A 224406-nucleotide genomic window follows, 5' to 3' on the forward strand; every position below is an offset into this window, starting at 1 on the left:
TCGCCCGGGACCAGGCTTTCCAGTGCGGCTGCGGCGTTGGCTCCGGTCAGCGTGGCCTGGCCCATATGCGACACGTCGAACAGTCCGGCATGGGCCCTGGTGTGCAGGTGTTCGGCCAGCACGCCGCCTCGACAGCGGTCGGCAAGCTCGCCGGTCGGGTCGTATTGCACCGGCATGGCGTAGCCGGCAAAGGTCACCATGCGTGCGCCATGGCGGCGGTGCCATGGATCGAGCGGGACGCTGCGCGGCGGCGCCGTCGCGGGATCGTCGGGCAGGGCGTTCTGAGCCAAGATGGTGTTCTCCGCGACCGGGCCATCCGCCGGCGGAATGCCGGCGGCGATGACCCCCCTCTGTCACGGTACCTGAGAGATTCGGGGCCGCAACCCCTTACTCCGTCGGTGCAAACCGCGTGTGCACGCGGTTCGGCTTTCCAGAGATCCCTGCCCGTCGCGGTCCTGGGTGCCTGAGCGTTTCCGGGGGCCGGTTGCGCCTTCGGCGGCGGATTTTGGCCCGCTGCTCTCCCGCGGCGGGTGCCTGGGACACCGGCAGAATGCCTCAGACGGCGGGTGGATGCAAAGGGATTTGAACGGTGGGGGAGCGGAGTCCGGGTGCGGCGGTTGCTAGTTCAGCAAGACAGGATGCTGCGCCGTTGGTGTTCGACGCAGCGATATTCGCCCTTCGATCAGCCGGCCGGGTGCTGGTTTGCTTGCACCGCGGGCGGGAAGCGATCATGTCGCGGATGCGCGATTGCCATCCATGGTAATCGCTGTTGGAGGCCGCCGAACCGGTGCGAGATGAACGCCAGACGATGCTGACCCCGGAGCAGGCCGTGGACCGGCTTGAGGCAATGCATGCCGAGGCGGTGCGGGCGCAGCGCGACGCGCTGGTGCGCTTCGCCGCCGGCGGCGCGCCCCCGGACCGAACGGAGCGGCAGGGCTTCCGCTATCCCGAACTGTGCCTGCACTGGGCGCCGAACGGGCCGGTGCCGACGACCCGCCGCGCTTGGGGCAAGTTCCAGGCGCCCGGCCGCTACGCCACGACCATTACCCAGCCCGGGTTCTTCCGCGCATACCTGCTGGAGCAGTTGCGGCCGCTGGTCGCCGAATATGGCGCATCGATCCGGGTGGAGCCGAGCGACCAGGAGATGCCATTTCCCTACGTGCTCGAACGCGGCGACGAATTGGCTGACAGTGGTGCCTCGCCGGCGGAGTTAGCACGGTATTTCCCGACGCCGCTGCTGTCCGCGGTCGGCGACGAAGTGGCGGATGGGCTGTGGACGACCGAACCAGGGCAGCCGCGGCCGCTGGCGCTGTTCGATGCGGTGCGGGTGGATTATTCGCTGCAGCGGCTGCTGCATTATACCGGCAGCGACTGGCGTCGGATCCAGCCGTGGATCCTGCTGACCAACTACCAGCGCTATGTCGATCAGTTCGTGCGCTGGGGGCTGGACGAATTGGCCGATCCGGCCAGCCCGTATCAGCAACTCGTCGCCCCTGGCGGTGCTGTCGCCAGCCGCGGCGACGATGCGGCCGAGGCCGCGGCCAGGCTTGCCGGGGCGCCCTGGCAGCGGTTTCAGATGCCGGCCTATCACCTTGCCCGCGGCGACGGCCAAGGTGGCGTGACCATCGTCAACATCGGCGTTGGTCCGTCCAACGCCAAGAACATCACCGACCACCTGGCCGTGCTGCGGCCGCATTGCTGGTTGATGATCGGTCATTGCGGCGGCTTGCGGCAGTCGCAGGCGATCGGAGATTACGTACTGGCGCATGGCTATCTGCGGCGCGACCGCATCCTGGACGACCTGGTGCCGCCCGAGGTGCCGATACCTGCGCTGGCCGAGGTGCAGGTGGCGCTGCAGGAAGCGGCGGCCAGGGTCACCGGGGAGCGCGGCGACGCGCTGAAGCAACGGCTGCGTACCGGCACCGTGGTATCGTACGACGACCGCAACTGGGAACTGCGCTGGTCGCAGGAGCGGCGGCGGATCAACCTGTCGCGGGCGATTGCCGTCGATATGGAGAGCGGCACTCTGGCGGCGCAGGGTTACCGGCTGCGGGTGCCATACGGCACCCTGCTGTGTGTGTCCGACAAGCCGCTGCATGGCGAGATCAAGCTGCCCGGCACGGCCAGCGCGTTCTACCAACGCGCTGTTGGCGAGCATTTGAACATCGGCCTGGCCGCGCTCGACCTGCTGCGCGACGACCTGGCTGCATTGCATTCGCGCAAGCTGCGGAGCTTCGATGAGCCGCCGTTCCGCTGAGCCGGCGACCCGGTTGATTCATGCGGCTTGGGACGTTCCGCCCAGCGCGATCCTGCTCTATCGTCGTTTGTCCAAGCATCGGAGACGGCCATGGCTGACAAGCCGAATTTCGTCCTGATCCCCGACGATACGCCGCCGCCGCCCGCAACGGTGCCCGCGACGGCGCGAGGGGCCAATGTGCTGGGGCGACTGCGAACGCTGGCGAGCACGGCGGCGACCGCGGCGGCGGCGGCTCTGCCGGCGTTGACCCACGCCGAACCACCGGCGGAAACCGGCGCCGCGCCAAGGCCTCGGCTGATCTTCGCGGTGGATGCCACGGCGTCACGCGAGCCGGCCTGGGCGGCGGCGCGGCGGGTCACCGACGTGCTGGTGCAGGCGCTGCCGGGGGAGTTGGACGTTGCGCTGGCGGTGCATGGCGGTTCGCGGGTACACACTTTCACCGCGTTCACCGGCGATGCCGGCACGCTACGTGATCGCGCCGCCGGTGTCGCCTGCGCGGCCGGGCTGACCCGCCTGCTGCCGATCCTGTCGGTCAGCCTGGCGCGTCCGGCCGTTCGGGTCGTGGTCTACATCGGCGACGTGTTCGAGGAGAGCGTGGCGCAGGGCCGCAAGCTGGCCGATGCCATGGGCCGGGGGGGCACCAGGTTGATCGTGCTGCACGACACCGCCGATCGCTCGGCGTCCCGCGAGGCCGAAGTGTTCTGGGACCTTGCCAAGCGCACCGGCGGTTGCGTCCTGCCGTTCGACGCCAGCAGTTCCGGGCGGTTGCGTGACCTGCTTTCAGCCGTTGCGGTCTACGCGGTCGGCGGCGAGAAGCTGCTGCGGGAGAGACGGCGGGAACTGCCGGGCGCCGTGGCGTTGCTGGAAAACCTCGGCAAGTCGCGGTGATCGGGGCGGCGGTGTCGTTGCCGGCGCACGGCCTGCACGCCTGTTACGCCTGTTACCGATCGATCGGCCGCGTCGGCGTCGCGGTTGAGCGGTGCGATTCGGGGCGTTACGGTTACACGCGCTAGCGGAATGGTTCCGGAGACAAGGGGGGAATGATGGTCACGATAGATGCCCAAGTACATGCCTATGAGCGCAACCATCCCGGACGGCCATGGGCGGCAGTGCTGCATGGACCGCCCGAGGTCACCGGCAACGACATGGTGGCGGCGATGGACGCGGTCGAGGTCGACGGGGCAGTGCTGGTGTCGGCCTTCACCATGTACAGCTACGACGCCAGCTACGCGATCAGCGTGCGCAACGCTTATCCCGGCCGGTTCGCCTTGATCAAGCCGGTCGACCCCAGCGATCCGGCGGTGGTCGATACCATTGCGGACTGGGCTGCGACCGATGGCGCTGTCGCCATCCGCATCATGATGCGCGGTGACGTATCAACCGATGCCGCGGATCCGGGCCTCAACCAGGTTCTCGCGGCCGCCGCACGCCACGCGTTGCCGGTCAACCTGTTATGCTGGGGGCGTCTGGAGCAGGCCGGGAAGTTGGCGGCACGCAATCCGGATACGCAGTTGGTGATCGATCATCTCGGCCTGCAGCAGCCGTTCGAGCCGCCGGCGCCTCCAGTGCCGTTCGCCGAGCTTCCGAAGCTGCTGGCGCTGGCCGAGCACGCCAACATCGTGGTCAAGATCACCGGGGCCTGCACGCTGTCGCAGCAACCGTTTCCGTATAACGACATATGGGATCCGCTCGGCCGCATCTTCGACGAATTTGGCCTGGATCGGTGTCTTTGGGGCACCGATTGGACCCGAGCGGTGGAATTGCTGAGCTACCAGCAGGGGGTGGATGCATTTCGCGTCAGCGATCGCCTGTCCGACAACGACCGCGAGGTCCTGATGGGTGGCACGCTGCGGCGGGTTTATGACTGGGCGCCGTCCAAAACCTGATTGTCACGGCGGCAGGGTAGCGGCCGGTTGCGAACCAGGGGACCGTCATCCCGGCGGTCTTCCGGATGCTACCGGGTCTTGTTGTATTGGTAATCCTCGCGCGAGCCGCCGGCGGCGCGCAGGCCGTCCGGCAACGGCGCGCGGGTGGCGTTGACCTTGGCATGGGCGTCAAGCGTGGCCTGGTCTTGCCAAAGCTCCAGCAGTGCCAGCTTGTCGGGGTTCAGCACGCTTTGGAAAACCTCGAACTCCTGGCAGCCGGGTTCCTTGGCGACGTCGAGGCAGCGCTGACGAAAGACCTGCGCGAGTTCGGTGCCTTTGCCGGCGGCAGCGTTGATCGTGACCACGAGTCGTACGGCCATTTGTTTGCCTCCCATCAAGGTCTGGAAGTTGTGACCGCACGAATTGCCTCGTCAAGTCTACTGCCGCGGCGACAATCCGCGGCGTGGGAACAATCGGGGCGGCCATGAGTTCAGGCCAGCGACCGAGCGGGAAACCGGCGTTGGGAAATTCCTGGAACGATACGCGGGCGTGGCTGCGAAACCACTTTTTCCGGGTGTGGACCGCCGGCGCGATCCTGCTCGGTTATGTTTATGGCTGGCTATACGCGCCGGAAATGCTGACCTGGTGGAAGCGGACGACCACATCGATGATCGAAACCGGGTGCGATCTGCTGCCTTATCCGTGGGGTGACCGGATCGAGGCCACGCTTGGGAATTTCGGCCTGTGGGTGCAGATCACCCTTGCCATCATCGCGTTCCGGATCGTGGTGTGGCTTGTGCTGTGGATGCTGCGAGCCGGCTGGCGCGACCGACGCGGCCGTTCCATTCCGTTGGCGCGGCAACAACAGCGATAGAGACGATGCTGGGAAGTAAGGGCATTAGAAGGGTCCCGGCCTGGGTGGGCGTCGAAGCCGGTTTCGGACTGCCCACTTCACGGCAGCACAGCCTGCGCCTCGATCTCCACCTTCAGCGTCGGTAGCACGAGCGCCGACACCTCGACCAAGGTCGAGGCCGGACGATGGGTGCCGAAGTATCGCTGCCGGATCGGATTGATCTTGCGGCGATCGGCGACGTCGGTCAGATAAACCGTCACCTTGACCACATGCTCAGCACCGGCGCCGACCGATTTCAGGCAGGCATCAAGGCTGGCGATGGCGATCTCGAACTGCTCGACGACGTCGTCTGGGACACTGCCATCCGCCGCGACCCCAACGGTGCCGGAGACCCAGACGAAGTTGCCGGCCCTGGTCAGATGGCAATAGTGGCTCACCGGTTCAGGCTGGCCGTCGAGCATCAAGCATTCGATGGCTGGCATGGAATGTTCCCCTACATCAGCCAGCGCGCCGCGGCGGCGTAACCGGCGCGTTGGGTTGGCGGAACGGTATGGCTGGCGCTCTCCTCGGCGATCATCGCGGCAACCACGTCGCGACGATCCGCCTGCCTCGCGGAGTCGATCAGGATCTGGCGGAACAGGTCGCGTTGAGCGTTGCTGCCGCCGAGCAGGCGGATTTGCTCCAGGCGGGGCGCCAGCAAGCTGACCACCTGACCGTGCTGTCCGCGCCGATGCGCCAGACCGGCCTCGCAGACCGGCACGACCACGTCGCCGATCGCCGCGGCGTCCCATCGGTTGGGATCGTCGGCCTGTTCGCGCAGCGCGGCGAGGAAGCCGGCGGCGGCGGCGTCCCGTCCGGTTGCCGCCAATGCCAGCATCAGGTGTGGCGGCAGCAGCAGATAGGCAGTATCGCCGATCCGCGCCTCGGCCTTGTCGGCCAGTTCGTTCCAGCGCGCCCCGACGTCCAGCCCGAGCAGTTCCAGGCGCCACAGCAGGGCGGTGGCGTTTTGCAGGTCGTTGAACTGGTCGGGGGCCGCCTTGGTCAGCGGGGCGTCAAGATTGCGGATGTTGTCGTCGTAGCTGGCGAGCACCGCGTCGTGCTGGCCGAGATCGAGTTGCATCAGCGCGCGGTGCCACCACAGGTGATGCACAAGGTTGTTGCCGATCGGCCAATAGCCGGTCTGCGCAGCGAGCCAGTCGTTGCCCTGGTGCGGGCGGCTGTCGGCCTCCAGAATGTGGGCCTTGACATGATGCGCAAAGAAATTTTCCGGATCGCGTTCGTACGCGGCGTCGATTGCGCGTTCGGCGCCTGCGGTATCGCCGGCTTCCTCGTGGGCGAAGGCCCAGACTGACTGGAAGCAGTCGTAGCCGCGCAAATCGGGTGACCAGGACGGCGCGAGGCGGTCGGCCTGTTCCAGGACGGTCTTCGTGTGGCCGAAGCGAAAATGTGTGGTGTCGCTGATGCGCGCCGCCAGCAGATCGGTTGGATCGTCATCGAGCAGATCGCGCCAGACGGCGAACGCCTCGCCCAGGGCGCCGCGGGTCCAGGCGGACAGCGCCGCGACGTGACGTTGCTCACGCCTGGTGGCGACGGCGGACCCGGCTTCGGCCGCGGCGAGACTGCGGGCGATCGCCGGCCGATGCGCCGGGTTGGCGCCGGCCATCATCAGGTAGCCGCTGATGCAGTGCCCCATGACGAACCCCGGATCGGCCACCAGCGCCTGGCTGACCAGGTTCATGGTGTCGCGGTGATATTTCAAGAAGTGCTCCACCGCGCGATCGAACAGCGCGGCCGCCGCGGCGCTGTCGGTCGAGAGCTGGAGACCGCGTGCATCGCGCTGCATCGGACCGTCCTTTGTCTGATCGCCGCGACGATGGCGCACGACGGTGATTGCTGCAACGTTGCTTTTTGCGGTCCGCGAGCGCGGCAGGACGATGATGCGCCCTGCCTTGGAAGAACCTCTGCTAACCAAAAGCTGATCGACGGCGGCTAGCAACGGTGAAACGGCCGCCTCGGCGGCAGCGTTTCAACGCAAACAAGTACTTTGGTGGGCGACATGAAACCTCTTGCGATACTTGCCGCGGGCGCCGTCCTGGCCGCCGCGTTCGGCCCGGTGGCTTTCGGCCAGACGATTCCGCCGCTGGCATATGTCCAGCCGGTGCCGCCCGCGGCGGTGCAGGCCGTTCAGCAGCACTTGCGCCAGGCCGGAGCCTATAGCGGCTCGGTCGATGGGGTATGGGGATCGGACAGCGTCGTGGCGCTGCAGCAATTTCAGGCCAGTCATCAGCTTCAGGTGACCGGCCAGTTGAACCAGGCGACGGTGGCGACGCTGGGGCTCGACCCGCAGACATTGCTGGGCGCGCAGCCGGCGGCTGCTGCGCCGCCGGCGCCGCCCCCGGCGGATACACTGCGGCCGGGGTCGGTGCGGACGGTGCAGGAACGGCTGCGCAGTCTCGGCTTCTACACCGGCGGCGTCGACGGAGTCTGGGGACAAAGCACGCAGAACGCGGTCGGTCAGTTCCAACGCAACCGCGGACTGGAACCGAGCGGGCAATTGACCGCGGCGACGGTCACGGCGATGGGACTTTCGCCGAACGCGCTGGTTTATCGCTGAAGTCCGAGCGTCTCGCCATCGCCCAGCGAATGGCTGTTCCGGTGGCCAGCCTGTTGCCCGAGTCCGCCGCCTGGAGCGGCGATCTAGTTCGATCCGTGCGCGGACCGACCGGATAGGTCATGCAACGCATGCTCCGCGTCAGTGCGCAGGGCGGTATCCGGAGCCAGCACGCGTGCGCTGCCGAGCCAGGCTCTGGCATCGGCGGCATTGCCCTGGGCGGCGGCGCTGCGGCCGGCGCGCAGATACAGATCCGCTGCGTCCGGGGCGCTGGGGGTGAACTGCGCGGCCAGAGCCAGCGCGCGCGCCATTCCTCGGTAGTCCAGTTGGTTTCTACGCAAGTCGGCTGCATGCAGCGCCAGCGGTGCGCTGTGGGCAAGCCGCGCCTGCAGTTCCGCCAGGTCACCTGGATCGGCCGCCGACGTCATCGACGCGATGGCCTTTTCCAGACCGCGTCGATCATGCCGCTGGTCAGCGATCAGACCGAGCAGAAACCAGGCCGCGTTGGATAGCGCGGGAGTCTTGGCGCCGGTCAATCCATTGGCTGCACGGGCGGCTGCCGGAAAGTTGTCGAGACGGAACAGCGCGGTCGCTGAAATCAACTCGAAATCCGGATCGACGATGCCGCGTCTGCCCAGTCCCTGGGTCAAGTCCTGTGCCGTTCGCAGCGCGTCACGCGGCCGCCCGGCGCGCAGTTCGGCGGTCGCCAGGTTGAAGCCGGCATCGGCGATCGCCGCCGCGTCATCGGCGGTGCGAGCCCGCGCCAGCGCCGCTCGGTACTGCGTCACCGCTTGATCCGGCTGCTCCAGGTCGAACGCGGTATCGCCGGCATGATCCAACCGCGACAACGTCGCATCCTGGGGCTTGCTCTTGGGGGTGGATGAACAACCGGCCAGCAGCAGCAGAACGAGCATCAGCCGCTTCATGGTCTTACTTGTTCCGGCGACAGGCGGCGTGGCTCCGGTGCGGCCGAACCGGACAGCGGCCAGGTGTGACGCAATTGGTCCGTGAGCTTCTCCAGCTCCACCATCGTCGCCTGCGTCTGGGTCAGCAGCGCCGGCAGATTGGCGGTGCTGGTGCCGACATCGCGGCTGATGGCGGGCAGTCTCGGCGTGGCGTTGGCCAAATCGCGGGTCGCCTTCTGCACCGAGGCAAGTGAGTCGTCGGCGCGATGCAACAGCGCCGGCACGCCTTGCGGCCCGCTGGCCGTGGCGGTCACCGTGTTGACGTCGGCCAACGAGGTATTCAGTTGGTTGGTCGCGGTCTTCAGGTTTGCCAATGTCTGGGTCAACTGGTTGACCAGATCCTCGTTCTTCAGCAATCGACCGACGTCGCCGTGGCCCCCGGATATGCTCTGTGCGGTATCGGCCAAGGCGTGCATGGTCTTGGCGGCGTCGTCCAAAATCGGAAACACCTTCGCCTTCACCTGGTCGATCATCGCCCCGATGTTCTCGGTCGGGTCGCGCTCCGTCACCGCGTCGATCACCGCGAACTTCCAGTCGAGCGGCGGTCCGCTGCCGCGGGTGATGTCCAGATAGGCCGCACCCGCCACGCCAAACTGCTTCTTGACCAAGGCGTGGCTGTCGCGCCGGATGAATGCCGTCGCCTGCTGGTCCAATTCGGCCTCGGCGTACATGCGCGCACTGGGGTCGACCACGACGCGGCGAATGCTACCCACCTTGGTGCCCAGCACCTGGACATCGGCACCCGCGGATAGTCCCTGGCTGCCGGTCTCGGGCAAGATGACACGCAAAGTGTCGGTCGGGCGGAACCAGTCGCTCAGCAGCCCGGCGTGCAGTACGGCGGCGATGAAAATACCGATGCTCAGCAGCACCAGCAGGCCGATCCATTCGTCGGTATTGCGCAGGATCCTCATGCCGCGCGCGCCAAGCTGCGCATCTGCGCCAGTCCGCTATCGGTCAGCCGTAGGCGGTGGGTGGCGCGGATCGAGCGGTCGCGCAACACCGGACCGGCAGCCGCCAGCCAGATCACCGCCACGCCCTGGCCGCGGGCCTCGGCGCCGGCTTCCAGCAGAGCCGGCAGCAGGTCGTCCCGCTGCGTGGTCACCGGCAGTTCCAGGATCACCATACGGGGCTGGCCGAGGAAGGCGCGCACGCAAGCGGCGCGCAGCAGATCGGGGTCAGTCAATCGACGAGCCGGGCCGGCGGGCAGGCCTGGCAGGCCGAAGCGCAGCGCCAATCGGGTGGCCTCGGCGCGCAACGTGGCTTCCGGGGTGCGGGTGTGGTGCAGCCGAGCCAGCAGCACGCGGGTGGCGACGTCGGGCGTGTCCTGGCGCAGCGGCACATGGAACAGGCGACCGATGCGGCCGCGCAACGCATCGGCATGGTCCCGCGGCATGGTGTGCCAGTCCCGGCCGAGGAAATGCACCCCGCCGGACGCCAGCGGCGCGAGACCGCAGCATAGATCGGCGAACGCCGCGCCGCGTCGCGACCCCATGACCTCGATCACCGCGAAATCTCCGGCTGAAAGGGTCATGTCGAGCGTTGCGAGGGGCATTCGTTCGCCCGAACCGCGCGCGGCCTGCAGAGCCAGGGTGGGTGGCGTGGTCAAAGCGTTGCGCTCAGGACGAGGCTCACCGTCAGGATGCCGGTGACGCCCCTGGTAAAGCCGCGCGGCAGCAGGCTAGAGGGTGTGTCGGCCTCTTGCGCGCCGAGGCCGGTCACGCAGCAACTCAGCGCCACGACCAGCCCGATCAGCAACAGCTTGGCCGGGAAGATCATCATGTCGCCCACGGTCATGGCACGCAGCACATTGTCTAGAAAGCCGAAGACCGAGGTATTGACCACGCCGGCGAAGCTGCCGGTCACGAAGCCGCTGATCAACGCCACCAGCACGAACATCACTCCCAGCGTGAACGACCCCAGGGCGAACGCCACGGCGCGCGGCAGCACCATGTAATCGAAGATGTCCACTCCCTCGGCGCGCAGTATCGCGATCTCGCCGTCGGCTGTCAGCATGCCGAGTTCGGCGATCGCCGCGGTGCCGGCGCGGCCCAGCAGGATGATGCCGACCAGCAGCGGGGTGATTTCGCGGAACAGCACGACCACCAGGATGCGGCCGATCTGTTCCTGTTGCCCGGCGGTGCGCAACCAATAGATCGCCTCGAACACCAGCCCCAGACCGACGATCAGCGCGGTGACGGCAATGGTGCCGAGGGAACCGCCGACGGTCTGGGTCAGCGTGGTCCGGAAGGTGGCGCGCAAGGTTCGTCGCCAGGTGGACGGCCATGCGATTTCACGCATCACGCCCCAGAACAGGGCGGCGAGCTGCAGCACGTACGACGATCGCTTGCGGGTCTCGGCGCCGACGACGGAGAGCACGCTCATGCGCGGCCAGCCAGCACGAAGCTGCGCGCTTCACCGATACCGGGGCGATAGAACAAGCCGCGCGGGCGGAACAGAAAGCCCTGACGCAGCAGAAGGTAGGCCCGCTCGCTGGCCTGGATGGCTTCAGCTGGAGCCGAGGCGGCCAGCGCGTCGGCGCCTTGCACCGCCTCGCCCCAAAGATTGAACAGGCTGGGCGTGTCTCCCAGGGTGGCGCCGATAACGGAGCCGACATCGAGTCCGAGGCCGAACGCGGTCAGTCCATCATCGGAATCGAACAGATCGGCGCAGCGTTCGCGCAGGGCGATGGCGACGTCGGCCATCCTCGATGCGGCCTCGGCCAGTCCGGACGGCGACTGGGTAGCAAAACCGGCGGCGGCGACGATCCTTGTGCCCAGCATCTTGACGTAGGGGATTTTATGGGCGGCGGCGATGGTCTGCGCCGCGCAGGCGATCTGGTGTGCCAGCGCGGCAGCGGCGTCCGGCAGTGTCAGCACCAGGACCATCGCCTGGGGGTGGCTTTTGTCGGCGGCGCTATAGGCAGCGAGCGCGGGATCGAGGCCACGTTCGTCCGCCGCCGGTTCGGCTTCGGCCGCGGCGGAGGTCTGCTGGGGGGCGCCATTTTCCGGTCTTTCGCCAGGGGTCGCCAGGGCAACCAGCGTGGCGCAGGCGCGGGCGAAATCGCGGGCGGCGGGGTCGCGGCGTGGGTCTTCCAGTGTCACCAGGCCGATCGCGCGTCCTGCCTGGGTTACCGGCACGGCCAACAGGGCGGTACTGCCGAACGGGGCCATCAGGGAGCCATGCAGTGCCGCGGTGCGCCGATCTCGCCTGGCATCCGGTGCATCTATGGTTTCGTCTTCCGCCATTGCGTCGAACAGCGCCGGCATTTCCTGGCGGGACAGTTCCAGGCCGCCGACGTGGCCGCCGGTGGCGGGTTCGAAGCTGTCGTCGCAGCGCAGCGCCTGGCCCTGGCCGGAACACCGCCACACCGCGGCTCGTCTGGCTCCGGTGGCTTCAGCCAAGGTTTCGGTTAGCGCCTTGGGCGGAGTGCCGTCGGGGTCGAACATGCCGGCCTCGGCGGACAACCGGGCGAAGGCAGCGCTTTGTTGCTCGACCGCCGCGGATCGTTCGGCGACCACCCTGGCGGCCCTGTCGGCACGCAACCCCTGGCGGACCAGCAGCACCCCGAGTCCGGCGGCCAGTGCGACCACGACCAGCGACAACAGCGCGGCGCGACGGGTATTGGCGGTGACGAAGCCGCTGAACTCGGACTCCGGCACGGTGATGAACAACAGCCAGTCCTGACCGTTGTTGGCGAGCGGGGTGACGATGGAGATCAGCCGCCGGCCGTTGACATCGATGACCCGGTTGCCTGCGCCCTGGGCGCGGAAATGATCCCAACTGGCAACCAGGTCGGGATCACCAACCTGCCCGATCCGGGCGGGTGCCAGTTTGCCGTCGACGGTTTGCAGGATGCGCTTCGGATCAGGCCCGGCGATCATCTCGCCGTCGCGGGTGGCGATGTAGGCCCGACCGGTCTGTCCGATCGAAAGCGCGCCGAGGAAGCGGGAGATGGCGTCGAGCCGGATATCGACGCCGACCACGTCGGGATTGGGGCCGGGACCGTGCACCGCGGCGGTGACGCCGGGCGCGCGTTCCGAGAAAAAGATATAAACCCCGCTCCAGAACACATCCGCGGCAGCGCGTGCGCCGGTGAACCAGGACCGGGTCCTGGCATCGTAATCGTCCTTTGGATCGTCGCGGCGGGCGGTGACGGCGCCGGAGCCATCGCGGGTGACCCATTCGACGGTTCTGCCGGAGGCCGAGACCAGGATGCGCTTGGTATCGGTGGCGCCGGGCTGGCCGTTGGCGGCGCGTGTTACCAGCATGAAATTTCCGGCGCCGTCGGCGAACAGGACATTGGCGATCTGTGGCGTCTCGGCCAGCACCGAGCTGGCGAAGGCGTATGCCTCTTTGTCATGCTGCGTCGCGCCGCCGCGCCCGAGCATGGTGTGGGCGAGCAGCGTGGCGTGCGCGGCGGGTTCGAGGTACGCCGCAATCTGTAGCGAGATCCGCTCCTGCGTGCTGCGCAGCAGTGTGCTGGACAGGCCAAGCACGCCGGCGCGGTTGGCGCTGTCGGCATAGACCGCGATGCCGAGCAGGAAGCCGATGATCAGGCCGACGCCGCATAGCGGCAGGCCGATGCGCAGCAAAGTGTTTCGCCGGCGCGACCGCTCGGCCAGTGGATCGACATCGACATCGACGATATCAGCGCGACCGGACAGATGAACCTCAGTTCAAGTATTTGTTATCGCACGGCGTAATGCAAAGCGGGACGGCGCCCGTCGTCGGCGCACACAAAGATGAAAGCAGGCGCGAACGTCAAGCAGCAAAACGGCGAGCGTCTGACGTTTGGCGGAATGTCCCACGGTTTATTATTACTTAATAATAACATAATTGCTTCGGCGCCCTGCTCGTGGCGCGGCATGCACGAACCCCGTCTTGCTTGCCCGCCGACGCGCCTGCCGGTACGCTTACGGCATCGGAGGAGAAAGCCATGCCCGCGAACCTGGTCATCCGCAACGGCACGGTTGTCGATGGGTCCGGAAGCGATCCGCTGCAAGCTGATGTCGCGGTCACCGACGGACGGATCAGCGCGATCGGCAAGTCGCTTCCCCGGGGTGAGCAGGAAATCGATGCTCGGGACCGGTTGGTCACGCCGGGCTTTGTCGATGTGCATACTCATTATGATGCCCAGGTGACCTGGAGTTCGCAGCTTTCTCCATCGTCATGGAATGGGGTGACCACCGTCCTGCTCGGCAATTGCGGCGTCGGCTTCGCACCTTGCCATCCGGGTCAGCGCGACATGCTGGTCAAGCTGATGGAAGGCGTCGAGGACATTCCCGAGGTCGTGCTGATCGAGGGGCTGCCTTGGACTTGGAACACCTTCCCAGAGTTTCTCGATGTACTGGACCGGCGGAGATATGACGCGGACATTGCCACGCAGGTACCGCATGCGGCGCTGCGGGTCTACGTGATGGGTCAGCGCGGAGCTGACCGGGAACCGGCCACCGAACAAGACCGCGGCCGGATGGCCGAACTCGCCGAACAAGGCCTGCGTGCCGGGGCGCTTGGGTTCTCCACCTCGCGCACGCTCAATCACCGAACGCTCGATGGCAAGCACATACCCACGCTGCGCGCCGAGCAAGCGGAACTGACGGCGATTGCCCATGCCATGCGCCGGGCCGACGCGGGCTGGCTGCAGATCGTTTCGGACTTCGAAGATCAGGACAAGGAGTTCGGCCTGTTCCGTCGGCTGGCGGAGGAGTCCGGGCGCCCGGTCACCTTGACGTTGCTGCAGTCGGACGCGAGGCCCGAGGGATGGCGCGCGTTGTTGGATCAGATCGAAGCAGCGAACGCGGACGGGCTGCGCATCACCGGTCAAGTGCGGTCGCGGCCGACCAGCGTGCTGCTGGGCTTCGAGTTATCTCAGAATCCGTTCATCAACAGGCCCTCGTATCAGAACATCGCCAAACTCAGTTTTCCCGAACGAATGCAGCGGCTGCGGGAGCCGGCTTTTCGGGCGGCGCTACTGGCGGAACGCGCGCCGATCGGACGGCGCGGTGGCTGGAACACGATGTTTCCCCTGGGCGACCCGCCTGACTACGAACCGCCGCCCGAGAACAGTGTAGCTGCCCTCGCGGCGCGCGAGGGTCGGTCGCCGGACGAGGTTGCCTACGACCTGCTGATGCAGCGCGATGGGAAGGCAATACTTTATCTGCCGGTGACCAACTACGCCGCGGGCAACCTGGATGTGGTGCGGGCGATGATCGCGCACCCGGACACGCTGCTGGGGCTGGGTGATGGCGGCGCGCATGTGGGCATCATGTGCGACGCCACCGCGACCAGCTATACGCTGACGCACTGGACCCGCGAACGCGGCCGCGGCGAGTTGTTTCCGGTGGCCTGGGCGGTGAAACGGCTCACTCGCGACAACGCGGCGGCAATCGGTCTGAACGATCGTGGCTTGCTGCGCGTGGGCATGAAGGCGGATTTCAACGTGATCGACTACGACCGCCTGGTGCTGCGCAGTCCTGAAGTTGTTTACGACCTGCCTGCCGGCGGCAAGCGTCTGGTGCAACGAACTGATGGTTTCGACGCGACGGTGGTGTCTGGAGAGGTAGTCTACCAGGCCGGTGAGCCGACCGGCGCGCTGCCCGGGCGCCTGGTGCGCGGGCCTCGGGCTGCCTGAACGGGCGCCGCGCCAGGGATCCGGAGTTCTTTGACGACACCCGCGATTGTCGATAGTACTGCTATTCCGGCCGGCGAATTCAGCCTCGATCCTTAAGCTGCCGCAGGTGTTTTCCAGGCGGCACAACCTCTGGCTGAAACGGCCTGGCTGGCAAATAATGCAATGGAGCAGAACATGTCCGAGGCGATTCATATTCACCCAGTTGTGGATTCAGGGCTCAAGCCAAGCGCCGCCGGTTTCAGTGGGGGAACGTTGATCTGCAAATGCAAGCAGGATCAGGTGAAGATCCGAATCGAGGGCTCGATCGCGTATAACCATGTCTGCGGATGCACCAAGTGCTGGAAGCCGGCCGGCGCGGATTTCTCCCTCGTGGCGGCGGTTCCGCGCGACAAGCTTCGGGTCACCCAGAACGAGAGCAAGCTTGAGGTTGTCGATGCCTCGGCGGCTATTCAACGGCATGCCTGCAGGGGTTGCGGCGTCCATATGTATGGCCGGGTCGAGAACAAGAACAATCCGTTCTATGGCTTTGACTTCATCCACCCGGAATTGTTCCAGGAATCGGGCTGGCCGCCGCCGGAATTCGCCGCCTTCGTATCGTCGGTGATCGAGGGCGGTGTGGCGCCTGAAAGAATGGCCGGCGTTCGCGGTCGGCTGAAGGACGTTGGGCTAGAGCCGTATGACTGTTTGTCGCCGCCGCTGATGGACGCCATCGCGACGCACGCCGCCAAGATGGCTGGGCTGCAGCCTCACTGACGAGGGCAGTCGGGCGGCCGCTGTCCGGCGGCCGCCCGGCCGCGCCTAATAGGTGACGACGGTGCGGATGCTTTCGCCACGTCGCATCAAGTCGAAGCCGTCATTTATCTTGTCGAACGGAAGTACATGAGTGATCAGATCGTCGATATTGATCTTCCCATCCATGTACCAGTCGACAATCCGAGGCACGTCGGTGCGACCGCGCGCGCCGCCGAACGCGGTGCCCATCCACACGCGTCCGGTAACGAGCTGGAATGGACGGGTGGCGATTTCCTGCCCGCTCGCCGCGACGCCGATGATGATCGACTTTCCCCAACCGCGATGAGCGCATTCCAACGCCTGTCGCATCACCTTGGTGTTGCCGATGCATTCGAAGGTGTAATCGGCGCCACCCTTGGTCAGATCCACCAGATACGGCACCAGATCGCCTTGCACCTCGCTGGGATTGACGAAATGGGTCATGCCGAACTTCTCGGCCATTTCCCGCCGCCGCGGATTGAGGTCGACCCCGACGATCATTTCGGCACCGGCCAGTCTCGCACCCTGCAGCACATTGAGACCAATGCCGCCGAGCCCGAACACCACGACACGCGCGCCCGGTTCCAACTTGGCGGTGTTGATGACTGCCCCAATCCCGGTGGTGACACCACAGCCAATGTAGCAAACCTTCTCGAACGGAGCGTCGTCGCGGATCTTCGCCAGGGCGATCTCAGGCAAGACCGTGAAGTTGGAGAAGGTGGAGGTGCCCATGTAATGCATGATCGGCGCGCCGCCGGCGGAAAACCGGCTGGTGCCATCCGGCATCAGCCCCTTGCCCTGCGTGGTTCGGATTGCGACGCAGAGGTTGGTCTTGCGCGACAGGCAGTATTCGCATTGCCGGCATTCCGGCGTGTAAAGCGGAATGACATGGTCACCCTTTTTCAGCAACGTCACGCCGGGGCCGACCTCGACCACGATGCCGGCGCCCTCATGGCCCAGGATGGCCGGAAAGATCCCCTCGGGATCGGCTCCGGACAGCGTGAATTCATCGGTGTGACAGATGCCGGTGGCCTTTATCTCGACCAGAACCTCCCCGTCGCGGGGGCCTTCAAGGTCCACGGTTTCCAGGCTGAGGGCGTGGCCGGCTTGGCGTGCCACGGCAGCGCGCGTTTGCATGAGTAGGTCTCCCGTTTGCCCAACGCCGGATCGCCGGCGGGCGGTTACTTCTTGGTCGTGCCATCTTCATTAACTGTTGCAAATAGGCGAATGACATCCACCGACCGCGATGGCGAAAAGCTTTGCGCGCAGCTTGGGGCAAGCCAGCGGTTCAGTATACGCCGGTGCGTTGTCAACCACCGATCAGATCTTCCCGCCTTCCTGGTCCGGCCACGCACACCGCCAGCGCCTGATCTGATAGGCCGGATGCTCGCCAGCCCATTGCGCCAGATACGGCTGCGCCTGCGTCATGCAGCTTTGCAGCGAACCCGAAGTTTGAAACAAGACATGGTATTCGTGGCAAGCGCTCGGATTTGCCAGCGTGCATGCGAGCACGATGAGGTCGACCAGATTCATTGACGTTCTCGCCAAGGCGTCATGGTTTCATCCATTCGGACGGATGCAGCCGGTTGCGTAACAAGTAGGCCAGGCCGCGCGACCATGTTTCGTCCGTATTGCCGCGGATGTCCACGCTGCCTGCCTCGATCACTTGCCCGGTGGACACGTCGCGCGCCACCAGATTGATATTGAGGATCAGGTTCGACACCTTTTGCACCCAGCCGGTCACCGAAATCCTTGCTCCGACCTTGCGCGCCAGATCGACGTCGCAGCCATTGCAGGTGCGCATGTCCATGGCTTGAGCCTGCGTCGCCACGGGCCCGAGATCGGCGACCGAGCAGCAATGCGATCGGACCAGCATGTCCCGCAGTTCGCCGTCCAGCGCGACCAGGCGTTTGCTGTCGTCGGCCTGAGGACCCTGCGGGCTGGTATCATCGAAGCCGAAATCAAACACCGCAGTGGGCGAAGGCTGCTTCGCCAAGGTTCCTTGTGCGGTGCAGCACGCGAGGATGAACAAAGCACATGGCAGATTCTTCATCACGAAACCCCTGATCGAAGGCACTGTTTGGCGGCGGTCATGTTGATGCGGCCAGAAGGGTTCCGCATACTGCCTGAATGGAACGTTCAAAATCGTCACCGGGCAACAATCTGGGTCGACGTGCGCTGATCACGACCGCGGCCGGGACGACGCTGGCTGCAATGGCCCCCGAGTCTCCCGCCGGCGGCGCATCCGTCGAGGTGGGTTACATCCGCTGGACCGAACGGCGGCCAACGATCTCGTTGCTCGACAAGCCGGCAGAAGATGATGGCCTGGCCGGTGCTCGGCTTGCCACGAGCGACAACAATACCACCGGCCACTTCATCAATCAGCAATTTGCCTTGAGCGATGCACCGATCAGCGTCGGCGATGATCCGACCGAGGCCGTTGGCAAGGTGGCGGCATCCGGAATTGTCCTTGCTTTGATCGATGTTCCGGCGCAGCAACTACTGGCTATGGCGACGCCCGCGTCTGCCAAAGGCGTCACGCTGTTCAACGTGGCCGCGCCGGATGATGCGCTGCGGCAGGACTCCTGTCGCAGCAACGTGATCCATGTCGCGCCGTCACGCGCCATGCTGGCCGATGCGCTGGCGCAATATCTGGTCTGGAAGAAGTGGGCCCGCTGGGTATTGGCCTACGGCTCACACCCCGAAGACGGTTTGCTGGCGGATGCCTACCGACGTTCGGCGAAACGATTCGGCGCACGCATCGTGAAAGAACTGCCGTTCAAGGACACCGGCGGCGCGCGGCAAACCGATTCCGGAGTGGTGCAGACGCAACAGCAGATGCCGGTCTTCACCCAAGGGCTGCCCGACTATGACGTGCTGGTGACCGCGGATGAGAACGAGGTGTTTGCCGGCTACCTGCCGTTCCGCACCTGGGACGCTCGCCCTGTCGTCGGATCCGCCGGATTGCGCCCGGTTTCCTGGAGTCCAAGCAGCGAGTCCTGGGGCGGTGCCCAGCTTCAGGATCGTTTCATGCGGGCGATGCATCGGCGGATGACACCGCTCGACATGCAGGCCTGGACCGCGTGCCGAATGGTCGGTGAAGCCGCCAGCCGCAGCGGGTCCACCGATCCGGCGAAGATCATGCAGTACATGAGAAGCCCTGACTTCGGTATCGCCGCCTATAAAGGCCAGGAGCTCACGCTGCGCGACTGGGACCTGCAGTTGCGCCAGCCGATCCTGCTGGATGATGGGCGATCGGTGGTGTCGGTATCGCCGCAACCCGGCTTCCTGCATCAGGTAACCGAGCTGGATACGTTGGGCTTCGACCGTCCGGAAACCAGGTGCAAGCTGTGATCGCCGCCCGGCTTTCGCTGATCGTGCTGGCGCTTCTGCCGCTGGGTGCAATGCCGGCCAAGGCGTATCTTGCCTACGTAACGAATGAGCGCGACGACAGCATGAGCGTGATCGATCTCGATCAGATGAAGACGGTGAAGACCGTCCCGGTGGGGCAGCGTCCACGCGGCATCACGATGACCAAGGACGGCGGCGAAATCCTGATCTGTGCCAGCGATGATAATACCGTTCAGATCATCGATCCGAAGAGCCTGCGCGTAGTCGGCGAGCTGCCTTCGGGCCCGGATCCGGAAACCTTCGCGCTGCACGTCTCGGGTAATCCGCTCTACGTTTCGAACGAGGACGACAATCTGGTCACCGTCATCGATGTGCCGGCGCGCAAGATGCTTGCCCAGATTCCCACCGGGGTCGAACCGGAAGGCATCGCCGTCAGCCCCGACGGCAAGACGATTGTCAATACGTCCGAAACGACGAACATGGCGCACTTCTTCGACTTTGCCACGCGCAAGATGGTGGCCAGCGTGCTGGTCGGCGCCCGTCCGCGCATCGCCCAATTCAAGCACGACGGGTCGGAGGTTTGGGTGTCCTCGGAACAGGGCGGCATGGTCAGTGTGATCGATCCGCAAAAGCATGTCGTCACACGCACCATCAAGTTCAGCGTTCAGGGACTGCGGGCGGAGGGGATCCAGCCGGTGGGCATCCGTTTTACGCCGGACGATGCCACTGCCTTCGTAGCACTCGGCCCGGCGAACCGCATCGCGGTGGTCGATACCAAGACCTACAAGGTGAAGCAATACTTGCTGGTGGGACAGCGAGTCTGGCAGATGGCATTCACTCCGGACGGCAAATACCTGCTGAGCACCAACGGGTTGTCCAACGATGTCTCGGTCATCGACGTCGCGGCGTTGCGTGTCGTGAAGTCGATCCCGGTCGGCCGGCTGCCGTGGGGTGTCGTCGTGGCGCCGAAATGACCACTCCGGAAGGCACGGCGTGATCCGTCCGGCAATCGTCGCGGCGGTGTTGCTTGCTCCGATGCCTTGCCTTGCCCAGCCTCCGGGTGCGCGTGATCCTGATTGGCCCTGTCAGCAGATCAAGGTGCCGGAACTGTCGATCGCGGCGGTGTGGTCCGGCCCGACTATCGATGCGGGCGACGCAGCCTGGAAAAACGATCCCGCTATAGCCGACCTTGTGGAAAAGCTGGCCCCGCGACGCGAACCGGTCGAGCATGCGCAGGCCATGGTGCATGAATTCGCGCAGCACGCCGGCGACCGCAAGCAGCCTCGGCTGCTTCTGGTGCTGGCGGGATTGTTCGATGTTCTGGGCCAGGAACGGGACAGCGTGATGGCCGGTCTGGACCGATTCGGTGCGCGGCAGAAAGTGCTGGCGGCGGAAATCCGCGCCGACAACGAGAAGTTGCGGGCGCTACAGACCGCCTCTACATCAGACCCAAACGCGGTGCAGCAGATGACGCAGCAGGTGACCTGGGAGGCGGAGGTGTTTCAGGATCGTCGTCAGGCGTTGACCTACGCCTGCGATGTGCCCGGCAAGATCGAGCAAAGGCTATTCACGCTTGCGCACCAGATCCAGCAGGAGCTTGGCTGATCATTCGCTGGCCGAGGGACGCGGCAGCGGCTGCCGAGCCTCGGAAGGAAAGCCATGCGCTGTCCAGCCATCCGTGCCGTCCCGGTACCAGACGACATGTGTATAGCCAAGTGTCATCGCCCGCTTCGCCGCGTTCCACGACATCCAGCAATTCTTCAGGCAATAGAACACCAACGCGCGGCCCGGGTCGCCGGCTGATGCTTGCGCCAGACCTCGCCTGAAATAGGTCTCCATGACCGGTGCAAGGGCGCCGTAACCGGTATCCGGCAGCCAGATGCTGCCGGGGATATCGGAGCGTGGTTTCGGATGCCAGATCGTGGACGCAGGCAGCCCCTGGGGCCGCGGTGGCCGCGCCAGCACGTCGATGAACGCTGCCCGCCGATCGGACCACAAGGCGTGAGCCTGTTCGGTGTTCACGACCGTGGCGCCTGTCAACCCCGCCGGCGTCGGTGCTCGGTATTGCTCCATCCGATAGCCCGGTGGTTCGGGGGACACCGCGGCGCCCCCGAGCAGCACGGCCATGAAAGCGGCGATAATCGCAAGCCTTGGTGTCATTGCGGCTTGGGTTTGCCTTGCTCATCCAGCATCGGGACGCCGTATTCCGCCAGGATCTTGTCGATCTCCGGTTGGTTCTGCGCGATCAGCCGGTTGAGCCGGCGCTTCCAATCCTGATCGGTGCGCCGCACGCCCATGGCGATGCGGAAATCCATGTGGGGTCCGTCCTTCAGCAGCGGCATGACGGTCAGATGAGGCGTTGTGTGCTGAGCGTAGTAGCCAGCCATCGGACCCCACAACACGCCCGCATCGATCCGCCCCGCGGCGATGTCGTCGGTCATCATCTGAGGCGACGACGTCGAGCGCGTATCGACCGTCAGCGGATACGGTCTGGCCGCGGCCATCAGCCCGTCTTCGGCCAGGATAGTGGCCGGCGGCGTGCCGGCGACGATGCCGATATGCTTATCCTTCAAGCGCGGATCACCCAGGCTATCGACCCCGTTCAACCCGCTGTCCGGCTTGAAAACCAGAGCGTAGGTGGTGCGGTAATACGGATTGGTGGTCTGCACGAGGGGATCGCCGACCGCCGTGCCCATGATCACGTCGCAGCGCAGCGCATTCAACGTATTGCGGACAAATCCGATCACCTGAGGGAAGTAAGTATAGCTGGTGGGCTCGTTCAACTTGCGGGCGAAAAGTTCCGCCAGCTTGTTCTCGAATCCCTCTCCTCGCTGGTCAGAGAACGGCAGGTTGTGGGGATCGGCGCACACCCGGAACACCTTGGGATCGACCAATTCCACCGATCCTCCGAGGCCCGGCGCCTGAGCAGCGGCGCGATGGCCGGCTAGGAGGGCGAACAGCGCAAAGGCGCAGGACAGATCGCGGGAACATCTTAGCCCATGCATGCATCTTCGGCCTTTTCGAACCCGGGGGGTTTTGGCGCATGCTTGTTCGGCCGTCCGCGACCTACCGCGCCGGTGCTGCGCCCGCGCAGATAGCTATATATTTCGTCTACGAAACACATGACATTCTTGTTCTGGGCTTCCGCCGGCATCACCAGGTCCTGCGAGGCCGACACGGCTTTCTTGCCGCCCGCAACCGTCGCAAAGTATTCGGCGTAGTTGAGGTGCTTCATCGAATCCGTCAGCGCGGGCGCGTAGGTCGATCCCAAGCCATCCGGTCCATGGCAGCGCAGGCACTCGGCGGAGTAACGGGTAAATCCGATATAGGTGTACCAGTCAACGGAGCCATCCGGCTCCACCTTGAACGTTGGGTTGCCGTTCTTGTCGGTCCATTTGCCATTGTCGGATTTGACCGCTGTCGGATCGATCGGGCTGTCGGCATGGACCAGGCTCGATGGTAGAGCCAACGCAGCGGCAACGACGGCGGCGACACGCAGGATACGGTGCACAGCAAATTCCCTGATCCGGAATGAAAATGCAAACCGGCGCCGAGGTTCAACGCCCCGGCGCCTGCAATCAAACCAGTCTGATTAGCTTGGCGGCAGAGCGAACACCGTCAGCGCGCCGCCAAGCGAGGTGTAATCGTTCAGCGCGGCATAGCCTCCGACCGCGCCCAAACCGGCGTGCGGATCGGTCAGTCCGGCGGCGAGGCCTATTCCTGCCCAGCCACCAACGCCCGACAGCACCGCGACGTACTGCCTGCCGGCATGTTCATAGGTCATGACGTTGCCAATGATGCCGGACGGGGTCTTGAACTTGTAGAGTTGCTTGCCCGTCTTGGCGTCGACCGCTTTCAGGTAGCCTTCCAGCGTGCCGTAAAACACCACGTCGCCCTTGGTGGCCAGAGCGCCGGACCAGACGGAGAATTGTTCCGGATCCGACCATACAATCTTGCCGGCCTTGGCGTCCCAGGCGATGAAGTTGCCCATGTTGTTGCCGCCCGGTGCGGGATACATCGACAACGTCGCCCCGACATAGGGCTGCCCGGCAGTGTAGGACACCCGGAACGGCTCGTAGTCCATGCAGACATGGTTGGTCGGCACATAGAACAACCCGGTATCAGGGGAGAACGCCGCCGGCTGCTCATCCTTGGTGCCGAGCGCGGCCGGGCAGACGCCTTGGGTGTTGGTATCCTCGCCATTGTGCTGGGTGGAGTATTTGGCCACCACCTCCGGGCGACCGTAGGTCTCGCTCGACTTGTCCATATCCACCTTGGTGGCCCAGTTCACCGCCGGATCGTATTTCGCCGCCACCAGAAGTTCGCCGGTGGCGCGATCCAGCGTGTAGCCGAAGCCGTTGCGGTCGAAATGCACCAGCAGATGGCGCATCTTTCCGCCGATCTCTTCATCCGACAGGATCATTTCGTTGACCCCGTCGTAATCCCACTGGTCGTGCGGCGTCATTTGATACAGCCACTTCGCCTCCCCGGTATCGGGATCACGAGCGAAAATCGTCATCGAATACTTGTTGTCGCCGGGACGTTGCTTGGGGTTCCAGGTGGACGGATTGCCGGTCCCGTAATAGATCAGGTTAAGCTTCGGATCGTATGAGTACCAGCCCCAGGTTCCGCCACCGCCGATTTTCCACTGATCGCCCTGCCAGCTCTTGAGGCTGCTGTCCTCTCCGATCGGTTTGCCAAATTCGGTCGTCTTCTTCGGATCGACCAGGATTTCGTTGTCCGGGCCCTCGGAATAGGCCCGCCAGACCTGTTTGCCGTCGTTGACGGAGTAGGCCGCGAGCCACCCCCGAACGCCGAACTCGCCGCCCGAGACGCCGACGTAAACCTTGTCCTTGATCACCATCGGCGCTTCGGTGCCGGTGGCGCCCTTCGATGGGTCGTCGGTCTTCACCGACCACACCACCTTTCCGGTTTTTGCATCCAGTGCGACCAGCGTGGTGTCGGCCTGATGCAGGAAGATCTTGCCATCGCCGTAAGCAACGCCGCGGTTCACGGTATCGCAGCACATCACCGGAATGACATTCGGATCCTGCTTCGGCTCGTATTTCCACAAGATCTTGCCGTCATGATTGAGATCGAGCGCGAACACGGTGTTGGGGAACGGGGCGGCCAGATACATGACGTCGCCGACGACCAGCGGCCCACCCTCATGTCCGCGCAGAACACCGGTCGAGAACGTCCAGGCGACCTGCAGCTTGCCGACGTTGCCGGCATTGATCTGGGCCAGCTTGGAATAACGCTGATTGTCGTATGTATTGGTTGGCATGACGACGTTGGCAGGGTTTTGCTGCATTTTCAGAAGATCGTCGCCGCCGGCGGTTTGGGCGTGCGCACTCCCTACCAACAGCAAAGATGATACCACGGTGGCTGCCGCGACTTGCCTCGACAAGTTCGTTTTCATTTGTTTCCTCCTGCGGCGGCGCTTCGCGCGGACAATCTCTTGGCTGTCGCAAGAAACCTTTGCCGGGCACCGTGGACGCGCCGGGATTCCTTACCAAGGACTACGCGCGGTCAAGCACTCGCTTACCATATCTCCATGTTATCACAGACTGTTGAGTCGGATGCGGCGGGTCTTGGCACTCATGCATGCGTCCTGATCAGCTAAGGAACTTTCCATGATCGACCGCCGCGGGCGAGGCAATCGGCGCTGCCTATACTTCTGGCTCGCGGCGATCCTGGCGATCGGACCCGGCACCATCTGGGCGCAAACCCCAGCGCCGGCAGCGAAATTTTCGATCCGGCCGGTGGCGGAGGGCGATTGGGCCCATTTCGGGCAAGTAGCGCTTACCGATCGGTCGAACGCTGGTGATATCGCGAACATTGGCGTCATTGTCGGCAAGGATGCCGTCGCGGTGGTCGACACCGGCGGCAGCGTAGAAGTCGGCCAGGCGTTGCTGGCGGCAATCCGTGCGATCACAGACAAGCCAATCCGTTACGTTATCAATACACATGAGCATCCCGACCACATCTTCGGCAATGCCGCATTCGGCGACGGCGTGACGTTCGTCGGTCATCACAACCTGCCGGAAGAAATGCGGAAGCGCGGCGAGTTCTACCTGAAATCGTTCAATCAGGCGCTGGGATCGAAGGCGATCGCGCAAGTTCGTATCATCCCACCGACCTTGTTGGTCGCCGATGACCTGACCCTGGATCTGGGCGACAGGCGGCTGCGGCTGACCGCCTGGAGTCCCGCCGCGCACACCGACTGCGACCTGACTGTGCTGGACGAGACGACGGGCGTGCTGTTTGCCGGCGATCTGGTGTTCCTGCAGCACGTGCCGGTGGTCGATGGCAGCGTTCTGGGTTGGCTGTCGGTTCTGCCGCGGCTGGCGAAACTGCCTGCCAGGATCGTGGTTCCGGGCCATGGCCGACTCACCGCGGCGTGGCCGCAGGCGCTGGAAGACGAGCAGCGCTACCTGACGGTGCTCGCCGCCGATACGCGAAGGATGATCGCCGCCGGTGTGCCGTTGTCCCAGGCGATCGATCAGATCGGTCAATCGGAGCGGGGAAAATGGGCGCTGTTCGACGACTACAATCCGCGCAATGCCACCGCGGCGTTCAGCGAACTGGAGTGGGAGTAACGCGGTTTCGCATTGGCCGTCCGCGATAGGCATACCCCATGTCCGGTCCCGCCGCCGCCTGTTGAGCCAGGTCCTGGATCCGGCCGTGCAGCGGGGAAAGATCGCAGCTTGGATCGGTGGCCGCCGCATCGCCGGCGATCGCCAGCGCCTGGCAGCGGCAGCCGCCAAAGTCCACCTCGCGAAACTCGCACGATCGGCACGGCTGCTGCATCCAGTCGGTCCCGCGATACGCCTGGAACGCCGGCGAATGTGCCCAGATTTCCGCCAGGCCGCGGTCGCGCACAGACCAGAAAGTCAGGCCTGGAATCGTTTGTGCCGCATGGCATGGCAGCACAAGGCCGGATGGAGTGATGTTCAACGAGCGCCGGCCCCAGCCCCCCATGCAGGGCTTTGGTCGTCTCGCATGATAGTCGGGGATGACCGAATCGATCGCCAGCCTGCCGGCGAAGCGTGACTGAAGCTGATCCAGTTCCCGCATGGCCTGGTCGATCTGCGCGCGCGTCGGCATCAGCGCATCACGGTTGCGCAGTGCCCAGCCGTAGTATTGGGCGTGGGCGATCTCCACGCGTCCAGCCCCGAGCGAGGCGGCGAGTTCGACGAGGGGTGTAAGGTGGCCGATATTGGCTCGGTGGATGACGGCGTTGACGGTCAGCGCCATCCCAAGCTCTGACACGGCCTGGGCAAACGCCAGCTTGCGCGCATGTGCGCCAGCGTAGCCGGCGATATGGTCGGCGTTTGCCGGTTCGATATCCTGGATCGAGACCTGCACATGATCCAGCCCGGCCGCCTTCAGACGCTTCAATCTGTCCGCATCAAGTCCGATCGCCGAGGTGATCAGGTTGGTGTACAACCCGGCGTCACTCGCGGCGTGGGTGATCTCGGTCAGGTCGCGGCGGGATGCGGGTTCCCCGCCTGACAGATGCACCTGCAGAACCCCCATTGTCGCCGCCTGGTGGAACACATCCGCCCAGGCGGCGGTATCGAGTTCATCAGTCCGGTCTTCAAGCTGCAGCGGATTGGAGCAGTAGGGACAGGCCAGCGGGCAACGATGGGTCAATTCCGCCAGCAGACCAATTGGAGCCGGAGCTGTCATCCGACCAGTAGCCTTTTGCCTGCCAACTCGGCCAGCATATCGGTCACGTCATGGCCGATGACCGCGCGGTCCGCTGCGAACATCGCCGCGAGTTCGTCGATGATTTCGGTAACGGTACGGATGCCGTCGCAACGGCGCAGGATTTCGCTGGCCGGCCCTTCCGCCTCGATGATCTTTTCCGGGCACAGCAGGACCCACGCGTTGCGCGTCTTGTCGAAGTGCAGGCGGACGCCGGGTGCCAGTTTCGGACGTTCCGGAACGACGGTTTCATCCATCGGCGCCACGCGGCACGAAAGCCCCAGGCGAAACCAGACCCGGTGTGACATAGGCATAGTGCAGCGCATCCATCATGCACCACAGCACGTCGCATTTGAACATCAGCGTGTCCATCACCGCTTGCTGCTGTTCCGGCGTGCGAGCATGCTGTTTCACCCAGCCGAGCGCGAAGCTGGCATCGCGTTCGGCCTGCGGCGGCCGCTTGTCGAAATACGATAGGATCTCCGGCGTGACATAATCATAGTTTGCTAGCATGCCGCTCATGCGTTCGGTAATGATCTGCGGCGAGAACATTTCCGTCAGGCAGGAGGCGACGGCTTCCAGCAGACTGCGTTCGCGGACGTAGTGCACATAGGCCTGGACCGCGAACCGGGTTGCCGGCAGCAGCAGCCGGGTGGATGTGACATCGGCCCGGTCCAGACCCAGGCCGTCGGTCAACCGGAGCCAGCGCTCGATGCCGCCGGGACGGTCATCGTCCCCGTCGTGATCATCCAGCCGCTTGCGCCATTCGCGGCGCAGCGCCTGATCCTCGCAGCGCCCGATCAAGGAGGCGTCCTTCAGCGGGATCATCGCCTGATAGTAGTAACGATTCAGCGCCCAGGCCTGCACCTGTCCCTTGCTGCACTGTCCGGAGTGCAGCATGCGGTGAAACGGGTGGTGGATGTGGTAACGGCCGGCGCCGATCTCGCGCAGCCGAGCTTCGAGTTTGTCGGGCGTCAGACGATCGCTCACAGTCGCACCTCCATGCCATCGAACGCGACTTCGAATCCGGCGGCCTCGACTTGCCGGCGTTCAGCGGAGTCGCGCAGCAGGATCGGATTGGTGTTGTTGATATGCAGCAAGATGCGGCGCGCCGGCAGTTCGGCAAGGCGAACGAGCGCGCCATGCGGGCCGCTGATCGGCACGTGGCCCATGCGGGTGGCGGTCTTGCCGCCGAGGCCGGCGACGATCATCTCGTCGTCGGTGAAAAGCGTGCCGTCGAAAAACAGCACATCGGCGCCCCGCAATTGTTCAAGCACGGCAGGGGATATGTCTGCACAGGCAGTCGCCACAACGATGTTGCGTCCATCCGCCTGCACCAGGGCGGCATAGCTCGGGCCGGCCTCCGGTTCGGTTGCCCCCGCTCTCTCTTGATAGAGTGGCACCTTTCCAGGCATTGGCAGCAAGGTCAGGGTGAGATTTCCACCGCAGGATATCGGCTGCAGTGGAGCAATCTCCACGCGGCGCACCACTGCCGGATCGAGTACGTTGAACACGTCGTTTTCCGCGAGCACTTTCAACAGCGCCGCCGGTGCGAACAGGGTGAACGGCTGGCGTTCCCGCAGCACAAGCAATCCCGCTATCACATCGACGTCTCCTCCGGTCAGCACAACGCCGGAGATGGGTGAATCGCGACCCTCGGTCCTCGGCCATAACAGCGGAGTTTGTGACAACTGCTGGCGCAGGTCAGGGGACGCGCCGACAACCAGCCAGTCCTTGCCGTCGCCAGTGACCGCGACGCTGGCCTGTGTTGCCGGTTGAACCCTCGGATCCCCGTGGCGCACGAGACGACACAGACGGCACCCGCAGTTCCACTGCGGAAACCCGCCGCCTGCCGCTGAACCGAGCACCACGGCTAACGGTCCAGCCTGTCGCTCAATCATCCGTGATAACGCATGAGCCGCGTGCTACATCCGAGCGGCAAGGTATCCGTTGATTTCCATGCCGATGCAGACTTCACGCAGAACCGGACGTGTCCAGGCCATTTGTCGCCTCCTATCGTTTTCAATTCCAGCCATCGGTGGCGTAGTATCAGCACTGCGACACCATCTCGCGATATACACACTTCAGCCACCATCTAAAAGAGCCAGCGGGCAAATGTTCCGCGCAGCAGTCCGGGAGGCACCACAACATGCGAGCGCTGCGGCTTCTATCTCGGCGTTACGCGATGGCGGCAACACTGGCCACTGGAGCGTTTGGACGTCTCGCCCAAGCTCAGGGCGAAACTGGGGAAAATCCATGGCCGGCACTGGCCGGGCAGATCTTCAGCGACCGGCCGATCGAGGACGGCAGCGCGGTGCTGGCGGTCGATGCACCATATCGTGCGGAAGACGCGGCGGTGGTTCCGATCAGCATCCATAGCCTGCTGTCGGCCGACGATAAGCCGCAAATCCGCAGCGTGACGCTGGTTGTGGACCAGAATCCGGCGCCCGTGGCGGCGAAATTTTCGCTCGGCCAGGACAGTGGCGTCAAAAACCTTTCCACGCGTATCCGAGTGGATTCCTACACCAAGCTGCACGCGGTCGCCGAAATGACGGACGGCCGGTTTTTCGCGGCGGAGCGGTTCGTGAAGGCCGCCGGCGGCTGTTCGGCTCCCGCTGCCAAGCAGGAGGGTGACGCCATTCCACTTGGCACCATGCGCTTGCGGCAGTTCCCGCAAGCAACCGATGCCGCGAGCCGGCAGATCCAGTTCATGATAAGGCATCCCAACAACTCCGGAATGCAGATGGATCAATTGACGCGCTTGTACGTGCCGGCGCATTTCGTTTCGTCGATCAGCATCTGGCAGGGTGACGACCTTTTGCTTGGCATCGAAAGCGGGATCTCGATCTCCGAGAATCCGGAATTCAGATTTGAATACCGTCCGAACGGCGCGACGGAATTCCGGGCGGAGGCGCGGGACAACGAAGGCTCGGTATTCAAGCAGTCCTGGTCCGCCACGCGGGCTTGATCGCGGCGCGTTCGAGCTACTGTCCTGCCCAAGAAGTTCGCCGCATCATGCGGCGCACTTCTGGGATTAGCAGGCCCCCGAAACAAAGAGCTAGCGTCGCGAGACTGATGTCCGCCCGATATGGCGAACTTCAGACTCGGGACACTAGAAGCATCGCACCTCACCCTCCGCTTCAGCTTCCTGCAGATCCCGGACCATGTTGCTCGCCGTCGCGGCCCGGAACATCTCGCCAAGATAGCCGCCGGCGGTTCGGCGCATGCGCAGCACGGTCTCCGCCTGTTCGTATTTGTCGTACGGCAGGATCGAGGCGATGACGTCGATCGAGCACGAGCACTGCCGCAACGCCTGTTGCGTCTGTCCATTGCTTGCCATGCAGGCGAACACATACTCGGCGCGAGCGTCGGTTGGATAATCGTCTGCACTGCCTGCATCGGCCAACGTGCTTGTGGCACACAGTAGCAGCGACAGCATGAACACGAATCGGAGCAGCTTCATTCCGGTGGTCCTGGCTGGTGCCGGCACCATAACGCGTCTCGGCGCCCTGCACGCAAGCTGATTGACGCTCGCTGTTCCGCATGCTGACGTGTCGGTCGGCGCCAGTGTTCCCAGGCGCAACTGTCCGAACAGCCAGGGATTCAATAAGGCATGCTCGCGCCGGGCGTGACCAAGCTGCTGATCGCCAATCGAGGCGAGATCGCGATCCGTATCGCCCGCGCCGCGGCCGATATGGGTGTTGCCTCGGTCGCGGTCTATTCGGAGGACGATGCTCGCAGTCTGCACCTGCGAATTGCCGACGAAAACCGAGCTTTGCCGGGGCAGGGGGCGGCGGCCTATCTGAACGCCGAGGCGATCATTGCGGCAGCGACAGCGGCGGGTTGCGATGCCATTCATCCCGGCTACGGCTTCCTGGCCGAGCGAGCCGATTTCGCGCGCCAGTGTGCTAAAGCGGGCTTGGTCTTCGTCGGACCGGACGTAGCGCAACTCGAGCTGTTCGGCGACAAGGCCCGCGCCCGCGGCGCGGCGGTCGCCGCCTCTGTTCCGGTCATACGTGGCCTCGATCATGCGGTGACACTGGACGAGGCGCGCGGGTTCTTCGCCTCGCTCGGCGTAGGCGGTGCGATGATGATCAAGGCGGTTGCCGGCGGTGGCGGCCGCGGCACGCGCGCCGTGCTGGCGCCGGATGACGTCGAAGCGGCGTTCCGGCGTTGTCAGTCGGAGGCGGCTGCGGCATTCGGCCGGAACGATCTCTATGTGGAAGAATTAATCCCTCGGGCGCGCCACGTGGAGGTACAGATCCTGGGCGACCATAAGGGAAATATCGCGCATCTGGGCGATCGGGAGTGCAGCGTGCAGCGCCGCTTCCAGAAGGTCGTCGAAATCGCCCCGGCGCCGGGTCTGGACGATGATTTGCGGTGCCAGATCATCGACGCGGCGGTAAGGTTTGCAAAGAGCGTTGAATACAGCAACCTGGGAACGTTCGAGTTCCTGGTCGATCTGTCCGCCAAGCCGTGCGCACAACGGTTCGTCTTCATCGAGGCGAACGCCAGGCTTCAGGTCGAGCATACGGTGACCGAAGCGGTGACCGGCGTCGATCTGGTGCAAACCCAGATTCGGCTGGCCCAGGGCGCGAGCCTGACCGAGCTAGGTCTGGATCGCCAGGGCATCGCGACACCAAAGGGTTATGCGATCCAGGCTCGGGTCAACATGGAGACCATTGCGCCGGACGGTGCGGTGCGTCCGGCCGGCGGAACCTTGACCGCCTACGAGGTCCCCAGCGGCCCAGGCGTGCGAACCGACGGCTTCGGCTATGCCGGCTATCGCACCAGTGGCGCGTTCGACTCGCTGCTTGCCAAGGTGATCGTGCATTCGCCGTCGGCGGATTTCGCTGCCGCCGCCGCGCGCGCGACACGGGCGCTCAGCGAGTTCCGCGTGGAAGGCGTCGCCACCAACATCAGTTTTCTCCGAACGATCCTGGAGCATCCGGACTTCGCCGCCGGAACCACCCACACCCGCTGGGTGGATGAGCACATCGCTGCACTCGCGGCTGGTGACCAGAAACGCCAGCGCTTTGTCAAAGCACCCGCCGCCGATCAAGCTGGTTTCGCCGGCGCTCGGATCAAAAGCCGCGACCCGCTGGCGCTGTTCGCCCATGACGCCGAAGTCAAGGCCGAGCAGGTGACGGACGCGGTGGAACAGCCGGCTGAACTGACCGGGCCGGACGGTTCATCCGGTGTCGTCTCGCCGATCCAGGGCACCGTCGTAGCGGTCGACGTCGCGACCGGCGATGCCGTGCGCAAGGGCCAACGGGTCGCCGTCGTCGAGGCGATGAAGATGGAGCACGAAATCTCCGCTCCATTCAGTGGTATCGTCCGCGCTGTCAGCATGGCGGCGGGCGATGTGGTGCTGGAGGGGTTTCCAATCGTCTTTCTTGCAGCCGCCGAGGTCGAAGGCGGCGCGACAGTCGCCAACGTCGAACTGGATCCGGATCATATCCGCGCCGATCTGCGGGAAAACCTCGACCGCCATGCCCTGACGCTCGACCAGAACCGGCCAGACGCGGTGGCCCGACGGCGCAAGCTTGGCTATCGGATGGCGCGCGAAAATATCGCCCAGTTGGTCGATCCGGGGTCGTTCAAGGAATACTGGCCGTTGGTGGTTGCGCGTCAGCACCAGCGGAACTCGCCTGAAGCGCTGCGCAAGAACACCCCCGGCGACGGCGTGGTCGCCGGCACCTGCTCGATCAACGGAACGCTGTTCGATGATACGCGGTCGCGCGCCGCGGTGGTACATTATGACTATACCGTGCTGGCCGGCACCCAGGGGCATCGCAACCACTACAAGCAGGATCGGCTGTTCGAATTGGCACAGCGCTTCCGGCTGCCGCTGGTGCTGTTCGGCGAGGGCGGCGGTGGACGGCCGGGCGAGGATTACATCGGACCGCGCGTGGCGGTCGATACGCACACTTTCACGACGTTCTCGCAACTTAGCGCCCTGGTGCCGCTGGTCGCGGTGGTCAACGGGCGCACCTTCGCCGGCAATACCGCGCTGGTGGCATGCAGCGACGTGATCATCGCGACCGAGGGATCGACGCTGGGGATGGGCGGTCCGGCGATGATCGAGGGCGGTGGCCTCGGGATCTATACGCCGGAGCAGGTGGGACCGATGTCGGTTCAGGTGCCCAACGGGGTGGTCGATATCCTGGTCAAGGATGAGGCCGCCGCGGTTGAAACGGCAAAGAAATATCTTTCCTACTTTCAGGGGTCGATCGCATCGTGGCAGGCGCTGGACCAGCGGCGGCTGCGCCATGTGGTGCCGGAAAACCGACTGCGTCTTTACGACGTGCGCCGGATCATCGAAACCATAGCCGACGCCGGATCGGTGCTGGAAATCCGCGAGAAGTTCGGCATCGGCCTGATCACCGCGTTGATCCGCGTCGAGGGGCGGCCGCTCGGCGTGGTCGCCAACAATCCGTATCACCTGTCCGGCGCGATCGACTCGAACGGTGCCGACAAGGGCGCACGGTTCCTGCAACTATGCGATGCGTTCGACATTCCGGTGCTCAGCCTGATCGACTGTCCGGGCATCATGGTCGGGCCGGAGGTGGAACGTACCGCTCTGGTGCGTCACTGCACGCGGCTGTTCAACGTCGGCGCCAACATGACCGCACCGCTATTCAGCGTGGTGCTGCGCAAGGCCTATGGCCTGGGCGCCCAGGCGATGTGCGGCGCGGGCACGCTGGTCGGATTCTTCGCGGTGGCATGGCCGACCGCCGAATTCGCCGGGATGAATATCGAGGGCGCGGTGAAGCTCGGCTATCGCAAGGAACTCGCCGCGATCGAGGATCCCGATGCCCGGCGGGCCGAGTTCGAGCGGATGACCGGCATTGCCCATGACAGCGCGAAGGCGGTCAACGCGTCGGCCGGCGGCGGGATCGACGACGTCATCGATCCGGCCGATACCCGCGACTGGATTGCCAACAGCCAGCGGCGGTTGCCGCCGGTGCCGGTCAGAACCGGCAAGAAATATCCCTACATCGATCCCTGGTAAAACGTTCAGTCAAAGGCGTGGCGGCTGAGGACGCCCCGCCTCCGGCTGATGACAACGCCGTTTCGGCTGGGACGGCTTCCAGTGAAGGCCGGCTGGTCCTATGGTTTCGCGGCGAAGCCGGAAAAACGCGGCACGTTGGAAAGCGGGAAAAGTCCATGAACCTCGCCGGCGAAGGGCGTGATCTATCCACCATGCTGCGGCCGCGTTCAATAGCGCTGGTCGGAGCGACCGACCGATCCGGCTGGTCGAAGGCCACGTTCGCCAACCTGACCACTCTTGGATACGACGGTGAAGTGCACCTGGTGGCCCGTCGCGGCGGGGTGGTGCATGGTCGCACGAGCGCGACATCGTGCGCCGCGCTCGGTGCGAAAGTAGATCTTGGCCTGCTGATGGTGCCAGCAGCGTCGATCGAAGAGGCAATCGCCGATCTCGGCGCGGCAGGCGGCCGCAATGCGGTCATCCTGACGTCCGGCTTCGCGGAAACCGGCACCGATGGGGCGGCGCAGCAACAGCGGCTGGCCGTTCTTGCGCGGCGCTTCAACATTTCCATCCTCGGGCCGAACTGCCTGGGGTTCGTAAACTTCCTCGACAACGTGCCGCTGTGGACCGGCGCGATCCGCGCACCCAGCCGGCCTGGTCCGATCGCGGTGATCTCGCAGAGCGGCGCCACTGCGGCGTTCATCGCCAGCCTTGCACTGCAGCAGGCGATCGGGCTGAGCCATATGATCTCGACCGGCAACGAGGCCGATCTCGACAGCGCCAGTTTCGTCGATCATCTGCTTGACGACGCGCGGGTGCGGGCGATCGCGATGTTCATCGAATCGATCCGCGATCCGCATGCCTTCGCCGCGGCCGCGCAGAAGGCATGCGCTGCGGGCAAGCCGATCGTTGCGTTGAAGATCGGATTGTCCGACGTGACGGCCAGATCGGCGCAAGCCCATACCGGGTCGTTGGTCGGTGATGACCGGGTGTTCGATGGCGTCTGCCGCCAGTTCGGCATCGTCAGGGTGAATTCGATCGAGGATTTGTTGTTCACCGCCGACATAATCGCGCGCACCGGGGTGATCGGCGAGAAAGGACTTGGCCTGGTATCGGTCTCCGGGGGCGCCTGCGAAATCGCGGCGGACCGTCTGCAGACTGAGGGCGTGCCTTTGCCGCCGCTACCCGCCGCCACCGAAACGGCTTTGCGTTCGGTGCTGCCCAGCTTCGGCACGCCACACAATCCGCTCGACATTACCGGGGGCGCTGTGCTGGAACCCGAGCTGTTCCGGCGGGCGCTGACCATCATCGGCCACGAACCGGCGTTTTCCGCACTCGCCTGCCTGTTCGACGTTCCCGGGACCGAGGCGCTGGCGACCGAGTTCCAACTCGCCTCGCTGCGCCAAATCTCGGCCGGTCTGAACGAACAGCCGCTGCCGGCGCTGATGATCAGCCATTCGCTGAAGCCGGTCACCGAGGTGACCCAGCGTATCGTTTCCGAGCTGAATTTGCCCTATGTATCGGCGGGCATTTATCATGGACTTGCAGCGCTTGGGCGCGCCTGGTGGTGGTCGGAGCAGCAGCGTCGGGTTGCGATGCACTGGGCGCCACCGCCGGTCCTGCAAGCACCCAGCCCGTGGCCAAAAACAGAGCGGGCGGTGCTGGATCATCTGGCGCGCCACGGCGTGCCGATCGTGCCGGCGACGCTGGTCAGCGATGAGGCGTCGGCGGCCGCCGCCGCGCGTGCATCAGGTGGGCCGGTTGTGTTGAAGATCGCCTCCGTGGACATCCAGCATAAGAGCGACATCGGCGGCGTGGCGCTGAATGTGGCCGGCGATGCGGCGGTCGGTGCCGCGTTCCGCCGGGTGATGGCGGCGGCTCCGGCCGGCGCGCAAGTGGATGGCGTGCTGGTTTCGCCGATGCGCGAGCGCGGGGTGGAACTGTTTGTCGGCTGCACGCGCGACCCGCAATGGGGTCCGGTGCTGGCGGTCGGGCTCGGCGGCATTTTCGTGGAGTTGCTGCAGGATGTCGCACTGCGGGTGCTCCCGGTTACGCCCGACGAGGTGAGGCGAATGCTCGGCGAATTGAAGGGCGCGAAGATGCTGCGGGGGCAGCGTGGCGTCCCGGCGGCGGATCTCGATGCGGTGGCACAGGCGATCGCGCGCATCGGCGATGCCTCCGTGGCACTGGGGTCATCGCTGGACGCGCTGGACGTGAACCCGCTTTGGGTGCGCGGGTCGGAGGTGGAAGCGCTGGACGGGCTGGCGCTGGCACGCACGGCATGACGAGTGCCGGACGAAGGACAGGCTGACGACGAAAGCAGGGCAACGAAAGCGGGGCAGGAATGAGCTACGACGCACCATTCGCTGGGATCAAGGTCGTCGATCTCAGTCAGGGAATTGCCGCCCCGTATGCGGGGATGTTGCTGGCCCAGCACGGCGCCACGGTGATCAAGGTCGAATTGCTGGACGGCGGCGACTGGGTCCGGATCAGCGCGCCGAAACCTGGCGGCAACACCGCGCTGTCGGTGATGGGCAATCTGGGCAAGCAAAGCATCGGTGTCGACCTGAAGTCGCCGGCGGGTTGCGCGGTGCTATGGCGGCTGCTGAAGGGCGCCGACGTCTTCATGGAGGGGTTCCGCCCCGGCGTCATCAAGCGGCTGGGCTTTGATTACACGACAGTATCGGAACGATATCCCAACATCCTGTACTTGTCGATGTCCGGCTTTGGGCAGACCGGGCCGTACGCCGAACGGCCGGCGATGGACCCAGTGCTGCAGGCGTTCACCGGCTTCATGGCCGAGAACCGCGACCTGGATGGCCGGCCGATGAACATCGCCTCGATTCCGGTCGACATGATCACCGCGCTGTATGCATTCCAGGCGCTTTCCGCGGCACTGTACGCGCGCCGCGATGAACCGCGCGGCCGCTATATCGAGGCCAGCCTGCTGCAGGGGGCGGCTTGGCTGAACACCTACGCGATGCTGCAGCGGGTGATCTACGACGGCGATCTGCCGGGTGCCCGCGCCCATCGTGGGGTATATCCGACGGCGGATGGCTGGATCCTGGTCATCGTGTCCGGGCGTCGCGGTTGGGGCGACTTCTGCCGCGCGTTGGAACATCCGGAACTCGGCGACGATGCCCGGTTCACCAGCGTCGTTGGCCGCGTCGCCAACTCGGCCACGTTGGCGCCGATCCTGAGCGAGATCCTGTCGGCACGAAGCAACGCGCATTGGCAGGCGCGATTCAGCGAGTACGGGGTGATGCACTCGGTGACCAATGAATCGCTCGACATGCTGCATGACCCGCATGTCGAGGCGACCGGTCTGTTCAGTCATCTGCAGCAACCCGGCCTGGCGATGACGCTGCCGATCCCGGGGATACCCGGCGCGCCGGCGCTGCAGAACGGCACCAGGCGGGCGACGGCTCCGCTCGCTGGCGCCGACACCGAAACGGTGTTGCGTGCGCACGGATATGCTGCCTCTGAGATCGCCGATCTGCGGGCACGGGGCGTCGTGTCAGCTTCTCGCTAGCGCTGGCTGGCGGGAGATCAGGGGACCGCGACAACCGCGTCAGTGTTGCATTCCGCGTTGAACCGTGCTTCAAGCCCCGGCTTCCCTGCCGGGGGCGACGGCATCGCACTCGGCTATGTCCGATTTCCATCTTGGGAATGCGGCCACTTTCGGCCCGGGACAGAGACAAGCCATAGGGGGTTCATTCATGCCGCTTTACGAAACCGTGCTGATCGCACGGAACGACGTCACGCAGCAGCAGGTCGAGCAGATCGCCGACGACATCGGCACCGGACTGCAAACCGACGGCGGCGCCGTCAAGAAGCGTGAGTATTGGGGCCTGCGCGGTCTGGCCTATCGGATCAAGAAGAACCGCAAGGGCCACTACATGCTGCTGGGCCTCGATGCCGCGCCGGGCTTCGTCACCGAGATGGAACGCAAACTGGGCCTGAACGAGGACGTGCTGCGTTTCATGACGATCCGGATCGAGGAATTCGACGAAGCTCCGTCCGCCATCTTGTCGCGCAAATCCGACGACCGCGAGCGCGGCTTCCGCGGACCCAAGCCCGCGGGACGCTTTGAAAGCGGTCGCCGCCGTGGCTTTGACGATCGCGAGGAATTCCGAGCTCGCGACGGCTTCGCTGGCGAAGAATTTCGCCCCGCCCCCGAGGAGTAGCCGGCAATGTCCGATACCGAAGTCAACCCCGCCGCGCGGCGGACCGCCGTGGGCGCCCGCCGCCCGTTCTACCGGCGCCGCAAATCCTGCCCGTTCTCCGGCCCCAACGCGCCGAAGATCGACTACAAGGATGTCCGCCTGCTGTCTCGCTTCCTCTCGGAACGCGGCAAGATCGTGCCCAGCCGGATCACCGCCGTTTCTGCGAAGAAGCAGCGCGAACTCGCGGTCGCCATCAAGCGCGCCCGTTTCCTGGCACTGCTGCCCTACATCGTCGCCTAAAGGAGCGGATCGCATGCCAGCCGTTGAACTGATCCTGCTCCAGCGTGTCGACAAGCTGGGACAGATGGGAGACGTGGTGAAGGTAAAGCCGGGTTACGCCCGCAACTTCCTGTTGCCACAAAAGAAGGCGCTGCGCGCCAGCAAGGACAACCGATCACGGTTCGAGCAGCAGCGCGCCCAGCTTGAGGCGCAAAACATCAAGCGCCGTGAGGAAGCCGAACGGCTGGCCGAGCGGGTTGGCGGCCTTTCCGTGGTGATCATCCGCCAGGCCGGCGAATCGGGCAGCCTGTATGGGTCGGTCTCGGCGCGCGACATCGCCGAGGCCGCCACTGAGGCCGGATTGACCATCAACCGCACACAAGTCGTGCTGGAACACCCGATAAAGACGCTCGGCCTGTCACCGGTTCGGGTTTCGCTGCACCCGGAAGTCTCTATTCCGGTCACCGTCAACGTCGCGCGCAGTCCCGAAGAGGCCGAACGACAGGGGCGCGGCGAGCGGATCGGCAGCGAGCCCGAGGACGACGAGCAGGTGCCCACCGAAGAGAACATCTTCGCCGGCGATACTCCGCAGCCGGCCTGACAGGTTTTTTCCCTTGTTCGTGAGGCAACGGGCAAAATCGCCTGGCACGATGTATTGAACCGATCCTGGCGTTGACGTTTTGACGACGTATGCTTTGCTGTCCTTGCCTGACCCTGTGTCCGGGTCGAGACAATCGATTGGACAGCCATGCAAGCGGTTCTGGATGCGATTTTTCGGCGTTTGATCACCCTTGGCCGGTTGGCCGTGGTTTGGCCGGACGGCTCACAAACGGTTTATGCCGGCCAAGACGGACCGGTCAGCACACTCCGCCTGCACGACCGCAGAACAATTCGGCGACTCGTGCTGAATCCGTCGCTTGGGCTGGGTGAAGCCTACATGTCCGGCGGCTTGTCGGTCGAAACCGGCAGTATCTACGATCTTCTGGACCTGATGATCGCCAACTCCGAGGGCAACCCGGACAGTCATCCCATGCTGCGCCTGAGGGGTCGCCTCGCCTCGATCGGCCGTCGCGTCGCCCAGTATAACCCGGCCGGCCGATCGCGCCGTAACGTCGCGCATCATTATGATCTGAACGGCCGTCTCTACAGCCTGTTTCTCGACCGCGACCGCCAATACTCGTGTGCCTACTTTCCGCATGGCGACGAGACCCTCGAAGAGGCCCAGGCGGCGAAGAAACGCCACATCGCCGCCAAGCTGTGCCTGAACCGCCCCGACCTTCGGGTGCTGGACATCGGCTGCGGCTGGGGTGGCATGGCATTGACCCTGGCACGCGATTTCGGTGCCCAGGTCACCGGCATTACTTTGTCGCAGGAGCAGTTGACCGAGGCTCGTGCCCGCGCCGAGGCCGATGGGCTGCAGCATCGTGTGCGGTTCGAACTGCTCGACTACCGGGCAGTCAGGGAAAAATTCGACCGCGTCGTTTCGGTCGGCATGTTCGAGCATGTCGGCATCGGCCATTACCGGGCGTTCTTCGATACCGTCGCGGGTTGCCTCGCGCCGGATGGCGTGGCGCTGATCCATGCCATCGGCCGCAGCGATGGGCCAGGCAGCACGAACGCGTGGATGCGGAAATACATTTTCCCCGGCGGCTACTCGCCGGCGCTGTCGGAGGTAATGCCGGGGGTCGAGCGGTCCGGGCTGATGGCCACCGACATCGAAATCCTCCGCCTGCACTACGCCGAAACCTTGCGCAATTGGCGTCGTCGGTTCGCTGCCAACCGGGATGCAATCACGGCTCTATACGATGAACGATTCTGCCGCATGTTCGAGTTCTACCTGGCGGGGTCGGAAATAACGTTCCGCCGCAGCGGTCACATGGTCTGGCAGTTGCAACTCGCCCACCAACACGGAGCGGTGCCGCTGACGCGCGACTATATTGCCCAGGTCGAGGCGGGTGAGCCTGTCGGACCGATGGCCGAGGCGACGAGCTCGCTGCGGCGATAGCGAGCGCCGGCGTCGCAACAAATTCGCTGAGTAGCCGGCAGATTGGCCGCGTCTGGCGATCCGTGCCAGACTGTCCGCTACCCAAAGCGAGACCGATCATGCACTCAGGCGCCGGCATCTTCTTCACCGACTACTCGATCACTCCCGCCGCGCTGGGCAAGGCGATGGAGGAACGCGGCTTCGAGTCAGTCTGGGCGGCGGAACATTCCCACATCCCATTGTCGCGGCGCTCGCCATGGGGCGGTGGCGCGGAACTGCCCAAACAATACTACGACGTGATGGACCCGTTCGTCACGCTGACAGCGGTGGCGGCGGCGACCACGACGCTGAAGGTCGGCACCGGCGTGTGCCTGGTCAATCAGCGTGATCCGATCCAGACCGCCAAGCTGGTGGCGTCGATCGATCAGGTCTCGGCAGGCCGCTTCCTGTTCGGCATCGGCGTCGGCTGGAACGCCGAGGAGATGGAGGACCACGGCACCGTGTTCACCACCCGCGCCAAACTGGTGCGCGAGCGGGTGGAGGCGATGAAAGCGATCTGGACCGAGTCCAAACCGGAATATAGCGGTGAGTTTGTCAGCTTCGCGCCGATGATGACCTGGCCTAAGCCGGCGCAGAAACCGCACCCCGCCGTCATCGTCGGTGGCGCCTTCCCGCACGGTGCCCGCCGCGCCGTGCGCTACGGCGACGGCTGGATTCCGCTGGCCGGTCGCGCCGCCTATGGCGACCTGTTCGAGACCGTTCCGAAGTTCCACGCCATGTTGCGCGAAGCCGGCCGTGACCCGGAGTCCTGCCCGGTCTCGGTGTTCGGCGCAACAGCGGACGCGGACCTGCTGCAACGCTACCGCGATCTGGGCATCGCCCGTGTCGCGGTCAGTCTGCCGGCGGCAAAGGAAGATGTCGTGCTGCCGATCCTGGATCGATGGGCCGCGCTGATGCGCCAGGCGGGGTAGAGCCGGTCGGGTATTATTGCGCCAATCCACTGTTCCGGATCTATACCCGTTATCCACAGCGTTCCACAGGCAAACCACATGCGCCGCACCTCTGGCTGCGCTAGACTGCCTGCGTGAACACCATCGACTCGCCGCTCTTCGGCCTTTCCCAACGCCTTCCCCCGTCGAACGTGCAGGCGGAACAGGCGCTGCTCGGCGCGCTGCTGGCCAACAACAAGGCCTATGAACGGGTCTCGGAATTTCTCGCCCCGGAACATTTCGCCGACCCGATCCATGGCCGCATCTACCAGGCCATTTCGCGCCGCGTGGAAGCCGGCCAGCTCGCCGACCCCGTCACCCTGAAGGCCGAGTTCGAGCACGCCGGCATCCTGGAGGAGGTCGGCGGTACCGCCTACTTGGTGCAGTTGCTGACCGCCATGGTGGGCATCATCAACGCCGGCGAATATGGCCGCGCGGTGCTCGACACCTGGATGCGGCGCCAGTTGATCGACATCGGCGAAACCGTCGTCAACAACGCGTTCGGGGCGGATGCTGAACTCGATGGTCCGTTGCAGATCGAGGCCGCCGAGCAGTCGCTGTTCGATCTTGCCGCCGACAACGGCACCGGTGGCGGTTTCATTGCGTTCGAGCAGGCACTGACCGAGGCGATCCTGGGTGCCGAACGGGCGTTCCGACGCTCCGGTGCCGTCTCGGGCCTGACCTCCGGTCTGCGCGACCTCGACAGCAAGATGGGCGGGATGCACCCGTCCGACCTGCTGATCCTGGCCGGCCGCCCTGGCATGGGCAAGACCGCGCTCGCCACCAAGATCGCCTTTGGCGCGGCAAAGGCCTTGCAGGCCGAAGCACGGGTAAAGGACCCGAATGGGATTCCGAAGTCGAGCATTGCGATCTTCTCGCTGGAAATGAGCGCCGAACAACTGGCGACACGTCTGCTCAGCGAGGAAGCCCGGATTTCCGGCGACCGCATCCGCCGCGGCGATATCGGGCAAAAGGACTTCGACAAATTCGTCCAGGTCTCGCGTGAGATCGCTTCGCTGCCGATACAGATCGACGACACGCCGGCGATCACGATGTCGGCGCTGCGCACCCGCTGCCGGCGGTTGAAGCGGACCAAGGGACTGGCGCTGGTGATCGTCGACTATCTGCAACTGATGCGTCCCGCCGCCGGCACTAAACCGGAAAGCCGGGTGCTGGAAATCAGCATGATTACCCAAGGGTTGAAGGCGCTGGCCAAGGAACTGGCGGTTCCGGTGCTGGCGCTGTCGCAGTTGTCGCGCCAGGTCGAAAGCCGCGACGACAAGCGGCCGCAACTGTCTGACCTGCGGGAATCCGGGTCGATCGAGCAGGACGCCGACGCGGTGATGTTCGTCTATCGAGACGAATATTACCTGGAACAGAAAATACCCAAGGAAATCGCCTACGAGGGCAACGGCGACAAGTTCCACGCCGCCATGGAGGAGTGGCAGCAGCGGATGGCAAAAGCGCACAACCGCGCCGACCTGATCATCGCCAAGCAGCGCCACGGTCCGACAGGGTCCATCCCATTGCTGTTCGAGGGCGAGTTCACCCGCTTCGGCGATCTCGATCTTGCCCATTCCGAATATGTCGAGTGACGCGGCTAGTATCCGATCGCAGAGAAGCGTGCGACGCGGAGCGTCCGCGATTCGACGCGTGAATCGGATACTCAAACAAAACGACGCATCGCGCTTCTCTAATGCGCGATACTAGGGCCGTTCTGGAGGTCGATCTTGCCGCGGTCGTCGCTAACTGGCGGACGCTGAGCGCCCGCCATCCCGCCGGCCCAGTCGCCGCTGTCATCAAGGCAGACGGCTACGGGCTCGGGGCTAGCCCGGTCGCCGCGGCACTGCACGCCGCCGGCTGCCGCCACTTCTTCGTAGCCTATCTCAGCGAGGCACTGGCCGTCCGCGACGTCATCCCCGGCGCGATGCTGGCGGTATTGAGCGGCCTGCTTCCAGGCGAAGAGGATGCCTATCGGGCGCATGATCTGACGCCTGTGCTGGGCTCGCTCGACGAAATCGCGCGCTGGGGGGGACGCGAGGCGATCCTGCACGTCGACACCGGCATGTCGCGCCTCGGACTTGACGCGCGGGAACTGGCGATACTGGCGCAGGACCACACCCGGTTGGGGCGGCTGACCATCCGCTACGTGATGTCGCACCTGGTATCCTCTGAACTGCCTGATGATCCGCTCAATCATCTGCAACTGGAACGGTTCGCGGCAGCCAGAGCCATGCTGCCGCCGGCGCCGAGCAGCTTGGCGAATTCGTCGGGGATCTTTCTCGGGCCCGAATTCGGCTCCGACCTGGCGCGGGCGGGTGCGGCGCTGTTTGGCATCAATCCGACCCCCGGCCGGCCCAATCCGATGCGCGGCGTTGTCCGATTGTCGGTTCGGGTGCTCGCGGTGCGTGACGTGCCGGCCGGCACCCCCGTCGGCTACAACGCTACCTGGGTCGCGCCACGGCCAACCCGGATCGCAACGGCGGCACTGGGTTACGCGGACGGATTCCACCGCAGCCTGTCCGGCCGTGGCACAGCGTGCTTTGACGGCACCCCCGTCGCGCTGGTAGGCCGCGTCTCCATGGACCTGACAGCATTCGATGTAACCGACCACCCCTGCGTGCAGCCTGGCTGCTGGCTAGAACTTATGGGCCCCCACCTCTCGCCCGACGAGGTCGCGGCTGCCTCCGGCACAAACGGCTACGAGGTGCTGACATCGCTGGGCCGGCGCTTGCACCGCGTCTATCGGTCCGCGTGACCATGGTGCTGGATTTTCTGGAAGCCATCGGCCGGGCGGTGATCGGGCTGTGCCGCGGCGCCGGAGAACTGGTGCTGTTCGCGGTTCAGGGCTTGTCGCACCTGGTGCGCCCGCCATTCTATGGACGCCTGTTTGGACGCGCCTTGCTGGAGATCGGCTATTTCAGCTTGCCGGTGGTGGCGCTGACCGCGGTGTTCACCGGTATGGTGCTGGCGCTGCAGTCCTACACCGGCTTCGCGCGATTTTCCGCCCAGGGCGCGGTGGCTAACCTGGTGGTGCTATCGGTGACCAGGGAACTCGGCCCGGTGCTGGCCGGGCTGATGGTTGCCGGCCGCGTCGGCGCCGCCGTGGCGGCCGAGCTGGGCACCATGCGCGTCACCGACCAGATCGACGCGTTGTCGACGCTGTCCACCAACCCGATGAAATACCTGGTTGCACCCAGGCTGCTGGCGGGGATCATCGCGCTGCCACTGCTGGTGGTGATCGCCGATGTGCTGGGCGTGATGGGCGGGTTTATCGTATCGACAGTAAAACTAGGCTTCAACGTCAATACCTACGTGGCGAACACCGTCAACTTCGTGCAGACCGACGATGTGGTTTCCGGCCTGGCGAAGGCTGCGGTGTTCGGCTTCCTGATCTCGCTGATGGGCTGTTATCAGGGCTATAACAGCAAGGGCGGCGCACAGGGTGTGGGTTCGGCGACGACACTGGCGGTTGTCAGCGCCTCTATCCTGATCCTCGCATTCGACTACGTGCTGACCGAAATGTTCTTCGCGCAGTAGATGGCGCCCGAAAAAGCGGATCGTCCATACATGACCGTGGCGGCAAGCAAGGCCGCCGTGCGGAGTACGAAGAAGGCCCATGCCCGAGAGCACCGAGATCAAGTCCATCCCGGTCATCGGCGTCGATCCAAACATCATCGGCCAAGCGTACGCCCTGTCTTCTCGGTGCAGTATCATCCTGAAGCCAGCCGAGGGGTCGTCTTTAACCCACCCCGGGGGTGTCGGACAGCCACTATCTGCTTATGGTTTGTCCCGGTCATTGTTGCAATCTTCATTCAACTTCTAGGCAGGGGACAATCGTGGGAAAACCGCCGAACCCAGCGAAATATACTGACGCTGAAGCGAAGGAAATTCTTCTGAACACATGGCGCGACAAAACCAAACTGTGGAATGGACCCAACGAGAACCGGCGCTGGCTTAGGGCCCAGCCTGTGAACGATGGCGCCGTAGGCCCTCGTCTTTTGTCACCCGGTGCACAACTTTTTCATATTCAACCGGATGGCATGTGGGCACGTTTGTTTGGCACAAATGCAGAACCCTTTGCAGATGTAATCGCAGTGGAGGTATGCGGCACGATCCAAAACTTTAACGACAAGCGCGCGCGCTACATGTCGTCCACTGCGGCACTAATGCTCAAGTGCGATAAAGATTGGTTATTGCGCGGCCCGGCGAGTAACCACAATTGGCGGGAAGCAGGGTTGGCTAAAAAGCCGGTTGGCGCGATCTCGTTCGCAGTCAGACACATCCGGGTGCTTTATGCCCTTCCGGGGGAAATTTATGAGAGATGGCGGGACCACGGCGTCTTAGCCGGCCATGAATTCATGTGTCTGCACTCCTCTTTGCAAACCTACACGAGCCAGCCAGTGCAGGAATTTCTGAAACTCATGGCTCCTTCCTCCCACTATTACATACAAACCTAGTGCGGCCTCAAAAAAATGACATGTGCTACCCGGTTGTATCCTGGGCGCAATATCGAACCCTGACGTTAAAGACAATGCGATTGGCCGGTGTGCCGACGTCCCCAGTAACATGCGATCCGATAAGTTTTTCAAACACTGCAGCCGAGTACAATTAAGCCACGCCATGCCCAAGCGCACCGACATCAAATCCATCCTGATCATCGGCGCCGGTCCGATCATCATCGGCCAGGCCTGCGAGTTCGACTATTCCGGCGCCCAGGCCTGCAAGGCGCTGCGGGCCGAGGGCTTTCGCGTCATCCTGGTGAACTCCAACCCCGCCACCATCATGACCGACCCTGGCCTGGCGGATGCCACCTACATCGAGCCGATCACGCCCGAGGTGGTGGAGAAGATCATCGTCCGGGAACGGCCTGACGCACTGCTGCCCACAATGGGCGGCCAGACGGCGCTTAACACCGCGATGAAACTGGCCGCCAGCGGCACCCTGGAGCGGCTCGGCGTGGAACTGATCGGCGCCAAGGCCGACGTCATCGACCGCGCCGAGGATCGCCTTAAGTTTCGCGATGCGATGGCACAGATCGGCATCGAATCGCCCCGCTCCGCTATAGCTCACAGCATGGAGGAAGCCCGATCCGCACTGGCGATGACCGGGCTGCCGGCGGTGATCCGCCCCAGCTTCACCTTGGGCGGCACCGGCGGCGGCATCGCCTACAATACCGAGGAATTCGAACAGATCGTCGCCGGCGGCCTAGAAGCGTCGCCCACCACCGAGGTGCTGATCGAGGAGTCGGTCCTGGGCTGGAAAGAATACGAGATGGAGGTGGTCCGGGACACCGCGGACAACTGCATCATCGTCTGTTCGATCGAAAACGTCGATCCGATGGGAATCCACACCGGCGACTCGGTCACCGTGGCGCCGGCCCTGACGCTGACCGACAAGGAATATCAGCGGATGCGCGACGCCTCGATCGCGTGTCTGCGCAAGATCGGCGTCGACACCGGCGGATCGAATGTCCAGTTCGGGCTGAACCCCGCCGATGGCCGCATGGTGGTGATCGAGATGAACCCCCGGGTGTCGCGGTCTTCGGCGTTGGCCTCGAAGGCCACCGGGTTCCCGATCGCCAAGATCGCCGCCAAGCTGGCCGTCGGCTACACATTGGATGAATTGTCCAACGACATCACCAAGGTGACACCGGCCAGCTTCGAACCGACCATCGACTACGTGGTGGTCAAGATACCTCGTTTCACGTTCGAGAAATTCCCCGGCACGCCGGCGCTGCTGACCACGTCGATGAAATCGGTCGGCGAGGCGATGGCGATCGGGCGCAGTTTCGCCGAGGCCCTGCAGAAAGGGCTTCGCAGCACGGAAACCGGCCTCTCCGGACTGGATGAGATCGATCCCCCCGGCGATGGCGGCCCCGACGCCTTTCGCGCCGCGCTGTCGTCGCCGACGCCCGATCGGCTGCTGGTGGCCGGGCAGGCCCTGCGCGCCGGCTTGTCGGTGGCAGATATCTTTGCCGCCACCAAGTTCGATCCCTGGTTCCTGCGCGAACTGGAACGCATCATCGACGCCGAACGGGACATCGCCGCCGTCGGCCTGCCGCGCCAGGCCGACGCGCTGCGCCGGGTCAAGGCGCTGGGCTTTTCCGACCAGCGGCTGGCGCAACTGACAGGGTCCACGGCCGCGAAAGTGATGCGGATGCGGACCGATTTGGCCGTCACCCCGGTCTACAAGCGTATCGACACCTGCGCCGCGGAATTCGCCTCCGCCACCCCCTACATGTACTCCACGTTCGAGGGTGGCTACGGCACGCCGACCTGCGAGGCCGATCCGACCGACCGCAGCAAGGTGGTCATTCTGGGCGGCGGACCGAACCGCATCGGACAAGGCATCGAATTCGACTACTGCTGCGTCCACGCCGCCTACGCGCTGAAGGATGCCGGGTTCGAGACCATCATGGTGAACTGCAACCCCGAAACCGTCAGCACCGACTACGACACCTCGGACCGACTATATTTCGAGCCGCTGACCGAGGAGGATGTCATCGCCCTGGTCCGCCGCGAACAGCAGAACGGCACCGTGCTGGGCTGCATCGTGCAATACGGCGGCCAGACCCCGCTGAAGCTGTCGCAGGCGCTGTCCCGTGAGGGCATCCCGATCCTCGGCACCTCGGCCGACGCGATCGACCTGGCGGAAGATCGCGAACGTTTCCAACTGCTGCTGCAACGCCTGGGGTTGCGTCAACCGGATAACGGCATCGCCCGTTCGGCCGAGGAAGCCGAGACCATCGCCGAACGGATCGGCTACCCGGTGGTCATCCGCCCGAGCTACGTGCTGGGCGGCCGCGCGATGGAGATCGTCTACGACCGTTCCGGCCTGCACCGCTATATGCGCGAGGCGGTGCGGGTGTCGGGCGACAATCCCGTTTTGATCGACCGCTATCTGAACGACGCGATCGAGGTCGACGTGGATTGCATCTGCGACGGCGCCACGGTCTACGTCGCCGGGGTGATGGAGCACATCGAGGAGGCCGGTATCCATTCCGGGGATTCGGCGTGTTCGCTGCCGCCCTATTCGCTGTCCCCGGCGATGATCACCGAACTGAAATCGGAAACCGAGGCGTTGGCCAAGGCCCTGGGCGTGGTCGGGCTGATGAACGTCCAGTACGCCATCAAGGACGACACGATCTATGTGCTGGAGGTGAACCCGCGTGCGTCGCGCACCGTGCCGTTCGTCGCCAAGGCCACCGGCGTGGCGGTCGCCAAGATCGGCGCCCGTGTGATGGCCGGGGCGAAGCTCGCCACCGACTTCAAGCTGGACGACGATTCGATTGCCCCGCACGTCGCGGTCAAGGAAGCAGTCTTCCCGTTCGCCCGCTTTCCCAACGTGGACACCATCCTGGGGCCGGAGATGAAGTCCACCGGCGAGGTGATGGGCCTCGATGCCAGTTTCGAACGAGCCTTCGCCAAGGCCCAACTCGGCGCGGGGGTGATCCTGCCGATGCAGGGACGGGTGTTCCTCTCGATCAAGGATGCCGACAAGAAGGGGCTGCCGGCGCTGGCTCGGCGGTTGAACGAAATGGGCTTTTCCATCCTGGCGACGCGCGGCACCGCGGCCCGGATTCGCGAGGCGGGTTTCCCGGTCACCGTGGTGAACAAGGTGCTGGAAGGCCGGCCACATTGCGTCGATGCGATCCGCTCAGGTGAGGTGCAACTGGTGATCAACACGGCGTCCACGCCCCAATCGGTCGCCGACAGCTTCGCCATCCGGCGCAGTGCGCTGACCCATTTTGTGCCGCACTATACAACCTTGGCGGGTGCTCGGGCGGCGGTGCACGCAATCGCGGCATTGAAAGCCGGAACGCTTGAAGTTGCCCCGCTACAGTCCTATTTTCGCGGTTCGTTTTGACCATTGCGCCGCGGTAGGGGACGACCCGGCCGCGGCGGATACATATGACGTACCCGCCCCAGCAAAGTTCTGGGATGAACGATGATCGAGGAACCACGACGTGCAGAAGTTTCCGATGACGGCCCCCGGCCTGCTTCGCCTGGAGGAGGAATTGCGGACGCTGAAGTCGCAGGAGCGGCCAGCCATCATCCGCGCCATCGCGGAAGCACGCGCGCACGGTGACCTGTCGGAAAATGCCGAATACCATGCCGCGCGCGAGCGTCAGTCCTTTATCGAGGGCCGGATCGCCGAACTGGAAGAGATCACCTCGGGCGCGGAGGTGATCGACCCGACGACACTGTCCGGCTCACACGTCAAATTCGGTGCCCATGTCCGCCTGGTGGACGAGGAGACTGACAAGGAAGCCAGTTATCAGATCGTCGGCGTGCACGAGGCCGACGTCAAAGCGGCTCGGCTGTCGATCTCCTCGCCGCTGGCCAAGGCGCTGATCGGCAAGAAGGTCGGCGATGCGGTGTCGGTGCCGGCGCCCGGCGGCGACCGATCCTACGAAATCCTGGAAATTCGGTTCGGCTGAGCAACTGGACGATCGATGCCGGCATGGATCACTCGGTCCCGCGGCTCGCTCGGACGCGGTCGATGCCCAAACGGCATGACCGGACGATGATCGGCCTCGCCGACATCGAGCAGGCAGCGCAACGCATCGCGGGGCAGGTATTGCGCACCCCCATGCTGCCCTGCCCGGCGATCTCCCGCATCACCGGTGCGGATGTCGTGCTGAAACTAGACAATCTGCAAGTCACCGGCGCCTTCAAGGAGCGCGGCGCGGCGAACCGCCTGGCCTCGCTATCCGCCGACGAACGCGCCCGCGGCGTGGTCGCGATGTCGGCCGGCAACCATGCGCAGGCGGTTGCCCGCCACGCCAGTTTGCTGGGTATCGCCGCCACAATCGTGATGCCGAAGTTCACCCCCTCGACCAAGGTCACGCGGACCGCGGCCTGGGGGGCAAACGTGGTGATGGTCGGTGAAACCCTGGCCGAGTCGGCGGCGCACGCGCATCAACTGGCCGCCGAACAGTCGTTGGTGTTCATCCACCCATACGACGATCCGGCGATCATCGCCGGTCAGGGCACGCTGGCGCTGGAGATGCTGCAGGACGCGCCGGATCTCGATGCGCTGATCATCCCGGTGGGCGGAGGCGGCCTGCTGGCGGGCTGCCTGGTCGCGGCCAGCGCGATGCGCCCGGGCATCGCTGTCCATGGCGCCGAGGTGGAAACCTACGCCGCGATGGCGCAGCGCCTGGCCGGCCGGCCGGTGTCGGTCGGCGGACCCACCATCGCCGAAGGCATCGCGGTTCGCGATATCGGGGAAATCCCGTTCGAGATCGTCCGCCGCCGCATCGCCGGCATTCTGGTCGCCCCTGAACGGGCAATCGAGGAGGCGATCGGCCTGCTGGTCGAAGCGGCCAAGACCGTGGCCGAGGGCGCCGGCGCGGTCGGACTGGCAGCGCTGCTGGCCCATCCGGATCAGTTCCGTGGCAAAAAGGTCGGCGTCGCCATCACCGGCGGCAACATCGACGCTCGCATCCTGTCGAACGTTCTGCTGCGCGACTTGCTGCGCGATGGCAGGCTGCTGCGGCTGCACCTGCAAATCCCCGACCGTCCCGGCGTATTGGCCGATATCGCCGGCAAGATCGGCGACTCGGGCGGCAACATCATCGAGGTTTCTCACCAGCGCCTGTTCGCCTCGTCCTCGGTGCAGGCGGCGGAACTCGAGGTCATGGTCGAGGCGCGGGACAAGCTGCACGCCAACGCGATCGTTACGGCGCTGGAGCAGAGCTACACCGTCAGGCAGGTATGACGCGCGCGGCTCGTCGGAGTGGCTGACACGCTGCAACAGGCTGTCGGCGAGGCGCTCGCCTGCCGCCGCTGCGAAGCGGTCCTGCCGCTGGGCCCGCGGCCGGTGTTCCGGGTATCCGCGACGGCAAGGGTGCTGATCATCGGACAGGCACCGGGAACCAAGGTGCACATGACGGGCGTGCCGTGGAACGACGCCTCCGGCGACCGGCTGCGGAGCTGGCTGCTGATGGACCGTGATTTGTTCTACGATCAGACGCGGATTGCCATCGTGCCGATGGGCTTGTGCTATCCGGGCCGCTTACGCAACGGCGGCGACGCGCCGCCCAGGCCGGAATGCGCACCGCTGTGGCTGGACCGCTTCGCCCGGCTGATGCCTGCCGTGCGGCTGACCTTGCTGGTCGGGTCCTATGCGCTGCGGCATCGGCTCGGAGCCGGCGCGATGACCGAGCGGGTACGGCGGTTCGGCGAATTGGGCCCGGCGATGGTGCCGCTGCCGCATCCGTCGTGGCGGACCGTGGGTTGGGAACAACGCAATCCCTGGTTCGACGAGACGTTATTGCCGATACTGCGGCACGCGGTGGCGACCGCATTGGAAGGATAATTGGGCGTCACGCACGGTCCCGACGCGCTGCTTCTGACCCCCGGCCTTGCTATCGTCCCTGCTGCTTTTGCGCATCAACGTAGGACTTCAGTACCGCATTTAGGCGCGTGAGGTGTCCGCGCTCTGATGACTTGAACCACTCCAACACTTCAGTATCAAGCCTCAGATGCACCGATGTCTTGCCGGATGATGGCATGACGACGTGGGCATCATTCCAGAACTCCGCGTCGATGGCGTGTGCGGGAATATCGGCGCGCGTTTCGGTTTTGCCTCGGTCGCGCTGTGCACGAAGGCTCTCGGGCGAGTAGCGCCTGGTATCTTCTTTTGCCATCGTCATCCACCTTCCATGCGCTGATGATCCTCCGATTACGGCCACGCCAAGTGAAGCCGACCATGAAGTAATCGGCGTCCACATAACCGAGTGCGCGGTAGCGGGTTTCGCCGCACTAGAACCTGGTATCCTCTGCCTCGATGACCGGATTCTCGAAGATCAGCGCGGCATCCTTGAAGCCGACTCGGTGGTGGTCGAGATCGCCGCTTCGCTTCATCTCACTCGACGAAGACGGCGCATTCCGAACCGGGCACGGTGGTATAGCCGAGGTCCGCAACGTTTCCGGGTGAAATTGCTGCCGGGCACTGGCATCAGGCGGCCGGCTGCTTGCGATAGGCGTAGTTGCGGTCGAGCCGTTCGATCAGGTAGTCGCCATATCGGGTGGCGGGAAACCGCGGCGGGTCGTCGGGGCCTTGGCAGGTGGGCAGCACCGCGACGACGCTGTCCATCGACATATCGAAGAAGTATGGGCAGGAGTATCGGTCGCCGCCAGAAATGTTCTTGACCCGATGCGGGGTGGATTGCCAGCGGCCGTTGGTCCAGCGGGCCAGCATGTCGCCGACGTTGACGACCCATGTCCCAGGGATCGGGGGCGCCTTGAGCCACGATCCATCGCGTCCGCGCACCTCCAGCCCGCCGCGCTCGTCCTGCGCCAGGATGGTTATGAAACCGTAATCGGTGTGGGGGGCGGAACCGAACGCATCGTCCGGCTGCTGTGGCGGATAGTGCAACAATCGCAGAAACGTCGTGGGCTGCTGGAAGAACGCGGCAAACCAGTCTTGCGGGAGGTTCAGGGCCACAGCCAGCACCGGGAGCAAGCGGTGGCAGAAACCGTGCATGGCGCGATCATAGGCTTCGACCGGGGCGCGGAAGCCGGCAAGCTCGGGCCACAGGTTGGGTCCGTCGAGCGGACGGCCATGGCGCGGATCATTGGCCGTAACCTCGTGCATCAGCATGAATGATTCGCTGTCGTTCGGCTGCGTAACCGTAGCGACCGTGGAGGTTTCTATGACGGAGGTTTTTGGCGCCATGTAGCCGCGGTGAAAGCGGTTCATGGCGATCGCTTCCTTGGCCGGTCGCGGCAGCGCATGAAAGCGGCGGGAGGCGTTGAACACGGCTTCGACGATCGTCGGATCGACACCGATATCGCACAGGTAGCAGAAGCCGGTTCCGCAGAACGCCGCGTCGAGTTGGCGCGCGAGGCTGGCATCGTCAGTGTTGCCAAATGGGATGACGGGCAGGGTCTGGTCGGACATCGCGTTCCGCTTCTGCTTGGCGGACCGGTGGTTTACGCCGGCCGGATGGGACTGTCGACCTTGGACGCCATGGCCGGCACGCTGGCCGGGCTGGCGAGACATGGCTGCGCCGGGGCTAAGGCGGATGAGCGGATAATATCGCGACGGCTGAGACAGTCATCCAAGGTTTGTCCCGGGAGTGGTGGAGCTGAGGGGAATCGAACCCCTGACCTCCTCATTGCGAACGAGGCGCTCTCCCAACTGAGCTACAGCCCCATCCCAGGTCTGAAGCGCCCGGTGAGCCCCGGTCGCATGGCGCCCCTCATGATCGGAGTGCCGACCGAAGTCAAGCGGTCTGGGGCTGCCCCAAGGCCGGCTCAGCGGACGGCAAGTGTCTCCCAGACGTCGCCCGAAGGCGGCAAAGCGAGAATGTGCCGACGGTGCCACAACGCATAGAACAGCAGCTTCCAGCAGGCAAAACCGTGACGCCAGCGGCGGATATCGCGGAACAGCGCTTCGACCTTGTCGGGATGGGCGATCTCGGCGACCCCCGGCTGGGCGGCGACCAGCGGACCCAGCCGGGTGCCCTGCGCCTTGATCCAGGCACCGACCGGCACGGTGAAGCCGGATTTCGGCGCAAACGGCTGCGCGGCGGGCTGGTTCTTCTCCAGCCACTTGCGCAGGATCCATTTGCCCATGCCGCGCCGCAGCTTCATCGCATCCGGCAGCCGGAACGCCGCATCCATGACGCCGGGATCGAGGAACGGTGTGCGGCCCTCGACGGCATGCGCCATCATGCAGCGATCCAGCTTCAGCAGCAGGTCGTGCGGCAGCCAGTCGGTCATGTCCAAGGCCTGCGCCGCGCCCAGCGCGGACCGTCCGCCCTCGGCGGCACGGATTTCCGCCGCCGCCATGCCATCGCGCCAGGATGTCGGCCGGGTGCGCAACACGGGGACCTTGTCGAAGCTGCCGTCGGCCCACATGCTGCGTCCGCCGCGCCACCAGGGCAGCGTCGCCTGACGATAGCGCTTGTAGCCGCCGAAGATCTCGTCGCCACCCTCGCCGGTCAGCACCACCTTGACGTCCTGCCGAGCGCGCCGGGCCAGGAACCATGACGGAATGATCGCATAGTCCATCGTCGGGTCATCCATCGCGGCGACGATTTCCGGCAGGTGCTGCCAGACCATTTTCTCGGTGACCTCGATCGCTTCGTGGCGGGCACCGACGGCGCGCGCGATAGCGGCGGCCTGGTCGCGTTCATCGGCGGCACCGGGGGCGTCGAAACCGGCGGTGAACGCCAGCACCGGCTGTTCGTTGAGCCGAGCCATCAGGGTGATCAGGGTGGCGCTGTCGATGCCGCCGGAGAGGAACATCCCGTATGGCACGTCGCTGCGCTGATGCAGATCGACGCTTTCCATCAGCGCGTCGTCCAGGCGGCGCATCGCGGTGTCTTCGTCGATGTCCTCGGGGGGCGCCGCCGGCACCGGATTGATCTGCCGCCGCTCCAGGATGTGGCCATCCGAGCAGGTGATGGTTTCGCCGGGCAGCACGCGTTGGATGCCCTCGAAAATGGTGTCGGCCCCGGTGGTGAACTGAAGCTGCAGCAGCTCCTCCACAGCGGCCGGCCGCAGCGCCCGTTTTACCAGCCCGGCCTCGAGCAGCGCCTGCGGTTCCGAGGCGAATGCCAGGCCGCTGTCGATCGCGGCGATATACAACGGCTTGATCCCGAACGGATCGCGCGACAGGGTGACGGTGCGCCGCGCGCGCTCATGAATGGCGATGCCGTACATACCGCGCAGATGCTTGGCGTACTCGGCGCCGTCACGCAGCCAAAGATGCAGCGGCGGCTCGCAGTCGCTGTTGGTGGCGAAGTTCACGCCGGGCAAGGATTCGCGCAGTTCGCGATAATTATAGATCTCGCCGTTGGCGACCAGGGTGGCGGGACCGGTGAAGAACGGTTGGTCGCCGGTCACCAGATCGATGATCGCGAGACGGTTGTGCAACAACGCAACGCGGCCCATCATGGCGTGTCCACTGCCGTCCGGGCCGCGATGGTGCAAGGCGCCGATCAGCGCAGAAAGCACACTGGGATCCGGCGGCGCGGCACCGGGAGATAGGATCAGGCCAGCAATGCCGCACATGGCAGGTGTGTCTCCGAAAGCCGAAACCCGGCGTCGCCGCAGCGATAGCGCAATCGGCGGAGCGTGTCGTCGGGGTTTGGCCAGTTGATTGGTGCGTCTGGATGTTTTGCCGGATGCAGCGGATGGTCGCGACGTATGAACCGGTCATTAAGCGTGCATCAAGCGTGCCTTCAACCCTTGACTCGGCTTGGCGCCGCTTCTACAGATCACGCCCTCGGCCAACCCAGGGGCTATTTTGTGGGACGGTCGTCGGTTCGCAGGCACACGACGCACGCGGCGCCGCCCCACTCTCTCGGTTGGGCTTAGGCCGTCTGCATTCGTCCCCCCGCTGGATGGGTTTGACCCTATCCCGGCGGCGTTTGCCTGTTAAGCGGCGACTGCGACACGCCCGCGGTGAAGCACGAACGGAAAGAGAAAGAGCTCCATGCCGACCATCAACCAGCTTATCGCCCACGGGCGGGAGCGCCCGAAGCACCGGAATTCGGTTCCGGCGCTGCAAGGCTGTCCGCAAAAACGCGGTGTGTGCACGCGCGTCTATACCACGACGCCGAAGAAGCCGAACTCGGCGCTGCGCAAGGTGGCAAAGGTTCGGCTGACCAACGGCTATGAAGTGGTGAGCTACATTCCCGGCGAAGGCCACAATCTGCAGGAACACTCGGTGGTGCTGATCCGCGGTGGACGCGTGAAGGACTTGCCGGGCGTGCGCTACCACATCCTGCGCGGCGTGCTCGACACCCAAGGCATCGCCAAGCGCCGTCAGCGTCGCTCGCTGTACGGCGCGAAGCGGCCGAAGTAGGGGGCGATCGCATGTCTCGTCGTCACCGCGCCGATAAGCGGGAAATCCTGCCGGACGCCAAGTTTGGCGACGTCGTCATCAGCCGGTTCATGAATGCGCTGATGTACGACGGCAAGAAATCGGCCGCCGAGGGCATCGTTTACAACGCCCTCGACGTGCTGAAACGTCGCGGCGGCAGCGCGGCCGACCCGGTGCGGATGTTCCACGAGGCGCTGGACAACGTGAAGCCAGCGGTTGAAGTGCGGTCCCGCCGCGTTGGGGGCGCCACCTATCAGGTGCCGGTCGAAGTCCGCACCGAACGACGCCAGGCACTGGCGATCCGCTGGATCATCGATGCCGCCCGCAAGCGCGGCGAGCATACCATGCAGGACCGCTTGTCCAACGAATTGCTGGACGCGGTGAACAATCGCGGTTCGGCGGTGAAGAAGCGCGAAGACACCCACCGGATGGCGGAGGCCAACAAGGCCTTCTCCCACTACCGTTGGTAGCTACGAGAGCAACTCAAAAGGTCCCGTTCCGGATCCACGGAGATTACGATGGGTAAGGCGAAATTCGAGCGGAACAAGCCGCACTGCAACATTGGCACGATCGGCCATGTCGATCATGGCAAGACGTCGCTGACGGCCGCGATCACCAAGGTGCTGGCGGAAACCGGCGGCGCCACCTACACGGCGTACGACCAGATCGACAAGGCGCCGGAAGAGAAGGCGCGCGGCATCACGATCTCGACCGCTCACGTCGAATACGAAACGAAGAACCGCCATTACGCCCACGTCGATTGCCCGGGCCACGCCGACTATGTGAAGAACATGATCACCGGCGCGGCGCAGATGGACGGCGCGATCCTGGTGGTCTCCGCCGCCGACGGCCCGATGCCGCAGACCCGCGAGCACATCCTGCTGGCGCGTCAGGTCGGCGTGCCGGCGCTGGTGGTGTTCCTCAACAAGTGCGACATGGTCGACGATCCCGAACTGTTGGAACTGGTCGAGATGGAGGTGCGCGAACTTCTATCGTCCTACCAGTTCCCCGGCGATGACATCCCGATCATCCATGGTTCCGCGCTGATGGCGCTGGACGGCAAGCAGCCCGAGCTGGGTCATGAGGCGATCCTGAAGCTGATGGCCGCGGTCGACGAATACATTCCGCAGCCGGAGCGGGCGATCGCGCGTCCGTTCCTGATGCCGATCGAGGATGTGTTCTCGATCTCCGGTCGCGGCACCGTGGTGACCGGCCGTGTCGAGCGCGGCATCGTCAAGGTGGGCGAGGAAGTCGAGATCGTCGGAATCAAGAACACCGTCAAGACGGTGGTCACCGGCGTCGAGATGTTCCGCAAGCTGCTGGATCAAGGTCAGGCCGGCGACAACATCGGCGCGCTGTTGCGCGGCACCAAGCGTGAGGACGTGGAACGTGGCCAGGTGCTGGCGAAGCCCGGGTCGATCACGCCGCACACCAAGTTCAAGGCCGAGGCCTATATCCTGACCAAGGAGGAAGGCGGCCGCCACACCCCGTTCTTCACCAACTACCGCCCGCAGTTCTATTTCCGCACCACCGACGTCACCGGCGTGGTGACCTTGCCCGAGGGCACCGAGATGGTGATGCCGGGCGATAACGTGTCGATGGACGTCGAGCTGATTGCACCGATCGCGATGGATGACGGCCTTCGTTTCGCGATCCGCGAGGGTGGCCGCACCGTCGGCGCCGGGGTGGTTGCCAGCATCCAGGCCTGATAACGAAACAACGCCGGCGCCCGGCCGTAAGGGAATTCCCCCCGGCCGGGCGCCGTTGCTCGTTTCGGCGGCAACTTAGAAGAGCGAACCATGGACAATCAGAATATCCGCATCCGCCTGAAGGCCTACGATCACCGCGTGCTGGACAACAGCACGAAGGAGATCGTGAACACGGCCAAGCGCACGGGTGCCCGGGTTCGCGGACCGATCCCGCTGCCGACCCATATCGAGCGCTTCACGGTCAACCGCTCACCCCATGTCGACAAGAAAAGCCGTGAGCAATTCGAGATCCGAACGCATCGGCGGCTCTTGGACATCGTTGAACCAACGCCGCAGACGGTTGACGCGCTGATGAAGCTCGACCTCGCCGCCGGCGTCGACGTCGAGATCAAGATCTAACGCCATGCCCAACCCATCGCCCCCTCAGCCACTGCGCACCGGACTGCTGGCCAAGAAGCTTGGAATGACCCGGATCTTCAAGGACGATGGAAGCCATGTGCCGGTCACCGTTCTGCACCTGGATCAGTTGCAGGTAGTTGCCACGCGCACCGAGGCAAAGGATGGCTACAGCGCCGTCCAACTGGGTTGGGGCAAGGCCAAGGTGAAGAACGTCACCCAGCCGAACCGCGGCCACTTTGCCCGCGCCAAGGTGGAACCGAAGCAGAAGCTGGTGGAGTTCCGGGTTGCCGCCGACGCACTGCTGGAGGTGGGCGCGACGTTGTCCGCGGCGCATTTCACCGCCGGCCAGAAGGTCGATGTCTGCGGCACCTCCAAGGGCAAGGGTTTCGCCGGCGGCATGAAGCGGTGGAATTTCTCCGGCCTCGAGGCCTCTCACGGCGTCTCGGTCAGCCATCGCTCGCTGGGTTCGACGGGCAACCGCCAGGATCCCGGCAAGACCTTCAAGAACAAGAAAATGGCCGGCCATCTCGGCGTCGAGCGCATCACCACGCTCAATCTGGAAGTCGCCGCGGTCGATGCCGAACGCGGCCTGCTGATGATCAAGGGCGCGGTGCCGGGCAGCAAGGATGGCTACGTGCTGGTGCGCGATGCGATCAAGCGACGGCGTCCGGCGGATGCGGCCTTCCCGGCCGCGCTGGTCGAAGCGTCCGAGCACGCGGCGTCAGCGGACTGAGGAACGGCAGATGCAGATCGACATCATCACGCTTGAGAGCGCGTCCGCCGGCAGCACCGAGCTGCCGGATGAGATTTTCAAGATCGCTCCGCGCAAGGATATCATGGCGCGTGTGGTTCATTGGCAGTTGTCGAAACGCCGCTCCGGCAACCACAAGGTCAAGGGCATGGCGGAAGTCTCCGGCACCACCAAGAAACCATACAAGCAGAAGGGCACCGGCAACGCGCGTCAGGGCAGCTTGCGCTCGCCGCAGTTCCGCACCGGTGGCGTCGTGCATGGCCCGGTCGTGCGCTCGCACGAATACAGCCTGAACAAGAAGGTCCGCCGGCTCGGGCTGATCTCGGCGCTGTCGCAGAAGCTGGCCGAGAACAAGCTGGTGGTGCTGGACGCCGCGACCAGCGTGCCAAAGACCGCTGAACTGGCCAAGAAGATCAAGGCCCTGGGCTGGAAATCGGCGCTGATCATCGACGCCGCGGTGGACCAGGACTTCCTCCGCGCCAGCCGCAACATCCATCGACTGGATGTGCTGCCCACAGTGGGCGCCAACGTCTACGACATCCTGAACCACGATGTGCTGGCGATCACCACCGCGGGACTCGAGGGCCTGAAGGCGCGGATCAATCGTGCCGTGGCCGCCCCAGGGGCCGCCCCCGAGGCCGCCACTACGGGAGAGGCCGCATGACCGTAGCGCCGAAGAAGAAGCTGTCGCGTGAGGCGATGTATCAGATCATCCGCGGCCCGCTGATCACCGAGAAGATGACCCTGCTGTCGGAGAACAACCAGGTCGGCTTCAAGGTCTCCATCGACGCCAGCAAACCCGAGATCGCCGCAGCCATCGAGACCCTGTTCAGTGTTAACGTTCTTTCGGTGAACACCTTGATCCAGAAGGGCAAGACCAAGCGTTTCAAGGGCCGTCCCGGTGTCCGTTCGGACGTCAAGAAAGCCATCGTGACATTGGCTCCCGGCCAATCGATCGATTTCACCACCGGCCTGGCCTAGGCGGCCAGAGGGCAAGAAACACAGATGGCACTTAGGCAATTCAATCCGGTCACCGCCAGCCTGCGCGGTACCGTGCTGATCAATCGCTCCGAACTGTGGAAGGGCAAGCCCGTCAAGGGTTTGACCGAGGGTCAGCACAGCCATGGCGGCCGCAACAATCACGGCCGGATCACCAGCCGGTTCCGTGGCGGCGGCCACAAGCAGTCCTACCGCGTGGTGGACTTCAAGCGCCGCAAGTTCGACGTCCCCGCCACCGTGGAGCGGCTGGAATACGATCCGAACCGCACCGCCTTCATCGCGCTGATCAAGTACCAGGACGGCGAGCTGGCCTACATCCTGGCGCCGCAGCGGCTGCGGGTGGGTGACCAGGTTATCGCCGGCGCGCGCTGCGATATCAAGCCGGGCAACGCGATGCCGCTGGCGGCGGTCCCGGTCGGCACGATCATTCACAATATCGAAATGAAGGTCGGTGCCGGCGGCAAGATCGCGCGTTCGGCCGGCACCTTCGCGCAACTGGTCGGCAAGGATGCCGGCTATGCGCAGATCAAGCTGATGTCGGGCGAACTCCGCGTGGTGCGGTCCGAGTGCATCGCCTCGATCGGCGCGGTGTCCAATCCGGACAACATGAACCAGAAGCTAGGCAAGGCCGGTCGATCCCGTTGGCTGGGCTTCAAGCCGCACAATCGCGGCGTGGTGATGAACCCGGTCGATCATCCGCTGGGTGGCGGCGAAGGCCGCAGTTCCGGCGGTCGTCACCCGGTCTCGCCCTGGGGCCAGCCGGCCAAGGGCTACAAGACGCGCGGCAACAAGCGGACGGACAGCCTGATCATCCGCCGCCGCAACAAGGGCAAATAAGATGGCGCGTTCCGTATGGAAAGGTCCGTTTGTCGACGGCTACCTGCTGGCCAAGGCCGATGCCGCGAAGGCGTCGTCGCGCAACGAAATCATCAAGATCTGGTCGCGCCGGTCGACCATCCTGCCGCAGTTCGTCGGCCTGACCTTCGGGGTCTACAACGGGCACAAGTTCCTGCCGGTGCAGGTGAACGAGAACATGGTCGGCCACAAGTTCGGCGAGTTCTCGCCGACCCGCACGTTCAGCGGCCACGCCGCCGACAAGAAAGCGAGGCGCGGCTGACATGGGCAAGCCGAAGCACGAACGCAGCCTGCCGGATCACGAGGCGCAGGCGATCGTCAGCAACCTGCGGATCAGCCCACGCAAGCTGAACCTGGTCGCCGCGATGATCCGCAACCTGCCGGCGCAACGTGCCGTCGCCACGCTGACCTTCAGCAAGCGGCGCATTGCCGGCCAGGTCAGGAAGGCTCTGGAGAGCGCGATTTCCAACGCCGAAAACAACCATTCGCTCGACGTCGACCGCCTGGTGGTGGCACGCGCCGAGGTCGGGCGCTCGATCGTCATGCGCCGGTTCCACGCCCGTGGCCGCGGCCGAGCGGCGCGTGTGGAAAAATGGTTCAGCCATCTGAAGATCGTCGTCGCCGAACGGGCGCAGGATGAGGGGGCCGCTTAACATGGGTCACAAAGTCAATCCGGTCGGACTGCGCCTCGGCATCAACCGCACCTGGGACAGCCGCTGGTTCGCCGGCCTCGACTACTCCAAGCTGCTGCACGAGGATTTCAAGCTGCGCACCCACCTGCGCACCAAGTTGCGCGGCGCCGGCGTATCCCGCGTGGTGATCGAGCGTCCGGCGAAGAAACCGCGGGTTACGATCTATGCCGCGCGCCCGGGCGTGGTGATCGGCAAGAAGGGCCAGGACATCGAGGTCCTGAAGAAGGACCTCAGCCGGATGGCCAAGGCCGACGTGTCGCTCAACATCGTCGAAATCCGCAAGCCCGAAATCGATGCCACCCTGGTGGCGGAAAACATCGCTCAGCAACTGGAGCGTCGGGTGGCGTTTCGCCGGGCGATGAAGCGGGCGGTGCAATCGGCCATGCGTCTGGGCGCGCAAGGCATCCGGATCAACTGCGGTGGCCGCCTCGGCGGCGCCGAGATCGCCCGTGTGGAGTGGTATCGCGAGGGCCGCGTGCCGTTGCACACCCTGCGCGCCGACATCGATTACGGCACCGCCACGGCGAAGACCACGTACGGCACCTGCGGTGTCAAGGTTTGGGTGTTCAAGGGCGAGATCCTCGCCCACGACCCGATGGCGCAGGACCGCAAGGCGGCCGAACAGGCGCCGCAACGGTAAATGGAATAACGCGATGCTGTCTCCGAAACGAACCAAATACCGCAAGCAGCACAAGGGCCGCATTCACGGCCTGTCGAAGGGCGGCACGACGCTGAATTTCGGCTCATTCGGCCTCAAGGCGCTGGAGCCGGAGCGGATCACCGCGCGGCAGATCGAATCCGCGCGGCGCGCCATCACCCGCGCGATGAAGCGCGCCGGGCGCGTATGGATCAGGATCTTTCCCGATGTCCCGGTGTCCACCAAGCCGGCGGAAGTGCGCATGGGCTCCGGCAAGGGCTCGCCGGAATTTTGGGTGGCACGTGTCGCTCCTGGCCGCGTCATGTTCGAGATCGACGGCGTGACCCCCGACCTCGCGCGCGAGGCCCTGCTGCTGGGTGCGGCGAAGTTGCCGATACGGACGAAGTTCATCGCCCGGATCGGAGACGCCTGATGGCCAAGAACGCGCTCTACAAGGCCGGCGACGTGCGGGCCAAGACGCCGGATGAGCTATCGGGCCTGCTGCTGGATCTGCGCAAGGAGCAGTTCAACCTGCGCTTCCAGCGCGCCACCGGCCAGCAGGAAGGCACCGGCCGGGTGCGAGAAGTTCGCCGCGAGATCGCTCGGGTGAAAACCATTCAGGCGGAAAAGACTCGTTCCGCCGCCAAGTCGTAAGGAGCCGGGCGATGCCAAGGCGCGTCCTGACCGGACGGGTGACCAGCGACAAGATGGACAAGACCATTACGGTTCTCGTCGATCGCCGCGTGATGCATCCGCTGTACAAGAAGTTCATTCGCAAGTCGAAAAAATATGCCGCGCACGACGAGACCAACCTGTGCAAGACCGGCGACATGGTGCGCATCGTCGAATGCGCGCCGATCAGCAAGCGCAAGACCTGGACCCTGGTCGAGCGTAACGGCCGACTGATCGGAAGCGCGCCCGACGAAGCCATCGCCGCCGCCGAGGCACAGCCGGCGCCCCCGGCACCCGCGCCGACGCTGTAACGGAGACGCAGGATGATCCACGTCGAGACCAATCTTGAAGTCGCCGACAACTCCGGCGCACGGCGCGTGCAGTGCATCAAGGTGCTGGGCGGATCGAAGCGGAAGTTCGCCTCGGTCGGCGATGTCATCGTGGTGTCGGTGAAAGAGGCGATTCCACGCGGCAAGGTGAAGAAGGGCGACGTGCATCAGGCGGTGATCGTGCGCACCAGCTTCCCGGTGCGGCGCACCGACGGCAGCGCCATCCGCTTCGACCGCAACGCCGCCGTCCTGATCAACAAGCAGCAGGAGCCGATCGGCACGCGCATTTTTGGGCCGGTCGTGCGCGAGCTCCGCGGGCGCAAATTCATGAAGATCATCTCGCTCGCGCCGGAGGTATTATGACAACCCCACGCATCGGAGATGCGATGATGACCCACCCATCGGGGGCAAACTGATGGCCGCGCGCATCCGCAAGGGCGATCTTGTCCTGGTCACGACCGGCAAGAGCAAGGGAAGACGCGGCGAAGTGCTGCGGATATTCCCGCAGGCTGAACGGGCGATCGTTCAGGGCGCGGCGATGGCGCGCCATCACACCAAGCCGACCGGCATGGGCCAGCCAGGCGGCCTGGTCGACAAGGAAGCGACGATCCATCTGTCCAACCTGAAGCTGGTCGACCCCAAGAGCGAAAAGCCGACCAAGGTCGGCTTCCGTGTGCTCGACGGTGGACGCAAGGTCCGTGTCGCCAAGGCGACCGGCGAAGTGATCGAAGGCTGATGCCATGAGCGGAACGAAAAAACCACCGAAGGGCGGCGCGCCCAAGGCCAAGGCTGCCGGATCGCGCGGCGCGGGCGGCCCGCCGGCCGGCAAGGAAGCCCAGCGCGCCGCGCGCAGGGTCGAGATCGCCGGCGTCGATAACCCGTCGGCCGCGGCCGCCGAAATACCTCGGATGCAGCGGCGCTACCGCGAAGAAACCCGCGCAAAACTGCGTGCCGAATTCGCCTACAAGAACGAGATGCAGATCCCCCGGCTGGAAAAGATCGTCATCAACATGGGTGTCGGCGAAGCAACCGCCGACCAGAAGAAGTTAGACGCCGCGGTCGCCGAACTGTCGGTGATCGCTGGCCAGCGCCCGGTGAAGACGGTGGCCAAGAAGGCGATTGCCGGCTTCAAGATCCGCAAGGGACTGCCGATCGGCTGCAAGGTCACGCTGCGCAAGGCGCGGATGTATGAATTCCTCGACCGTCTGGTCACCATCGCCATGCCTCGGGTGCGTGATTTCCGCGGCATCGCCGGCAAGGGGTTCGATGGCCGCGGCAACTTCGCCATGGGCCTGAAGGAGCAGATCATCTTCCCGGAGATCAACTACGACCGGGTGGACGATGTTCGCGGCATGGACATCCAGTTCGTGACAACCGCAACGACTGATGCCGAGGCGAAGGCCCTGCTGAAGGCTTTCGACATTCCTTTCGCCAATTGAGTTTTAGGAAAACTACAGATCCCCTGGGACAGTCCCCGGGGACTGCGGGTTCCGGAGGATCGAAACAGGATGGCCAAAACTTCCCAGGTCAACCGCAACAAGATGCGTGAACAGATGGCCAAGCGCGACAAATCCAAGCGCCGAGCCCTGAAGGACGTGCTGATGGACCGCACGCTGCCGGTCGAGGACCGCTTCAACGCGTCGCTGAAACTGGCGCAGATGCCGCGCAACGGCGCCGCGGTTCGGGTTCGGCTGCGTTGCGAGCTGACCGGCCGCTCACGCGGCAATTATCGCAAGTTCAAGCTTTGCCGCATCGCGCTCCGCGACCTGGCCAGTGCCGGGCAGATCCCGGGCATGGTCAAGGCAAGCTGGTAAGGGAACGGCCCTATGTCGATGTCCGATCCCGTCGGGGATATGTTGACCCGCATTCGCAATGCGCAGCGCGCGCGCCATTCGGTCTGTCTGGCGCCGGCGTCGAAGCTGCGGGAGAACGTGCTGGGTGTGCTGAAGCGTGAGGGCTTCATCCGTGGTTACGCCGCGGAGCAGCTTCGCCCCGGCGTCGCGCAACTGCGCATCGAACTGAAATACAACGAGGGCGAACCGGTCATCAAGGAGATCAATCGCGTCTCCAAGCCGGGCCGTCGGGTGTATGCGAAGATCAAGGAACTGCCGCGGGTCTATGCCGGCCTCGGTATTTCCATCCTGTCCACGCCGCAGGGCGTCATGAGCGATGCCGAGGCCCGCGCTGCCAATGTCGGCGGCGAAGTCCTCTGCCGCGTGTTCTAAGGGGAAAGCGCGTATGTCACGCGTCGGAAAGTATCCGGTGGAAATCCCCGCCGGTGTGCAGATCGCCGTCGCCGCCGGCGTGCTGACCGCGAAGGGCCGGCTCGGCGAGCAGATATTGCCGCTGTCGGATCTGGTCGACGTCACCGTCGAGACCAGCCGGGTGGTGGTGCAGCCGCGCCGCAACGAGACCCGCAACCGCATGATGTGGGGCACCACGCGCGCGATCATCGCCGCCATGGTGAAAGGCGTCTCCGCCGGCTATGTCAAATCGCTGGAGATCACCGGCACCGGCTACCGCGCCTCGGTCCAGGGCAAGAACCTGGAGATCAACCTCGGCTTTTCCCACCCGGTGATCTACCCGGTGCCGGAAGGCATCAAGATCACCTGCGAGCGTCCGACCTCGATCAAGGTCGAAGGCGTGGATAAGCGTCTGGTCGGCCAGGTCGCGTCCGAGATCCGCGCGTTCCGGCCGCCGGAACCGTACAAGGGCAAGGGCGCGCGTTACACGGACGAAACTATCCGGCGCAAGGAAGGCAAGAAGAAATGAGCGGCAAGCAGGATCTCGCCGATCGGCGCAAGGGCCGGCTGCGCTATCAGATCAGGCGGAAGTCGCACGGGCGGCTTCGGCTGTCGGTGTTCCGCTCCGGCAAGAATATGTATGCTCAGGTCATCGACGATGCGCAGGGCCGCACGCTGGCCTCGGCCTCGACGCTGGATGCGGACCTGAAGGCGGCGCTGAAGACCGGGGCCGACAAGGCGGCCGCGGCTGCGGTCGGCAAGCTGGTCGCCGAACGGGCACTGGCGGCGGGCATCAAGCAGGTGGTGTTCGATCGCGGCGCCTATTTGTATCACGGCCGGGTCAAGACCCTGGCCGATGCCGCCCGTGAGGGCGGACTGGACTTTTGAATGATCGCCCCCCGGAAACGGGTGGCCTGAGGGAATAGAGCTTATGGCACGTGAAGCGAGAGAAGGCGGCGGCCGCCGGGATCGCAGCGGCGACCGCGAACCCGATGACGGCATCATCGACAAGCTGGTAACGATCAACCGTGTCGCCAAGGTGGTAAAGGGCGGACGCCGCTTCGCCTTCGCCGCGCTGGTGGTCGTCGGCGACCAGAAGGGCCGCGTCGGCTACGGCGCAGGCAAGGCCCGCGAAGTGCCCGAGGCGATCCGCAAGGCAACCGAACGCGCCAAGCGCGGCATGATCCGGGTGCCGATGAAGGAAGGCCGCACGCTGCACCACGACGTCGAAGGTCATTTCGGCGCCGGAAACGTGGTGCTGCGCTCGGCGACCGCCGGCACCGGCATCATCGCCGGCGGCCCGTTGCGCGCGGTGTTCGAGACCCTGGGCATCGGTGACGTGGTCGCCAAGAGCCTGGGCAGCCGCAACCCTCATAACATGGTGAAGGCAGCGTTCGCGGCGTTGCAGAAATGCGCCAGCCCGCGATCCGTCGCCACCCGTCGCGGCAAGAAGGTGCCCGAACTGTTCGGCCGCCGCGAGGTGCCCAACGCGGTCATCGGCGCGCCGCCGGCACCGGAGGCTCCGGCCAATGCCTAAGGTCCGCGTTACCCAGATCGCGTCTGCCCTGGGCCGCAAGCCCGGCCAGAAGGAAACCCTGGTCGGCCTCGGCCTGAAAAAGATCCGCGCGACCCGCACGCTGGAGGACACCCCTTCGGCGCGCGGCATGATCCGCAAGGTCGCCCACCTGATCAAGGTGGAGGAGTTGTCCTGACATGAACCTGAATGAATTGCGCGACAATCCCGGCGCACGGCTGAAATCCAAGCGGCTCGGCCGCGGCATCGGATCGGGCAAGGGCAAGACCTCGGGCAAGGGCGTCAAGGGCCAGAAGGCGCGCGAGGGCGTGGCGCTGAACGGCTTCGAGGGCGGTCAGTTGCCGATTTACCGCCGCTTGCCCAAGCGCGGCTTCCACAATCATTTCCGCAAGGAGTACGCGCCGGTCAACCTGGGCGCGCTGGACGCCGCGATCGACGCCGGCAAGATCGACGCCGCCCAGCCGATTACCGAGGCGATGCTGATCAAGGCCGGGCTGGCGTCGGATGGTCGCGACGGTATCCGGCTGCTGGCCGACGGCAAGATTACCCGCGCGATCACCATCACCGTCGCCGGTGCCTCGGCAACGGCGAAAGCGGCGGTGGAGCAGGCGGGCGGGTCCGTGACCACCACCGTTGCTCCGAAGGCGGCTCCGACAGACGCGTCTTAGGCTTGATGAAGTGGTGACGAAAAAGCCACGCGGTCGGCTTCGCCTCCCGCGTGGCTTTTTGCTTGACCGGCTTCCGGCTTGCGCCCAAGTCCGGCCAGATAGACGATAGGCTACGACCTTAAAGGCAAACCCCATGGCGTCCGCTGCCGAACAGCTTGCAGCCAATCTCAACCTCGGCGTCTTCTCCAAGGCGACCGAGCTGAAGCAGCGCATCTGGTTCACCCTGGGCGCGCTGATCGTCTACCGTCTGGGCACCTACATCCCGGTGCCCGGCGTGGATGCCACGGTGATGGGCGAGATGCTGTCCCAGCATGGCGGCGGCATCCTCGGCATGTTCGACATGTTCACCGGCGGCGCGCTGCGGCGGATGACCGTGTTCGCACTGAACATCATGCCCTACATCAGCGCCAGCATCATCATCCAGTTGATGTCAAGCGCCATCCCGACCTTGGAGACGCTGAAAAAGGAAGGCGAATCCGGGCGCAAGAAACTCAACCAGTACACCCGCTACCTGACCGTGCTGATCGCGCTGTTCCAATCCTACGGCATCGCCGTCGGCCTGGAATCGATGCACGGCAGCATCGGCGCGGCGGTGATCGATCCGGGCTGGTTCTTCCGCTTTTCCTGCGTCATCACCCTGGTCGGGGGCACCATGTTTCTGATGTGGGTGGGTGAGCAGATCACCGCCCGCGGCATCGGCAACGGCACCAGCTTGATCATCATGGCCGGCATCGTCGCCAACCTGCCGAACGCGTTCGCCTCGATGCTGGAAATGGGCCGCACCGGTGCGCTGTCGCCGTTGTTCATCCTGATCTTCCTGGTGATCGCCGTGGCCACGATCGCGATCATCGTGTTCGTCGAACGAGCCCAGCGTCGCATCGCGGTCCAATACCCAAAGCGACAGGTCGGCAACCGCATGTTCGGCGGCGATTCGACCCATATCCCCCTGAAGATCAACACCTCAGGCGTCATCCCGCCAATCTTCGCCAGTTCGATCCTGCTGATTCCGGCCACCATCGCGGGCTTCGCCACCAACGGGCCGCCCTGGCTACAGACCATCGCCGCCCAGCTCGGCCAGGGCCAGCCGCTCTATCTCGGCCTCTACGCGTTCATGATCATCTTCTTTTCGTATTTCTACACCGCCGTGGTGTTCAACCCCGAGGAAACCGCGGACAACCTGAAGAAATACGGCGGCTTCATCCCGGGCATCCGACCCGGCAGCGCAACGGCGGACTACTTCGACCGCATCCTGACCCGGCTGACCACGGTCGGCGGCATCTACCTGGTGCTGATCTGCCTGCTGCCGCAAATCCTGATCACCGATTACGGGCTGCCATTTTATTTCGGTGGGACCTCGATTCTGATTGTGGTGTCTGTTACGATGGATACAGTGACGCAGATCCAGTCGCATCTGCTCGCGCATCAATATGAAGGTCTTATCCGTAAGACCCGGGGTAAGGGACGTCGGTGAAACTCATCCTGTTGGGCCCGCCTGGCGCGGGCAAAGGCACCCAGGCGAAGCGTCTGCAGCAACAGTACGGAATCATACAGATATCCACGGGCGATATGCTGCGCGCCGAGGTCGCCGCCGGCACCCCGATCGGCAACGAAGCCAAAGCGATCATGGAGGCAGGGCAACTCGTCTCCGACGATATCCTGGTCCGCATGCTTGGCGTCCGCCTGGACCAGCCCGACGCGGCCAACGGCTTTATCCTCGACGGTTTCCCGCGCACGGTGCCGCAGGCCGAAGCGCTCGACCGAATGCTGGCCAACAAGGGCCTGCAACTCGACGGCGTCATCGAACTGAAGGTCGACAATGCCACGTTGACTGAGCGTATCGCCGGGCGATTCAGTTGCGCGAAATGTGGCGCCGGATACCACGACAGCTTCAAGCCGACCGCCAAGTCCGGGGTCTGTGACGTCTGCGGTTCCACCGAATTCGTCCACCGCGCCGACGACAAACGCGAGACCGTGGCCGCTCGGCTGGAGGCCTACCACCAGCAGACCGCGCCGATCATCCCGCACTACGCATCGACCGGAGCTTTGCGCAGTGTCGATGGGATGGCCGATATCGCTTCGGTCGCTGCCCAGATCGACGCCCTCTTGGCCCAAGCGGGCTGATCTACACCCGCGCACGAAGCAGCTTGTCGACGCGGCCCGGACTGGAGACCGTATATCCAACGCGGTCATCCCACGTCCGGCGAATGCGTTACCCTTTGCGATGCGCGCCCTTGCCGTTTCATTAAGGATCGTGCTACCATCACGCAAAATTGATAAGCGTCCGTTGACTCCTGCGCGCTGGAACCTATAGTCCCGCCCTCCGACGCCACCCCATATCGGGTCAGGCGTTGCTTGTACGTATTCCAGCCTCTTGGGGCAGCAACAGACCCGGTGGTCTCACCGGCGACAGGAGAGTTAAGCGTGGCGCGTATTGCCGGCGTGAATATCCCAACCAACAAGCGAGTGACCATCGGCCTTCGCTACATCTATGGCATCGGTCCGACCAAGGCCGCCGCGATCTGCCAGCAACTTAGCATCCCGGACGATCGCCGGGTCAACCAGCTTTCGGATGACGAGGTCCTGCGCATTCGTGAACTGATCGACCGAGAGTATCGCGTTGAGGGCGATCTGCGGCGTGAAGTGGCGATGAACATCAAGCGACTGATGGATTTGGGCTGCTATCGCGGTCTGCGCCACCGCCGCGGCTTGCCGGTTCGCGGCCAGCGCACCCACACCAACGCCCGTACCCGTAAAGGCAAAGCGGTGGCGATCGCCGGCAAAAAGAAAGTCACGAAATAGTCCGACCGGAGGGGGTCCCTCGCGGCCCCGGCTGATCGAAGCATTCTATGCCGCGCCGCTTTCCGGCGCGGTTGGCAGTTGAAGCAGGATCACGAATAATGGCGAAACCCGCCTCGGCCGCTCGGCCTCGACGCAAGGAGCGGAAAAACATCATCGCTGGCGTGGCCCATGTAGCAGCCACGTTCAACAATACCGTGATCACCATCACGGATGCCCAAGGCAACGCGATTGCGTGGTCGTCGGCCGGTAGCCAGGGCTTCAAGGGCAGCCGCAAAAGCACGCCTTATGCCGCCCAGGTCGCCGCCGAGGATGCCGGCAAGAAAGCCCGCGACCATGGCATGGAAACGCTGGAGATCGAGGTCAGCGGGCCGGGTTCCGGACGCGAGAGCGCCCTGCGCGCCCTTCAGGCGGTCGGTTTCGCGGTCTCCACCATCCGCGACATGACGCCGATCCCACATAATGGCTGCCGCCCGCGCAAGCGCCGGCGGGTCTGAGTTCCACGTTCGCCCCCTGCTCGGACGACGTCAAAGCGGCGCCGCCCGGTCAGGACGGACCAAGCGAGCCGACGTTTTGACACTGTCCAGGGGACATCAACCGCGCCCGACGCGGTTCGAAAGGTGTTGTTAGTATGAGGCAAAGCGCAGTTATTCAGAGAAATTGGCAATCTCTGATCAAGCCGGAAAAACTCGAAGTCGAGCCAGGCGCCGATCCGTCACGCGTCGCCACCGTGGTCGCCGAACCGTTGGAGCGCGGCTTCGGCATGACCCTGGGCAACGCCATACGCCGCATCCTGCTGTCATCGCTGCAGGGCGCCGCGGTCACCGCGGTGCAGATCGACGGCGTGCTGCATGAATTCAGCAGCGTCGCCGGCGTGCGGGAGGACGTCACCGACATCGTGCTGAACATCAAGCAGCTTGCGTTGCGGATGCACGGCGAGGGCCCGAAGCGCATGACGCTGACCGCCACCGGCCCCGGAGAAGTTCGCGCCGGCCAGATCCAGTCCGGCCACGACATCGATATCATGAACCCCGAACTGGTGATCTGCACGCTGGATGATGGCGTGAAGCTGGGCATGGAGTTCACCGTCAATCTGGGCAAGGGCTACCAGCCGTCCAGCGTCAACCGCCCGGAGGATGCCCCGATCGGCCTGATTCCGGTCGATAGCATCTACTCCCCGGTCCGGCGCGTGTCCTACAGCGTTGCGCCGACCCGCGTCGGCCAGGTTACCGACTACGACAAGCTGTTGCTGACCGTGGAAACCAACGGCGCGGTGACCCCGGAAGATTCTGTCGCCCTGGCCGCGCGCATCCTGCAGGATCAGTTGCAACTGTTCATCAACTTCGATGAACCCCAGCAGATCCGAGCGGAGGAGCCGCAAGACGACCTGCCGTTCAATCGCAACCTGCTGCGCAAGGTCGACGAACTCGAACTGTCGGTGCGTAGCGCCAACTGCCTGAAGAACGACAATATCGTCTATATCGGCGACCTGGTGCAGAAATCCGAACAGGAGATGCTGCGCACGCCGAACTTCGGCCGCAAGTCGCTGAATGAGATCAAGGAAGTGCTGACCTCGATGGGCCTGGGCCTGGGCATGAGCGTTGCCGGCTGGCCGCCGGAAAACATCGAGGACCTGGCGAAACGCCTGGAAGAACCATTCTAGTGTCCTGCCTCCGAAGTTCGCCGCACGACGCAGCGGACGCAGGAGATAAGCAGGCCACTTAAATAAAGAACTAGTGGCGCGAGACTGAGGTTCGCCAGCCATCGCGAACTGCAGCCTCGAGCAGCGCCCATCGCGCAGCCAAGGGAGTCAGACCGTTTTCAGACCGGGAACTGGTCGAAGCCGAAGTTAGGGAAAACTGATCAATGCGTCACGGTGTTGCCGGCCGGAAGCTCGGCGTTACTTCCACCCATCGCCTGGCGATGTTCCGCAACATGGCTCATGCGCTGCTGAAGCACGAGCAGATCACCACCACCTTGCCGAAGGCAAAGGAACTCCGGCCGGTGGCGGAGCGGCTGATAACCTTGGGCAAGAAGGGCGGCCTCGCCAACAAGCGGCTCGCCCACGCCAGACTGCGTGACGACGTGATCGTCAACAAACTGTTTGGCACGCTTGCCGATCGCTACAAAACCCGCGCCGGCGGTTATACCAGGGTACTCAGGGCTGGCATGCGCCACGGCGACGCAGCCGACATGGCGGTGATCGAACTGGTCGATCGCGACCTCACCGCCAAGGGCCAGGACAGCGGACCAGTCCAGGCCAAGGAAGAAGAGAGCGAGGAATAAGCCCCGCGGTCAGGATTGCAGGCGCGCGGCGCCGATGATCCGGCCGTTATCGGCTTGCAGCAGAACCGCGAAGCTCTGACCCGGTTGCGCTTGCGGGTGCAGGTCGAGCGATGCGCCCGACCAGGCACCGATCGGCGTCAGCGAGCGCACGATGTTGGACTCCAACAACGTGCGGCCACTGTTCTCGCCGCGCCCGATCTGGGTTTGGTGCATCGGGTCGAAACCGACCAGCAAAACCTTGGCCTGGCCAACCCCGGCCCCCACCTTCACCAGCAAGCTCTGTCCATCCCGGACCAGCCTAAGCAGAATGTGGTTTCGCGCCGCTCCGGCAATGACGCTCAGCCCTTGCGCGCGGCTGGACCCGACGAAACCGGTCGTGCCATCGACCACCATTTGTGGTGTATAAACGCCGTCGTCGTCGCCGATTTCCCGGGCATAATCGCGCTGCCGGGACGTGGCCGCGTCAAGCGAGTAGGGGTCCTTCCACCCGGTCGTGTCCCAATAGGTCACATGGAAGGCCAACGCCAGGACATCGCGCCGCTGGCGGGCAAGGTCGGTCAGGAACGCGTCGGCCGGAGGACACGACGAGCAACCTTGCGAGGTGAACAATTCCACCACGGTGGGGGAATCCTCGGCGTGTCCGGCCGTCACCAGAACCGTAGCAAGCACCAGTCCGATCACCGCGGCGCGCATCGGCGTCCCTTCCCAGCATCACCGATGTCTACGGCAATCCGGCAGAGTCAGTCGTGAAGCTTTGGTAAGAACAGGCTCACCCGCAGGCAGCGTTTGCCGCTCTGCAGCGTTGCTCGAACCCGGCCGAGATGAACTCGGGGCGCTTGTAGAGCCCCTTCATCCACGCCGCCAGCATGCAAAGCTCGTCGAGTTTCACCACCTCGTCCAAAGTGCCGGCCGGGAACCGCAACGCGAAGCTTTCACTGATCGTATCGAGCACCACCTCGACCTGTTCGATCGCCAGGCCACAATCCGTCTCCAGCACCGAACACCGGGTCAGGCTGGCTTCGTCGACTTCGTATTCGTCCCGGATTAGTTTGACGATCCAACGAAACATGTTCATCCAGTTTTTAACGTCCTCGGTCGGCTGTGCCATGGCAGGGGCCTCGGGCATCCAAAAAGTATTCCTGGCCAATCTGCAACGATATAATGAATAACCGATGAACGGGACCTTCCGCTGTATGGTCAACGCTCCCGGCGGTGCATCAGCGGCACAGCCGGGGCTGTCCCTGCCGGTCGCGGCCGCTTGGGCATGAAAGCCTGTAGCGCCGGCCCGTGGGACTTTCCCCTCGGCGCGTCCCGCGCGACACTGTCGCCATGCCGCAGCCGCCCTCCCTGCGTTCGTCGCGAGTCTCCAGCCAGACCCGGCTGACCGCGGTGATCGTCGCTTGCGCGCTGTTCATGCAAAATCTCGACTCGACGATCATCGCCACCGCGCTGCCGACCATGGCACGTTCGTTCGGTTATGACCCGGTGCGGATGAACGTCGCACTGACCTCCTATCTGCTCAGCCTGACGGTCTTCATCCCGGCGAGCGGATGGGTCGCCGACCGCTTCGGCACGCGCACCGTATTCCGCGGCGCCATCATCGTGTTCACCATCGGCTCGATCCTGTGCGGCGTATCGAACGGACTGGTGGAACTGGTGGCCGCGCGCGTGCTGCAAGGCATCGGCGGCGCGATGATGGTGCCGGTCGGGCGGCTGCTGCTGCTGCGCACCGCGGCGAAGTCGGAGCTGGTGGCCGCGATGGCCTGGCTGACCATGCCCGCACTGCTGGGGCCAGTGGTCGGGCCGCCGTTGGGCGGCTTCATCGTCACCTACTTCAATTGGCGCTGGACCTTCTTCATCAACATCCCGGTCGGCCTGATCGGCATCCTCGCGGTCACCCTGTTCATCCAGGACTTCCGCGAACCGCCGCGCGGAAAATTCGACCTTCGCGGCCTGGTCCTCACCGGGGTGGCGCTGATTTGCGTAATGTTCGGCCTGGAAACCGTCGGCCGAGGGCTGGTCTCGCCGGCGCTCACCCAGGGCATGATCGCCGCCGGACTGGCGGTGGCGTTCCTCTACTATCTGCATGCCAGGCGGATGGATGCACCGCTGCTCGATTTCACCCTGATGAAGCTGCCCTGCTTCGGGCTGTCGTTCAGCGCGATGATGCTGTTCCGCACCGGTATCGGCGCCATCCCGTTCCTGTTGCCGATGATGCTGCAGGTCGGCTTCGGCGATGCCGCGGTGCAGAGCGGCCTGATCACCTTCGCCAGCTCAGCCGGGGCGTTGGTGATGAAGCCGGCGGCGCAATACGTGCTGCGGGCATTCGGCTTCCGCGACACGCTGATCTGGAACGGCGTGATGTCCGGCATCATGCTGATCGCGTGCGCGCTGTTCCGTCCGACCTGGCCGGCGGCGGCAATCTATCTGGTGCTGCTGACCGGCGGGTTCCTCCGCTCCTTGCAGTTCACCGCCTATAATACGCTGGCCTATGGTGACGTGCCGCGCCCGCAAATGAGCGCCGCGACCAGCCTCTACACCGCGGGCCAGCAGCTTGCAGCCACCATCGGCGTGTCGGTCGGTGCCTTGTCGCTGGAGCTCGCTCGGACGTTCTCGCACCACCAAACCCCGGAAAACTCGGATTTCAGCGCGGCCTTTGTCGTGGTCGGCCTGATGACCCTGGCCGCCTCGCCGATCGCCTGGTTCATGCCAGCCAGCGCGGGCGATGATCTGACCGGCCGCCCGGCACGCGTGCCAGCATCGGACGCCGTCGCATCGGCCCCGCCGCCGGGCGAGTGATGCTGCAAGACACTCACCGCTATCCACCGCCCCTTCACCCAAGCGTCAGAAATCGGTAATCGGGACGCAACACGGCATCGCTAACGGCTGTGAAGAATCCAAATGAGGAACCGTCGATGAAGCGCCGTACGCTGCTAGCCGCCCCTGCTGCCCTCGCCGTCGGCCGAGCCCACGCGGCGGACAAGGTCAGGATCGTATGGTGGCATTCGATGACCGCCGCGTTGGCCGACGAGGTCGCCCGCATCGCCGACGGCTTCAACGTCAGCCAGGGCGCCGTGGAGCTACAAGCGGTCTACAAGGGCGGCTACGCCGACACTCTAAATGCGACCGTCGCCGCGTCCCGCGCCGGCCAGGCGCCGCATTTGGCGCAGGTGTTCGAGGTCGGCACCGGCACCATGCTGGCCGCCGGCAAGGCGGTGAAGCCGGTCTGGCAATTACTGCAGGAAACCGCGCTGACGATCGACCCGAAATCCTACATCCCCGCGGTGCGCGGCTACTACAGCCTGGCCGACGGGCGGCTGGCGTCGATGCCGTTCAACTCGTCCACCGCCGTGATGTGGTACAACAAGGACGCGTTCCGCAAGGCCGGCCTGGACCCCGACACGGCGCCGGTAACCTGGCAACAGGTGCGCGCCGCCGCCGAGGCGATCAAGGCCAAGCAGGCCGCGCCGATCGCGATGACCACGTCCTGGCCGGTATGGGTGCAACTGGAACAATACAGCGCCCTGCACAACCTGCCGTTCGCCACCAAGTCCGACGGGTTCGATGGCATGGATGCCGAACTGGTGTTCAACAGCCCCGCCCATGTCAAGCATATCGATCGCCTGCTGCGGATGTCGAACGACGGCAGCTTCAAATACCAGGGCCGTGACGGCGCCCCCGATCCGCTGATCGTCTCCGGTGAGGCGGCAATCTCCTTCGGGTCGTCGTCGTCGCGCGGCAATCTGGTGAAGTCGGCGAAATTCGACTGGGCCGAAGCCTATCTGCCCTACGATCCGGAGATCATCAAGACGCCGAAGAACTCGATCATCGGCGGCGCCAGCCTGTGGACGATGACCGCACCGGATCGCCGGCCGGACGAGTACAAGGCCGTGGCGCAGTTCCTGCAATATATCGGCAAGCCCGACGTGGATGCCACCTGGGCCAAGAACACCGGCTACGTGCCGGTGACCTTCGCCGGCTATGACCTGCTGAAGCAGCAGGGCTTCTTCGGCAAGAACATCGGTGCCGACATCCCGGTGGAACAACTCGCCCGCGGCACGGTGACGCCGAACACCAGGGGCCTGCGGCTCGGACGCCTGCCGGAGATCCGCAACATCATCGAAGAGGAACTGGAAAAGGCGCTGCAGGGCGGGCAAACCGCGCAACAAGCCATGGACGTCGCCGTGGCGCGCGGCAACAAGGTGTTGAAGGAGTTCGCCAGGTCCGCCAAGGCCTGATCCCGACATGGACCGCCGCACAGTATTCGACGGACGCCTTCTGCCGGCGCTTCTGCTGTTGCCGCAACTTCTGCTGACGATCTTCTTCTTCTATTGGCCAGCCGGCGAGGCGGTGTGGTCCAGCATGATCACCCAGGATGCCTTCGGCCAGGGTTGGGTGTTTGCCGGAGCGGCCAACTTCATCGACCTATTCACCGACCCGCTCTACCTGGCATCCATCGTTCGCACCGTGCTGTTCTGCCTCATCGTCAGCCTGCTGGCGATGGCTGTCGCGCTGTTGCTCGCAATGTTCGCCGATCGATCGATCGCCGGCAAGGGAATCTACCGCACCTTGCTGATCTGGCCCTACGCGGTGGCACCGGCGATGTCGGCGGTGCTGTTCCTGTTCATGCTCAATCCGCGGGTCGGTCTGCTCGGCCGCTGGCTGAATCATCACGGCATCGCCTGGGACTACACGCTGAACGGCGGCCAGGCGATGCTGATGATCCTGTCGGCCAGCGCCTGGAAACAGGTCAGCTACAACTTCATCTTCTTCCTCGCCGGCTTGCAGTCCATCCCCCGAACGGTCACCGAGGCGGCCAGGATCGATGGCGCCAGTGGGTGGCACAGGTTCCGCACCATTACGTTTCCATTGCTGGCGCCGACCACGTTCTTCCTGCTGGTGGTGAACATCGTCTACGCCGCGTTCGATACCTTCGGCACCATCTATGCGCTGACCCAGGGTGGCCCAGGCAAGGATACCGAAACCTTGGTCATCAAGGTGTTCCGCGACGGCGTCATCAACCAGGACATCGGGTCATCGTCGGCCCAATCCGTCGTGCTGATGCTGGGCGTGATCGCGGTTACCGCCGTGCAGTTCCGCTTCATGGGCCGCGGGACCGGCGCGGCGGCCGCCATATGAGCCGGCGTCCCGACTACCTGGCGCACGCCATCCTGATCCTGGGCGTGTTGCTATTCGCCCTGCCGGTTTGGCTAGTATTCGCCGGGTCCACCCAGGACTCCAACGCGATCATGCGCGGCGAGCTTTCGCTGCTGCCGCATTTCACCAACTGGTCCGCCTATACCCGCGTATTGACAACCCGCACCATGGGCAGCCAGCCGGTCTGGCACATGCTGCTGATCTCACTCGGCATGGCGCTGGCCATCGCGTTCGGCAAGATCGTCATCTCGATCCTGTCCGCTTACGCCGTCGTGTTCTTCCGCTTCCCGTTCCGCCAGGTGGCCTTCTGGCTGATCTTCGTCACCCTGATGCTTCCGGTCGAGGTGCGGATCATCCCGACCTACACCGTGATGGCCGATTTCGGCCTGATCAACACCTTCACCGGCCTCTGGGTGCCGCTGATCGCCTCGGCCACCGCGACGTTGCTGTTCCGCCAGGTGTTCACCGCGATCCCCGACGAACTGGTGGAGGCCGCCCGCATCGACGGTGCCGGCCCGCTGCGTTTCCTGCGCGACATCGTGCTGCCGGTCTCCGGTGCCAACATCGCCGCGCTGTTCGTCATCCTGTTCGTCTACGGCTGGAACCAGTACCTGTGGCCGTTGCTGGTCGCCACCAGTCAGGGCCTGGATACCATCGTCATCGGCATCGTCAAGATGATCGGCCAGGAAACCGAAACCGATTGGAGCGCGGTGATGGCGACCACGGTGCTGGCGCTGCTGCCGCCGGTGCTGGTCGTCGTCCTGATGCAGCGCTGGTTCGTTGCCGGCCTGACCGAGGGCGAGAAGTAGATGGCGACGCTCGACCTGCAAGCCGTGAGCAAGAGTTTCGGCGCGACCGAAGTGCTGCGCCAGATTGACCTGTCGTTGCATGACCGCGAGATGCTGGTGATCGTCGGCGCCTCCGGCTGTGGCAAGTCGACACTGCTGCGACTGGTGGCTGGACTGGAAACTCCGACCCGCGGCCGCATCACCATCGGCGGACGCGACGTCACCGCATTGGATCCCTCCAAACGCGACATCGCCATGGTGTTCCAGAACTACGCGCTGTATCCACATATGTCGGTGTTCGACAACATGGCGTACGGCTTGCGCATCCGCGGCCTGTCACGCGGCGAGATCACCCGCAAGGTCGAGGAAGCAGCCCTTCTGCTCGGGCTGGACGGCCTGCTGACGCGCAAGCCGAGGCAACTGTCCGGCGGCCAGCGCCAGCGCGTGGCAATGGGACGAGCCATCGTGCGTGATCCCAAACTGTTCCTGTTCGACGAACCGCTGTCCAACCTGGATGCCAAGCTGCGGGTGCAGATGCGCGCCGAAATCCGCCGCCTGCAACGCCGCCTGGGCGTGACCAGCCTCTACGTCACGCATGACCAGGTCGAAGCCATGACGCTGGGTGACCGGCTGCTGATCCTGCATCAGGGCACGCCAGCACAACTGGCCACCCCGATGCAGGTGTTCGAGCGTCCCGCCGATACCTACGTCGCCGGTTTCGTCGGATCACCGACAATGAATTTTCTCCCCGCGCGACTGGTCCACGACGGCACCGCGGCGCAGCTCGACGCCGGTCCGCTGATCCCGCTGCAAGGCCGTCGCCCCGGTGATGCCGTCACCCTGGGCATTCGCCCCGAACACCTGACGCTGGGTGGTGGCGACTTGGCGCTTACGGTCAATCTGATTGAGCCGCTTGGTTCGGCGACCCTGGTGCATGGCCGGATGTTGGCTGATAACAGCGAAACGATCATCGTGAGCGTTCCCGGCGTCGTCGGACCAACCGAAACGATCTCGGTTTCTGTCCAGCGGGAACACGTTCATATCTTTGACCGGACAAACGGAAAGCGCATCGATCCGGTCAATTGATCGGCGACGGTCGTGGCCGATCGGGTTGCCCCATCTGCTCGCAAGTAATCCGCGCCCGCCACGCCCCGGACCGCCATCATCTTACCACCCGGCGACCTGGTTCGGTTTGTCGCGTTGCAGTCCGATGTTGGCGAAAGAAACGGGCCGCACCCTCCCAGGTGCGGCCCGCGTCGCCTAGCTTGCCGAACGATCCGGACTAGAAATCCATATCGCCCATGCCGCCCATGCCGCCCATTCCGCCACCACCACCCGGCGGCATCGCAGGACCCTTCTTCTCCGGCTTCTCGGCCACCATCGCCTCGGTCGTCACCAGCAGGCCCGCCACCGACGCGGCATCCTGCAACGCCGTGCGCACCACCTTGGTCGGGTCGATGATGCCGGCCTTCACCAGATCCTTGAACTCGCCGGTCTGCGCGTCGAAGCCGAAATTGTACTCGTCCTTCTCCAGCGTCTTGCCGGCGATCACCGCGCCGTCTTCACCGGCGTTCTCGGCAATCTGGCGCAGCGGAGTCTGGATCGCCTTGCGCACGATCTCGATCCCGAAGCGCTGGTCGTCGTTGTCGGCCTTGATCTTGCCCAGCACCAAGGATGCCCGAGCCAGCGCAACCCCGCCGCCCGGAACGATGCCTTCCTCGACCGCCGCCCGAGTCGCATGCAGGCTGTCGTCAACCCGGTCCTTGCGCTCCTTCACCTCGACCTCGGTGCTGCCGCCGACGCGGATCACCGCCACGCCGCCGGCCAGCTTGGCCAGCCGCTCCTGTAGCTTCTCGCGGTCGTAGTCCGAGGTGGTCTCCTCGATCTGCGCCCGGATCTGCCCGCAACGGCCCTGGATGTCGGCCTTCTTGCCGCCACCCTCGACGATCGTGGTGTTTTCCTTCTCGATCAGGATCTTCTTCGCCTTGCCGAGATCGGCCAGCTTCACGTTCTCCAGCTTGATGCCGAGGTCTTCGCTGATCACCGTGCCGCCGGTCAGGATCGCAATGTCCTCCAGCATCGCCTTGCGGCGATCACCGAAGCCAGGCGCCTTCACAGCCGCGATCTTCAATCCGCCGCGCAGCTTGTTCACCACCAGGGTCGCCAGCGCCTCGCCCTCGACGTCCTCGGCGATGATCACCAGCGGACGGCCGGACTGCACGATGCTCTCCAGCAGCGGCAGCATCGGCTGCAACCCGGACAGCTTCTTCTCGTGGATCAGGATATACGGCTGATCCATGTCGGCGATCATCTTCTCCGCATTGGTAATGAAATACGGAGACACATAGCCGCGGTCGAACTGCATCCCCTCGACCACGTCCAGTTCGGTCTGGATGCCCTTAGCCTCCTCGACGGTGATCACACCCTCGTTGCCGACCTTCTGCATCGCCTCGGAGATCATCTTGCCGATATCGGCCTCGCCGTTGGCCGAGATTGTTCCGACCTGCGCGGTCTCCGCCGGAGTGGTGATCTTGCGGGTGCGCTTCTTCAGCTCCTCGACCACCGCGGCGACCGCCTTGTCGATGCCGCGCTTCAGGTCCATCGGGTTCATCCCGGCGGCCACCGCTTTGGACCCTTCACGCACGATCGACTGCGCCAGCACCGTTGCGGTGGTGGTGCCGTCACCGGCGATGTCGTTAGTCTTGCTGGCCACCTCGCGCACCATCTGCGCGCCCATGTTCTCGAACTTGTCGGCCAGCTCGATCTCCTTGGCGACGGTCACGCCGTCCTTGGTGATCCGCGGCGCGCCGAAGCTCTTGTCCAGCACCACGTTGCGACCCTTCGGGCCCAGCGTGACCTTGACCGCGTCGGCCAGGATATCGACGCCACGCAGCATGCGCTGACGGGCCTCGCTGCCGAAGCGAACGTCCTTTGCAGCCATTGTTCGTATTCCCTTGTCTATCTGTCTTCGATCGTCCCAGCCGCCGCATCAAAGCCGCCGGATTACGCGGCCTTCCGCTTGCTGGCGGTCTCGGTGATGATGCCCATGATGTCGGACTCCTTCATGATCAGAAGCTCCTCACCATCCAGCTTCACCTCGGTGCCGGACCACTTGCCGAACAGGATCTTGTCGCCGGCCTTGACGTCCAGGGTCACCAGTTGCCCGGCTTCATTGCGCGCGCCGGGGCCAACCGCGATGATCTCGCCTTCCATCGGCTTTTCCTTCGCCGTGTCGGGGATTATAATTCCACCGGCGGTCTTTTCCTCGGCGGTCAGACGCCGGACCACGACCCGGTCATGCAGGGGACGGAAACTCATTTTATGACGCTCCTGAGTTCGTTCTCGATCAGTGATTGAACGGCAGTGATTGAACGGATCGCCACAACCGAACCACGGCCTCCGATGAGCGCCGCGTTAGATTGTTAGCACTCCCGGTCCGGGAGTGCCAGCGATCTAGCCCCACCCGGCCCGCAAGTCAAGCACTAGCAGCACTCTCGCGTATGGAGTGCTAAGCAGTTGAATTTGCTGTGCTTCCAGTTGCATGTTCCGCCGCCGTTGAGACATCATCCGGTAATCTGCATGGCTCGTCACGTTGCGACGCTCGCCGGCGACAGCGCGCTTGGTAGGAAAGCTGGAAACCCATGACCCTTGTTCGGCAGTTGCAAGACTATCGCCTGACCACCGCGGAAATCCTCTACCACCTGCCGGACCACCCGAACCTGCTGCAGACCTTCATCTGGCAGGATCTCGACATCGCTCCGCGCTATCCGGTGCTGCACAAATTCCTCGATTTCTGGATGCGCGAGATCGAGGGCAGCCTGCACTCGGTCCGGGTGGCATCCGCAAGCCTGGTCAAGCCGCCCACCGTGGCACACGCCAACGCTCTGCTGCGCCTGCATTAGCGACCACGGTCGGGCCCGGCCCCGGGATGGTCGGCCCCGGCCACCGCCGACGCCGGCCATTCGGCGTTCGACACCGATGCAGTCGCGGCCTGCACCAAGCCGACCTGGACCAAGGCGGCCTGGTCCAAGCCGGCCTGCATCAAGCCGGCCTGCATCAAGCCGGCCTGCATCGAGCCGGCCTGCATCGAGCCGGCCTGCACCAAGAGCCGGCCTGCACCAAGAGCCGGCCTGCACAAGGCCGGCCTGTGCCAAGCCGATCTGCGCCAAGCTGGCCTGTGCCAAGCCGACCTGCACCAAGCCGACCTGGACCAAGCATGACAAAACCACCCAAAGCGCTTTTGTAACCGCCCGGCCCACCCTATAGAAGGTGGATGCCCTTCGACGTGCACGATTACCCCGCCGCCGCACGCAGCGATCGCGCCGCCACGCGAAACAGCCGCCGGCTGGTCGCCATCTGGCTGTTCACCGTCGCCGCGATGATCATGGTCATGATCCTGCTCGGAGGCATCACCCGACTGACCGGTTCCGGCCTCTCGATCATGGAGTGGGCGCCGCTGATGGGCGCGCTGCCGCCGACCAGCAACGCGGAGTGGCACCGGCTGTTCGCGCTGTATCAGAAAATCCCGCAATACGCCCTGGTGAACCAGGGCTTCGGCCTCGCCGGTTTCAAACAGATCTTCTGGCTCGAGTGGACCCATCGTCTATGGGGCCGCTTGATCGGCGTGGTGTTCCTGCTGCCGATGCTTTGGCTCTGGGTCACCGCGCGGATCGAGCGTCGCCTGATGCCCCGTTTAGGCCTGCTGTTCCTGCTCGGCGGACTGCAAGGCGCGGTCGGATGGTTCATGGTCGCATCCGGCTTCCTGCCCGACTCGACCGCGGTCTCGCCGGGCCGCCTGGTGGTCCATCTGGCACTCGCCCTGATACTTTACGCCGCCATCGTCTGGACCGGACTGTCCGCGCTGCATCCATGGCGCGATCGCCCGGCGGCGCAGCCCCGGCTGCAGGTGCTCGCGTCCACCGCCCTGGCGCTGCTGGCCCTGACCATCGTGGCGGGCGGATTTACCGCCGGCCTGCACGCCGGACTGACCTACAACACCTTCCCGCTGATGGATGGCCACTTGGTGCCGCAGGGCTACGCGGCGCTGCACCCGCTGCTGCGCAACCTGACCCAGAACATCGCCGCGGTGCAGTTCGATCACCGCCTGCTGGCCACGCTGACGCTGATCCTTGTCACTACGACCGCCATTTTCTCCTGGCGCGCCAAGCTGTCGCGAAAGCTCTGCGCCTGCCTGGCGGGCGCAGTGATCGCCCAGTATCTTCTCGGCGTCACCACTTTGCTGCTGGCGGTCCCGGTTCCGGTCGCGGTACTGCACCAGCTTGGCGCCGTCGTGCTGCTGACCGTGCTACTGATTGTCGTGCACCGACTGCGTCATACCCCGCGCCGCCGCATCGAGCCCTCGCGCGCCGCCGACCTGCCCGCCGCAGACCGGCCCGCCGCCTGACCGCACGACCATCCGGCCCCCGGCGGAATCCAGCCGCCCGCCCTGGTGGTTGAAACCGGTCCGACATACCATCTCAACAGCACAGGTTTTGAAGGATCACCCGCATGACCGCCATTGCCGCCACCGACAAGCTGTTCTTCCAGCGTGCCGACGCCGCACTTGACCAGGCCGCCGCCGCCCAGATCGTGGACCAGGCGTTGCGCGGCAGCGACGACGGCGAATTGTTCCTGGAATACCGCGAAAGCGAATCGATCAGCCTCGATGACGGCAACATCCGCTCGGCCAACTTCGACTCCGGCCTGGGCTTCGGCCTGCGCGCCGTCGCCGGCGAGGCCACCGGCTACGCCCATTCCGGCGAGATCTCGGAAGCCGCGCTGCGCCGAGCCGCGGCCACCGTCTCGGCGGTCAATGCCGGCCATTCCGGGGTTTCCGCCGAACCGCCGCGGGCAACCAATTCCCGGCTGTATTCGGACGCCAGCCCGCTGCGGCTGATGGACTTCTCGGCCCGCACCTCGTTGCTGGGCGAGATCGATGCCTATGCGCGCGGCAAGGACCCGCGGGTCAAGCAGGTGATGGCCTCGATTAGCGGTGAGTGGCAGGCGGTGCAGATCATGCGCCCCGATGGCACTCGGGTCGCCGACCTGCGTCCGCTGGTGCGGCTCAACGTCTCCCTGGTGGTGGAGCAGGCCGGCCGCCGGGAGACCGGCAGTCACGGCACCGGCGGCCGCTTCGCCTACGACTTTGTCACCCAGGAAAGCACCTGGCGCGGCGCGGTGGATGAGGCGTTGCGCCAGGCGCTGGTCAACCTCGACAGCCGTTCGGCACCAGCCGGCGAAATGCCCGTGGTGCTCGGCCCCGGTTGGCCCGGCATCCTGCTGCACGAGGCCATCGGGCACGGCCTGGAAGGCGATTTCAATCGCAAGAAAACCTCGGCCTTCGCCGACCTGATGGGCAAGCGGATCGCCTCCCCCGGCGTCACCGTGGTCGATGACGGCACCATGCCGGATCGACGCGGCAGTCTGACGGTGGACGACGAGGGCACGCCGACGTCCCGCACGGTACTGATCGAGGATGGTGTTCTGGTCGGATACCTGCAGGACCGGTTGAACGCCCGGCTGATGGGCATGCCGGCGACCGGCAATGGCCGGCGTCAGTCGCACGCCCATTCGCCGATGCCGCGCATGACCAACACCATCATGCTCAGCGGGTCGCACGCCCCGGATGAGATGGTCGCATCGGTCAAGCGCGGCCTCTACGCGGTCAATTTCGGCGGTGGGCAGGTCGACATCACGTCGGGCAAATTCGTGTTCTCGGCCAGCGAGGCCTACATGATCGAGGATGGCAAGGTCACCGCACCGGTCAAAGGTGCCACGCTGATCGGCAATGGACCGGATGCGCTCACCAAGGTGCAGATGATCGGCAACGATATGGCGCTCGATCCGGGAATCGGCACCTGCGGCAAGAATGGGCAAGGGGTTCCGGTGGGTGTCGGCCAGCCGACGCTAAAAATTTCCGGCCTGACGATCGGAGGCACCGCGGCCTGAATTAACGCTTTTCAGTCTCGTCATTTCTGCAAACCGGTCGCTGTTTCAGCGGCCGGTTTTGTTTTTGCGCCATGAACCGAGCGGCTCCTCGGCTGGCCCATCTCATTAATGAATTCAATTACTCCCGAGACACAAATCGCAGAATCTAGCCGCTCGGTCAGCGAGGTCAGCCGTGCGACAGCCATGATCCACGCCAGCGTATATTTCGTCATTTAACCCAGGCACCGACGATTTGACGTTAAGATAACGTCAAAAAAACGATAATAAATTCTCGTTCTGCGAAAACGTCTCCATCAACGGATCGCAAATACCTCGCTCAGCGATCCAACGGTTTCAGAGACTGTCACAGAAGGATCACGCCAATGTCCGTTTTCACCTTCTCCTCCGCCCTGGTTTCCGACACCTCCAAGGTCCGGATCGGTGGCTTCGCCCCGACCCTCGCCACCGCTGACGCCGCGAAGGTCCGCCTGGGCGGTTTCGCCCCGACCCTCGCCACCACCGACGCCGCGAAGGTCCGTCTCGGCGGCTTCGCCCCGACCCTCGCCACCATCGACGCCGCGAAGGTCCGTCTCGGCGGCTTCGCCCCGACCCTCGCCACCGCTGACGCCGCGAAGGTCCGCCTGGGCGGTTTCGCCCCGACCCTCGCCACCGCTGACGCCGCGAAGGTCCGCCTGGGCGGTTTCGCCCCGACCCTCGCCACCGCTGACGCCGCGAAGGTCCGCCTGGGCGGCTTCGCCCCGACCCTCGCCACCACCGACGCCGCGAAGGTCCGTCTCGGCGGTTTCGCCCCGACCCTGGCCACGACCGACGCTGCGAAGGTCCGCCTCGGCGGTTTCGCCCCGACCCTCGCCACGACCGACGCCGCAAAGGTCCGCCTGGGCGGTTTCGCCCCGACCCTCGCCACCACCGACGCCGCGAAGGTCCGCCTCGGCGGCTTCGCCCCGACCCTCGCCACCACCGATGCCGCGAAGGTCCGCCTGGGCGGTTTCGCCCCGACCCTCGCCACCATCGACGCCGCGAAGGTCCGTCTCGGCGGCTTCGCCCCGACCCTCGCCACGACCGATGCCGCGAAGGTCCGCCTAGGCGGTTTCGCCCCGACCCTCGCCGCCATCGACGCCGCGAAGGTCCGTCTCGGCGGCTCCGCCCCGACCCTCGCCACCACCGACGCCGCGAAGGTCCGCCTGGGCGGTTTCGCCCCGACCCTCGCCACGACCGACGCCGCAAAGGTCCGCCTCGGCGGTTTCGCCCCGACCCTCGCCACGACCGACGCCGCAAAGGTCCGCCTGGGCGGTTTCGCCCCGACCCTCGCCACCACCGACGCCGCGAAGGTCCGTCTCGGCGGCTTCGCCCCGACCCTCGCCACAACCGACGCCGCGAAGGTCCGCCTCGGCGGTTTCGCCCCGAGCCTCGCCACCACCGACGCTGCGAAGGTCCGCCTCGGCGGTTTCGCCCCGACCCTGGCCACCACCGACGCCGCGAAGGTCCGTCTCGGCGGCTTCGCCCCGACCCTCGCCACCACCGACGCCGCGAAGGTGCGTCTCGGCGGCTTCGCCCCGACCCTCGCCACCACCGACGCCGCGAAGGTCCGCCTGGGCGGCTTCGCCCCGACCCTCGCCACGACCGACGCCGCAAAGGTCCGCCTCGGCGGTTTCGCCCCGACCCTCGCCACGACCGACGCCGCAAAGGTCCGCCTGGGCGGTTTCGCCCCGACCCTCGCCACCACCGACGCCGCGAAGGTCCGCCTCGGCGGCTTCGCCCCGACCCTCGCCGCCATCGACGCCGCGAAGGTCCGGATCGGCGGCTTCGCCCCGAGCCTCGCCACCACCGACGCTGCGAAGGTCCGCCTCGGCGGTTTCGCCCCGACCCTCGCCACCACCGACGCTGCGAAGGTCCGCCTCGGCGGTTTCGCCCCGACCCTCGCCACCACCGACGCTGCGAAGGTCCGCCTCGGTGGCTTCGCTCCGACGCTGGCTGCCAGCGACAATGGTAAGATCCGGATTGGCGGCTTCGCCCCGACCCTCGCCACGCCGCGCTAAGCCGAGCCGCGTCAAGCGCCGGGGAAATATCTGCCAAACTGGCCTATACTCAGACAGACCGATACTCAGACAGACCGATACTCAGACAGACCGATACTCAGACAGACCGATACTCAGACAGACCGATACTCAGACAGACCGACCCTGCCGGGCCGGTCTGTTCGTCCATTCGCAGACCCGAAGGATGTGCCGTTGTGAACAGCCCGACCCTGCCCGACGCCGCCGCCCCCCCGGCCGCCAAGCCCAAACTGATCACCTTCCACCGGATGATCCCGACCGCGCGCATGCCGCAACGCGCCGATCGCTCGGCCGCCGGCTCGCTTCCCACCAGAGCCTTCCGCTACTGCGAGGCTGCCACCTCGGCCGCCGCCTTCGGCTACTATCTGTTCCCCCCGATCGGCTTCTCGCTGCAATGGGACGGGCACGACATCATGTGGACGTTCGAGGGCGCCGGCGACTGGTTCCCACTCAATTCCGCGGTCCAGTTCCCCGGCTTCCGCGACCATTTCGACGCCATCGCCCCCGACGAGATAAAGCAGTTCTCCCCGCCGTTCCTCGGCGCGTTGCAGGAACCCGGCCTGATCCAGCTCTGGATGGGCCTCGTCGTGCGCACCGCCCCGGGCTGGAGCCTGCTGGTCCGCGCACCCGCCAACCTGCCCCGCAGCGGAGGATGGGAACCGTTCGAGGGAATCGTCGAAACCGACCGCTGGTTCGGCCCGCTGATCACCAACCTGCGGCTGACCAAGACCAATGTCCCGATCGACTTCAAGCCAGACTTCCCGCTGCTCCAGGTGCAGCCGATCCCGCGCCACGCCTACGAGGACGCGACCCTCAACAACTACGAGATCGTGCCGGAACTCGCCCAGCTTTCGCCCGAGGACTGGGACGACTACTACGATACCGTCGTCCGCCCGAACTCCCAGGTCGTGCGTCCGCGCGGCCAATACGCCGCCGCAGCGCGCAAACGACGCAATGCCGAGGATAACAAGTCCGCAAGGACCTGACCGCGCCGCGTTTCGTGGCCTCGACATCGGGACGGCTTTCCGCCATCAATCGACCATGAAAAACCGCTGGATTTCGTTTGTTCGGGGCCGCCGGACGCGGGCCACGATGCTCTGCTGCGCCCTCGGCCTGCTTTCCCCCATCGCCAAGGCTGGCACCACCTGTCCCGCCGACCCGGAAATGCCGCCGCTGCGCCTGCCGCACCTCCAGGAAGCCGTCGCCACCCGAACCGAGGGGCTGATCGTCGCCCTCGGCTCCTCCTCCACCGCGGGCGCGATGGCGTCCGACAGCGCGCACACCTACCCGGCGGTGCTCCAGCTCGCGATCACCAAGGCGCTCCCGACTGCCCATCTCGCCGTCATCAATCGCGGCATCGGCGGCCAGGACGCGCCTGAGGAGCTGACCCGACTCGACACCGACGCCATCGCGATACATCCGCAACTGGTGATCTGGCAGGTCGGTGCCAACGGCGCCATGCGCTACGCTAACCCGATCGAGTTCCACACCATGGTAAAGCAAGGCGTCACGCGCCTGATCAAGGCCGGGATCGACGTGGTGCTGATGGACAATCAGCGCTCGCCAAAGCTGCTCGCCGCCACCGACCACATTATCCTGGAGGACTCGCTCGCCCATGTGGCCGAGGAAACCGGCGTAAACCTGTTCTCGCGCAGCCACCTGATGGATAGCTGGTCGGAGGAAGGCGACAAGCCCGGCCTGTTCACCGCCTCCGATGGCCTGCATCACAACGATCTCGGCTACCTCTGCGTCGGCCAGGCGCTGGCTCGCCAGATCGTCACCGCCATTCGCGCCCCGATGGCGGTGTCAGCCAGCCGCTGACGCCGCCTACTGAAGACCTCGCCCGCGCCCTACCGCAGCCGCGAACCAGGGTCCATTCCAAGCAAAACCCGGCCACCGATCGGATACCACTCGGGCGCGACCGTCACCGTCTGACCCACCACGTGCAGGTCGCGCCAGCATTCCGCCAGCCGGCTGTCGCGCTTGAACGACGTGCTGCCGCCATGGCGGTACACCAGGTCCATCGCCTCACGCGCACTGTCGGCGGCATAGGTGGACGCCAGCCGGCAGCGCGCCCGTTGCTCCAGCGTGGTCTGCTGCCCGCCCCCGATCGTGTTCCACAGCTCGGCGATCATCGCGTTGCGCCAGGTCCGCCCGGCACCCAGGATCGCATCGGCCCGCCCGACCGCGTCCTGCACCTGAGCACTGTCGCACAACCGTCCGGTGCGCCCACGCGGCGTCTTCTCCGCGGCCAACTCGATCAGCGCCTCGATCCCGGCGCGCGCGATGCCGGTGATCACCGCGCTGTGGTGCGGCCCGACCCAGGCTTGAGTCGGCAACGCATAGGTCAGCCCCGGCCAACGCTCCCATTGGTTGTCCAGCGGCACCCCGGCGTGAACCATCGTCCGTCGCTCCGGTAAGAACACTTCATCCAACGTCCAGTCGAAGCTGCCGGTGCCGCGCAGCCCGGCCACGTTCCAGCTTCCCTCGACCACCTGCGCCTGCTGCCGCGGAAACACCCCCCGCCAATGCAAGGCGGCGCCGTCCGGACGCCGCCGCGGTTCACCGGCGTCCAGGATCTGGAAGCTGCCAAGCATCCATTTGCTTTCCTGACATCCACTGCCGAAGCTCCACTGCCCGCTGACCCGGTAGCCGCCCTCGACCGGCACCGCCTGGCCGCCGCCCTGCACAGCGGTCCCGGCAATCACCGCATCGGCCCGATCGGCGTAAATCTCGTGCACGCCCTCGTCGGGCAACCCCAGCGTGATCAGTTGCCCGATGCTGTTGTTGGCGATGTTCCAGCCGACCGACCCGACCGCCTCGGCCAGAACCTCGACGACACGCAGGAACGTCAGCGGATCGACCTGCAGGCCGCCCAGCGTGCGCGGGATCACCATGCGATAAAAACCGACGGCGTGAAGCTGCTGGACCACCTCCCCCGGCAGCCGCTGCTCGCGCTCGATCTCCTCATGATGCGCGCGCAGTAACGGGCGCAGCGCCACGGCAGCCCGCACCAGCGGATCGGCGTTGACATCGACTGGTAGGCGCGTCGCTTCGGCCATCGTATCCATCGCTTGCTCCCGCTGTCGTTCGGATGCGAAGCCCTGGTCCAGCGCCGTCGGCAACGCTACGGCAGGCCTCGCCCATCCCACTTGCTTCGCCGCCTCGACGCTATCTTCACCCCAGCATGATCGCGCCGAGCCAAACCTTCAAGCCGCATCGCGCAAACCACGCGGGCCGCTTCGGACCGAGGCTCAGCACCACTGGAACAGGACTTGGTAGGCCTTCTGTCGCGGCGGCAGGAGGCGTTCAGTGGGCGAATCCGCAGCTTCGATGAAAACGCCGGGAAGTGCGGCAGGAACACCCGATAGCCGGCACTCGCCATCATCTGGAAAAATCCCTGCGCCGACCCGCCCACACGGTTGCCTACGCTCGGCGGAACTCAGTCAGGAAGCAGATCTTTGCCGATCCCTGGATAAGCCATCGACCAATTTCTTGAATACGATATCGACTCAATTCTTCAATATGCCATCGGCCCGATTCTTGGACACGCCACCGATACCGGGCTCGGCCATCGTCTCAATAGGCATTTTGATGCACGAATCCCTTGATCGCGGTTTGCAGCAGGATCTGGCAATCCAGCCAGACAGACCAGTGTTCGATGTAATACAGATCGTGGACCACCCGCTGTTCGATCTGTTCGACCGTGTCCGTCGCGCCACGCCAGCCGTTTACCTGCGCCCACCCGGTCATCCCCGGCTTCACCTTGAACCGCGCCATATAGCGCTTGGCCGCCGCCGAGTAGCGCTGCCCGGCAGCCGTCGCCAGCGGCGAATGCGGCCGCGGGCCAACCAGCCACATATCGCCGCGCAGCACGTTGAACAGTTGCGGCAATTCGTCGAGGCTGGTCTTTCGAAGCAAAGCTCCAAACGGAAACACCCGGGCGTCATCCTTCGTGGTCAACACCAGTTGGTCCGTCGCCGACGCCGTCACGTGCATCGTCCTGAACTTCAACATGACGAATTTGTTGCCGTTATAACCTTCTCGCTCCTGGTGGAACAGCACCGGGCCAGGACTCGAAAGCCTAATCCCCAGCGCGATCGCGGCCAGCACCGGCGAGCATACGATCACCAGCAAGAACGCCAGGATCCGGTCCTGCACATCCTTCAGCACCCAGTGCCAACCATCCAACGGCGGAGCGCTCGCCAGCAGCAACGGCATGCCGCCCACCTTGAACGCGCTCGACGCCATCCATTCCGGATCGACCCCGATACTCGCCGGCCATAACAGCACGCGCACCGGAAGGCACAGCAGGCCGCGGACCAGGTCCGGAAGCTGGCCCCGGTCAGCCGCCGATGTCGCGACGATGACATCCCTCACGCGGTGCGACTGGATCAGCTTCTGAACGGCGGCGATGACCTCGGCATTGCGTGCGACATCAGGATCGGTCCGGCCGGCGCCATCCATGCCGATGAAACCAGCGACATTGGCGCCCCCCGGATCCCGATCCAGCAACTGCGCGCAACTCCGCGCATCCGACCCGGCCCCGACGATCGCCACGTTGTGGCTGATCCGGCGCGCCCCCAGCAGCGCGCCGCCGGCATAGCCAGCCCCGAGCCGAACCAGCATGATGCACGCCGCGCCGGTCAGCCAATCCACCGAACTGCTCTGCCACAGCCCGGCGTGGGAATCGAACATCATCGACCACGACAACAGCGGAGCGGTCGCCAGCAGCCACGCCGCGGCACCCTTCAGGCTGGAACGCCAGATATGCAGCAGCCCGGCAAAATCATACGCCCCCAGCGAGCGCAGAACGAAATGAACCACCAGCGCGACGGCGACACCGAAGCGCAGCATCTCGAACAGACTGGTCCGACCACCGCCCCCGTCGACGATGATGTCACTCAGCCACTTGCTGGACGATATCGCCGCCGCCAGCGCCTCGGCCACCTGCAGCGCCGCGATCAGCCGCCAGCGCGATACACGCGCCTCTATTGGACCACATGGGAAGGCGGCCGCTGGGTCCGCCGCGCCGGCCGCAACATCGCCGCCGTCAGCAGCCATTCTGTTGGAAACTCATAACCATTCCGCCGGGTCCCCGCTTTCTGGTTAAATCCAAGTTATGTCAATACGGATAAATGCAGCCTATATCGCTGCACACATGCGTGTGAGTCACGTCTGCGTCAAAAGCGGTAATGTCTCGGCTCAAGAGGTGCTTGCGACACAGCCTTGAGCAAGTCGTTGGCGTTCGCAGCGGGCGCCGTTTACCACCGCCCCGGCGGTCCGATCCTGACGCCTGGTTCCCTGGCGTCAGGTGAATCGGCCCACGAAATCAACGGCTAGTGGATGTCATCCGGCGATCGCTTCCGTCGGATTGCATCCACTGGTGTACTGCCCCGGAAGTCCGCCATTTAATGCGGCGGACTTCTGGGATCGGCAGGTTACTGAAAATAAAGCGCTGGCGTCGCAAGACCGATGTTGGCCCGATATGGCGACATCAGCGCGACCAGGTTGGCTGGCGGATACAGCAAGAAAGGCGAGCGAGATGCTTCATCTTCCGTCCACGGCGGCGGTTCTGCGCACTGTTCGGCTGTACTGCGTCCGTAACGGATTTGCCCGGATGGTGGCCGTCCCCGGCCTGACGCTGGCCGCCACGGGCCCGACGCTGGCAATCGCCGGCAACGCGCTGGCCCAACCCGGCGCCCCGGCGGATCTTGTCAATCGCTATACCAAGGGCGTCCCAAGCCGTAGCAAGGGCGTCCAAGCCGGGCCTCTGCAATCAGTTGCGGCAGCGCCGCGGCAACCCGGGCTATGGCACTGCGTCCATACAGCCGCATGGCGATCAATCCCGGACCATGCCTCAACTTGATAATCCGACCGATATGCCGGATTGCCCCAAGGACCAGGAATTGGTGATGGTGCCAAGCTGCCAATGCGCAGCCACGCCCGACACCGGCGGCGCTACCGACAGGGCGTGCGGCCCCCGCACCACGGATGGCGGCGGGACATCGCTCCACGGCGCATCCTCGCTCGCCACCGCCGCGGCATCCGCTACATCGCAGCTATCCACCGCCGCCATGCTGACCCAGCACTGATCCGGCCACCCGGTTGCCGAACGGAACGAACCGCCCGGATGGCGCTCCGCAGCGCCGGTCCACACGTCAAGCCGCCCCGGTCGGCTGCCCGCGCGTGCACTGGTGCCGCCCCTTGCGTGCCGCCGTGGCGTAGCCGCCGAACGCCCGGTTGGGCCGCGAATTCGGCTCCACGACCGAGCAGCGATACGCCTCCCAATCGTCATCGCCCAGCCCCGCGCTCAATTGCATCCGGTCCAGCGTATCGCTGCTGTAGCTGTGCCTGGCCACCGGCTGCACCTGCACCAGCGGATAGTCGGCACGCAGCCGGATCGGCGTGTGGCTGCGGGTCAGCCGCATGTTGGTGAACAGCGGACCGAACCAGCGGTCGGTCTCGACGATGCCTTCGAACAGGCAGATCCCACCCACCGGCGGCATGTTCGCCGGCGCCCGCACCAGCAAATGCCAGTCCGGCGCGGTCTGCGCGATCAGCCCGGTCCACAACTGCACCGTCCCAGGCTCCGGCAACGCGGTCAGGAACGGCGGCGAGCACCCCCTCAGCGCCTCGGGCGCCACCGCATCGAATTCCGCCGCGTAGTCCGGAAGCTGCGCCGACGGTGACAGCGGCATCCATTCCGGCGCCTGCTCGCAGCGCCAGAATACCTCTGTTCCGTCCCACAGCAGCTCCAGATCGATCGGCGCGAACAACCACCAGCCGAACGACGTGGCACTGGTCAGCGCCTCACAATAACGCACCGCGCGCATCGGCAGCGTCCCGCACGCTGACCGCTCGGCTCGCATCGGTGCCCGGCCGTGGCCGGTGAGTTGGTGGAAGCGAACGATCGGGTCACTGCTGCTGGACATGATTTAAGGCTACCTTTTATCGCGGTTTCGGCACCCGGCAGCGGACCGCCAACGACGGCGGGTGCAAGATGGTCAGCACCCGGTCATCGCCGAGCCGCGCCGTGTCGGCACGCCGTGTCAGGCCACGCCGTGTCGGGCCACGCCGTGTCGGGCCACGCTGTGTCGGGCCACGCCGTGTCGTGTCAGACGGCTGGGCTCAGCCCTGCTGAACCGGCAGGCGATAACCGCCGCCCAGACGGATCTTGCCGGCGTCGGTGGTCGCCGCGCCCGCCCGATCGCCGCCGTTCAGCCCGGCGTCAATCCGGCCTTCCGGCAGGCGGTAGCCGCCACCCAGACGGATCTTGCCGGCGTCGGCGCTCACGGCGGACTTCACGGCTTCGGTGCGAATCAGCATGGAACTCTCCTTGGTTAAGCGACACGCCAACCGGAACAACGCAATCAGGGCAGTCAGCGAACGGCTGACTGCCCTGATCGAAGTCGCTTCAATGTGAAACCTGCCTCAGGCTCGGGCCCTGCCCGAAGCCCGCAAGACATAGCTGTCCCGTTGACAAGCCAAAGTTACGGAGATCGTAGTCCTATGTCAAGACATTTTTCTCAATTATATACTTTACGCCACACGATCTACATGTTGTTGTCGCCCGCATGCGACGGCATATGGCCAGATATCCTAGTCACTAACGAATCGCAATCATATGGTCTGCTAGAGTATGTCAATAGTGTTTATCCGAATATCGGACGCGCCATTTGTGCAATCGCGCACACCCCACCACTAACGCGCGCGTTGCTTGACACAAGACGCATGTTGGTGCATAGTGTGAACATGGCCGTGATCGTTAATGCAATTGTTGAGAGAAGAAAGCGTCTTGCCGATTTAAAGCAGGAAGTGGCGGCTGTCGGCACCGATTTGGACGCGCTGCTAAAGGCGGCGCAGATCATGGGCATCACCGTCCCAGACGACGTTGCTTTTCCGCCGCCTAGTGATCGCGGTTCAGGCGTAAATCGAGGGGGCAAACCACGTGGCGCGATAAGTGGGGCTTGGCGAAAAGTCCTAGCGTCGCTGCTGCCGACAGATTCGTCACATACCTTGTTAGACGTTCGCGCTGCCGCCGAAATGCACGGTATCACCAGCGAAATGGGAGCAGTCCGGGATCGTGTCCGAAAGTATGGGGATTTGGGATATCTAAAAAAGACCGACGATGGCCGCTATTCTGTCACTGAGGAAGCGGTTGGCCGGCTCAATCTCAACGCCTCGAAAGAGGACGTGCCGACCGCCAAGGAGTTAAGTGACGCTTTAGCCGGATGACTGTTCCCGATCACGAGTTTCCCCGCAAAAGGGAAAACCGGGGGTGGCGTACCCCGGTTCCGTTTAACCCCAACCAAGTGTAGCAGGCTGTGAACGCAGCCTCGAAAGGCAGGTGGTATATGAAAAAACCCTAGGATTTCATCACGCCACAATGCCTCTGTATCCGGGATCATGAGGCTCGGATACAGAGGCGATCTTCTGCCATGTTTGGCTGATTTTGTCAAGAGTCTCAGGCTCTTGCCGCCAAGGTTTGTGAGATTTTAATGGCTAAAGACAGCGCCGTTTTTGACGAGCAGAAAGCCAAGGATCGCTTCGAGGCAACGCTTCGGGGCGCATTGAAAACGCCGCCGACGCGAAAAGCCCCGAAACCAGTTAACCGCCCTTCTTCTTCCTCTCCGGACGCTTCCGGCGCCAACGCAAAAACAGGTCGGCGCGAAGCTTAAACGATGGCGCTGTTAGCTTTTCGATAGGTCAAACGCTTGCCCTCCGCGCCCTTCACAGCGGACAGAGTGCGCGCCAGATCGTTAAAACCGAGATTTTGGCGATGGTTATAACGGAAGTCATATTCAGCAAGGTAGCGGTGCAGATGCTTTTCCCGGCAATGCTGGTAAATGCCGTTGAAACCGCGCTTGAACAGACCGAAGAAGCCTTCGGCTGAGTTCACATGAACATCGTCCCTGACGTATTCCTTGTGTGAGTGGATCACCGTCTCATGAGACACGAACTCCTTCCCGACTTCGACGTAGATGTTGTTTTCGTCGGTGTGCAGCCGGGATTCTTTGGCGACGTTCTCGCGTACGATCTTGCCCAGCGTAAACCTATCGGCTGATGCCACGTGGAATGAACGAACCGAACCGCCGCGCTCCACCAGGGATACGATGATCCGCTTCTGCGCGCCGCCGCCAAGGCCGCGCTTCGTAAACGTCTTGCGCGCATTGCGACTGCGGGCAACCTGCGTTTCCCGCTTTCCGTGGTAGGTTTCGTCAGCCTCAACAATGTTGCCTTCACCGCCCATCGGGGGCGCCAATCCGCCAGCCTTCATCGCTTCGCGAACGCGATGCGACAAAAACCATGCACTTTTATAGGTGACGCCCAGCGACCGCATAAGCTGTAGACTGCTCATGCCCTTCTTTGAAGCTGACAGCAGATAAAACGCCATCAGCCACTTATGCAGTGGAATATGGCTGCTTTCCATAACCGTGCCCGTCGTGACGGTGTAGTCCTTGCGGCAGGCCGGATTGCCGCAACGGAACCGACCGGGGCGCTTGGTCGCATATCGACGGGCGCCTTCGCCGCATCGGCCGCAAACCGGGCCGTTTGGCCAGCGCACGCTTTCGATCTTTGCGCGGGCTGCGTTTTCATTCTGGAAATAGGGTTCGGTGAACGTGTTCATGATGACCTCTCGATAAACGCCATCATACATTTAGGGCTTGTGGTGTCAAGTATATAATTGAGACATTTTTCTTATATCAGCAGCAATATATGAAAATGCTCCGCCACCTCGCCACCCAACCCGAATCACCAGATCAAAGTGCGTGGCTCCAGTTCTGCACCGCCAGGCTCGATGCGGCGACCACGAACCAGGTCACTAGGCCCAGCACCAACGGGCGGCTGCCGGCGCCGACGAAGGCGCGCCAGTGGCCCTGCAGTCCAACCGCGGCCAGTGCCACCACCATCACCACCCGACCCAACATCTGCACCCGCATCGCATGTGACCCGATCAGCCCGGCGGTGTTGGCCGCCGCGGCCACGACGAACAGGATGATGAACACCGGCACCGCCGCGTAAACCCGCTTGCCCAGCGCCCATTTGCCCGCCGACCGATCGCCGCTATCCTCCGCCTTGCCCAGAAACGCCAGCGACAGCCCGAAGCCGATCACCAGCGGGATGATCAGCGTGGTGCGGGTCAGCTTGACGATGGTCGCGGTGGTCCCGGCCGCCTGGCTGAAGGCAAACCCCGCCGCCACCACCGCCGAGGTGTCGTTCACCGCGGTTCCCGCCCAGATCCCGAAGCCGTTGTCGCTCAGCCCAAACAGATGGCCCAGCGCCGGAAAGGTGAACACCGCCACCATGTTGAAAAAGAACACCACGGTGATCGAGTAGGCGATCTCCTCCGCCTTGGCCCGGATCACCGGCGCCAGCGCGGCGATCGCCGACCCGCCGCAGATCGTCGTGCCGATGCCGATCAGGCAGCGCATCCGCCAGTCGATGCCAAGCGATTTGCCCAGCAGCAGCGCGCAGGCCAACCCCGCCGTCATGGTCACCGCCAGCAACGGCAGCGACCCCAACCCGGTCCGCACGATGTCGCCAAGGTCCAGACTGGCGCCCAGCAGCACGATCCCGACCTTCAGGCACAGCTTGCTGGTATCGGATATGCCCAGCGACTTCTGCTGCGACAGCGCCGGCCAGGCGTTGGCGATCAGCACCCCGATGGCGATGGCGAACAGCGGCGCCCCAACCAGCGGAGCATAGCCGCCGGCCACCTCGGCCAGCACGGCAATCGCGATGCAAAGCAGCAGTCCAAGCCCGCGGCGAAACCACGGCTGTGTCGCGATCCCCGATTGCACCGCCACCGTCGAGCCCGACATCGCCACATCCAATCTCCATTCCGCGCCGTCGCCCCGATACTGGGCCAGCCGCCAACATCTGTCACCAATCGGGCCGCGGGTAAAATTTCTCCCCGCTTCAGGCCAAAGCCGGAGAACACAAACCTCCATTGCACGATGCGAGGATATTTTATCCACGGACATATTGCAGTGTGCTAACAGTTACGCTAAAACGCCGACCAAAGCACCCCTCGAGGTTGTGGACCACCATGCTACCAGCCGCCGCCTGAGCAGGGTGTCGTTATCCGTCGGCACGCTCCTCGTAGCCCAGACATCCAGGCAGTGCCGTCAGACGCGGCCCAACTGCGGCTGCGCCTTTTCGGCCACATGGCCGCCGACGATACCGCCGGCCGCAACTGTCTGCCGCGCACCCGCAAGACCCGAGCCCTGCTCGCCATCCTGGCCATCGCCAGCCCGAAACCGGTGCTGCGCCAGCAACTCGCCGCCCTGCTCTGGAGCCGGCGTCAGCAAGAACAGGCGCGCGGCTCCCTGCGCCAAAGCGTGCACGAACTGCAGGACACGCTGGGCGTCGCCTGGGGCCATGTTCTCATCACCGACCGGCACTATCTGTCGCTGCACGGCCCGGCGCTTCAGATCGACGCGCTGGCGCTGGCCCAGCCGGCAGTGCTCAACGCCGAACTGCTCGATCGCTTCCAGGACGTACTGCTCGAGGATCTGAACGGTCTCGACCCCGCCTTCGACCGCTGGCTGGAAGACGAACGCGCCCGTTTCCAGCGCATCGGGCGCACCATCGGCGAGGCCCTGCTGGCCAAATGCGAACAGCCCGAGGCAGTGATCGATGCCGCCGAACAACTGCTCAGCATCGATCGCATGCACGAAGGTGCCTGGCGCGCGGTCATGCGCGGCCACGCCGACCTCGGCGACCTGGAAGCCGCCAAGGCCTGCTACGACCGCTGTCGCGGCACGCTCGCCGACCCGGCGAACCGGTCCCCTTCACCCGAAACCGAGCACCTGATCGAGCGGATACGCGCCATGCCCGACGCCGGCAAACCAACGCCCCAGATCAATCTCGGCTCCGGGGTTGCCGACGAGCAGGTTCGGCTGGTCACGCCCCGAACCGCCCCCCGCGGCAGTCCACGCCGCGAGCGATCGGCGCTGCGGCTGCGGGTGGCGCCGCTGCGCACCATCGGCGCCGAACAGGACGACGGATTGGCCCAGGGGCTCGCCGAGGAAATCTCCGCCGGCCTGTCCCGGTTTCGCTGGATCTCCTGCGTCCCCGGCAGCCTTTGGCCGCAACCGCCAGACTCGCCGGACACCGCCCCCGGCGGCAGCCTGGATGCCGACCTCGTGCTCGACGGCACCATCCAGTACGGCGTCGGCCGGGTACGCATCATCGTCCGCCTGATCGATATCCGCGCCGATGGCGAAATCGCCTGGGCCGGCCGCTTCGATCGCCCGACCACCGACCCGCTCAGCATGCAGGACGAACTCGGCGCCGCCATTGTCGCCCAGGTCGATCCCGAACTGATGAAGCATGAAGGCCGCCGCGCCGCCAGGGCCCAGCCCGACGACATGACAGCGCAGGATCTGCTGCTGCAGGCACTGCCGGCACTCTACCGGCTGGAGCATGACAGCTATCTCGATGCCCGCCGCCTGCTCGAGGCTTCGCTGCACGCCGATCCCAGCAGTTCGGTGACGCACGGATGGCTGGCCTATTGGTATCTGCTCTATGTCGGCCAGGGCTGGGCCGCCGATCCGACGCAAGCCTCGGCCGAAGCCAGTCGCCTGGCCGAACGCGCGATCATGCTCGACCCCAGCGATGCCAGGGCGCTGACCCTGGCCGGCCACGTGCGCGGTTTCCTGGCCCGCCACCCGGAAGAGGCCAGCGCGCTGCACGAGCGCGCCATCGCGCTCAACCCCAACCTGGCGGTGGCCTGGTGCTTCTCCGGCCTGTCCCAGCTCTACCTCGGCCAGCCCGAGGAGGCGCTGCGCCGCATCCACCAGGCGATCCGCCTGTCACCGTCCGATCCGCACGTGTTCTTCTTCGACATGTCACTGATCATGCCGCATCTGATGAACGGGGACTGCGCCAACGCGATCGAGGCCGGGCGCCGCGCCGTCGAGCTCAATCCGATGTTCTCCTCCGCCTACAAGGGCTATCTCGCCGCGCTCGGCTGGATGCATCCGACCCGCGAAGCCGCCGGCGTGCTGCACCGCCTGTTGGCACTCGAGCCGGGCTTCTCGGTCGAGACCGCGATCACCCGTTCGCCGCTCCGACGTCCCGAGGACATCGCCCGTTACGCCGAGGGACTGCGCCGCGCCGGACTCCCCGAACGCGCCGCCCCGGCCGAACCAACGTAATGGATCGTGTCATGGCCGGGCTCGCCCCGGCCACTCACGTCTTCCTCTCATGAAACCCCCGCATACCCCGCACTCACCCAGTCGACACCGCCCGAGCCCGCTGGCACTCGGATCAATCCCTGTCGTGACCGGAGCAGCCGACTCGATCGTGTCACGACCGGCACACCGATCAATCCTGTCATGACCGGAGCAGCCCACTCGACCGTGTCATGACCGGCACACCGATCAATCCTGTCGTGACCGGAGCAGCCCACTCGACCGTGTCATGACCGGCACACCGATCAATCCTGTCGTGACCGGAGCAGCCCACTCGACCGTGTCACGACCGGCACACCGATCAATCGTGTCGTGACTGGAGCAGCCGACTCGACCGTGTCACGACCGGCACACCGATCAATCGTGTCATGGCCGCGCTCGGCCCGGCCACCCACGTCTTGCCTTCGCGGGACCCTCCGCAAATCGCCGGTCCCCCCACTCACCGACTAGAAACCGCCCAATCCGCCGCCCCCACCGACCAAGTCATGCCACAATTACTCCACATTCTCCCCAAGAATGACCTATCCTCTCGTTCAATCACACGATTCCCCCGCTGTGGACGACCCGCCCGGCGCCATCGTGCCGCAGGAGACCTCGACATGACCCGACTTCAAACCGGCGCCCTCGCGCTGCTCGCCACCCTGCTGACCGGCGCCGGATTGGCCCAGCCAGTCGCCGCGCAAGGCTCCGGTTCGGCCACCCTGGATGCCGCCCGCGGCCGCGGCCAGCTCCTGTGCGGCGTCGCCGGCAACGTCCCCGGCTTCTCGCTGCCCGACAGCCAGGGCCTGATGAAGGGCATCGACGCCGATAGCTGCCGAGCCGTCACCGCCGCCGCGCTGGGCGACGCCAACAAGGCTAAGTTCGTCATCACCACGACACAGAACCGCTTCACCGCGCTGCAGTCCGGCGAGGTCGACATGCTGTCGCGCAGCACCACCTGGACGCTGGGACGCGAGGCCAATCTCGGCCTCGAATTCGCCTGGGTGAATTACTACGACGGCACCGGATTCCTGGTGAAGAAGTCGGCCGGCGTGAAGTCGGCCAAGGACATGGACGGCGCGACAATCTGCGTCGCCCCCGGCACCAGCACGGAACTCGCGATCAACGATTACTTCCGGCTGAACAAGCTGAAGTTCACCCCGATCCTGATCCAGGACCTGGCGGAAATCCACAACGCCTTCATGTCCGGCCGCTGCGATGCCTACTCCACCGATGCCTCGGCGCTGGCAACGTTCCGCTTCAGCCAGGGACCGAAGGCCGACGACCTCGTCCTGCTGCCGGAAATCATCAGCAAGGAACCGCTCGGCGTCATGGTCCGCAAGGGCGATGACAAATGGTTCGACGTCGTGCGCTGGACCTTCATCGCGATGATCACCGCCGAGGAAAAGGGCATCAACAGCACCAACGTCGATACCTTCCTCAACAGCAACGACCCCGACATCCGCCGCCTGCTGGGCGTCGAAGGCGACATGGGCAAGGCGTTGGGCCTGGATAACAAATGGGCCTATAACGTGATCAAGCAGGTCGGCAATCTGGGCGAGGTCTGGGACCGCGACATCACCCCGATGGGCGTGCCGCGCGGCATCAACAACATCTGGACCAAGGGCGGCCTGCAATACGCGCCGCCGATCCGCTGATCGCCGGCGCGCCGTGGCCAATGCTCGCAGTGCCAAAGCCCCCGGTGCCAATGCTCGCAGTGCCAAAGCCCTCGGTGCAGATGCTTGCAGTGCCAATGCCCGCAGTGCCAATGCTCCTGGTGCCAATGCTCGCGGTCCCAAGGCTCGCAGTGCCAATGCTCGCGGTCCCAATGCTCGCAATGCCAATGCTCCCGGTCCCAATGCGCGCAGTGCCAATGCTCCCGGTCCCAATGCGCGCAGTGCCAATCCGCGCAGTGCCAGTGCTCGCAGTGCCGGTGCGCGAGGGGCCCGGCGCTGATGCGGCGATGGCTGCCGCAACCGGCCGCCGATAGCCGCTTCGGCAACCTCAGCGATCACGCGCTCACCGCCCTGCTCGTGCTGGAAGCGCTGATCCTGTTCGTCGCCGCGCCGCTGGCCGGAATGGGCATCCGCCTGCCGCTGGTCTTCGGCACCCTGGTCGTCGCCCCGCTGATCATCGCGATCGTCATCATCTCGACCAGCACAGGCGCGCGGGCGCTGGTCAGCGTCGCCGCCGTCCTGGCCGCCGCCGGCGTGGCATTCCGGATCAATCATCCCTCCCTCGTAACCGTCTGGCTGGGTCACCTGGCGGTCATCGCCGCAGTCGTCGCGATGTCCCTGGTGATCGGCAAGGCGGTGTTCGCGCCCGGACGCATCAGCCATCACCGGATCGAGGGTGCCATCATCCTCTACCTCAATATCGCCGTGGCGTTCACCTCGGTCTACCGCATGATTTCGGAACTGGATCCGGTCGCATTCGCCGACGTCGCCGGCCACCAGACCGAAACCGCGGCGGTCAGCACCATGCTGTATTTCAGTTTCACCACGCTCACCGCCACCGGCTTCGGTGAGATCCTGCCGATCAACCCGCTGGCCCGCAGCATGGCCAATCTAGAATCGGTACTGGGCCAACTCTACCTCGCGATACTGCTCGCCCGACTGGTCACCATGCACGTCGAGTCGAGGAAATAGTAGCCGGACTTGCATGATGCTCAAATCGCCTGCTATGGGCTGAACCGCGGGCCCGGGAACTGGCAATCGAGTCCGATGATCACGTAACGGCTGCCGGAAACCTCGGGGGAACTCATGCCCAGCATGCGAATGCTGTTCGGTATCGCCGCCTGTTCGATCTATATTTGCCTATCCGCAATGAACTCGAGCCGCGCCCAGGCTCCCCCGGCGGAACCGGCATGGCCGCATGCGATCTCGGTCAACGGCAACAACGTCGTGGTGTATCAGCCGCAGGCGATCGAATGGCCCGGCCATGAAACCCTTACCACAAGGGAAGCGATCGCAATCACCCCGCCCGGAGCCAAGGCCCCGATCCTCGGCACCACCGAGATTTCGTTCGCCACCCAGACCGACGCCGCCACCGGCAACGTCGTGCTGACCGATCCGAAGCTGCTGGCCTCGCATTTTCCCGCCCTGGATACCGAACAGGCCGCGCACATCGAGCAGCAGATCAAGGCCGCGCTGCCCGACGTCCACGCCAGGCCGGTGCCGCTGGACTCGGTCCTGCTCAGCCTGAAGCAGACGACGCAGCCGAAAAACGCCGATCTGAACAACGATCCGCCGGTGATCTTCTACAGCGACAAACCCGCATCCCTGGTGGTGTTCGATGGCGATCCGGTGATGGCCCCGCTCGAAAAGACCCCCCTTTCGTTTGCCGTCAATACCAACTGGAACCTGTTTTCCGACGGCAAGGACTGGTACTTGCTCGACAATGGGGCCTGGCTGATGGCGCCCGACTACAACGGTCCCTACAAGCCGGTGTCCAAGCTGCCGCCGGCGTTCCGAGCGATTCCGGCCAATGCCGAATTCGCCGCCGTCCACGCCGCCATCCCGCCGAAACCCGGCCTGCCGGGCGCCACGGCGATGTTCTACGTCAGCACCAGGCCGGCGGAACTCATCGTCACCAGCGGAGCACCGCAACTCGCCCCGGTCAGCGGCACCACGCTGCAATCGGTCAGGAACACCCACAGCGTGCTGTTCTTCGAACCGTCGAGCGGACGATTCTTCCTGCTCACCTCCGGCCGATGGTTCGCATCCCACGGCCTCGCCGGTCCCTGGAGCTTCGCCTCCAACGACCTGCCGGCGGATTTCTCGATGATCCCGCCCGAGGACCCGCAGGCCAATGTGCTCGCCGCGGTGCCCGGCACCAGCCAGGCCCAGCTCGCTTTGCTGCAAGCCCAGGTGCCGCGCCAGGCCACACTGAAAAAGACCGCCGCCAAGCTCACCGTCGTCTATGCCGGACCGCCGCAGTTCAAGCCGATCCCCGGCACCGCCATGACCTATGCGGTGAACACCTCGTTTCAGGTGATCGAAACCGGCGGCAAATTCTACGTCTGCTATCAGGGCGCCTGGTTCGTCGGTCCATCGCCGACCGGCCCCTGGCTGCTGGCCGAAACCGTGCCGCGGGTGATCTATACCATTCCGCCCACCAGCCCGATGTACAACGTGACCTACGTCCAGGTCTACGGCGCCACTCCGACCGCGGTGACCTACGGCTACACCGCCGGCTACACCATGGGCTTCGTCACCGCCGGCGTGCTGGTCTACGGCACCGGATACTACTACCCGCCGGTGGTGATCCCCGGTCCGGTGCCGGTGTACTACCCCTATCCCTATTCCTACGTCGGCAACACCGCCTACAACCCCACCACCGGCGCCTGGGCCCGCGGCGGCACCGTCTACGGACCCTACGGCGGCGTCGCCACCGGCGGCACCGCCTACAATCCGACCACCGGAGCCTATGGCTCCGCCGGAGCGATCTACGGCCCGAACGGCGGTGTCGGCGGGTTCTCCGCCTACAACCCAACCACCGGCGGTTATGCCCGCGGCAGTGCGTCGTGGCAGAACGGCAGCGGCTCCGCCAACGCCAGCTATTACAACCCGCGCACCGGCGTCTCCGGCTCGACCAATCAGAATGCCAATCCCTACTCGCGCTGGGGCTCCAGCACGTTCTCTGGTCCGAACCAGACCGTCAACACCGCCAGCGGCAGCAACGCCCGCGGTTCGGCTGGCGGATTCCAGTCCTCGACCGGCGCCCAGGGAGCCGGCTACAGCGGCGTCAACGGCAATCGCGGCGGCGCGGTGAAAACCCAGAATGGCGACGTCTACGCCGGGCGCGACGGCAACGCCTACCAGCACACCTCCTCCGGCTGGTCGCAGTGGAGCAATGGCGGCTGGCAACCCGTCACCCCGCCAACGTCGTCATCCACCAACCGCCAGCAGACGACACAAACCAACGCCTCGACCACGGCGGCCAACCGAACCCAGCCGACCCAGCCCCAACCCAACACCACCCAGCGCAACACCACGACCCAGACCGCGCCCACCGGCACGACCCAGCCCCAACCCAACACCACCCAGCGCAACACTACCCAACGCAACAGCTCGACCCAGACCCCCCGCACCGGCACGACCTCCGGCGCCACGGCGCAATCGCGCAACGCCAGCCGGCCGACGATGGAAAGCAGCTCCTACAACCAGTTGGAGCAGGATCGCCAGGCCCGCTCCACCGGCGGTCAGCGCTTCGGCGGCGGCGCCACGGGGGGAAGATTCGGCGGCGGCGGCGGCGGATTTGGCGGCGGCGGCGGCGGTGGCGGTGGCCGTTTCAGGCGCTGACATGATCGCAGCCAAAATGGAGGAAATAATGCAACGACCCATCCGGCTGAACCGGGTCAAGCGCATCCTCGGTGTGCTTCTGTCGGCGCTGTTGTTGCCGGCGCTGGCGGCAACCGCGCTCGCGCAACAGCCCAGCCAGGCACAGATCAGCGCGATAAAGCAGTCCTGCCGGTCCGACTACCAGTCGGTGTGCTCCAGCGTTCCGACCGGCGGCAGTGCGGCGCTGCAATGCCTGCAGGGCCACATGGCAAGCCTGTCGCCGGCCTGCCAGTCGGCGGTCGGCGCCATCGGCGGTTCGGCACCCGCGGCGCAGTCCCAGCCATCGCGCGGCGCCGCCCCGCCACCGCCACCGGCGATGTCGCCACGCGAGGAGGCCGCCATGATGCGACGCTCATGCGGCGGCGACTTCCGCGCCTACTGCCAGGGCGTCAGACCCGGTGGCGGCCGCGCCCTGGGCTGCCTCGCGCAGAACCAGTCGCGCCTGTCGCCATCCTGCAAGGGGGCGCTGGCCGAGGCACGAGGACAGCGTTAGCGCACAATCGTGCCTTGGACGAAACGTTCAAGCCACGTGGATCATGCGACAGAACAAGCCAGAACGCTGCATGGCCGCACGGTCAGCCTCGAAGCGCTCTGCCAGCCTGATCGATACGCCGCGACGGTTTTGCTCAGCGTGCGGATGCGCTGAGCAATGATGCAGCCCTGGGGGATAGCACAATGCTACGAATGACGGCGTTCATACAGTTGGCCATGATCGCGACACTTGCCGCCTGCTCGCATGCCAACGTGCAGACCACGGAAAGCTATCTCGGTCCCCCGGTGGCGCGCCCGGATCGTATCCTGGTGGCGCGCTTTGCGCTCAGCCCCGACCAGGTGAGCCTCGATCAAGGCATCGGACCGCGCATCATGCGCGCCGCCGGCAACCAGCCGGCCGGAACCCAGGAACTGCAGGCGATTCAGGATACCCAGGACGCGCTGGCCGAACGCCTGGTCGAACGCTTGAACAAATACGGGCTGCACGCCGAACCGGCAACGACCGAGACCGGCGATCAGCACGGCCTGCTGCTGCAGGGGCAGATCACCAGCATCAATCAAGGCAATCGCACCCGTCGCGTGCTGATTGGCCTTGGCGCCGGCAAAAGCAGCATCGGCGCCGACGCCCAGCTCTACGCCCTATCCGCCAACGCGCCGCCGAGGTTCATGACCGCCTTCCAGGGCAAGGCCGATAGCGGCAACGCCCCCGGCGCCGCCGAAACGATGGGCGCCGGCGCGGTCGGCCAACGCATGGCCACCTCGACGGCGCTGACCGGGGTCACCCACGCCAGCGCCGAAAAGCGCCGCACCACCGATACCGCCGAGGCCACCGCACTAGCCGACAAGATCGCATTGCGCATCGGCCAGTTCGGCGTCGCCCAAGGCTGGATCCCGCCGACGGCGCTAAAGTGAGCCGCGCTGCCGTGAGGGCCGGCCGGGATCACACCCCGGCCACCTCCGACCGCTAACTCCACCCCCGCGCCAGCTTGCGCACCGCAGTCGACGCGTTGCGCTTGCCCTCACCGGCATAGTCCTCGTGCCAATCCTCGATCTTGGCCGGATCGTACAGGTAGTTGACCATCAAGGTCGCGCTCTCCTTGGCGCCTTTGTCCGAGGTATCGCCGGCCATACTCAGCCGCTCCACCCTGGCGCCGTTCGAAAGGTGGAAGTGCGCCACCGGATCCTTCGCCCGCTTGCCGGACGTCTCCACCACCAGGTATCGCGCGGCCAGCCGGGTCAGCACCGGTTCGGCGACCTTGCGCAGCGCCGCGTCCCGCCACCAATGCCGCTTGCCGACGATCGCGGCCAGCGCCTGGCTGCCGGTCTCGGCCGGCACCGCGGCGGCCAGCGCCTCGGCCTCGTCATCGCTCAGCAGCCGAGGCTCGTCCGCCGCCAGCAACGGGTCCAGCCAGCGCCGAAAGCCCGGAATCGGCGACAGCGTCGCGAACGTCTTCAGGTTGCGGAACTCGGCCGAAAGCTCCTCCACCACCCGCTTGATCAGGAAATTGCCGAAGCTGATCCCCGCCAGCCCCGACTGGCAGTTGCTGATCGAGTAGAAGATCGCGGTGTCGGCCTGCGCCGGGTCCTGCACCGGCGCCTTTTCGTCCAGCAGGTTCTGCACGCTGCCGGCCAGCCCCTTGACCAGCGCCACCTCGACGAAGATCAGCGGCTCACCGGGCATCCGAGGATGGAAGAACGCATAGCACCGGCGATCCGAGTCCAGCCGGTTCTTCAGGTCCCGCCACGACCGGATCGCATGCACAGCCTCGTAGTCGACCAGCTTTTCCAGCAGCGCCGCCGGACTGTTCCAATCGATCCGCTGCAATTCCAGGAAACCGATGTCGAACCACGCTGCCAGCAACCCGCGCAGATCGGCGTCCAGCGCCGCCAGCAGCTTGTCGCCGCCGCGCAGCTTCAGCAGCGACCCGCGCAGATCGACCAGGAACTTGCGCCCGTCGGGGATCGAGGTGAACTGCGTCAGCAGCCGCAGCCGAGGCGGTTCCAGCGCATGCCGCAGCGCCGCCTTCGCGGTCGCCCGCTCCGCCACGTCCTTGGCGGCCTGCACCTCGGCATAGGCCGCCGCCACCGCGTCCGGATCAGAATCGAACCCGGCCAGGGTGCGCAGGAACCCGGCCCGCCCGGCATCGTTCTGCGTCAGATACGTCTGCGCCAGCTTCGCCGCTCGGTTGCGCGCGCTGACCTCGCCGCCGCGCCCCGCCAGGCAGGCCTGCATCTGTGCCTCCAGCGTCTCGTCCGCCTCGCCCGAGACGCTGGACGCCATGTCCCGCCAAGCCTCGGTGATGCGTCGGATGGCACGATCCAGCAAACCGGTGGAAACAGCTTCGCTCATGCGGGCCCCATTCAGACGGCAACGCCGTTATCATAGCCGGTGTGGCGAGGAAGTCGCGCCTCACATTTCATCGCGCGAAGGCGCGTCTCACATTTCATCGCGCGAAGGGCGCGTTTCAAACCTTATCATCAAACGCGCGAACCAAAGCCGGCAACAGATCCTCGACCACCAGCCCCGGCCCGGCCAGCGCCGCCGCGCGGCCATGCAACCACGCGCCCGCCGCCGCCGCCGCCCACGCCTCCATGCCTTGCGCCAGCAGCCCGGCGATCACCCCCGCCAGCACGTCACCCGCTCCCGCCGTCGCCAACCACGGCGGAGCCGACAGATTGATCGCCGCCCGTCCATCCGGCGCCGCGATGATGGTGTCGGCGCCCTTCAGCAGCACCACCGCCCCGGTGCGCGCCGCCGCCGCCCTCGCCGCCGCCAGCCGGTCATCGCCCGGCGCGCCGAACACCCGGGCGAACTCCCCGGCATGAGGCGTCAGCACCGCGGCGCCACGCAACGCCCGCGCATCGCCCGCAAATGCCGAAAACACATCCGCGTCGCCAATCACCACCCGGTTCGCCGCGATCAGCGCCGGAAACACCGACCGCGCCTGCGCTGCACCCAGCCCCGGACCGCACACCCACACCTTGCGCCGCTCGTCGCCCAGCAGCGAGCCAATATCGTCGGTGCTGACCAGCAGCCCGGGCTCCCCCGACCGATACGTCTCCGCCGCCCCAAGTGCCGCGATCGTCACCATGCCGGCCCCGGCCCGCCTGGCCGCCTCGGCCGCCAGCCTGGCCGCCCCGGTCATCGCCGCCCCGCCCACCACGCTGACATGGCCGCGGCTGTACTTGTGCGCCTCCGCGCTCAACCCCGGCAGCCGCCAAAGCGTCGGCAGGTTGGCGAACGTCAGCGGCGCGATCGGGTCCAGCACGCGGTCCGGAATACCGATATCGGCTAGCTCGATCCGCCCGCAGCGCCCGCGTCCCGGCCGCAGCAGATGGCCCGGCTTCAGCCGAAAGAAGCTCACCGTCAGCGCCGCCTCCGGGGCAAAGCCCAGCACCGCGCCCGTAGCCCCGTCCACCCCCGACGGCACATCCACCGCGACCACCCGCCGCGCCGCCTTCAGCGTTTCGGCAACCACCCCATCGACCGGGCGAGCCAGCCCAGCGCCGAACACCGCATCGATCACCAGATCGGCCCGCGCCGCCTCCGCCGGATCGAACGCCGCCGGATCGAACGCCGCCGGATCGAACGCCGCCGGATCGAACGCCGCCGACGGCCCACGCCACAGCCCAGCCGCCCAGGCCGCGTCCGACCCCTCGCGCGGCGCCGCCAACGCCGCCACCCGCACCGGCCAGCCCTGCTGGCGCAACAGCCGCGCCACAACATAGCCGTCGCCGCCATTATTGCCCGGCCCGGCCAGCACCAGCACCCGGCACCGCCCGAAATGCCGCATCACCGCGCGCGCCACCGCCCGCCCGGCCGCCTCCATCAGCGCTGGCCCGGATTGCCCAAGCTCGACCGCACCCTGGTCCGCCCGCGCCATCTGCTCGGGCGTCAGCAGCTCAGCCCGCCCGCGCAGCCGAGCCGCCAGCTCTGGGTCAAAACTCCGCACCGATCCATCAGCCGAGGACATTCGTCGTCATCCCTTGACCGGCGGCCACGCACCGCCATCGCAACTTCGCCGCAACGCCCGAGCCGCATCCGGGTTTGAGACCGCCCCGCCGGCACCGCCCCGCTGGCACCGCCCCGCTGGCACCGCCCCGCTGGCACCGTGTCGCCGGCACCGTTGCCGCGCCCCCGCCGATCCGGTGTAGCCTCGGCCGCCATGCCCCCCGCCGATCACCTCACCACCCACCTGCTGGAACTGCTGATCCCGCTCGGCCCGGTCTCCGCCCGCCCCATGTTCGGCGGCGTCGGCCTGTTCCTCGACGGCCGGATGTTCGGCCTGATCGCCCGCGAGGAGCTGTTCCTGAAGGTCGGCGACACCAACCGCCCGATGTACCAAGCCGCCGGAGAAGCCCCGTTCAGCTACCCGACGAAAAACGGAACCCACACCATCACCTCCTACTGGCGCTGCCCGCCCGACCTGCTGGACGAAGCCGAAACCTTCCAGACCTGGGCCCGCCAGGCCGTCGAGGCCGCCCTCGCCGCCTCCCGCCGCAAGCCGAAGCGCATGCGCGGCGCGCGTTAGTCCGGCAACAAAGACAACTGGCTAATCGAACCGCTGCGCTGCACACGCCGAAGCCATCTCCCGTTCCTCGGCGCTGAACAGCCGCTCGGTTTCGTCCATGATGGCGGAAACGAGCTTCTCACCCTCGGGACCCGCACGGCGGCCGAGGCCGATGACACGATATTCCTCGGCCATCGCCGTACTAAGGTCCGGCCAAGGTAATCGATCGGCCGCGCGCAAAATGGACAACAGGTCCGAAAGCGCTTCGAGTGGTGGGCGCTCCTGTTCCGCCGATGTTGCGGGTTGCGGTGCGAACAGGTCTGGTTGGCCGGGCGCGAATCGAGTCATCCGGCAATGATAGTCCTTCTGTGCCTCCGGTTAAGCACTCTGTCAGCCAGCTCGGCCGGCGGGTGCATCCACGCCAAAAATCTGTTGCGAAGCAGACTCTTCGCCCACGATAACATACGTATGCAGTCGCCCATTCTGTCTGACTACCTCGGGGAAATCGCCCGCATCCGGGCCACGCGCGCCGGCACAGGCGAGATCAGCTATTACGGCGCCCTCGCCGGCGAGTTGAATGCCGCTGGGAAGCGGCTGAAGCCGCACGTGTTTTGCGTTCCAAACCTGCGTAACCGGGGATCGGGCTTCCCTGACATGGGCCTCTTCGTCGTCGCCCGCGGCCACGCACCCGAGGAATGGCCCGAGGCGCAGTCTCCCGAACGCGGCGTGGTCGAGGTCGACGACATTCCGGCCGACTTGTCGGTTAAGATGGGCTCCAAGCAGGTTGGACGTTATCTGTCCGCCTACGGCCTCGTTCTTGTCACCAACTACCGCGATTTCATCCTGCTCGGCCGGGACGTCAGCGGCCAAGCTGAGCGGCGAGAGAGCTTCAGTTTCGGCTGCGCAACCGGCGACGACTTCTTCGCCATGGCACGCAACCCGCGCCGGCGGCCCGCCGGTGAGGCAGCTCGCTTCGCCGAATTCCTGGAACGCGTGCTGCTGCATCAGGCTCCTCTCGCCCGCCCCGAGGACGTTGCCTTCTTCCTCGCATCCTACGCCCGCGACGCCCTCGCGCGGGTAGACGAACATGCGAGCCTCCCGGCCTTTGCAGAACTGCGCAATGCCTTGCAAGAGGCGCTGGGACTTAAATTCGAGGGACCAAAAGGCGAGCATCTGTTTCGCAGCACCCTGGTGCAGACTCTATTCTACGGGCTGTTCAGCGCCTGGGTGGAGGTTGCGCAGGCGGGCACGGCGAATTTCGAATGGCGCGCCGCCGGCTGGAACCTGCACGTTCCATTTGTCGACACGCTATTCCAACGCATCGCCACCCCGCAATCGCTCAAGCCGCTCGGGCTGGAGGAACCGCTATCCTGGGCGGCAGCCGCTCTCAACCGGGTAGATCGCCCAGCGTTCTTCGCGAGATTCCAAGAGGCGGATGCGGTCCGGTATTTCTACGAACCGTTCCTTGCGGCGTTCGACCCCGATCTGCGAAAGCAGATGGGCGTGTGATACACACCACGAGAAATCGTCCGCTACATGGTCGAGCGGGTGGATCAGGTGCTGCGCAGCGAACTCGGACTGGCCGACGGACTGGCCGATCCGTCGGTTTGGGTTCTGGACCCCTGCTGCGGCACCGGCGCCTATCTAGTGGAGGTGTTGGACCGTATCGCCCGCACCTTGCGCGAAAAAGGCGAGGACGCACTGACGGCCGAGGACCTGAAGCAGGCCGCCATGACCCGGGTGGCCGGATTCGAGATCATGCCCGCGCCTTACGTCATCGCTCACTGGCAGGTAGGGCACGCGCTACGTATGGCTGACGCACCGCTCGGCCCGGACGAACGGGCCGCCGTATACTTGACCAATGCATTGACCGGATGGGCAGCGCCGCGAGAACCTACAACGACCGTGGAAACCCAGCGGGGAATTCGTTTCAGCTATCCTCCACTTGCCGATGAGCGCGACGAGGCGACGCGGGTGAAGCAGGCTCGGCCGATCCTGGTTGTGTTGGGAAATCCACCATACAATGCCTTCGCTGGCACAGCGCCGGACGAGGAATCGGGACTGGTAAATCCATACAAGGAAGGCCTGCAGCGGAATTGGGGCATCCGCAAGTTCAATTTAGATGATCTCTATGTGCGGTTCTTCCGCGTGGCTGAGCGACGCATCGCAGATGGCACGGGTAGAGGCGTCGTTTGCTTCATAAGCAATCATTCGTGGCTGTCTTTCCCCTCATATGTCCTCATGCGCAAGCGGCTCTTGTCTGAGTTCGATCGGATTTGGATAGACAACCTAAACGGCTCAAAATTCGAGACGGGCAAGGTCACGCCCGACGGCAACCCGGACCCGTCGGTATTCAGCACCGAAGCCAATCGCGAAGGCATTCAGGTCGGAACCGCTGTGGCGCTCCTAGTAAAGCACAATAGCCCGACAGTCGATGCGCGCATTCTCTACCGTGATTTATGGGGCGCTCAGAAACGCAAGCTGCTGCTCACCTCGCTGGACACGGAAAAATTCGATAAAGGCTATTCCCTGGTCCAACCTTCAGCCACCAATAGATTTGTTCTTCGGCGCAGCAACATTGCATCCGACTATGCGTCCTGGCCGCGATTGCCGGAGTTAGCGGCGCAGGACGCAATTCCAGGGCTTACGGAAATGCGGCAAGAGGCGCTGATAGACGGTGATCGGGATGCATTATCAAAACGAATGCGGCGCTACTTCGATTTTCACGAAACGCTCGTATCACTGCAGCACGATAGCTGCGGCCCTGTGTTTGACATGGCTCGATTTGAGGCCGCGAAGGCCCGCGAGACCCTGCTTCGGACCGAACACTTCAGCGAAACAAATCTGCGCCGCTACCACCAGCGGGTCTTCGAGGAAGGTTGGTGCTACTACACAAAAATCAGGCCAATATGGAACGAGCCTCGGCCAGATCTGGCGGCACTCATTGGCAACGACAACCCGTGCCTTGTCAGCCGGGCTTATCGCGAACGACCGCTTGAAGGACCGCACATCCTGTTGACCCGCGCCCTACCAGATTATCACCTGCTTCGCCCAAATTGCTCGGCAATACCATTCTTCAGGGCGCACAACCGCGCCAATTTGTCCCCCGCCACCCGAACTTGGCTTAACGAACTCGGGCTGCCGAACCCTGACGCCGACCGCGCCACCGCCGCACTCCCCTGGTATCACGCCCTTGGCATTGGCTACGCTCCCGCGTGGCTCACGGAGAACAGCGACGGCATCCGCCAGGACTGGCCGCGCGTGCCGCTGCCGGACAACGCCGACCTGTTGCGCGCCTCCGCCGCCCTCGGTGCCCGCGTTGCCGCTCTGCTCGACCCTGACAAGCCGTTGTCAGGCATAACCTCCGGCGCCATCCAGGCAGCTATCCAGACCATTGCGGTGCCAACGAAACGCGGCGGTGCCCCAATGACCGAGGTCGATCGCACGCTCACCGCCGGCTGGGGTCATGCCGGCAAAGGCGGGGCGGTCATGCCAGGCCGCGGACGCATCGTGCAGCGTGGCTTGATGCCAACCGAAGCGCCGAGCGGCGCTGAATCCTCGCTGTTCGGCGCCAACACCCTCGACGTGTTCCTCAATGCTGACGCGTATTGGCGAAACATTCCCGAGCCTGTCTGGAACTTCACCATCGGTGGCTATCAGGTAATAAAGAAATGGCTGTCTTACCGTGAGCGGCCTCTACTCGGCCGGGCGCTCAGCCCGGCCGAGATCCGCTACGTGCGCGACATGGCGCGCCGGCTCGCAGGGCTTCTCCTGATGGCGCCCGAACTTGACTCCAACTACCGCGCCTGTGCGGCCGCGCATCGGCCGCTGAGTGCGGCTTCAAATCTCGAGGATGCTGATCGGCCCTCAGCCTGAGTAACGGTTGCGGGCCTACCGGACGCGTTGAAACCCGCACCACCCCCCGTCAAGCCGCCCGCGTCAACCGCTTCACCAACGCCGAAATCCGATGCCGCCGCATCTCGCTGCGCGCCTTGTCATCCGTCGTCATGTAATTCAGTTGCACGCTATAGCGCTGCCCAACAAACCGCCGGTGCCCATGCCAGGTCGTCGGCCCATTCGGAAACGCCAGCAGCGTACCATTGACCGGCGGAACCTCCACCGCGAAATCCTCCAGGTCATCCGGCCCGCGCAACAGCCGCAAACACCCCTCCTGCCGAGCCCACGCATCGGTCTGCCGGTTCAGATACAGCAACAGCGTCACCCGCTTGGCCAGCGAATCGCAATGGACCCGCCCATCCCGCTCCCCGGTCCAGCCGCGCAGCGTCACCATCGTCGGCGACCCGCCAAGGTCCAGCCCGAACAACCCCTCGATCGCCGAACGCAGCTCCGCCCCATCCATCGCCGCCATCAACGCCCGAGCGTTCGGCCCCAGCCTCACCGCATCGACCGGAAACGACCCCCGCTTGCCCAACGCCGGCAGGTCGGCCAGCACCGCATCCAGCGCCGCCGGCGGCACGAACCCCGGCACCACCACATGCGGAAACGGCTCACGCGCCACCGGCGTCGCCGCCAACTTGGCAAAATTCAGCCGGGGGAAATCGAGCTCGATCATCCGGCGCGGCTTAGCAGCAAAGCCTCGGTCAGGTCGAGCAGGTCATCGGCCCAGTATTCATCAGGTCTGGGCCGCGCCGCGTGCAGCCCTGCATCGGCACGGCAAGTCAACACCGGCAACACCCACCGCGCCGGCAACGACCCGCGTCCATCCGCCGCGCCCAACAGCGCCCCGGCAATCGCCGCGTTAGTATCGCTGTCGCCGCCCCGCCCAACAGTCTCGATCAACGCCGCCTCCACCCCGGTCCCGCCCGCCAGATGAAAGAACGCATTCTGCAACCCGATCAGCACCCACCCCATCCGGCGCTGAAAATCAGCCACGCCTTCGCCCCCCGCCGCCCGCCGCAGCGCAACCCCCACCGGCACCGCATCCGCCCCCGCCGCATCGGCCACAGCCAGCGCCGCCGCCACCATCCCTTCACGATCCGCCCCCGCAACCCCAACCGCGATCGCCGCCGCGAACGCCGCGCACGCCGCCCGACAAACCGGATGCGGATGCGACAACGCCGAATCCGCATCCGCCACCCGCGCCGCCTCGTCCGCATCCCTCGCCCACACCCCGACCGGAGCAATCCGCATCAGCGACCCATTGCTCTGGCTGTCGCGATCGGCACTAGCCCGCGCAGCCCCCGCCCGGTCCGTCTCCACCGCCGCCGCCACGCCAAACGCCTGCGCCGTCGTCTGCCCGATATCGAACGGCCCACTGCGATACCACCGCGCATAGGCCGCCGCAGCCGCCTCCGGCTCATAACCCCCCGCCCCGACCAGCGAACGAGCCAGCGCCAGCGCCAACTCCGAATCATCCGTCGGCTGCCCGGCCAGCGTCTTCCACACCGCGCTATCCGCCAGCTCGCGCACCCCGTCCGGATGCGCCGCCCGGATCGCCTCCTCGCTCTGGAACTCCACCTGCGACCCCAGACTGTCGCCGATCACCAACCCCAGCATGCACCCCAGCGCGCGATCCAATCGCTGCCCCTCTGCCGCCCGAGGCCACCCCAGCGTCACCTTCGACGCCCGCCGAGGTTCGCTGCTGCCACGCCAGCGCCGAGACCGCAGCGTCGCCACCGCCCCCGCCGCGCCGCCAAAACACGCAAACGGCCGGCAAGCGCCATCCACCCCATAGCGCACCGCCACCCCGTCCTCCGCCACCAGCACCCCCCCGGCCGCGCCCAGCAGCGCATGCCCGGCGGCAATGTCATGCGCATTCACCGGACGCAGCGTCATCGTGCCGACCGCGTCCCCCACCGCCACCCGGGCCAGCCGATACGCGATCGAGGGCAGCGGCATGAACCGCCCCGGCGCACAGGCGGTGCCGCTCCAAACCGGCCGCTGCCCGGCGCCATGGTTCAGCAACACCACCTCGCCCGCCGCCAACCCCCGCCCGCTCAGCTCGTTGCTGACCCGCACGCCATTGCGGCTGATCCCGCCACCCTCCGCCCACGCAATCATGTCCGCCCCACGATCCGGGCTGCTCGGCGCATACACCACCCCCAGCACCGGCAACCCCTCGCGCAGCAACCCGACCGAGATCGCACTGCCGCGCCGCCCCTCCAGGAACGCCCGCGTGCCATCATGCGGATCGACCACCCAGCAATACCCGTTCGCCGCCGCCGCCAGCACGCCCGCCTCCTCTCCGACAAACCGAGCCGGCAGCAGCGCGGTCAGCCGCTCGCGCAGGAACAGCTCGATCTCGGTGTCGATCGGCGCCGTGTCGCTGTCGCTGAACCGTGGCCCGTCAGGCCGGCTGAACTCGGCGACCAGCCAGCCCCCGGCGGTCTCCACCAGCGCGATCACCGCCGGCAATAGCGCGGCTAAACTCGGGGGCAGGGCAGGGGCGTTCGGGGGCAGGGTCGTCATAAGCTCAAAGTGTCTAGGCGTTCGCAGCCGGACACGCTATCTCGGTGCCGCCCCGCCATGGACAACGCCACGCCCAATTTGCCCACCGACGGTCCGCTGCCGGTCTACCGACGGATGATCGCCGACCGCGCGCTGGAACCCGACCCGGCCCAGGCCAGCGTCGTCGATCGCCTGCAGGATCTGTGGGACCGCCTGCGCGGCTACGATCCCAGTCCACCCTCGGCCGCCGGCACCGGCTTGCTGGCGCGCCTGATGCGCCGCCGCCACGCCGAGGAATACGTGCCCACCGGCCTCTACCTCGTGGGCGAGGTCGGACGCGGCAAATCCATGCTGATGGACCTGTTCTTCGATACCGCCGAGGTCGCCCGCAAGCAGCGCATCCACTTCCACCGCTTCATGCAGGACGTCCACACCCGCCTTCATGCCTGGAAACAGGCGCAGCCGCAGGGCTCCGATCCGATCCCGCCGCTGGCCGACCACATCGCCGCCGAGGCCGCGCTGCTCTGCTTCGACGAATTCCAGGTCAACGACATCGCCGATGCGATGATCCTCGGCCGGCTGTTCCAGGCCCTGTTCGACCGCGGCGTCGTCGTGGTCACCACGTCCAATACCGCGCCCGACGATCTGTTCAAGGGCCAGCCCGGCCGCGACGCCTTCCTGCCGTTCATCAGCCTGATCAAGCAGCGCCTGGAAATACTGCTGATGAACGGCGGTCGCGACTATCGGCGCGAGCGGATGCGCGGCCTGCGCACATGGCTGGTGCCAGCCGATGCAATCGCGCGCCAGGAACTCGACAACGCCTTCACCCGGCTGACCCGCGGCGCCGCGATCCGCCCGGTGACCCTTTCGGTGATGCGGCGCGAACTGCTGGTTGCCCAAGCCGCCGACGGCGTCGCCCGCTTCGATTTCGGCGCTTTATGCAACACCGCGCTGGGCGCCGGAGACTACCTGGCGATCGCAATGCGCTTCCACACCCTGATCCTCGATGACATCCCGCTGCTGTCGCCCGACAACTACGACCAGGCGCGCCGCTTCATCGTGCTGGTGGACACCATCTACGATCAGCGGATGAAACTGATCGCCTCGGCCGACGCCACCCCGGAGCAGCTCTACCAGCACGGCAAGAACGCCAAGATGTTCGAACGCACCGCCTCGCGCCTCGACGAAATGCAGAGCGAGGACTGGATCACCCTGACCCATTCCCGCTGATCCAACTGCCGGCAGTATGAAACGAACAGTAACTCCCGCCGCGAACCCCGGCGCCCAAGCTTGGCAAAACCTCACCACCCGGCAATAATACCTCGTCATAATCGGACCCGTGACACGGCCATGACATCGTGTGTCATGACACCCCATGTCGTAACGTCCCAGGTGATGACGTACCGTGCCATGGCGCCCGGTGCCATTACGTCCGTGCCACGACGTCCCGTGTCATGACCGGGCTTGGCCCGGTCACCCACGACTTAGACCTACTAGCCACCGACCAACAGCTGACCGGACCACCGACCAACAGCCAACCGGACCACCAACAAACCACAACCCACCGCCTGAACGTCACTTCCAAATAACCACCACAGCCTGAGGACACACCGACGACCAAACGCCGGGCCAACCGTCGAGCGGGGCATGAACCATGATCGGACTGGTGCGCCTCTCGCTGCGCCGGCCCTACACCTCCGCGATCGCCGCCATGCTGATCATCCTGCTCGGCGCCCTCTCGGTCACCCGCATGATCGTCGACATCTTCCCGGTGATCGACATCCCCGTCGTCCTGGTGGTCTGGAACTACCCCGGCCTCAGCACCGAGGACATGGAACGCCGCGTCGTCTTCATCAGCGAGCGCGCCTACTCCACCACCGTCAACGGCATCGCCCGCATCGAATCGCAATCCATCCCCGGCATCGGCCTGCTGAAGGTCTACTTCCAGCCCGGCACCTCGATCGGCGGCGCCATCGCCCAGATCTCCTCGGTCAACAACTCCATCCTGCGCAGCGCCCCGCCCGGCATGCAGCCGCCGGCGGTGATCCAGTTCAATGCCTCTAACGTTCCGGTTGTGCAATTGACGATGTCGTCGAAAACACTCACCGAACAGCAGATCTATGATTACAGCTTGAACTTCATCCGGGTGAAACTGTTCACCATCCCCGGTCTTTCCACCCCCGGACCATTCGGCGGCAAGCAGCGCCAGATCGACGTCGACGTCGATCCCGCCCGGCTCGCCGCCAAGGGCTTCACCCTCACCGACGTGGTCAACGCGCTGCAGAGCTCCAACGTCATCATCCCCGCCGGCACCGCGCGCATCGGCGACCGCGAATACAACGTCCAACTGAACTCCAGCCCCTCCGCGGTCGACCGCTTCAACGCCCTGCCGATCGGCGTGTTCAACGGCGTGCCGGTCAGCATCGGCGATATCGGCCACGCCAGCGACAGCTTCGCCACCCAGGCAAACATCGTCCACGTCAACGGCAAACGCGCGGTCTACCTGGCGATCCTCAAACACGCCGATGCCTCGACCCTCGCCGTGGTCGACGCCACCCGCGCCGCACTGCCCGAGATCCAGGCCGCCGCGCCCAAGGGACTCGAACTGAAGCTCGATTTCGACCAGTCGGTGTTCGTCCGCGCCGCGGTGGAAAACGTCGTCCGAGAAGCCATCATCTCCTCGATCCTGGTCTCGGTGCTGATCCTGGTGTTCCTCGGAAGCTGGCGTAACACCGTCATCGTCTCGGCATCCATCCCGCTATCGGTGTTCGCCGGCATCATCGGATTGTTCCTTACAGGCAACAGTATCAACCTGATGACACTCGGCGGCCTCGCTTTGGCGATCGGCCTGCTGGTCGACAACGCCACCGTCGTCATCGAGAACATCCACCGCAACCTGACCCTCGGCAAGCAACTCACCGTGGCGATCCTCGACGGCGCCGGCGAGGTGATCCAGCCGCTCACCGTCGCCACCCTGGCGATCTGCATCGTGTTCTTCCCCGTCGTCATGCTGTTCGGCGTCGCCCGCTATCTGTTCATCCCGCTGGCCGCCACCGTCGTGTTCTGCATGCTCGCTTCCTACGCCCTCAGCTTCACCATCGTGCCCAGCTTCGCCCGCCTGCTGCTCACCACCCACGACGACCACCACGGCCAGGCAAAAGGCTTCTTCGCGCTGTTCGATCGCGGCTTCGACCGGTTCCGAACCGGCTACGGCTACATGCTGCAGGGTACCCTGCGCCACCGCAGTTTCGTCCTCATCGTTTTCGTCGCCCTGCTGGCGGTCACCGGCGTCGTCGCCACCACCATCGGCCTCGACTTCTTCCCCAGCGCCGATGTCGGCCTGATCAAGCTGCACTACCGCGCCCCGCCCGGAACCCGCATCGAGGACACCGAGAAACAGGTGCTGCAAGTCGAGGCCTCGCTCCGCCAAATCATTCCGCCAAAAGAACTCGACACCATCAACGACACCATCGGCGTGCCGTCGTCATTCAATCGGGCGTTCGTGCCCAGCGACAACGTCGGCGACATGGACGCCGAAATCCTGATCTCGCTGAAGCCCGGCCATCACCCGACCAACAACTACACCCGCTCGATCCGAGCCGATCTGCCGCCGCGGTTCCCCGGCAGCGTGTTCTACTTCCAGACCGCCGATATCGTCAGCCAGGTACTCAACTTCGGCCTGCCGGCGCCGATCGATGTGCAGATCCAGGACGTTGATTTCAATCGTTCCTATGGCCTGGCACAGCAACTCGTGCAGCGCATGAAGGCGATCCCCGGCGTCGCCGACGCCCATGTCGTGCAGGTGCTGAACTATCCGGCCCTGCAGATCGATGTCGATCGACTGCGCGCCGCCGAATTGAAAGTCTCCCAGCGCGACGTCGCCAACAACATGCTCACCTCGCTGTCGTCCTCGGTGCTGGTGTCGCCGAACTTCTTCCTCAACCCGCAGAACAACGTAAACTACTCGGTCGCGGTGCAGACCCCGATCAGCCACATCAATTCAGTCAACGACCTGCTCAGCACGCCGGTCGCCACCCCGCCCACCGTGCTCGCATCGGCCGATCCCGCGCTGCTGCCGGCCGCGCCGGTGATGCGCCTGGCCGACGTCGCCACCATCGATCCGCGCTCCAGCCTGGAATCGGTCAACCACTACACCGTGCAGCGCGAACTCGACATCGCCGCCAACGTCGACGGCCGCGACCTCGGCGGCACCGCCGACGACATCCAGACCGCGATCAACCAGATCAGCAAGGGACTGCCGATCACCACCCATATCGACATCCGCGGCCAGAATCAGGTGATGCGCGCCTCGTTCAGCAGCCTGGGCCTCGGCATGATCCTGTCGGTCATCCTGGTCTACGCCCTGCTGGTGGTGCTGTTCCAGTCCTGGGTCGATCCCTTCATCATCATGATGGCGGTCCCCGGCGGCCTGCTCGGCATCATCTGGATGCTCGCCCTCAGCGGCACCACCATCAACGTCGAATCGCTGATGGGATCGATCATGACCATCGGCATCTCGGTCTCCAACTCCATCCTGGTCGTCAGCTTCGCCAACGACCTGCGCGCCCGCGCCGACATCTCCGTCTTCGAGGCCGCGATCGGCGCCTGCACCATCCGCCTGCGCCCGGTGCTGATGACCGCCCTGGCGATGATCATCGGCATGTTGCCCATGGCCCTCGGCCTCGGCGACGCCGGCGAACAAAACGCCCCGCTCGGACGCGCCGTCATCGGCGGCCTGATCGTAGCTACCATCGCAACGTTGTTCATCGTGCCGATCTTCTATACCCTGCTGCGGCGCAAGCCGCCGACCCTGCACACCCTCGATCTCCGCTTCGCCGCCGAGGCCGCCGGCGCCGCCCACACCGGAGAAATCCCGCCCAGAGCACCCGGAGAACCCTCGCCCGGAAAAACCCCGCCCGGAGAACCCTCGCATGGCTAGACGTGGCCGTTTCGCCTCCCTGCTGCTCTACCTCGCCGGCATCATCGTGATCGCCGCCGCCGCGTTCGGTGCCTGGCGCATGCGCTACGACAACGGCGAGGCGCTGGCCGCGTCGCGGCAAACCCTGGCATCCAGCGTCGCCCGCGGCCCGGTGGTGCAAGTGGTGCAGGTCACCCAAGGACCCGACCAGAGATCGATCCGCCTGCTCGGCGATACCAGGCCCGACCAGAGCGCCACCCTTTATAGCAAAGTCAGCGGCTACGTGACCTCGATCGCGGTCGACCGCGGCGACCACGTCAAGGCCGGCGACCTGCTGGCCACCGTCGCCTCGGTCGAGACCGACCAGCAATACCAATCCGCGCTCCAGGACATGCAAAACAAGCAGCGCAACTGGGCACGCGCACAGGATCTGGTCGCCCACGGCTGGACATCGCACCAGGCCGCCGACCAGGCGGAAACCGATTACACCATGGCAGCCGCCAAGCTGGCGCAGAACGCAACGATGAAGTCGTACGAACAGATCCGCGCCCCGTTCGACGGCGTGGTCACCGCCCGCTTCGTCGATGTCGGCGCCCTGGTGCAGAATTCCACCACCAACAAGACCAGCAACCAGCCGGTGGTGACCATCGCCGACGAAGCCCGCCTGCGCGTCGACGTCTTCGTCGACCAGCGCGACGTCCCCTTCGTCCATGTCGGCGACCGCGCCGACGTCACCGACGGCGCCAACTCCGAACGCAAGGTCCAGGCAACCATCGCGCGCACCTCGGACGAACTCGATCCCCGCACCCGCACCCTGTTCGTGGAACTCGAGGTCGACAACGCCGACCGCTTCCTGCTCCCCGGCAGCTTCGCCTACGTCACGCTGCACGTTCCGGTGCAAAGCTATCCGCAGATCCCGGTCGCCGGACTGATCGTGCGCGGCAGCAAAACCATGATCGCCGACCTCGGCCCCGATCAGACCGTGCACCTGCGCGCCGTGCAGGTCGCCCGCACCGACGGCATCAGCGCCGAACTGGCCCAAGGCGCCACCGTCGGCCAGAACGTCGCCATCAATCTTCCCGACGAAGTCGGCGACGGCGGCCGCATTCAGCCAGTCAACGCCGCTCGGTAATTGCCCCACAAGTTCCGCCGCGCCATGCGGCGGACTCCGTGATCACCAGGCCACTGAAACCCCAGGGCAAGCGCATTTGCCTCAACGCACGCAGATGCTGGAATCACGGCTGCGGAAACACGATGCTGGAACCACGGCTGCGGAAAGCATATGCAAGGTCCCTGCACCCAGTTCTTCAGCCTAACTCCTATCGGCGTGCATCGGCGTGCATCTGCGGTTCCAAAGCGCTACTCTTGTGTCACGCCGCGTCCAGCGAATAGCGCCGACAGAAAATCCAAATGCGATTACCCTGACTGAAACCCGCGACCGCCTTGCCGCGCCCGGCGTGATGGGTTAGCAACGGCCACTTTCCGTGCCGCCGTTCCCGTCCACCAATTCCTGGCCGCCGCAACCCTCTGGCCAACCCAGGTCCTGGCCCAAGGTCCCCGGCAAGGCCCTTATCATCCACCCGGCGCGCCGCGCGCCCTCGGAAGGGACTTCGCCTATGGCTCGCAACAAGATCGCCCTGATCGGCGCCGGCAACATCGGCGGCACCCTCGCCCACCTGATCGGCCTGAAACAACTCGGCGACGTCGTGCTGTTCGACGTGTTCGGCGGGGTCGCCGCGGGCAAGGCGCTCGACATCATGCAGTCCGGCCCGGTCGATGGCTTCGACGCGCTGATGACCGGCGGCTCCGACTACGCCGCCATCAAGGACGCCGACGTGGTCATCGTCACCGCCGGCTTCCCGCGCACACCGGGCATGTCGCGCGACGACCTGATCGGCAAGAACGCCGGCGTCATCGCCCAGGTCGCCGAGGGCATTAAGACCAACTGCCCCAACGCCTTCGTCATCTGCATCACCAACCCGCTCGACGCCATGGTCTGGGTCATGCAGAAGAAATCCGGCCTGCCCGCCAACAAGGTCGTCGGCATGGCCGGCATCCTCGACAGCTCCCGCTTCCAGTTGTTCCTGGCGCAGGACTTCGGCGTCTCGGTGCAAGACGTCACCGCCTTCGTGCTGGGCGGCCACGGCGACACCATGGTGCCGCTCACCCGCTACTCCACCGTCGCCGGCATCCCGGTGCCCGACCTGATCAAGATGGGCTGGACCACCCAGGCCAAGATCGACGCCATCGTCGAACGCACCGCCAACGGCGGCGGCGAAATCGTCAAGCTGCTGGAACGCGGCAGCGCCTTCTACGCCCCCGCCGCCTCCGCCATCGCCATGGCCGAAGCTTACCTGCTGGACAAGAAGCGCGTGCTCCCCTGCGCCGCCCACCTCGACGGCCAATACGGCATCAAGGACCTCTACGTCGGCGTCCCGGTGGTGATCGGCGCCGGCGGCGTCGAGCGCATCGTCGAGATCGAACTCAACGCCAGCGAAAAAGCCGCCTTCGACAAGTCCTGCGCCGCCGTCAAGGAACTGATCGAGGCATCGCGCAAGCTGACCGGTTAGCGCTGCAGCATGATCGCAACTTGGGCGGACCGTTCAAGGCGCGTAAATCCTGCGACAAACAAAGAGCCAAACCATTTTCGGCATGCACCGTCATGCTGAGGATGGTCGGGCGCTCACCCGAACGCTCCCGGCGCGCACAGCGAGCAGCCAAACAAGCGCGCAAGCAAACAAAGGCTAGACCAACCGCGGTGCGCACGGTCAGACTGAAACCGCTCCAGGGAGCCGCGCGATGAACATCCACGAATACCAGGCCAAGGAACTGCTCATACGCTACGGCGTCGGCGTGCTCGACGGCCACATCGCCTGGACCCCCGAGGAAGCCGAGGCCGCCGCCGCCAAACTCCCCGGCCCGGTCTACGTGATCAAGTCGCAGATCCACGCCGGCGGCCGCGGCGCCGGGCGCTTCGCCGACGATCCGAACGGCAAGGGCGGCGTCCGCCTCGCCCGCTCCACCGCCGAAGTCCGCGCCGCCGCGGAATCAATGATCGGCCACACCCTGATCACCAAACAGACCGGCGACGCCGGCCGTCCGGTGCGCCGGGTCTACGTCGAAGCCGGCTGCGACATCGCCCGCGAACTCTACCTCTCGCTGCTGGTCGATCGGCTCAGCGGCCGCGTCACCATCGTCGCCTGCACCGAAGGCGGCATGGAGATCGAGGAAGTCAGCCTCGCCCACCCGGAAAAGATCCTCCGCGTCGGCATCGACCCGGCCTCCGGCATCGCCGGCTTCCACGCCCGCCGCCTCGCCGCCGGCCTCGGCCTCACCGGCAAGCAGGCCGCTGCATTCGGGAAATTCCTCAACGCCGTCCACGCCGCCTTCCACGCGCTGGACTGCTCTGTCATCGAGATCAACCCGCTGGTGGTCACCGCCGGCGGCGACATCGTCGCGCTCGACGCCAAGGTCAGCTTCGACGACAACGCGCTGTTCCGCCACCCCGAACTGGAAAAGCTGCGCGACGAGGCCGAGGAGGACCCCAAGGAACTCGAAGCCGCCCGCTTCGAACTCAACTACGTCGCCCTCGACGGCAACATCGGCTGCATGGTCAACGGCGCCGGCCTGGCAATGGCGACCATGGACATCATCAAGCTGTTCGGCATGTCGCCGGCCAACTTCCTCGACGTCGGCGGGGGCGCCACCAAGGAACGCGTCACCGCGGCGTTCAAGATCATCCTCTCCGACCCCAACGTCGAGGGCATCCTGATCAACATCTTCGGCGGCATCATGCGCTGCGACGTGATCGCCGACGGCGTCGTCTCGGCCGCGCGTGAGGTGCAACTCTCGGTCCCCCTCGTGGTGCGCCTCGCCGGCACCAACGTCGACCTCGGCAAGCAGATCATGGCCAAGTCCAACCTGCCGATCGTCGCCGCCGACAATCTTGCGGATGCCGCCGAGAAAATCGTCAAAGCCGTGCGGGAGGCCGCCTAGATGTCCGTCCTGGTCAACCGCGACACCAAGGTCATCTGCCAGGGCTTCACCGGCGCCCAGGGCACCTACCACTCCGAACAGGCGATCGCCTACGGCACCAAAATGGTCGGCGGCGTGACCCCGGGGAAGGGCGGCGCCACCCACCTCAACCTGCCGGTGTTCGACACCGTCTGGGAGTGCCGCGAAAAAACCGGCGCCGACGCCTCGGTGATCTACGTCCCGCCCCCCTTCGCCGCCGACGCCATCCTGGAGGCGATCGACGCCGAATTCCCGCTGATCATCTGCATCACCGAAGGCATCCCGGTGCTCGACATGGTGCGCGTCAAACGCGCCCTCAGCGGGTCGAAATCCCGCCTGATCGGCCCCAATTGCCCCGGCGTCATCACCCCTGACGAGTGCAAGATCGGCATCATGCCCGGCCACATCCACAAACGCGGCAGCGTCGGCATCGTCTCCCGCTCCGGCACCCTCACCTACGAAGCCGTGGCCCAGACCACCGCCGCCGGCCTCGGTCAGACCAGTTGCGTCGGCATCGGCGGCGACCCGGTGAAAGGCACCGACTTCATCGAGGTGCTGGAGATGTTCCTGGCCGACCCCGAAACCAAACAGATCGTCATGATCGGCGAAATCGGCGGCCAGAGCGAAACCGACGCCGCCGAATTCCTCGCCCGCAACAAGGTGAAAAAACCCACCGTCGGCTTCATCGCCGGCGCCGCCGCTCCCCCCGGCCGCCGCATGGGCCACGCCGGCGCGGTGATCAGCGGCGGCAAGGACACCGCCGCCGCCAAGATGGAAGCCATGCGCGCCGCCGGCATCCACGTCGCCGACAGCCCCGCCGCCCTCGGCAGCACGATGGTGGAGGTGCTGAAGGGGTAGGGCGGCTAGAGGGCCTGGCTGACCAACCCGTGTCATGACGGGCATGGCCCGGTCACCCACGACTGCGGTCGCCATTCCAGACCTGCCCTGATACCGGGAAAACCGCGTCTCCCGCGTCAAACGGCGAACGTCCTTGACCCCCAGCCAACCCACTCCTACCATATGTCAATCATTGACATTGAGCAAGACCATGGCAACCAACGTTCATCTGACCCCCGAACTGGAACGCTTCGCCCATGAATGCGTCGAAGGCGGCCGCTATAACAACGTCAGCGAAGTGGTTCGTGCCTCCCTGCGCTTGCTACAGGACGCGGAGGATCGCCGCCGCGCGGTGGCCCAGATGCTGGATCAGGCCATGCAGGAGGCAGACCGTGACGGCGACGTCTCGCTGGAGACCGCGTTGGCAAACATGGATGAGATTATCGCCGCTAGTGAGCGATGACGCCTGCCACCCTCTCTCCGATGGCGAATCGAGATCTTGAGGCTGCGACACGTTGGATCGCAAAGGACAACCCAGCCGCCGCGCGTGCATTGCGGAGCATCGTGGCGCGAACAGCGATCACCATCGGCGAGCATCCGAACGTCGGAAGCCAGCGCCCCGATATCGTGCCGCCACCGTTCCGGATCATCCCGTTGAGAGGCTTTCCCTATATCATCGTCTATCATTCGGATCGACGCCCACCTGTCATTGCAAGGCTCTTGCACGGCGCCCGAGACCTACCGGAAATCTTGCGCGACCTCTGAGGCAATGGACATTGATCGGGGCAGAGTCTCAGAAAAAGGACATTCTACATCCAAATCGACTGATAAACTGTGTCACGAATGCGTTTGATCTTAGCGGCTCCGATATACTCGATCCTGTCGAGATCCTGGTCCGTCGTGTTTGCGAGTTGGTCGACGGTGGCTATGCCGGCCCCTTGCAGACGTCCGATCATGTCCTTTGTAAGGCCATATGGATACGCAACCGACTTTCCGAGTACCGCAACTGGGCGGTCCAAAATTGCGAGCCCATGCTCGGAGGGGAGCAGGGGAAGTTTGACGCCCTGGAAAGTCTGCCCTAAGACATGGAGTTCAGCAGGCTCCGGCACTCCGGCTATCCATTCCTCGATCATCTCGATGGTCAACCTGTTTGATGGAACCGAGTCGAGCAGATTGCACAGGTTGATTGCAAAGACTGGACCTCTGCCTCCCGACTTCATCGCCCGGGACGCCTCTCGACGTGCCAGAAAACCCAGATATTCCAGTATTTCAAAAATCTTACTGTAATGGCTGACGAGCTGGCGATGAATCAGCACGCGGTCCTGTGCGATGTTGCGGGGCCGTTCCTTAACTAATCGTGTAGTATGTTCTACAATCGCTTCCATTACCTCGCGGGCCGGCTCGACGAGAGGCTCGTAGACGCCAAGCTTGGGCGCTACCTCCTCCATCAATGGCCAGTAATAATCGGTTGCCATTTCCAAGAAACACCTTGTGACCTCGGGGATGCCGATACGATCATGCTCGTCGAAGCGATTACAGGCGAGGATAAAGCCTCGGAGATTGCCGACCACTGCCCGACCAAGCAGATTTGCGAATTGAACCGGGGAAAGGCGATCTGAAAACGTTGGACGCAGGGCAAGCTTTGGATATCGGGCTTGTACGACTTTCGGGAAAAAATCCAAATCGGTCGAGACGTCAGAACGGCTTATGTCGATGACTGTTGAGTCATTGAAGACATCGAACCGGACCCCGAACTTTGTCACTCCTGGATAGATTGACGCCTTGCAAGACGTAAGGCCGCTTGAGAGTGTCCGGAACAGGTCAAAGAATACCTCCAAGGGCTTCTCACGGCCGATGTGCGCAGCATCGTCAAACAGTAGTACGATCCGTCTGCCTATCGTTTGCGACAGCTTCGTCAAACCAAGCTGTAGAGATAGTTGATCACTAGCCGTACCAAAGTTGTAGCCGAGACCGCGATCCGTTACCTCTTTCTGAACCCTATCTGAAAGTATGGTGCAGAAATGCCCTATGTACTCTTCGCCGTCCGACTGTAGCAGTGGGAGGTAGCGCAGACTGACATATACTGGAAAGATAGTTGATCCCTCCTGCATTCGCCTCCAGGCCTCAAGCAGTAGTGCGCTCTTGCCACTCCCGCGACCGCCGCGCAGCAAAACTGGCCCGTGAGCGCTCAACTTGCGAATGATCACGTCATCATATGACGAGAAGCTATGGTATTTGGCGAAACTCTCAGGTGGACATTCCTCAGCCGTGAGGATCAGCCCAGAGTCTGCTTCGTCGTCTTGCTGAGGTTTCACGGAATACCCCTTCTAAATGACAAGTAGGTGTCGAGAGCCTCATTGGGTGTCAGCGCCGCGTATGCGGTCGGGATGAAATGGGATGTCAGCCCTTAAGTGGCCCACAAGAGCGCAGGTGTCGCGGATTGCGCTCTTGACGGTCGTTTCGTCGAACACGAGAGGGCTGGTGAAAAACTCCCAATGAACGCCCTTCGACAAGGTAGAATACAACTGGAGACTTCGTCCCTTTACTTGGCTTATGTAGGTCTCCGCGTCTAATGCTAAATTTTTGCGACGGCAGCCTCCGGATGGTACGAGGACGCGAAGTCCAGCATCCGCTCGACGGCTGGTTTCCAATAAACGTGGTCCAGATGTCGCGAGAAGAGGGCACGACTGATCCTCGGCAGGTCGTGGTCGATGCTCCACAGATTCTGCGGATTCTGCACGGACTTTTCGTCTGGAATGACATCGCCAACCCAAGAAAAAGCCGATTTTGCCCGTTTTCCAGGTTCATATTCAGGCTGTGTCTGGAATTCACTCAGATATAGTATCCGAAAGGAGTCGAGCCGCCCGACTAATGCCGCACACGCATTCTCGAGTAGCACCCGCGCACAGAACGGCCCAAACGTCAGCGTGTCGTCGGACATATCTTCATTCAAGAATCTTACCGCTCTCGAAGAGAAACTGTTGATTGATCGGCAAAGCTGATCCAGCGCCGACTTCGCGATTCCCTTTGCGCTATCATCGCCGCATAGCAAAGATCCGATATTTCCCATACGACGGACATCCGATAGTTTGCACGCCTGCCGGGACATAACTGTCCTCTCGCAATAGTGCAATGGCGCTGCTTCTCCCCACTGCAGGCTCATCGCTGAACGGGCTCTCCTGGCGCATCCAAAACTTAATGGACCTACAGATACAGAGCGTAGTTGCCGGGTCAGACCTCGCGCAACGTTGCAGAATAAACGCACCGACCTTGCAATCGAAAGGTTCGGATTTTATCGCCAAGTTACGAAAACGATACGACACAGACAATTCCGCATCGCCGTCAGCCCTCCAGGTCGTCCCTCCACCCCACCCATCCTGATCTGCAACTGGACGCCCCCCGCAACCTTCGCTACTGACCAGAAGGCAAACCAGACGAAGCGCAAAGGACACCCACCCCATGAGGTTCGGCCTGATCTACGAACTGCAACTCCCCCGCCCCTGGGACGCCGAGTCCGAACACCGCATGGTCCACCACGCCCTCGCCGAAGTCGAAGTCGCCGACCACCTAGGCTTCGACTACGTCTGGGCCAACGAACACCACTTCCTCGAAGAATACTCCCACAACTCCGCCCCCGAGGTGTTCCTCGCCGCCGCCGCCGGCCGCACCAGACAAATCCACGTCGGCCACGCCGTCGTGCTCTCGCCCCCCGGCTACAACCCGCCCGCCCGCGTCGCCGAACGTATCGCCATGCTCGACCTCGTCTCCTCCGGCCGCGCCGAATGGGGCACCGGTTCCTCCGCCTCCCGCGCCGAACTCGAAGGCTTCAACATCGACCCGGCACTGAAAAAACTGATGTGGGCCGAGGCCACCGAACAGACCGCCAACATGATGGCCATGTCACCCTATCCCGGCTTCCAGGGCCAATTCTTCTCGATGCCATCACGCAACGTCATCCCCAAGTCGCTGCAGAAACCCCACCCCCCGATCTGGCTCGCCTGCTCCAACAAGGAAACCATCCACGTCGCCGCCCGCAACGGCGTCGGCGCCCTGGCCTTCGCCTTCGTCGACCCCACCGAGGCCGCGAAATGGGCCGGCGAATACTACGAAATCATCAAGTCCGACCAATGCGTCCCGATCGGCCACACGGTGAACGCCAACATCGCCATGGCCACCGGCTTCTCGGTCCACCACGACGAAGCCGAGGCCATCCGCCGCGGCGGCGAAGGCTTCCAGTTCTTCGGCTTCGCGCTCGGCCACCACTACGTCTACGGCGAGCACACCCCCGGCGTCACCAACGTCTGGGACCGCTTCCAGCGCGGCCGTGACGCCCTGCCGCCCGCCATCGGCAACGGCATCGGCACCCCCGCCCAACTCATCGACCGCCTACGCCAATACCAAAACGCCGGCGTCGACCAGGTGATCTTCGTCCAGCAAGCCGGCCGCAACACCCACGCCGACATCATCGCCTCGCTCGAACTGTTCGCCGCCGAAGTCATGCCGACAATGAAAGCCGACCAGGCCGCCCGTGACGCAAGGAAGCAAGCCGAACTCGCCCCCTACATCGAAGCCGCGCTGAAACGCAAAACCTGGATGCGCCCACTGGCCCCGGACGCCATCCCCCCAATCCCCGCCTACGGCCGTTCGGTCGTCGCCACCGACGGCGCCCCCAACGCCATCGCCGCCCGCCGAGGCGGCGGTATCAACATCCCCAACGAGGACCCATCCGAAAAACTCCGCGCCACCGGCAACGATTAATTTCGGGCCTGCCCCCCTCCAAGCAGCAGCAAGGACAAGAATGCGCGACGCCGAACGGCAGAAGGAAATCGCTCCCGGCTAGAGCCAGCGCGCGATCGCGCTGGGCGGAACGTCCACAGCGCGTGATATGAATTGCGCGCTCAAACAAGCAGAGAGACGATTTTCAGCATGCACAGCCAAGCTGAAGATCGCTTACCCCGCCAAAGCCCCAACCCCCTCCGTCACCTTCTCCCAATCATCCACGTTCCGGTCCTGCGGCGCCACCAGCAGGTGCTGCACGCCGATCGCCGCATAGCGATCGACCAGCGCACGCAACTCGCCGCGATCGGTCCCATCCCACTGCACCCGCATCGAGATCGTGAAATCCGCTCCAGGCCGAGCCTCGCGCAACCGTTTGACGATCGGCGCCGCCTCGTCGGCCGCGAGGCCGCTGCCGTGCCATCCATCGCCGATCCGGATCGTCCGCTTCAACGCCGCCTCGGCCTTGCCGCCGAACCACAGCGGGATCGGGCTGACAGGCATCGGCGTCATCGTCATCCCCTCGATAACCGCCGGGATGATGCGGCTCCTGAACGTCACCGGGTCTTCCGACCAGACCGCCCGCATCATCGCGATCCCTTCGTCCAGCCGTCGGCCACGTTCCTCGAACGGCACGCCCAGCGCCGCGAACTCTTCCTTCAGCCACCCCGACCCGGCGCCCATGATCAGCCGCCCCTCGGAGAAGTTCTGCAGCGTCGCCAGCTCCTTGGCCAAAGGCAGCGGATGCCGCATCGGCAACACCAGCACGGTGGTTCCCAGCCTCACCCGTTTCGTCACCGCGGCCGCCCAGGTCAGCGACAGCACCGGATCGAAGAACAGCGGCGACCTGGGGAACTTATCGCGCGGCACAATGATGTGCTCGCTCACCCAGACATCGTCCAATCCCAGATCCTCCGCCCGCTCGGCATGGCGGCGGATCAGCGCCGGCGTCGCCTGCTCACCCGCATGAGGCAAATGAATGCCGTATTGCATGACCGTTCGTTCCCCGTTGCGGCCGCATCATACCAGCCGACCCCTGCAAGCACGCAAACCCAAGCGGCGAACCGGAGGAGGTCGCTCTCCCGCTTCCCGCCTTCGCCGACTGTAACGAGTTAATCGGACCAGAACAGTCCGATCCGAGAGAAACGACCTCACCGACTCCCCAACGCCCGGGGGCGACAACAGCCGCTATCAGGCACACGATTTGGCCGCTGCCGACCTTCCGCTTGCACAAATCCTTCCCCTTCGCGTTCGCCGATCGATGCAACCGCGGCGCGTCCCCGATCACGAACTCGATCAGGAACGGCAGGCTGACATCCGCCGGCATTTGCTGATCAGTCGCGATGCCACAAGTGCGGCTGCCTCGAGCGCGACCTTAATCGCGCGCACCAATCGAAAGAAACTATTCTTGCAACCCAAGGAAAACTCCCCTACACACCCGCCGAACAAACCCCGAACCCAAGGCCCAACCAATGTCCCTGCCAACAAACCTCCCCACAACCCTGCCAATCGCCCTGCTCGAAACCATCCTCACCCGCATCGCCCCACTCTTCCTCATCGGCGCCCCCAACAACCCCGATGCCGCCCGCGACGCGGCAGCCCACATGCTCGCCGCATACCACCCCGAAACCACCCAGGAACTCCGCCTCGCCGCCAACATCGTCGCGTTCAGCTTCCAATCCCTCGAAGCCCTCTCCCAGGCCGCCACCCCCGACATGTCGCTCACCCGCGTCCTGCGTTTGCGCGGCAGCGCCGTCACCCTCACCCGAGAATCCGCCAAGGCCGAACGCCGCCTCGCCGAACTGCAAACCGCTCGCGGCAACGCCACCACCCAACCCGCCGAAACCCACCCCGCCGAAGCCCAACCCGCCGAAGCCCAACCCGCCGAAGCCCAACCCGCCGAACCCAAACGCACCGAAACCCTAGCCGAACCCAAGCCCGACACCCGCGAACCCACCCCCGAACCACAAATCGAAAAAGCCATCGCCCTGATCCAGGACACCGCCGAGATCGCCGCCACCGCCGAAGCCACCAACCAGAGCTGGGACCAGGCCCACGAAAACCGCCAGCGCGAGGCCCGCATCGCCGCCAGCCTGCAACGCGCCGAAGCCCGCGTCGCCGCCCTCGCCAACACCCCGACCCCCTCCATCCCCCACAGCCCAGCCTGAAACATTGCCCACCCGGCCCGCACCCGCTACCCATGCGAGACATGGACAACACCCTGCACGACCGCCTGACCCAATGGCGCCGCCACCTGCACGCCAACCCCGAACTCACCCTGCACGAGCAGCAAACCGCCGCCTTCGTCCAAGCCCGCCTCGCCGAACTCGGCATCCAATTCACCGCCGGCATCGGCGGCCACGGCATCGTCGCCAGCCTCACCCGGGGCCAATCCAACCGCTCAGTCGGCCTGCGCGCCGACATGGACGCCCTGCCGATCCACGAAACCAGCGGCGTCCCCCACGCCTCCACCAACCCAGGCGTCATGCACGCCTGCGGCCACGACGGCCACACCACCTCCCTGCTCGGCGCCGCCGCCCTGCTGCAAGCCGACCCCACCTGGTCCGGCACCATCCACTGCGTCTTCCAGCCCGCCGAGGAAGGCGGCGGCGGCGCCAAAAGCATGATCGCCGACCACCTGTTCGAACGCTTCCCGATGCAGCGCATCTTCGGCTACCACAACTGGCCCGGCCTGCAGGCCGGAACCGTCGCCGTCCACGGCGGCCCGGTCATGGCCGCCGGCAACCGCCTGGCGTTCACCATCACCGGCCACGGCGGCCACGCCGCGCTGCCGCACCTCACCCGCGATCCGATGGTCGCCTCGGCCCATCTGCTGCTCGCCCTGCAATCCATCGTCGCCCGTTCGGTCGACCCGCTGGACAGCGCGGTGGTCACCATCGCCACCATGCAGGCCGGATCGGCCGCCAACCAGATCGCCGGCCAGGCCACCATGCGCGGCACCATGCGCGCCCTGCGCAATGACGTCCGCGACCAGGTCGAGCAGACCATCCGCCGCATCGCCGACGGCGTCGCGCGCAGCTTCGACGTCAAGATCGACGTGGACATCCCGCCCGGCATCCCGGTCACCGCGAACCACCCCGCTGAACGCGACCTCGCCGCCCATGCGGTCACCGCCGCCGCCCTGCCGCTGCGCCGAGACCTCGCCCCGGCGATGACCGGCGAGGACTTCGCCTGGTACCTGCAGCAACGCCCCGGAGCCTTCGTCTGGATCGGCAACGGCCCAGGCGACAATGGCCGCGAACTGCACAACGCCAACTACGATTTCAACGACGCCATCCTGCCCGCCGCCGCCGGCTATCTCGCCTCGGTCGCCAGGCGCGCTCTGCAATAGCCGCTTGTCGAACCGCCGCCCCAACCCACGTACCAACGATTCTTAGTAAGGACACCGCCATGGCCGACATCCCCGCTGGCTTTCTCGACTTGCTGACCGAAAAGAAGGCGTTCGCCAACATCGCCACCCTGCAACCGGACGGGTCGCCGCAGGTCACCCCGGTCTGGTTCGATTACACCAACGGGTTGATCCGGGTGAATACCGCGAAGGGCCGGGTCAAGGCGCGCAACATGTCGGTCGGTTCAAAGGTGGCGCTGGCGATCATGGATCCGGACAATGACTACCGCTACATCCAGATCCGCGGCGCGGTCACCAGGGAAATCACCGAGGGCGCCGCCGCCCACATCGACAGCCTCGCCATGAAGTATATGGGCAAGGACAAGTACCCCTTCCATCAGGAAGGCGAAACCCGCATCATCTACGAGATCACCCCAGCCAGCGCCGACACCATGGGCTGATCGCCGAGCGCCACGCCCGACGCACTGACGACTGGATCAAAACAAGCAAAGGCTGGACGCACCAAGCGTCCGGCTTTTTCGCGCGAAAACTGGATCTGATCGAAGGATCAGCCGGATCCGAACCCGCGCTACCATTCCGCATACGTATCGCAACGACCCCCCAACGTCACCCCGCCAATCCGGCGGCATAAACACTTAAATTTGCATAGCCTGCCCCGGGCATCTCCGGAATAGTGAATTGCAGATTACAAAAAATCAAAGTTCCCCAGGGCCAGGATCGACCATGCCATGCCTTTCAACCGGTCTCGTCGCATCTACCGCCGGCCTCGCTGCGGCGCGTCTCTCGCGACGCCGGCTGCAGGCGCGACGCGCGTCGCGATCTCCATCCAAGACATGATGCCGGCGCCTCGAAGACCCATCCGGCACTGATCCGCGCGGGCCAATACGGCCACGCGCGTCGCATGAACAATCTTCTACATCAGCAGGAAGCGGACGGCGGAAATGATCAAACTGACAGTCAATGGGCAACCACATAACTGGGACGGCGATCCGTCGCTGCCTCTGCTCTGGTATCTGCGCGACGAAGCCGGGCTGACCGGCACCAAGTTCGGCTGCGGCCGAGCACTGTGCGGCGCCTGCACGGTGCATATCGAGGGCCAGGCCGCGCGCTCCTGCATCACCGCCATGGCCGACGTCGCGAATCGGAAGATAACCACCATCGAAGGCCTCGACCCCAACGGCGACCACCCGGTGCAGAAAGCCTGGCGCGAGGCCAACGTGCCGCAATGCGGCTACTGTCAATCCGGACAGATCATGCAGGCATCGGCGTTGTTGCAGCAGAACCCACATCCCTCGCACGACGATATCCGCGACACGATGTCGGGCAACATCTGTCGCTGCGGCTGCTACCAGCGTATCGAATCGGCGATCCGCCTGGCAGCGACGGGGACCTGACCGATGCATGACACCATCGCTCCCCAGATCGAGAACGTGTCCCGCCGAGCCGTCCTGCGCGGCCTGGGACTGACCGCCGGACTGGTGCTCGCGGTACCGGTGCTATCGCGCCGCGCCATCGCGGCCTACGCCACCGGCGCCAACGCGATGCCGCACGGCACCGTCAACGATCCCCGCGTCTTCGTCTCGATCGCACCCGACGGCATCGTCACCATCATCGCCTCGCGCGCCGAAATGGGCACCGGCGTGCGCACCAGCCTGCCAATGATCGTCGCCGACGAAATGGAGGCCGACTGGTCGCGCGTCCAGGTCCGCCAGGCCCCCGGCGACGAAGAAAAATACGGCAACCAGGACACCGACGGCTCGCGCAGCACGCGCCACTTCCTGATCCCGATGCGCCAGGTCGGCGCCGCCGCGCGGATGATGCTGGAAGCCGCCGCCGCGAAACGCTGGAACGTCGCCATCACCGAGGTGAAAGCGGTCAACCACGAGGTCGTCCACACCGGCACCGGCCAGAAGCTGGGCTTCGGCGACCTCGCGACCGAGGCCGCCCAACAGCCGGTGGTCGAGGCCTCCAAGCTGCACCTGAAGGACCCAAAGGACTTCCGCTACATCGGCAAAGGCAAGGTCGGCATCGTCGACCTGCATGACATCACCACCGGCAAGGCGATGTACGGCATCGATACCCGCCTGCCAGGCATGAAATACGCCGTCCTCGCCCGCCCCCCGGTGGTCGGCGGCAAGCTGGTCTCGTTCGACGCCACCGAGGCGATGAAGGTCTCCGGCGTGGAGAAAGTCATCCAGGTGCAAGGCTGGCCCTGGCCATCCAAGTTCCAGCCGCTCGGCGGCGTCGCGGTCATCGCGCGCAACACCGGTGCCGCGATCAAGGGTCGCGACGCGCTGAAAGTCGTCTGGCAGGACGGCGCCAACGCCAAATACGATTCCGCAAGCTTCCGCACCGAACTCGAAGATGCGGCGCGCAAGCCCGGCCAGGTGGTGCGCAACAACGGCGATGCCGACGCCGCGCTGAAATCGGCCGCCAAGGTCGTCGTCGGCGAATACTACCTGCCCCACCTCGCCCATGTCAGCATGGAAACACCGGTCGCCACCGCGCGCGTCGCCGACGGCAAGGCCGAGATCTGGGCACCGGTGCAAAGCGCCGGCGGCACCCGCGAGGACGTCGCCAAGACCCTCGGCATCACCGAGGACAACGTCATCATCAACGTCACCTTGCTCGGCGGCGGCTTCGGCCGCAAATCGAAATGCGACTTCGCGCTGGAAGCCGCGCTGATCTCTAAGGCGATCGGCGCACCGGTGAAAGTGCAGTGGACCCGTGAGGACGACGTTCGCCACGACTTCTATCACACCGTCTCGGCCGAACGGATCGAAGCCGGACTGGACAACGACGGCAAGGTGATCGCCTGGCGCCATCGCAGCGTGGCGCCGACCATCAAATCGACCTTCCAGGCTGGCGCCAATCATGAAGCGCCGTTCGAACAGGGCATGGGGCTGGTCGATCTGCCGTTCGACATCGCCAACATCCGTTGCGAGAATCCCGAAGCCGCCGCCCATACCAGGATTGGCTGGTTCCGCTCGGTTTCCAACATCCCGCATGCCTTCGCCGTGCAGACCATGGTTTCCGAGATCGCCCATCAGACCGGACGCGATCCGAAGGACATGTTGCTCGAACTGATCGGGCCGGCCCGCATCGTCGATATCGGGTCGGGTTCGAAAGACCTGTGGGACTACGGCGAGCCCCTGAGCAGCTATCCGATCGATGCCGGCCGGCTGCGCCGCGTGGTGGAACTGGTCGCCGAGAAGGGCGACTGGACCCGCACCTTGCCGAAAGGCCACGGGCTCGGCATCGCGGCGCACCGCAGCTTCGTCAGCTATGTCGCGACCATCGTCGAAGTCGCGGTGGACGACAAAGGCAGGCTGACCATCCCGCGAGTTGACACCGCGATCGATTGCGGCACCTTCGTCAATCCGGAACGCATCCAGTCGCAGATCGAAGGCGCCGCCATCATGGGCCTCAGCCTCGCCAAGTGGGGCGAACTCACCTTCAAGAACGGCCGCGCGGTGCAGGGCAACTTCAACGACTTCAAGGTGGCGCGAATCAATGAAGGGCCAGTGGTAACCAACGTCCACATCATGCCCGCCGGTCCCGACGTGCCGCCCAGCGGCGTGGGTGAGCCGGGGCTGCCGCCGTTCGCCCCGGCGCTGTGCAATGCGATCTTCGCCGCTACCGGCAAACGCATCCGTAGCCTTCCGATCGGCACCCAGCTCGGCAACGCCTAGGCGATGAAGGACCGGTCCATGCGAATACTCCTGCTCGCCGCCGCCGTGATCGTTTCTTTACCGTTGTGCGGCGCGGTCTCCGCCGCCGATCAGGGCAATGCCCAAGATAGCGCCAAGCCGATCACCACCGGCAGCACCCAGCCGCATCTCGGCAACGGACCGGCGGTCGAGAAGTCGCTGCCGTCACAGGCCTCGGACGCCACCCGGACCACCAACACCGGCGCGACTGATCAGGACAAGACCGTCAAATCGATGAACAACAACGCGAAGGCGAAGGTCGATACCGAAGGCAAATAGCATCGTCAAACGTTCCAGGAGAAACAATATGGCAAAAACCATGCGTATGGCGGTCGTCGCCCTTGCCCTTGCCGGCCCGGCGGTCGCGCTCGCGGCCGATCCGGTGACGCCGGATCAACTGCTGAAGGCGGACCAGGATCCGGGCAACTGGCTGACCCACCACAAGGACTACTCGGCGCAGCGCTTCTCGCCGCTGAACCAGATCAACAAGGACAACGTCAAGAACCTGCACGTCGCCTGGACGCTGCAACTGGGCGGCGTCGAAGGCGGCGGCATCTGGTCGCACGGTGGGCTGGAGGGCACGCCGATCGTCAAGGACGGCATGATGTATGTCACCGACGGCTGGGGCTCGGTTTACAAGATCGACACCCGCGGCGGACAGGCCAAGCTGCTGTGGAAGATGGATCCGAAAACCGATCACGACTGGGCCGGCGCCGTGGCCTGTTGCGGTGTGGACAATCGCGGCGTGGCGCTGGCCGGCAACCTGGTGCTGTCGCACTCGCTGGATGGCCGTCTGATCGCCACCGACAGCGACACCGGGAAGGTGGTCTGGCAGCGACAGGTGGCCGATCCCGACAAAAGCGAGGTGATCACCGCCGCGCCGCTGGTGGTCAAGAACCTGGTCATCACCGGTGTCGCCGGCGCCGAGTACGGCATCCGCGGCTGGATCGCCGCGACCGACCTGGACACCCACAAGGAAGTCTGGCGCACCTACACGATCCCGGCGAAGGGCGAGCCCGGCAGCAACACCTGGAAGGACAGCTATGACGCGGCTGCCACCGGCGGCGGATCGACCTGGGTGACCGGAAGTTACGATGCAAGAACCAACACGTTGTTCTGGGGTGTCGGCAACCCCGGGCCGGACTGGGATTCGCAGTATCGGCCCGGCGACAACCTCTATACCGACAGCACCCTGGCGCTGGATGTCGATACCGGCAAGATCAAATGGCACTTCCAGCACACCCCGAACGACCCGTTCGACTACGACAGCGTGGCCGAGAATGTGCTGGTCGATGCGCCGGTGCACGGGCGGACGACGCATCTGGATCTCGAGGCCGACCGCAACGGCTTCGCCTACGCGGTGGATCGCGACAACGGGTCGTTCCTCTGGGGCCTGCCGTTCGTCAAGAAGCTGACCTGGACCAAGGGTCTGGACCCGGAAACCGGCAAGCCGGCCGAATACGATCCGAAGCTTGCGGTGCAGAGATACAATCCCGCCGTCGTGCCGCGTAAGGACAATCTGGTCACGGTTACCTGCCCGGGCAACATGGGCGGCAAGAACTGGCCGCCGACCGCCTATAACCCGGTGCTGAAGGAGTGGTACATCCCGGTCATCGAAAGCTGCAACCGGATCACCGAGAAACCGATAACCCCCACCCCAGGCAAGCCGATCGCCAAGCGGGAGATGTTCACCGGCGGCGGCCCCGATCAATCCGAGCGCATCACCGGCAGCGTGACCGCGATCGATGTCACCACCGGCAAGGAAGTCGGCAAGCACGAGACGCCGTATCCGATGCTGGGCGGTCTGCTGGCGACCCCCGACCTGGTGTTCTACGGCCAACCCGACGGCAAGGTGGCGGCGCTGGACGCGAAGACGCTGCAGCAGTTGTGGAGCTTCGACACCGGTGGCGGCGTGAACGCGCCGCCGATGACGTTCACCTCCGATGGCAAGCAGTACGTTGCCATCCTGGTCGGGCAGGGCGGTGCCTGGGACAAGTGGTTTATCGATTCTACTCCGGAACTGAAAACCGTGCAGCCGGGTTCCATGCTGTTCGTCTTCGCCGTGAACTGATCTGATCGATATCGTTGGGGCGGGTGGCATGACCCGCTCCGGCGATACTGGCTCCTGGAAAGTGTGACGTTGTGATCAAAGGCTTTCGAGATGCTTCGGCCGCGATGCTGGCGGCCGGCGGGTTGCTGTTGGTGTTTGGATCGGGTTTGGCCCAGGCGCAGTCGGCATCGCCCGATGCGGGCCTGCGCGTGTTCAAGTCGGCCAATTGCATGGGTTGCCACAAATGGTCGGGCAGTGGCGGTGGTGGCTACGGCGGGGCGGCGGCGAACCTGCGGCACACCTCTTTGACCCTCCAACAGATCGAAAACACCATTCGCTGCGGCCGGCTCGGTTCAGGCATGCCGCATTTCGATGCCGACGCCTATTCCGACGGAAGCTGCTACGGGTTGAAGCAAGCGCAGGTGCCGCATGGACAGATGCCGCCCGAACCGGATCATCCGCTGCGCCAGGCCGATATCGACGCGGTCGCGACATATGTAGTGACAAACATCAAGGGCAAGGGCGACCCGACGCTTGCCCAGTGCCGGGCGTTCTTCGGCACCGGCACCCGCGTGTGTGACGTCTATGCCCAATCGGGAACCACGCCCGGCACCGATCAGCCCGCGGCGTCGGTTCAGCGCGCGGCATCGGCCCAGACCGGGGCCCAGCCCGGGGCACAGTCCGCGGCTCAGTCCGCGGCAGCGCAGCGACATCTAAGCGTGGACACGGCACCCGACGCCAACGCCGCGGGTTCCGGTGGAGGCAAATAAGATGATGAAAGCCGTGCTGCCGTTGGCCGCCGCGCTGCTGCTGCCCGCGGTTGGCCGCGCCGCCCCGCCAAAGACCGACCTTCGCGAGTTCCAGGTCGGCATGCCGGTATCGGCGCTGCCGCCGACCGGTTACGGCGATTTTGCCTGCACCAACGATCCGTCCATGAAACTATCCGGCTGGGGTGACTACAAGACCTGCCCGGCGTCACCGGACGGCACCCACGCGGTCAGCTTCCGCTACGATGCGCCCGCCGCGGGCGGCGAAGGCGACAAGACCCGGGTCGGCGGCCAACCGGTCAACCTCGCGCTGCTGATCGACAACGATGCCCAGGTCAGCGGACTCAAAATTGACACCGACCCGCATGCTCGGCTGTATCTACACAAGAAGGCCTATCTGTTCGCGCTCGAGGCACGCGCCCGGTTTGGCGAGGATGGATGGACCTGTCGCAAGGCGGACCCGACACCGACCGAACAGCCGATCGGTGAAGTGTTCATCAACGAGCACTGCGAGAAGCGCACCGATACGCGGCATTTCGTGATCGATCGCCAACTGTTCCGCGATCCGGCCAAGGATCTGCGTGATTTCACCGATGCCACGCAGTTGACCATCCTGCGCGCGCAATAAGCCGAGACAGAAGGGAGTACGGAGTGGCGGCATTTTCCAGGTGGTGCGCAATCAATCCACCTCGGCGACAGCTATTGCGGCTGGCGGCAGCGGCCACGACCGGTCTGTTGCCGGTCGGCGCGCGGGCCGAGAGCGACGACCCCAAACGCATGATGCGTCCGCAGGTCGGCGACCTGCTGATCCGAGCCGAGGGCGACAACCCGGGCGCGGTGATCGCCGCTTCCGACCTGAAGCCGGGTGAAGCGCCGATCATCGCCTGGGCGATCGATCCGAAAACGAAACTCCATCGTGACGGGTCGCGGCTCAATCAGGTGCTGCTGTTGCGGCTCGATCCCTCGGCGCTGGGAACGGTGACCCAGACTCACGCCGCGGACGGGCTTGTTGCCTATTCGGCGATCTGCACCCACGCGCAATGCACGGTCACCGGCTGGCTGAAGGATCGCCAGGTGCTGCACTGCCCGTGCCACGAATCGCTGTACGATCCTCGGCACGATGCCAAGGTGGTGGGGGGGCCGGCGCCGCGGCCTTTGGCGGCGCTGCCGCTGAAGATCGCCGACGGCAAACCGGAAGTAGCGAAGAGCTTCATCGGCAAGGTGGGGATGACCCAGCCGACGATGTGACAAGCGTAAGTATTTGGATAAAACGTCAACCGGAAGGGGAAAGACCAAAATGGTCGGCAGCAAGAAGATCCTGGAAGTGACATTGGCGGCGGCGTTTGTAGGCGGCTTGGGCACGCTGTCCGCGACCGCAGGGGAGGTGACGGACTACACACCCGTCACCCAGCAGCGGCTGGACAATCCTGAAGCCGGCAACTGGCTGCTGTATCGGCGCGACTATAACGGCCAGGGCTTCAGTCCGCTGAAGCAGGTCAACGTGCAGAACGTGAAACAGCTCAGGCCGGTCTGGACCTTTTCCACCGGGGTCAAGGAGGGGCATGAGGCGCCGCCGATGGTCAACAACGGCGTCATGTTCGTGACCACTCCGTACGGCCAGGTGTTGGCGCTGAACGCCAAGACCGGAGACCTGATCTGGCGCTACCAGCATACCCTGCCGGAAGACCTGACGCAGTTGCACCCGACCAACCGCGGCGTCGCTCTATGGGGCGACAAGTTGTTCCTGGCGGCGACCGACGACCACCTGATCGCGCTCGACGCGAAGACCGGCAAGGAGATCTGGAACACCAAGGTGCAGGACTACCAGAAGGGCCAGTACATGACGCTGGAGCCGCTGGTGGTGAACGGCAAGGTGATGGTCGGCGGCTCCGGCGGTGAGTTCGGCGTGCGCGGCTACGTCGCCGCGTTCGATGCCGATGCCGGCAAGGAGTTGTGGCGCACCTACACCGTCCCCGAACCCGGCCAGCCCGGCAGTGACACCTGGTCGGGCGATGCCTGGAAGACCGGCGGCGGCCCGGTCTGGATCACCGGCACCTACGATCCGAAGCGCAACATCGCCTATTGGGGCACCGGCAACGCGGCGCCATGGCCCGGCGACCAGCATCCAGGCGACAATCTATACACCAGCTCGGTCATCGCGCTGAACCCCGATACCGGCAAGATGGTTGGCTTCCACCAGTATCACCCGAACGATTCCTGGGACTGGGACGAGATCGATTCGCCTATACTGATCAGCAACATGAAAGATCACGGCCAGACCTTCGACGGCCTGGTGCATCCTGGGCGGGATGGTTACTTGTGGGTATTGAAACAGACCACCCACGGCATCGACTTCGTCTCCGGGGAGCCGTTCGTCGGCCAGAACGCATTCAAGGGACTGGATGAAACCGGCCGCCCGATCGTCGATCCGGCGCACAAGCCGACCACCGACAAGGACGTATCGTTCTGCCCGTCGCTGTGGGGCGGCAAGGACTGGCCGGCCGCGTCGTATAATCCGGATACGAAACTTCTATACATTCCCGCCAACAACAACATGTGCGAGTCGATCGAGGGCAAGAAACAGACACTGGTCGTCGGTCAGCCCTGGTACGGTGCCGATACCGACAGCGCCAAGTTGAAGCCGGAGGCCGACCACATCGGCGAACTGCAGGCCTGGAACCTGGAGACCGGCAAGCAGGCCTGGATGCATCCGTTCCCCAAATCGCAACTGTTCGGTTCGGTGCTGACCACGGCGGGCGACCTGGTGTTCGTCGGCGGCACCAATGACCGGATGTTCCGCGCCTTCGATGCCAAGACCGGCAAGCTGCTGTGGGAGCAGCGGACCAACTCCGGCATCATGGGCATGCCGGTTGCCTACGAGGTTGATGGCCAGGAATACATCGCCATCCAATCCGGCTGGGGCGTCGATGCGCAGCGCATCCAGACCATGCTGTCGAAGACCACCATGAAACTGAACCCCGACGTGCCGCAAGGCGGCGTGGTGTGGGTTTTCGCGGTGCAGAGCGCCCCGACTGAATAGATCGGATCTCGGGCCTCAGCCAGGCTGCCTGTTCCCCCCTGGCCGTTCGCGGCCCGGGGGGATCACGTTTCGCATGAGCGTCGCGGGCAGCGGGATGGCACGCGAGGGCCGCCGCCGGCGGCATAATTCCGCGCCGAGGGCCGGCATCGGCGGACCGACCGATCATGCCGCGGCGACGGTCGCCTCGATCCTGGCGATCAGGTCCGCGGGCAGGGGGCCTGCCGAAGCGGCGGCAACGCAGCCGGCCAGTTCCGTCCGGTTCTTCACCCCCAGCACCAGCGTATCGATCGGCAGACCCAGCGCGTAGCGATGTGCCACGATCGCCGGGTCCTCGCCGATTTCGGCGCACAGTGCCCTGAACCCGGCGGCGCGGGCATAATCCATCATCTCGGGATGGTTCGCCGGCATCGGTCGATCGATCGCCGCGGTCAGCGCACCGGCCTGCACCGCGCGGATGCCCATCACGCCCACCCCGGCTTCCCGCGCCGCCGCCATCACCGCGCGCGGCTTGGCCGGCCCCTGGTAGAACTTCAGCCCGCCCGGCGAGTCCAGCAGGTTGGCGATGCACTGCACCGCGGCCGGCCTGGGGTGCTCGGCCAGCACCTCGATCACAGCATCGGGATGGCCGATGCCGGTCAGGCCCCAGGCGCCGATCAGCCCTGCTTCCTTCAGCTTTTCGAATGCCGGGCGCACCCGAGCGCGGAACAACGACAGCGAGGTCAGCCGGCTGGCATCGGGCGCCTGCCACATCGCATGCCCGTCCGCCACCAGGTTGGAGTGCAGGAAGAAGATATCTAACCGGTCCCGCCGCAGCAGCCGCAGACTGCTCTCGATGGACTGCCGCAGCACACGCTCCACCGTCTCGGGCGCCGGATTGCCCAGGTTGCACTTGCTGGTCAGATAGACCCCTGGCGGCAACCGCCCAGCGAACGCCTCACCCACCACCCGCTCCGCCTTGCCGTCGCCGTAGCGAGGTGCCAGGTCGAGCAGGTTGATCCCCGCCGCGACCGCCTCGTGCACGGTGGCGACGCATTCCTCGAACGTCGTCTCGCCCCACAGCATGCCGAGACCGCCACCGCCCAGGGTGAGCGTCGATACCGGGAACAGGGAGCCGAATGGATGCAGTTTCATCGCTGGCCTTTCGCGCCGATCGCCGATCACTCGCAGGTTGCCGCCGATCGGTCCAGGCCACGATCGGCTTTAGCCGGCTGCTGAAGGCCAGGGCGAGGGCGCTGTCCTTGACCCGCTGGGGCCGAAGCCCCTGGCTTTGGTCGCGCGCGGCTGCAAACGCTCGCCCCCCGATCTGCTTTCATCCGCGGTTGGAATCCGGGGCGGCACCGGCGGGTCAATGAGTGTGGGCAAGTCGGCCGCCGGAGCGACCGGTTTTCGCGCGACAATCGGGCGCCGCGGCCGCATTGTCGCGCCATGCGCCGTTTCCTGCCGTTGCTTGTGCTTGTCGTCCTCGGCGCGGCCGCGTTCGTCAGCTTGCGCGGCTACGGCTGGCACAGCCTGGCGCGGCATCAGGGTCAACTGCTGGGCTGGGTCGGCACCCACCCGGTGCTGTCGGCGGCGCTGTTTGTCGCCGCCTATGTCGCCACCGCCGCGCTGTCGCTGCCGCAGGGTGCCCTGCTCACCGTTGCCGGAGGATTGCTGTTCGGCACCGTGCTGGGCTGCGGCCTGACTGTGCTCGGCGCCACTGTCGGGGCTTCGATCCTGCTGGTGGTGGTGCGCTCCGCCTTCGCCGAGGCCTTGAACCGCCATCGCGGCCGCATCCCGCCAAGGCTGCAAACCCGGCTGGCGCGCGACGGCTTCAGCTACCTTCTGGCGCTGCGGCTGGTGCCGCTGTTTCCGTTCTGGGTGGTCAACCTGGCCGCCGCCGTCGCCGGCATCCGCCTGCGGGTGTTCGTTCCGGCAACCTTGCTGGGCATCGCCCCGGCCAGCCTGGTGTTCAGTTCGATCGGCGCCGGTGTCGGCGGCATTTTGGCGCAAGGTGGCACGCCCGACCTGTCGGTGCTGTTCTCGGCGAAGATCCTGTGGCCGCTGCTGGGGCTGGCGGCGCTGTCGCTGCTGCCGGTGCTGTGGCGCCGGCGACCGGGCGCGGATGGCTGATTTCGACCTGGCGGTGATCGGCGCCGGGGCGGCCGGGCTTTCGGTCGCGGCCGGCGCGGCGCAACTGGGTGCCGCGGTGGTGTTGATCGAACGCGGCCGCATGGGCGGCGACTGCCTGAACACCGGCTGCGTGCCGAGCAAGGCGCTGCTGGCGGCGTCGCGCGCGGTTCGGGGGGTGACGGATGCGGCGCGGTTCGGCGTGATCGCGGGTCCGCCGGTGGTGGATTGGGATCGGCTGCGGGCGCATCTGCGCAGTGTAATCGCCAGTCTGGCCCCGATCGACTCCGAGGCTCGGTTTCGCGCGCTGGGCGCCACGGTGATCCGCGGCGAGGCGAGGTTCCTCGATCCGGCGACCATTTCGGTCGATGGCCGAACCATCACCGCGCGCCGTTTTGTCATCGCCGCCGGCAGCCGCGCGGCGGTGCCCTCGATCGAGGGGCTGGCTGGCATCCCGTATTGGACCAACGCGACGGTGTTCGACCTGGCGGAGCGGCCGGCGCATTTGCTGATCCTGGGCGGCGGCCCGATCGGGCTGGAGATGGCGGACGCATTCAGCGGCCTGGGCTGCCGGGTCAGCGTCGTTGAGGCCGGGCGGATCGCGGCCAGGGAGGACCCCGAACTGGCGGATGGCCTGCGGCTCGAACTGGCAGCCAGGGGGGTGGCGTTGCATGAGGCGGCGACGCTGACCGGTGTTGCCCCCGGCCCGGTTCTGCGGCTGGCGGACGGCAGCAGCATCAGCGGGTCGCATCTGCTGGTGGCGGTCGGACGGACGCCCAACCTGGCGGCGCTGGACCTCGAGGCCGGTGGTGTCCGGGCCGGTCCGGCCGGAATCGCCACCGACCGCGGGCTGCGCAGCCTGACCAACAAGCGTGTGTTCGCGGTGGGGGATATTGCCGATCCGGTCGGGCTGGGGCCGCGTGCGTTCACCCATGTCGGGTCTTATCATGCCGGCATCGCCATCCGCCGCCTGCTGTTCCGGCTGCCGGCGCGGGTCGATTACGCGGCGCTGCCCAGGGTCACCTACACCGATCCGGAACTGGCGCAGGTCGGGCTGACCGAGGCTGAGGCGGTGCAAGCCGGCCTGGATGTGCGGGTTTTGCGCTGGCCGTTGGCCGACAACGATCGGGCGGTGGCCGAACGCGACACCGCGGGCCTGGTCAAGCTTGTGGTCAGTCGGCAGCGCGTGGTTGGCGCCGGTATCCTTGGTCCGCAAGCCGGCGAGATGATCAGCCAGTGGACGCTGGCGATCGCCCAGCGGACCACGCTGTCGGCGCTGGCCGGGCTGGTGGTGCCGTATCCGACCCGTTCGGAGGCCGCCAAGCGCGCGATGGGCAGTCTGTTCGCGGCGCGGCTGTTCTCGCCGCGGAGCAAAACCCTGGTTCGCTGGTTATCCCGGTTGCCGTAGTGGAGCTGCCGCGATCGTGGGGTTGGTTCGATCGAATTCCAACGGCGTCAGGTGCGGTTGGTGGTCGGCCGCGGTCCTGGCCTCGGCCTCGGTGGCGGTCATGTGCAGCATCATGTGATACGCGTCGGGCGGCTGCAGCCGGAACGATCGCGGATGGTCTGCATCGCCGCGGGCTTCGATTGCCGCGGCTTCGGCGTCGAGTTCGATGGCCAGTTCGAGCAGCATTCGTGAAATGTGCAGATCGTCTCCGAATTGAGCCATTTCGCGTGCGCATACGGCTCGTTGTCTGAAATGGGCAGCGTCCAAAACAGCCTCCTATTGCTATTTCAGAATAGGGACGAATCCGAAGCAAAATGAATCACGAGATAGCGAGGGACGACGATTAGCGAGATGGTTTCTGGGTGTTTCTGGAAAGACGCACGGCAGGTGTTCGTTTTGCAGGGAGAATTTCGCGGCTGTAACCGCTGGGTCGGGGTCAGGACAGAATGTCGTGAGCGGGTTTTCTAACCCTCGTTGATTGCGGCAAGCCGGCATAGGCTCAACCGGAAGTAGACAACGGCGGAGTATCCTCTATTGCCAGGGTCGAACGGAGTCTCAGAACCGTGATGCGGGAAACGCGGGTTGGAACGTTCCTGCTGTGGCTGGTTTTGACTGTCTCGATCCCTATGCTGCTGCTCACCGTCGGGGTGATGTGGCACCTGCAAGAAGTGCAGCGTCGGCAGCAACAGACGGCGTTGATCGACCTGGCGCGGGAGGCGTCCCAGATGGTCGACCAGCGGCTTGAACGGCTGGCCGACGGACTGCTGGGGCTGGCTGGATCGACGGCGCTGGAGCGCAGTGATCTGCAGGCATTTGGCCATGAGGCCGGCCTGACGTCGGCTCGGTTGGGTGGCGTTCCGATCAGCCTGGCGACGCTGAGCGGGCGGGTGCTGCTGCGGGCGGGCGACGTCCGGCCCGAGCCGAACGCGGCCGAAGCCTCGGTGCGGCAGACCGCGCAGACGGCGATCCGCACCGGCATGCCGGTGATCACCAACTTTCTGCCGGTCAACCAGCCCACCCGGCGGGAGATCGAGGTCGCCGTCCCGGTGCCTCGGATCGGTGAGACCACGGCGGAGCGTGTGCTGGTCGGTGAAATCGACAGCGCGTGGCTGGGCCGGCTGGCGGCGACCCTGCCCGCCGGGCCGAGCGGGTTGGTGATGACGATCCTGGATCGCGATGGCCTCACCGTGGTCGGATCGGGGCCGGGCTGGCAACCGGTCGACGAACCGGCCCGCCCAGGGTGGCGGCAGGCGATCCAGGACCGGCGGTCCGGCCTGCTGGCGGATCAGGCTACACTGGCGGGTGGGCCGGTCATCCAGGCGTTCAGTATTGCCCGACTCAGCGGCTATGGCGTGGTCGCCCGGCAGCCGCGCGACGCATTCGGCGCGGCGATCGAGCCGGACCTGATGCGCACGCTGCTGATCGGCGCCGCGCTGTTGATCGTCGGCCTGGTCGCCGCATGGTGTTTGGCGCGCCGGCTGGTCGGCGCATTGCGCGGGGTGCCGGAGCGCGATCCGGCCGGCGGCCCAAGCGGACTGCGCGAAGTGGACCAACTGACGGCCAAATTGCGGGTTGCGCTGGAGGCGTGCGATGCCAGCAAAATCACGCTTCGTGCCAATGAGGGCCAGTTGCGCGACCTGCTGGGCATGCTGGATCTGGCGGCGATCGTGGTGCGCGAAATGGACGGCACGATCCGCTTCTGGTCGCTCGGCTGCACACGACTGTATGGCTGGTCGCGCGCCGAGGCGGTCGGACGATCGTGCCATGAACTGTTGAGCACGCAGTTCCCGGTCCCGGCGGGACAGATCGAGCAGGCGGTGCTGACGCGGGGCGAGTGGACCGGCGATCTGGTGCACCGGCGGCGCGACGGCTCGCTGATGGTGGTGTCGGCGCACACCGTGCTGCGGCGCGATTTCGAGGCGCATGCGCCGATGGTGATGGAAAGCCTGGTGGACGTCACCGCCCTGCGTGAGGCGCAGGATGGCCTGCGCCGGCTTGACCAGGATCTGGAGCAGCGAGTGCGGTCCGAGATGAGCGCCAGGGAGGCGGTGCAGCGGCGCGCGGAGTATGAGCATCGGATCCGGGCGCTTGGCGCGCTGGCGGGTGGCATCGCGCATGATTTCAACAACGTGCTGCAGGTGGTTGCGGGCGGCGCGGCGTTGCTGGCGCGGCGCCCGCACGATGCCGACGCGGTCGGCCGGCTGGGCCAGGTGATCAGCGATGCGGCGGTGCGTGGGGCCGCGATAACCCGGCGGATGTTGGCGCTGGCGCGGCGCGACGTGCTGCAGTCCGAACCGATCGAGCCGATGGTGCTGTTGACCGCGACGCAAGGGGTGTTTGCAGCCAGCCTGGGGGCGCGGATCGATGTTCAACTGCAGATCGTGCCCGGGCTGCCTCGGCTGCTGGCCGACAAGGCGCGGCTGGAGACCGCGCTGCTGAACCTGGGAACCAATGCGCGCGATGCGATGCCGGACGGCGGCACGCTGCGGCTGACGGCATCATTGGAGGCGGTGATGCCGGCGGACGCGGCGCGTCACGCGGGCGGCCTGCGGTCCGGTATCTATGTCCGCCTGTCGGTCGAGGATGATGGCGCCGGCATGAGTCCGGCGACATTGGCCAGGGTCGGGGAGCCGTTTTTCACCACCAAGGATGTCGGCGAAGGCACCGGGCTGGGTCTGTCGATGGTCAAGGGCTTCGCTGAACACTCGGGCGGCGGGTTCGCCATCGAGAGTGCGATCGGGGTGGGGACGACGGCGGTGTTGTGGCTGCCGGTGGTGCCGGGCGATGGCTGGACGACGGCAGGACCGGGGGCGGGTGCGGCGGGTATGCGACGCAGCGGGCAAATCCTGCTGGTGGATGACGACCGGCTGGTGCTCGATGCGTTGACCGAACAACTGGAGGGGTTGGGCCACCGGGTTCTGGCCACCTCCGGCGGCTGTCACGCGCTGGCCATCCTGCAGGCGCGAGAGGCGGTCGACCTGTTGATCACCGATCTGGCGATGCCGGGAATGAACGGGTTGGCGCTGATCGAGCAGGCCAGGGAATTGCGGCCGAGCCTGCCGGTGATCCTGCTGACGGGTAATCCACGCGAGATCGCGGCGATCGAGACGGCGGGGGACCCGCGCTGCGCCGAGTTGGTGATGCGCAAGCCGGCGACCAGCGCGATGTTGGGTGCCAGGGTGTCGGCGTTGCTGCAGCGGGCGTGATGCCTGGCAGGGACGACGGTATCAGGCCGGGGCGCGGGTAAGGCGCTAGAGGCCAGGCGCCTGGGGTCAGGCGCCCGAGGTCAGGCGGCGGCGGCGGCGCGCTTGACCTGGGCTTTCTCGATCCGGCGCTTCAACGTCTTGCCTTCCGGCGTCAGGCCGCGGTCCGGCGTGCCCATCAGGAAGGCGTCGATGCCGCCGTTGTGCTCGACGGTGCGGATGGCGCGCGTCGATAGCCGCAGGCGCACCTCGTGGCCGAGAATGTCGGACAGCAGCGAGGTCACCTGCAGGTTGGGCAGGAAACGGCGGCGGGTCTTGTTGTTGGCGTGGCTGACGTTGTTGCCGCTTAGGACGCCCTTGCCGGTGAGTTCACAGCGACGAGACATGGCATTTCATTCCTCGGGGCACTTCATTTCTCGCTACGGATCGGAAGGCGCGGGTTATGGCGATAGTGACGAGCGGCGTCAAGCAAGTCGGGGGGTGGTCCGGGTCAGGGCTGCTCGTCGTCGTGCGGTTCGCGCAGTTCGCCGGACCGGACGCTGGCGATGGCGTTGTTCAGCACGCCGATGATGGCGTCGTCGGACATGGTGCGGGTCAGCAGGGCCATCGACCCGCCGAGCAGGGCGGAGGCGATGGCGAGCGGGCTGATGTTCTGACCGGTCATGTATTCCACGGCCTTGTCGACCACGGCGCCGGCATGGCTGAGGGTCTCGGGGGGTTCGTTGTGGTCCTCGGGCATGGGGGCTCCTGGTTTGCGGGGTGGTTAGCTGGGTTTGCGGGGTGGTTAGCTGGCGGGTTCGAGGTCGTGTTCGGCGGCTTGCAGGGTCCACATCCTGGCATATAGGCCGGCCTTGGCCAGCAAAGCGAGGTGGCTGCCGCGTTCGGCGATTTCGCCGTCGTGCAGCACGATGATCTCGTCGGCATCGACCACGGTGGACAGGCGGTGCGCGATGACCAGCGTGGTGCGGCGGTTGGCGACGGCGCGCAGCGCGGCCTGGATATCCTGCTCGGTGCGGCTGTCGAGTGCGCTGGTGGCCTCGTCGAGGATCAGGATGCGGGGGTCTTTCAGGATGGTGCGGGCGATGGCGACGCGCTGTTTTTCGCCCCCCGAGAGTTTCAGGCCGCGCTCACCGACGCGGGTGTCGTAGCCGTCGGGCAGTCGGGTGACGAAATCGTGCACCTGGGCAATCCTGGCGGCCTGTTCGATCTCGGCTTGCGAGGCGCCGGGGCGGCCGTAGCCGATATTGTAGCGGATGCTGTCGTTGAACAGCACGGTATCCTGCGGCACCACGCCGATGGCGGCGCGCAGGCTGTCCTGGGTGACCGCGCGGATGTCCTGGCCGTCGATCAGGATGCGGCCGTCGGTTACGTCGTAGAACCGGAACAGCAGGCGGCTGATGGTTGACTTGCCGGCGCCGGTGGGGCCGACGATGGCCAGCTTGCCGCCCGCCGGGACGGTGAAGTCGATACATTTAAGTATCGTCCTGTTCGACTGATAGCCGAAACGGACGTTCTGGAACTCGACGTCGCCGGCGGCGCCCTCGGACAGGTGCGCGGCCAGCGCCGTGGCGCCCGGCTGGTCGGTGATTTCGCGTGATACGCGCAGCAGGGCGAACATCTGCTCCATATCGACCAGGCCCTGCTTGATCGTCATGTAGACCACGCCGAGGAAGTTCAACGGCTGGTAGAGCTGGATCAGGTAGGTGTTGACGACGACGAACTTGCCGACGGTCATGCTGCCGTCGCGCATGCCCGATGCCGCCAGCAGCATGATCAAAGTCAGGCCGGTGGCGGTGATCATGGCCTGGCCGAGGTTCAGCGCGTTGAGCGACACCTGGACGCGGACGGCGGCGCGTTCGTAGCGCGCCAGGGCGTGGTCGTAGCGTTGCGATTCGTGTTCCTCGTTGCCGAAATACTTGACCGTTTCATAGTTGATCAGGCTGTCGAGCGACTTGGTCGAGGCATCGTTGTCGGTGTCGTTCATGGTGCGGCGATAGCGGCTGCGGCGGCCGGCGAGGATGGTGGTGAAGCCGACATAGACCACGACCGCGGCGAATGTTACGACCGCGTAGCGCCAGTCGAACATGTGCCAGATTATGGCGGTGACCAGCACCAGTTCCAGCAGCGTGGGGACGACGTTGAACACGGCGAGGCGTAGCACTGACTGCATGCCGAGGACGCCGCGGTCGATCACCCGTGAGAGGCCGCCGGTCTGGCGGTCGAGATGGAAGCGCAGGCTTACGGCGTGCAGGTGGCGGAAGGTGCGCAGCGCCAGCAGCCGGACGGCGCGCTGCTGCACCGAGGCGAACAGCGCGTCGCGAACTTCGCCGAATCCGGCGGAGCCGACCCGGATCCCGCCGTACGCCAGGATCAGCGCCAGCGGCACGACGAAGGCGGTGGCGGCGGCGTCTTTCGGTGCCAGGGCGTCGATGATGCGGCCGTAGATCACCGGGACATAGACGGTGGCGAGCTTGGAGGCCAGCATGAACAGCAGCGCGGTCGCGACGCGGATGCGCGCGCCGGTGTTTCCGGCCGGCCACAGATAGGGCAGCAGGGAGATGATGGTCTGCCAGGTCGATCGTCCTGGCGGGGGCGCCGGCCGGTCGGCGGCGGCGGGATGGCTACTTCGTGTCATGGCGCGCATGTGGCATGGTGCAGTCTTGTTTGAAAGGCGAACCGTTGGGTCAGGACGAGGAGCTTGCGGGATTTGAGCGTCATGTGCGCGATTGCAACAATGCCACGATTCCCGGTGAGCGCATCCGCTTCCTGATCGCGGGCGATCCGGTTGGCTGGGTGGCGCCCAAGATCGTGGGCGCGCTGGCAGCGATGGATGGGGTGAGGCGGACGGATGCGGGGATCGTGCTGGCCGCCGGGGCGGCGCTGTCGGGGGTTTCCCGGACGCTGGCCGAGCGTGGGTTGTATCGCTGGCGTGACGAGGAATTCGATGTGCGGGCTACGCCGGAAGGGCCAGCGCTGGGGCGGATCGACCGCGGTGCGATCCCGTCGTTCGGGATCCAGGCGGTGGGGGTGCACGTCAACGGCCTGGTGCGGCGCGCGGACGGGCTGCACATGTGGATCGCGATCCGTGCCAGGGACAAGCTGCTGGACCCTGGCAAGCTGGACCATATCGTGGCCGGCGGTGTTCCGGCCGGGCTTGATCCGGCGGCGACATTGCTGAAGGAAGCCGCGGAGGAGGCGGCGATCCCGCCGGAGCTTGCCGGCAACGCGGTGCCGGCCGGGCTGATCGAGTATGCGATGGAGCGCCCGGAAGGGTTACGCCGCGACCGGGTGCATTGCTACGACCTGATGCTGCCGGACGATTTCACGCCGCGGGCGGCGGATGGCGAGGTCGAGGCTTTCGAGCTGTGGCCGCTGCGCCGGGCGGTTGCGGTGGTGCGTGACACCGACGACTTCAAGTTCAATGTGAACCTGGTGTTGATCGATCTATTCCTGCGCCAGGGGCTGATAGGAGGATCGCTGGCCGGTCGGCTGCGGGCCTCCCTGCGGCAGGGTTAGCTGCCGCAGGGAACCAGGCGGGGGTGGAACGGTTGGCGGCAAGCAAGATGGTCGCACCCCGACCCTAAGCTGACGCCAAGTTTGCAGCGGCGGCCGCAAGCACGGTGCTAGTATCCCGGACGCTGAGCTGGCGGCGCAAGGTTTGGCGCGATTGGATCGACGAGCCGAGGGTGCATGGGCTGGCGGTGTCCGAACTTCGCCATCACGCCCTCGGGTGGTTAACCCTCGGGCGGAGCGGCGGTGATCGGGATGCCGCGTGGTTCGGGCTGTTCGCCCATGCCCGGGGGGCGTTGTTCGGGACGCTGCTCGGGGCGTTGCTCCGGACGCTGATCGGAGCGTTGCTCCGGACGCTGCTCGGGGCGCGGTTCCGGACGCTGATCGGGGCGCGGTTCCGGACGCTGATCGGAGTCCTCGACGTCGAGCTGCGATTCGTCGTTTTGGTTGAAGCCATCGGCCTGCTGATAGTTGCGGCGCTGGTTGGCCTGCGGGTGCTGCTGCTGCGGTTGCTGTCCGTTGGACTGGCCCTGATTCTGCGCCTGATTCATCGCGTTCAGAATACGGAAGTAATGTTCCGCGTGCTGGAAGAAGGCTTCGGCCGTCACTCTGTCGCCACTGCTGGTGGCGTCGCGTCCGAGTTGCAGGTATTTCTCGAATAACTGCTGAGCAGTGCCACGAACGCGGATTTCCGGCCCGTTACTGTCGAACACGTGGTTTCGATTGAGCGGAATTCCACCGCCGGAATGATGGCGGATGGCACCGCCCGATCCACCGCCACCACCACCGCCTGGGCGATGGTTGCGGCCACGCATGCGCTTCATGTTCATACTGATGCCGTCGTGCTTTCCCATAATCGGTGGGCCGTTTGCGGACTGTCGGGCGCCCGTCTGGACGCCCCCGGGTGTTCCGTGGCCAACCAAGATCCATCGACGTTGATTATGGCAGCGGGGGCGTCACTTGATACGTCCCCACAATCGGGGCGCCGCCAAGCAGCAACCCCTACCACGTCGTTATCGTACACCCGGCTTGACCGCCTGCCAAATAAATTTTTTCAGCAGCTTGAGCGGTGCAGTACAAGCGCCCGAGGAATTCGCGCCAGATCGAGCCGAAGTGACCCGTCGAGGCCGGCTTCCCGAGCCAGTCCATGTACATAATTAGCCTGACCGCGGCCGAGTTCAAGGATCGCCACCCCGTCGGGCGTGAGGTGGCGGGCCAGTCGCGGCAGGATGGTGCGGTAGGCGTCGCAACCATCGCTGCCGCCATCGAGCGCGCGCCTGGGTTCGTATCGGGCCACCTCCGGCATCAGGGTTTCGATCTCGGCCGCCGGAATGTAGGGCGGATTGGAAATGATCAGATCGAAGTGACCGCACGTCGAATTGGTCCAATCGGCGACGATGAAGCCTGATCTTTCGGCCAGACCAAGCTGGACGGCGTTGCGTCGTGCCAGGGCCGCCGCCGGCGCGCTGAGGTCGACCCCGATGCCCCAGGCGGTGGGGAACTGGCGCAGCAGGGCCAGCAGCAGGCAGCCGGTGCCGGTGCCGAGGTCGAGGATCGAGGCCGGCGGCGCGCGGTTGGCGAAGGCGGCGATGGCGGCCTCGATCAAGGTTTCGGAGTCGGGGCGTGGGACCAATGTGGCGGCGGAGACGTCGAACTGCATGCTCCAGAACTCACGGTTTCCGAGGATGCGGGCGATCGGTTCGCTTGCGGCGCGGCGGGCCAGCAGGGTGTGGAAGCGGGTGGGATCGATCGGGCGGGCCGGGTCGCGGATCAGGTCGTTCTGGGTGAGGCCGGTTGCGTGGGCCAGCAGCAGCCGGGCTTCCAGGCGCGGGTTGTCGGCGATGTGGCCGAGTTGGGCGGCGCCGTCGTGGATCGCCCGAGCAATGGTGCCGAGGGCGATGGTGCTGGGGGCGATGCTTTTGGGCGCGCTGGTGCCGGAGGGGACGCTGGCGCTGGGGGCGCCGGTGCTGGAGGGGATGGAGTCGGAGAGGATCGTGCCGGGGGCAATGGTGCTGGGGGCGATGGCGCCGGGTGGGGGCCGGGTCATTCGTCGGCGGCCAGACGGGCGGCCTGGTCCTCGGCGGTGAGGGCGTCGACGAAGTCGTCGAGGTCGCCCTGCATCACCCGGTCGATCTTATAAAGGGTCAGGTTGATACGGTGGTCCGATACCCGGCCCTGGGGGAAGTTGTAGGTGCGGATGCGTTCGCTGCGGTCGCCGGTGCCGACCTGGGACTTGCGATCGGCCGACCGGGTTGCCGCCAGGTTGGAGCGCTGCTGTTCGTACATCCGGGCGCGCAGGATCTTCATCGCCTTGGCGCGGTTCTTGTGCTGGCTGCGTTCTTCCTGCATGGCGACGATGATGCCGCTGGGCAGATGGGTGATGCGGACCGCGCTTTCGGTCTTGTTGACGTGCTGGCCGCCGGCGCCGGAGGCTCTGTAGACGTCGATCTTGAGGTCGTCGTCGTTGATCTGGACGTCGACCTCCTCGGCTTCGGGCAGCACCGCGACGGTGACGGTGGAGGTGTGGATGCGGCCCTGGCTTTCGGTTGCCGGCACGCGCTGCACGCGGTGCACGCCGGATTCGTATTTCAGCCGAGCGAACACGTTGCGGCCGGTGATTTCAGCGGTGGCTTCCTTGATGGCGCCGAGGCCGGTGTCGGCGTAGTCGAGGATCTCGAATCGCCAAGCCTTGGCGTCGGCGTATCTCTGGTACATCGCGAACAGTTCGGCGGCGAACAGGCCGGCCTCGTCGCCGCCGGCGGCGGGGCGGATTTCCAGGATGGCGGAGCGGGCGTCGGCCTCGTCCCTGGGCAGCAGAGCGAGGCGGATTTCGTGTTCGAGCGCGGGGATCTGGTCTTTCAGTTGATACAGTTCGGCTTCGGCCAGGTCTTTCATTTCGGGATCGGCGAGCAGGGATTCGGCCTCGGATCGGGCGAGTTCGGCGGCGCGCAGGTCGCCGATGCGGGCGACCACGGGCTCGATGTCGGACAGTTCGCGGGAGGCCTTTACGTAGGCTTCGCCGGAGAGGGCTTCGGACAGCATGGCGCGGAGTTCGTCGGCGCGGGCGGCGATGCGGTCGAGTTTCAGGGCCAGGTTCATTTCAGCCGGGACGGGATGTGGGCGAAGGGGATGGCCTCCTGGGTGCCGGTGGCGAGGTCCTTGACCTGGGCTGCGCCGGCGGCGATGTCGTCGTCGCCCAGGATGACGGCGGCGCGGGCGCCGGCGCGGTTGGCTCGCTCCATGCGGCGCTTGAGGTTGCCACGATAGGCGATCTCGGCGCGGATGCCGTTGGCGCGGAGGGATTGCAGGATTTCGATGGCGGCGGCCTCGGCGGCGTCGCCGACCGGGATGACGGCAACCGGGGCGGGAACGGTTGGGGTGTTGGGCATCAGCATGGCGAGGCGTTCGATGCCGGCGGCCCAGCCGACGGCGGGCGTGCTTGGGCCGCCCATCTCGGCGATCAGTCCGTCGTAGCGGCCGCCGGCCATCACGGTGCCCTGGGCGCCGAGGCTGGCGGTGACGAACTCGAAGGCGGTGTGGCTGTAGTAGTCGAGGCCGCGGACGATGCGCGGGTTTTCGGCGAATGGCACGCGGAAGTCGATCAGGTGGCGGCGCAGCTTGTCGTAGAAGGCGGCGGCGGCGGTGGTGAGGTAGGGCTGGATGGTGGGGGCGTCGGCGACGACGCGGCGGTCGGCGTCGTCCTTGCTGTCGAGGATGCGCATCGGGTTGCGGTCCAGGCGGTCGAGGCTGTCCTTCGACAGCGCGTCGCGGTGGGCGGTGAAGTAGGTGATCAGGGCGTCGCGGTAGGCGGCGCGGCTTTCGCTGTCGCCCAGGGTGTTGAGTTCGAGCACGGTGTCCTCGGCGACGTTGAGCGCCTTGAGGATGTCCCAGCCGCAGGCGATGACCTCGGCGTCGGCGAGCGGTTCGGCCGGGCCGATCAATTCGAGACCGATCTGGTGGAACTGGCGGAAGCGGCCTTTCTGTGGGCGTTCGTAGCGGAACATCGGGCCGGCGTAGAACACCTTGCGGGGCAGCGATTGGGTCAGGCCGTTGGACACCAGGGCGCGGCAGACGCCGGCGGTGCCCTCGGGCCGCAAGGTGATGGAATCACCGCCGCGGTCGTCGAAGGTGTACATTTCCTTCATCACCACGTCGGAGGTTTCGCCCAGGGTGCGGGCGAAGACGCGGGTGTCCTCGAAGATCGGAGTGATCCATTCATCGAAGCCGTAGGTGGCGGCGACTCGGCGGGCGGTCTGCACCACGCGGTCGAAGCGGCGTTGGTCGTCGCCGATGAAGTCGTGCGTGCCGCGGGCGGGCTGCAGGTCGGTCACGGTTGATCCTTGGTCGTTCTGGTTTTACTTATATAGGGTGATTCAACCGGGTCCTATCGGTGGCGTGGCGGCGGGACCTCGCGAAGAAGTGTCAGTGTTTTGCAGCCCTGCGAACCGCAGGCGTGGCGGCCGCGATTGCGGTCTTCCGGGGTGCACCAATAATTCATGCTATCTTCGGGCAACAGATGGTATCGCCAATTATAAGCCACTGTCTCGCCAAGTCAGGATAAGCAGATCGCCGGACGCAGGCTGGGTTTTTGGCGTTGTTCCGGTTGCGCAAGCCTTTAACTACAAACGGGGAGTCAAGCGATGTTCGATGCGACCAAGCTATTGGGTGCGCTGCTGGAGGGCCGGGCACCGGCCTCGATGCCTGGGCGCCTTGATGCTGCTTCGAGGCAGGGGCAGCAGGGCGGGTTGATGCAACAGGTGCTGTCCCAGCTCGGCGGCGCCAGTGCCGGTGCCGGGCTGGGGTCGCTGATCGGCGGCATGCTGGGGGGATCGGGGCAGCAGGCCCCGGGGGCTCAGCAGGCTGGCGGGGGATTCATGAACAATTTTGGTGAGTACGCGCGCCGCGCGGCGGCGTCGCCGCGGGACCAGGTGGCGCAGAACAATCCTGCGGCGATCGGTGGCCTGGGGGCGCTGGCCGGGGCGGTGCTGGGGGGCGGACGCGGCGCCATCGGCGGGGGAATCATGGCGATGCTTGGCAGCATTGCCTACACGGCGTTTCAGAATTCCTCGGCCGGGTCGGGTGCGGCGTCCGGGTCGGCTTCGGCGCCGGCGCCCGGTGCGGCTGCCGGCGGGTCGGCCGCCGGCGCGGCGCCGGCGAAGAGCTTGGCGCAGGTTCCCGGTTACTCGGACCCGGCGGAGGTGCAGCGCAAGGCGCGGTTGATGGTGCGCGCCATGGTACAGGCGGCGAAGGCGGACGGCACCGTCGATCAGGCCGAGACGGCGCGGATAACCGGCCACATCGATCGCGGCGGTGAAGGGCCGGAGGCGCGGGCGTTCGTGGAGCACGAGCTGCGTCAGCCGGTGGACCCGGCGGCCCTGGCGCGGGATGTCAAGAGCCGGCAGGAGGCGTTGGAAGTATACGCGGCGTCGGTGATGGCAATCGATGTCGATACCGATGCCGAGCGAGATTACCTGGCGAAATTGGCCAAGGCGTTGACGCTGCAGCCGGACGCCGTTGCGCAGGTCAACGCGGCGTTGAACGTACGGTGAGTTAGAAGGGCTGAGGGCGGCTCCGCCGCGGGGCTGATGGCGGCTCCGCCGCGGGGCCGGGGTTGAGAGCCGGGGCTAAGGCGCGCGGGCCGCCACCCGGCGGGGGTTTTTCAGCAACGCCGAACCGGGTCCGAGGCGTTCGGCTTTCATGTTCGGCTTTCACGGGGGGGGGGTCCATCATGTCGTCAGCGGTGCAAATCGGCCAGCCGATGCGTTACCTGGACAAGGCATTGGGTGCGTTGCGCGACCTGGGCATTCCGCTGCCCGAGGCGAGCAGTGCGGAGAGCCCGATGACCGGGCTGCTGAGCAAGATCTCGGCGCTGGACGAAGACCGGGTGGCGCTGATCGCGCGGGTGCTGAACCAGGCGTCGATGTTCAACGAGGTGGTGCGCGAACAGATCCGCGGCATGCATATCGGCAACCGATACGAAACAATAACGACAGCGTTCAACTCGATCCGTGACGACGCGCGGGAGATGGTCAAGCAGGTCGAGGATGGCCGCATCAGCACGTTCGAGCGGTTGTCGAACGTGTGGCAGAAGGTGACAAGGGGCGACATCGCCGACCGGTTCGACAAGATCCGCACGACCTATGTCGAGGTGTCGCGCGATACCAAGGACCAGATCGAGCGCGAACACGCGATCCTGAATGCGTATCTGGATTTCCGCGGCGCCATGAAGGAAGCCGAGGTGATGGCGCTGGAGGTGCTGAAGAAGGCCGAGGTTTCGCTGGAGACGGCGAAGGCGGGCACCGATGCGGCGTCACGCAAGATCGAGGCGGCGGCCGGTGCGACTCCGGTAGAGCGGGCGCGGCTGGAGTTGCTGCGCGACGAGGCGGTGCGGGTGCTGCAGGGCGAGGATGCTCGTTACCAGGTAGCGAAGGACCTGTCCGACAACATGACGGTTTCGTACAACGCCTCCGACGTGGTGATGGCGCGGCTGACGCAGACCACGGCGGCGAAGGAGCGGGTCTATCAGCAGTCGGTTTCGTTTTTCTCCACAAACGATACCGTATTGACGGCGCTGACCGCGTCGTTCACCGGGATGCATGGGCTGGCGGAGAGCACCAAGACGCTGGACAGCATGAAGGCGGGGGTGAACCAGAGCCTGGAAGTGCTGGCCGAGATCGGCGGTCAGGTGCAGGAGGCGGCGATCCGCGCCGGGTATGGGCCGACGATCCGGGCCGACGCGGTGAAGCGGCTGGTGGATTCGGTGTTGGCCTATCAGCAGCGTTCGCACGAGATCATTGCCGAGATGCGGCAGGCCGCGACCCAGAACAGCGACGAGATCCGCCGCACGGTGGAAGACAGCCGGCGCCAGATCGCGCGTCTGGCGCAGGATGCGACGCTGTTGCCGGACCCGGTCGTGAAAGCGCCGCCGCATGCCGTCTGAAGCCGCCGAACTGGAACCGGTGGCGGCCGCCGCGGAGCCGCCACGGCTGAACGACACGATGCTGGCGATGGACGTGGTCGATACGCTGCGTCACGCCGAGGGGCTGGTCGAGCGGGAACTCGGGGCGGATCAGCGGGCGTCGGCGTTGAAGCAGCGGCTGCGGGAGATTTATCGCACTCAGGGTATCGACGTTCCGGAGCACATCCTGGACGAGGGGGTGGCGGCGCTGGAGCAGAACCGCTTCGTCTATCAGCGGACACCCGCGAGCTTTGCCCGGCGGCTGGCGACGGCGTGGGCGACCCGGGCGGCGTGGGGGCGGGCGCTGGGGTTCGCGCTGCTTGCCATCGTCCTGCTGGCTGGCGGCTGGTGGTTCGGCATTCACCAGCCGGCGGAGCGGCGGCTGGTGGCCCAGCAGCAGGAACTGACGACGGGGCTGCCTCGGGCGCTGACGGCGGAGGTCGATCGGGTGCGGGCGGCGAGTACGCTGCCGGATGTGCGGGCGCGGGCGGATCGGCTGGCGGCGGAGGGGCAGGCCGCGGCTCGGGCTGGTTCGCTGGGGGATGCCCGAGCCAGGCTGGCGGCGCTGCAGGCGCTGCAGCGGCAGGTGTCGCAGGCCTACACGGTGCGCATCGTGTCGCGGCCGGGGATGCCGTCGGGGGTGTGGCGGACGCCGGCGGAAAATCAGGGGGCGCGGAACTTCTACCTGATCGTCGAGGCGGTCGATGGTGCCGGGCGTCCGGTGGTGGTTCCGGTGACCAGCGAGGAGGATGGCCGCACCGCCAATGTCAGTTCGTGGGGGGTGCGGGTCAGCGCCGACACGTTCGAGCGGGTGAGGCAGGACAAGATGCGCGACGGGGTGGTGCAGGATCCGATCGTCGCCACCAAGAAGGCGGGCGAATTGGATCCGCGCTGGAGCATCGCCACCAGTGGCGGCGCGATCCTGAAATGGTGAGGCGGCGGCGGGAGCGGGAATGATCAACGGTCTGCAGTTGCTCGACAACGTTGACCAACGGCTGCGCCAGATCCAGGGCGAGGCGGCGGCGGGGCAGTCGGAGCTGGAATGGCTGATCGCGCGGCGCGACCAGGCGCGGGCTGACGAGGCGGCGGCGCTGCGGGCGCTGGCCAGGATCCGGCTGGCCGCGCTGGGCGAGGGTTCGGTCGATCTGCGGCGGCTGGATGAGGCGGACGCCAAGGCGGAGGCACTGCTGTCTCGGCGTCGGGCGGAAATAGAAGCGGCGCGGGAGGCGTTGCACGCCAGGGAGCCGGCGCTGGCTGCGGCGGAGCGGGAGCGGGAGCGGATTGCCAGCGCGCTGCGGGATGCCGATGCCAACGCCGAACGGGCGCTGTCGGCGGCAAAGCAGCTTGTGCTGGATGATCCGGAATGGCAGGCCAGGCAGCAGGTGGCGGAGGCAGCGTCTCGGGTGGCGGAACATGCCGAGCAGAAGGCCGCGTTCGCGCTGACGGACAGCGAGGTGAAGGGCCGACCGTATCTGGCGGACCCGCTGTTTGCCTATCTATGGCGGCGCGGATTTGGCACGCCGCGGTATCGGTCCTGGTTTCCAGTGCGGTTGATCGATCGCTGGGTGGCCAGGGTGGCTCGGTTCGACGTCGCCAGGCGCGATTATGCGCTGCTGACGGATTTGCCGAAGCAGCTTGCGGGGCACGCCGAACGGATGCGAGGCGTGGCGGAGAGCGAGGCGGCCGAGGTCACGGAACATGCTCGCCGGATCGCCGGGCTGCCGGGGGCGCACGAGGTCGAGGCGCTGCGGCGGTCGCTGGACGAGGCGGACGCCAGGCTGGAGACGGAGCGGGCGGCGGTGGAGACGGTGCGGGGCGGTGTGAGCTCGGCCGCGGCGGGCGAGGACGCGCTGACGCAGGAAGCAATGGGCGCGCTGGAGGCGGCGCTTGGGCAGCGCAGCCTGCAGTCGCTGCGGGCCGCCGCGGCGCGGACTCCGACGCTGGAGGATGACGCGATCGTTGCGTCGCTGGAGCAGGCCGGCGCGGTGCGGGCCGAGGCGGAGCAGATGCTGGTGCAGCGCCGAACGGGGGTAAAGGCGGCGCAGGACCAGGTGCGGGAACTGCGGCAGGTGCGGCAGGAGATGCGCCAGCGCGGCTATGGGCAAAGCCGCTGGAATTTTGGTGACGGGGCGATGGTGGGGATGCTGCTGGGCGAGTTGCTACGTGGTGCGGTCAGCCGGGGCGGGTTCTGGGATCAGATGAACCGGCGGCAGGTTCCTGATCCGTGGGGCGGCGGTGGCCGGGGGCGTCAGGGGTCGGAGGGCGGTAATCGGCAGGGGCCGTGGAACTTGCCGCCGATGCACGATCCGTGGGGTCAGTTGGGTGGCGGCGGAGGGCTCAGCGGGGGGTTTGGCGGCGGCGGATTCCGCACCGGCGGGCGGATTGGCGGTGGTGGCGGCGGGTTCCGGACCGGGGGGTCGTTTTAGCGGGGCCCGTTTTCGTGGGACAGGGTGATCATTTCGGCCTCGACGATGCGCCGGAAGGCCGGGTCCAAAGTGGTGAGGTCGACGAGGTCCACCTTGATCGTCAGGTCGGAGTCCGACAGGGCGTCCTGTAAACGGGCGATCGCTTCGGGATTGAGTTGTGTCGTGCCGCTGAGTGCGAGATCTAGATCGGAATAGCGGCGGGCGGTGCCGGTGGCGCGGGATCCGAACACGAAGACCGCGGTGCCGGCCGGCAATAGGGCTGCAAGAATGGGCTGAAGGATCGCCAGATCGTGCGGCGTCAGGTCGATCGTCTGGGTCATTTCGTTCGCGCGAGTAACTGGTCGCGAAGATACTCGGCCTCGGCGAGGAACGCTGGAATGGCGGCGGCGACCTTGCGGGCAGTGTCGGCTTGATAGGTGTGGCTGGTGAGTGCGCGCAGGTCGCGATAGCGGTGCCAGGTGGGCCAGTCCCCTGACAGCAAGGCTTGCTGGTTGGCGGTGCGGATCAGGTCTTGAAACGTCATCTGATCCACCTCCTCGGGAGATGCGGCGGTCTGGCGGATGAAGCGCCTGAGCAGGCGGTGGAAGAGTTCGTAGGTGAGTCCGAAGCGGTGGATCAGGCCATCGCGAAGCAGTTCGTCGGCCGGGTCGCGATGAACCCGGCCTAGGCCGTCTTGCAGACGCGCGACGGCTCTGACCAGCGGGGTGACGTCCAGGGGGTTAGCCAGAGGACGATACCCAGCCCGGGTTTTTGCTCGGCAAGGTTCTACTCAGCCGCGATCTTGTCCTGTTCGGCAGCGGCTTTCAGCGCGGCAGCCTTGGCTTCGACCAGTTCGACGATGTGGTCCACCATGGAGGCGCCGTCGATGGTGTGGTCGGTCTTGCCGGCGCTGTAGATCATGTGCCGGCCGTTGCCGCCGCCGGTGACGCCGAGATCGGTCATCAGCGCCTCGCCGGGGCCGTTCACCACGCAGCCGATGATCGACAGGGTCAACGGGGTCTCGATGTGGCCGAGGCGGTCTTCCAGCGTGCGGACGGTCTCGATCACGTTGTAGCCCTGGCGGGCGCAGGACGGGCAGGAGATCACCTTGACCCCGCGATGGCGGATGCCGAGGGTCTTCAGCATGTCCCAGCCGACGCGGACCTCTTCCTCGGGTTCGTCGGACAGCGAGACGCGCATCGTGTCGCCGATGCCGGCCCACAGCAGCGAGCCGAGGCCGATCGAGGATTTCACGGTGCCCATGCGGCGGCCGCCGGCCTCGGTGATGCCGATGTGCAGCGGGTGGTCGCAGACCTCGGCGAGTTGCTGGTAGGCGGCGACGGCCAAGAACACGTCGGATGCCTTGACGCTGATCTTGAAGTCGTGGAAGTCGTGCTGTTGCAGGATGTTGGCGTGATACAGCGCGCTTTCGACCAGCGCCTCGGGGTTCGGTTCGCCGTATTTTTCCAGCAGGTGCCGCTCCAGCGAGCCGGCGTTGACGCCAATGCGCATCGAGCAGCCGTTGTCGCGGGCGGCGCGGATCACTTCCTTGACGCGTTCGTCGCTGCCGATATTGCCGGGGTTGATCCGCAGGCAGGCGGCGCCGCTGTCGGCGGCTTCCAGCGCGCGGCGGTAGTGGAAGTGGATGTCGGCGACGATCGGCACCTCGATCTGCGGCACGATCTGCTTCAGCGCCAGGGCGCTTTCCTGGTCGGGGCAGGAGACCCGGACGATATCGACGCCGGCGGCCTCGGCGCGCTTGATCTGGGCGACGGTGGCGGCAACGTCGTGGGTCAGGGTGTTGGTCATGGTTTGCACCGTGATCGGCGCGCCGTCGCCGACGGGCACCTTGCCGACATAGACCCGGCGCGATTTTCGGCGGATGATTTCCTGGTAGGGGCGGTAGGACATAGGGTCTCCTGTCTGGTCGGAACGCTCGCTGCGCGGTGACCTGAATTGGGCACGGACGTTGCCGTTGTAGAGCTACAGTCTACACCCTGGTCGCGAACTATCCCAAGCCGCGGCTCGATGGCCGCGATTGCCCTTGATGGTGACGCGAAGCTGCAGGGGAGGGCGCCGCGCGTTGGCTTTAGCAGACCTCGGTGTGGGGTGTCAGGCGGCAATTCGCTACCGCCTGGGTTGCGTCGATGCAAGTGCTGGCAGCGTGGACGCCGGAATCCTCGATCCGGCTGGGTTCGGCGGCGCACTGAGCCGGATCGAGCGGGTTGGCGCCGAGGCCGAGGATTTGCCGAACCCGACCATGTAGGAGCTTGAGAACCGAGGGTGCGCGGTTTCCGGTTCGATCTTGCTTTTGGGCCACAGGACAGGTTTTTCCACAGCATTAAATTGGCGTGACGTTTCGCCGTGCGGCGGGGCGGTCGGTCGGCCGGGTTTTGGTTGGCCGGTTGGCGGCCCTGCTTGTCCGAGGCGTTGGTCAGGAAATAATTGCCTGTTCTCGTGCCCAGGTTGCAAGCGCCTCGCGCAGCCCGAACCCTTCGCCGCGCCTGATCGAGGCCAGCACGGATCGGAAGGCGCGCATGTCGACCTGCGCGAACATCGCCTTGATCGGCAGGACGGCACTGGCCGGCATCGATAATGTGGTGACCCCCAAGGCGGCGAGCACCAGCGCCTCGAGCGGGCGGGAGGCGGCCTCGCCACAGATCGAGATCGGGACCCGTGCGGGCTTTGCCGCGAGCACCAGTTGTTCGATCATGTCGAGCACGGGTTGGGACAGGAAATCGTAGCGATCGTAGAGCGATGGCGTGCCGCGGTCGGCGGCGAACAGGAACTGTATCAGGTCGTTTGAACCGAGCGAGATGAAATCCGCTGTCTGCATCAGTTGGGGGAGCTGCCACATCAGCGCCGGCACCTCCAGCATGGTGCCGATGTGCAACGACTGTGGGACGGGGCGGACCCGTTTGGCCTCGGCCAGCAGCAGCGCCTTGGCGGCGGTGAACTCGGCCACGGTGGCGACCATCGGGAACATCACGCTGAGCTCGCGGCCGCCGGCGGCGAGCAGCAGGGCGCGCAATTGGCGGCGCAGCAAGGCCGGGCGGTCGAGGCCGACGCGCAGTGAGCGCCAGCCCATCGCCGGGTTCTCCTCCTCGATGATGGTGCCGGGCAGCAGCTTGTCGGCGCCGAGGTCGAGGGTGCGGAACACCACCGGCTTGCCGTCGGCCTCGTCGAGCACGCGGGCGTAGATCGCGGTCTGTTCGGCGACGTCGGCGACCGAACCGCGCGCCAGCATGGCGATTTCGGTGCGGAACAGGCCGATGCCGTCGGCGCCGGTGCGGGCGAGCTGCGGCAATTCGAGGCTGAGGCCGATGTTGAGCATCAGTTGCAGGCCGATGCCGTCGGCGGTGACGGCGGGGCGCCCGCGCCAGGTCGCCAGTTCGGCGTATTTGGCGTTGCGGGCGTCGAGTGCTCGGATGTAGGCGAGGCGGACCTCGGCTTCGGGGCGCAGGATGAATTGGCCTTCGTCGCCGTCGACCACGGCGCAATCGCCTTGTTCGGCGCTGTCCAGCATGCCGCGCAGGCTGCCGATGGCGGGGATGCCCAGGGCTCGGGCAAGGATCGCGGCGTGTCCGGCGGGACTGGCTTCCTCGACCGCGACGCCGGCGATGCCGCGGGCGTGCCAGTCGAGCAGTTCGGCCGGCCCGAGGCGGCGGGCCAGCAGGATGGCGCCCTCCGGCACCGGGGCTCGGGGTGGCTCGCCGAGCAGCGCGGTGAGCAGGCGGTTGGCGAGGTCCTCCATGTCGGCCAGGCGTTCGCGCAGATAGACGTCGCTGATCCGGCGCATGCGGTCGTGCAGTTCGCCGGCGACGCGCTGCACGGCGGCCTCGGCGGTCATGCCGCCGCGGATCACCTCGGCGACGCGGCGCAGCCAGCCGGCATCGGAGGCGACCAGGCGGTAGGCGTCGAGCACCTCACGCGAGGCGTTGACATCGGCGGTGCGGCCGTTGCTGGGGACGTCGGCGAACAGGTCGTCGAGGCCGCGCTGCATGCGGGCCACCGCCTGGTCGAGCCTGGCCTGTTCGGCTGGGAGATCCTCGGCGATCATGCGCACCACCGGGCGGGCGGAGCGCAGCAGGACGATGTTGCCGACGGCGATGCCGCCCATCAGCGGCGCGCCGGTGAACAGTCGTGGCACGGTGTCGGCCAGGCCCTTGGGCGAGCCGTCGGTGGCGCCGCTTCCGGCCAATGTCTCGGCCAGCAGCATGGCGACGGTTTCGAGGTCATCGACCTCGGGTTCGCTGAAGTTGCGCGGGGTGCGGTTCTGCACCACCAGCACGCCCAGGGTGCGGCCGGAGCGGCGCACCGGCACGGCGAGCAAGGAGGCGAAGGGTTCCTCGCCGGTTTCCGGGCGGTAGGCGAAGGCCGGATGGTTCTGCGCGTCGGGCAGGTTCATTATCGTGCCGGTGGCGGCGCAGAGGCCGACGATGCCTTCACCGACGCGCAGCCGGGTGCGGCCGATGGCGTCACGGTTCAGGCCCTCGGTGGCGGTGAGTTCGAGGATGTCGCCAGGGCGCTGGACGTAGATCGAGCAGACCTCGCTGGCCAGTTCGGAGGCGACGAGGCGGACCATGGCCGAGAGCGGGGCGGAGCCATGGGCGCGGAGATCGCGCAGCCGGGCGAGCAGTTCGCGGTGACCGCTCATCGGGCATTGGCACCGGTGCGGGGGGGCGCGCCGATGGTTGCGCTGGCGCCGGTCTGGTTGGCCGGCGGGGCGGCGTTGTGCTGCATGGTCAAGGGATAGCGATCCGGTCCTGGGTGGGCGGACAAATTAGCAAACACCCGGCACCAGCGCACGCAGTTCAGCCGGCGTCGCGGACGAGAGTTTGGCGCGGCGTTCGGTGACGCGGATCATGATGTCGTGTAGCAGGCATGCGAGACGGTCACGGCCTGATGGCGGGCGGCATCAAGCAATAGGCTTGCTGCCGCCCGGCGCGATCATGGACTTGTCCGGTCGGATGATTCACGCGCCTTGGACGTTCCGCCCGGCGCGATCATGGACTTGCCTGGTCGGATGATTCACCCGCCTTGGACGTTCCGCCCGGCGCGATCATGCGCCGGTCATCGCCGCCACCAGCCGCGTTTTGGCTCTGCCGGGGGTTCGCCGCCGGCGCCGATCAGGATCGGCCTGACCAGGGGTTCGGCCGCGGCTGGTTCAGCGTTGATATCAGCAGCGGCGGTATCGTTGGCCGGCACGGCGGGCGGTGGCGCTGGTTCGGTCGGCGGCAGCGGCGATTCGGCCGCCGGTTCGGGGGCTGCCGAGTTGATGATCTCGGCCGCGGTCGGCTGCGTGCCGCGCGCATCGGATGCGGCCGGATCGGCCGACGTGGCGCCGACGGTTGCCGGGTCGATGTCGGAGGCCTCCGGGTCGGGCGCGGTGTTATTGACGATTTCGGCGGCCGAGGCGGCGCGTTGCGGCGGCTGGGCTTCGGCCGCGCGTTCGGCCTGATCCATCACGTCGAAAATGTCGAACGCGCGGCCGCCGAACGGATCGGCCGGCGTGGGTCCGGCGTAGACCGGGGTGAGTTCGGGTTGATCCGCGCCCGGCACCGCCATCGGCGGCAACTCGGTTTCGTTGTCGCGCCGCCGGCGGCGTCCGCCGCGCCGGCCGCGGCGACGGTTGCGCGGGTCGTCGTCGGCGCCCGCTGGGGCCGCGGCCGGGTCGGCTGCTTCGTCGCCGGAGGGTTCGCCGGGCTCACCCGATTCGGTGGCCTCGCCCGGATCGGCCAGTTCGGCGGGATCGCGCGATGCGGCCAGTTCGGCGGTGGCGGGTACGGCCTCGGTCGGTTCGGCGGGGGCGCCGTCCTGGGTGTCGGCGGCAGCCGGCTGCTGGCCGTCGCGCCGACCGCCACGGCGGCGGCGACGGCGGCGTTTGCGGCGGCGGTCGGCGTCGTCGCCCCCGTCTTCGGTGCCGCCATCCTCGGCGCCGCCATCTTCGGTGCCCCCATCTTCGGTGCCGGCGTCTTCGGCGCCCGCATCCTCGGCGCGCTGTTCGGCGCTGTCGTCCTCGCTGTCGTCGTCCTCGTCCTCGGCGCCGGCGGCATCGGCCCGGTCCTCGTCGTCCTCGGCCGCCGCCGCGGGGAGCGGCAGCGGGCGTTCCGCGGTCACCACCGCGGCGACTTCGTCGGGCGAGCGGGTGCGCAGTTTCTCGATGCGGAACTGCGGCGCGATCTGGGCGTCGTCGGCGGCGATGATGACGCGCATCGCGTAGCGCAGTTCGATTTCCTGCAGCCGCTCGCGCTTGTGGTTCAGCAGATAGAGTGCGACCGGGCTGGAGACGTGGACGACGATCTCGGCGGAGCGGCGCTTGCTGCCCTCGTCCTCGATGCCGCGCAGCACGTGGATGGCGGCGTTTTCGGTGCTGCGGACGTGGCCGGTGCCGCCGCAATGCGGGCATAGGATGAAGCTGGTTTCGGCGAGCGAGGGGCGGAGCCGCTGGCGGCTCATTTCCAGCAGGCCGAAATGGCTGATGTGGCCGACCTGGATGCGGGCGCGGTCGTTCTTCAGCGCCTCCTTGATGCGGCGTTCGACCATCGCGTTGTGGCGTTTCGATTCCATGTCGATGAAATCGATCACGATCAGTCCGGCGAGGTCGCGCAGGCGCAACTGGCGGGCCACTTCGTCGGCGGCTTCGAGGTTGGTGCGCAGCGCGGTTTCCTCGACGTTGCGCTCCCGCGTGGAGCGTCCGGAGTTGACGTCGATGGCGACCAGCGCCTCGGCCTGGTTGATCACCAGGTAGCCGCCGGAGCGAAGCTGCACGGTGGGCATCAGCATGCCGTCGAGCTGGGCCTCGACCTGGTTGCGGGCGAACAGCGGCTGGCCGCCATCACGCCAGAGCTGCACCTTCTTGGCGTGGGTCGGCATCAGCATGCGCATGAAGTCGTGCGCGGCGTGCCAGCCGTCCTCCCCATCCACCAGGATTTCGTCGATGTCGCGCGAGTAGACGTCGCGGATGGCGCGCTTGATCAGGCTGGCCTCTTCGTAGATCAGCGCCGGGGCGACCGACTTCATGGTGTGGTCGCGGATGTCGTCCCACAGCCGCAGCAGGTATTCGCAGTCGCGCTTGATCTCAGGTTTCGGGCGGTTGGCGCCGGCGGTGCGCACGATCATGCCCATGCCGCGGGGGATATCGAGTTCGGCCATCACCTCCTTCAACCGGCGGCGGTCGGTGGCGGAGGTGATCTTGCGCGAGATGCCGCCGCCGCGCGGGGAGTTCGGCATCAGCACGCCGAAGCGGCCGGCGAGGGAGAGGTAGGTGGTCAGCGCGGCGCCCTTGGTGCCGCGTTCCTCCTTGACCACCTGGATCAGCAGGATCTGGCGGCGGCGGATCACTTCCTGGATCTTGTAGTTGCGCATGAAGCGGGGCGGCATGCGGCGTTCGCGCTGGTCGTCGCTGCTTTCGTGGTCGCTGCCGCCGACGGTTTCGGGCGGCGGCAGCGACTCGATCGGGTCGCCGTTGGCATCGTCGCGATCGCGATCGTCGGTGTCGGACTCGTCCTCGACAATCGGTTCGGAGACGATTTGTCCGCGCGGGAGCCGTTCGAGGGCGACCGCGTGCGGTGCTTCGAGCGGGTCGGCGAGCAGCGGCGGGACCGAAGCCGTGGCCCAGGCCTCGGCGGCCGACATGGGCGGGGCGGCCTCGGCGGCCGACGCGGGCGGGCCGGTCTCGGCGACCGACGCGGGCGGCGGGGCAGCCTCGGCCCGCGGCACGGCAGCGATCAGCGGCGGGGTTGCCGCCAACGCCCAGGGTTCGGCAGCCAACGCGTCGGCCGCCGATGCAGGCGCCGACCCGGTTTGTGCCGACCCCGTCTGGGCCAATTGCACTTGGGCCGATCCCGTCTCTACCGACCCCGTCTCTGCCGACCCCGTCTGTAGCGCCGGCGTTTGCGCCGCTGGGGCGTGCGGCGCGGCCTCGGTGGCGCCGGGTGCGTCGACGGCGTGGGTCAGCGCCAGTTCGAGATCGTCTTCCTCTTCCTCGCGGCGGGCCTCCTCGGCCTGCATTTCGATCAGGCGTTGGCGGTCGGCGATCGGGATCTGATAGTAGTCGGGATGGATTTCGCTGAATGCCAGGAAGCCGTGGCGGTTGCCGCCATATTCGACGAACGCCGCCTGCAGGCTGGGTTCGACGCGGACTACCTTGGCGAGGTAGATATTGCCCTTGAGTTGCCGCTTGGTCGATGTCTCGACATCGAAATCTTCAAGTCGGCTACCGTCCAGCACCACGACGCGGGTTTCTTCCGCGTGCGAGGCGTCGATCAGCATGCGTTTGGTCATTTAGCCTTGAACTCCGGTACGCCGCCGTGATGCTGGAGCCGGCCCTTGGTTGGGTTGCGGTCAGCGAACGGCTGGCAAGGATTGCGGGAAGGGGCCCGCCCGAAGTTTCAGGACAGCGATGGTGATCGGCACACGCCGCGCGGCTAGCCCCGGAAGATCCGGCTCGGAACGGGCCGAAAGCATTGCCTGGGTCACCCGAAAATCCGGGTGGCGGTGCAAATCCGGGCAGGCGTGGCGCGACGTGCTGCATCAGTCCCTGACGTTCGGATGGCGCGTTCCATGGAAACGCGGCCCCGTGTGAAAGTCGGCGCTGGTGCTGCCTGCATGGCGGATCGGGCCGCGGCGGACAGGACCCCGGCGCGCCACGAATCCAAGATGGCGGGCGCGACACGGACGGCGACGTGGCCGCGGCGGAACGGATCCTTCCCCACACCTGCCAGCCTGGCTCCGACCAGACCGTGCAAGGGATCACGCGCCGCCGGAAAAAGCCAGGGAACCGCGATTACCAGCGACCCCCGGTCATCGCCGGAGCGGTCTGACCATGACGCAAACCGACCCGGGCCGCAAGCACATCGTTCAGCGGCGCCATTAAGCCATCGCAATCAACATTTAAGCTGCGGCTCTGGATCCGATATGTTAACAGCGGGCATGGTCACCGAACCGTTTGCACGTCGGTTGCTGCTGCGCCGTTTCGCGGCCGGCGGGTCGGTGTTCGGCACGTTCCTGCTGCCGCCGGCGTTGCAGCGGGCGATGGCGGGCCCGCAACTCCCGTCACCGCAGCTCCCGTCACCGCTGCCGTCCCGGCAGCGTCCGTCGCGGCGCGAAATGCGGCATCCCGAGGCGGCGCGGCCACCGCCGCCGCTGATCATGCTCGATCCCGGGCATGGCGGGCGGGATCCTGGCGCGATCGGCCTATCGGGGACCTATGAGAAGCATATTTCGCTGGCCACGGCGCTGGAGCTGAAGCGTCAGTTGGAGGCGGGCCGGCGCTACCGGGTCGCGCTGACCAGAGCCGAAGATGTCTTCATCCCGCTGGATGATCGGGTGGAGCGGGCGCAGCAGCGCGGCGCGGCCCTGTTCGTCTCGATGCATGCGGACGCGCTGGCGGATCACTCGGTGCGCGGGGCCTCGGTCTATACCCTGGCGCAGACCGCCTCGGACGCGCAGAGCGCGGCGCTGGCGCGCAAGGAGAACAGTGCCGACCGGTTCATCGGGCGAAGCTGGCAGGGCACCTCGCCCGAGGTCTCGCAGATCCTGGCCAGCCTGGTGCGGCGCGAGACCCGGGCCGGATCGGTGCGGATCGCGCGCAGCCTGGTCGGCTGCCTGGACCAGGACCTGCCGATGCTGGAGCATCCGGATCGGCATGCCGGGTTCGTGGTGCTGAAGGCGGCCGACATTCCCAGCGTGCTGGTGGAGATGGGGTTCATGTCCAACCGGCGCGATGAGGCGGCGCTGCGTCGGGTCGATCACCGCCGTCTGGTGGCCGACGCGATGCACCGCGCGATCGAGGCGTATTTCGCCGGGCTTGGCAACGTGGCGGACAGCTCCGCTCGCGGGCTCGGCTAGCTCGCCTTCAGGGTGACCATGAACGGTCACCGCGCTTTAGCGCTTTGTTTGCGCGAGCAACTGCATCAGCCTGACTTTTCCAGTCGGGCTGATGTTGCTCCAGATCGTATCGCTGCACTGCGCTCGGATCGCACCAGGCCGCGCGAGGCTACCAAAATGTGTGATCCGATGGCTGGCGATTCGCCGCAAAAGCGTTCATATCGCGGCCATGACAGGACCCCTGAGAGCCGGCGAGAAGCTGGCGCCCTCCGGCCGGGTTAAATCCGAGCGGGCGCAATCCGAGGCGGGCGGTCCGCGCGGCAGCGGCGGCTCGGGAAAACCGCCGAAGCGGCGCGCCGGGGTTTTGGTGCGGACCGCGCGCGGCATCATTGGCGCGGTGCTGGGCGTGGTGCTGCTGGTCGGCGTGATCGGTTCGGCCGGCGCCTACATGGCCTACAAGCATTTCAGCGCCGACCTGCCGGATGTCGATGGGCTACGCAACTACCGGCCGCCGGTGATGAGCCGGATCTATGCCGGGGATTCGCGACTGCTGGCGGAGCTGGCGTCGGAGCGGCGGATTTTCGTGCCGGTGGCGGCGATGCCGGAGATCGTCAAGCAGGCTTTCATTTCGGCTGAGGACCGGAATTTCTACACCCACAGCGGGATCGACCCGATGGCGATCCTGCGCGCGGCGATGTTCGATCTGGCGCATGCCGGGCAGGGGCGGCGGCCGCTGGGTGCGTCGACGATCACCCAGCAGGTTGCCAAGAACATGCTGCTGGACGGCCAGATGTCGATGTCGCGCAAGGTCAAGGAGGCGATCCTGGCGATCCGGATCGAGCAGACCCTGAGCAAGGACCGGATCCTGGAGCTGTACCTGAACGAGATCTATCTCGGGCAGGGCGCCTATGGGGTGGCGGCGGCGGCGCAGACCTACTTCAACAAGCCGCTGGACAAGCTGACGCTGGCCGAGGCGGCGTTCCTGGCGGCGTTGCCGAAGGCGCCGAACAACCTCAATCCGTTCAAGTACCCCGAGGCGGCGCGGGTGCGTCGCGACTACGTGCTGGACCGGCTGGCCGAGGATCACGTGATCACTCCGGCGCAGCAGGCCGAGGCGAAGGCGGCGCCGGTGGTGCCGTCGGAATTCCGTCGGCCGCCGCCGATCCCCGGGGCCGATTGGTTCACCGAGGACGTGCGGCGTCAGTTGCTGGTTCGGTTTGGCCAGGACGCCACCACGCAGGGGGGCCTGATGGTGCGCACCAGCCTGGATCCGGCGCTGCAGGTCGCCGCCGAACGGTCGTTGCGGGATGGGCTGATGAACTATGACCATGCGCTGGGCGGCTGGCGCGGGGCGGTGGCGCATCTGGATCTGCCGGCGGACGGTTTCGAGACGCAATGGCCGGCGGCGCTGAACCAGCAGCCGCGGCCGCCCGGCATGCTGGCGGAGTGGCAACTGGCGATCGTGGCGACGGTTTCGGACAGCACGGCGAAGGTGGAGTGGCTGAACCATCTGGGCGAGCGGCGGGCGGCGATGCTTGGGCTGCCGGATGTGGCCTGGGCGCGGACGGTGCGGGACGGCAAGCCGGGCCCGGCGCCGCGGCGGATGGCCGATGTGGTGCGGGTGGGTGACGTGGTGATGATCAAGCCGCCGGCGGTGCAGCCTGGGCCGCCCAGGGGTCCGGTGGTGCCGGTGCGGGGGCGCCTGCCGGCGGTCGCGATGCCGGCGGCGATGAACCGAGCGACGTTGTGCCAGGTGCCGCTGGTGCAGGGTGCGATGGTGTCGCTGGATCCGCAGAGCGGGCGGGTGCTGGCGATGGTCGGGGGCTGGAGCTACGAACAGAGCCAGTTCAACCGCGCCACGCAGGCCAATCGCCAGCCTGGCTCGAGCTTCAAGCCGATCGTCTATCTGACCGCGCTGGAAAAGGGCGTGTCGCCGAGCCAGCGGTTCCTGGATGCGCCGATCGTGGTGGACACGCCGGATGGGCGCTGGCGGCCAGGCAACTATGAGGGCACGTTCGGTGGCCCGACGTCGCTGCGGGTGGCGCTGGAGGAATCGTTGAACCTGGTGACGCTGCGGGTGGCGCAGCAGGTCGGCATGAAGGCGATCGCCGACAACGCGATTGCCTTCCACGAGGTGGATTCGATGCCGCTGGTGCTGCCGGCGGCGCTGGGCGCGGTGGAGACCACGGTGATGCGGGAAGCCGGTGCCTACGCGTCACTGGCGATGGGCGGACGTGAGGTCATTCCCAGTCTGATCGACAGCGTGCAGGACCCGGATGGGCACGTGGTGCTGCGCTCGCCCGGGCTGGACTGCACCGGTTGCGGGGATGCGGCGAAGCCGCCCGACGTGGTGGATACGCGGGCGCAGATCGCCGACCCCGCCAGTGTGTTCCAGTTGGTCACGATGATGCAGGGGGTGGTGCAGCGTGGCACCGGCAAGCCGGCTGGCAAGGGGTTGAACCGGCCGATCGCCGGCAAGACCGGCACAACGCAGGATTTCGCCGATGCCTGGTTCGCCGGCTTCACCCCGGATCTGGTCACCGTAGTCTGGGTCGGCTTCGATACGCCGGCCAGCCTTGGCGACAACCAGACCGGCGGGGCGGTGGCGGCGCCGATCTGGAACAGCTACATGACAACCGCGCTGGCGGGCCATCCGGTGCTGTCGTTCCCGATGCCGCCGGGGGTCACGATGGCGCCGTGGGACAGCGGCCGGGGCGGTTCGGTTGTCGACGCGTTCAAGCCGGACCAGGTTCCGGGTGCCTCGGCGCCGTTGGGCATGGGGCTGGCCAGCGCGCCGTCGTCAGATGCGGCGCAGCAGACGTCGGGCGTGCACGGCGGGGTTGATAGCGGGCTGGGCGGGCTGTATTGACGCGGCCCGTTGCACCGGAGCATCTGCTGAGCCATGTCCGCTGAGTCCGACGCTTTGAACGAGCAGATCAAGCAGTCGATCGCGCTGCTGAGGAGGCATCTTTGACTGGGATGTCGCCGAGGCCCGCCTGGCTGAGCTGAACCACCGCGCCGAGGACCCGGGCTTGTGGAACGATGCCGCGGCGGCACAGAAGCTGATGCGGGAGCGCAATCAGATCGCGTCGTCCATGGATGCGGTGCGGGCGCTGGAAAGCGAAGTGGCCGATGCCGGGGAGCTGATCGGGCTGGCCGAGGCGGACGGCGATGCGGCGATGGTCGCCGAGGCGATGACGTCGTTGCGGGCGGCCGCCGAGGACGCCAAGCGGCGCGAGATCGAGAGCCTGCTTTCGGGTGAGGCGGATGGCAACGACTGCTACATCGAGCTAAATGCCGGCGCGGGGGGAACCGAGGCGCAGGACTGGGCCGAGATGTTGATGCGAATGTATATGCGCTGGGCCGAACAGCACGCCTACAAGGTGCAGTTGATGGAAGCCAGCGAGGGCGAGCAGGCCGGTATCAAGTCGGCGACGCTGCAGATCACCGGGGCCAACGCCTATGGCTGGCTGAAGACCGAGGGCGGGGTGCACCGGCTGGTGCGGATCAGTCCGTTCGATGCCAATGCTCGGCGGCAGACGAGCTTTGCGTCGGTCTGGGTGTATCCGGTGGTGGATGATTCGATCGAGATCGAGATCAACGAGGCAGACTTGAAGGTGGATACCTATCGGGCCTCGGGGGCTGGTGGGCAGCATGTGAACAAGACCGAGAGCGCGATCCGGATTACGCATGTGCCGAGCGGGATTATTGTGGCTTGTCAGACTGATCGCAGTCAGCACCGTAATCGGGCGACGGCTATGGCGATGCTGAAGGCGCGGATGTACGAGGCTGAGCTGCAGCGGCGCGAGGCGGTGACGGCGGCGCAGGAGAGCGCCAAGACCGATATCGGCTGGGGGCACCAGATCCGCAATTACGTGCTGGCGCCGTATCAGTTGGTCAAGGATCTGCGGACCGGGTTGGAGAAGGGCAATCCGGACGCGGTGCTGGACGGGGATCTGGACGAGTTCATGGCGGCGGCGTTGGCGGCGCGGTCTGGGGCGACGCGGTCGGAGGCTAGCGCGCAGGCGCGGTAGGGGTAGCTGGTCATCACGCAGGGCAAGTTGACCTCTTGTTAACCTGTCGGTTCGATAATTCAAGGCCAGGAGGCTCATCTTGGCTGACTTACTCGAATCGATGCGAGGAAACCCTGCTGGGAATTGGACGATCAGGGATGTAGAGCGCGTCTGCCGTCAAAGTGGCGTGGATTGCAGGCCGCCCAAGAGGGGTGATCATTATAAGGTGACGCATTCAAGCCAGACAAATATCGTGACCATACCCGCTCACAGGCCGATCAAACTCGTATATATCAAGCAGTTGGTTAAGTTCATTGAACGCGTGAGGTCCATATGATGAAACATGCTGACTATACGATCGTCATTGAACCAGCCTCAACTGAGGATGGCGGTGGCTTCCTGGCATTCGTTCCCGATCTCCCGGGATGTATGTCTGACGGCGATTCGTACGAACAGGCGGCACATAACGTCGTCGGGGCGATCGAAAGTTGGATCGAGGCAGCCGAGGAGATGGGGCGTCCGATCCCCAGTCCCACACCTCGTCGGGCATTGGCGTAGCGCGCCAGAGGCAGCGGGCCACAGAAGCGCCCAATCGTTGCCTTGGTCGAGCGCGGCGGCGGGGCGCGTGCCCTACCCGACACTTGGCGGCCAATTCGCAAAGTTTCAGACGGCCATTTCAGGCGTGCTGCGTTCAGCCTCCGCCATTAGCGAGAGGTCGGTCTGATCGCGTCTTTCATTTTTGCATGGTGATTAACGCTCTTTCTGCCTGGGATAAGGGAAGGTAAACATGAACACTCCGAAGACCCCCAAGGCCCTGAAGCGATGGACACAACCGACTAGAAGACCACACCCCCAAGCAACGGACGGGTATTATGGCATAAAGCACCCCGGTTTGGCTGCCTCATTCGGATGGATTATCACGTACTGGACCCATGTCGAAGAAATGATGATCGGTGTCTTCGAAGAACTTGTGACCGGGAACGCGCACCATCAAGACCAAGCTGTTTCCCAGTCTAGTAGAGAGATATTTAGATCGATTAACAAGTCAACAAACAAAAATAAGGATTATGGAAAGTCTATTGCAAACATCGCCTCACAATGTCACAAAGACAGAGATGTTTGATAATATAATCCGAGAATCTCGTCTTTAAACACAATCCGCAACGACTATGTCCATGGCTTTTGGGTGTGGAATGAGCAAAAAGGGACATTGTCACTTTGGGCACCCACTGCGGAACTACTTAACAATACAAATTCCAGATTCGTCGACGCCAACGAGCTAGATGCCACAATGGATCGAATGCGAGCACTCATGGACCTCATTCGTCTGCGCTTTTCGCATCAACAATAGCCTCGAATATCGCGATCACTTATCGCCTTCCGTGTTATATTAGTTCGGTTCTAATGTCCCCGCAGAGCACATTTTAAGCTCGAGCACACCAGCTTGGATCATTCCCTCTATAATAGTGCGGCTCCGTTTCTTCGTCGTGACGGACTTACCGAAACCATTTGCATGGTTCCGCTTTCGGAGTGGCAGGGGGGTTGGCAACGGGCGCTGCTAAAAGTGGTGGATCGAGTGCATACTTCGCGTCGGATGGAGCTTCGCCTGGACCCGCGGTATGATGCCGGGCAGGATTGCTAGGCTCGAACTGAACGTCTAACCCGGCGAACAAGCTTGGCGGAACAAGGTGCGCAAAGACGCACCTGAGGGAGAACGTGATGGCTTCGACTCTGACAGTGACGCCGGCGGCCGAGATCACCGCGCGGCTGGACCGGTTGCCGATGACCCGGCACATGTGGGTGCTGGTGCTGTTGATCTCGCTGGGCGGCTGGTTCGACACCTATGCCATCTTCCTGACCGGGTCGATCGCGCCGGGCATGTTCGCCGACAAGATCTTTACTCCGACGACGGTTTCACTGTTCGGGTTCACCGGGCTGGCGTCGTTCATCGCCGCGCTATTCGCCGGGCTGTTCATCGGCACGATGTTCTTCACCCAGGCGGCGGATCGGTTCGGCCGGCGCGCCGTGTTCACCTATTCCCTGGTCTGGTACTGCGTTGCCACCCTGGTCATGGCGTTTCAGTACACCGCGAATGGGGTGAACCTGTGGCGCTTCATCGCCGGCGTGGGCATCGGGGTGGAGCTTGTTACCGTCGATACGTTCATCTCCGAGCTGGTGCCGAAACGAGCGCGCGGCCGGGTGTTCGCGATCCAGCAATCGATCGGCTTCATTCCGGTGCCGGTGGTGGCGCTGCTGGCCTGGCTGCTCAATCCGACCGCGCCGTTTGGGCTGTCGGGGTGGCGCTGGGTGGTGATCATCGGTTCGGTTGGCGCGATCATCGTCTGGTTCGTGCGGCTGCGGATGCCGGAATCGCCGCGCTGGCTGGCTCAGCAGGGGCGGGTGGATGAAGCCGACCGGGTGATGAGCGCGATCGAGGCCAAGGTGGCGGCCGAAGCCGGCGGCACGCTGCCGGCGCCGGAGCCGCCGGTGGTCGAGGACCCGCGCAAGGGCAAGCTGTCGGAGATCTTCAACCCGACCTATCGCAGCCGCACGATCATGCTGTCGGTGGCCAATTTCTTTCAGACGATCGGCTTCTACGGGTTCGCCAACTGGGTGCCGACGTTGCTGATCGCCAACGGGATCCATGTCTCGCAGACCTTGGAATACTCGTTCATCATCGCCTTCGCCTATCCGCTGTTTCCGCTGTTCAGCAGCATGTTCGCCGATCGGATCGAGCGCAAATGGCAGGTGTGCCTGTCCTGCATCGGGATCGCGGTGTTTGGCGTGGCGTTCGCGTTCCAGACCAGCGCGGTGCCGTTGATCATCATCGGAACGATACAGACGATGATGAATGCCTGGCTGTCGTTCTCGGCGCATAACTATCAGGCGGAGTTGTTCCCGACCCGGATTCGCGCCACCGCGGTGGGGTTCGTCTATTCCTGGAGCCGTTTCAGCACGATCTTCACCGGCTTCATCATTGCCGCGACCCTGCAACGGTTTGGCGTGCCGGGGGTGTTCCTGTTCATTGCCGGGGCGATGGCGGTCGTGGTGATCTCGGTGGCGATGTTCGGCCCGCGCACCAACCGGCTTTCGCTGGAGGAGATCGCACGCCCGGTGGGCCAGGAATCATAGGTCGGAGCGGATCGGCCGGTTCGCGGTGGCGGCCTCGCAGCCGGTGCACTGGTCGGCGAACGACCGCGGGTTCGGCCGCTGGTCCAGGGCAGCGGAGCGCGGCGCGTCGATGACCTGGACGGTCATGGCGGCGAACACCGCGGCGACAAACATACTGCCGGCGGCGATCGCGGCCCGCTCGGTCCAGGCGCGGAAGGCTGCGGAGCGATAGGCCAGCGCCAGTTCCCAAAGGCCGTAGCCGGCGAAAAACGTGCTCAGGATCCCGAGCACGACGGAGCCGATTTGATGGGGCATGGAGGTGTTACGTCGGGCGCGCGGTGACCGGATCACCCGCGGCAGATCACGAACCGACGCCATTGGGCTGGGGCTTTGGTCTCGGTGGGGCTAGCGCATGATCGCGGCTTCGGCGGAACGTTCAAGGCGCGTCAATCATGCAACAAAACAAAGAGCTAGCGTTGCGAGACTGATGTTTGCCCGCTATCGCGAACTCAGCCTCGGGACATCAGCCTCGGGACACCAGACTAGCGCGGGCCGTCGAGCCGGGGCTCGGACCGCTGAGGGCGGATGATCTGTGGTTCGCGCCGGGGCGGGCGCATGTTCGGCGGCGGCGGTGGTCGTTCCAGCGAGTCGTCGTCATACGGATGCTGGGTTGGGCGCAGATCCTGGGTCGGGCGCAGATCCTGGGTCGGGCGCAGATCCTGGGTTGGCCGGAAATCCTGGGTCGGGCGCAGATCCTGGGTCGGGCGGAAATCCGCAGCGGAATGAAGGTCCTGGGTCGCGGGTGGGATCGGCGGGCAGTCGGGGACCGGGGGGTCTCGCCGGCGCGGCTTCTGATCGTCGTACAGGTCGCGGACCGCGGGCGGGATCGGCGGGCGGTCACCGGTCGGGTTGTCGCGGGCCGGGTTGTCGCGCCGCGGCGGCTGGGCGATCGGGGCGTAGACATCCTCAAAATCCACCGCTTGCGGGCCAATCGGCAGGCGCAGCGCTACATGGCGGATCTCTTGCTGGATTTCGTCCAGCCGCGCCTCGATGACTTCCAGCCGGGTTTTGACGCCGAGCACGCTGAACGGCATGAACAGAAAGGCCAGCGCGTAGAGCAGCGCGGGCACCAGGAGCACGAGCGGCACCCACCAGGGCACCCAGTCGGGCAGTGCAAACGGCATGTTCATGGCCAAATCGTAGCATGGAACGGTCGCGCCATGGGTGGATTTCTTGGCCTCTGCATGCGAGTTTCGCCCGATGTTGCTGTTGATCCCCGGCCCCGTCACCACCCGTATCGAAGTGCGCCAGGCGCTGACGCGGGACATCGCGCCGTGGGACAACGATTTCCGCGAATTCCTGGCGCGCCTGCGCGGCCGCATCCTGCGGCTTTCCGGGGGCGTCGAGGGCCAGCACGCGGTGCTGCCGCTGCAGGGCTGCGGGCACTTCATCACCGAGGCGGCGCTGCGCAGTTTCCTGCCGCCCGGCGGGCGCATCCTGGTGCCGGCGAGCGGGGCCTATGCCGATCGCATGATCCGGCTGGCGCGGGAGGCCGGGCGGGTCGCGGTGACGCTGCCGGTCGGGTTCGGCGAGGCGACCGATCCGGCCGCGGTTGCCGCCGCGCTGCGGGCGGACCCGTCGCTGAGCCATGTCGGCATGGTCTATTCCGAGACCGGCAGCGGGGTGATCCACGACGTCCGGGCGGTCGGCGCGGTGGTGCGCGAAGCCGGGCGGCGGATGATCATCGACGCGGTCTCGGCGTTCGGCGCGCTGCCGCTGGATATCTCGGCCCAGCCGGAGGTCGATGTTGCAGTGTTCACCACCAACAAATGCCTGGAGGCGCTGCCCGGGGTGGCGTTCGCGGTGGCTCGGATCGATCGGTTGGTTGCCTGCGCCGGGGGTGCCGGGAGTTGGTCGTTCGATCTGGCGAGCATCCACGACCATGCGTTGCGCAGCGGCTCGGGCAGCTTTCGGTTCACCCCGCCGGCGCAGATCCTGGCGGCGCTGGACGTGGCGCTGGATTACCTCGATGCCGAGGGTCAGGTGGGTCGGCTGGCGCGTTATACCGGCAACATGCGGACGCTTTATGACGGGGTGCGCGATCTTGGTCTGACGCCTTGGCTGCCGGCCTCGCGACAGGGACCGGTGATCGTCAACGTGCATGCTCCGGCGGATCCGGCGTGGGACCTGCAGGCATTCGTCGATGCGTTGAAATCCAGGGGGATCCTGATAAGCAATTTTTATAACACGCCGTCTCCCACATTCCGCGTCGGCTGCATTGGGGCGATCACACCGGCCGACATGGCGGGTGCGGTCCGAGCGATGGATCAGGCATTGCGGGAAATCGGCATAACCCGCCGGGAGGGCGCCGTGACATGAACTCCGATCTGGAAATCGCCCGTGCCGCGACGCTTCGTCCGATCCAGCAGATCGCCGACCGGCTGGGCATTCCCGAGCAAGCGGTGGAGCCTTATGGGCGGTACAAGGCGAAGATTGCCCTGGACTTCATCGACGGCCTGGAATCACGCCCTGATGGCGCCCTGGTGCTGGTCACCGGGATCAGCCCGACGCCGGCGGGCGAGGGCAAGACCACCACGACGGTGGGCCTGGGCGATGCGCTGAACCGGATCGGCAAGCGGGCGGCGATCTGCCTGCGCGAGCCCAGCCTGGGTCCCAGCTTCGGGATGAAGGGCGGCGCGGCGGGCGGCGGCTATGCCCAGGTGGTGCCGATGGAGCAGATCAACCTGCACTTCACCGGCGACTTCCACGCCATCACGTCAGCCAACAATCTGCTGGCGGCGATGATCGACAACTCGATCTACTGGGGCAATCCGCTGGGGATCGATGCGCGGCGGATCAGTTGGCGGCGCTGCCTGGATATGAACGACCGGGCGTTGCGCAGCATCACCGGAAGTCTGGGCGGGGTGGCAAACGGCTTTCCGCGCGAGGATGGGTTCGACATCAGCGTCGCCTCCGAGGTGATGGCGGTGTTCTGCCTGGCCAGGGACTTGGCTGATCTGCAGGCGAGGCTGGGGCGGATGATCGTGGCGCAGACCCGCGACGGCAAGAACATCACCGCCGCCGACCTGAAGGCGGATGGGGCGATGTCGGTGCTGCTGAAGGACGCGGTGGCGCCGAACCTGGTGCAGACGCTGGAGGGGTCGCCGGCGCTGGTGCATGGCGGGCCGTTCGCCAATATCGCGCATGGCTGCAACTCGGTGATGGCGACGCGGCTGGGGCTGAAGCTGGCGGACGTGGTGGTGACGGAGGCGGGTTTCGGAGCCGATCTGGGGGGTGAGAAGTTCCTGGATATCAAGTGCCGTTCGGCCGGGTTGAAACCGGCCTGCGCGGTGGTGGTGGCGACGGTGCGGGCGCTGAAGATGCACGGCGGTGTGGCGCGAAGCGCGCTGGGGCCGGAGGACGTCGAGGCGGTGCGGCGGGGCACTGCCAACCTGCGGCGCCATGTGGAGAACCTGCAGAAGTTCGGGCTGCCGGTGGTGGTGGCGGTCAACCATTTCACCTCGGACACCGAGGCGGAGTTCGCCGCGATCAAGGATGCCATGGCGGCGATCGGCAGCGAGGCGATCTCTTGCACGCATTGGGCGGATGGCGGGGCCGGTGCGGAGGCGCTGGCGCGCGCGGTGGTGGCGCAGATCGAGGCCGGCGAGGCGGCGTACCAGCCGTTGTATCCGCTGGAGCTGAAGCTGGCCGACAAGATCCGCAGGATTGCCGAGGAGATTTACCGGGCGGGGGAGATCTCGGTGCCGGATGCGGTGGCGAGGAAGCTGAAATCGTTCGAGGATGCCGGATTCGGGGATGTTCCGGTTTGCATTGCGAAGACGCAGTATAGCTTCTCGGCCGATGCGGGGGTGATGGGGGCGCCGACCGGGCACGTGCTGCCGGTGCGCGAGGTCAGGCTGTCGGCGGGGGCGGGTTTCGTGGTGGCGATCTGCGGCGATGTCATGACGATGCCGGGGCTGCCGCGGGTGCCGGCGGCGGAGGCGATCCATCTGCGTGAGGATGGGGAGATCGAGGGGCTGTTTTGAGTGCCGGCGAGATCGTCGGGCTGTTCGATTTGGGTGGTCGCACTGGATGGTTCGCGTGCGGTGGTTGTGGCCGGCGCGATGATATCTGGCGTTTTTGGCACCGACACTTTGTTGTGTTTGCCGATTGAATTACCACGAAGGACGAACGAGGAGCACAGAGCCACACGGAGGTGGCGGCAGGCGGTCATATTCCCTGCGGGTTTCGTGGCTTGGGTTTCAGGAACCGGCGGGACGAAACAAAAACCGCGGCCGTGGCTGGTGCCAAGCTCGGTCTTTTTGGGGGGTCTTGACGCTGGCGCAATTGCCTTAACGCTTGATCGGCTGGTCGTAACTGTGAACAAACGAGATGCACGTTCGGCCGCCGGCGCGGCGAGGGTCCTGGATGGTTGGCCGAGCGGTGGTTTGGCTGGCGTGGGTTTGGCGGTGCTACGGTTGCTTTTTTTGGGGCGCCAGCCGCCTTCGCATGAACAGGGTGCCGGTGATCGGGGACTCGTAATAGGGCGGGATGACCTCGAACCCAAGTTGGCGATACAGGTGGTGGGCGGCGCGCATCGTTGGCAGCGTGTCGAGGCACATCGTTCGGTAGCCGGCGCTTGTAGCGGCCTGGATCGCGGCTTCGGCGAGGGCGCGTCCGATGCCGGCGCCGCGTGCGTTGGGCCTGGTGTGCAGGCGCTTCATCTCGCAGGCGTTCGGGCCAACGCCTGGGGCGGCGAGCGGGCGGACGGCGACGCAGCCGAGCGGTTCGTCTTGGTCGGAGAGGGCGAGCAGCAGGGCGCCGGCGGGTGGCGCGTAGGCGCCTGGGAGGGTGGCGCATTCCGCTTCGAAGCCCTGGTAGGACAGGTCCACGCCCAGGCCTTCGGCGTATTCGCGGAATAGCGTCGCGACCGTGGGGATGTGATCGGCGGTGGCGGGGTGGATGCGGAACGCGGCCACGGTCAGTGTTTGGCGAAGTCGATCAGCGCGGCGAAGCCGGTCTCGCTGCCGACCGCCAGCCGGGTGCCGTCCGGGCTCCAGGCCAGGGTGCTGATCGGGCCATGCTGGGGCGGCACGACCGGCAGGACGCGGGACGAGTTGATGTCGGCGACCACGACGAGGCCGTCGGTGAAGCCGCCGGCGACGATCTCGTCCCTTGGGTTGGCCGCGACCTGGGCGCAGATGATGCCGTCGCCGCCGGCGAGCTCCAATGGCGCCTTGCCCATCGGACCGCCGCCGAAGAACGGCCAGATCACCATCGCGTCGGCGCCGCTGCTCGCCATCCATTTGCCGTTGCGGGTGAACGACAGGCTGGCGGTCTTGGCGGGGTAGCCGCTCATGCGCATGTGGGCGCCGTCGGGCAGCTTCCAGCCGTGCAGGGCGTTTTCCTGCATCGCGGTGACCACGGCGTCGCCCTCGGGGTGGATCAGGATGCTGGTGTGGCTGCCTTTCCACTCCAGTTTGCGGGGCGTATCGGTCTTGGCAGCGACGAACCAGAGCGAGGCGCCGTTGTAGTGCGAGGCGCCGATCCGCTTGCCTCTGGCGTCGAACACCAGGCCGGTGACGGTGGAGGGGTGGGTGAGTTCCTTCAGCGCTCGGCCGGTGTGGTCGAACAGCCGCACCAGCTTGCCGGCGCTGGCGGCGATCAGGCCTTTGGTGTTGTCGATCGGGTGGGTGGCGACGTGCTCGACCCATTTGGTGCCGAAGTCGGCGATGGCGGAGACGGTTGCGTCGGCAGCGACGCGGACGAGCTTGCCGTCGTCGCCGCCGGAGATGAAGCCGTCGCCGGTGGGGTCGGCGGCGAAATCGAGAACGGCGCCGTCATGGGCGGTGACCTGGGTCCAATCGGTCGATGCGGCGAGTGGCGCCAGCCAGACGGTGCCATCGCCCAGGGCGAAACCGGCGAGGCGTCCGTCGCGGGAGAACCGGGCGGCGACGACGTAGGCGTCGAGGTCGCGGGAGACGCCGCGGGAGTTCAGCAGGAAGGCGGGCTTGGCTGTTTGGCTCATGGCGCTATACTGGCTCATGCCCCGAACGCTGCAAGGCTTGAAGCATGGCTTGTCGCAGGACCTGGTTGATCCGGGTTTGATAGCCCGGCCCTTGCGCCTCGAAGAATGCCAATACATCGGCATCGATGCGCAGGCTTTTGAGTTTCTTGACCGGCTTGTAGAAGCGGCGGCGCACCGCGCCGGACCAGTCGCGGACCTCGGGTGCGTCCGGATCGGACAGGTCGATTTGTTGGTCCGGCAGCGCGGCAGCCTTGCGCAATTGGGTCAAAACTTTGGGGTCGAGCTTCTCTGAAGCAGCCGTTCGAGACTTAGAAGTCGCCGCTTTCATATGCCTTCCTCTCGTATGCGGAGGCCTTCCTCACGCTGATGATACGACCTTCCTGGCGGCCGTCCGGCATCGACCCGGGGTCGGTGCAAACGACGAAAAGCGTGACCACGCTCGCTGCCGAACCCACCGTTTGCCATCGATCGCCATCCGGATGCGGGTCGGGCCGCGATAGCGCGAGCGGATCTTCCAGTGCGGGTATTCCACTGGCTAGGGACAGGCCATGCCGCCGGCGATTACGCAAATCCTTTTGTCGGTCCAAGACCCATTCGGGCACCGTTTGAACCTGCGGCGTGTACTACGTAAAAGTAGCTACGTCGTTGGTATCCGTCAATCCGCGGCGCAGCTTTCGAAGCCTCGGCGGAGTTGCGGGCGGTTCAGGTTGCGGCCGATGAACACCAGGCGGCTGGTCTTTGCCTCGGTGGTCTTCGACGGCGCGATGAAGTCGCCGTCGGCGATCATGTGCACCGCCTGGAAGGCGAAGCGGCGATCTTCATTGGCGTAGTGCAGGATGCCCTTGGTGCGCAGCAGGTCGGCGCCCTTGTCCTGCAGCAGCACGCCGATCCAGGCGTTGAATTTCTCCGGGTCGATCGGCTTTTCCACCTCGAAGCTCATCGACGACACGTCGTCGTTGTGTTCGTGCTCGTCGTCTTCGAGGAAGTCGGGATGCAGCGCCAGGATGCGCGACAGGTCGAAGGCGCCGCGGTCGAGCACCTGGGCAATCGGCAGTGCGGCGCGCTGGGTACGGTGGATGACGGCGAAGCGGTTGATCTGGCGGATGGTGGCCTCGACCGCGTCGAGTTCGGCGGGCGTCACCAGATCGGTCTTGTTCAGCACGATGACGTCGGCGAAGGCGATCTGGTCGGCGGCCTCGTGGCTGTCGGCGAGGCGCGCCGGCAGGTGCTTGGCGTCGACCACGGTGACGATGGCATCGAGCCGGGCCTTTGCCTTGACCGTGTCGTCGACGAAGAAGGTCTGCGCGACGGGTGCGGGGTTGGCCAGGCCGGTGGTCTCGATGATGATGCCGTCGAACTTGTCGCGCCGCTTCATCAGGCCGCCGACGATGCGGATCAGGTCGCCGCGCACGGTGCAGCAGATGCAGCCGTTGTTCATCTCGAAGACTTCCTCGTCGCTGTCGACCACGAGGTCGTTGTCGACGCCGAGTTCGCCGAATTCGTTGATCACCACGGCGTATTTGCGGCCGTGCTGCTCGCTGAGGATGCGGTTCAGCAGGGTGGTCTTGCCGGCGCCGAGATAGCCGGTGAGCACGGTTACCGGCACGGGTGCGTTCGGTTCGGCCATGGGGTTGGCTCCTGAGCTGTCTAGGCCAGCAATATAGGGGCGGGGCTGGGCGTCAACCAGCGGCGGCGAGTATCGCGCATCAGAGCAGCGCGATACTCGCTGTTTGTTTGAGCATCCGATTCACGCGCCGAATCGTGGACGCTCCGCGTCGGGCGCTTCTCTGCGATCGGATGCCAGGATGTCGCGGCGCAGGGCAGCCAGTTGGGCGGCGATCACCGCGACGTCGAACTGTCGGGCGCGCTGGCGGCCGGCCTCGGCGAGCGCGGCGCGCCTTGCCGGGTCGGCGGCGAGGCCGCGGATGGCGGCGGCGATGGCTTCGGGGTGGTCGGGATCGGCGTAGAGCGCGGCGTCGCCGGCGACCTCGGGCAGGCCGCCGCGGGGCGAGCAGATCAACGCCGCGCCGCTGGCCATAGCCTCCAGGGCGACCAGGCCGAACGGTTCGGGCCAGCGGCTGGGGACCACGACGATGGCGGCTCGGGCCATCGCGGCGAGCACGTCGGGGTGGTCACGATAGCCCGCCATGCGGACCCCGGCGGCGGCGGCGGCGGCGCGGGTGGCGCGGACGAAGCCGGTGTCGGGGCTGTCTGCGCTGAAGCGGTCGGCGCCGATGATCTCGGCGGTCCAGCCGGGCAAGTGGGGCAGCGCGGCGGCGCAGGCGGCGATGAAGGCGTCGGGGGCCTTGTCGGCGACGACGCGGCCGGCGAACAGGATCAGGTCCTCGCGCGGGCGCCGGGGCGGCAACTGGGCGAGGTCGAGGCAGTTCGGCAGCACCACCGGGGTGTGGACCGCGGCGGGGACGGGCGGGTTTGTCGGCGCCGCGCCAGGGTCCCGCGCCGGGTCGGCGCCAGGGTTCCGCGCCGGGTCGGCGATCGCTTTCCGCGCCGGGTCGGCGACGCCGTCAAGCACGCGCTGGCGGAGATATTCCGACGACGTCATCACCCTGGCGAGCCGGCGCAGCATGGCGGCTCGCTGCGCCGGGGTAGCGGCGTCGCGCATCGCTTGCGGGTCATTGTTGAGGATGAGGCTGACCGGGATGGCGGGAAGCCGGTCGGCGAGAACGAGGGCGATCTCGGGACGGTTGTGGACCTCGATGAGCGCGGGGTCGAGGCGCTGCAGGATGGCGGCGACGGCGGCGGCGTAGCGCCGGTTGGTGTTGCCCAGGGTCCACGGCTTCGGATTGACCGGGCGGAAGTCGATATCGGCAAACACCGAGCCTTGCTGTTTGCCACCGAACACGACGCTGCGGAAACCAGGGGTCTGCACCAGGCGCCGGGCGAGCAGACCGATCGCGCCGGTGCGGCCGGGTCCGAACCCCTCACGCGGCGGCAGAACCACGGCGACGAGCGGCGTGGCGTCAGGCCGACCAGGCGGCTTGGGTTGAGCGCCGAACGACAGGGTCAGCTTCCTGGTTGGGCGCGCGATTCCGCCATGGCCCAGCCCAGCAGCAGGAAGAACCAGCCGCCGACCGGCATGGAGGTGAAAGCGGTGGTGGACTGGATCGGCCACACCTGGATGAAGATCGCGGCGAACAGGGCGACCCGGCGTGGTTCGGGATCGCGCCACAGACCGCGGCCGAGCGGGCGCAGCCAGGCCAGTGCCATGGCGCCGAACAGGGCCAATCCGATGAAGCCGCCGTCATCCAGCGCCTGCAAATAGTGGTTGTGCGGATGATCCCAGCAGATTTTCGCGCCGCCGCCGTCGGGCTGGCTACCGTCGAAGCTGGGGCGGAAATTGGCCGGCCGCGGACAGCCGGTGCCGAAGCCGTCGAAGCCCATGCCGGTAAACGGATGGTTCAGTCCGACCTGCCAGGCTCGGGTGTAGAGTTGTCCGTACGGCGAGATGGCGAAATGCTCCATCTGGGTCGAGAACTTATCGACCAGGCGGAAATACGCCGCTGGCGCTACGATCGGGGAGGCGGCGAGCAGCAGTGCGCCGGCGATCACCGCGGTCAGCACCAAGGGGCGCAGGCGGCGGATCAGGACGGCGACGATCAGCAGGCCGAACAGGGTCAGCACCAGCGGCATGCGCTGGCCGATCAGCACCATGATGAGCACGCTGCCGAGCAGCAGGGCGTAGGCGGCGGCGGTGGCGGCTTTGTCGCGCCGCTGCAGCAGGGTGGCGACCGGGGGCAGCACCGCGGGGATGATGATCCGCGCCATCGGCGGCCCGGCTCGGGCGGTGCCGAACGGGCCGGTAAGCACGCCCTCGGCGGCGGGCGGCCAGCCAATCAGGTTGCGACCGAAGAGGTCCTGGATGACGCTGTTGAGCACGATCCAGGCGGCGGAGGCAGCGACCAGGCGCCACAGCCAGAGGCGGGCGGCGGCGGTGCGCAAGACGAGCCACTCGAGCGCCACGACCAGCAGCAGGAAGCGAACCGTGATCACCGCCTGGAGCAGCGAGCGGGCGCCGCCCTCGCCCAGGGTGGTGCCGGGGACCGGCAGCGAGCAGAACACCAGCCAGCCCCACCAGGCGGCGGCGAACCACAGCCAGCCGATCCGCAGCCACGCCCAATCGCGGGTCATCGCGGAGCGGGCCAGGAAGCACAGGTCGACCAGCGCGATCACGATCTCGGCGACGCCGTGGGCGTGCAGCAGCAGCAGCGGCAGCAGCATGACGCCGATCAGCGCGGTGTTCTCCAGGCCGGAGACGGGGCGGGATTCGGAGGTGCCGGGCATGGCGCGGGTGGTGCCAGACAAGCGGTCGGGCGGCAAGGTGAGACGCCAGGCCGCGACGTCGGTATGACATGGGGCGCCGATCGGCGTGGCATTGGCGGGACGATCAAGGAGGTTTGCGATGACTATCGGAATTATCGTCGTCGTGGTGGCGGTGTTGCTGGTCCTGGTCCGGTCGGTGCGCATCGCCTCGGAATGGCAACGCGCGGTGATCTTGCGGCTGGGGCGGTTCCATGCCGTCTCGGGCCCCGGCATCTACCTGGTGTTCCCGCTGATCGACGCGGTTGCCCAGGTCATCGACCTGCGCATCCAGACCACGATGATCACCGCCGAGCAGGCGCTGACCCGCGATACGGTAGCGGTCGGTGTCGATGCGATCGTGTTCTGGCAGGTGGTGGACGCCGAGGCGGCGGCGATCCGCATCGCCAATTATCGCGAGGCGATCGAGCGGGTGGCGCAGACCAGCCTGCGCGAGATGATCGGCGCCACCGACCTGTCGAAGCTGCTGTCGGACCGCAAGGCCGCCGACGAGCAGCTTCGGGTGACGATCAGCACGAAGACCAACACGTGGGGGGTGACGGCGAGCAGCGTGGAGATCAAGGACGTGGCGATCCCGCGGGAGCTGCAGGACGCCATGAGCCGGCAGGCTCAGGCCGAGCGGGAGAAGGCGGCTCGGGTGACGCTGGCTTCGGCGGAGCAGGCGATCGCGGAACAGATCCTAGAGGCGGCGAAACTGTACGGCAGCGACCCGAACGCGCTGAAGCTGCGGCAGATGAACTTGCTGTACGAGATGAACAAGGACCGCGGGACGACGGTGCTGATCCCGACCGACATGGCGAACAGCCTGGGCACGGTGGTGGCGCTGGCGCGGGCGGGGGGAAATTCTGCCTGATTGGCGGGCACTGACGGGGAAGGCGGGTGGCACTGCCCAAATATGTGGCGTAAATGTCACAAAATGGTCAGATGATTAACAAATGCTGCGTCGCAGCAAGATAATTCTTGCACTCGGTGTGTGCAAACGCCAAAGTGTGTCCTGCAGGCGCGTTGCGACGCCCTGCTTTCTTGGACGTTTCCTCCCTAAACTTCGGCGGTGCCAAAAGCACCGCCGTCTTTTTTTGTGTGCGGGTCTGGCGGATTTGCGGGGTTGGCGGTGCGCGGTTTACGCGCTGGCCGGGTCCCGTCGTAGCCAATTTCCTGCCTTCGAAGTTCTATGCGACGGGCGTAGGAGACTAGCAGGCCACTAAAAACAAAGAGCTAGGCGCCAGACTGAGATTCGCCAGCCATGGCGAACTTCAGACTCGAAACACTAGAAGGTATCGTCGGAACCGCCGCCGCCGCTGTCCCATCCGCCGCCGTCGCTGCCACCGCTGCCGCCGCCGCTGTCCCAGCCGCCGTCACTGCCGCCGCTCGTGTTGTCCCATCCGCCGCCGTCGCTGCCGCCGCCGGAGTTGTCGGTCCAAGACGGGTCGTTTCCCTGGCTGGACTGGTCCCAACTCCCGCTGTCGGCAGAGCCCTGGTTGTCGGGCGCCGCCGCCCCGGACTGATCCCAGGTTCCGTTATCGACGTAGTCTTGGGCCGTGGCGGCTGGATTTGCCCACGGGCTGGCGGCGGCTTCACCGCCCAGCCCGCCGGCTCCGAAGCCGCCGCCCATGCCGGAGTGCGGCGAGAACAGGTTCATCAGGGCGTTGCCCGCCACCATGCCGCCGGCGACTCCGGCCGCGGTGGTCAGCGCGGAGCCGAGAAAGCCGGACCCGCCGCGCTGCTGGAACATGCCCTGCTGGTAGTTTGGCGGATATTGCGGCGGTGGCGCGGATTGCTGGTAGTTCGGCTGTTGCGGCTGGCCGCCGGGATAGCCGGGCGCGCCCTGCGGGCCGCCGCCCTGACCGCTCCCCTGGCCGCCCCAGCGCGGATCGCCCTGCGGCTGCGCCCGGTTGCCGCCGCCGAACAGGCCGCTGAAGAATCCGCCGCCGCCACTGCGCTGGCCGGACTGCTGCGCCTGCTGGGTGGCTTGCTGGGACTGCTGCAGTTCCCACTGCAAGCGCTGGATGCGGTTCTGCGCCTCGACCAGGGCGTGCTCCTGGACGAAGGCGAGTTGGGTGATGCGGTAGCGCGCTTCGGGGTTCTGCGTGAAAGCCTGGCCGATGAAGTCATCGGCCTCGCGGTCGATCGGCGGCAGCGCCGGCTGGGTTGCCGGCACTGATCCGCTGCTGCCGAAGGCCGGCTGTGGAGCGCCCCCGACTCGGGCGATGAACTGGCTGATGATCTGGCGTTCTTCGTTGGTCATGGGGTGCCCCCTTCGAGGTTAGGCAAAGTTGACCCGAACGGGAGCAATGTGGCACCAGGGCCGGTTAGGTTCAATGGCGCGGGGTGATCGGACCGATGCGGCGGGTCTCGATCACCGGGCAGCGATCCATCACCACGGTTAAGCCGGCGGCACGGGCGCGTTCGGCGGCCGCCTGATCGATCACGCCAAGCTGCATCCAGACGGTTTGCGCGCGCAACCGGATGGCGTCGTCGATCAGGGCGCCGACATGGGCGGAGGCGCGGAACACGTCGACCATGTCGAGCGGTGCCGCGGCGGCGAGGTCGGCGGCCACGGGCCGGCCATGGATCTGCTGGCCGGCGAGGCTGGGGTTGACCGGCGTGACGTGGTAGCCGCGGTCGAGCAGGAACCGCATCACTTCGTATGACGGGCGCCACGGCTTGTCGGAGGCGCCGACCAGGGCGATGCGTCTGGTGCCGGCCAGGACGTCGCGGATGGTTGCGTCGGATTGGCCATCGATCATGGTTGCGGTCCGTTGCGCGGGTCGGCGCTGGCGATCACAGCAGCGTGGCGAGGTGAAGGCGGCAACCACACCCTGGCCGCCACCGGATCGCCAGCGCCGATCATAGCAGCTTGTCGAGGGTGATCGGCAGGTCCCGGATGCGCCGCCCGGTGGCGTTGTAGATCGCGTTGGCGACGGCGGCGGCCACGCCGGTGATGCCGATCTCGCCGATGCCATGGGCGCCGAGTGGGGCGTACGGGTCGGGATGGCCGGTCCAGATGATGTCGATATGCGGCACATCCAGATGGGCGGGCACGTGATACTCGGCGAGCGAGGGGTTCATGATGCGGCCGCTGCGCTCGTCGAACTGGGTCTCCTCGGTGAGGGCCAGGCCAAGCCCCATGATGATGCCGCCGCGGAACTGGCTGGTGGCGGTGCGCGGGTTGAGAATGCGGCCGGTGTCGAACGAGCCGAGGAAGCGGCTGACCCGGGTTTCGCCGGTGATCGCGTTGACCCGGACCTCGCAGAACTGTGCGCCGTAGGAGTGCATGGAGTGTTCCCCCATCTCGGTCGGCATCGGCGCATCGGCCTGGGCGCAGACGTCGTCGCGGGCGGCGCGCGACAGGATCGAGACGTAGCGTTCGAAGCGGTCGGGCTGCTCGCGGCTTGCCAGGCCGGCGTCGCGCGGTTCCACCTGGTCGGGCCGCAGGCCGGCCAGAGGGGAGGCATTGCCGGCGAGTTGCAGCAGCTCGGTGATAAGTTGGGTTGTGGCGGCGGCGACGGCGGCGGCGATCGAGGCGGTCTGCGACGAACCGCCGGCGAGGGTGCCGGACGGCATTGCGGTGTCACCGTAGTCGAACACGACCTGTTCCGGCGCCAGGCCGAGGCAATCGGCGGCGGCCTGGGCCTGCACGGTCGCGGTGCCCATGCCCATCTCGTGACTGGCCATCTCGACCCGGGCGCGGCCGTCTTTAGTCAGGGTGATGCGGGCGGCTCCGCCGGGCATGCGGTAGTATGGGTAGGTTGCGGTGGCGACGCCCATGCCGATCAGCCACTCACCCTCGCGGCGCGATCGCGGGACCGGGTTGCGGTTGGCCCAGCCGAAGCGTTCGGCTCCTTTGGCATAGGCCTCGAGGATGTGGCGTGAGGAGAACGCCAGGCCGCTGGTGGGGTCCTTTGCCGGCTCGATCCGGCGGCGCAGTTCGATCGGGTCGATGGCAAGGGCCTCGGCAAGTTCGTCGAGTGCGGATTCCAGCGCGAAAGTGCCGACCGATTCGCCGGGAGCGCGCATGAAGGTGTTGGCGACCATGTCGATGTCGGCGACGTGCTGCTCCAGCCGGAAGCTGTCGGCGGCGTAGAGGTGCTTTGCCGGGAAGGTGAACTGTTCGGGACAGTTGTTGTGCGTGGTCATGGCAACGGTACCGGTGTGGATCAGCGCCGCCAGGGTGCCGTCGGCTTTGGCGCCGAGGGCGACGCGCTGTCGGGTGGTGGTGCGGCCACCGGTGATGCGGAACACGCCGGCGCGGGTCAGGCCGATGCGGACCGGGCGGGCGGCCATTTTGGCCGCGGCGATCGCCAGGATCTGGTGGCTCCAGAGTCCCTTGCCGCCGAAGCCGCCGCCAACGAACGGCGACAGGATGCGGATCTGATCTTCCTGCAGGCCGAAAATGCCGGCCAGGGTCCAGCGCGTTGCGTTGAGCATCTGGGTGGCGTCGTGGATGATCAGCTTGTCGCCGTCCCACATTATCGTGGCGGCGTGCGGCTCGATGGCGGCGTGGCTGTGGCGGGGGGTTTCGTAGATGCGGTCGATCTTGTGCGCTGCGGCGGCGAGCGCGGCTTCGGCATCGCCGAGTTCGAGCAGCGGCGGTTCGCCCATGACACTGTCTGGGTGGCGGGCGTGGACCGCGGCCTGGTCGAACGAGAGGCTGGCCGGTTCGGCTTCGTAGGTGACGTTGATCAGCGAGGCGGCGTGGTCGGCCTGCTCCTGGGTCTCGGCCAGCACCAGGGCGACCGGCTCGCCGTTCCAGTGGATCGAGTCGTCCTGCATCACCGGCAGGCTGCTGGGGCCGGCGGCGAGGGGTTCGGTGAGGAACAGGGCCGGGGGCGCCATCGCCGGGGCGTTGCGGTGGGTCATCACAAGGGCGACGCCGGGGGCTGCTTCCGCCACGGTGGTGTCGAGCGTGGCGATGCGGCCGCGGGCGATGGTGGAATAGACCAGGGCGGCGTAGAGCATGTTGTCGAGCGCCACCTCGGCGGCGAAGCGGGCCTCGCCCTGCACCTTGCGCGGGCCGTCGACGCGCGGCAGCGCGGTGCCGATCGAGCCGTGTTGTGTTTGCGGCGCCGGGCGGTCGATGGTGTCGGGGGTGGTCATGCGGCGTCTCCATGCAGCAGTGCGCCGAGCACGGCGGTGATGGTGCGTTTGGCGAGTTCGACCTTGAAGCCGTTGTGGCGCAGCGGTGCGGCGGCAGCCAGTTCGGCGTCGGCCGCGGCGCGGAAGTTTGCCTCGGTGGCGGGCTGGCCGCGCAGCGCCTGTTCGGCGGCCCAGGCGCGCCAGGGCTTGGGCGCGACGCCGCCGAGAGCCAGGCGGACGTCGCGCACCGAGCCGTCCTCGGCGAGATCCAGTGCGCCAGCGACCGAGACCACCGCAAAGGCATAGCTCGCTCGGTCGCGCACCTTGCGGTAGGTGGAGCGGGCCGTCCGGGCCAAAACGGGTAGCTCGACCGCGGTGATCAGTTCGTTCGGGTCGAGCACGGTCTCCTGATCCGGCCGGTCGCCCGGCAGCCGGTGCAGGTCGACCAGCGGCAGGGTGCGGACGCCGGAGCGGCCGCGCAGGTGGACCACGGTGTCGAGCGCGGCGAGCGCCACGCACATGTCGGAGGGGTGGGTGGCGACACAGGCGGGGGATGCGCCGAGGATGGCGTGCATGCGGTTGAAGCCGTCGATTGCGTCGCAGCCGGCGGCGGGGTGGCGTTTGTTGCAGCGCGCGGCGTCGTCGTAGAAGTAAGCGCAGCGAGTGCGCTGCAGCAGGTTGCCGCCGACGGTTGCCATGTTGCGGATCTGGCCGCTGGCGCCGGCCAGGATGGCTCGGGCCAGGACCGGATAGTGGGTGCGGATGACCGGGTGGCCGGCGACGGCGCTGTTGCTGGCGGCGGCGCCGATCAGGACGCTGCCGTCAGGGCGCTGTTCGATGCTGCGGGACAGCGCGGTGACGTCGATCAGGGCGTCGGGCTGCTCCACGGTTTCGCGCATCAGGTCGACGAGGTTGGTGCCGCCGCCGAGGTATTTGGCGCCGGCGGCGGAGGCGAGGCCGATCGCGTCGCCGGCGTCGGCCGGGCGGGTGTAGCTGAACGGGGTCATGGCGCGGGGTCCGCAGCACTGGTCGTCCCGGCGCAGGTTTGCGCGATCGCGGCGATGATGCCGTTGTGGGCGCCGCAGCGGCACAGATTGCCGCTCATGCGTTCACGCAGTTCGTCGTGCGTCAGGGTGACGGTGTCGGCGGCCAGATCGGCGGTGACGGCGCTGGGCAGGCCGCGTTGCGCCTCGTTCGCCATGCCGATGGCGGAACAGAGCTGGCCGGGGGCACAGTAGCCGCACTGGAAACCGTCATGATCGATGAACGCCTGCTGCAGCGGATGGAGTTCGCCGGTTGCGGCCAGACCCTCGACCGAGGTGATCGAGCGGCCGTCGTACTGCACCGCGAGGGCCAGACAGGAAAGGATGCGATCGCCGTCGACCAGCACGGTGCAGGCGCCGCAAGCGCCCTGGTTGCAGCCCTTCTTGGTGCCGCTGAGATGCAGGCGGTCGCGCAGGAAATCGAGCAACGAAGTGCGCGGATCGTCCGGGATCGCAACGTTCTGGCCGTTGATGGTGATCGGCATGGTGCCTCCGGCTGGTGGGTTGAATGCGCTGTGCTCAACGCCGCAACCCGGGGAAGGTTTGTTTGCGATTTAGGGACGTCCGGCTGTTGGCGGGACATTTGCCACTGCGGCGACGAGATGGCGGCGCGTGGCGCTATTGCAAGGTGGCCGGGGGGGGGGGTGGTCAGGGTTTGAGTTCGCCGGCGAGTGTCGGCACCAGTTCGCAGACGGTCGGGTGGATGTGCATGGTGTGCGCCAGCGTGGTGGCGTTTCCGCCGGCCTGCATGATGTCCAGCACGGTGTGGATGGCCTCGTCGCCGCTGGTGCCCAGGAACGCCGCGCCGAGGATCGCGTCGGTGCCGGCATCGACCACGAGCTTCATGAAACCGATGGTTTCGCTTTTCTCGACGGCGCGGCCGACCCGGGTCATCGGTCGGTGGGCAACGCGGACCTGGTGGCCGGCGGCGCGGGCTGCGGTCTCGGTCAGGCCGACGCGGCCCAGGGGCGGGTCGGTGTAGAGGGCGTAGCAGGAAATGCGGTCGGTGAGCTTGCGGTTGGCGGCGTTGAGCAGGTTGTCGGCAACTATTTCGTAGTCGTTATAGGAAGTGTGGGTGAAGGCGCCGCGTCCGTTGCAGTCGCCCAGCGCCCAGATACCGGCGACGTTGGTTTCCAGTCGGTCGTTGACACGGATGTAGCCACGGGCGTCTGTATCGACGCCGGCCTTGTCCAGGCCCAGGTCGTCGGTATTCGGGCGCCGGCCGACCGCGAGCAAGAGGTGGCTGCCGACCGTCGTGGTGTCACCCTGGGTGCAGTCGATGCCGACCGCGACGCCGTCTGCGTGTGGCGCGAGGCGGATGCAGTCGGCGTCGGTGCGGATGGTGATGGCTTCCGCTTGCAGGAAGGATCGGATGGCGTCGGAGACCTCGGGGTCCTCGCGTCCGATCAGGCGGGGGCCTTTTTCGATGACGGTCACCTTGGAGCCGAAGCGGCGGTAGATCTGGGCGAATTCCAGTCCGATGTAGCTGCCGCCGATGATCACCAGGTGATCGGGCAGCGCGTCGGTCGCGAGCAGCGAACTATTGGTGAAGTAGGGCACGTCTTCGACGCCGGGCATGTCGGGGACCAGTACGCGGGCGCCGACATTGAGGAAGATTTGGTCAGCCTCAAGTAATTCCTCGTTGACGCGGACGGTTCGCGTGGACTCGAACCGGGCGTGGCCGAACAACAGGGTGCAGCGCTGCATGGCCTGGAGCCAGGCCTGGTTGCCGTCGCGGGCATCCGCCGAGACCTTTTGCGAGCGGGCGTGAATGCGTGCCATGTCGATCCCGACGTCGCCGGTCATGATGCCGAACTCCGACCCCCGCCGGGCGAGGTGCGCGGCATAGGCACTAGCGACCAGGGTCTTGGTCGGCATGCAGCCGGTGTTGACGCAGGTGCCCCCGACCAAATGGCGCTCGATGATGGCGACCGTCATGCCGGCGGCGGTGAGCCGCGCGGCGAGGGATGGGCCGGCCTGACCGGTGCCGATGACGATGGCGTCGAAATGCCGGGTCATGGTGCAGGCGCGGAAGCGGCGGAGTGCATCAGCTTTTCCTTGAGCGGACTGATGCACTCAACTGTTCGGGCGATCGAAGGTTCCGGCGAGCGCCTATCCCGCGGGCGGCCGGATGCTATCGGTTGACCTGCTGCATGATCTTGGTCCAGCGGTCGATCAGCGGCAGGACCTTGTCGGCCTTCGCCGGCGGGAACATTGGCACGACACGCGCGACCCCGAGATCGGCGAGGCGTTTGACCGCATCGGCGTCATCGCCGAGGCCGAACGAGCTGACCTGCAGCGAGTTGGGATCGCGGCCGGCTTCCTGCGCCATCTGGCGGAACTTCGGCAGTTCGACGCTGAGATCGCCGCGTGCCGTCGGAATCCACCCATCACCGTAACGAATCGCTCGGCGGGCACCTTGGGGAAATGCGCCGCCGACATGGATCGGTGGGTAGGGCTTGGTCACCGGTTTGGGCCGGGCGATGATCGGATCGAAATTGACCATCTCGCTGTGATATTCGGCGTGGTCCTTGGTCCAGATTTCCTTCATGGCCTCGATGCTTTCACGCATGCGCTTGAAGCGCGTGGAGAACGCCGTGCCGTGGTTTTCCATTTCATCCTGGTTCCAGCCGCCGCCGACCCCGAACAGGAACCGTCCCTGGCTGGTCTGGTCGATCGAGGCCACCAGCTTGGCGGTCTGGATCGGGTCGCGCTGCTGCACCAGCAGGACGCCGGTGCCGAGCTTGATCTTCGTTGTCACCTGGCTCGCCGCCGCCAGCACGACGAACGGGTCCATGGCATCGTAGTATTGTTTGGGCAGATCACCGCCGCCCGGGAACGAGGTCTTGCGTGACAGCGGGATGTGGGAGTGTTCCGGCGCCCAGACCGATTCGAAGCCCCGTTCTTCCAGGGCGCGCGCCAGTTCCATGGCTGACATCGAATAGTCGGTGAAAAACATTGCGCCACCGAACAGCATGGCCGTCTCCTTCAGGTCAGCGGAACAGGGTATGTCGAGCGATCGCCGAACGCCAGGGGTGGTCGGCCTATGAGGGTCCGATAGCGCTATTGGCCTGGCGGTAATCGTCTTCGCTGACGGGCTCGCCCCAGACGGTTCCTGGCGGGGTGCTTTCCAGCAACGAGATGTGCGCGAACAACGAGTTCGCGGACGCGCCATGCCAGTGATCGATGCCAGGCGGAACGGTGGCGACGTCGCCGGGCCGCAACGCCTGCGCCGGTTCGCCGCGGACCTGGAGCAGCCCGAGGCCGGTGGTGACGACAAGGACCTGGCGCATGTCGTGCTTGTGCCAAACCGTGCGGGCGGCCGGCACGAAGGTCACGGTGGTCGCGTTGGTCTTTGATGGGCCTTCGGCGCTGGCCAGCGGGTCCTGGAACACCGCGCCGGTGAAGTTGGCGGCTGGAGCGATGCGGGCCTGGCGCGACGCGGCTGATCGGACGTTCATTGTCGTCTCCTGGTTGTCTGGCGCCGATTTCGCGGCGCTCGCGCCAAGCGTAGTCGGACTAAAGCAGCGCCGCCACCCCCTTGGTTTCGGTGTACAGTTCAATCGCCTCATAGCCCATCTCGCGGCCCCAACCGGATTGCTTGAACCCGCCAAACGGCAATGCGACGTCGTTGAAGTTGTGCACGTTGATCCAGACCGAGCCGGCTTTGAGCTTCTTCGCCAGCTTGTGCGCGATGCCGATGTCGCGGGTCCAGATCGAGGCCGCGAGACCATACTCGGTGGCGTTTGCCTGCTTGGCGATCCGTTCCAGGTCGTCATCGTTGTACGGCATCGCGCAAACCACGGGTCCAAAGATTTCTTCCTGGACGACCTTCATCGTCGGATTAGTCTTGGCGAGCACGGTCGGTTCGACGAAGTAACCTTCATTGCCGTGCCGCTTGCCGCCGGTCACGACTTCGGCACCTTGCTGGCGTCCGCTTTCCAGGTAGCCGGTCACGCGCTGGAACTGTTCATCGGAGACCAGCGGGCCGATGCGGGTTTCCGGGTCGAGGCCGGGGCCAATCTTCAGTTTGGCGGCTTCTTCGGTGAGGCCAGCCATCATTTTGTCGAAGATGCGCTCATGCACGAATAGCCGCGAGCCGGCGGTGCAGCATTGCCCCATGTTGAAGAAAATGCCCGACGCGGTGCCCGGGATGGCGACGCTGAGATCGGCGTCAGGAAACACGATCGCCGGCGACTTGCCGCCGAGTTCCAGGGACACCTTCTTCAAGTTTCCGGCGGCGGCTTGCACGATCAGCCTGCCGACCTCGGTGCTGCCGGTGAACGCCACCTTGTCACATCCGGATGCGCGGCGATTGCCGCGCCGGCCGACCCGTCGCCGGTGATGATGTTGACCACGCCCGGCGGGAAACCGGCGTGCTGGATCAGCTCACCCAGGCGGATCGCGGTCAGCGGTGTCTGCTCCGCCGGCTTCAGCACGATGGTGCAACCGGCGGCGAGGGCAGGAGCTATCTTCCATACCGCCATCAGCAGCGGGAAATTCCACGGCACGATCTGGCCGACGACGCCGACGGGTTCGCGGATCGAATAGGCGTGCCAATCGCCGGGAGCCGAGATCGGAATGCTCTGGCCGGTGATTTTCGTCGACCAGCCGCCCATGTAGCGCAACAGTTCGCAGCCGAACGGGATATCGACCGCGCGGGCGTCGGTGACCGGTTTGCCGTTGTCGAGCGCCTCCAGTTCGGCCAACTGGTCGGCGTGGGCTTCGAGTACGTCACCCAGGCGCCAGACCAGCTTGCCTCGCTCGACCGGGCTCATCTTGGGCCAGGGCCCGGATTCGAATGCCCGCCTGGCGGCGACCACGGCCGCGTCAACATCCTCGGCGCCGCCTTCGGCGACTTGCGCGATCTGCTGGCCGTTGGACGGATCGAACACGGCGAACGTCTTGCCGGATTTGGCATCGACCCATTGTCCGTCGATCAGCAGCTTGTGGCGGCGTGCGATGAAATCACGCGCGGGCTGGCTCAGGCGGCCGATCGAGGTAGAAATATCCATGATTATCCTCCCAACGCTATATCCATTCATGCATAGCGCAGCGCAAGCGGGGGAGTCCAGGGGCGGCCGGGAACCGGATCCGGGTGACGCAGCGCCGGATGGCATATTTGCAGCGATCCAGCATTATGCTTTGACTATGCCAAGCACTTCATGATCAAGACGAGGCTGACCATGTCAAAAATGCGCGCGATGGTCGTTCCGCAGCCGGGCGGACGTCTCAACATGGAAGAACGTGATCTTCCAGAGCCAAGTCGCCAAGAGGTCCGCATCCGGGTACAAGCATGCGGCGTCTGCCACAGTGATTCCATCACCGTTCAGGGCCAGATGCCCGGGCTGGTCTATCCGCGCATTCCTGGCCACGAGATCATCGGCATTATTGATGCGCTTGGCCCCGACGTGGATGGCTGGAGCGTCGGCGCGCGGGTTGGGGTGGGCTGGTTTGGGGGGTCGTGCGGGTTCTGCGGGCACTGCCGACGCGATGCGGCTTTTGCCTGCGAAAATATTCAAAGTGTCACAGGCGTCACCCGCGACGGCGGCTACGCGACCCATATGTTGGCGCTCACTTCGGCGCTGGCGCACGTGCCGGACGCGCTCGACGCCGTGCAATCGGCGCCGTTGCTGTGCGCTGGCATCACAACTTTCAATGCACTGCGCAACGCCGGCGCGAAGCCGGGTGACTTGGTGGCCGTCCATGGGATCGGTGGCCTTGGCCACCTGGGCATCCAATTCGCTGCTCGGCAAGGGTTTCGGACGGTGGCGGTGAACCGCGGCAGGGACAAAGAGACGCTGGCGCGTTCCCTGGGTGCGCACGACTATATTGATAGCGCTTCGGGCGATCCGGCGCAGGCGTTGCAGGACATGGGGGGCGCCAAAGCCATTCTTGCCACCGTTACCAACGCGGATGCCATGCAGGGGATTGCGGGCGGCCTTGGCGTCAATGGAACAATGATGGTCATCGGTGCCGTCGGCGACCTGACTATCAATTCGCTGGACCTGCTTGGAAAAAGGGCTGCCGTGCGCGGCTGGTATTCAGGTACTTCGCGAGATTCGGAAGACACGCTGCTGTTCAGTCAACGCCATGGCATCAACTCGATGAACGAGATCTTCCCACTGCAGCAGGCCCAGGCTGCCTACGACCGGATGATGAGCGGCAGCGCGCGGTTTCGAGTTGTTCTCGAAGTCTGACATCGAACTCAGGGGAACTGCCGTGTCGGGTGACGCAATCCTAAACTGCACCGTGGAAACTATCCGTCAGGTTCTTGGTGCCGATCTGAACGGCATCACCGTCGAGCGTGCCGTTATTGGACTGTTCTTCACCGGCGTAAAACTCGACACCGGCAGCGCCGGAGCGTGCGCGACGCCGATAGGCTCGATTCCCGAGGCGGTGTGCTGTCCGAGTTCCGCGATGGCGATGCCGTTCGCTGGCAAGCTGCATGGTCGGTGGGCCAGTGATCTACTCGACGAGACGGCCGCCGCGAGCCCTATTCGTCGCGCCGTCGGGATCGCCACGATGAATGCCTTGGCCGATATGTGCTGGCAGCGAAGGCCGGCACCCGGCATGGAGTTGCAGGTTGGTGTCGATGCCTATAATGCCGCCTGTATCCGACCCGGCGAGAAGGTCGTCGTGGTCGGCGCGTTCGTTCCGTTCCTGAAGTCCTTAAAGCGCGCGGGGCAGGTTTTCAGCGTGCTGGAAATCAATCCCCTGACGCTGAAGGCTGATGAAATGCCCTATTTCCGGCCCGCTGCTGCGGCCGGATCAGTGTTGCCTGAGGCTGATGTGGTGCTGATCACCGGCACCACGCTGCTGAACCACAGCTTGCAGGATCTGCTTGGGTTGTGTCGGCCTTCGACCCGCGTCGTGGTCGTCGGCCCGACCGTCAGTCTGCTGCCGGACGCGCTGCTGGATCGCGGCGTGGATGTGCTGGGCGGGATCCGGGTGACTTCGCCGGATGCATTCCTCGATGTGCTGGCGCAGGGCGGGTCCGGTTACCACTTCTTTGGGCGGTCCGCGGATAAACTGGTGCTGGTGCGGCGGATGCTGGCGGGTGTGTCGCAACTGGCCTCGCATGGCGGAGACGCACGATGATCGATCCAGCCACGGACACAGTGCTGATCACCGGCGCCGCGGGTGCCATCGGGTCGGCGCTGCGGCAAGGACTCCGAGCGAACTGGCGGCATTTGCGGCTGACCGATATCCGCCCGATCGAGAAGCTGAGCGAAAACGAGGAAGCGAGCATCACCGATATCGGCGATCGTCTCGCAATCGAAAGAATGATGCGCGGTGTCCGCGCCGTCGTTCATCTGGCCGGAGTGCTCGGCAATTATGACCTTGAGGCGCTGTTCCGGGTGAACGCGCGCGGCCTGTTCGACGTATTCGAGTCGGCGCGGCTGGCAGGCGTGGAGCGCATCATTTTCGCCAGCAGCAATCACGCGTTCGGCTGCTATCCGATCACCGAGCCGGTATCACCCGAATGGCCGGCGCGGCCCGACAGTTTGTATGGCGTGTTCAAGGTTCTCGGTGAGACCATGTTACGGAATTATTATGACCGCCATGGCATCCAATCAGTATCGCTGCGTATCGGCACTTTCCGCACCCAGCCAATCGACCAGCGCTCCCTGGCGACTTGGCTCAGCCCGGCGGATGTTGCCCAGCTTGTCGATGTTTCGCTGCGACATCCTGATCCGGGCTGCCTGGTGGTCAACGGCTACTCCAACAATACAAGGCTGCGGACCGAAGACCCGAACTGGGCGATGCTGGGCTATCGGCCGACCGACAATGCCGAGGACCATCGGGACATGTTGCGGGCGCAGGGCGTTGACGTGGACTCAGCCGACCGGGGTCAATGGGAGTGGCCGGAGCATGGTGGGTCGCACGCTCGGGCCGCCGAACGGCCGGCGAGGCGTAGCTGAAGCGGATTCAGCTATGGTCGTCAGGCATCCTGGCGCGACGGCGCGTGGCATCATGCCGGGCCAGCCATCCGCGGCGCCATTCTGCATAGCGAATGGTGCCGCGCGGATAGGGGTTATCGTCCAGGCCTTGTTGCGGCGCCGCGTTATAGCCTTCGTTGTCCTGACCCTGGATCTCGGCTTGTTTGTGATGCCAGCCGGACCGCCATTCAGCGTGCCGGATTGTGCCGGCTGGGTAAGGATTGGCGGAAACCGGCTGGCCGTTGGCCGCGGCGAGGTAGCCCTCGTCTTCCTGCTGATGGGGCTTGAAGGACGTCATGCCCGGTCTCCTCGGCGTCCCGGTCTTGCTGTCGGGCGCACTGTGCCGATCTTTTTGTGGTTCAACAACCTGCCCTGACGGCAACCGACCCGCGGTCATCGGGCGGTTGCGGAGACGCTTTCGCCGACCGGGGCATCGGCGCGCCGGATCGGTCCGCCGGCGGCTGGATCGTCCGATGCCAGCGTCGCGGCCAGCGCGTCACCAACGGTTTCCAGCCATACGAAACGCAGCTTGTCGCGCGCGCTGGGCGGGATGTCGTCCCAATCCCGTCGATTGCGGGCCGGCAGCATTACCGTGGTGATGCCGGCGCGGGCGGCGGCCACGACTTTCTCGCGGATGCCGCCGACCGGCAGCACGACGCCGCGCAGGCTGATTTCCCCGGTCATCGCGATCGCCGGGTCCACCGCGCGGCCCCGCATCAACGAGGCGAGCGAGACGAACATCGCCACCCCGGCCGAGGGGCCGTCCTTCGGGATCGCCCCGGCCGGGACGTGGACGTGGATGTCGCTGCGCTCGAACAGCGGCGGGTCGATCCCGAGATCGGCGGCGCGCGACTTCAGCAGGCTGAGTGCCGCCTGCGCGCTTTCCTTCATCACCTCGCCCAACTGGCCGGTGAGGATGAGCTTGCCGCTGCCGGGCATGCGGGTGCTTTCGATGAACAGGATGTCGCCGCCGACCGGCGTCCAGGCCAGGCCCGTGGCGATCCCCGGCATGGCGGCGCGGTCCGCGACCTCGGGCTCGAACCGGCCGGCGCCGAGGATCGCTGCCAGGTCGTCGGGGACGATGCGCACCGGTTCGGCATGGCCCTCGGCGAAGCGGGCGGCGACGTTGCGCAGCACCGCGCCGATCTCGCGTTCCAGGTTGCGCACGCCCGCTTCACGCGTGTAGCCGCTGATGATCGCCGACAGCGCGGCGTCGGTAATTTCGACCTGCTGTTGCGACAGCCCGTTTTGCCGGAGTTGCCTCGGCACCAAATAGCGCCGAGCGATGGCGAGCTTTTCTTCCTCGGTGTAGCCGGACAGGGAGACGACTTCCATACGGTCACGCAACGGTGCCGGGATGGTGTCCATCTGGTTGGCGGTGGCGATGAACAGCACGCGGCTGAGATCGAACGGCACGCCGAGATAGGCGTCGCGGAAGCTGTTGTTTTGCTCCGGGTCCAGCACCTCCAGCAGGGCCGAGGACGGATCGCCCTGGAAGCCGCCGGCGCCCAGCTTGTCGATCTCGTCCAGCATCATGACGCAGGCGCGCGACCCGGCTCGGCGGATCGCCTGGATGATGTTGCCGGGCAGCGAGCCGATGTAGGTGCGCCGGTGACCGCGGATCTCGCTTTCGTCGTGTACGCCGCCCAGGCTGACGCGCACGAACGGACGGCCGGTGGCGCGGGCGATGGATTGCCCGAGCGAGGTCTTGCCGACGCCGGGGGGTCCGACGAAGCACAGGATCGGGCCGCGTCCTTCCGGGTTGAGCTTGCGCACCGCGAGGAATTCCAGGATGCGGCGCTTGATCTTTTCTAGCGCGTAATGGTCCTGGTCGAGCACCTGACGCGCCTCGGCGATATCGATCGGCTTTTCCTCGCCCAGCTTCCACGGCAGTTCAGATAGCCATTCCAGATAGCTGCGGACCATGCCGGATTCAGGGCCGCCGTCGGGCATCCGCTCCAGCCGCCGCAGTTCACGGCGGGCTTGGCGGTCGACCTCCTCGGGCAGGCCGGCCTGGTCCAGCGCGCGCTTCAGATCGGCCAGTTCCGGCGAGGCGCCTTCGTCTTCCCCCAATTCCTTCTGGATCTGCTTGAGCTGTTCGCGCAGCATGAACTCGCGCTGGCGGCCTTCCATGGACTGTCGGGTGCGGTTGCCGATGTCGGAGGACAGGCGCAGCACCTCGAGCCGGTAGGCGAGGCGCCACAGCACGCTGTCGAGCCGCTCGCGCAGGTCCACAGTCTCCAGGATCGCCTGTTTCTCGGCCGGTGTGAGATCCAGCAGGCTGGTCACCAGGTCGGCCAGCATCCCCGGCTGCTCCAGGTTCTGCACGGCGGCGACCAGTTCGGCCGGCGCCTGCTCGATCAGGCTGAGGGTCTCCAGCGCGCGTTCGCGAAGCTGGTGGACGCGGGCCGCGATCTCGGTGCCGTCGGCGGTCGATTCGGCGACGCGCGCGATGGTGACAGTGGGGTAGGACGGGCCGTCGGCGCGGCTCAGCAGGCGGATCCGGCCGATGCCTTGGACGATGGCGTGATGCGTGCCGTCGCGCGCGGTCACGTAGCGCAGCAGGCGCGCTTCGGTGCCGATCGGGTGCAGGTCGGCGAGGTCGGGGTTTTCCGCCGCCGGATCGCGCTGCAGCACGACCGCGACGGATGCGCCGTCCCGCGCCGCCGCCTGCAGCGCGGCGATGGTCTGCGGGTGAGCCGGTGCCAGCGGCATCAGCACGCCGGGGAACAGGACGGTGGCGCTAGGAATGAGGATCAACGTGTTGTCCGGTGCCTGGTCGGGAAGTGTGGTGCCCATCAGGTCAGCCTCCGCAGGACGATCGTCAGGCAGCCATCGAGCAGATCGCGGCGGACCAGTTCGTAGGCCCCGGGCGGCAACGCCAGACGACGCTCGAAGCGGCCGTGCGGCAGTTCCATGCGATGGATGCGGGCCGGCCCGTGCACGGCGGGCAGGCGGCGAATGCCGGTCACGGCGATTTCGCCGCCGCCGATCACCAGATCGACGTCGGCGGCGCGAACACCAGGCAGTGCGACGATCAAGGTCAGTTCACCGGCGGTCTCCAGCAGGTCGACCGGGGGTTCCCAGCCCGCCGATGCGGGGTGGAAGAAATCCCGGTGCAGCCGGTCCGCGCGTGCCACGACCGCGAGCGCATCGACCCACATCAACTCGGTTGCCGTTCGTGCCATCGGGTCCTCACAGTACGGGTCGGTTATAGGTGGCGTGGGTCGCTGTTCCAGCGAGTCCTATGGCGCAATCGCGCTTGCAGTAGCGGCGACCCCCAACCGACCGTCGGTTAGCCACTGCCGCAGTTCCTGCTTGGCAAGTTTTCCGGTCGGACCATGCGGCAGTTCGTCAACGAACGCCACCGCATCCGGGAGCCACATTTTCGGCACCAGATCGGCCAGGTGATTGCGCAACTCCTGTTCGGTCACCGGCGCCGTTGCGACGACGACCAGCAACGGTCGTTCCTGCCAGCGCCAATGTGGCATCGCAATGACCGCTGCCTCGCGCACCGCTGGGTGGGCGGACGCCGCTTCTTCCAGCGCCTGGCTGCTGATCCACTCGCCACCGGACTTGATGAGGTCCTTGTCGCGGTCGACGATGTGCAGCGTGTTGTCGGCATCGATCTTGGCGACATCGCCGGTGCGCAGCCAACCGTCCTGGGTGATCGCCTCGATCTCCGGGCGGTGGAAATAGCTGGCGACGGTCCAATGGCCGCGCGCCTGCAGATGGCCGGGGGTGGCGCCGTCGCGCGCCAGCACGTTGCCGTCGTCGTCGGCGATGCGGATTTCGGCGCCGAACACCGGCTTGCCTTGCGTGCGCATCGCCGCCAACGCCTGATCCGGCGGCAGGTCGCGTGGCGCAAAGGACATGGTGGCGGCGCTGGTCGTTTCGGTCATGCCCCAACCGTGGATGGTGCGCACGCCATGATCGCGCAAATAGGCCTCCATCATCGCCAACGGGGGTGCCGTGCCGCCGGAGAACAGCCGGTTCAGCCGTCCCAGCCCGGCCTTGGTTTCCCGGCAGTGTCGCAGCAGATCGAGGAAAATGGTCGGCACGCCAGGAGCGACGGTGACGCCGTGGTCGACGATCAGGCGGCACAGGAAGGCGCTGTCGGCGCGCCGGCCGGGGAGCACCAGCCTGGCGCCATACATCGGGCCGAAGAATGGCACCGCCCAGCCGTTGCAGTGGAAGAAACCGGGGATGGCGATGATCGCATCATCGGCGCTGAGTGCCCAGGCATTGCCGCCGCCAGCGGATAACGCGTTCAACACCGTGCCGCGATGGGTATAGAGCGCCCCCTTCGGCGGCCCGGTGGTGCCCGAGGTGAAGCACAGCAGGCACGCTGTCCGTTCGTCCAGCAACGGCCAGCTAAAGCTGGGGTCGCCGTCCGCCAGCAGGTCTTCATGGGATAGCAACGCCGGCAGCGTGCTGTCCGGCAGGGCGCCCGCCGGTGCCATCATCACGTAGCGCCGCACGTTCGGCAGTTGCGGCGCCAACTGCTCAGCCAGCGCCAGCGTATCGGCGTCGATGAACAGGGTCTGGTAACCGGTGAAATTGATCGTATAGGCGATCTGCGCCGGTGGCAGTCGTGGATTGGCGGTGTGCAGCACGGCGCCGATACCGGTCGCGGCGTATAGCAGCTCCAGATGCCGGTGGGTGTTCCACGCCAGCGAGCCCAAGAACCGGTCAGGCCCATACCCGAGACGCTGCAACGCAGTTGCCAGCCGCCGTGCCCGCGCCGCCAACTGTGCATAGTCGCAGTCGATACAATCGTTGTCGTAACGGCCGATCACCGGCACCGCGCCGAACGTCGTGGCGCCGTGTTCCAGGACCGTGGAGAGCAGCAGCGGCAAATCCTGATTGAGCCCGTGCATGACTCGACGTTTCCTTGCCCTCAAGCCATTCTGCGGCTGGACGAACGACCGCGCAAACAGATGGCACCGGAGGCGATGTTGTGGCAGGCATGATGCAGGGAAAGGTCGCTGTCGTCACCGGCGCGGGCGGCGGGGTCGGGCGGGCAATTGCCGTCATGATGGCCGCCGCCGGGGCGAAGGTCATCGTCGCCGATATCGGCGCGTCGTTGTCCGGTGAAGGCGGCTCCACGTCTCCGGCGCAGCAGACCAAGGCGCTGATCGAGCAGCAAGGCGGCGCCGCCGAGATCTGCACCGAGTCGGTCGCGGCCTGGGGATCGGCGCGCAAGATCGTGCAGGCCGCGCTGGATCATTACGGACGCATCGATGCAGTGGTCAACAACGCCGGCATCCTGCGCGACGGCATCTTCCACAAAATGAGCGAAGACGACTGGCTGTCGGTGATCTCGGTGCATTTGAACGGGTCGTTCTTCGTCTCCCGCGCCGCCGCCGAACAATACCGCAAGCAGGAGAGCGGGGCATTCGTGCACATCACCTCGACGTCCGGCCTGATCGGCAATGTCGGGCAGGCCAACTACGCCGCGGCCAAGCTTGGGATCACCGCGCTGTCGAAGTCGATCGCAATGGACATGCAACGATACAACGTGCGATCCAACTGCCTGTCGCCGTGGGCCTGGAGCCGGATGACGAGTTCGATCCCGACGACGACCCCCGAACAGCAGGCTGCGGTCGAAAAGCTGCAGCGCATGACGCCGGACAAGAACGCCGCCTTGGCGGTGTTCCTGTGTTCGGACGCCGCCAGCGGGGTGACCGGGCAGGTGTTCGGCACCCGGATGCACGAGCTTATCCTGTTCAGTTCCCCGCGTCCGATCCGCATCGTGCATCAGGCCGAGGGCTGGACTCCCGAAACCATCGCTGCGGTCGCGATCCCGGCGTTCGAGCAGGGTTTCATGCCCATGGACACCTCGGAAACCCTGTTCAACTGGGACCCGCTGTAGGTCGATCAGTTCGCCGTCATGCCGCCGTCGATCACGAGTTCGCTGCCGGTGACCCAGGACGCTTCGTCCGACGCCAGATAGAGGCAGCCCATCGCGATATCGATCGGCTTGCCGAACCGGCCAAGCGGCGTGGCGGCCATCCGCGCCTGGCCGCTTTCGTTGCCCAGTAGGCCGGGTCGTGCCATGGGTGTGTCGACGAAGCCAGGGTGGATGGAATTCACCCGGATCTGATCCTTCGCATACTGAATCGCGACCGACTTGGAAAAGATGCGCACTGCACCCTTCGACGCGTGATAGGCCGCATTGGCAAATGAGCCGACGATGCCGCAGATCGAGGAAATGTTGATCACCGATCCGCCGCCGGCTCGCTGCATCGCGGCGATCACGCTGCGGGTGCCGAGGAACACGCCGGTCGCATTGACTTCCATGATCTTGTTCCAGCCTTCCAGGGTCTGGTCCACCAGCGCGGTTCCGGCGATGTTGCCGACCTGCACCGTCATGCCCGTGGGTCGCCCGGAAATGCCAGCGATATTCGCCAATACACTGACCTTGCCGTATTTGCCTTCGACGGTTTCAGCCAGTGCCGTCCACTCGGATTCGGAGCAGACATCCAGTTGCCGGTACTGTGCCGTGCCTCCAGCGCCAGTGATTTCCTTCGCAACCAGTTGCCCCAGCTCGTCCTGCACATCGCACAGTACGACAGAGGCACCCTGATCCGCGAAAACCCGAGCGGTCTCGGCACCGATGCCGGAGGCGGCGCCGGTCACGATCGCAACTTTGCCCTGCAGCCGTTCGCCTTTTTGCATGGTTTCCTCCGGTTAGGTCGCTACGGTGTCAGCATGAAACCTTCGTAGCCGTTGCCGGCCACTGCATCGCATTTCTGCTTGTAGCCGGCGAAGCCGCCGACATAGGGCATGAACACCCGGGGCTTGCCGGGAATGTTCGCGCCGACATACCAGGAGTTGGCAAGCGGATACAGCGTGCTATCGGCAACCTGGTTGACGTGCTGGACCCATGCGTCCTGTGCCGGCGCAGCGGCCTCGATCCGGCTGAAGCCGTGCGCGCGCAGATGCGCCAGGCAATCGGCGATCCAGTCGGTGTGCTGCTCGATCGCCAGGATCATCTGTGTCTTCACCGATGGGCTGCCCGGCCCGGTCACCACGAACATGTTGGGAAATCCGGCCACCATAAGCCCGAGATAGGTGCGCGGGCCGGCCTGCCATTCGTCAGCCAGGGCAGCGCCGCCCTGGACCCGTACGTCGATCTCGCGCAACGCGCCGGTCATCGCGTCGAACCCCGTAGCAAACACGATCGCATCGAATGGGCCGTGCTCGGTGCTCGCGGTGCGCAGGCCGCTCGGGGTGATCTCGACGATCGGGTCGTTCTTGACGTCCACCAGCGAGACGTTGTTGCGGTTGTAAGTTTCGTAATAGTTGGTGTCGAGGCAGAGCCGCTTGGTGCCGATCGGATGGTCCTTCGGCGCCAGGATTTCCGCCACCGCTGGACTACGGACGATGCCGCGGATTTTCTGCCGGACGTACTCCGAGGCGGTGTCGTTCGACGCCTTGTCCAACAGCAGGTCAGTGTAGGCATAAAGGAAGCTGATGCTGCCGCCTTCGGCCCATTTTGCGTCGTAGGCACGCTGGCGTTCGTCCTCGGTCGCCTGCAACGCCGATTGGGTCGGTGCCGGGTGACCGGCGATACCGAACGGCGTGTCCAGCGCGGCACGCCGGCGCGCCGGGTATTGTTCCTTGTGACAACGTTCCTTTTCGGAATCGAGTGGTCCGTTGCGCGCCGGCAGGCTGAAGTTCGCGGTGCGCTGGAACACGGTCAGATGGTCGGCTTGCGCGGCGATCAGCGGGATCATCTGCACGCCGGACGACCCGGTACCGATGACCGCGACGCGCTGGCCGGAGAAATCCACACCCTGATGCGGCCACAGACCGCTGTGGTACCATTGCCCGCGGAAGCTGGCGAGGCCCTTGAAGTCAGGCACGCGCGGGGTCGACAGATTGCCGCTCGCCATCACGCAGAACCGTGCGCTGACCACGTCGCCCCCTTCGGTCTTGAGCGTCCAGCGCCCGACATCCGGGTCGAACAGTGCCGAGGTCACGCGGGAATTGAGCTGGATATCGCGTCGAAGATCGAAGCGGTCGGCGACGTGGTTGATGTAGCGCAGGATCTCTGGTTGGGTACCGTAACGTTCTGGCCAGACCCAATCCTGTTGCAGGTCATCGGAGAACGAATAGGAATATTCCATGCTCTCGACGTCGCAACGGGCGCCGGGATAGCGGTTCCAGAACCAGGTTCCGCCGACACCTGATCCGGCTTCGAACACCCGCACGGTGAGCCCAAGCGCACGCAGCCGATGCAGCGCGTAGAGGCCGCCGAGGCCACCGCCGACCACGACCACGTCGTAATTCATTGGCTGCGGCGCCGTGGCGGTTCTGGTTTCTTCCATCGCGTCCGACATGGTAATGACCTTCAGTGCCGATAGCCGTCGTCGATCCGATCGAGCTTGCGCATCAGTGCTGCAAACTCGATCTCGCCTTCGGCGCGGGGCTGCATGGCCTGGTAGCTGTCCAGATCGGCAGCGGAACGGTCGGCGATGTCCGCTGGGACCGGAGCGAGAGTGCCGGCGGCGGCTGCATCCAGTTGCACCTGGCAGGCGCGTTCCAGCCGGTAGAGTCGCAGGAAGCACTCCGGAACGGTTTTGCCGACCACCATCAGGCCATGATTGCGCAGGATCATTGCCTTGTGCGGCCCGAGCGATTGCACGATGCGCTCGCGCTCGTCGGGGTAGAGTGAGGCGCCTTCATAGGCGTGATAGGCCAACCTGTTGTGGAACACGGTCGCGAACATGGAGATCGGAAGCAGACCTTCCTGCAGCGCCGCGATCGCCATGCCGGCCCGGGTATGGGTGTGCATCACGACATGATTTTCATCCGAGCGGGTCATGTGGATCGCGGAATGGATGATGAAGCCGGCGAAGTTGACCCCATGCTCGCCGCCGGCGACGACATGACCTTCGACATCGATCTTGACCAGGTTCGATGCCGTGACTTCGTCATAGTTCAGGCCCCATGGGTTGATCAGGAAGTGGTTTTCCGGACCCGGGACGCGAGCCGTCAGGTGGCCGTAGATCTGTTCGGTCCAGCCATGATAGTCGACCAGCCGGTAGGCCGCCGCCAGCTTCACCCGCACGTCCCATTCGGCCTGGCTGATCCGGGCGCCGGTGGGACGTTCGGCGGTCATGATTTCGTCTTGCATCCGGAATCTCCGTTCAGGCGAGTTCGTAGCAGAAATCGAGTACATCGCCGATCCGCTTTTCCGCGAACCGGGTCATGACGCGGGTGCCGATCTTCAATCTGGCGGCGGCCTTGGCCGGGTCGGTCAGGTCGATGCCCTTGAAGAAGCCGCCCAACGCGGTATCCGCGCCATCCAGCAGCACATAGCCAAAAGCATAGGGCGGATCGGGCAAATTCTGAAACTGCTCGTAGACGATGGTGAACGTCTCGATGCGTCCGCCGGGCCCGACCTCAACCCACTCGGTGGTTGGTTCCAGGGTCTGGTCGGAAAACGAACGCGGCGGCACCAGCACGCGTCCCGTTGCGGCGCAGCGGCGACCATGGATTTTGGCGTGGTCGCGAAGCTGGCAGTAAAACCAGCTCGCGGTTTCACCCAGCGCATGGTTGTAGGTGATGTTCCAGGTTTCCTGGCGGGTCATCAGTTCCATTGTCGCGTTCCTATGCTTCTACAACCATCGTGCCGAAGAATTGGTGATCGCCGCCGTTGCCGCTGGCGATCCCCACCTTGGCACCGGGGACTTGGTGGCCACCGGCGCGCCCCCAGACCTGCAGCGCAACCTCCGTCACGCGGATCATTGCGGTCACGGCGATCGCATTGGTGCACAGCGTTCCGCCCGACGGGTTGACCGGCAATCGACCGCCCAGCTCGAACTGTCCCTCGCGCAGCATCGCGACGGATTCCCCGGGCTTGCACAACCCCGCGGCATCGATCGCATGATATTCCGTGTTGCTGAACGGCGCGTACAGCTCCGCCACCTGCACCTGACGACCCGGATCAGTGATCCCCGCCATTTTGTACGCGCGCTGGAACGAGTGCCCGAGTGCGAACGCGTCGGCGTGGTCCGCGGTCGGATTGTTGCCCATCCGGTCACCCAGCCAGTAGGTTTCAGAGCAGTGCGCCAGGCCAGTGATCCACACCGCGTCGAGCTTGCGCTGCTTGATGAACCGTTCCGATGCAAGAACCATGGCGCCCCCGCCACTGGATTGCGGACAACAGTCCAGCAGCTTGACCGGCCAGGCAATGTAGCGCGACGCCAGCACATCATCGATCGTTACGACCTTGCGCAGATGAGCCTTGGGATTCAGCGCCGCTTGCCTGCGGTTCTTCACCGTCACCAGGGCCATGTCCTGCTCAGTCATGCCGTAGGCTTCCATGTAGCGCACCGCCGACATCCCCAGCATGTTGATGGTTCCCAACGGCAGTTGCCGCTCGTAGGTCGGGTCCCAGATCTTGTTCAGCACGGTCTGGGAATCGCCGCACTCGCCGACCTTGTCCGCACCGGCGGTCAGTACGACATCGCACGCGCCCGACGCGACATGGTAATACGCCGCGGCGACGCTGGAAATTCCGGTCGAGCCTCCTGTATTGATGCGCAGAAACCGCTTGTTGCGCGCCCCCACCGCATCCACCCCGCAGCGCTCGGCATTGCCGATGCCGACCATCGCGTCCGGCGACAGTGAGTAAACCACGGCCTGGACGTCATCGAATGTCGCCTGGGCGTCGTTCATCGCCATGACGACGGCTTCACGCACCAGGTCCGGATAGCTGGCATCATCGCGGCGCGCGGTGAACGCGGATTGTCCGATGCCGATGATGCCGACCCGATCGTTGCTCATGTCCGTGCTCCCCGCCCACGATTGTCCCGGTCACGGCCGAACACGATAGCCGCCTGGTATTGCATCGCGAAGCCGCTGGCGGCTTGGGCCAGGCCAAGACGGGCGTTTTGCTGCTGATGCGCACCGGCATGGCCTCGCACCTGATTGGCGATCTCGGCCAGTCGGATCAGGCCGGTGCAGAACACCGGGTTGAACGTCTGCACGCCACCGGACAGATTGACTGGCAGCCGTCCGCCTTGTGAGAACGTTCCTTTACCGACTTGATCGGCCCAATCCAGCCGGCTGCTCAAACCCAAAGCCTCGTAGGCCAGCAGTTCGGCATAGGGTGTCGCATCGGTGATCTCGACCACATCAAGTTGCGTTAGCGGATCGGTAATGCCGGCCTCGGTATAGGCCTGTTCCGCCGCGGCCTGCAGCGCCGGCGCCGAACCAAGGTCGCGATCCCCCAGGAAGCTAGGTTCGGTCGCCCAGCCCATGCCGTGGAGCCACGCCACCGCCGCGATGTTGCGCTGGGCGATGAAATCGGCGGTCGCCAGCACAAGCGCAACGCATCCGGTGACCGGGCGCGTCGTGCTGCCGGCGATCAACGGCCATCGCGCCGGCCCTGCTGTTGCGCGACCGGACCGATCCGGATAGGCGAGGTCGCCGTGACGCCGGTTTTTCGCCAGCACCGCCGCGGCCACGTCGTCCACGCCCGGCACCGCGTGCTGCAGCGCGGTCGCCTGTAATGCGTGCGCCGACAACTCGTCCAGAGGCAGCCGCCGGTGGAAGTACGGATCGGCGGCGAGACGTTCGGCTTCGGGCATGGAAGAGGCCTCGGTCGGGCTCCAGGCGACAACCAATTGCGTGCGGAACTGGCCGGAGGCAACCCGCAGCGCGCCCATGATGAACGCGTGTTCAGAGCCAGATGGGGTCGACAGAACATCACGATCGACACCACCGACGGCGGCCGACGCCATCATCACCGAGATTGCCCGCCCGTCGAGCTGATCGTTGCACGCGACGATGATGCCGTCGACATCATCCATGGTTATCCCGGCATCGGTCAGCGCCTGTCGTGTGGTATCGTAGATCACTTCCTCAAGCGAACGGTCCCGCCCGACGATGGCTGGCCGGATCGCGCAGCCGATCACGCCAGGCTGGACTTTGTATGGCATTGCGTTGCTCCCACGCTTTGATAGGTGCCGACATCACCAGGTCATAGAATTGCGACCGGCGCCAACGGGCTTCCGGTCCCGCCCACCACCGGCAACGGTGCGGCAACGAAAAGAAACTGCGACCGCCGGTGCTGTGCCAAGGCCTGTAGCACGAGGCCTTCCAGCAACGGCATGCCGAAGTCGCGGATCAGCCGCTGATGCACCGGAAAAACCGTTCCGGCAGGAAACGGAATCGCCTCGATCGCGAAGTTATCGGCGCCCACCAGTGCGGCCCCGGCGTCCGCCAGCCATGACGCTGCCTCCACATCGATGCCCGGCTCCTGGTCGAAGCAGACGTCCGCCGATCCGACTTGGGCTTCCTGCCAGCCGGTGCGGATCAACACCGCATCACCCGGTTCGATCGCGACCTGGGCGGCCTCGGCCGCCCGCACCAGATCGGACCGACCGATCGAGCCAAGCGGGGCGCCGATCAATTGCACCAGATCGAGCAACACACCGCGCGTCACGATCGGTGGCATCTTGTCTATACCGCAACGCAACGCACCGCTGGTGCTGCGGGTTCCCTGGCCGCGGAAGCCATTGTAGAGGCAGTCCTCGCACCAGGCATGGCACAGCGCGTCGATATGCGTGCCGATGTGCAACGGCAGGACGACGGTGTCCTCGGCGAACTGGAAGCCGCCTGGGCGTCGTGCCCCCGCCGCGTAGTCGCCGCCATCGCGGCCCATGAAGTGCTGCATGCCGGCGCGGTGTTTCGGCACCGGCGTGCGCGGCGAAAGCGGCTGCGCCAGGCTGACCGTCTGCCCGCTCCGCACCAACGCACTGGCTCGGCGGACCTGTGCGGGCCCGATATGGTTCAGCGCGCCGCGTTCATCCTCGGCGCCCCAGCGTCCCCATGCCTCCTTGCTCATCGGAACGTCTTCGCGTCGCGGATCACGCCTGCGCCTCCCGGCTCAGCACCGAGGCCATCTGCTTCAGGTCACGCCGCATCAGCTTGCCGGTGGCGGTCACCGGAAGCGTGTCACGGATCTCGATGAAGTCAGGCACTTTGTAGCGTGAGGAAACGGTGCGGCAGTGTGTCGCGAGTTCATCAGGCGTCAGCGCCACGCCGGGCTTTGCCACGACGAATGCGGCGAGCAGCTCGCCTTGCTGGCGGTCGGCAACGCCGACGACACCGACCTGGGCGACCGCCGGATGGCGCATCAGCACGTCCTCGATTTCCGCCGGAGCGATGTTGATCCCGCCTTTCTTGATCATTTCCGACACCCGGCCGGCGAACACCAGATGTTCTTCCTCGTTCAGCAGACCACTGTCGCCGGTGCGGAAGAATCCATCCGCGGTCAGCACGGTTTCGTCTTGACCGGCGCTGCTTCCCAGGTAGCCACGTAGGATGTAGCCGCTCACCTCGATCAAGCCGACCTCATTCGGCGGCAGCATCGCGCCGGTTTCGGGGTGGATGATCCGAATCCGCACGCCGGGCAGCGGTGGCCCCTGGCATTCGGAACGATGTTGCAACGGCCAGTCATGCGGCGTGACGCAGCAATTTCCATAACTTTCGGTTTGCCCATAAACATTGCAGATCTCCGCTGCGCCAAGAATGGTTGCCGCCGTCATCACATCCTGTGGCGACCCGATGGTCAGACCGGTGCGCAGGCTGGCGACGCGCTTGGGCTGAAACTCCGGATGCGCAATGATCGCCGCGGTGATCGAGGGCAGCGTGTAAAGTGCGCTACAGCGGTGCCGCTCGATCAGCGCGATCGCCTCGCCGGCATCGAAGCGGGGTTGCAGCACCAGCGTGCCACCATGGGTCAGCACCGCCGACATTGCGTTGGCGCAGCCGAACGACCAGAACAGCGGGGGTGCCAGCAGCACGCGTTCGCCCGGTCGATATCCCTGGCGCTCGCCGATGTTGAAGCCGTTCTCGATGATGCCGTAATGCGCCAGCGGCACGGATTTCGGCCGGCTGCTGGAACCCGAGGTATAGATCGCAATCGCGTCGTCCGCGGCGCTGGGTCCTTCGCCAGGCGGCAGAGGACCGATCGGTTCGGTGCCGGCCAGGTCGGCGTAGGATTTGAACGGCTCGCCTGCGCTTTCCCCCAGCACAACGACATCGCGCAAACCCGGACAGTCGGGGTCCGGCAACAGCGCCTGAAGATCGGCGGCGAAATGCTGATCGCCAAAGCGGTCCAGCGTGATCAGGGTGCGGAGTTCCGCATCGCGCAACAGCCAGGCAAGCTCGTCGCGCTTCGACCAGGTGCTGAACGCGACCACGACCGCACCCAGGATCGACGCTCCAAAGAACGCCTCCAACCATTCCGCTCGGTTATTGATCAACACGCCGACCCGGTCGCCGCGCCGCACGCCCAAGCGTCGCAGACCCGCGGCTATCCGCCCGCTGTGATCGGCGAGGTCCGCGTACGACGTCGCGCGATCGCCGCAGATCAGGGCAGGCGCATCGCCATGGCGCTCGGCCTGTTCGAACAGCAAGTCGGCCAGGGTTCGGCTGTACGGGGCGCGCATCTCAGCCGCTTGTGGGTTGCTGGCGCAAGGATTGTCGGGTCAACCTGCCATCACCCGATCCTGTCCGACGATTGTGGTGCGGTGCATGACGCGGCGCTCGCGCGGATCGAACGGCGTCACCTGATGCATCGAGCATCGGTTGTCCCACATCAATACATCATCGGTTTCCCAACGGTGTGTATAGACGAAGCGTGGGTCGGCTGCGATCTGTGTCAATTCAACGATCAGCCGCTTGGCGTCGTCGGCTGACATGCCTTCCACCTCGTCGTTGTAGATCGGGCTAATGTAGAGCGCCTTGCGTCCGGTGACCGGATGTTGACGCACAATCGGCTGCCAAACCGGCGGCATTGCGGCCTTTTCCTCCTCGGTCAGTGGCTTCAGCGCGGCCTGTGAGTGCATGTGACCGAAATTGTGCCGAGCCTTGCGACCGTCGACCAGACGCTTCAGGGCTGGCGACAGGGCGTCGTAGACCAGATACATGTTGGTGAACTGAGTCTCACCGCCGGTGCGGCTCACCTCGACGCCGTGCAGCAACGCGCCGGTACACGGAATGTCCTTATAGCTGCTGTCGGTGTGCCAAAACTGCGCCAGCGCCACCTGTTGCGCCACAGGATGGTCGGGCGGCATCAGAACGCCATCCTCGTTCACGTTGGACACGCGGAAAATTTCCTGCACCCGTTCGGATCGGATGATCTTCTGATGGAAGATTTCCGGCTCGCCGAAATATCTGGTGAAGGCAACATGCTCTGCGTCCGTAACGTTCTGGCTGGGAAACACGAGCACGAGATGTTCCATCCAGATCGCCTGCAGTGCCGATGCGGTGGCTGGATCCAGCGGTCGGCGCATATCGATGCCGCGCACTTCTGCTCCCAGTGCCGGGTGAAGCTTGCGAACAGTCAGGTCGGAGGTCGTTGCTTCGGTCAGGGCTGACATGGCACCCGCTTTCTTTCGGTATCCGATGAAACGATCGTCGGTCGGTCAGCCGGGATGTTCGGCGAACTCGAAGCCCATGGCACGCGCGTGGTAGAAGATCCCGCCGTCCTGCACGATCAGGAACATGGCCTGCTCGTTGCCGCCGTTGTGGTGGGAATGCACCGCGGTCGGCGGCGTGATGCTGGTCGCCCATTGCGCCCAGTCCTTGCGGCGGCCATCCATCGTCGAATAGCACTGCGCACCCTTGATGATCAGGCTGACGGCGACCGCGTTATGGACGTGCGGCCGCTGCGACGCCCCACCTGGCAGCGAATTCATCGCCACCGTCAGCGTCGGCAGTATGTTGCGGCTGGCTTCCTGTTCCGCTGACGAAAAGATCAGCGCCGAACCGGCGATTTCCTCACCGCGGCCGATATCGTACAGGAACTTGATCTGGCGGGCGATTTCGTCACCGGTGAAGTGCACGATCGCGGTGGCTGCGTCGCTGGCGGCCGGCGGTCGCAGATGTTCGAAAGCGAGCTGAGGCTCGTTGGTAACGATCCACAGCACGGCGGCTTCCGTGGCCGCGTGGCTGTAACGCCTGCCGCCTGGAAGAATGAGCAGATCGCCTGCATTCCACACCACCTGTTCGTCGCCATCGTCGGTCCGGCCGGCGCCGCGAATGACGTAGCAGATGATGCCGCTGGCCGCGAATTCGGTCGCCAGTGTTTCCCCAGTCCGGATACGCGCATATCGGGCCAGCACCAGCGGCGTGGTGGCGGGAAACCGACAGGCGAGTTGTGACGAGAGGTCACAAGCGGTCAGTCCGGTCGGCGCTGAGTCATCCAGCGCGGCGATCGCCTCCGCTGTGAACAGGTGGTCCGGAACCGGCGGCAACTGCACGTTGAACGCGTTGCCGGTGTTGAAGAACCGGCCCCGCGCCTGCGCCTCGGTCACCGGGTCGCTTGGACGCTGCGCCGGCATCTCGGCGATATCGCGCGGCCGGCTTGCCGTTTGCGACATGACTTTATCCTCCTCTGGCGGGGCTTGGCGCCCTTGTAAAAAACAGGGTGGGTATGGCTGGTCAAAAAGTCAATCAGTTGATTAAATCATGGTTGTCGCCGGGGTCGGCCATGCCCACGCCATTGGGGCGCTTCGGGCGCGGCTTCGACTGCAAGGATCGTGCATGGATCGTATGGCCAACATCAAGCGTCCCAGAGCATCAGGCGGTGCATCGAGTCAGCGTGCGCGAACCCGCATCCTGGATACGGCGGAGGCGCTGTTCGCCGACGCCGGGCCGGCGGCGGTCACGCTGCGGTCCATCGCCGCCGCGGCCGGTGTGAACGTTGCGGCTGTGAGCTATTACTTCGGGTCCAAGGAAATGCTTTTCGAGGAGATGTTTGTACGCCGCATCGTGCCGCTGAACGAGGAACGCCTAACCCGGCTGACGGCCTGCATCGAAGCCGCCGGCGGCGCACCGACGGTCGAGGATGTGGTGACGGCGTTCGTCATGCCGGCACTGCAATTGACCAACCAGGCCAATGCCAATGCGCGCGCAATCGTGGTGCAGTATTCGCTGGGCCGGGTGCTGGCGCTCCCGGAGGTGAACCATATGTTGGAGCGCTATTACGCTCGGCTGCGGGACGCGTTCGTTGCGGCCTTGCAGCGCGCGGCGCCGCACTTGGCGTCGCATGAGGTGGTGTGGCGGTACTACTGGATGGGCGGCAGCGTAATGGTCGCGCTGGCGGTGCCACCGGGGATGGTGCCGAGCGGCGCGGGCAGATCAGCAGGTCGGGCCGCGCATGAGGCAATGCCGGCGGAGTTGATTGCGTTCCTTGCACAAGGCATCCGGGCGCAAGGGATCCGGGAACAAGGCACCCGGGCGAAAGAAAACCGGGCGCAAGGGACCCGGGCGAAAGGACGCCGGGCGAAAGGAATCCGGGCGGCGGCCTGGGAAAGATCCGCACCACGTGCGTTCGGCGTTTGATCTCCTGGTTCAGCGAATGGCCGCTTGAGCCGGTTTAGATTTCACGCAACGATCCGGACAGTATCGCTGTCAGTTTAGGCCGAGAATTCCACAGTTCAGTCCCGCTTGACAGTGCCACGGCCGTCAACTAACAAGCGCCGCTTCGGGTGGCCCCGGTCTCGGGCCGCTCCATCCCAGTCAGTCAGGTCAGATAGCGCGTGTCATGAGGGTTCGTAATAGCCTGCGTTCCGCCAAGGTCCGCGACAAGAGTTGCCGCGTGGTGCGTCGCCGCGGGCGGGTCTATGTGATCAACAAGAAAAACCCGCGCATGAAGTGCCGCCAGGGCTGATCTCTGCTGGCTTGATCCCACTGGACCTGACCCCACTGGACCGGACCAGACCTGCCCCGCGCCCGTCCGTCCGCGATGCCGCACCGGCCGCCGCTCACAGCGAAAACAGCAGCCGCTCCAGCTTGGCCGACTGAAGCCGCGCATTCAGCTTATCGGTGGCCGCGGCAAAGCCGGCGGCGCCCAGCCGATCGGCCAGCACGGGGTCTTGGCCGATCCGCAGCATGGCATCCGCCAGCCCCGCCGCGTCGCCGGCCCGAACCAGCAGACCGCAACCCGGCCCCACCACCTCGGCGATGCCGCCCTGATCCGATCCGATCACCGGACAACCCTGCGCCATGGCCTCGGCGATCACACTGGGCAGGCCCTCGGCATCGCCGTCCGCGGCCACCACGCTGGGAACCAGCAACGAGATCGCCTCGCTCATCCGCAGCCGCACCGCGTCCGGCGAAAGCCAGCCGGTTAGCGTGACGCCGGCCACCTCGCG

Annotated in this window: 215 protein-coding genes, 1 tRNA gene, 1 pseudogene and 2 riboswitches (2 of these 219 cut by a window edge); of the genes and pseudogenes, 123 read left to right on the forward strand and 94 right to left on the reverse strand. The window is 65.6% G+C overall.

Annotated elements, in window-relative coordinates:
• Window positions 1-290 carry the 5' end (the start) of a glycine cleavage system aminomethyltransferase GcvT gene (gcvT, locus tag ACQY4T_RS09885; protein ID WP_428540899.1) on the reverse strand. 874 nt of this gene lie to the left of the window's left edge, so the window shows 290 of its 1164 coding nt (coding positions 1-290); it begins with the start codon at window positions 288-290; the stop codon falls past the left edge of the window.
• A gap of 58 nt (window positions 291-348) precedes the next feature.
• A riboswitch (glycine riboswitch) is annotated at window positions 349-436 on the reverse strand.
• 4 nt (window positions 437-440) lie between these two features.
• Window positions 441-534: riboswitch (glycine riboswitch) on the reverse strand.
• A gap of 253 nt (window positions 535-787) precedes the next feature.
• Between gcvT and ACQY4T_RS09890 the strand changes: the two genes are divergently transcribed.
• The 3 genes from ACQY4T_RS09890 to ACQY4T_RS09900 all read left to right on the forward strand — a co-directional run bounded on the left by ACQY4T_RS09890 (window position 788) and on the right by ACQY4T_RS09900 (window position 4143).
• Complete coding sequence (locus ACQY4T_RS09890; RefSeq protein ID WP_428540902.1) at window positions 788-2257, forward strand: AMP nucleosidase; 1470 nt, start codon at window positions 788-790, stop codon at window positions 2255-2257.
• Between the two features lie 90 nt (window positions 2258-2347).
• Window positions 2348-3145, forward strand: a complete 798-nt coding sequence (locus ACQY4T_RS09895) for a hypothetical protein (RefSeq protein ID WP_428540905.1) — start codon at window positions 2348-2350, stop codon at window positions 3143-3145.
• Window positions 3146-3297: 152 nt separating this feature from the next.
• Window positions 3298-4143 (forward strand): amidohydrolase family protein, encoded by an 846-nt coding sequence (locus ACQY4T_RS09900; RefSeq protein ID WP_428540908.1) that lies wholly within the window; start codon window positions 3298-3300, stop codon window positions 4141-4143.
• Between the two features lie 68 nt (window positions 4144-4211).
• On the opposite strand, the gene ACQY4T_RS09905 is transcribed toward ACQY4T_RS09900, so the two are convergent.
• Window positions 4212-4502: a putative quinol monooxygenase gene (locus tag ACQY4T_RS09905; protein ID WP_428540911.1), complete on the reverse strand. Its 291-nt coding sequence runs from the start codon at window positions 4500-4502 to the stop codon at window positions 4212-4214.
• Between the two features lie 140 nt (window positions 4503-4642).
• Here ACQY4T_RS09905 and ACQY4T_RS09910 point away from each other — a divergent pair, with 140 nt between their 5' ends.
• The gene (locus ACQY4T_RS09910; protein ID WP_428540914.1) at window positions 4643-4996 is read left to right on the forward strand and encodes a hypothetical protein; all 354 of its coding nucleotides are present in this window, start codon (window positions 4643-4645) and stop codon (window positions 4994-4996) included.
• Window positions 4997-5073: 77 nt separating this feature from the next.
• On the opposite strand, the gene ACQY4T_RS09915 is transcribed toward ACQY4T_RS09910, so the two are convergent.
• A complete protein-coding gene (locus tag ACQY4T_RS09915; RefSeq protein ID WP_428540917.1) occupies window positions 5074-5457 on the reverse strand; it encodes a RidA family protein in 384 nt (127 codons plus the stop codon).
• Window positions 5458-5468: 11 nt separating this feature from the next.
• Window positions 5469-6818 carry a hypothetical protein gene (locus ACQY4T_RS09920; protein WP_428540920.1) on the reverse strand — a complete coding sequence of 450 codons (1350 nt, stop codon included), beginning with the start codon at window positions 6816-6818 and terminating at the stop codon, window positions 5469-5471.
• A gap of 213 nt (window positions 6819-7031) precedes the next feature.
• Between ACQY4T_RS09920 and ACQY4T_RS09925 the strand changes: the two genes are divergently transcribed.
• A complete protein-coding gene (locus tag ACQY4T_RS09925) occupies window positions 7032-7589 on the forward strand; it encodes a peptidoglycan-binding domain-containing protein (RefSeq protein WP_428540923.1) in 558 nt (185 codons plus the stop codon).
• An 83-nt stretch (window positions 7590-7672) separates the two neighbouring features.
• Here the strand turns inward: ACQY4T_RS09925 and ACQY4T_RS09930 are convergent, their stop codons facing one another.
• From ACQY4T_RS09930 to ACQY4T_RS09950, 5 genes are all read right to left on the reverse strand, one after another.
• On the reverse strand, window positions 7673-8500 hold the full coding sequence (locus ACQY4T_RS09930) for a hypothetical protein (RefSeq protein ID WP_428540926.1): 828 nt from the start codon (window positions 8498-8500) through the stop codon (window positions 7673-7675).
• Window positions 8501-8508: 8 nt separating this feature from the next.
• Complete coding sequence (locus ACQY4T_RS09935; protein WP_428540929.1) at window positions 8509-9462, reverse strand: MlaD family protein; 954 nt, start codon at window positions 9460-9462, stop codon at window positions 8509-8511.
• Window positions 9459-10082 carry an ABC transporter ATP-binding protein gene (locus ACQY4T_RS09940; protein ID WP_428540932.1) on the reverse strand — a complete coding sequence of 208 codons (624 nt, stop codon included), beginning with the start codon at window positions 10080-10082 and terminating at the stop codon, window positions 9459-9461. The genes ACQY4T_RS09935 and ACQY4T_RS09940 overlap by 4 nt, the downstream gene beginning before the upstream one ends.
• Window positions 10083-10153: 71 nt before the next feature.
• A complete protein-coding gene (locus ACQY4T_RS09945; RefSeq protein WP_428540935.1) occupies window positions 10154-10933 on the reverse strand; it encodes an MlaE family ABC transporter permease in 780 nt (259 codons plus the stop codon).
• Window positions 10930-13143, reverse strand: coding sequence for a GAF domain-containing protein (locus ACQY4T_RS09950; RefSeq protein ID WP_428540938.1), 2214 nt, complete (start codon window positions 13141-13143; stop codon window positions 10930-10932). The genes ACQY4T_RS09945 and ACQY4T_RS09950 overlap by 4 nt, the downstream gene beginning before the upstream one ends.
• 344 nt (window positions 13144-13487) lie before the next feature.
• Here ACQY4T_RS09950 and ACQY4T_RS09955 point away from each other — a divergent pair, with 344 nt between their 5' ends.
• Entirely contained in the window at window positions 13488-15182 is a 1695-nt protein-coding gene (locus ACQY4T_RS09955; protein WP_428540941.1) for an N-acyl-D-amino-acid deacylase family protein, read from the forward strand.
• Between the two features lie 174 nt (window positions 15183-15356).
• On the forward strand, window positions 15357-15935 hold the full coding sequence (gene gfa / locus ACQY4T_RS09960; RefSeq protein WP_428540944.1) for an S-(hydroxymethyl)glutathione synthase: 579 nt from the start codon (window positions 15357-15359) through the stop codon (window positions 15933-15935).
• Between the two features lie 45 nt (window positions 15936-15980).
• Here gfa and ACQY4T_RS09965 read toward each other — a convergent pair whose 3' ends face one another.
• The 3 genes from ACQY4T_RS09965 to ACQY4T_RS09975 form a co-directional block, all read right to left on the reverse strand.
• Window positions 15981-17090 (reverse strand): S-(hydroxymethyl)glutathione dehydrogenase/class III alcohol dehydrogenase, encoded by a 1110-nt coding sequence (locus tag ACQY4T_RS09965; RefSeq protein WP_428540947.1) that lies wholly within the window; start codon window positions 17088-17090, stop codon window positions 15981-15983.
• Between the two features lie 183 nt (window positions 17091-17273).
• A complete protein-coding gene (locus ACQY4T_RS09970; protein WP_428540950.1) occupies window positions 17274-17486 on the reverse strand; it encodes a hypothetical protein in 213 nt (70 codons plus the stop codon).
• Window positions 17487-17505: 19 nt separating this feature from the next.
• Window positions 17506-18105: a DUF3280 domain-containing protein gene (locus tag ACQY4T_RS09975; protein ID WP_428540953.1), complete on the reverse strand. Its 600-nt coding sequence runs from the start codon at window positions 18103-18105 to the stop codon at window positions 17506-17508.
• Between ACQY4T_RS09975 and ACQY4T_RS09980 the strand changes: the two genes are divergently transcribed.
• Genes ACQY4T_RS09980 through ACQY4T_RS09990 form a run of 3 tightly spaced genes read left to right on the forward strand, consistent with a single transcriptional unit; the run spans window position 18084 to window position 20909 of the window.
• Complete coding sequence (locus ACQY4T_RS09980) at window positions 18084-19307, forward strand: ABC transporter substrate-binding protein (protein WP_428540956.1); 1224 nt, start codon at window positions 18084-18086, stop codon at window positions 19305-19307. The two genes, ACQY4T_RS09975 and ACQY4T_RS09980, sit on opposite strands and share 22 nt — an antisense overlap.
• Entirely contained in the window at window positions 19295-20278 is a 984-nt protein-coding gene (locus tag ACQY4T_RS09985) for a YVTN family beta-propeller repeat protein (protein WP_428540959.1), read from the forward strand. The genes ACQY4T_RS09980 and ACQY4T_RS09985 overlap by 13 nt, the downstream gene beginning before the upstream one ends.
• Before the next feature lie 19 nt (window positions 20279-20297).
• Window positions 20298-20909, forward strand: coding sequence for a hypothetical protein (locus ACQY4T_RS09990; RefSeq protein WP_428540962.1), 612 nt, complete (start codon window positions 20298-20300; stop codon window positions 20907-20909).
• Here the strand turns inward: ACQY4T_RS09990 and ACQY4T_RS09995 are convergent, their stop codons facing one another.
• From ACQY4T_RS09995 to xoxF5, 4 genes are all read right to left on the reverse strand, one after another.
• Window positions 20910-21464 carry a PQQ-dependent catabolism-associated CXXCW motif protein gene (locus ACQY4T_RS09995; RefSeq protein WP_428540965.1) on the reverse strand — a complete coding sequence of 185 codons (555 nt, stop codon included), beginning with the start codon at window positions 21462-21464 and terminating at the stop codon, window positions 20910-20912. It abuts the gene before it with no gap.
• The gene (locus ACQY4T_RS10000) at window positions 21461-22204 is read right to left on the reverse strand and encodes a substrate-binding domain-containing protein (protein ID WP_428540968.1); all 744 of its coding nucleotides are present in this window, start codon (window positions 22202-22204) and stop codon (window positions 21461-21463) included. Before ACQY4T_RS10000 ends, ACQY4T_RS09995 begins: the two co-directional genes overlap by 4 nt.
• Before the next feature lie 92 nt (window positions 22205-22296).
• Window positions 22297-22815, reverse strand: a complete 519-nt coding sequence (locus tag ACQY4T_RS10005; RefSeq protein ID WP_428540971.1) for a c-type cytochrome, methanol metabolism-related — start codon at window positions 22813-22815, stop codon at window positions 22297-22299.
• Window positions 22816-22896: 81 nt separating this feature from the next.
• The gene (gene xoxF5, locus ACQY4T_RS10010) at window positions 22897-24726 is read right to left on the reverse strand and encodes a lanthanide-dependent methanol dehydrogenase XoxF5 (protein ID WP_428540974.1); all 1830 of its coding nucleotides are present in this window, start codon (window positions 24724-24726) and stop codon (window positions 22897-22899) included.
• Window positions 24727-24940: 214 nt separating this feature from the next.
• On the opposite strand from xoxF5, the gene ACQY4T_RS10015 reads away from it, so the two are divergent.
• Complete coding sequence (locus ACQY4T_RS10015) at window positions 24941-25906, forward strand: quinoprotein relay system zinc metallohydrolase 2 (RefSeq protein WP_428540977.1); 966 nt, start codon at window positions 24941-24943, stop codon at window positions 25904-25906.
• Here the strand turns inward: ACQY4T_RS10015 and pqqE are convergent.
• The 5 genes from pqqE to pqqA are packed head-to-tail and all read right to left on the reverse strand — an operon-like array spanning window position 25884 to window position 29053.
• Entirely contained in the window at window positions 25884-26999 is a 1116-nt protein-coding gene (pqqE, locus tag ACQY4T_RS10020) for a pyrroloquinoline quinone biosynthesis protein PqqE (protein ID WP_428540980.1), read from the reverse strand. The genes ACQY4T_RS10015 and pqqE overlap by 23 nt on opposite strands.
• Window positions 26996-27274, reverse strand: a complete 279-nt coding sequence (gene pqqD, locus ACQY4T_RS10025) for a pyrroloquinoline quinone biosynthesis peptide chaperone PqqD (RefSeq protein WP_428542789.1) — start codon at window positions 27272-27274, stop codon at window positions 26996-26998. The genes pqqE and pqqD overlap by 4 nt, the downstream gene beginning before the upstream one ends.
• Window positions 27267-28007 carry a pyrroloquinoline-quinone synthase PqqC gene (pqqC, locus tag ACQY4T_RS10030; RefSeq protein ID WP_428540983.1) on the reverse strand — a complete coding sequence of 247 codons (741 nt, stop codon included), beginning with the start codon at window positions 28005-28007 and terminating at the stop codon, window positions 27267-27269. The genes pqqD and pqqC overlap by 8 nt, the downstream gene beginning before the upstream one ends.
• Window positions 28004-28918: a pyrroloquinoline quinone biosynthesis protein PqqB gene (gene pqqB / locus ACQY4T_RS10035; protein ID WP_428540986.1), complete on the reverse strand. Its 915-nt coding sequence runs from the start codon at window positions 28916-28918 to the stop codon at window positions 28004-28006. Before pqqB ends, pqqC begins: the two co-directional genes overlap by 4 nt.
• Window positions 28919-28942: 24 nt before the next feature.
• Window positions 28943-29053, reverse strand: coding sequence for a pyrroloquinoline quinone precursor peptide PqqA (pqqA, locus tag ACQY4T_RS10040; RefSeq protein ID WP_428540989.1), 111 nt, complete (start codon window positions 29051-29053; stop codon window positions 28943-28945).
• A gap of 113 nt (window positions 29054-29166) precedes the next feature.
• Here pqqA and ACQY4T_RS10045 point away from each other — a divergent pair, with 113 nt between their 5' ends.
• Window positions 29167-29985, forward strand: coding sequence for a quinoprotein dehydrogenase-associated SoxYZ-like carrier (locus tag ACQY4T_RS10045; protein ID WP_428540992.1), 819 nt, complete (start codon window positions 29167-29169; stop codon window positions 29983-29985).
• Between the two features lie 144 nt (window positions 29986-30129).
• On the opposite strand, the gene ACQY4T_RS10050 is transcribed toward ACQY4T_RS10045, so the two are convergent.
• Window positions 30130-30480 (reverse strand): hypothetical protein, encoded by a 351-nt coding sequence (locus tag ACQY4T_RS10050; RefSeq protein WP_428540994.1) that lies wholly within the window; start codon window positions 30478-30480, stop codon window positions 30130-30132.
• Between the two features lie 150 nt (window positions 30481-30630).
• Here ACQY4T_RS10050 and ACQY4T_RS10055 point away from each other — a divergent pair, with 150 nt between their 5' ends.
• The 16 genes from ACQY4T_RS10055 (at window position 30631) to ACQY4T_RS10130 (ending at window position 51755) form a co-directional block, all read left to right on the forward strand.
• Window positions 30631-34032 (forward strand): carboxyl transferase domain-containing protein, encoded by a 3402-nt coding sequence (locus ACQY4T_RS10055; RefSeq protein WP_428540997.1) that lies wholly within the window; start codon window positions 30631-30633, stop codon window positions 34030-34032.
• 155 nt (window positions 34033-34187) lie between these two features.
• A complete protein-coding gene (locus ACQY4T_RS10060) occupies window positions 34188-36296 on the forward strand; it encodes an acetate--CoA ligase family protein (protein WP_428541000.1) in 2109 nt (702 codons plus the stop codon).
• A gap of 59 nt (window positions 36297-36355) precedes the next feature.
• Window positions 36356-37543 carry a CaiB/BaiF CoA transferase family protein gene (locus ACQY4T_RS10065; RefSeq protein WP_428541003.1) on the forward strand — a complete coding sequence of 396 codons (1188 nt, stop codon included), beginning with the start codon at window positions 36356-36358 and terminating at the stop codon, window positions 37541-37543.
• A 187-nt stretch (window positions 37544-37730) separates the two neighbouring features.
• Entirely contained in the window at window positions 37731-38198 is a 468-nt protein-coding gene (rpsF, locus tag ACQY4T_RS10070; RefSeq protein ID WP_428541006.1) for a 30S ribosomal protein S6, read from the forward strand.
• 6 nt (window positions 38199-38204) lie between these two features.
• Window positions 38205-38477 carry a 30S ribosomal protein S18 gene (gene rpsR, locus ACQY4T_RS10075; RefSeq protein ID WP_104521656.1) on the forward strand — a complete coding sequence of 91 codons (273 nt, stop codon included), beginning with the start codon at window positions 38205-38207 and terminating at the stop codon, window positions 38475-38477.
• Between the two features lie 13 nt (window positions 38478-38490).
• On the forward strand, window positions 38491-39057 hold the full coding sequence (gene rplI / locus ACQY4T_RS10080) for a 50S ribosomal protein L9 (protein WP_428541009.1): 567 nt from the start codon (window positions 38491-38493) through the stop codon (window positions 39055-39057).
• A gap of 147 nt (window positions 39058-39204) precedes the next feature.
• Window positions 39205-40461, forward strand: a complete 1257-nt coding sequence (locus ACQY4T_RS10085) for a class I SAM-dependent methyltransferase (RefSeq protein WP_428541012.1) — start codon at window positions 39205-39207, stop codon at window positions 40459-40461.
• Between the two features lie 98 nt (window positions 40462-40559).
• Window positions 40560-41411 carry an LLM class F420-dependent oxidoreductase gene (locus ACQY4T_RS10090; protein ID WP_428541015.1) on the forward strand — a complete coding sequence of 284 codons (852 nt, stop codon included), beginning with the start codon at window positions 40560-40562 and terminating at the stop codon, window positions 41409-41411.
• A 113-nt stretch (window positions 41412-41524) separates the two neighbouring features.
• Window positions 41525-43024, forward strand: a complete 1500-nt coding sequence (locus ACQY4T_RS10095; RefSeq protein WP_428541018.1) for a replicative DNA helicase — start codon at window positions 41525-41527, stop codon at window positions 43022-43024.
• Window positions 43025-43125: 101 nt separating this feature from the next.
• A complete protein-coding gene (gene alr / locus ACQY4T_RS10100) occupies window positions 43126-44187 on the forward strand; it encodes an alanine racemase (protein WP_428541021.1) in 1062 nt (353 codons plus the stop codon).
• The gene (locus ACQY4T_RS10105) at window positions 44184-44969 is read left to right on the forward strand and encodes an MlaE family ABC transporter permease (RefSeq protein WP_428541024.1); all 786 of its coding nucleotides are present in this window, start codon (window positions 44184-44186) and stop codon (window positions 44967-44969) included. The genes alr and ACQY4T_RS10105 overlap by 4 nt, the downstream gene beginning before the upstream one ends.
• Before the next feature lie 299 nt (window positions 44970-45268).
• Window positions 45269-45889, forward strand: a complete 621-nt coding sequence (locus ACQY4T_RS10110) for a hypothetical protein (protein WP_428541027.1) — start codon at window positions 45269-45271, stop codon at window positions 45887-45889.
• A gap of 163 nt (window positions 45890-46052) precedes the next feature.
• On the forward strand, window positions 46053-49298 hold the full coding sequence (gene carB, locus ACQY4T_RS10115; RefSeq protein ID WP_428541030.1) for a carbamoyl-phosphate synthase large subunit: 3246 nt from the start codon (window positions 46053-46055) through the stop codon (window positions 49296-49298).
• Between the two features lie 100 nt (window positions 49299-49398).
• A complete protein-coding gene (gene greA, locus ACQY4T_RS10120; RefSeq protein ID WP_428541033.1) occupies window positions 49399-49872 on the forward strand; it encodes a transcription elongation factor GreA in 474 nt (157 codons plus the stop codon).
• A gap of 86 nt (window positions 49873-49958) precedes the next feature.
• The gene (locus ACQY4T_RS10125; RefSeq protein ID WP_428542792.1) at window positions 49959-51155 is read left to right on the forward strand and encodes a threonine ammonia-lyase; all 1197 of its coding nucleotides are present in this window, start codon (window positions 49959-49961) and stop codon (window positions 51153-51155) included.
• Between the two features lie 18 nt (window positions 51156-51173).
• Window positions 51174-51755, forward strand: coding sequence for a uracil-DNA glycosylase family protein (locus ACQY4T_RS10130; protein ID WP_428541036.1), 582 nt, complete (start codon window positions 51174-51176; stop codon window positions 51753-51755).
• A 49-nt stretch (window positions 51756-51804) separates the two neighbouring features.
• Here ACQY4T_RS10130 and ACQY4T_RS10135 read toward each other — a convergent pair whose 3' ends face one another.
• From ACQY4T_RS10135 to asnB, 4 genes are all read right to left on the reverse strand, one after another.
• On the reverse strand, window positions 51805-52086 hold the full coding sequence (locus ACQY4T_RS10135) for a BrnA antitoxin family protein (protein ID WP_428541039.1): 282 nt from the start codon (window positions 52084-52086) through the stop codon (window positions 51805-51807).
• A gap of 311 nt (window positions 52087-52397) precedes the next feature.
• Window positions 52398-53342, reverse strand: coding sequence for an isopenicillin N synthase family dioxygenase (locus ACQY4T_RS10140; RefSeq protein ID WP_428541042.1), 945 nt, complete (start codon window positions 53340-53342; stop codon window positions 52398-52400).
• A 179-nt stretch (window positions 53343-53521) separates the two neighbouring features.
• Window positions 53522-53597: transfer RNA gene (locus tag ACQY4T_RS10145), tRNA-Ala, on the reverse strand.
• Between the two features lie 101 nt (window positions 53598-53698).
• Window positions 53699-55462, reverse strand: coding sequence for an asparagine synthase (glutamine-hydrolyzing) (asnB, locus tag ACQY4T_RS10150; protein WP_428541045.1), 1764 nt, complete (start codon window positions 55460-55462; stop codon window positions 53699-53701).
• Between the two features lie 424 nt (window positions 55463-55886).
• Between asnB and rpsL the strand changes: the two genes are divergently transcribed.
• The 30 genes from rpsL to rplQ all read left to right on the forward strand — a co-directional run bounded on the left by rpsL (window position 55887) and on the right by rplQ (window position 72846).
• Complete coding sequence (gene rpsL / locus ACQY4T_RS10155; RefSeq protein WP_428488852.1) at window positions 55887-56258, forward strand: 30S ribosomal protein S12; 372 nt, start codon at window positions 55887-55889, stop codon at window positions 56256-56258.
• 11 nt (window positions 56259-56269) lie between these two features.
• Complete coding sequence (rpsG, locus tag ACQY4T_RS10160; protein ID WP_428488853.1) at window positions 56270-56746, forward strand: 30S ribosomal protein S7; 477 nt, start codon at window positions 56270-56272, stop codon at window positions 56744-56746.
• Window positions 56747-56794: 48 nt separating this feature from the next.
• Window positions 56795-57985 carry an elongation factor Tu gene (gene tuf, locus ACQY4T_RS10165; protein WP_428541050.1) on the forward strand — a complete coding sequence of 397 codons (1191 nt, stop codon included), beginning with the start codon at window positions 56795-56797 and terminating at the stop codon, window positions 57983-57985.
• Window positions 57986-58075: 90 nt separating this feature from the next.
• Window positions 58076-58384: a 30S ribosomal protein S10 gene (gene rpsJ, locus ACQY4T_RS10170; protein WP_048860021.1), complete on the forward strand. Its 309-nt coding sequence runs from the start codon at window positions 58076-58078 to the stop codon at window positions 58382-58384.
• A gap of 31 nt (window positions 58385-58415) precedes the next feature.
• Window positions 58416-59117 carry a 50S ribosomal protein L3 gene (gene rplC / locus ACQY4T_RS10175; protein WP_428542795.1) on the forward strand — a complete coding sequence of 234 codons (702 nt, stop codon included), beginning with the start codon at window positions 58416-58418 and terminating at the stop codon, window positions 59115-59117.
• A 10-nt stretch (window positions 59118-59127) separates the two neighbouring features.
• A complete protein-coding gene (gene rplD, locus ACQY4T_RS10180; RefSeq protein WP_428541053.1) occupies window positions 59128-59799 on the forward strand; it encodes a 50S ribosomal protein L4 in 672 nt (223 codons plus the stop codon).
• 20 nt (window positions 59800-59819) lie between these two features.
• Entirely contained in the window at window positions 59820-60116 is a 297-nt protein-coding gene (locus ACQY4T_RS10185; protein ID WP_428542798.1) for a 50S ribosomal protein L23, read from the forward strand.
• Between the two features lie 24 nt (window positions 60117-60140).
• Window positions 60141-60971: a 50S ribosomal protein L2 gene (gene rplB, locus ACQY4T_RS10190; protein WP_428541056.1), complete on the forward strand. Its 831-nt coding sequence runs from the start codon at window positions 60141-60143 to the stop codon at window positions 60969-60971.
• A gap of 1 nt (window position 60972) precedes the next feature.
• Window positions 60973-61251, forward strand: a complete 279-nt coding sequence (gene rpsS, locus ACQY4T_RS10195; protein ID WP_428488857.1) for a 30S ribosomal protein S19 — start codon at window positions 60973-60975, stop codon at window positions 61249-61251.
• A gap of 1 nt (window position 61252) precedes the next feature.
• The gene (gene rplV, locus ACQY4T_RS10200) at window positions 61253-61642 is read left to right on the forward strand and encodes a 50S ribosomal protein L22 (protein WP_428541060.1); all 390 of its coding nucleotides are present in this window, start codon (window positions 61253-61255) and stop codon (window positions 61640-61642) included.
• 1 nt (window position 61643) lies between these two features.
• Window positions 61644-62321, forward strand: coding sequence for a 30S ribosomal protein S3 (gene rpsC, locus ACQY4T_RS10205; RefSeq protein WP_428541063.1), 678 nt, complete (start codon window positions 61644-61646; stop codon window positions 62319-62321).
• A gap of 13 nt (window positions 62322-62334) precedes the next feature.
• Window positions 62335-62751, forward strand: coding sequence for a 50S ribosomal protein L16 (rplP, locus tag ACQY4T_RS10210; protein ID WP_428541066.1), 417 nt, complete (start codon window positions 62335-62337; stop codon window positions 62749-62751).
• Entirely contained in the window at window positions 62751-62972 is a 222-nt protein-coding gene (gene rpmC / locus ACQY4T_RS10215; protein ID WP_428541069.1) for a 50S ribosomal protein L29, read from the forward strand. The genes rplP and rpmC overlap by 1 nt, the downstream gene beginning before the upstream one ends.
• Before the next feature lie 11 nt (window positions 62973-62983).
• On the forward strand, window positions 62984-63301 hold the full coding sequence (gene rpsQ / locus ACQY4T_RS10220; protein WP_428541072.1) for a 30S ribosomal protein S17: 318 nt from the start codon (window positions 62984-62986) through the stop codon (window positions 63299-63301).
• A 12-nt stretch (window positions 63302-63313) separates the two neighbouring features.
• Window positions 63314-63682, forward strand: coding sequence for a 50S ribosomal protein L14 (gene rplN / locus ACQY4T_RS10225; protein ID WP_428541075.1), 369 nt, complete (start codon window positions 63314-63316; stop codon window positions 63680-63682).
• A gap of 52 nt (window positions 63683-63734) precedes the next feature.
• Window positions 63735-64055: a 50S ribosomal protein L24 gene (gene rplX, locus ACQY4T_RS10230; RefSeq protein WP_428541078.1), complete on the forward strand. Its 321-nt coding sequence runs from the start codon at window positions 63735-63737 to the stop codon at window positions 64053-64055.
• A 172-nt stretch (window positions 64056-64227) separates the two neighbouring features.
• Entirely contained in the window at window positions 64228-64758 is a 531-nt protein-coding gene (gene rplE, locus ACQY4T_RS10235; protein ID WP_428542801.1) for a 50S ribosomal protein L5, read from the forward strand.
• Window positions 64759-64827: 69 nt separating this feature from the next.
• Window positions 64828-65133 carry a 30S ribosomal protein S14 gene (gene rpsN, locus ACQY4T_RS10240; RefSeq protein WP_428488865.1) on the forward strand — a complete coding sequence of 102 codons (306 nt, stop codon included), beginning with the start codon at window positions 64828-64830 and terminating at the stop codon, window positions 65131-65133.
• A 12-nt stretch (window positions 65134-65145) separates the two neighbouring features.
• The gene (gene rpsH, locus ACQY4T_RS10245) at window positions 65146-65544 is read left to right on the forward strand and encodes a 30S ribosomal protein S8 (protein WP_428541082.1); all 399 of its coding nucleotides are present in this window, start codon (window positions 65146-65148) and stop codon (window positions 65542-65544) included.
• Window positions 65545-65557: 13 nt separating this feature from the next.
• Window positions 65558-66091 (forward strand): 50S ribosomal protein L6, encoded by a 534-nt coding sequence (rplF, locus tag ACQY4T_RS10250; protein ID WP_428541085.1) that lies wholly within the window; start codon window positions 65558-65560, stop codon window positions 66089-66091.
• A complete protein-coding gene (gene rplR / locus ACQY4T_RS10255; RefSeq protein WP_428541088.1) occupies window positions 66088-66450 on the forward strand; it encodes a 50S ribosomal protein L18 in 363 nt (120 codons plus the stop codon). The genes rplF and rplR overlap by 4 nt, the downstream gene beginning before the upstream one ends.
• A gap of 43 nt (window positions 66451-66493) precedes the next feature.
• Entirely contained in the window at window positions 66494-67099 is a 606-nt protein-coding gene (rpsE, locus tag ACQY4T_RS10260; RefSeq protein WP_428541091.1) for a 30S ribosomal protein S5, read from the forward strand.
• The gene (gene rpmD / locus ACQY4T_RS10265) at window positions 67092-67274 is read left to right on the forward strand and encodes a 50S ribosomal protein L30 (protein ID WP_428541094.1); all 183 of its coding nucleotides are present in this window, start codon (window positions 67092-67094) and stop codon (window positions 67272-67274) included. The genes rpsE and rpmD overlap by 8 nt, the downstream gene beginning before the upstream one ends.
• A gap of 1 nt (window position 67275) precedes the next feature.
• Window positions 67276-67764 (forward strand): 50S ribosomal protein L15, encoded by a 489-nt coding sequence (rplO, locus tag ACQY4T_RS10270; protein ID WP_428541097.1) that lies wholly within the window; start codon window positions 67276-67278, stop codon window positions 67762-67764.
• Between the two features lie 133 nt (window positions 67765-67897).
• Complete coding sequence (gene secY / locus ACQY4T_RS10275; RefSeq protein ID WP_428541100.1) at window positions 67898-69235, forward strand: preprotein translocase subunit SecY; 1338 nt, start codon at window positions 67898-67900, stop codon at window positions 69233-69235.
• Window positions 69232-69885, forward strand: a complete 654-nt coding sequence (locus ACQY4T_RS10280) for an adenylate kinase (RefSeq protein ID WP_428541103.1) — start codon at window positions 69232-69234, stop codon at window positions 69883-69885. The genes secY and ACQY4T_RS10280 overlap by 4 nt, the downstream gene beginning before the upstream one ends.
• A 300-nt stretch (window positions 69886-70185) precedes the next feature.
• Window positions 70186-70563, forward strand: coding sequence for a 30S ribosomal protein S13 (rpsM, locus tag ACQY4T_RS10285; protein WP_428488873.1), 378 nt, complete (start codon window positions 70186-70188; stop codon window positions 70561-70563).
• A 98-nt stretch (window positions 70564-70661) separates the two neighbouring features.
• Entirely contained in the window at window positions 70662-71057 is a 396-nt protein-coding gene (gene rpsK, locus ACQY4T_RS10290) for a 30S ribosomal protein S11 (RefSeq protein ID WP_428488874.1), read from the forward strand.
• A gap of 134 nt (window positions 71058-71191) precedes the next feature.
• Window positions 71192-72223: a DNA-directed RNA polymerase subunit alpha gene (locus ACQY4T_RS10295; protein ID WP_428488875.1), complete on the forward strand. Its 1032-nt coding sequence runs from the start codon at window positions 71192-71194 to the stop codon at window positions 72221-72223.
• A 203-nt stretch (window positions 72224-72426) separates the two neighbouring features.
• Window positions 72427-72846, forward strand: coding sequence for a 50S ribosomal protein L17 (rplQ, locus tag ACQY4T_RS10300; protein WP_428541108.1), 420 nt, complete (start codon window positions 72427-72429; stop codon window positions 72844-72846).
• A 9-nt stretch (window positions 72847-72855) separates the two neighbouring features.
• Here the strand turns inward: rplQ and ACQY4T_RS10305 are convergent, their stop codons facing one another.
• Window positions 72856-73539 (reverse strand): DUF1223 domain-containing protein, encoded by a 684-nt coding sequence (locus tag ACQY4T_RS10305; protein ID WP_428541111.1) that lies wholly within the window; start codon window positions 73537-73539, stop codon window positions 72856-72858.
• Between the two features lie 76 nt (window positions 73540-73615).
• The gene (locus ACQY4T_RS10310; protein ID WP_428541114.1) at window positions 73616-73972 is read right to left on the reverse strand and encodes a hypothetical protein; all 357 of its coding nucleotides are present in this window, start codon (window positions 73970-73972) and stop codon (window positions 73616-73618) included.
• Window positions 73973-74175: 203 nt separating this feature from the next.
• On the opposite strand from ACQY4T_RS10310, the gene ACQY4T_RS10315 reads away from it, so the two are divergent.
• From ACQY4T_RS10315 to ACQY4T_RS10335, 5 genes are all read left to right on the forward strand, one after another.
• On the forward strand, window positions 74176-75645 hold the full coding sequence (locus ACQY4T_RS10315) for a DHA2 family efflux MFS transporter permease subunit (protein WP_428541117.1): 1470 nt from the start codon (window positions 74176-74178) through the stop codon (window positions 75643-75645).
• Between the two features lie 116 nt (window positions 75646-75761).
• Entirely contained in the window at window positions 75762-77084 is a 1323-nt protein-coding gene (ugpB, locus tag ACQY4T_RS10320) for a sn-glycerol-3-phosphate ABC transporter substrate-binding protein UgpB (RefSeq protein ID WP_428541120.1), read from the forward strand.
• Window positions 77085-77091: 7 nt separating this feature from the next.
• Window positions 77092-77985: an ABC transporter permease subunit gene (locus ACQY4T_RS10325; protein WP_428541123.1), complete on the forward strand. Its 894-nt coding sequence runs from the start codon at window positions 77092-77094 to the stop codon at window positions 77983-77985.
• Complete coding sequence (gene ugpE / locus ACQY4T_RS10330) at window positions 77982-78812, forward strand: sn-glycerol-3-phosphate ABC transporter permease UgpE (RefSeq protein ID WP_428541126.1); 831 nt, start codon at window positions 77982-77984, stop codon at window positions 78810-78812. The genes ACQY4T_RS10325 and ugpE overlap by 4 nt, the downstream gene beginning before the upstream one ends.
• Complete coding sequence (locus tag ACQY4T_RS10335; RefSeq protein WP_428541129.1) at window positions 78813-79877, forward strand: ABC transporter ATP-binding protein; 1065 nt, start codon at window positions 78813-78815, stop codon at window positions 79875-79877.
• Window positions 79878-80073: 196 nt separating this feature from the next.
• Here the strand turns inward: ACQY4T_RS10335 and groL are convergent, their stop codons facing one another.
• Window positions 80074-81732 (reverse strand): chaperonin GroEL, encoded by a 1659-nt coding sequence (gene groL, locus ACQY4T_RS10340; protein ID WP_428541132.1) that lies wholly within the window; start codon window positions 81730-81732, stop codon window positions 80074-80076.
• A gap of 62 nt (window positions 81733-81794) precedes the next feature.
• Window positions 81795-82109, reverse strand: coding sequence for a co-chaperone GroES (gene groES / locus ACQY4T_RS10345; RefSeq protein WP_428541135.1), 315 nt, complete (start codon window positions 82107-82109; stop codon window positions 81795-81797).
• Window positions 82110-82432: 323 nt separating this feature from the next.
• Here groES and ACQY4T_RS10350 point away from each other — a divergent pair, with 323 nt between their 5' ends.
• Entirely contained in the window at window positions 82433-82693 is a 261-nt protein-coding gene (locus tag ACQY4T_RS10350) for an usg protein (protein WP_428541137.1), read from the forward strand.
• Here the strand turns inward: ACQY4T_RS10350 and ACQY4T_RS10355 are convergent.
• Window positions 82690-82893 carry a hypothetical protein gene (locus ACQY4T_RS10355; RefSeq protein ID WP_428541139.1) on the reverse strand — a complete coding sequence of 68 codons (204 nt, stop codon included), beginning with the start codon at window positions 82891-82893 and terminating at the stop codon, window positions 82690-82692. The two genes, ACQY4T_RS10350 and ACQY4T_RS10355, sit on opposite strands and share 4 nt — an antisense overlap.
• A 171-nt stretch (window positions 82894-83064) precedes the next feature.
• On the opposite strand from ACQY4T_RS10355, the gene ACQY4T_RS10360 reads away from it, so the two are divergent.
• On the forward strand, window positions 83065-84195 hold the full coding sequence (locus ACQY4T_RS10360) for a COX15/CtaA family protein (RefSeq protein ID WP_428541142.1): 1131 nt from the start codon (window positions 83065-83067) through the stop codon (window positions 84193-84195).
• 104 nt (window positions 84196-84299) lie between these two features.
• Entirely contained in the window at window positions 84300-85739 is a 1440-nt protein-coding gene (tldD, locus tag ACQY4T_RS10365) for a metalloprotease TldD (RefSeq protein WP_428541145.1), read from the forward strand.
• A 20-nt stretch (window positions 85740-85759) separates the two neighbouring features.
• Here the strand turns inward: tldD and ACQY4T_RS10370 are convergent, their stop codons facing one another.
• Window positions 85760-85951 carry a hypothetical protein gene (locus ACQY4T_RS10370; RefSeq protein WP_428541148.1) on the reverse strand — a complete coding sequence of 64 codons (192 nt, stop codon included), beginning with the start codon at window positions 85949-85951 and terminating at the stop codon, window positions 85760-85762.
• A 150-nt stretch (window positions 85952-86101) separates the two neighbouring features.
• Between ACQY4T_RS10370 and ACQY4T_RS10375 the strand changes: the two genes are divergently transcribed.
• From ACQY4T_RS10375 to ACQY4T_RS10385, 3 genes are all read left to right on the forward strand, one after another.
• Complete coding sequence (locus ACQY4T_RS10375; protein ID WP_428541151.1) at window positions 86102-87775, forward strand: hypothetical protein; 1674 nt, start codon at window positions 86102-86104, stop codon at window positions 87773-87775.
• 194 nt (window positions 87776-87969) lie between these two features.
• Window positions 87970-88779: a DUF6065 family protein gene (locus ACQY4T_RS10380; protein ID WP_428541154.1), complete on the forward strand. Its 810-nt coding sequence runs from the start codon at window positions 87970-87972 to the stop codon at window positions 88777-88779.
• Between the two features lie 106 nt (window positions 88780-88885).
• Window positions 88886-89614, forward strand: coding sequence for an SGNH/GDSL hydrolase family protein (locus tag ACQY4T_RS10385; RefSeq protein WP_428541157.1), 729 nt, complete (start codon window positions 88886-88888; stop codon window positions 89612-89614).
• Window positions 89615-89643: 29 nt separating this feature from the next.
• On the opposite strand, the gene ACQY4T_RS10390 is transcribed toward ACQY4T_RS10385, so the two are convergent.
• The 5 genes from ACQY4T_RS10390 to ACQY4T_RS10410 all read right to left on the reverse strand — a co-directional run bounded on the left by ACQY4T_RS10390 (window position 89644) and on the right by ACQY4T_RS10410 (window position 95122).
• The gene (locus ACQY4T_RS10390) at window positions 89644-90864 is read right to left on the reverse strand and encodes an acyl-CoA dehydrogenase family protein (protein ID WP_428541160.1); all 1221 of its coding nucleotides are present in this window, start codon (window positions 90862-90864) and stop codon (window positions 89644-89646) included.
• 508 nt (window positions 90865-91372) lie between these two features.
• Window positions 91373-92857, reverse strand: coding sequence for an exopolysaccharide biosynthesis polyprenyl glycosylphosphotransferase (locus ACQY4T_RS10395; protein ID WP_428541163.1), 1485 nt, complete (start codon window positions 92855-92857; stop codon window positions 91373-91375).
• 796 nt (window positions 92858-93653) lie between these two features.
• Entirely contained in the window at window positions 93654-93953 is a 300-nt protein-coding gene (locus ACQY4T_RS10400) for a hypothetical protein (RefSeq protein ID WP_428541166.1), read from the reverse strand.
• Between the two features lies 1 nt (window position 93954).
• The gene (locus ACQY4T_RS10405; protein WP_428541169.1) at window positions 93955-94728 is read right to left on the reverse strand and encodes a DUF6065 family protein; all 774 of its coding nucleotides are present in this window, start codon (window positions 94726-94728) and stop codon (window positions 93955-93957) included.
• Between the two features lie 196 nt (window positions 94729-94924).
• A complete protein-coding gene (locus tag ACQY4T_RS10410; RefSeq protein WP_428541172.1) occupies window positions 94925-95122 on the reverse strand; it encodes a hypothetical protein in 198 nt (65 codons plus the stop codon).
• Between the two features lie 426 nt (window positions 95123-95548).
• Between ACQY4T_RS10410 and ACQY4T_RS10415 the strand changes: the two genes are divergently transcribed.
• A complete protein-coding gene (locus tag ACQY4T_RS10415) occupies window positions 95549-96031 on the forward strand; it encodes a hypothetical protein (RefSeq protein ID WP_428541175.1) in 483 nt (160 codons plus the stop codon).
• Between the two features lie 263 nt (window positions 96032-96294).
• Window positions 96295-96474, forward strand: a complete 180-nt coding sequence (locus ACQY4T_RS10420) for a hypothetical protein (RefSeq protein ID WP_428541178.1) — start codon at window positions 96295-96297, stop codon at window positions 96472-96474.
• Here ACQY4T_RS10420 and ACQY4T_RS10425 read toward each other — a convergent pair.
• Together ACQY4T_RS10425 and ACQY4T_RS10430 are read right to left on the reverse strand one after the other, a co-directional pair.
• Window positions 96471-97424, reverse strand: coding sequence for an IS1595 family transposase (locus ACQY4T_RS10425; RefSeq protein WP_428541181.1), 954 nt, complete (start codon window positions 97422-97424; stop codon window positions 96471-96473). The two genes, ACQY4T_RS10420 and ACQY4T_RS10425, sit on opposite strands and share 4 nt — an antisense overlap.
• Window positions 97425-97557: 133 nt before the next feature.
• Window positions 97558-98619, reverse strand: coding sequence for a YeiH family protein (locus ACQY4T_RS10430; RefSeq protein WP_428541184.1), 1062 nt, complete (start codon window positions 98617-98619; stop codon window positions 97558-97560).
• A 300-nt stretch (window positions 98620-98919) separates the two neighbouring features.
• Here ACQY4T_RS10430 and ACQY4T_RS10435 point away from each other — a divergent pair, with 300 nt between their 5' ends.
• The 6 genes from ACQY4T_RS10435 (at window position 98920) to ACQY4T_RS10460 (ending at window position 107720) form a co-directional block, all read left to right on the forward strand.
• The gene (locus tag ACQY4T_RS10435) at window positions 98920-100959 is read left to right on the forward strand and encodes a BTAD domain-containing putative transcriptional regulator (protein ID WP_428541187.1); all 2040 of its coding nucleotides are present in this window, start codon (window positions 98920-98922) and stop codon (window positions 100957-100959) included.
• Window positions 100960-101594: 635 nt separating this feature from the next.
• Complete coding sequence (locus ACQY4T_RS10440) at window positions 101595-102632, forward strand: amino acid ABC transporter substrate-binding protein (protein WP_428541190.1); 1038 nt, start codon at window positions 101595-101597, stop codon at window positions 102630-102632.
• Between the two features lie 297 nt (window positions 102633-102929).
• On the forward strand, window positions 102930-103622 hold the full coding sequence (locus ACQY4T_RS10445; protein WP_428541193.1) for an ion channel: 693 nt from the start codon (window positions 102930-102932) through the stop codon (window positions 103620-103622).
• Window positions 103623-103736: 114 nt separating this feature from the next.
• Window positions 103737-106277, forward strand: a complete 2541-nt coding sequence (locus tag ACQY4T_RS10450; protein ID WP_428541196.1) for a hypothetical protein — start codon at window positions 103737-103739, stop codon at window positions 106275-106277.
• 28 nt (window positions 106278-106305) lie between these two features.
• Complete coding sequence (locus tag ACQY4T_RS10455; protein WP_428541199.1) at window positions 106306-106809, forward strand: cysteine rich repeat-containing protein; 504 nt, start codon at window positions 106306-106308, stop codon at window positions 106807-106809.
• Window positions 106810-107000: 191 nt separating this feature from the next.
• Window positions 107001-107720: a DUF4410 domain-containing protein gene (locus ACQY4T_RS10460; protein WP_428541202.1), complete on the forward strand. Its 720-nt coding sequence runs from the start codon at window positions 107001-107003 to the stop codon at window positions 107718-107720.
• A gap of 52 nt (window positions 107721-107772) precedes the next feature.
• Here the strand turns inward: ACQY4T_RS10460 and ACQY4T_RS10465 are convergent, their stop codons facing one another.
• Together ACQY4T_RS10465 and ACQY4T_RS10470 are read right to left on the reverse strand one after the other, a co-directional pair.
• Window positions 107773-109158 carry a malonyl-CoA decarboxylase gene (locus ACQY4T_RS10465; protein WP_428541205.1) on the reverse strand — a complete coding sequence of 462 codons (1386 nt, stop codon included), beginning with the start codon at window positions 109156-109158 and terminating at the stop codon, window positions 107773-107775.
• Between the two features lie 115 nt (window positions 109159-109273).
• Window positions 109274-110782 carry an NAD(P)H-hydrate dehydratase gene (locus ACQY4T_RS10470; protein ID WP_428541208.1) on the reverse strand — a complete coding sequence of 503 codons (1509 nt, stop codon included), beginning with the start codon at window positions 110780-110782 and terminating at the stop codon, window positions 109274-109276.
• A 192-nt stretch (window positions 110783-110974) separates the two neighbouring features.
• Here ACQY4T_RS10470 and ACQY4T_RS10475 point away from each other — a divergent pair, with 192 nt between their 5' ends.
• On the forward strand, window positions 110975-111340 hold the full coding sequence (locus ACQY4T_RS10475) for a TfoX/Sxy family protein (RefSeq protein WP_428541211.1): 366 nt from the start codon (window positions 110975-110977) through the stop codon (window positions 111338-111340).
• Between the two features lie 21 nt (window positions 111341-111361).
• Here ACQY4T_RS10475 and ACQY4T_RS10480 read toward each other — a convergent pair whose 3' ends face one another.
• Window positions 111362-111514, reverse strand: coding sequence for a hypothetical protein (locus ACQY4T_RS10480; protein ID WP_428541214.1), 153 nt, complete (start codon window positions 111512-111514; stop codon window positions 111362-111364).
• A 159-nt stretch (window positions 111515-111673) separates the two neighbouring features.
• On the opposite strand from ACQY4T_RS10480, the gene ACQY4T_RS10485 reads away from it, so the two are divergent.
• Window positions 111674-112828: a hypothetical protein gene (locus ACQY4T_RS10485; RefSeq protein WP_428541217.1), complete on the forward strand. Its 1155-nt coding sequence runs from the start codon at window positions 111674-111676 to the stop codon at window positions 112826-112828.
• A 27-nt stretch (window positions 112829-112855) separates the two neighbouring features.
• Window positions 112856-115195, forward strand: coding sequence for a type ISP restriction/modification enzyme (locus ACQY4T_RS10490; protein ID WP_428541220.1), 2340 nt, complete (start codon window positions 112856-112858; stop codon window positions 115193-115195).
• A gap of 49 nt (window positions 115196-115244) precedes the next feature.
• On the opposite strand, the gene ACQY4T_RS10495 is transcribed toward ACQY4T_RS10490, so the two are convergent.
• Together ACQY4T_RS10495 and ACQY4T_RS10500 are read right to left on the reverse strand one after the other, a co-directional pair.
• Entirely contained in the window at window positions 115245-115892 is a 648-nt protein-coding gene (locus tag ACQY4T_RS10495) for a 2OG-Fe(II) oxygenase (RefSeq protein ID WP_428541223.1), read from the reverse strand.
• The gene (locus tag ACQY4T_RS10500) at window positions 115889-117748 is read right to left on the reverse strand and encodes an inositol monophosphatase family protein (RefSeq protein WP_428541226.1); all 1860 of its coding nucleotides are present in this window, start codon (window positions 117746-117748) and stop codon (window positions 115889-115891) included. The genes ACQY4T_RS10495 and ACQY4T_RS10500 overlap by 4 nt, the downstream gene beginning before the upstream one ends.
• A gap of 57 nt (window positions 117749-117805) precedes the next feature.
• Here ACQY4T_RS10500 and zapE point away from each other — a divergent pair, with 57 nt between their 5' ends.
• The 8 genes from zapE (at window position 117806) to ACQY4T_RS10540 (ending at window position 128261) form a co-directional block, all read left to right on the forward strand.
• A complete protein-coding gene (zapE, locus tag ACQY4T_RS10505; RefSeq protein ID WP_428541229.1) occupies window positions 117806-118957 on the forward strand; it encodes a cell division protein ZapE in 1152 nt (383 codons plus the stop codon).
• A gap of 424 nt (window positions 118958-119381) precedes the next feature.
• Window positions 119382-122666: an efflux RND transporter permease subunit gene (locus ACQY4T_RS10510; protein WP_428541232.1), complete on the forward strand. Its 3285-nt coding sequence runs from the start codon at window positions 119382-119384 to the stop codon at window positions 122664-122666.
• Entirely contained in the window at window positions 122659-123777 is a 1119-nt protein-coding gene (locus ACQY4T_RS10515; RefSeq protein WP_428541235.1) for an efflux RND transporter periplasmic adaptor subunit, read from the forward strand. Before ACQY4T_RS10510 ends, ACQY4T_RS10515 begins: the two co-directional genes overlap by 8 nt.
• A 484-nt stretch (window positions 123778-124261) precedes the next feature.
• Window positions 124262-125215 carry a malate dehydrogenase gene (gene mdh, locus ACQY4T_RS10520; RefSeq protein WP_428541238.1) on the forward strand — a complete coding sequence of 318 codons (954 nt, stop codon included), beginning with the start codon at window positions 124262-124264 and terminating at the stop codon, window positions 125213-125215.
• A 229-nt stretch (window positions 125216-125444) separates the two neighbouring features.
• The gene (gene sucC / locus ACQY4T_RS10525; RefSeq protein WP_428541241.1) at window positions 125445-126641 is read left to right on the forward strand and encodes an ADP-forming succinate--CoA ligase subunit beta; all 1197 of its coding nucleotides are present in this window, start codon (window positions 125445-125447) and stop codon (window positions 126639-126641) included.
• Window positions 126642-127517 (forward strand): succinate--CoA ligase subunit alpha, encoded by an 876-nt coding sequence (sucD, locus tag ACQY4T_RS10530; protein ID WP_428541244.1) that lies wholly within the window; start codon window positions 126642-126644, stop codon window positions 127515-127517.
• A 190-nt stretch (window positions 127518-127707) separates the two neighbouring features.
• Window positions 127708-127959 carry a type II toxin-antitoxin system ParD family antitoxin gene (locus ACQY4T_RS10535; RefSeq protein ID WP_428541247.1) on the forward strand — a complete coding sequence of 84 codons (252 nt, stop codon included), beginning with the start codon at window positions 127708-127710 and terminating at the stop codon, window positions 127957-127959.
• A complete protein-coding gene (locus tag ACQY4T_RS10540; RefSeq protein WP_428541250.1) occupies window positions 127956-128261 on the forward strand; it encodes a type II toxin-antitoxin system RelE/ParE family toxin in 306 nt (101 codons plus the stop codon). The genes ACQY4T_RS10535 and ACQY4T_RS10540 overlap by 4 nt, the downstream gene beginning before the upstream one ends.
• 44 nt (window positions 128262-128305) lie before the next feature.
• Here the strand turns inward: ACQY4T_RS10540 and ACQY4T_RS10545 are convergent, their stop codons facing one another.
• Window positions 128306-129811: a hypothetical protein gene (locus tag ACQY4T_RS10545; protein ID WP_428541253.1), complete on the reverse strand. Its 1506-nt coding sequence runs from the start codon at window positions 129809-129811 to the stop codon at window positions 128306-128308.
• 260 nt (window positions 129812-130071) lie between these two features.
• Complete coding sequence (locus tag ACQY4T_RS10550; protein WP_428541256.1) at window positions 130072-130437, reverse strand: hypothetical protein; 366 nt, start codon at window positions 130435-130437, stop codon at window positions 130072-130074.
• Between the two features lie 518 nt (window positions 130438-130955).
• Here ACQY4T_RS10550 and ACQY4T_RS10555 point away from each other — a divergent pair.
• Window positions 130956-132254 carry an LLM class flavin-dependent oxidoreductase gene (locus tag ACQY4T_RS10555; RefSeq protein ID WP_428541259.1) on the forward strand — a complete coding sequence of 433 codons (1299 nt, stop codon included), beginning with the start codon at window positions 130956-130958 and terminating at the stop codon, window positions 132252-132254.
• Window positions 132255-132446: 192 nt separating this feature from the next.
• On the opposite strand, the gene ACQY4T_RS10560 is transcribed toward ACQY4T_RS10555, so the two are convergent.
• Complete coding sequence (locus tag ACQY4T_RS10560; RefSeq protein WP_428541262.1) at window positions 132447-133265, reverse strand: TIGR03619 family F420-dependent LLM class oxidoreductase; 819 nt, start codon at window positions 133263-133265, stop codon at window positions 132447-132449.
• A 479-nt stretch (window positions 133266-133744) separates the two neighbouring features.
• Here ACQY4T_RS10560 and ACQY4T_RS10565 point away from each other — a divergent pair, with 479 nt between their 5' ends.
• The 11 genes from ACQY4T_RS10565 to ACQY4T_RS10615 all read left to right on the forward strand — a co-directional run bounded on the left by ACQY4T_RS10565 (window position 133745) and on the right by ACQY4T_RS10615 (window position 145209).
• On the forward strand, window positions 133745-134440 hold the full coding sequence (locus ACQY4T_RS10565; protein WP_428541265.1) for a hypothetical protein: 696 nt from the start codon (window positions 133745-133747) through the stop codon (window positions 134438-134440).
• A gap of 41 nt (window positions 134441-134481) precedes the next feature.
• Window positions 134482-135624 (forward strand): amidohydrolase, encoded by a 1143-nt coding sequence (locus ACQY4T_RS10570; RefSeq protein ID WP_428541268.1) that lies wholly within the window; start codon window positions 134482-134484, stop codon window positions 135622-135624.
• Window positions 135625-135683: 59 nt separating this feature from the next.
• Complete coding sequence (locus ACQY4T_RS10575; RefSeq protein ID WP_428541271.1) at window positions 135684-136082, forward strand: PPOX class F420-dependent oxidoreductase; 399 nt, start codon at window positions 135684-135686, stop codon at window positions 136080-136082.
• Window positions 136083-136583: 501 nt separating this feature from the next.
• A complete protein-coding gene (locus tag ACQY4T_RS10580; protein WP_428541274.1) occupies window positions 136584-137036 on the forward strand; it encodes a (2Fe-2S)-binding protein in 453 nt (150 codons plus the stop codon).
• 3 nt (window positions 137037-137039) lie between these two features.
• A complete protein-coding gene (locus ACQY4T_RS10585) occupies window positions 137040-139334 on the forward strand; it encodes a molybdopterin cofactor-binding domain-containing protein (RefSeq protein ID WP_428541277.1) in 2295 nt (764 codons plus the stop codon).
• 18 nt (window positions 139335-139352) lie between these two features.
• Window positions 139353-139631: a hypothetical protein gene (locus ACQY4T_RS10590; RefSeq protein WP_428541280.1), complete on the forward strand. Its 279-nt coding sequence runs from the start codon at window positions 139353-139355 to the stop codon at window positions 139629-139631.
• A gap of 28 nt (window positions 139632-139659) precedes the next feature.
• Window positions 139660-141423, forward strand: a complete 1764-nt coding sequence (locus ACQY4T_RS10595) for a PQQ-dependent dehydrogenase, methanol/ethanol family (protein ID WP_428541283.1) — start codon at window positions 139660-139662, stop codon at window positions 141421-141423.
• Between the two features lie 71 nt (window positions 141424-141494).
• Window positions 141495-142172 (forward strand): c-type cytochrome, encoded by a 678-nt coding sequence (locus ACQY4T_RS10600; protein ID WP_428541286.1) that lies wholly within the window; start codon window positions 141495-141497, stop codon window positions 142170-142172.
• A gap of 1 nt (window position 142173) precedes the next feature.
• On the forward strand, window positions 142174-142797 hold the full coding sequence (locus ACQY4T_RS10605; protein WP_428541289.1) for a hypothetical protein: 624 nt from the start codon (window positions 142174-142176) through the stop codon (window positions 142795-142797).
• A gap of 23 nt (window positions 142798-142820) precedes the next feature.
• The gene (locus tag ACQY4T_RS10610; protein WP_428541292.1) at window positions 142821-143417 is read left to right on the forward strand and encodes a ubiquinol-cytochrome c reductase iron-sulfur subunit; all 597 of its coding nucleotides are present in this window, start codon (window positions 142821-142823) and stop codon (window positions 143415-143417) included.
• A gap of 49 nt (window positions 143418-143466) precedes the next feature.
• A complete protein-coding gene (locus ACQY4T_RS10615) occupies window positions 143467-145209 on the forward strand; it encodes a methanol/ethanol family PQQ-dependent dehydrogenase (RefSeq protein ID WP_428541295.1) in 1743 nt (580 codons plus the stop codon).
• A 162-nt stretch (window positions 145210-145371) separates the two neighbouring features.
• On the opposite strand, the gene ACQY4T_RS10620 is transcribed toward ACQY4T_RS10615, so the two are convergent.
• Window positions 145372-146340, reverse strand: a complete 969-nt coding sequence (locus ACQY4T_RS10620; RefSeq protein ID WP_428541298.1) for an aldo/keto reductase — start codon at window positions 146338-146340, stop codon at window positions 145372-145374.
• A gap of 294 nt (window positions 146341-146634) precedes the next feature.
• Between ACQY4T_RS10620 and ACQY4T_RS10625 the strand changes: the two genes are divergently transcribed.
• Both ACQY4T_RS10625 and ACQY4T_RS10630 read left to right on the forward strand, forming a co-directional pair.
• Window positions 146635-147318, forward strand: coding sequence for a TVP38/TMEM64 family protein (locus tag ACQY4T_RS10625; protein ID WP_428541301.1), 684 nt, complete (start codon window positions 146635-146637; stop codon window positions 147316-147318).
• Entirely contained in the window at window positions 147311-148723 is a 1413-nt protein-coding gene (locus ACQY4T_RS10630) for a dihydrolipoyl dehydrogenase family protein (protein ID WP_428541304.1), read from the forward strand. Before ACQY4T_RS10625 ends, ACQY4T_RS10630 begins: the two co-directional genes overlap by 8 nt.
• On the opposite strand, the gene ACQY4T_RS10635 is transcribed toward ACQY4T_RS10630, so the two are convergent.
• Window positions 148706-148984, reverse strand: a complete 279-nt coding sequence (locus ACQY4T_RS10635; RefSeq protein ID WP_428541307.1) for a hypothetical protein — start codon at window positions 148982-148984, stop codon at window positions 148706-148708. The two genes, ACQY4T_RS10630 and ACQY4T_RS10635, sit on opposite strands and share 18 nt — an antisense overlap.
• Before the next feature lie 344 nt (window positions 148985-149328).
• Between ACQY4T_RS10635 and ACQY4T_RS10640 the strand changes: the two genes are divergently transcribed.
• Complete coding sequence (locus ACQY4T_RS10640) at window positions 149329-151968, forward strand: ATP-binding protein (RefSeq protein WP_428542804.1); 2640 nt, start codon at window positions 149329-149331, stop codon at window positions 151966-151968.
• Between the two features lie 80 nt (window positions 151969-152048).
• Here the strand turns inward: ACQY4T_RS10640 and rpmB are convergent, their stop codons facing one another.
• The 3 genes from rpmB to ACQY4T_RS10655 all read right to left on the reverse strand — a co-directional run bounded on the left by rpmB (window position 152049) and on the right by ACQY4T_RS10655 (window position 154600).
• Entirely contained in the window at window positions 152049-152351 is a 303-nt protein-coding gene (gene rpmB, locus ACQY4T_RS10645) for a 50S ribosomal protein L28 (RefSeq protein ID WP_428541310.1), read from the reverse strand.
• Between the two features lie 104 nt (window positions 152352-152455).
• Window positions 152456-152704 (reverse strand): hypothetical protein, encoded by a 249-nt coding sequence (locus tag ACQY4T_RS10650; RefSeq protein ID WP_428541313.1) that lies wholly within the window; start codon window positions 152702-152704, stop codon window positions 152456-152458.
• A 45-nt stretch (window positions 152705-152749) separates the two neighbouring features.
• Window positions 152750-154600, reverse strand: a complete 1851-nt coding sequence (locus ACQY4T_RS10655) for an ABCB family ABC transporter ATP-binding protein/permease (RefSeq protein ID WP_428541316.1) — start codon at window positions 154598-154600, stop codon at window positions 152750-152752.
• Between the two features lie 44 nt (window positions 154601-154644).
• On the opposite strand from ACQY4T_RS10655, the gene ACQY4T_RS10660 reads away from it, so the two are divergent.
• Window positions 154645-155481 (forward strand): DUF4743 domain-containing protein, encoded by an 837-nt coding sequence (locus tag ACQY4T_RS10660; protein ID WP_428541319.1) that lies wholly within the window; start codon window positions 154645-154647, stop codon window positions 155479-155481.
• 218 nt (window positions 155482-155699) lie between these two features.
• Here ACQY4T_RS10660 and ACQY4T_RS10665 read toward each other — a convergent pair whose 3' ends face one another.
• From ACQY4T_RS10665 to hisS, 4 genes are all read right to left on the reverse strand, one after another.
• Window positions 155700-156305, reverse strand: a complete 606-nt coding sequence (locus ACQY4T_RS10665) for a DUF4167 domain-containing protein (protein WP_428541322.1) — start codon at window positions 156303-156305, stop codon at window positions 155700-155702.
• Between the two features lie 224 nt (window positions 156306-156529).
• The gene (gene prmC, locus ACQY4T_RS10670; RefSeq protein WP_428541325.1) at window positions 156530-157522 is read right to left on the reverse strand and encodes a peptide chain release factor N(5)-glutamine methyltransferase; all 993 of its coding nucleotides are present in this window, start codon (window positions 157520-157522) and stop codon (window positions 156530-156532) included.
• Entirely contained in the window at window positions 157519-158574 is a 1056-nt protein-coding gene (prfA, locus tag ACQY4T_RS10675; RefSeq protein ID WP_428541328.1) for a peptide chain release factor 1, read from the reverse strand. Before prfA ends, prmC begins: the two co-directional genes overlap by 4 nt.
• Window positions 158571-159806 (reverse strand): histidine--tRNA ligase, encoded by a 1236-nt coding sequence (hisS, locus tag ACQY4T_RS10680; RefSeq protein ID WP_428541331.1) that lies wholly within the window; start codon window positions 159804-159806, stop codon window positions 158571-158573. Before hisS ends, prfA begins: the two co-directional genes overlap by 4 nt.
• Window positions 159807-160115: 309 nt before the next feature.
• Between hisS and ACQY4T_RS10685 the strand changes: the two genes are divergently transcribed.
• From ACQY4T_RS10685 to ACQY4T_RS10700, 4 genes are all read left to right on the forward strand, one after another.
• The gene (locus ACQY4T_RS10685) at window positions 160116-161024 is read left to right on the forward strand and encodes a tellurite resistance TerB family protein (protein ID WP_428541334.1); all 909 of its coding nucleotides are present in this window, start codon (window positions 160116-160118) and stop codon (window positions 161022-161024) included.
• A gap of 179 nt (window positions 161025-161203) precedes the next feature.
• Window positions 161204-162415 (forward strand): hypothetical protein, encoded by a 1212-nt coding sequence (locus ACQY4T_RS10690; protein ID WP_428541337.1) that lies wholly within the window; start codon window positions 161204-161206, stop codon window positions 162413-162415.
• Window positions 162405-163367, forward strand: coding sequence for a DUF6384 family protein (locus ACQY4T_RS10695; protein ID WP_428541340.1), 963 nt, complete (start codon window positions 162405-162407; stop codon window positions 163365-163367). Before ACQY4T_RS10690 ends, ACQY4T_RS10695 begins: the two co-directional genes overlap by 11 nt.
• Before the next feature lie 19 nt (window positions 163368-163386).
• Window positions 163387-164859 (forward strand): hypothetical protein, encoded by a 1473-nt coding sequence (locus tag ACQY4T_RS10700; RefSeq protein ID WP_428541343.1) that lies wholly within the window; start codon window positions 163387-163389, stop codon window positions 164857-164859.
• Here ACQY4T_RS10700 and ACQY4T_RS10705 read toward each other — a convergent pair.
• From ACQY4T_RS10705 to ispG, 3 genes are read right to left on the reverse strand one after another with little or no spacing between them, the layout of a single operon-like run.
• Complete coding sequence (locus ACQY4T_RS10705) at window positions 164856-165179, reverse strand: nucleotidyltransferase family protein (RefSeq protein ID WP_428541346.1); 324 nt, start codon at window positions 165177-165179, stop codon at window positions 164856-164858. The two genes, ACQY4T_RS10700 and ACQY4T_RS10705, sit on opposite strands and share 4 nt — an antisense overlap.
• Window positions 165176-165586 carry an HI0074 family nucleotidyltransferase substrate-binding subunit gene (locus ACQY4T_RS10710; RefSeq protein ID WP_428542807.1) on the reverse strand — a complete coding sequence of 137 codons (411 nt, stop codon included), beginning with the start codon at window positions 165584-165586 and terminating at the stop codon, window positions 165176-165178. The genes ACQY4T_RS10705 and ACQY4T_RS10710 overlap by 4 nt, the downstream gene beginning before the upstream one ends.
• Window positions 165587-165624: 38 nt before the next feature.
• Window positions 165625-166749 carry a flavodoxin-dependent (E)-4-hydroxy-3-methylbut-2-enyl-diphosphate synthase gene (ispG, locus tag ACQY4T_RS10715; protein WP_428541349.1) on the reverse strand — a complete coding sequence of 375 codons (1125 nt, stop codon included), beginning with the start codon at window positions 166747-166749 and terminating at the stop codon, window positions 165625-165627.
• 172 nt (window positions 166750-166921) lie between these two features.
• On the opposite strand from ispG, the gene ACQY4T_RS10720 reads away from it, so the two are divergent.
• Window positions 166922-167104: a hypothetical protein gene (locus tag ACQY4T_RS10720; protein WP_428541352.1), complete on the forward strand. Its 183-nt coding sequence runs from the start codon at window positions 166922-166924 to the stop codon at window positions 167102-167104.
• A 168-nt stretch (window positions 167105-167272) separates the two neighbouring features.
• On the opposite strand, the gene ACQY4T_RS10725 is transcribed toward ACQY4T_RS10720, so the two are convergent.
• Entirely contained in the window at window positions 167273-169495 is a 2223-nt protein-coding gene (locus ACQY4T_RS10725; RefSeq protein ID WP_428541355.1) for a putative PEP-binding protein, read from the reverse strand.
• A 416-nt stretch (window positions 169496-169911) separates the two neighbouring features.
• A complete protein-coding gene (locus tag ACQY4T_RS10730) occupies window positions 169912-173124 on the reverse strand; it encodes an Rne/Rng family ribonuclease (protein WP_428541358.1) in 3213 nt (1070 codons plus the stop codon).
• A 633-nt stretch (window positions 173125-173757) separates the two neighbouring features.
• Between ACQY4T_RS10730 and ACQY4T_RS10735 the strand changes: the two genes are divergently transcribed.
• From ACQY4T_RS10735 to ACQY4T_RS10755, 5 genes are all read left to right on the forward strand, one after another.
• Window positions 173758-174690: an N-acetylmuramoyl-L-alanine amidase family protein gene (locus ACQY4T_RS10735; protein WP_428541361.1), complete on the forward strand. Its 933-nt coding sequence runs from the start codon at window positions 173758-173760 to the stop codon at window positions 174688-174690.
• A gap of 208 nt (window positions 174691-174898) precedes the next feature.
• Window positions 174899-177538: a penicillin-binding protein 1A gene (locus ACQY4T_RS10740; protein ID WP_428541364.1), complete on the forward strand. Its 2640-nt coding sequence runs from the start codon at window positions 174899-174901 to the stop codon at window positions 177536-177538.
• 33 nt (window positions 177539-177571) lie between these two features.
• Window positions 177572-178703 (forward strand): peptide chain release factor 2 gene (prfB, locus tag ACQY4T_RS10745; protein ID WP_428541367.1). Its coding sequence is split into 2 segments (ribosomal slippage): window positions 177572-177640 and window positions 177642-178703, totalling 1131 coding nucleotides; the frame shifts between segments, so codons are not numbered across the junction.
• Window positions 178704-179015: 312 nt separating this feature from the next.
• Window positions 179016-179240, forward strand: a complete 225-nt coding sequence (locus tag ACQY4T_RS10750; RefSeq protein WP_428541370.1) for a type II toxin-antitoxin system HicB family antitoxin — start codon at window positions 179016-179018, stop codon at window positions 179238-179240.
• A gap of 1161 nt (window positions 179241-180401) precedes the next feature.
• Complete coding sequence (locus tag ACQY4T_RS10755) at window positions 180402-181814, forward strand: MFS transporter (RefSeq protein ID WP_428541373.1); 1413 nt, start codon at window positions 180402-180404, stop codon at window positions 181812-181814.
• Here ACQY4T_RS10755 and ACQY4T_RS10760 read toward each other — a convergent pair.
• Entirely contained in the window at window positions 181809-182108 is a 300-nt protein-coding gene (locus tag ACQY4T_RS10760; protein ID WP_428541376.1) for a hypothetical protein, read from the reverse strand. The two genes, ACQY4T_RS10755 and ACQY4T_RS10760, sit on opposite strands and share 6 nt — an antisense overlap.
• A gap of 227 nt (window positions 182109-182335) precedes the next feature.
• On the reverse strand, window positions 182336-182983 hold the full coding sequence (locus ACQY4T_RS10765) for a hypothetical protein (protein ID WP_428541379.1): 648 nt from the start codon (window positions 182981-182983) through the stop codon (window positions 182336-182338).
• A 70-nt stretch (window positions 182984-183053) separates the two neighbouring features.
• Here ACQY4T_RS10765 and ACQY4T_RS10770 point away from each other — a divergent pair, with 70 nt between their 5' ends.
• Together ACQY4T_RS10770 and ACQY4T_RS10775 are read left to right on the forward strand one after the other, a co-directional pair.
• Window positions 183054-184172: a 2-aminoethylphosphonate--pyruvate transaminase gene (locus tag ACQY4T_RS10770; protein ID WP_428541382.1), complete on the forward strand. Its 1119-nt coding sequence runs from the start codon at window positions 183054-183056 to the stop codon at window positions 184170-184172.
• On the forward strand, window positions 184169-185839 hold the full coding sequence (locus ACQY4T_RS10775) for a formate--tetrahydrofolate ligase (protein ID WP_428541385.1): 1671 nt from the start codon (window positions 184169-184171) through the stop codon (window positions 185837-185839). The genes ACQY4T_RS10770 and ACQY4T_RS10775 overlap by 4 nt, the downstream gene beginning before the upstream one ends.
• 426 nt (window positions 185840-186265) lie before the next feature.
• Here ACQY4T_RS10775 and ACQY4T_RS10780 read toward each other — a convergent pair whose 3' ends face one another.
• The 7 genes from ACQY4T_RS10780 to ACQY4T_RS10810 all read right to left on the reverse strand — a co-directional run bounded on the left by ACQY4T_RS10780 (window position 186266) and on the right by ACQY4T_RS10810 (window position 192123).
• The gene (locus ACQY4T_RS10780; RefSeq protein ID WP_428541388.1) at window positions 186266-186772 is read right to left on the reverse strand and encodes a GNAT family N-acetyltransferase; all 507 of its coding nucleotides are present in this window, start codon (window positions 186770-186772) and stop codon (window positions 186266-186268) included.
• Window positions 186773-186774: 2 nt separating this feature from the next.
• On the reverse strand, window positions 186775-187821 hold the full coding sequence (locus tag ACQY4T_RS10785; protein WP_428541391.1) for a WD40 repeat domain-containing protein: 1047 nt from the start codon (window positions 187819-187821) through the stop codon (window positions 186775-186777).
• A gap of 4 nt (window positions 187822-187825) precedes the next feature.
• Window positions 187826-188149, reverse strand: coding sequence for a BrnA antitoxin family protein (locus ACQY4T_RS10790; protein ID WP_428541394.1), 324 nt, complete (start codon window positions 188147-188149; stop codon window positions 187826-187828).
• On the reverse strand, window positions 188130-188423 hold the full coding sequence (locus ACQY4T_RS10795) for a BrnT family toxin (protein WP_428541397.1): 294 nt from the start codon (window positions 188421-188423) through the stop codon (window positions 188130-188132). The genes ACQY4T_RS10790 and ACQY4T_RS10795 overlap by 20 nt, the downstream gene beginning before the upstream one ends.
• 53 nt (window positions 188424-188476) lie before the next feature.
• On the reverse strand, window positions 188477-189448 hold the full coding sequence (locus tag ACQY4T_RS10800; RefSeq protein ID WP_428541400.1) for a CobW family GTP-binding protein: 972 nt from the start codon (window positions 189446-189448) through the stop codon (window positions 188477-188479).
• 120 nt (window positions 189449-189568) lie between these two features.
• On the reverse strand, window positions 189569-190783 hold the full coding sequence (locus ACQY4T_RS10805) for a glycosyltransferase family 4 protein (protein WP_428541403.1): 1215 nt from the start codon (window positions 190781-190783) through the stop codon (window positions 189569-189571).
• Window positions 190784-190845: 62 nt separating this feature from the next.
• On the reverse strand, window positions 190846-192123 hold the full coding sequence (locus tag ACQY4T_RS10810) for an O-antigen ligase family protein (protein WP_428541406.1): 1278 nt from the start codon (window positions 192121-192123) through the stop codon (window positions 190846-190848).
• 118 nt (window positions 192124-192241) lie between these two features.
• On the opposite strand from ACQY4T_RS10810, the gene ACQY4T_RS10815 reads away from it, so the two are divergent.
• Window positions 192242-193012, forward strand: a complete 771-nt coding sequence (locus tag ACQY4T_RS10815; protein WP_428541409.1) for a slipin family protein — start codon at window positions 192242-192244, stop codon at window positions 193010-193012.
• A gap of 414 nt (window positions 193013-193426) precedes the next feature.
• Here the strand turns inward: ACQY4T_RS10815 and ACQY4T_RS10820 are convergent, their stop codons facing one another.
• The 9 genes and pseudogenes from ACQY4T_RS10820 to ACQY4T_RS10860 form a co-directional block, all read right to left on the reverse strand.
• Window positions 193427-194404 (reverse strand): DUF2076 domain-containing protein, encoded by a 978-nt coding sequence (locus ACQY4T_RS10820; protein WP_428541412.1) that lies wholly within the window; start codon window positions 194402-194404, stop codon window positions 193427-193429.
• Between the two features lie 70 nt (window positions 194405-194474).
• A complete protein-coding gene (locus ACQY4T_RS10825) occupies window positions 194475-194906 on the reverse strand; it encodes a CoA-binding protein (RefSeq protein ID WP_428541415.1) in 432 nt (143 codons plus the stop codon).
• Between the two features lie 100 nt (window positions 194907-195006).
• Window positions 195007-197256, reverse strand: a complete 2250-nt coding sequence (locus tag ACQY4T_RS10830; RefSeq protein WP_428541418.1) for a xanthine dehydrogenase family protein molybdopterin-binding subunit — start codon at window positions 197254-197256, stop codon at window positions 195007-195009.
• Window positions 197253-198242 carry an FAD binding domain-containing protein gene (locus ACQY4T_RS10835; RefSeq protein ID WP_428541421.1) on the reverse strand — a complete coding sequence of 330 codons (990 nt, stop codon included), beginning with the start codon at window positions 198240-198242 and terminating at the stop codon, window positions 197253-197255. The genes ACQY4T_RS10830 and ACQY4T_RS10835 overlap by 4 nt, the downstream gene beginning before the upstream one ends.
• On the reverse strand, window positions 198239-198763 hold the full coding sequence (locus tag ACQY4T_RS10840) for a 2Fe-2S iron-sulfur cluster-binding protein (protein WP_428541424.1): 525 nt from the start codon (window positions 198761-198763) through the stop codon (window positions 198239-198241). The genes ACQY4T_RS10835 and ACQY4T_RS10840 overlap by 4 nt, the downstream gene beginning before the upstream one ends.
• 163 nt (window positions 198764-198926) lie before the next feature.
• Window positions 198927-200297 carry an FAD-containing oxidoreductase gene (locus ACQY4T_RS10845; protein ID WP_428541427.1) on the reverse strand — a complete coding sequence of 457 codons (1371 nt, stop codon included), beginning with the start codon at window positions 200295-200297 and terminating at the stop codon, window positions 198927-198929.
• Between the two features lie 115 nt (window positions 200298-200412).
• Window positions 200413-201255 carry an LLM class F420-dependent oxidoreductase gene (locus ACQY4T_RS10850; RefSeq protein ID WP_428541430.1) on the reverse strand — a complete coding sequence of 281 codons (843 nt, stop codon included), beginning with the start codon at window positions 201253-201255 and terminating at the stop codon, window positions 200413-200415.
• A 67-nt stretch (window positions 201256-201322) separates the two neighbouring features.
• Window positions 201323-201739: a cupin domain-containing protein gene (locus ACQY4T_RS10855; protein ID WP_428541433.1), complete on the reverse strand. Its 417-nt coding sequence runs from the start codon at window positions 201737-201739 to the stop codon at window positions 201323-201325.
• A 58-nt stretch (window positions 201740-201797) separates the two neighbouring features.
• A pseudogene (locus ACQY4T_RS10860) lies at window positions 201798-203398 on the reverse strand (aldehyde dehydrogenase family protein).
• Between the two features lie 66 nt (window positions 203399-203464).
• On the opposite strand from ACQY4T_RS10860, the gene ACQY4T_RS10865 reads away from it, so the two are divergent.
• Genes ACQY4T_RS10865 through ACQY4T_RS10875 form a run of 3 tightly spaced genes read left to right on the forward strand, consistent with a single transcriptional unit; the run spans window position 203465 to window position 206203 of the window.
• A complete protein-coding gene (locus ACQY4T_RS10865) occupies window positions 203465-204478 on the forward strand; it encodes an alcohol dehydrogenase (RefSeq protein WP_428541436.1) in 1014 nt (337 codons plus the stop codon).
• Window positions 204479-204500: 22 nt separating this feature from the next.
• The gene (locus ACQY4T_RS10870) at window positions 204501-205379 is read left to right on the forward strand and encodes a Rossmann-like domain-containing protein (protein ID WP_428541439.1); all 879 of its coding nucleotides are present in this window, start codon (window positions 204501-204503) and stop codon (window positions 205377-205379) included.
• Window positions 205376-206203, forward strand: coding sequence for an NAD-dependent epimerase/dehydratase family protein (locus ACQY4T_RS10875; RefSeq protein ID WP_428541442.1), 828 nt, complete (start codon window positions 205376-205378; stop codon window positions 206201-206203). Before ACQY4T_RS10870 ends, ACQY4T_RS10875 begins: the two co-directional genes overlap by 4 nt.
• Window positions 206204-206210: 7 nt before the next feature.
• On the opposite strand, the gene ACQY4T_RS10880 is transcribed toward ACQY4T_RS10875, so the two are convergent.
• The 4 genes from ACQY4T_RS10880 to ACQY4T_RS10895 are packed head-to-tail and all read right to left on the reverse strand — an operon-like array spanning window position 206211 to window position 211101.
• Window positions 206211-206618, reverse strand: a complete 408-nt coding sequence (locus ACQY4T_RS10880) for a ribosome modulation factor (RefSeq protein ID WP_428541445.1) — start codon at window positions 206616-206618, stop codon at window positions 206211-206213.
• Window positions 206615-209020, reverse strand: a complete 2406-nt coding sequence (gene lon, locus ACQY4T_RS10885; RefSeq protein WP_428541448.1) for an endopeptidase La — start codon at window positions 209018-209020, stop codon at window positions 206615-206617. The genes ACQY4T_RS10880 and lon overlap by 4 nt, the downstream gene beginning before the upstream one ends.
• On the reverse strand, window positions 209020-209409 hold the full coding sequence (locus ACQY4T_RS10890; RefSeq protein ID WP_428541451.1) for an Hsp20/alpha crystallin family protein: 390 nt from the start codon (window positions 209407-209409) through the stop codon (window positions 209020-209022). The genes lon and ACQY4T_RS10890 overlap by 1 nt, the downstream gene beginning before the upstream one ends.
• A gap of 57 nt (window positions 209410-209466) precedes the next feature.
• Complete coding sequence (locus ACQY4T_RS10895) at window positions 209467-211101, reverse strand: AMP-binding protein (protein WP_428541454.1); 1635 nt, start codon at window positions 211099-211101, stop codon at window positions 209467-209469.
• 89 nt (window positions 211102-211190) lie between these two features.
• Here ACQY4T_RS10895 and ACQY4T_RS10900 point away from each other — a divergent pair, with 89 nt between their 5' ends.
• On the forward strand, window positions 211191-212096 hold the full coding sequence (locus ACQY4T_RS10900; protein WP_428541457.1) for an SDR family oxidoreductase: 906 nt from the start codon (window positions 211191-211193) through the stop codon (window positions 212094-212096).
• 5 nt (window positions 212097-212101) lie between these two features.
• Here the strand turns inward: ACQY4T_RS10900 and ACQY4T_RS10905 are convergent, their stop codons facing one another.
• Genes ACQY4T_RS10905 through ACQY4T_RS10950 form a run of 10 tightly spaced genes read right to left on the reverse strand, consistent with a single transcriptional unit; the run spans window position 212102 to window position 222630 of the window.
• A complete protein-coding gene (locus ACQY4T_RS10905) occupies window positions 212102-212902 on the reverse strand; it encodes a glucose 1-dehydrogenase (RefSeq protein ID WP_428541460.1) in 801 nt (266 codons plus the stop codon).
• Window positions 212903-212922: 20 nt separating this feature from the next.
• Window positions 212923-214569: a flavin-containing monooxygenase gene (locus ACQY4T_RS10910; protein ID WP_428541463.1), complete on the reverse strand. Its 1647-nt coding sequence runs from the start codon at window positions 214567-214569 to the stop codon at window positions 212923-212925.
• Between the two features lie 11 nt (window positions 214570-214580).
• The gene (locus tag ACQY4T_RS10915) at window positions 214581-215366 is read right to left on the reverse strand and encodes a class II aldolase/adducin family protein (protein ID WP_428541466.1); all 786 of its coding nucleotides are present in this window, start codon (window positions 215364-215366) and stop codon (window positions 214581-214583) included.
• A 13-nt stretch (window positions 215367-215379) separates the two neighbouring features.
• A complete protein-coding gene (locus ACQY4T_RS10920) occupies window positions 215380-215832 on the reverse strand; it encodes a Zn-ribbon domain-containing OB-fold protein (RefSeq protein ID WP_428541469.1) in 453 nt (150 codons plus the stop codon).
• Between the two features lie 10 nt (window positions 215833-215842).
• A complete protein-coding gene (locus tag ACQY4T_RS10925; protein ID WP_428541472.1) occupies window positions 215843-217021 on the reverse strand; it encodes a thiolase family protein in 1179 nt (392 codons plus the stop codon).
• Window positions 217018-218178 carry a thiolase C-terminal domain-containing protein gene (locus tag ACQY4T_RS10930; RefSeq protein ID WP_428541475.1) on the reverse strand — a complete coding sequence of 387 codons (1161 nt, stop codon included), beginning with the start codon at window positions 218176-218178 and terminating at the stop codon, window positions 217018-217020. The genes ACQY4T_RS10925 and ACQY4T_RS10930 overlap by 4 nt, the downstream gene beginning before the upstream one ends.
• A 41-nt stretch (window positions 218179-218219) precedes the next feature.
• Window positions 218220-219086 (reverse strand): cyclase family protein, encoded by an 867-nt coding sequence (locus ACQY4T_RS10935; RefSeq protein ID WP_428541478.1) that lies wholly within the window; start codon window positions 219084-219086, stop codon window positions 218220-218222.
• Window positions 219087-219108: 22 nt separating this feature from the next.
• The gene (locus tag ACQY4T_RS10940) at window positions 219109-220695 is read right to left on the reverse strand and encodes a class I adenylate-forming enzyme family protein (protein WP_428541481.1); all 1587 of its coding nucleotides are present in this window, start codon (window positions 220693-220695) and stop codon (window positions 219109-219111) included.
• Window positions 220696-220734: 39 nt separating this feature from the next.
• On the reverse strand, window positions 220735-221628 hold the full coding sequence (locus ACQY4T_RS10945) for a TauD/TfdA dioxygenase family protein (RefSeq protein WP_428541484.1): 894 nt from the start codon (window positions 221626-221628) through the stop codon (window positions 220735-220737).
• Between the two features lie 45 nt (window positions 221629-221673).
• A complete protein-coding gene (locus tag ACQY4T_RS10950) occupies window positions 221674-222630 on the reverse strand; it encodes a hypothetical protein (RefSeq protein ID WP_428541487.1) in 957 nt (318 codons plus the stop codon).
• A 163-nt stretch (window positions 222631-222793) separates the two neighbouring features.
• Here ACQY4T_RS10950 and ACQY4T_RS10955 point away from each other — a divergent pair, with 163 nt between their 5' ends.
• A complete protein-coding gene (locus ACQY4T_RS10955) occupies window positions 222794-223594 on the forward strand; it encodes a TetR/AcrR family transcriptional regulator (RefSeq protein ID WP_428541489.1) in 801 nt (266 codons plus the stop codon).
• Between the two features lie 202 nt (window positions 223595-223796).
• A complete protein-coding gene (ykgO, locus tag ACQY4T_RS10960; protein WP_428541492.1) occupies window positions 223797-223922 on the forward strand; it encodes a type B 50S ribosomal protein L36 in 126 nt (41 codons plus the stop codon).
• Window positions 223923-224016: 94 nt separating this feature from the next.
• Here ykgO and ACQY4T_RS10965 read toward each other — a convergent pair whose 3' ends face one another.
• Window positions 224017-224406, reverse strand: partial view of a glycosyltransferase gene (locus ACQY4T_RS10965; protein WP_428541495.1) — the 3' end only. It continues 735 nt past the right edge of the window; 390 of the gene's 1125 nt are visible here — the last part of the coding sequence; its start codon lies off the right edge, out of view — the gene reads right to left on this strand; it ends in the stop codon at window positions 224017-224019.

The organism is Rhodopila sp., from assembly GCF_965277825.1.
GTDB lineage: Bacteria > Pseudomonadota > Alphaproteobacteria > Acetobacterales > Acetobacteraceae > Rhodopila.

Excerpts from the sequence above, each read along its gene's own strand:
- ACQY4T_RS09895 (WP_428540905.1), top strand. The coding sequence starts at position 2,348 with ATGGCTGACAAGCCGAATTTCGTCCTGATCCCCGACGATACGCCGCCG.
- ACQY4T_RS09900 (WP_428540908.1), top strand. The coding sequence starts at position 3,298 with ATGATGGTCACGATAGATGCCCAAGTACATGCCTATGAGCGCAACCAT.
- ACQY4T_RS09905 (WP_428540911.1), bottom strand. The coding sequence starts at position 4,502 with ATGGCCGTACGACTCGTGGTCACGATCAACGCTGCCGCCGGCAAAGGC.
- ACQY4T_RS09915 (WP_428540917.1), bottom strand. The coding sequence starts at position 5,457 with ATGCCAGCCATCGAATGCTTGATGCTCGACGGCCAGCCTGAACCGGTG.
- ACQY4T_RS09920 (WP_428540920.1), bottom strand. The coding sequence starts at position 6,818 with ATGCAGCGCGATGCACGCGGTCTCCAGCTCTCGACCGACAGCGCCGCG.
- ACQY4T_RS09925 (WP_428540923.1), top strand. The coding sequence starts at position 7,032 with ATGAAACCTCTTGCGATACTTGCCGCGGGCGCCGTCCTGGCCGCCGCG.
- ACQY4T_RS09930 (WP_428540926.1), bottom strand. The coding sequence starts at position 8,500 with ATGCTCGTTCTGCTGCTGCTGGCCGGTTGTTCATCCACCCCCAAGAGC.
- ACQY4T_RS09935 (WP_428540929.1), bottom strand. The coding sequence starts at position 9,462 with ATGAGGATCCTGCGCAATACCGACGAATGGATCGGCCTGCTGGTGCTG.
- ACQY4T_RS09940 (WP_428540932.1), bottom strand. The coding sequence starts at position 10,082 with ATGACCCTTTCAGCCGGAGATTTCGCGGTGATCGAGGTCATGGGGTCG.
- ACQY4T_RS09945 (WP_428540935.1), bottom strand. The coding sequence starts at position 10,933 with ATGAGCGTGCTCTCCGTCGTCGGCGCCGAGACCCGCAAGCGATCGTCG.
- ACQY4T_RS09955 (WP_428540941.1), top strand. The coding sequence starts at position 13,488 with ATGCCCGCGAACCTGGTCATCCGCAACGGCACGGTTGTCGATGGGTCC.
- gfa (WP_428540944.1), top strand. The coding sequence starts at position 15,357 with ATGTCCGAGGCGATTCATATTCACCCAGTTGTGGATTCAGGGCTCAAG.
- ACQY4T_RS09965 (WP_428540947.1), bottom strand. The coding sequence starts at position 17,090 with ATGCAAACGCGCGCTGCCGTGGCACGCCAAGCCGGCCACGCCCTCAGC.
- ACQY4T_RS09970 (WP_428540950.1), bottom strand. The coding sequence starts at position 17,486 with ATGAATCTGGTCGACCTCATCGTGCTCGCATGCACGCTGGCAAATCCG.
- ACQY4T_RS09980 (WP_428540956.1), top strand. The coding sequence starts at position 18,084 with ATGGAACGTTCAAAATCGTCACCGGGCAACAATCTGGGTCGACGTGCG.
- ACQY4T_RS09995 (WP_428540965.1), bottom strand. The coding sequence starts at position 21,464 with ATGACACCAAGGCTTGCGATTATCGCCGCTTTCATGGCCGTGCTGCTC.
- xoxF5 (WP_428540974.1), bottom strand. The coding sequence starts at position 24,726 with ATGAAAACGAACTTGTCGAGGCAAGTCGCGGCAGCCACCGTGGTATCA.
- ACQY4T_RS10015 (WP_428540977.1), top strand. The coding sequence starts at position 24,941 with ATGATCGACCGCCGCGGGCGAGGCAATCGGCGCTGCCTATACTTCTGG.
- pqqE (WP_428540980.1), bottom strand. The coding sequence starts at position 26,999 with ATGACAGCTCCGGCTCCAATTGGTCTGCTGGCGGAATTGACCCATCGT.
- pqqD (WP_428542789.1), bottom strand. The coding sequence starts at position 27,274 with ATGGATGAAACCGTCGTTCCGGAACGTCCGAAACTGGCACCCGGCGTC.
- pqqB (WP_428540986.1), bottom strand. The coding sequence starts at position 28,918 with ATGATTGAGCGACAGGCTGGACCGTTAGCCGTGGTGCTCGGTTCAGCG.
- pqqA (WP_428540989.1), bottom strand. The coding sequence starts at position 29,053 with ATGGCTGGAATTGAAAACGATAGGAGGCGACAAATGGCCTGGACACGT.
- ACQY4T_RS10045 (WP_428540992.1), top strand. The coding sequence starts at position 29,167 with ATGCGAGCGCTGCGGCTTCTATCTCGGCGTTACGCGATGGCGGCAACA.
- ACQY4T_RS10050 (WP_428540994.1), bottom strand. The coding sequence starts at position 30,480 with ATGAAGCTGCTCCGATTCGTGTTCATGCTGTCGCTGCTACTGTGTGCC.
- ACQY4T_RS10055 (WP_428540997.1), top strand. The coding sequence starts at position 30,631 with ATGCTCGCGCCGGGCGTGACCAAGCTGCTGATCGCCAATCGAGGCGAG.
- ACQY4T_RS10060 (WP_428541000.1), top strand. The coding sequence starts at position 34,188 with ATGAACCTCGCCGGCGAAGGGCGTGATCTATCCACCATGCTGCGGCCG.
- ACQY4T_RS10065 (WP_428541003.1), top strand. The coding sequence starts at position 36,356 with ATGAGCTACGACGCACCATTCGCTGGGATCAAGGTCGTCGATCTCAGT.
- rpsF (WP_428541006.1), top strand. The coding sequence starts at position 37,731 with ATGCCGCTTTACGAAACCGTGCTGATCGCACGGAACGACGTCACGCAG.
- rpsR (WP_104521656.1), top strand. The coding sequence starts at position 38,205 with ATGTCCGATACCGAAGTCAACCCCGCCGCGCGGCGGACCGCCGTGGGC.
- rplI (WP_428541009.1), top strand. The coding sequence starts at position 38,491 with ATGCCAGCCGTTGAACTGATCCTGCTCCAGCGTGTCGACAAGCTGGGA.
- ACQY4T_RS10085 (WP_428541012.1), top strand. The coding sequence starts at position 39,205 with ATGCAAGCGGTTCTGGATGCGATTTTTCGGCGTTTGATCACCCTTGGC.
- ACQY4T_RS10090 (WP_428541015.1), top strand. The coding sequence starts at position 40,560 with ATGCACTCAGGCGCCGGCATCTTCTTCACCGACTACTCGATCACTCCC.
- alr (WP_428541021.1), top strand. The coding sequence starts at position 43,126 with ATGCGCGATACTAGGGCCGTTCTGGAGGTCGATCTTGCCGCGGTCGTC.
- carB (WP_428541030.1), top strand. The coding sequence starts at position 46,053 with ATGCCCAAGCGCACCGACATCAAATCCATCCTGATCATCGGCGCCGGT.
- ACQY4T_RS10125 (WP_428542792.1), top strand. The coding sequence starts at position 49,959 with ATGATCGGCCTCGCCGACATCGAGCAGGCAGCGCAACGCATCGCGGGG.
- ACQY4T_RS10135 (WP_428541039.1), bottom strand. The coding sequence starts at position 52,086 with ATGGCAAAAGAAGATACCAGGCGCTACTCGCCCGAGAGCCTTCGTGCA.
- ACQY4T_RS10140 (WP_428541042.1), bottom strand. The coding sequence starts at position 53,342 with ATGTCCGACCAGACCCTGCCCGTCATCCCATTTGGCAACACTGACGAT.
- asnB (WP_428541045.1), bottom strand. The coding sequence starts at position 55,462 with ATGTGCGGCATTGCTGGCCTGATCCTATCTCCCGGTGCCGCGCCGCCG.
- rpsL (WP_428488852.1), top strand. The coding sequence starts at position 55,887 with ATGCCGACCATCAACCAGCTTATCGCCCACGGGCGGGAGCGCCCGAAG.
- rpsG (WP_428488853.1), top strand. The coding sequence starts at position 56,270 with ATGTCTCGTCGTCACCGCGCCGATAAGCGGGAAATCCTGCCGGACGCC.
- tuf (WP_428541050.1), top strand. The coding sequence starts at position 56,795 with ATGGGTAAGGCGAAATTCGAGCGGAACAAGCCGCACTGCAACATTGGC.
- rpsJ (WP_048860021.1), top strand. The coding sequence starts at position 58,076 with ATGGACAATCAGAATATCCGCATCCGCCTGAAGGCCTACGATCACCGC.
- rplD (WP_428541053.1), top strand. The coding sequence starts at position 59,128 with ATGCAGATCGACATCATCACGCTTGAGAGCGCGTCCGCCGGCAGCACC.
- rplB (WP_428541056.1), top strand. The coding sequence starts at position 60,141 with ATGGCACTTAGGCAATTCAATCCGGTCACCGCCAGCCTGCGCGGTACC.
- rpsS (WP_428488857.1), top strand. The coding sequence starts at position 60,973 with ATGGCGCGTTCCGTATGGAAAGGTCCGTTTGTCGACGGCTACCTGCTG.
- rplV (WP_428541060.1), top strand. The coding sequence starts at position 61,253 with ATGGGCAAGCCGAAGCACGAACGCAGCCTGCCGGATCACGAGGCGCAG.
- rpsC (WP_428541063.1), top strand. The coding sequence starts at position 61,644 with ATGGGTCACAAAGTCAATCCGGTCGGACTGCGCCTCGGCATCAACCGC.
- rplP (WP_428541066.1), top strand. The coding sequence starts at position 62,335 with ATGCTGTCTCCGAAACGAACCAAATACCGCAAGCAGCACAAGGGCCGC.
- rpmC (WP_428541069.1), top strand. The coding sequence starts at position 62,751 with ATGGCCAAGAACGCGCTCTACAAGGCCGGCGACGTGCGGGCCAAGACG.
- rpsQ (WP_428541072.1), top strand. The coding sequence starts at position 62,984 with ATGCCAAGGCGCGTCCTGACCGGACGGGTGACCAGCGACAAGATGGAC.
- rplN (WP_428541075.1), top strand. The coding sequence starts at position 63,314 with ATGATCCACGTCGAGACCAATCTTGAAGTCGCCGACAACTCCGGCGCA.
- rplX (WP_428541078.1), top strand. The coding sequence starts at position 63,735 with ATGGCCGCGCGCATCCGCAAGGGCGATCTTGTCCTGGTCACGACCGGC.
- rplE (WP_428542801.1), top strand. The coding sequence starts at position 64,228 with ATGCAGCGGCGCTACCGCGAAGAAACCCGCGCAAAACTGCGTGCCGAA.
- rpsN (WP_428488865.1), top strand. The coding sequence starts at position 64,828 with ATGGCCAAAACTTCCCAGGTCAACCGCAACAAGATGCGTGAACAGATG.
- rpsH (WP_428541082.1), top strand. The coding sequence starts at position 65,146 with ATGTCGATGTCCGATCCCGTCGGGGATATGTTGACCCGCATTCGCAAT.
- rplF (WP_428541085.1), top strand. The coding sequence starts at position 65,558 with ATGTCACGCGTCGGAAAGTATCCGGTGGAAATCCCCGCCGGTGTGCAG.
- rplR (WP_428541088.1), top strand. The coding sequence starts at position 66,088 with ATGAGCGGCAAGCAGGATCTCGCCGATCGGCGCAAGGGCCGGCTGCGC.
- rpsE (WP_428541091.1), top strand. The coding sequence starts at position 66,494 with ATGGCACGTGAAGCGAGAGAAGGCGGCGGCCGCCGGGATCGCAGCGGC.
- rpmD (WP_428541094.1), top strand. The coding sequence starts at position 67,092 with ATGCCTAAGGTCCGCGTTACCCAGATCGCGTCTGCCCTGGGCCGCAAG.
- rplO (WP_428541097.1), top strand. The coding sequence starts at position 67,276 with ATGAACCTGAATGAATTGCGCGACAATCCCGGCGCACGGCTGAAATCC.
- secY (WP_428541100.1), top strand. The coding sequence starts at position 67,898 with ATGGCGTCCGCTGCCGAACAGCTTGCAGCCAATCTCAACCTCGGCGTC.
- rpsK (WP_428488874.1), top strand. The coding sequence starts at position 70,662 with ATGGCGAAACCCGCCTCGGCCGCTCGGCCTCGACGCAAGGAGCGGAAA.
- ACQY4T_RS10295 (WP_428488875.1), top strand. The coding sequence starts at position 71,192 with ATGAGGCAAAGCGCAGTTATTCAGAGAAATTGGCAATCTCTGATCAAG.
- rplQ (WP_428541108.1), top strand. The coding sequence starts at position 72,427 with ATGCGTCACGGTGTTGCCGGCCGGAAGCTCGGCGTTACTTCCACCCAT.
- ACQY4T_RS10305 (WP_428541111.1), bottom strand. The coding sequence starts at position 73,539 with ATGCGCGCCGCGGTGATCGGACTGGTGCTTGCTACGGTTCTGGTGACG.
- ACQY4T_RS10310 (WP_428541114.1), bottom strand. The coding sequence starts at position 73,972 with ATGCCCGAGGCCCCTGCCATGGCACAGCCGACCGAGGACGTTAAAAAC.
- ACQY4T_RS10315 (WP_428541117.1), top strand. The coding sequence starts at position 74,176 with ATGCCGCAGCCGCCCTCCCTGCGTTCGTCGCGAGTCTCCAGCCAGACC.
- ugpB (WP_428541120.1), top strand. The coding sequence starts at position 75,762 with ATGAAGCGCCGTACGCTGCTAGCCGCCCCTGCTGCCCTCGCCGTCGGC.
- ACQY4T_RS10325 (WP_428541123.1), top strand. The coding sequence starts at position 77,092 with ATGGACCGCCGCACAGTATTCGACGGACGCCTTCTGCCGGCGCTTCTG.
- ugpE (WP_428541126.1), top strand. The coding sequence starts at position 77,982 with ATGAGCCGGCGTCCCGACTACCTGGCGCACGCCATCCTGATCCTGGGC.
- ACQY4T_RS10335 (WP_428541129.1), top strand. The coding sequence starts at position 78,813 with ATGGCGACGCTCGACCTGCAAGCCGTGAGCAAGAGTTTCGGCGCGACC.
- groL (WP_428541132.1), bottom strand. The coding sequence starts at position 81,732 with ATGGCTGCAAAGGACGTTCGCTTCGGCAGCGAGGCCCGTCAGCGCATG.
- groES (WP_428541135.1), bottom strand. The coding sequence starts at position 82,109 with ATGAGTTTCCGTCCCCTGCATGACCGGGTCGTGGTCCGGCGTCTGACC.
- ACQY4T_RS10350 (WP_428541137.1), top strand. The coding sequence starts at position 82,433 with ATGACCCTTGTTCGGCAGTTGCAAGACTATCGCCTGACCACCGCGGAA.
- ACQY4T_RS10360 (WP_428541142.1), top strand. The coding sequence starts at position 83,065 with ATGCCCTTCGACGTGCACGATTACCCCGCCGCCGCACGCAGCGATCGC.
- tldD (WP_428541145.1), top strand. The coding sequence starts at position 84,300 with ATGACCGCCATTGCCGCCACCGACAAGCTGTTCTTCCAGCGTGCCGAC.
- ACQY4T_RS10370 (WP_428541148.1), bottom strand. The coding sequence starts at position 85,951 with ATGACGAAATATACGCTGGCGTGGATCATGGCTGTCGCACGGCTGACC.
- ACQY4T_RS10375 (WP_428541151.1), top strand. The coding sequence starts at position 86,102 with ATGTCCGTTTTCACCTTCTCCTCCGCCCTGGTTTCCGACACCTCCAAG.
- ACQY4T_RS10385 (WP_428541157.1), top strand. The coding sequence starts at position 88,886 with ATGCTCTGCTGCGCCCTCGGCCTGCTTTCCCCCATCGCCAAGGCTGGC.
- ACQY4T_RS10390 (WP_428541160.1), bottom strand. The coding sequence starts at position 90,864 with ATGGATACGATGGCCGAAGCGACGCGCCTACCAGTCGATGTCAACGCC.
- ACQY4T_RS10395 (WP_428541163.1), bottom strand. The coding sequence starts at position 92,857 with ATGGCTGCTGACGGCGGCGATGTTGCGGCCGGCGCGGCGGACCCAGCG.
- ACQY4T_RS10405 (WP_428541169.1), bottom strand. The coding sequence starts at position 94,728 with ATGTCCAGCAGCAGTGACCCGATCGTTCGCTTCCACCAACTCACCGGC.
- ACQY4T_RS10410 (WP_428541172.1), bottom strand. The coding sequence starts at position 95,122 with ATGCTGATTCGCACCGAAGCCGTGAAGTCCGCCGTGAGCGCCGACGCC.
- ACQY4T_RS10415 (WP_428541175.1), top strand. The coding sequence starts at position 95,549 with ATGGCCGTGATCGTTAATGCAATTGTTGAGAGAAGAAAGCGTCTTGCC.
- ACQY4T_RS10420 (WP_428541178.1), top strand. The coding sequence starts at position 96,295 with ATGGCTAAAGACAGCGCCGTTTTTGACGAGCAGAAAGCCAAGGATCGC.
- ACQY4T_RS10425 (WP_428541181.1), bottom strand. The coding sequence starts at position 97,424 with ATGAACACGTTCACCGAACCCTATTTCCAGAATGAAAACGCAGCCCGC.
- ACQY4T_RS10430 (WP_428541184.1), bottom strand. The coding sequence starts at position 98,619 with ATGTCGGGCTCGACGGTGGCGGTGCAATCGGGGATCGCGACACAGCCG.
- ACQY4T_RS10440 (WP_428541190.1), top strand. The coding sequence starts at position 101,595 with ATGACCCGACTTCAAACCGGCGCCCTCGCGCTGCTCGCCACCCTGCTG.
- ACQY4T_RS10445 (WP_428541193.1), top strand. The coding sequence starts at position 102,930 with ATGCGGCGATGGCTGCCGCAACCGGCCGCCGATAGCCGCTTCGGCAAC.
- ACQY4T_RS10450 (WP_428541196.1), top strand. The coding sequence starts at position 103,737 with ATGCCCAGCATGCGAATGCTGTTCGGTATCGCCGCCTGTTCGATCTAT.
- ACQY4T_RS10455 (WP_428541199.1), top strand. The coding sequence starts at position 106,306 with ATGCAACGACCCATCCGGCTGAACCGGGTCAAGCGCATCCTCGGTGTG.
- ACQY4T_RS10460 (WP_428541202.1), top strand. The coding sequence starts at position 107,001 with ATGACGGCGTTCATACAGTTGGCCATGATCGCGACACTTGCCGCCTGC.
- ACQY4T_RS10465 (WP_428541205.1), bottom strand. The coding sequence starts at position 109,158 with ATGAGCGAAGCTGTTTCCACCGGTTTGCTGGATCGTGCCATCCGACGC.
- ACQY4T_RS10470 (WP_428541208.1), bottom strand. The coding sequence starts at position 110,782 with ATGTCCTCGGCTGATGGATCGGTGCGGAGTTTTGACCCAGAGCTGGCG.
- ACQY4T_RS10475 (WP_428541211.1), top strand. The coding sequence starts at position 110,975 with ATGCCCCCCGCCGATCACCTCACCACCCACCTGCTGGAACTGCTGATC.
- ACQY4T_RS10480 (WP_428541214.1), bottom strand. The coding sequence starts at position 111,514 with ATGGCCGAGGAATATCGTGTCATCGGCCTCGGCCGCCGTGCGGGTCCC.
- ACQY4T_RS10485 (WP_428541217.1), top strand. The coding sequence starts at position 111,674 with ATGATAGTCCTTCTGTGCCTCCGGTTAAGCACTCTGTCAGCCAGCTCG.
- ACQY4T_RS10490 (WP_428541220.1), top strand. The coding sequence starts at position 112,856 with ATGGTCGAGCGGGTGGATCAGGTGCTGCGCAGCGAACTCGGACTGGCC.
- ACQY4T_RS10495 (WP_428541223.1), bottom strand. The coding sequence starts at position 115,892 with ATGATCGAGCTCGATTTCCCCCGGCTGAATTTTGCCAAGTTGGCGGCG.
- ACQY4T_RS10500 (WP_428541226.1), bottom strand. The coding sequence starts at position 117,748 with ATGACGACCCTGCCCCCGAACGCCCCTGCCCTGCCCCCGAGTTTAGCC.
- zapE (WP_428541229.1), top strand. The coding sequence starts at position 117,806 with ATGGACAACGCCACGCCCAATTTGCCCACCGACGGTCCGCTGCCGGTC.
- ACQY4T_RS10510 (WP_428541232.1), top strand. The coding sequence starts at position 119,382 with ATGATCGGACTGGTGCGCCTCTCGCTGCGCCGGCCCTACACCTCCGCG.
- ACQY4T_RS10515 (WP_428541235.1), top strand. The coding sequence starts at position 122,659 with ATGGCTAGACGTGGCCGTTTCGCCTCCCTGCTGCTCTACCTCGCCGGC.
- mdh (WP_428541238.1), top strand. The coding sequence starts at position 124,262 with ATGGCTCGCAACAAGATCGCCCTGATCGGCGCCGGCAACATCGGCGGC.
- sucC (WP_428541241.1), top strand. The coding sequence starts at position 125,445 with ATGAACATCCACGAATACCAGGCCAAGGAACTGCTCATACGCTACGGC.
- sucD (WP_428541244.1), top strand. The coding sequence starts at position 126,642 with ATGTCCGTCCTGGTCAACCGCGACACCAAGGTCATCTGCCAGGGCTTC.
- ACQY4T_RS10535 (WP_428541247.1), top strand. The coding sequence starts at position 127,708 with ATGGCAACCAACGTTCATCTGACCCCCGAACTGGAACGCTTCGCCCAT.
- ACQY4T_RS10540 (WP_428541250.1), top strand. The coding sequence starts at position 127,956 with ATGACGCCTGCCACCCTCTCTCCGATGGCGAATCGAGATCTTGAGGCT.
- ACQY4T_RS10550 (WP_428541256.1), bottom strand. The coding sequence starts at position 130,437 with ATGTCCGACGACACGCTGACGTTTGGGCCGTTCTGTGCGCGGGTGCTA.
- ACQY4T_RS10555 (WP_428541259.1), top strand. The coding sequence starts at position 130,956 with ATGAGGTTCGGCCTGATCTACGAACTGCAACTCCCCCGCCCCTGGGAC.
- ACQY4T_RS10560 (WP_428541262.1), bottom strand. The coding sequence starts at position 133,265 with ATGCAATACGGCATTCATTTGCCTCATGCGGGTGAGCAGGCGACGCCG.
- ACQY4T_RS10565 (WP_428541265.1), top strand. The coding sequence starts at position 133,745 with ATGTCCCTGCCAACAAACCTCCCCACAACCCTGCCAATCGCCCTGCTC.
- ACQY4T_RS10570 (WP_428541268.1), top strand. The coding sequence starts at position 134,482 with ATGGACAACACCCTGCACGACCGCCTGACCCAATGGCGCCGCCACCTG.
- ACQY4T_RS10575 (WP_428541271.1), top strand. The coding sequence starts at position 135,684 with ATGGCCGACATCCCCGCTGGCTTTCTCGACTTGCTGACCGAAAAGAAG.
- ACQY4T_RS10580 (WP_428541274.1), top strand. The coding sequence starts at position 136,584 with ATGATCAAACTGACAGTCAATGGGCAACCACATAACTGGGACGGCGAT.
- ACQY4T_RS10585 (WP_428541277.1), top strand. The coding sequence starts at position 137,040 with ATGCATGACACCATCGCTCCCCAGATCGAGAACGTGTCCCGCCGAGCC.
- ACQY4T_RS10590 (WP_428541280.1), top strand. The coding sequence starts at position 139,353 with ATGCGAATACTCCTGCTCGCCGCCGCCGTGATCGTTTCTTTACCGTTG.
- ACQY4T_RS10595 (WP_428541283.1), top strand. The coding sequence starts at position 139,660 with ATGGCAAAAACCATGCGTATGGCGGTCGTCGCCCTTGCCCTTGCCGGC.
- ACQY4T_RS10605 (WP_428541289.1), top strand. The coding sequence starts at position 142,174 with ATGATGAAAGCCGTGCTGCCGTTGGCCGCCGCGCTGCTGCTGCCCGCG.
- ACQY4T_RS10615 (WP_428541295.1), top strand. The coding sequence starts at position 143,467 with ATGGTCGGCAGCAAGAAGATCCTGGAAGTGACATTGGCGGCGGCGTTT.
- ACQY4T_RS10620 (WP_428541298.1), bottom strand. The coding sequence starts at position 146,340 with ATGAAACTGCATCCATTCGGCTCCCTGTTCCCGGTATCGACGCTCACC.
- ACQY4T_RS10625 (WP_428541301.1), top strand. The coding sequence starts at position 146,635 with ATGCGCCGTTTCCTGCCGTTGCTTGTGCTTGTCGTCCTCGGCGCGGCC.
- ACQY4T_RS10630 (WP_428541304.1), top strand. The coding sequence starts at position 147,311 with ATGGCTGATTTCGACCTGGCGGTGATCGGCGCCGGGGCGGCCGGGCTT.
- ACQY4T_RS10635 (WP_428541307.1), bottom strand. The coding sequence starts at position 148,984 with ATGGCTCAATTCGGAGACGATCTGCACATTTCACGAATGCTGCTCGAA.
- ACQY4T_RS10640 (WP_428542804.1), top strand. The coding sequence starts at position 149,329 with ATGCGGGAAACGCGGGTTGGAACGTTCCTGCTGTGGCTGGTTTTGACT.
- rpmB (WP_428541310.1), bottom strand. The coding sequence starts at position 152,351 with ATGTCTCGTCGCTGTGAACTCACCGGCAAGGGCGTCCTAAGCGGCAAC.
- ACQY4T_RS10650 (WP_428541313.1), bottom strand. The coding sequence starts at position 152,704 with ATGCCCGAGGACCACAACGAACCCCCCGAGACCCTCAGCCATGCCGGC.
- ACQY4T_RS10655 (WP_428541316.1), bottom strand. The coding sequence starts at position 154,600 with ATGACACGAAGTAGCCATCCCGCCGCCGCCGACCGGCCGGCGCCCCCG.
- ACQY4T_RS10665 (WP_428541322.1), bottom strand. The coding sequence starts at position 156,305 with ATGAACATGAAGCGCATGCGTGGCCGCAACCATCGCCCAGGCGGTGGT.
- prmC (WP_428541325.1), bottom strand. The coding sequence starts at position 157,522 with ATGACCCGGCCCCCACCCGGCGCCATCGCCCCCAGCACCATTGCCCCC.
- prfA (WP_428541328.1), bottom strand. The coding sequence starts at position 158,574 with ATGAACCTGGCCCTGAAACTCGACCGCATCGCCGCCCGCGCCGACGAA.
- ACQY4T_RS10685 (WP_428541334.1), top strand. The coding sequence starts at position 160,116 with ATGTTCGATGCGACCAAGCTATTGGGTGCGCTGCTGGAGGGCCGGGCA.
- ACQY4T_RS10690 (WP_428541337.1), top strand. The coding sequence starts at position 161,204 with ATGTCGTCAGCGGTGCAAATCGGCCAGCCGATGCGTTACCTGGACAAG.
- ACQY4T_RS10695 (WP_428541340.1), top strand. The coding sequence starts at position 162,405 with ATGCCGTCTGAAGCCGCCGAACTGGAACCGGTGGCGGCCGCCGCGGAG.
- ACQY4T_RS10700 (WP_428541343.1), top strand. The coding sequence starts at position 163,387 with ATGATCAACGGTCTGCAGTTGCTCGACAACGTTGACCAACGGCTGCGC.
- ACQY4T_RS10705 (WP_428541346.1), bottom strand. The coding sequence starts at position 165,179 with ATGACCCAGACGATCGACCTGACGCCGCACGATCTGGCGATCCTTCAG.
- ispG (WP_428541349.1), bottom strand. The coding sequence starts at position 166,749 with ATGTCCTACCGCCCCTACCAGGAAATCATCCGCCGAAAATCGCGCCGG.
- ACQY4T_RS10725 (WP_428541355.1), bottom strand. The coding sequence starts at position 169,495 with ATGAGCGGTCACCGCGAACTGCTCGCCCGGCTGCGCGATCTCCGCGCC.
- ACQY4T_RS10730 (WP_428541358.1), bottom strand. The coding sequence starts at position 173,124 with ATGACCAAACGCATGCTGATCGACGCCTCGCACGCGGAAGAAACCCGC.
- ACQY4T_RS10735 (WP_428541361.1), top strand. The coding sequence starts at position 173,758 with ATGTTAACAGCGGGCATGGTCACCGAACCGTTTGCACGTCGGTTGCTG.
- ACQY4T_RS10740 (WP_428541364.1), top strand. The coding sequence starts at position 174,899 with ATGACAGGACCCCTGAGAGCCGGCGAGAAGCTGGCGCCCTCCGGCCGG.
- ACQY4T_RS10750 (WP_428541370.1), top strand. The coding sequence starts at position 179,016 with ATGATGAAACATGCTGACTATACGATCGTCATTGAACCAGCCTCAACT.
- ACQY4T_RS10755 (WP_428541373.1), top strand. The coding sequence starts at position 180,402 with ATGGCTTCGACTCTGACAGTGACGCCGGCGGCCGAGATCACCGCGCGG.
- ACQY4T_RS10760 (WP_428541376.1), bottom strand. The coding sequence starts at position 182,108 with ATGCCCCATCAAATCGGCTCCGTCGTGCTCGGGATCCTGAGCACGTTT.
- ACQY4T_RS10765 (WP_428541379.1), bottom strand. The coding sequence starts at position 182,983 with ATGAACATGCCGTTTGCACTGCCCGACTGGGTGCCCTGGTGGGTGCCG.
- ACQY4T_RS10770 (WP_428541382.1), top strand. The coding sequence starts at position 183,054 with ATGTTGCTGTTGATCCCCGGCCCCGTCACCACCCGTATCGAAGTGCGC.
- ACQY4T_RS10775 (WP_428541385.1), top strand. The coding sequence starts at position 184,169 with ATGAACTCCGATCTGGAAATCGCCCGTGCCGCGACGCTTCGTCCGATC.
- ACQY4T_RS10785 (WP_428541391.1), bottom strand. The coding sequence starts at position 187,821 with ATGAGCCAAACAGCCAAGCCCGCCTTCCTGCTGAACTCCCGCGGCGTC.
- ACQY4T_RS10790 (WP_428541394.1), bottom strand. The coding sequence starts at position 188,149 with ATGAAAGCGGCGACTTCTAAGTCTCGAACGGCTGCTTCAGAGAAGCTC.
- ACQY4T_RS10800 (WP_428541400.1), bottom strand. The coding sequence starts at position 189,448 with ATGGCCGAACCGAACGCACCCGTGCCGGTAACCGTGCTCACCGGCTAT.
- ACQY4T_RS10810 (WP_428541406.1), bottom strand. The coding sequence starts at position 192,123 with ATGCCCGGCACCTCCGAATCCCGCCCCGTCTCCGGCCTGGAGAACACC.
- ACQY4T_RS10815 (WP_428541409.1), top strand. The coding sequence starts at position 192,242 with ATGACTATCGGAATTATCGTCGTCGTGGTGGCGGTGTTGCTGGTCCTG.
- ACQY4T_RS10820 (WP_428541412.1), bottom strand. The coding sequence starts at position 194,404 with ATGACCAACGAAGAACGCCAGATCATCAGCCAGTTCATCGCCCGAGTC.
- ACQY4T_RS10825 (WP_428541415.1), bottom strand. The coding sequence starts at position 194,906 with ATGATCGATGGCCAATCCGACGCAACCATCCGCGACGTCCTGGCCGGC.
- ACQY4T_RS10830 (WP_428541418.1), bottom strand. The coding sequence starts at position 197,256 with ATGACCACCCCCGACACCATCGACCGCCCGGCGCCGCAAACACAACAC.
- ACQY4T_RS10835 (WP_428541421.1), bottom strand. The coding sequence starts at position 198,242 with ATGACCCCGTTCAGCTACACCCGCCCGGCCGACGCCGGCGACGCGATC.
- ACQY4T_RS10840 (WP_428541424.1), bottom strand. The coding sequence starts at position 198,763 with ATGCCGATCACCATCAACGGCCAGAACGTTGCGATCCCGGACGATCCG.
- ACQY4T_RS10845 (WP_428541427.1), bottom strand. The coding sequence starts at position 200,297 with ATGACCCGGCATTTCGACGCCATCGTCATCGGCACCGGTCAGGCCGGC.
- ACQY4T_RS10850 (WP_428541430.1), bottom strand. The coding sequence starts at position 201,255 with ATGCTGTTCGGTGGCGCAATGTTTTTCACCGACTATTCGATGTCAGCC.
- ACQY4T_RS10855 (WP_428541433.1), bottom strand. The coding sequence starts at position 201,739 with ATGAACGTCCGATCAGCCGCGTCGCGCCAGGCCCGCATCGCTCCAGCC.
- ACQY4T_RS10865 (WP_428541436.1), top strand. The coding sequence starts at position 203,465 with ATGTCAAAAATGCGCGCGATGGTCGTTCCGCAGCCGGGCGGACGTCTC.
- ACQY4T_RS10875 (WP_428541442.1), top strand. The coding sequence starts at position 205,376 with ATGATCGATCCAGCCACGGACACAGTGCTGATCACCGGCGCCGCGGGT.
- ACQY4T_RS10880 (WP_428541445.1), bottom strand. The coding sequence starts at position 206,618 with ATGACCGCGGGTCGGTTGCCGTCAGGGCAGGTTGTTGAACCACAAAAA.
- lon (WP_428541448.1), bottom strand. The coding sequence starts at position 209,020 with ATGGGCACCACACTTCCCGACCAGGCACCGGACAACACGTTGATCCTC.
- ACQY4T_RS10890 (WP_428541451.1), bottom strand. The coding sequence starts at position 209,409 with ATGGCACGAACGGCAACCGAGTTGATGTGGGTCGATGCGCTCGCGGTC.
- ACQY4T_RS10895 (WP_428541454.1), bottom strand. The coding sequence starts at position 211,101 with ATGCACGGGCTCAATCAGGATTTGCCGCTGCTGCTCTCCACGGTCCTG.
- ACQY4T_RS10900 (WP_428541457.1), top strand. The coding sequence starts at position 211,191 with ATGATGCAGGGAAAGGTCGCTGTCGTCACCGGCGCGGGCGGCGGGGTC.
- ACQY4T_RS10905 (WP_428541460.1), bottom strand. The coding sequence starts at position 212,902 with ATGCAAAAAGGCGAACGGCTGCAGGGCAAAGTTGCGATCGTGACCGGC.
- ACQY4T_RS10910 (WP_428541463.1), bottom strand. The coding sequence starts at position 214,569 with ATGTCGGACGCGATGGAAGAAACCAGAACCGCCACGGCGCCGCAGCCA.
- ACQY4T_RS10915 (WP_428541466.1), bottom strand. The coding sequence starts at position 215,366 with ATGCAAGACGAAATCATGACCGCCGAACGTCCCACCGGCGCCCGGATC.
- ACQY4T_RS10920 (WP_428541469.1), bottom strand. The coding sequence starts at position 215,832 with ATGGAACTGATGACCCGCCAGGAAACCTGGAACATCACCTACAACCAT.
- ACQY4T_RS10925 (WP_428541472.1), bottom strand. The coding sequence starts at position 217,021 with ATGAGCAACGATCGGGTCGGCATCATCGGCATCGGACAATCCGCGTTC.
- ACQY4T_RS10930 (WP_428541475.1), bottom strand. The coding sequence starts at position 218,178 with ATGCCATACAAAGTCCAGCCTGGCGTGATCGGCTGCGCGATCCGGCCA.
- ACQY4T_RS10935 (WP_428541478.1), bottom strand. The coding sequence starts at position 219,086 with ATGAGCAAGGAGGCATGGGGACGCTGGGGCGCCGAGGATGAACGCGGC.
- ACQY4T_RS10940 (WP_428541481.1), bottom strand. The coding sequence starts at position 220,695 with ATGCGCGCCCCGTACAGCCGAACCCTGGCCGACTTGCTGTTCGAACAG.
- ACQY4T_RS10945 (WP_428541484.1), bottom strand. The coding sequence starts at position 221,628 with ATGTCAGCCCTGACCGAAGCAACGACCTCCGACCTGACTGTTCGCAAG.
- ACQY4T_RS10950 (WP_428541487.1), bottom strand. The coding sequence starts at position 222,630 with ATGTCGCAAACGGCAAGCCGGCCGCGCGATATCGCCGAGATGCCGGCG.
- ACQY4T_RS10955 (WP_428541489.1), top strand. The coding sequence starts at position 222,794 with ATGGATCGTATGGCCAACATCAAGCGTCCCAGAGCATCAGGCGGTGCA.
- ykgO (WP_428541492.1), top strand. The coding sequence starts at position 223,797 with ATGAGGGTTCGTAATAGCCTGCGTTCCGCCAAGGTCCGCGACAAGAGT.